Consider the following 230,686-nt stretch of genomic DNA (forward strand, 5'->3'; position numbering starts at 1 on the left):
CAGCGATAAATGCTTTTAAGTTTGTTCATTAGTTCGATTGCTAATATTTCAGAAGAGGATAGTGCTTCTTTACGATATCCTTTTTCTCCGTGAATGCCGACGCCGTAAAACACTTCATCGTCATTTAATGTGAATGAAGCTTTTCCTTTCACTGGATCGTTTGCAGGTGAAAGAGCAACTCCTAATGTGTGTAAGTTTTCTGTAACAGAACGGCCAATTGTTGTTAGTTCTTCTAAAGAATGACCTTCAAGAGCAGCCGCACCAAGTATTTTTTGAATGAAAACAGTACCAGCAACGCCGCGTCTTCTTTTATTAAAAGAAGCATCATCTTCAATTGAAACGTCGTCATTTACGATGATATGGTCAATTTTTCTTCCTTCTTCTTTAGCGATCTGCTCAGCCGCTAGAAAGTTCTCAACGTCATCTTTAAAGTTTTTAATGATGAATAAAATACTTTTATCTTTTGGCATGAGGCGAGTAGCCGCTACAATTTGTTCCACTGTAGGCGGAGTGAAAATGCTGCCGTTTACTGCCGCTGTAAGCATACCTTTTCCTACATAGCCAATATCAGCGGGTTCATGTCCGCTACCACCGCCGCTTATAATCGCGACGTTTTGCTTTAGTTTTTCGATATCCTTTACATAAATGATGTTATTTGTTTCGTCGTAATTTACTTTGTCGTTATGTTCAAAATAAAAGCCATGCAGCATATCTTGAACGATATGTTGTACATCATTCATAATCTTTTTCATTGCTTTTGCCACCCTTTAATTACTTTGCTGATTGCTCAAGTAATAGTAGTAATTGATTGTTTATCATATTTTTCATAAGAGAAGACATAATGGAAGGATCTACTTCGCACTTGCTTTCAATCCAATCTTTTATTGTTCCAACGAAGCCGTGACTATAAAAGGAGGCAATCGTATTTTTTGTCTCATCAGAAAGGCTGAATCCACAGCTTACAGATAGTTCATCAATAATCTTCATATATAAGTTTTTCGTATGCTCAAATAAATAGTGATTAAACGAGTTTTGCTCAATAACTTTAAAAGCATTTCGGTAAAATTTTTGATTTTCATAAAAGTAATCAAATAATAAATCAAAAATGTTTTCCCATTTTTCATAATCGAGAAAGTCTATAATATTTTCTTTCGTTTCTTCTCTATAAATCCAGCTTAATAGTTCAAATTTATCTTTAAAATGATAATAAAAAGTTTGCCTACGCATTTGACAGTGTAACATAATATCGCTCACTGATATTTTATGAAACGACTCTGTTTCCATTAAATATTTCAATGAGTTCGCGATTATCTTTTTAGAAATTATAGAAGAGGTCATCTGAATCATCCCTAGAATGTTAGTAATATAAAAATCCTATCTATAAATGAGAGCGGTGTCTTTAGACAGATTGTCCATTTTGTCCGTTTACTATAAAACGCTTTCATTTTAACATGAGTAGTAAGAAGAAGATTTCAAATATATCACAATATATTAAAGGAATTGAGGGATAATCACAATGAAAAAGATTATAAACAAACCAGAAACATTAGTAATGGAAATGTGTAACGGAATGGTTATGGCTCACCCAGAGCTTGAACTTTTGAAAAAATATAAAGTGATTAAGAAGAAAGAAATGAACGAAAACAAAGTAACGTTAATTAGTGGCGGCGGTAGTGGCCATGAGCCGGCACATGCAGGATTAGTCGGAAAAGGAATGTTAGATGCGGCGGTGTGCGGAGATGTTTTTGCTTCTCCTTCACAAATTCAGGTATATCAAGCAATTAAAGAAACAGCTAGTAAAAAAGGTACGTTATTAATTATTAAAAATTATAGCGGCGATATTATGAATTTCAAAAACGGTGCGCATTTAGCGACGGAAGATGGAATTGAAGTCGACTACGTCAAAGTGGACGATGATATTGCGGTAGAAGATAGTCTGTATACAGTAGGACGCCGCGGCGTTGCAGGAGTTATTTTAGTTCATAAAATTGCCGGCGCAGCAGCGGAAGCAGGTATGGATTTAGGAGCGGTGAAAGCTGTCGCAGAAAAAGCAGCGGCTAACGTGCGCACAATTGGTTTAGCGTTAACGTCTTGTACAGTTCCAGCGAGCGGATCACCTACTTTCACACTTGCGGAAGATGAAATGGAATACGGCGTAGGTATTCACGGCGAGCCAGGAATTAAGCGTGAAAAAATGTTGTCAGCAGATGAACTAGCTAACCGTATGACAAATGACCTTGTAAAAGATTTAGGAGTAAAAGATGGCGAGGAAATCGCACTTCTAGTTAACGGTTTTGGCGGAACACCACTGCAGGAACTTTACTTATTTAACAATGCAGTGACGCGAGAATTAGCTGCTAGAAACATTAAAATTAATAGAGTATTCGTCGGCAACTATATGACGAGTATCGATATGGCTGGTATGTCTTTAACTGTAATGAAATTAGATGATGAGTTAAAAACATTACTATCAAAAGAATGTAACACACCAGCGTTTAAAGTAGATGGGCCAGTTGAAAGTGTAGAGTATGTAAATGTACTTGAAGAAACAGAAGAGAAAGAAGTTTCCTTTGAACTAGAAACAGCAGAAGAACACGCTGTTATTAAAGATAATGTCATTACATTAAACAACATGATCTATCTCGTTGATAAAATGAGCGATATTATTATTAAAAACGAAGTACCGTTCTGTGAGTTAGACACGCACGCTGGTGACGGCGACTTCGGAATGAGTGTAGCAAAAGGATTTAAGCAATTAAAACGTGAGTGGCATTCTATTGTAGATCAAGAGAACGTAACAATCGGATCATTCCTTGATGGTTGCTCCATGATCATTATGGAACATTGCGGCGGCGCATCTGGTCCAATTTGGGGCGGTGCATTCCGCGCAGCTAGTAAAGCAGCAGGCGAGAAGCGTGAGTTAACAGTGAAAGAATTCGCTGAAATACTGCAAGCAGCACTGCAAGGCATCCAATCGATCGGTGAAAGATCATTCGGCAGAGGAGCAGTAGTTGGTGACAAAACGCTTGTTGACGCACTTGCTCCATGTGTAGACTCTTGGTTAGATAGCGCCTCAAACGAAGTAGACGTAAAAACTGCCTTTGAAAAAGGTGCAGAAGCAGCGGTTAAAGGAGCAGAGTACACGAAAGAAATCGTAGCTCGCATGGGCCGCGCTGGTACAGTTGGCGAAAGAAGTTTAGGATACCCTGATGCAGGTGCACATGCGCTTGGAGTTATCTTTACGGAGATTGCGGGTAGTTTGAAATAGGAATTGGAAAGTCCCTCTGCCTTAAGGTGGAGGGATTTTTCTGTAGTTTTCGAGAATAATAGTATGTGTCTTTTTGTATCACCAAAAACGACCGATTTTGGTGATACAGAAGGACATAAATCTCGTTTTTTGTTATGTCTTCATTTACAACGGTTTTCAAAGGAGATATTCTTAGTAAGAAATTATATTGAAAAGGGGTTTTGATTGTATATGATGAAGCTTATTAATCGCTAATTAAAATTCAAACGAATTTTATACTGTAAAAGGTCAAATTAAGGATAATTCCTTGATTTTATTTGTTATACCCTTTTACTAGTAGCGGTTAGAAGACATTATATCTTATCAAAAAATTTCATGTTATTTCACGATATCTATTTTTTCGGGATAGGTGTATTTATAATAGACAAAAATTTGACCATGAGAAGATGTTTCTTCTTGTGGTCTTTTTTTGTCGTTTTTTGATTCCGGAAGCATGTTTCTATGCCGTTACACCTATTATAAGGCGGTGATTAACGAAAACTTAGTAGTAGATTGTTGTAAGAAATATACACTCTTTTTAGGAAAATATAATAAAAAATGGAGGATTTATCATGAATGAATATCAATTAATTAGTGACTACAAGCAAAATGAAAAATATAAGGAAAGTTTTAATGACCTTGCAAAACATGTATTTGAATTGGATTTTAAAGGATGGTATGACAGGGGCTGTTGGAATGATAACTATATTTGCTATTCTTATGTGGATGGAGATAAAGTCATCGCAAATACATCTATTAATAAAATGAATGTAATCTCTAACGGTAAGGGATATAAAGCAATTCAATTGGGTACAGTGATGACACATCCGGATTATAGACATCAAGGTTTAGCGACTAAATTAATGAATCATATCATTAAAAAATACGAGAAGGATTATGATTTTATATACTTATTCGCGAATGATACGGTGTTAGAATTTTATCCTAAATTTGGTTTTGAAAAGGTGCAAGAAAATAGCTTCAGCTTGAAGGTTTCAAATATGATACGTCAAATAGACAAAAAGTACGATTTACGAAAGTTAGATGTTAATAATCAGGCTGATTTTGAGCTGATGAAGGAATATGAAGCCGAAAGAATTCCGGTGTCTTCTAGATTAGGTTTGAAAAATAGTAACATTATTCACTTTAATATGTTAATTATTTTTTGTTGTCTTGTTAGTTAAAGGGGTACTTAGTACAAAAAATAGCCGTAGATAGTAGCACGAACACTGTTCTTGTTATAATTAATTTTTTTCAGAACGTCTATAATCCTCTTTTAAAAAATATATGTAAATATAATAAAAAACGAATGATTAATAGAAATATTCTACACCACTCGTTTTTTATCGGACTTCTTTTTACTGTACTTTTATTTTCTTTATGAGTTATTAGAAAAATAATTGTCTATATAAGTCTTTATTTTTTCAAAATTCTTTTCCATAAATAAGATTGCTGGTACTTCAATTATTGGAAGATTATTTTCATTATCAAAAGCTGGACACGGTTTGGGAACTACCAAATAGTCAACTGAGTTTTTATCCCTAATATAATTAATTGAAACATCATAATACTTAGAAAAATATTCCTTCAAATCATCCTGATTCCTTAAAAATGGTAGAGAAAATATTGAACCATAATTTATACCAGCGTCGACAATTAATACAAAGCATATTTTTTTCATGATACACCCTCCTCGTATAATAAGTTTTAAGTTAATAACTGTTCCTTGAAAATTAAATAGTTTTTATCTTCAAGAGCTACATCAAAAAAATGATGTATGGGTAAAATTTAGTATTGGATACTGGAGGATTTCCCTAGATAACGGAAGTATGGAAATGGATCCATCGGGAATATGCTTACTCCCCCTGTAGTTCGACCATGTTAAAAGACTGTGACCCAGACCAAAATGCACTGCATAGGTACAAGCTGTATCGGTTTCCTTCACTTACCTCTCATGGTGGTGGGAGGGCAGCTAAAAAGAAGTCCTGGTGGAAGTTTTGGAAATGAGAACCATTTTTTAATTAATACAAGTACAAGAGACCTTATAGGGTATTTTACTGTTTTCGCTCAAATGAATGGATTGTCTTATACATCTAAGTTGCTTCTACATAAATATCTGTAATCTCACCTATTACTATATCTTAAAAAATATGCAACAGTACCAATAAACCGTTATAAAAAATATTTAAAATAATAACAAATAGGTATAATAATTCCCACTATAGAAAATACAATACTTCCTAAATTAAATGCAGAAAGTTTCGCACGATGAACTTGAATTTCACCTAAATCTACCCCTCCACTAAAATGCTTATCCATAACTTTAGCGACGTTTTGTTGTTGATTAACAAAATAAGGTATTAGCCATATACAGCAGAACAAAATAATACTACCAAAAAAGAGTGTGTCAATAATTGAAGCTCTCCAATTTAATGAAGTAATGACTATGAGAACAAATTCTCCCACCATAACAATTACCATAGTTACTACATATCTGGATTTTTCAGAAACGTTTTTAAATACAGTCTCGTCCAGAATTTTTTCTATTTTAGTCCATATTACACTGATTAACACGATTAGGCTAATTAAGAAAATAGTAAATAAAGCTTTAACTAAAAGATACTCAAACACTACCGACACCACCTAATAATTTCTAAATTAGAATATAAAGTTGATTTTTTTTAACTCTATCAAAAGATTAAATTCAATAACCTATTAACTAGCTTATCGAAAAATTTATTGATTTAAAGATACAACGCTATATGTATTAGTTATATAGGATAAGATCTCCCAAAATTCCTTTTCTAATATATATATCTTCTAATCGTTGTTGGACTTCAATTGTCTAAATATTTTATTTAGCACTTTATATCAGTTAATGATTAGAATTTTCTGAATTAAAATTCCGTGATATTGTTAAGAAAATAATTATTATTATGATATCTCGATGTAATTGCTGCTAATGCTTTATCTTCAAGGGGAAATATAAGGTTTTCGTTACCGTAATACTAATAACAACCTAACAAATTGAATAGTTACCAGAAAATACTAAAATAGGTCCCTCAGCAATTTACAGTATAATACACTTTTAGAAAAAATGGAATATTTAAGTATTTCTTTATTAATAATATGAATTAATAGAATGTTTATATTATTATACGGATTAAAGATAGCTCAGCTGTGGTGATCTTTATTCATTTTTTCTAGAGTTTATATTAACTTAGCAAACTTTGTAACAGAACCATATATAAGATCAAATATGATAAAAGCAATATCACAAGTTTTTTATTTTTTATACAGTAACCATTTGTTAGCCAATCCCTTCTCTTTATTCGGAATATTCTGTTGTTTTTTATTGATTTACAATTAGAGGTTGAACTATTATATAATTTACAGAATTATAGTAATGTTTAGGTAAATAGAAGTAGTTGAGGAGAACGTAGTGATATGAGCACAAATATTTTAATGCATGAAGCAGTTATGCAACAACTTAATGATTTTTATCAAATGATGTTGTCGCAGCAAATTGAATAAGCATGAAAAAGTTAGTGATTATCTCGATGTATGTTACGAAGTGAAACAAAAACTACTAAGCAAAGGGGCGTTAAAATAATGAAGAAGCTTGTATTAGCGACGATAGGATTAGTGATAGTATTATCATTTAGTAACAATACAGGTGATACACAACATGCTCTAAAAAAGGAAGAAATTATACAATATTCACATGCTGATCATTTTTAATATCTCATTAACAAAGGGACTCCAATTATGGAGTCCCTTTGTTAATAGGATATTGCTTTAGTTTATCTAATTGTAATAATGTTTGTAAAAAGTGTAGATATTTTCTGAATTTGCAGAGGTAATTATTTGTTAATCTTTTAAAACATTGGCTTAGTAATACCAAGGGTTATTATAAATATATTAATTACATAATTTGTCCCTATCAAAATGAACGTTTTTTGCATTTAATATATTGTAAATATATTTTATTTTGGAAGGATCTGATTATATGGCTCATAAATCTACTGGAGTGTTTCGGGTTCCAGTTTCTGAAAATGGGATTATTCCAACTGCTCTCAACATTATGCTAAACAATGATTCACGCTGTCATACTAGTAATGTAACGGTAACTGTTAAGAGAAGTCGAAACACCTTTTTCCCAACTCAAAATGAATTAGTTGAAATCTCTCGTACTTTTGTTTCTTTAGAACCAAACAGAACAACTAAGATTGTGTTGTTTACTCCAGAATTTCAAGTAGAAGATTTCCTTGATGTCATCATTAGTGGAAATAAAGAGGATGTTAAGGATGTTCTTGTATATTCTTTCTTAGCAGATTCAGTAGGTCACAATCTCCCATCTACTGTTTTCAGAAATGCAGAATACACTTTTGCTTGCTGACACTGTGATGATGTATTTTTTAATGTCGTATATCTGAATTGAAATGTTACAAGTAGCACTTCACGGCATACAATCTATCGGTGAAAGATCGTTCGGCAGAGGAGTGGTAGTTGGTGAAAGAAGTTTAGGATATCCAGATACACATGCGCTTAGGGTACCTTTACGGAAATTTTGGGTAGTTTGAAATAGAAATTAGAAGATCCCTTCTACCTTAAGGTGGAGGGGTTTTCTTAATATTATTTTTTGATATATATCGCTAAGTATGTTCCCATAATTCATTCTATTGTATTGAGAATAATGTCATCTACATCAAAAAAACGGCTTATAAAAGGAACTAGTATTTGAGGTGGGTTTATTAACGAATTTTATATATAGCATGAATGAAAATGAGATAAATAAAACAATATTCCCTATTATGTTTTTAAAAATTAATTGAGCAGCTCCTTGTAAAAATAAAGAAAAGACACCTAAAGGTGCCTTCCGCCGGCTTAAATTAATTTTAATATTATCGATCTAAGTTTAAAAGCTGTAGGGATTTTTACTGTGGGTTTTGTAAGTAGTTTTTACGAAATTATGAGTGTTTTTTATTTTGTATTTCAATAAGTTCATCTGGTAGCATTTTTGTATAATATTCTTTTTCTGTTAGTTCAAATATAAATAATGCTTTTTTCCAGTTATAAATAACATCTTCTACATTATGTTGTTTCATTTTTAATAAACACTGACCTTTTAAATAGAATAGTTCACCTAATAGGTATAAAGTATTTAGATTAATTGCTAATTTGATGCCCTTATCAATGTACTTTATTGCCTCTTCATATTGATATGTGAAGTCGAAACATTTTGCTAAATTTAACATGAGTTTTAATTTAATTTCTTTATCTCTAGGAAAATCTAATTTATTAAAATTAGTTAAACATCTTTTGAATATATTAATACTTTTTTCATATTCTTTATTTTCTGCATAAAATATAGCCATTGTTTGCATAATATCTATTTCTCTTTCTGATAAAAAATCAGAATTAGTTAAAGTCAGTTTTAATGCATTATTTAAAAAATCTAAAGCAGTTTTTATTGATTTATCCACCATAAATACAGCAATTGCTTCATGCCATATTAGAAATTGTTTCTCATCTTTTGTTTGAAAATTATTTAAGTTTTTCTCTTTTTTTACTATTTCATAAAGTTCTTTATATTGTTTTTGCTTTAAGCAATCTTTTATTACGTATTTTACATTTTCTACATATTTTAATCTTTTGTTTTGAGTTAGTGCAAATATATTATTTGGGTCAATACCAAGTCTTTCTGATAATTGATATAACAATATACTAGATGGATAAATCATACCTTTTTCAATCTTGCTAATTTGACTTTGTGAACATATTCCATGACATAATTCGGATTGTGATATATTTTTTTTGATTCTAAGTTCTTTAATGGTAATACCCAAATCGTTAAATTCCATTTTTCCACCTACTATTTAGCACTTTATTAAAATAAGAACATTCTCTAACCTTAATGTAATGTAAAATTAATATAGTTGCAATTATTGTTTTAAAGGGCTTATCGTTTCTATAAGATGGTGAGATTTTTTTATGTACAAAAAAGACACCAAAAGGTGCCTTCTTGCGATTTGCTCCATTGTAATATGGTATTGGATGCCAGTCCAATTATTATTTTACCACGTTAAATAGCTTCGGTTATTGAGAAAAAAGACAACTCATTATTTGAATGCAAAAAGTCCTAGGGGGACTAGGACTTTTTACTAGAATGAATATGATTTAAAAAAGGACTTATATAACGTAACATATGAATGTTTCGTAAATGTATCAAAAAAGTGAACAAAAGCGTTAATTTAAATAAAAAAAGCTCCGCGATAAAAGCTGCGGAGCTTCATAAGGTCGAGTTATGTCGTACTCACAAGGGATTTTAACATGAATGTTGTGGTGAAAATACTGGTAAATTTATCCCGTAAAACCCCCACTGATTAGAGTTTCACTTCATTCGAAGGAATTCATGTTTTATAAATTAGATTATGAGAGTTGATATTCTCCATATTGACCAGAAAAGAACTAAAAATTCTAGTGAAATTCCAAGTGTTCGTTTCCTAGTTTTTTGAAATTCTTTTATTAAATAGCCAACAGCACTAATTGCTATAAGAATGAAAAGAATAAGTTCGAGTGTAACTGGCATTTTATCTACTCCTAATACTGTAGTTTATTATATAAAGATTATAAGATATTTTTGTGGCTAGTGGTGAAAAATTCAATAGAATTATTTCTAAATGGAGTAAATCTTTCAACGGACCAATCAAAGGTCAATATAAAAAGTGTTATACAATATACGCATGGAGAGTCGTGGGGCTAAAGAAATATTGGAGTATAAAGAGTTGTTAGATCAAAGGATTATTACCGAAGAAGAGTTCGAAGTGTAGAAAAAAGTAATTATTAGGTATATAGATGAAACGCTCAGATGAGCGTTTTTTTATTTATATATTCGCAAGTAAAATAACATAATATCACTATGAATCCTTATAACAATATGAATTTTTGCATATTTTAAAATTTAATATATCCCTTAAAAAGTTTTAATTGTATAATATATTTTGTCATATTTTTAGATTTTTCGACATAAACCAACAAAAATAGAGAGCGTATTGGGAGAAGACATTATGTATACAAAACTATTAAAATCAATTACATCATTATCACTTATTGGTGGTGCGTTGTTATATACAAATGGCAGCGATGTAAAAGCTGCTGAAGTGGGTGTTTTTTCTGATGTGCCGACATCACATTGGTCATATCCTGCGATTAAAGATTTAGCGAGTAAAAATATTATTTCCGGTTATGGAAATGGGATATTTGGTTTTGGAGATGTTGCGACAAGGGAGCAAGTTGCGGCTTTAATTTATCGAGTGTTAGTACCAAATAAACAAGGCGGCTCGTTTAGTAATGATGGAACTCGTTACGTATTAAAGGATGGGTCTACGTTTAAAAATCCTTACGGTGATATTAATCAAAGTTCTACAATGTTCCCAGAAGAGGTATTAACTTTAACAAATTTAGGAGTTTTTAAAGGTGATGAAAATGGCCAATTTAGACCGAAAGCTTCTGTGAATCGTGCAGAAATGGCACAAATTCTTACGAATGCTTTCCATCTTGCGGCAAAACAAAAACATACCTTTAAGGATGTTCCAAATCCATTTTGGGCAGAAAATGCAATTAGTGCGGTGCAGTCAAATGGAATCGCAGATGGCACAGGGAACGGGAATTTTGAACCGTATGGCACAGTAACACGTGAACAGTATGCGCAGTTTTTATATAAAACTTTGAAGTATAAAAATGCTGATGTGAAAGATACAGGAGATGCGGCATTATTAACAGCGTTTAAAGAGGAAGTACAAAAGCGTATTAATACATACGAGACAAATATTACACTGCCATATAAAACGAAAAATAATAATACAGACGAAGTGATGAATACACTTTTTAACGCATATAAAGAAGTGGCAAGTAAAAATGAGTATACAAATAATAATAGATCGAATGTTTCATATGGACTTTCTGGATCACCTGGAAATTATACGTTTACGCTTAAGATTACATATCGTGAAACGAAAGAACAGACGGAATATGTCATGAAACAAGCGAAAGCAATCGTTTCTTCTATCACTCAAGTTGGAATGGATGATCACGAAAAAGTGAAGGCGATTCATGATTACGTAGTAAAGCATGTTTCTTATGATACGTCTTATAAAGCTTACACAGCATATGAAGCACTTGTAAATCGTTCTGCGGTTTGCCAAGGTTACGCACTATTAACTTATCAATTATTAAAAGAAGCAGGAATTGAAAATCATTTCGTGACAGGAACTGGGGACGGACAACCTCATGCTTGGAATTTAGTGAAAATCGAAAACAAATGGTATCACCTTGATACAACATTCGATGATCCGGTTCCAGATGAGCAGGGCCGCGTAACGTATTCGTATTTCAATTTATCAGATGAACAAATCGCAAGAAATCATGAGTGGAACCGTGGAGACTATCCGCAAGCTACAACAAATTATTATAGTACACTGACAAATAAAATTGCGGCAGGTAGTACGAAAACGTCTGCATATCAGCAAATATTAAAAGATACAAAGTTAAACTATTTAGGAAATGAATATATTGCAAATAACTATACTGAATTAAAAAATAAAATGCAGCAGCGTTATAGTGCAAAGCCAGAAAAGATAGAAGTACTTTATAAGCAATCAATGAACGGTGCGCTGCAAGATGTGAAAAATGCAATTGGGGAAATCGGTTATCCGCAAGGGTCCAACCGTGTTTCTTATAAAGCGGAGCCTTACAATGCGAAAGAAGGGTATTCTTTAGTGACGATTACGTTTACGTATTAAGAATGAGAAAAAGCATCTGTTTCAGATGCTTTTTTTATTATATTGATTCGACAAAATATGACAGGTGAAAGCGAATTGGTCTGTTATGATAATTTTTGGAATTTTACATTTTAGAGGATTAATCATGAATAAAAAGAAGATTTTCGCTGTGTTAATAGGAATTGTAGCCTTATTTGTAATTATTAATGTAGTTGTTACGAAAGAGAAAACGACATCAACCAGTGAAAAAATGTACTCTGAGAAAGAATATAATAAATTAGTAGATGAACATTTTGAAGAAACGCAAAAGTTGAAAAGTGATATGAGTGTGTTAGAAACTGAAAAAAAATCTCTTGAAGAGCAAATGAAGGCGAAGAATAAGCAAGGGTAAAACAAAAACGCTATCTTTTAAAAAGGTAGCGTTTTTGTTTTGGGTTATAAAGTTATTCCTACATTTGACATATACAGTCTGACTGTATAAAATTAAACTATACAGTTTAACTATATAGTTTAGCTATATAGTTATCGTTACATTGGAGGTCTTTATGAATAGAGATAAAAATTTACCATTAACGGAAACAACGTATTACGTTCTTTTAGCTTTATTAGAGCCAGCTCATGGATATTTAATTATGCAAAAGGTGGAGGAACTGAGTAATCATCAAGTGAAAATCGCAGCGGGTACATTGTATGGTGCGGTGGAAAATTTATTAAAACAAGGGTTAATAGAATCGGTAAAAAGTGAAGATAAAAGAAGAAAAGTGTATGTCATTACGGAACGCGGGAAAGAAGTATTGCATTTAGATTTTATGAGAATGCAGCACATTATTGCGGTTACAAAAAGTTTATTACACGTATAGTTAGGAGGAAACGATGATGTGGAGATTAAAATTCTTTTTAGACTTTGAGAAAGAGGAAAAATGGTTAGAAGAGATGGCTTGGAAAGGCTATCAACTAGAAAGCAATACATTTGGTTATACATTTAGATATACAGAACCGGAAGATGCGACGATTAAAATAGACCATAGAGTATTTAGTAGAAAAAGTGATTTTATTAATTACTGCACATTATTTGAAGATAGTGGTTGGGAGCATATAGCTGGTAATCGGTGGTCAGGTACGCAATATTTTAAAAAGGTAGATGAAGAAAGTGAAGATGACATTTTTTCAGATCCAATGTCACGAGCAGGGAAGTATAAGCGTCTATCTAAAACATTTTTAGAATTAGCGATCTGTTATTTGCCGATATTATTTTTATTTATGTATAGTAATACAATGAATTTAGGAGCCTTTGTAAATCCGAAAGAACTATACTTGACGCCAGGATTATGGGATAAGCAAGGTGCATCATTTCTATGGTCATTCTTATTTGAAACGCCATTTGCATTAATGAGAGGACTTTTTTTGATATTTATCCCCGTTGCGACATGTATGTTTTTCGTTTGCTCGTATAAAGCAAATCGATTGTATGAAGAGAGAAGATGATAGGAGAAATCCCCTTAAAGTAGCTGCTTTGAGGGTTTTTTGAATTTGTAAATGACTCTTCTTAAAATAGATATGAGATTAGAGAAGGACAATGATGTATTGGAGGTTACTATATCAAAAAAGAAAATTGTATGTCTAGACGCATTTTAAATACAAAATAACCGATTCCTTATACGTTAAGAAACCGGTTATTTATTCCCCCACTTTTTTAGAGGGCTTTTTCTTATAATGGTCTTAAATGATTGATTTAAGGTTATAAACTTAAATCATAAATAAAATATAGAGTAAAAACTATATACGAAATAAATGTAACGAAAACAAGGAAACATATAAACTGAGAATTAGATACATATTGTTCTATTCTTTTTTTCATGTTAATTCGTATTATTTTTCAAATGTGAAGTATCAATTGGAATTTGAGCTTTCCAAGAACCAATTACTTTTCCAATTCTAGTTATATTTACGTCTAAAGTAAGAGGCTGTTTAAAAACGTCTTTTTCTTCAGTAGTTATAACAAATGTAGCAACACCTTCAGGTCTATCATTATCACGAATGCCTATTTTATCTAACTTTTTACCTGCTGCCATAAGTTCAAAAGGAAGATAATCATCTGAATCATGGATAAATGATAGTCTCCCGTCATTTTTAATCTCAGGGTTTTCCTCTTGTTGCCCATCAATTTTACCATCATTCTCAAGATCTAATCCTGATGTATCAAATTCAAATGGTACTAAACTTCCGTCCGCTTTTTCCATTCTATAATGAACTGATATACGTGAATCTGCGATAAATACTTCTTTGAGATGTACAGTAATACCTTGATCTGTAATTTTTTCATCAATAGGAATATATTTACCATTCTTCATCATATCTTGTGTGATACCATTTTCATCTTTTATTCCTTCATTTACAACTTTATCATTTGTAATTGCATTAGAAAAATAGGAAGCAACATTTGTAGCCGCCACTTGTACTTGTGGAATCATTGCTGTTGTGAAAAGTGCTGCTGCAGCTACTGCTGTATAAATGAAACGCTTTGATTTTTTACTCATGTTTGTAAAGATTCCCTTCTTTTGTTGTTTTTTGTGATTTATATTAGAAACATTGTCTAACTTGGAACGACTTTCAAATGTTTTCCATGCTTGTTCTATATCAATTTTGATTTCTTGTGGTGAATTTGCAGACTCTTCATCTAGCATTACGTTTTCCCATTGATTTAATCTATTGATTTCTACTAATAAATCTTGGCATGCTTTACATGTATCTAGGTGCTTTGTAAATTCCTTTCTTATATCATGAGAAAGTTCTCCATCAATATATGTTTGAATAAATCCGATATCATAACATTTCATTTGTTATGCCTCCTCCATTTGTTTATAAATCTTGCGAAATTTCATTTTGGCTCGGACCAATAATGTTCCAATAGAAGATATTTCAATTTGAAGTACTTCTGCAATTTCTTTATATTGAAAACCAGAGAATTTCATTAGTAAAAGGGTTCGTTCTCGATCATTCATTTTATTTAGTATCGTTTGGACCTTTGTAATTTCTTCTTTTCTTATCCAATCATCGTCTAATGATGAAACATTTTGTACTTCATGGTATTGTATTTCTTTATCAATCTTCGCTTGCTGCCTTTTTTCAGATCGAAAATGGTTATAGGCTACATAAGTAGAAGATTTAATCAACCATCCAGGTATGTTTTCAATCCCTTTCCAATCACTACGATATAATTGTAAAAATACTTCTTGTGCTAACTCTTCAGCGATAGATTGATCTTTAACGATCCAGATGATTTGTTTCACAGCGTAAGCATAGTACTGCTTAAATAAATCTTCAAAGGTCATATCAGAAGCATGACTTTCTTCATTTTCTATGGTTAACATGTTCGTTTAAACCTCACTTTCAATTTGATACCTGTATTATAGAGAAACCAGAAAAACGGATTTTGTGACAGTTTTTCTGGATATTTTTTATTATGTACTAAAAAAAGCATTCGTCTAATTAAAAGAGAAATGCAAAAAGGAAATGAAAACATAAAAACTATAACTCTTGCAGTAGTTGTCTATTAATGCACAAGAAAACAGTTAGTTTGTTGCCAAACTGTATCTAAACGTACAATTTCACTTCTTCTATTTTCATGAATATGTATAATTACATAAAATTTCAAAGAAAAAGAGAGTATACTTTCATATTGTGTAATAAAGATAAAGCCCGCCTACGGAAATAGGCGGGCTTTTTTTACTTATAAAGAAAAGACAACCTTTAAGGTGTCTTCCTTTTGAAATCTAGGTTGTCCAGTTTGTTTTACTTTGGTGCAATAGCAATATTGTTTGGAATAAAGTTTCACCATATTGCTATTAAACTAAAATATTAAGATTGCACTTAAACGAAATTTATAGCATCGAAGTTCATTTTGGAGGGGGAATGTAATACTACATTTTTAAAGTATTCGTTACACTTGAACCTCTGCACATTGCGTAGAGCTTTTTTCATGAAGAAAGGACACTCACGTGAGTGTCCTTTCGATAGTTTTTAGCAGAAGCAAGCAGCTCCAACGATGATTAATAAAATAAACAATACAACTAATAAAGCAAATCCTCCAGCGAAGCCACAGCCGCCACAACTACCACCAAAGCCCATAACAGTTCCTCCTTTAAATAGGAGGAGAAAAACAAAGGTTCACTCATGTGTTTTAACGGATTCCATTTACTTTATGCTTTTTACGAATAAATGGAGCAGGTCCTTTTCAAAATAGATTTATTCTTAGCAGGAGTTCAAAGGAAAAACAGGAGAATCCATATTATTCTTTAAGAGCGAATAGATAGAAATCCGCTTTTATACCTTTCATTAAAATAATACTAGCATTATATATTATAAGGAATACTTGTCCTTAATTGTAAATGAAAGGGGGGAATTGATATGAGCTATGGCTATGGTCATCCTCCTGGAAGATGTCATAAACATCACAATGAAACTTTGTCAACGGGTGTATTACGTAGACATTCCGCTACGTTATTTCTTACTGTTGAAGCTATGAATGTTGATCCAGATGATACTCGTAGAGTAACAGTTGAAATGTTTGATTGGTCATCTGGTTCTCCGGTATTGTTACCATTAATAGACCCTTCAACACAAACATTGCCACCTAATCGATATGTTACTTTTCGTTCAGCAGCTCTTCCTCCAGGAGTTTTTGCTTATGAAGTAAGAATCATTCGTCCGAAAGATAGAGATGTTGTTACGAATGTTTTTGGTCTTAGTGCAATCATATTTAACCCACAAGAAGGAAACAATGTTTTACAACATGATTTAGCAAAATTAGACCTTAAATAGATTTTATAAAGGTCTATTTATTGAGCATGATTAAAAAAAGAGTAGGATGTAATCCTACTTTTTTTAACGTTAATTAGAATTTTAAAAGAAATCCTTCATTATTTTAGCATCTTTAATATTCACTATCACACCTTCTACCTTATCTTTCTTCTCATCTTTAGCAATCGTAATTTGCTCCTTATTATCAGCCCACACAAGAAATTCTTCTTTTGAGTCATCTTTATATGTAACAGTAATAGTAGAATGTGCAGATTCTCTCTTTTTTTGATCTAGTGTGATTTGTTTAGGAGTGCCTTTTTGGACTGCTGAAACGATAGATTGTATCATTTTTTCGTTGTCTGTTTGAGATTTGGAAGTAGTATGATTTGTTGTTTTCAGTATTTCAATGTCTGTAATATTAGCGGAATTTAATTGAAAGGTATTTTGTGTATGTTCTTGCTTAGCCTGCGAAGCTTTATCTGTAGCCGAGGTGCTTGTACAACCTATTAAAGTGAAAGATAGAGCGGTTAGTGCGCATATAGATATGATTTTTTTCATAGTATCCCTCCTTAAGTTTAATTATATCAATTTTCTGTTAATTTAGGTAGTTATTGTAAGGAGAAGGTGTTTTAAAGTGGTAAATGATGATGTTCATTCTCTATTAAAATCAAAATTCACATAACTTTTTTCATATTTTATGTTTAACATTTCGAAAATGGGTGTACTACATATAATATAACAAATAATTCATTTTAAAGGAGGAAGTTAAAGATGGAAACGAAGTATAGTAAACCTTTTGTATATGAATTTATTACGGAGAAAGAGGTCATGAATGCGGCGAATGATCTCGTGAAAAAAGGAATAGACCAAAAAGATATTTACGTATTAACGCATGAGAAAGATAGGACAGATAGAATTGCGGACAATGCAGACGTGAATACAATTGGGATAAAAGAGGAGGGACTTGGGACAAGCATTATTAACGTCTTTCAAAAAACAGGAGATCAGTTAAGAAATAAAATGCAAGAGTTAGGGCTTAATGAGGAAGAAGCGAACTTTTATGAAGAAAAACTGGATGAAGGGAAAATCTTGTTATTCGTTAAGGATTTAGAAAGAGTCGGTGAATGGTTACAAGAAAGAAGATGCATGTATTCTATTTAAATTTGTATCCTATAAATCTATAAATCTATTACGAAAAGGAGATTGTAAATATGAGTGAGAACGGACTAAAAGAACAAGTTAAAGGTAAAGTTGAAAAGAAAAAAGGACAAGTAAAAGAAGGAATTGGTGAAGTTACAGAAGATAGAGAGTTGAAAAATGAAGGGAAGTGGGAAAAAACGAAGGGAACGATAAAAGAAAAAGTCGGAAAAGTGAAACAAAAGATAAGTGATGAATTGGATAATAAAGAATAATATATGTTCATCAAGCTTTGGTTACATACTAAAGCTTGATGAATCCAATATAAAACGAATATAGGAGGTTTAATTGTGGGACTTATTATTACGTGTATTGTAGGTGGACTTATTGGTGCGTTAGCTGGAATGATTACAGGAAAAGACTTTCCGTTAGGTATAGTTGGTAACGTGATTGCCGGATTAATCGGATCTTGGGTAGGTAGTGCGTTATTTGGTCATTGGGGTCCTGAGTGGGGAGGCATCTTTATTCTTCCGGCGTTATTAGGTGCAATCGTCTTTATTTTAATCGTTACATTCTTCTCTAGAATGCTGCGGAAAGCGTAAGTATGATAATAAATAGTAATCTTAAGTTTATTATATATAGCTATAAAGTTAATGAACTGATAAAAATACATAAAAAAGCATCCAATTAAACTAATTTGGATGCTTTTTTATGTATTTTACATAGGAATGAGTGGAGGATGAAGAACCCCCCACTCATTAACATTACACTTTCTATTATGTATTAAGCCATCGTTACCTTTTTACAATTATTTATTCTTACGACTTGCCTTGGTTCTATATGAGATAAGTCCTCGCTATTACTTATATCAACTACAATTGTATTCGTTAGTATGTTAATAATGGAACCAACTAATTTTGTAGCATGATCGTGTCGATAAGAAAATTGAACGAAATCTCCCTTTTTAAAGTTGTGCTCTTCCATAGATAGATCCCCCTAAAAATAATGTTTATACATTATACATACACAAAATTATAAGTTTTAAACATTTATTAGTACGATTTAAGTGTTAAGCCGAGAAAGGTGTAGAAAATTTATTTATAATGAAAATAAAAAAATATGTTTAAAACTAATTTTTATGGGTAATTAAATAGTAAAAGTTCGAGATAAGGGGGCGGAAATGATGAATTTGGCAATAAATATTTTGCAAAATGATGTAGGTTATACGGTACAACTTAATGGTGAGATTGATGCGTATACGGCATCAGATTTAAAAAATAAGGTAATGCCTATTACAAGCGAAAAAGAGGTTCATATTGTAGTAGATTTTCATAACGTAGATTATATGGATAGTACAGGCTTAGGAGTTTTTATAGCTTTATTAAAAGCAGTTAAGAAAAATGATGGGAAGCTAGAGTTTACTGGTGTGTCTAAAAGGCTAAAAAGATTATTTGATATTACAGGGCTAACAGAAATATTAAATTTGAATTCCGATTTTGAAAAAGTAGAAAGAAGGTGACTAGGGATGATGGAGAGATTTGAAAAGATAGAAATGAAAATTCCTGCAAAAGCAGAATATGTGGCTATTATTCGTTTAACAATGGCTGGTGTTGCGAATCGAATGGGCTTTGCTTATGACGATATAGAAGATATGAAAATTGCTATTAGTGAAGCTTGTACAAACATTGTACAACATGCATATAAAGAAGACGTTGGAGAAATTACAATTGTCTTTGGCTTATATGAAGATCGATTAGAAATTATGGCTGCGGATAATGGAGTTAGCTTTGATTTTAATAGCTTAAAAAGTAAAGTTGGTCCGTATGATATTAATAAACCAGTAGAACATTTGCCAGAAAATGGTTTAGGTTTATATTTAATCAATACGTTAATGGATGATATACAAATTATGCATGATGAGGGCATGACAGTTTTAATGACAAAATATATACAAAGAGAGCAGGTGGAGAATGATGGAAATCCAATCTCAACCTACAAATCTTACTAAAGAGGACGTTATTAAACTAATTGCAGACTTCCAACAAAACCAATGTGATGAAGCACAGGAAAGATTGGTTAATCACTATAAAAATCTTGTATACTCCATTGCATATCGCTATTCAAAAGGTGGGCCGATGCATGAAGATATTATACAAGTAGGAATGTTAGGGCTCTTAGGTGCAATAAGAAGGTATGATTATTCGATAGGGAATGCTTTTGAGCCGTTTGCAATACCTACAATAGTAGGCGAAATAAAGAAATATTTACGTGATAAAACTTGGGGTATTCACGTTCCAAGGCGAATTAAAGATTTAGGCGGGAAGATTAAACTTGCGATAGAGGAGCTAACAGATCGTTTCCAGCGTTCACCGAAGATTATAGAGATTGCAGATCATTTAGGACTATCCGAAGAGGAAGTGCTAGAAATTATGGATGCGAAAAATAATTATCGCGTATCTTCCTTAGATGATGTAGTTGAAAATTCATCTGATGGCAGTTCGGTAGCGAGGATTGAATCTGTAGGTGAAGTAGAGCAAGGATATGAAGAGACAGAAAGGCGTCTCGTTTTAAAGGATATTTTCAACGTATTAAATGACACAGAAAAGAGTGTTATTCATTATATATTTGGAGAAAATTTAAATCAAAAAGATACAGGGGAACGGTTAGGTATTTCACAAATGCACGTTTCTCGTATTAAAAGACAAGCGATAAGTAAATTGAAGCAAGCAGCATTTTTAGATACATAAAAATTTAAAATCATTATGTTTAAAACATGAGAAAAGGGGTAGTTATTAAATATAGGAGGAGATATAAAAATGTCACACGATGTGAAAGAACTAATCGAAGGATTGAATGAAGATTTAGCAGGAGAATACTCAGCAATTATTATGTATAACCATAATGCAGCTACAGTTTCTGGTATATATAGAAAAGTGTTAAAACCTTTCTTTGAATCTGAAATTAGTGATGAACAAGGACATGCCCTATATTTAGCGGAGAAAGTTAAGACGTTAGGTGGTACACCTACTACAATCCCTTTACCAGTGAAACAAGTAGAAGATGTTAGAGAAATGTTAGAATACGCTAGACAATCAGAATATGAGACAATTAAGCGTTATGAAACGAGAAAAGAACAGGCAGCGAAATTAAATATGACAGAGTTAGTTGTAAAACTAGAAGATATGATTGCAGATGAAACAAATCATATGGAAGAATTAGATCGTCTTTTAAATGACAAAGCAATGGTGTTAAATTAATAGTGGGAATTTATAGAATGAAAGAACAAACTCTCATTTCTGGGGGTTTGTTCTTTTGCTGTATAAAAATTATGTTAGAGTAGGAAATTTTCATTTTGTAACTGAGTATGCAATACTAGAAAAATAGAAAATGATAATAGATTTACATTTTAAATAAGAAAAGGGGAAATAACTTGTGTCCATTTTAATTGTCGATGATAATCCGGTTAACATCTTTGTAATTGAAAAAATTTTAAAACAAGCCGGATATCAGGATCTTGTATCGCTGAATTCTGCACAAGAGCTTTTCGAATACATTCAATTTGGAGAAGATTCTTCCAGGTATAATGAAATTGATTTAATCTTATTAGATATTATGATGCCTGAAATTGATGGAATTGAAGTTTGTAGGCGATTACAAAAAGAGGAGAAGTTTAAAGATATTCCTATTATTTTTGTTACAGCTTTAGAGGATGCCAATAAATTGGCCGAAGCTCTTGATATGGGGGCAATGGATTATATTACGAAACCTATAAATAAAGTTGAACTATTAGCACGTATGCGTGTAGCGTTACGCTTGAAATCGGAATTAAATTGGCATAAAGAACAAGAAGAAAATCTTCGGAATGAACTAGATTTAGCTACGCAAGTACAAAGAAACTTATTAAGTAGCCCATTAAGAGAAGATTATATAAAAATTGAAGCAAGTTACTTACCTTCATTTAAATTGGCTGGAGATATGTATTATTGGTATAAAATCGATGAAAACCGCTACGGTATTATATTATTAGACGTGATGGGACATGGTATATCTGCTTCATTAGTTTGTATGTTTATTTCGTCTGTATTACGTGAAACGATTAAATCTTTAATCGATCCAGAACTTGTCATTAAAGACTTAAATAAATATATGACTCTTTTACATAATGAGAATGACGATATTCCATATTATTTTACAGCGATATATTTAGTAGTAGATACAGAAAAGAGAACGATTGAATATGTAAATGCAGGGCATCCTTCTGGATACGTTTTAGTTGATGAAACAAATATGGTTGAACTAAATCGCGGGAGTTGTGCGGTAGGATTTTTTGATGAAATAAAAGTTAAAAAGACAGTTATACCTTTTGAGAAGAACGCTCAAATCGTATTGTTTACAGATGGTGTTCTTGAAGCAATTGCAAATGATGAATTTGAGGCTGAAGAGAAATTACGTACTTTTACAGAAAGAAAATGGGGAGATTTAGAAGGCGAGATAGAAGGATTTTACAAGGAAGAACAAAAGAAAGCGCAATCAGATGATATGTGTCTAATTATGATACAAACGAATGCGAAATAAAAAGCGTATGAAATCCTCTGTTTGGATTTCATACGCTTTTTATTGTATTTTTTGATAAATTTGTTCGCTAGGATTAAATTGGGTATAATGCGGCATTATATTTGAAAAACGAAGAGTTTCTTTATTTCCTAAACATAGAAAACCATTGTGACCTAAGCTTTCATAAAATAGTTGCTGCACTTGATTTTGAAGTTTACTTGTAAAGTAAATTAAAACGTTACGACAAAGTATAATATGAAACTCGTTAAAAGATTGATCGGTTACTAAATTATGCTGTGCAAAAATAATGTTTTGTAAAAGTGATGGATTAAAATAAGCAAAACGATTATCTGTTGAATAATAGTTAGAAAATGCTTGTGTACCGCCAGCTTGTAAATAATTTTTCGTATAAGTTTGCATTTTATTTAACGGGAGGATAGCTTGTTTTGCTTTTTCTAACACATTTGTATTCATATCTGTTGCGTAAATAACCGACTTTTCACTTAATCCTTCTTCGTGAAGTAAGATGGACATTGATAATACTTCTTCACCAGTTGCGCATCCAGCATGCCAAATTCTAATTTCAGGTTGCTTTTTTAATTCAGGAATAACATGCTCTCTAAGCGCTTTAAAAAAGGCAGGGTTACGGAACATCTCAGTTACATTAATCGAGAAATCATTTAATAACTGTTCTAAAACCCCTTCCTCGTGAATTACTTTTTCAATTAATTTTGAAATGGTAGGGATATTAGAGAGCTGCATTCTATTACAAATTCTTCTATAAATAGATGTGCGAGCATATTGGCGAAAATCAAATCCTGATAGTTTAAATACCGCTTCCAATAGTAATTCAATTTCTAAGTTCGTGCGCTCATCCGTATCTACTGATGGATCAAAATTATAATACTTATTTTCCACTCCAACTAAACCTCACTTATTTTATTAACCATACACTCATTACCGAATAGAGTTGATGTAGATTTAATGGTTTACTTATATAATCTGAAGCGCCAGCAGATAAACATTTTTCCTTATCATTTGGCATTGCTTTAGCAGTTAATGCGATAATAGGTATTTCATTTAACCCTAAGTTCATTCGGATATTTTCCATCGTTTCATAACCGTCCATATTAGGCATCATAATATCCATTAAAATAAGGTCAATATTTGTATTACTTTTTAGTATTTCTAAACACTCTAAGCCGTTTTGGGCAGTAATAATGTTGGCATTTTGTTTTTTTAATGCGTTTTGTAACGCAAATATATTTCGATGATCATCATCGACAATTAAAATGGTTTTCTCTTGGAAGACGTTATTTGTTTCGGGAGTAACGATAGTTTCTTCAACAACTTCAGCAGGAATAACATCTTCTATCGTTGCTGCGACTTCTAAATTGGATAACTGTATATCTGGTAATCCATTTGGAAGGTTAGGAATATATACCGTGAAAGTACTACCTTCTCCTACATTACTCTCTAACGTAATCCAACCACCTAACAATCTAGCAAACTCTTTACAAATAGATAAACCTAATCCTGTACCACCATACTTCCGAATCGTTGCGCCATCTGCCTGTTGAAAGGCTTCGAAAATAAGTTGATGCTGTTCTTTAGCGATACCAATACCAGTATCTTTTACTGAAATTGTAATCCAATCTTTACTTATAGACTGCATATCATGACTTAAATTACTTGTTTCTATCGAATCGAAATGTAAAGAAACGGATCCTTTTTCTGTAAATTTAAATGCATTGGATAATAAGTTTTTAATAATTTGCTCAATCCGTTTTGCATCTGTATAAAACAGATCAGGAATCGTATCACTGTCTTCAATAGTAAATTCGACATTTTTTTGTGCAGCTATATGTAAAAAGTTTTGATGCATATTGGCTGCCATGTCACTTATGTTCGTTGCTTCAAAAATGATGTCTAGTTTGCCTGCTTCTACTTTAGATAAATCGAGTATGTCATTAATTAAAGTAAGTAAGTCTTTCCCTGATGAATGAATGACAGTTGCTAATTCAATCTCATCGTCGGATAAATTGTTATCATGATTTTCTCTTAACATTTCAGATAATAGTAAAATACTATTTAACGGTGTGCGTAATTCATGTGACATATTTGCTAGGAACTCAGATTTGTATTTTGAGCTGCGTAACAACTCGCTTGCTTTTTCTTCTAATTCTGATTTAGTAATTTGTAAGTCAGCTGTCTTCTGCTCAGCCTCTTCAGTTCTAGACTCTAATTGTTCATTCGTTGTTCGTAATTCTTCTGCTTGCATTTGTAGTTCTTCCGCTTGCGTTTGCAATTCTTCTGATTGAACTTGTAACTCTTCTGTCATTGCTTGTGATTCATGTAAAAGAGTTTGAATTCGCATACGTCCCATAATGCTATGGATTGTTAAACCTAGATTATCAACGGTTTGTTGAATTAAATCTTGATGTAAATCTGAAATCTCAGTTACACTTACTAACTCCATTACTGCGATTACTTCATCCTCAAATAAGATAGGGATGATTAATAGATTTTTAGGACGTATTTCTAATACTCCGCTAGTGACATAACGAAACTCTTCGGGTATATCCCTGAGAATAAAACTTTTCTTTTCTAAGGCAGACTGTCCAATGAAACCTTCACCCATTTGAATGGATTGTTTCCCAATATCAGCACCTTGATCGGCGAAAGAAGCTTTTTTCACATAGTAGACAGTTTCTTCATATTCTTCACGTACATAAAATGCACCGCAAGAAGTTTGCGTTTTTTGTATAATTCCACTAAGAATTTTTTTACCTAACATCTCAATAGAAGATACACCTTGATACATTAAAATTAATTCTGCAAGCTCCGTTTGTAACCACTCTCTTTTCGATATTTCGTCTAGTAGGTGATTCGTTGTATGAGCAAGATCTTTTATTTCATCACGTGTGTTTACATGAATTCTTTCCGTGATTTTTTCTTTAGAAGAAATGGATTTAATAGCTTGAATTACATTTTTAATCGTTTTTGTAATGGAATTCGAAATATAGAGTGAAATGATAATAGAAATACAAGAAAGTAAGAACAATAAACTGTATAACCAAATCTCTAATTTATTATTTTCAGTATCTAATTGTGCTGCTCTTTTTTTCGTTAATTGCTCCTCAGTGCTACGGAAGTTAGTTACCTGTGACTGTAATGACTGAATTTGAGTCGTGTCGATTGTTTGTACATTATTACTATTATGATTTGCAATTAACGGGTGAATCTCTTTATTTATCCAACTAATAATATTTTCGTTAATCTGTTTTAATTTTTCTTGCTGAGATGGGTTATCCTCTAATAATGAGAAAAGATCTTGATAATGCTTTTCGTAATCCTTTTCCGCAGAATTAAGAGATTGTACGTAATTTGGATTATTAGAAATGATAAACCCTTTCGCTTTATTTTCAATTGTTAGTAAATCTTTCTCCACTTGATTTGTTAAATTGAGAACTTTAAAATCGTGATCAATAATAAAATTACGAGATTTTTGTAAATTAGAAATCTCATTGTTCAATATAATGAAAGAAACAAGTAAGAACAAAATGATAACTAAATAACCAGCCATAATTTTGTAGCGAATACTAAATTTTGCTTTCGAGTTCATTAAAAATTCCTACCTTCAAGGTTATTAAAACTTTTCTATTTTAAAGAATGAAAAACGTAATATATATTATATCAGTTTTCATAAGGCTAAACTAGAAATCCCCCTATTGTATTAGGGGGTTCTTTTTTAATAGAGGAAATCATTTTGAAATATAAAACTATATATGAAAAGTAACAATCGAGGGAATAGGGGATAACAAAACTTTTAAGAAGGGAAGAGTGTTCTTAAAGCTCTTTTTGCATCTATTCCTTCAAAAATAAATAATACAAGATCTCTCTTTTTTACAGTAAGGAAAAAGGATACTAGAGTGCTTAAGTTTTTAATAGAAGTAAGTGTTCCGTGTTTACTTATAAATACATTCGTTTGAAATGTTGTCATTAAAGCATAAAAATGATGAATTTGAGTTATTGTAGGTGTTTCATTATAAGAAATAGTAGTAGAGTGAATGGCGTTCATCGTAATATTCCTTTCCATATAGTAAGCATAACAATATAAACATACCCGTTTTAAAAAATGTTAAACATATAAATAAGAAAAAATATAATTATAGTTTTTTACGTTTAGAAAAGGTTAGGAAGGGTATACATATACTACAAAGAGATTGACTGAAGATGAATTGTAAGATGTCTATGTTTAGTAGATTAGTCTATCAAAATATACTTTTACTTTAAATAAAAAGGAGCCTGGTATACATGAATGAAATGATGATTAATATTACATTTGATTTAATTTACTTGTTAAGTAGTTCACTTGTAGTGCTTTTACTATTCGCTTTTTTCATAAATGGTTATGTTAATAAGAAAATTAGTGTATACAGAAATGAAGAAAAATAAAAATACATTATATAAAACTTTAGGAGGTTAATAGTTATGAATGTAGATAGAAAAATAGTAGGTGTTTTTAGAACAATTGATGATGCGGCACTCGTTATTAATGAATTAAATGATAAAGGATATTCAGCAGATAACATTTCAGCTATTGCGAAAGATCAAAAGGAAATTGAACATCTGGAAGAAAAATCGGGTGAAAAAGTGAATAGCGAAACTGCACATAAAGCAGATATCTTTTCAGCGACAGGGCTTGTAGCTGGAGGAGTAGCAGGCGGACTCGGTGGTTTATTAACAGGTCTTGGTATACTTGCCGTTTCTGGAATGGGTCCAATTGTAGCAGCAGGACCAATCGCAGCAGCTATTGGAGGAGCTGGTATTGGCGGAGGAGCTGGAAGTTTAATAGGAGCATTTATCGGCTTAGGAATCCCTGAAGACCATGCTAAAAAGTATGAAGAATATATTTACGATGGAAATATATTAATTTTAGTAGATGCAAAATTAGATGATAAGTTAGAAATCTATAAAATATTTGATAAGCATAATGCCTATAACTCTGATTTCTTTAAATAAAATGTAAACAAAGTGAATATCGTTTTTGATCTTACAACTTTGGCGCGGCCGAGGAGTCGTATGACTATAAGAGAGGAAGGGCTTATAGTAAAAGGTCAACTCCTATTATGATATTGAGAAGGGAAGAGGTGTCTATTCGTGATTGTAAAAATATTAAAGGATAGTAGTAATAGTTTCCTTTGCACAGTTCAAAGTAAAAATGGAGATCAGTATGTGAAAAAATGGTTTAGTAAACATGAAAATAATAAAGAATTAGGGCGACCAACTTTTAAAGAAGTAGAAAAGGATTGGAAAGAAAATAGAGACTCGTTTATGTATCCCAATATTAAAGCGCTTTATTAAAATGAAACATAAAGCGCGTTTTATTATTACAAAATTGTCACACTCCTGTAAGGTAATTCAATAGATTAGTTACTTTTTCCATGTCATAATAAAGACATAAGAAAGCTAATCAAAAATTATAATTTATAGGAGAGTGTCAGTCATGATTGTAACAACAACGTCTGGAATTCAAGGTAAAGAAATTATTGAGTATATCGATATTGTAAATGGTGAAGCTATTATGGGTGCAAATATTGTCCGCGATTTATTCGCTTCTGTTCGTGATGTTGTCGGTGGTCGTGCTGGTTCTTATGAAAGTAAGCTAAAAGAAGCTCGTGATATTGCGATGGACGAAATGAAAGAACTTGCAAAACAAAAAGGTGCGAACGCTATCGTTGGTGTTGACGTAGATTACGAAGTTGTTCGTGATGGAATGTTAATGGTTGCTGTAAGTGGTACAGCTGTACGTATATAAGTAAATAAAAAACAGGCTCACCCCTTGAAGTTTATGCTTTGAGGGGGTTTTTTGTTTTTAAGTTGTAGAAGTAAACTCCAGTTGCAAGGGTAAAATGAAAAAGAGACAGTGATGCTACATATATGTAGTGTGAGTGCAAACTTTATAATAAATAATAAAGTTGTTATTTGAGATAATGGAAGAATTAGTGGTATAAATAACTTTATAGATAATAATCAAAATAGAGAAGACAGAATGTTCATGGATGGAATGGTTAAGGGAATTTTCCAATCTGTAATAAAAAACGGAGGTACTGAGAACGTTTTACAGATGTCTACTACATAAAATTTATAATGGATTGGGGGCAATTTTTATGTTTTGGTTAGGATGTTTTTTAGGATACATTGTAGGTTCTGTTATTACATGTGCGCTACTTTACTTTGGATATAGATCCAATGAAAATAAAAAAGCGGATATGCAAAAAGGGGAGGAGAGAAAAATCAATAAAAGAGGTGTATAGTAGGCGAAAGGTAAGGTGATAACATTGATGCAAAAATAAAGGACAGTTACATATTTTATATGATTACTATGTACTGTCCCGCTTATTCCTTTTGGATTAGGAAAAATTGTTTCCTGTCTTGCTATAAATTTCATAGGCGAAAAAACCAAATAAATAGCCTATTCCGGATCCTAAACTAATTGAAAGTAGTGAGAAATCTGGGGAAAACATGCCGAAAATCAAACCAATTATACAGCCGACAAGCATTCCTATAGGTATGAAAATGTCTAATAAGTTTTGAGCTTCTTTTAATTTTTTCTTTCCTAATGTTTCTTCTTTATATTGACGTTCCATTCTCTTCATTACAAATACTACAATTCCACCAACTATTACAATAGGTGCGAGTGCCGAAATGAACCACATGTTAGAAGCTCCTTCGTTTTTTAATTAAATTATACCATATATTAACATTTTAAATTTAAGCGGAGAGAAGGTCTTCTGCATTTCTTCTCCTTTTATTCATGACTAAAGTTAATAGGAGTAAAATTAAGCTTAAAAGTGCCATTATAATAAAAACTTGCGTATAACTATCAAAATAGTCACGAGCTATCCCAGCTAGGACAGGAATGAATCCGCCCATAATATATCCTCCTGATTGCATCATAGCAGTCCATGCACTTGCATCTTCTGAAGTTTTTGTTTCATATAGCGGCAGCATAAGAGCGAGTGGAAATACGCCGCCGAGCCCGATACCTAGTAAAATAGAAGGGATCCATGGTGTAGTTAGTGGGTAAATCATAAGCGATAAACCTACGATTACAAAGCATATACTCCCTAATAACCAAAGTGCTCTGTTTTTATAAATATCCGCTAATGTCGGAATTAAAAAGCTACATATCATTTGGATCACGGTAAAAACAGTTATAAGAGTACCTGCTTGCTCACTACTCACACCCATACTTTGATTTGCCGGCGCAAGCCAAGTCGTAATGGAATAAAAGATTCCTGATTGTAGCCCGAAAAGGATTGTAAATAACCATGCTTTTTTATTTCTTAAAGGCAATTTATTATTCTTTTTATTTTGTGTGCTCGTCTTCTTTTTTCGTTTCATAACAGGATACCAAAACATAATAGCGATAATAGTTAGTGCACCCCAAAAAGCGAGTGCCATATTCCAAGATCCTTTTAATACATGTTGTAAAGGGATTGTTAAACCTGCACTTAAAGAAGCGCCAGTTCCCATACCTACTGAATATATGCCAATCATTAAGCCAATTTTTGTAGGGAATTTTTCTTTAATAAAACCTGATAGTAAAGGACCTGCCAGTGCAATTCCAATACCGATAAATAAAGAACTCGCGAATAATGTGGAAAAGGAAAAGGTAAAAGCTCTCATACATGTTGCCAAGCCGATTAAAATAAGACAAGTCATAATTGATTTTTCTGCCCCGTATTTTTTAATTACCTTCCCAGTCAGTAAGGCGAATGTCCCCATACAAAAAACAGGAATAGCTGTTAAAAAACTAACGGAAAAATTGCTTATATTTAAGTCTTGTCGGATTGTTTCTAATAAAGGTGAAACAGATGTAATTCCGATACGTAAATTAATGGAAACAAAAAATAGTGCTAGTATATACAAATAAGTTCGTTCTTGCTGTTTCAATTTCATTTTCTCCTTTCTTAAACATCAGATGTTATTGAGTATATCATCTGATGTTTTTGTGTAATAGATAAGGAGCTTATTTCAGCTCCAAATTTTGAACAGCGTATGTTCGCGCCTCTTCGGTATTTTGCTTTAAAATAGCTTGGAATAACTTTTCATGAATGCCAGAGTTGTCTTCATAGTTCGCTGTATGTAATATTAATTGACTTAAAATATGGCGAAGGGCAGGTACGAAAGATTGATACAAATCAAATAGAACTTCGTTTTTACTCGCCTTTGCAATGGCTAGATGAAACTGAATGTCTGCATCTATGTATGCTACATAATTTCCTTCTTGAAGGGCATTTTTTCTTTTATTCAAATGTCCTTTTAAATATAAAAGATCCTCTTCGCTTCGGCGTTGTGCCGCTAACATTGCTACTTCTTTATCTAACATATTTCGTGCTTCATACACATGATTTATATTAGCTGCTTGCAGTCTTTTTTCAAATGAATCTTGCGTTGTATTTAATGAGACAATACGAGTGCCTTGTCCTTGTCGAACTTCTAATACGCCAGCATGTACTAATATCTTTATACTCTCTCGCAGCGTTGAACGTCCTACCCCTAGCTCTTCCATTAATTGCGGCTCTGTAGGGAGGCGATCACCAACTTCATACTCGCCAGAAAAGATTTTCTCTTGTAGACGTTCCAATACTTCATCGACTAATTTTCGCCGAGAAACTTTTGAAAAGGATTTCTTTTCGTTCATATTCATCTGCTCATCTCCTGTTATATTCGTTTTTATGATAACCAATTTAAGTTGTGTTGACAATGTTATTTTTTAGGTAGTTGAAGCCGAGATACTAAAAGAGATTCTTTTATGGCATTCAATAACTCGTCAAAAACACTTTTCCTTTCGTTTTCTCAGCAGACTGTACAACATCAACGGCCGCTTTCACATCCGCTAATTCATACGTAGAATGGACTTTCATAAAACGTAATTGCTCATTTTCTACTAAGCGAATTAAGTGACGAAACGTTTCTTGCCATTTATATGGTGATACCTCTTTATTCCAATGTCGTAAATGAAATATGTTTGCGTGCACTTTTGCTTTTGTGACAATCTCGGCCCAGTTCACTTGTATTCCTGATAGAAGACCGATCGTTAAAAAATGCCCGTTTGGACGTAAGGAAAAAGCTAATTCATTTCCATCCGGTCCTCCGATAGAATCAATCGCAGCATCCGCACCAATCCCGTTTGTTAATTCCATAACAGTTTCATAAAGCGGGGCAGTGGAAGTATCAATTACATATGCAGCACCAAGGCGCAGTAATTCTTCTGTATGCTTATTATTTCTTGTAACGGCAATTAATCGGAAATTTAAAATTTGGGATAACTGCGCAAATAGATGTCCAATAGCGGACCCACAAGCATTCACTAATAAAACGTCATTACGCTGTAAGTTTAACGTTTCTGTACAAGTAACCCACGCCGTAAGGGGATTAATATACATTTGTGCCGCTGTGAAATCATCAATGGAATCAGGAATAGGGACTACAAAATCAGCTGATGTCTTCACATATTCTTGCCAAGTACCTTCCCCGCGTAAAGGTAACACTCGTTTACCGATAAGCTCTCGAGAAACAAAAGCGCCAACATTTTCTACAATACCAACACCTTCATAGCCAGGTATGTTAGGTAAAGGAATTCTATGAGCGTACGCTCCTGTGATGGGAATTAAGTCAGATGGATTAATCGGTCTAACTAGCATACGGACGAAAACTTCATTATCTTTCAGTGGTTCTATATTTTTATATTCAACTTGTAATACGTCTTTTGGATTGCCAAACTTATGAAATTGAATGCATGTTCCAAGCAAAGTAATTTGCCCCCTTAGTTTGATTGGGTTTATTATAGCATTTTTAGTTTGGGTGGTTACTTTGTTAGTGATAAATAGGGTTTTTAATTTACGTATTTATCAGAATTTTATAAAATATGTATATAACTATAAAATGGGGGGATTTCTTCATGTGTACTAGTTTGACGTTACAAACTAAAAATTTCCAACATCTTTTTGCGAGAACAATGGATTTCACATTAGATATGAATCAGGAAGTAATAATCATTCCTCGGCGTTATCAGTGGAACAATATAACTGGTGAAACTATCCGAGCGAAAAAGGCTGTTGTCGGAATGGGAATTAATCATGAAGGAAGGGTCATTATGGCGGACGGAGTAAATGAAGCTGGTATGACGTGTGCCACTCTCTATTTCCCGGGATTCGCTACTTATAGTAACAGTATAGATAACCATAAAACGAATTTAGCGCCATTTGATTTTGTAGCTTGGAGCCTCACGCAATTTAATTCTGTTGAAGAGTTAAAAAAATCTGTTGATAACATTTCCCTTATAGATATACCATTACCAGTTTTAGGAATTACCCCACCGCTACATTGGATTTTAGCAGATAAATGGGGAGATTGTATTGTACTTGAGCCGACAACTGATGGACTAAAAATGTATGACAATCCATTAGGAGTGATGACTAATAGTCCGGAGTTTAATTGGCATTTACAAAATTTAAGACAATATATTGGACTTAAATCGCAGCCATTTGCGCCAACGGAGTGGGGAGATGTACCATTAAGTGCTTTTGGCCAAGGTTCAGGAACGATGGGACTTCCTGGAGATTTTACCCCGCCATCAAGATTTGTGCGGGCAGCATATGGAAAGCAAAACATTCAAGGTATAGAGAACGAAGAAGAGGGGATATCTGCTATTTTTCATATCTTATCAAATTGTGAGGTTCCTAAAGGGGCAGTAATAACAGAAGACGGAACATTAGATAATACCATCTATACGAGTGCAATGTGTATGGAATCTGGAACATATTATTACCATACTTACGATTGTAGACAAATTATAGCTATTCATTTATTCCATGAAAATTTAGATACAGCTGAGATTAAAACTTATCCGTTTCAGCGGAAACAAAAAATATTTTATGAAAACTAAAGAGCCCCTGAAAAAGTGAAACTAATAAAAACACCTCCATTTAATTTGCATACTTAGTATGCGAATTTAGGAGGTGTTTTTTATCATTTATCAATATTCAGGTTTACTTCTTGCTATTCTATTAAGCCGAAGCCTTCTTCATTCTCTCAAGTAAACTAGACAACACATGCGTACGATACGATTCTAGTTTTTTACCTTCATAAGTACGGATACCTAATTTTTTAAGTTCTTTTACATACCAACCTTTGCTTCCGAAATACATGTGATCGCTCCCCTTCAACTTTGTTTTATTTATTCTGATTGCATATGGAGGTACAGGTAATATAATGAAGGAAATGAATTTCGCGCGAAAATGGTTAACTTTGTTGCAAAAGACATATATACTAAAGATAGTATACAACGAGGTGGACAAGACGTGATTATAGAGAAGCACGAAATTCAAATTGACCAAATTACTAGCGGTAAAGTGAATATCTTTACTTTCTATCGAAATAGAAAGCAAATTGATGATCATTTTTTACGATTGCAAGAACCATCGCTTACAGCAAACTACTTCTTCCATTTTCATTTTGATGCAGAGAGCTTGCATCTACTGCAGAAAGAGTTTCCAAGCGTATATCCGTACGACGGTAGTGAAACAATTCACGACTGGACGGAAAAGATGAAAGCAGAATTGCAACATCAGATCCAAACAGGTAAATGGAATAAACGCGTACGTATCGGTAATCGTATTCTAGATGTGGTGTTTACGTGGTGTGACGAAGATATAGTAGAGTGAAAAAGAAGCGGATGACGCTTCTTTTTTTAGCGCTGGAATAAAACGAGCTTACCTGCAGTAGATGTACAGCGATGTGTTTTTTCATACAATCCTTTTTCTTGTAAGATAGATTCACCTTTTGCTTTCGCTTCTTTTTCAGTTGCCGCCTCGAATGATTCGTCTAATGCTTTTGAACCATCTTTTTCAAAGACTGTTAGAACGTATACTCCCATGAAAATTCCCTCCAATATTTAAAATCAGAATCTTATAATTATTTTGACATAAAATGCTACAATATGCAAAGAAATATATGACATTGCGTGGTAAAATAGAATGAAACTTTAATCATCGAGAATATTTTTATTCTCGATGATTATTAGTTTTCAGCGATTTAAATTTTGATAAAATGAAACTTTTGAAAGATAGAAAGGATCGTTATTTGTGAAACAAGTAAAGTTTATACATGCGGCTGATTTGCATTTGGATAGTCCGTTTAAAGGGATGGAGATGAATGTTACGCAGTCTGTGTGGGAGAGAATGAAGCAAAGTACGTTTGAATCATTTGAGCGTATTGTTGATAAAGCGATTCAAGAGCGCGTTGATTTCGTATTACTAGCTGGGGATTTGTATGATGCGGAGACGAGAAGTTTGAGGGCGCAAGTGTTTGTGCGTGAGCAAATGAAGAGACTTTCGCAATACGATATCCCTGTTTTTATTATTCACGGTAACCATGATCATTTAGGGGGAAGCTGGGCAGCAATTGAGTTTTCGGAAAATGTTCATGTATTTACTGAGCCTTATGTAGAAGAGAAATCATTTTATAAAAATGGTGAGCTATTAGCTTCTATTTATGGTTTTAGTTATTTGCAGCAAGCGGTAACGGATAATATGACAGCGCAGTATACGAAAATGAGTGATGCGCCTTTTCATATTGGTATGCTTCACGGAAGTGTGGAAGGAGATGCAGAGCATAATCGCTATGCACCGTTTCAAATTCGTGAGTTGAAAGAAAAACAGTTTGATTATTGGGCTCTTGGCCATATACATAAACGTGAAATTTTATCAGAAGAACCATACATTATTTATCCAGGGAACATACAAGGTCGTCATCGTAAGGAAACAGGCGAGAAGGGTGCATACCTTATTGAACTTACGAAAAAAGGATCGCAGTGTTCATTTTTCCATACGGCAGATGTTGTATGGGACGAAATCGAGGTTGGTATTGATGGACTTGACACTGTTGATGAACTTATGACAAGCATATCTACTGCGATGAATGAATGCCGAAGAGAAGAGGAAGGTACGCTATTAACTGTCGTATTTACAGGACAAGGCCCACTTTCACCTTATTTGCGCGACGAAAAGCGTGTGGAAGAGATTTTTCACATTTTAGCATCTGGAGAAGAGCGAAAAGATTTCGTATATGCAATGAAGTGGAAAAATGAGACGGTTTCTTTTGCGGAAATCGAACGTTTGAAAGCGGAAAATCATTTCGTCGGTAGTGTGCTAAAGGAGTTAGAAGCTTTCACTAATATGGACGGAGTATTGCGCACTATTTGGACATCTCCTGTAGCGCGTAATAGTATTGAATCTTTTACAGAAGAAGAGAAGAAAGAGATTCAAAAGGAAGCAGAAAATATTATTTTAGAACAATTATTCCAGCAAGAGAGGGATAAAAAATGAGAATTGAAAAACTCCATATTTATGGGTACGGAAAATTAGAAAATGTGGAAATGGATCTTTCCTTGCTGACAGTGTTATACGGTGAAAATGAAGCGGGGAAATCGACAATTCGCTCATTTATGAAAAGTATTTTATTCGGTTTTCCGACGAGAGGACAGCGCCGTTATGAGCCGAAAGAAGGCGGGAAGTATGGCGGTGCGATCACTGTGCAAACAGAGCAGTACGGTCGTTTGAAAATTGAGCGATTGCCAAAGACGGCAGCTGGCGAGGTGACCGTTTATTTTGAAGACGGGAAAACGGGCGGAGAAGAAATTTTAAACGATATATTAAGCGGGATGAATGAAAATTTATTTGAATCTGTCTTTTCATTTGATATGCATGGCCTTCAAAACATTCATCAGCTTGGCGAAGCAGATATTGGCAATTATTTATTTTCGGCAAGTGCAGTCGGAAGTGATGCGCTACTGCAGTTAGATAAAAAGCTAGAAAAAGAAATGGACCAGCGCTTCAAGCCGAGTGGTCGTAAACCAGAAATTAACGTGTCATTGCAAGAGATGAAGAAACTTGAAGAGAAGATGAAAGAGTGGCAAGGGAAAATTGGCACGTATGAAAAGCAAGTGGAGCAGTTAAAAGAAAGTGAAGAGAAACTTGCTTCTGTTCGCGTGGAAAAAGAGAATGCAGAAAAGCGGAAGCAAGATTATGAAATATTAGCAGCGCTTGAGCCTCTCGTTATTGAAAAGCGTGCGCACGAGAAAGTGTTAGAGAACGAGAGCGGGCAGTTTCCTGTAAACGGAATGGCGCGTTATGAAGCAATTAAGGCGAAGATGGAGCCGCTTCAATTACAAGTTGATTCGCTCCACAAGAAAATTGAGACAGTGCAATCGGAAATTGCCTCTATTCAAATAGATGAAGAGTTTTTACAAAAAGAAAGTTATGTAGAAGAACTTCGTATGCAGCATATGTCTTACGAAAATGCACGCCAAGAAATGCGTGATATGACAGGAAGTATTACGAATATAAAAGAAGAAATCGCAGAACTAGAACAACAAATTGGTGCTACTTTTGAAAAGGAAACAGTTCTTTCATTTGATATGAGTTTGGCAACGAAAGAGTTAATTACGCAAACAGTGCAAAAGGCGCGCGAATTAGAAACGCAAAAAGCACAGCTTGATGATCGTTTTAAAGTAGCGCAGGAGCAGTTAGAAGAACAAGAAGAAAACATAAGGCAGATTAAGCAACAAATGTTAGTGGATGAAGAGAGAAATGTGTTAGTTGAGAAAGAGAAATCGTTCCAAGATGCGGCGTTTATCGGTATGGGCGCAGAGAGAATGAAGCGCAAGTATGAGGAAAAAGCAGGAGCAGCTAAGCAAAAGAAAAAGCAGTGGCAAAGAGTTTGTCTTCTGTTACTCCTTATTAACACAGGCATTTTATTCACAAGCTTATTTATAGACAATCGACCGCTCTTATTTATTAGTGTCATTGTTTTTGTAGGGATTGTTCTCGCCCTTGTTTTATATAAAGATCCATCAAGTGGATTACAAGAAGAGCTCCTTACACTTCAGCAAAGTGCTGGCGGGAGACAAAGTGAAGAAGCGATGTCTGTTCGTTATCAGTTAGAAAAAGATGAAGAGATTCGGAAGTTATTTGAGCGCGAGTCTTATAAGTTACAGCAGTTGGAACGAGCGTATGATAAAGTCGTTTCATCGTATGAGGAATGGGAGAGAGAAACGTTCCAGGCGGGAGAACAAGTCGATGCATATAAAACGCGCTATATGTTTCCTGAATTTTATACGTATGCACACATATTGCCGGCGTTTGAGCGTATTGAAAAAATGCAGCAATTATATCGGGAGTTAGAGAAGCAAGGTACGCGAAAATCTTCATTATATGAAATGATTTCGCAATTTGAACATAAACTAGAAACTGTTATCGGTAGTGCGGAGTATAGTAAGCTACACGAGGCACAAAGCCGTATGCAAAATGAGAAAGAGAAGCGCCAAACTTGTAAGCAGTTAAAAGAAAAACTGGCGGAATGGCAAGAAGAATATGAGTTTATGCAAGAACAATTAAAGCAATTACTAATAGAACGAGATGGTTTATGGCATATTGCAGAGTCTACAGATGAAGAGATGTTTTTAGAAGCAGGTAAACTGGCGGAAAAACGTGAGGATGCAGAGAAACAAGTGGGGCGTTTATTACCGCAAATTGATCTGTTGGAACAGCGTTTAACGAGTTTATCATTAGCTGAACATTATGAAGCTGACGGGTATGAAGGAAAATTAAAGCAAGAAATTACAACTGTCCAAAACTGTCTTACGAAAGAGAAAGAACTGACAGAGCGCATTGCGAAACATCGTATGGAAATTGCGAATTTAGAAGAAGGTAGTACGTACGGCGATTTAATGCATGAATGGGAAATGAAAAAAGCGCAAGTGCGTGAACAAGTGAAGAAGTGGGCTGCTTATGCGGCCGCAAAGACAGTGTTAACGAAAACGAAGCACTATTATCATGAAGTTCATCTTCCTCGTATTTTACAAAAATCAGAAGAGTATTTCGTCTATTTAACAGGCGGACGCTATAGTAAAATCTTTTCACCGTCAGAGGCAGAACCGTTTATCGTTGAACGTAACGATGGTATGCGTTTTTACAGTCATGAACTAAGCCAAGCGACAGCGGAGCAGTTATATTTATCGCTGAGATTTGCACTCGCGAAAACATTCGAACATGATTATCCATTTATTATTGATGATAGTTTCGTGCATTTTGATGCGGTAAGGACGAATCGTACGATTGAACTTATAAAGGAAATTGCAAAGGATAGACAAGTCATATTCTTTACATGTCATGCGCATTTACTTGCGTATTTTCCAGAAAAACAGATTATAAAATTAACACATATGCGTAAAGAAAATGAGTTGTAGTGTGCTATACTAAAAGTAACTGATTTGGTGGAGGAATTCGAATGAAAAAGAAAATTGCAGAGTATGAAGTTGGTGAACAAGTCGATATTTTCTTGTTAATTAAAACAGCGACAAAAGGTATCGCAAGCAATGGAAAGCCATTTTTAACAGTAATCTTACAAGATCCAAGTGGAGATATTGAAGCGAAATTGTGGGACGTATCACCAGAAGTTGAGAAACAATATGTAGCGGAAACAATCGTGAAAGTAGCTGGTGATATTTTAAACTACAAAGGACGTATTCAATTACGTGTGAAACAAATTCGTGTTGCGAATGAAAATGAAGTAACAGACATCTCAGACTTCGTAGAAAAAGCACCAGTGAAAAAAGAAGATATGGTTGAGAAAATTACGCAATACATATTTGAAATGAGAAACCCGAACATTCAGCGTCTAACAAGACATTTATTAAATAAGCATCAAAACGAATTTTTAGACTATCCAGCAGCGACAAAGAACCATCACGAGTTCGTATCTGGACTAGCTTATCACGTCGTATCAATGCTTGATTTAGCGAAAGCTATTTCAAATCTATACCCATCTTTAGATAAAGACTTACTATATGCAGGCGTTATTTTACATGACCTTGGTAAAGTAATCGAACTATCTGGCCCAATTTCTACAACGTATACGTTAGAAGGAAATTTACTAGGCCACATTTCTATTATGGTGAACGAAATTGGTAAAGCAGCAGACGAATTGCAAATCGATGCAGAAGAAGTATTAATTCTTCAACACATCGTCCTTTCGCACCACGGAAAAGCGGAATGGGGTAGCCCAAAACCACCATTAGTAAAAGAAGCAGAAATTCTGCACTACATCGATAACTTAGATGCAAAAATGAACATGATGGACCGCGCATTAGGACGCACAAAACCAGGCGAATACACAGAGCGTGTCTTCGCACTTGATAATCGTTCGTTCTATAAGCCGACGTTCCATAATTAATAATGTGAATCAAATGGCCTCATTAAGTGGTAATAAGCTTAGTGGGGCTGTTGTATAATGATAATAAAGTTATTGAATTTTGATTATTAAAAAGCTAAGAGCCTTACTACATTCTACGTAGCAAGGCTCTTTAAAGTTGTTTCAAATTACATCCATCTGTTCGTTCAAGTGTAACTATTCGCAATTATTTGATATTATATAGGTGAATAGAAAGATACATTAAAAATTAGTTTCGTAGTTGTAAAAGGAGGTTATTTATATTATTCTCTTATAATTTTCCAAAAGGGAGAGTTTATGAAAAAGATTATTGTTTTTGTATTAACGATATTTATATTATTCTCAGGATTCGCAACACAAAGTTATGCGTTGTCAGATTCGCAATCTGCGGCAATACAAGCGTTGCTAGATGATGCCTGTCGTATATCAGGTGTGCCGGGAATGTCAATCTCAATACTTGCTGATGATGAAGTGTTCTACTTTTCTTCAGGGTATGCAGACCGTGAAAAGGGGTTGTCTGCAAGTGAAAATACACTCTATGAGTTAGCCTCGGTCAGTAAAGCTTTTACCGGTATGGGTATTATGCTATTGGAAGAGCAAGGGCTGCTCTCAATGACTGACCCTGTCCAAAAATATTTACCTTGGTTTACATTAAAGTATCAAGGGAAACCTGTTGATATGCAAAGTCTTACACTAAATAACTTTCTTCACCATACCAGTGGTCTAACAAATATTAGGCATCTTCAAAATATTCCACAAGGCAATACACCGGATATGTTGCAAAAGACTGTGGAAATGCTCGTTGATGCTGAATTGGCGTTCCCTCCCGGTGAACAGTATAACTATGGAACCGTTAATTATGACGTATTGGGTTTGGTTATTGAGATTGTGTCGCGACAAAGCTATGAAGACTTTATGAAGGAACAGGTATTTCAGCCGCTAGGTCTTCACCAGACGTATGTTTATAAAGAAGATGCTCAAGCTACTGGACAGTTGGCACAGGGCTACCGTTCTTCCTTTTTTATGACAACTCCATTTAAAGCTCCGGATTATGCTGGGAATAAACCCGCAGGCTACATCATTTCTAATACAAAAGATATGGCTCGTTGGCTGGGCATACAGATGGGTATCGTGCAGGACATACCCGAAATATTTCACACGGTTATCGAAAAATCACATAGGGGTGATATGTCTGTTTCGGCTGTCAACGGTATGTATTATGCGGCAGGTTGGTCCGTAAATGCCGAACAAACGATTATAGAACACACTGGGGGCAATCCAAATTTCAGAACCGAAGTAGTCATACTGCCAAATGAACGAACAGCCGTCTCCTTGCTGAGCAACGGCACAAATACCAATACAAACATGGTACTAAAAGTTAAAGATATATTAGAAGGCAATCTAACTCAGTCATATGAAATAAGCGGCACACAGCTTTTGGATATCATTTTGTCGTCTATCACAATTATTTTTTGCCTATTGGCCGTTTTGCTATTTCTCTTAGGATTACGCAGAAGGAGAACGAATAAGCGACAGCCAATGACAAAAAAGAGAATAACCGTAACAGTTATTTTCCTGATCGCTACGATTGCTCTGGGTATACTGTGCTGCGCTTTCGATTGGTCAACAATACTTATGTGGCAAACATATAGTGTTCTTACAGCTTTGATTTCGTCAGCATTATTAACAGCAAGCATTACATGGTTTGTATACACTCACCGATAAAATACCTTGCTCCTAAGATAAGCATAATGTTAAGTCATTAAAGTCCGATTGGTGAGGGCTGATAATCAGTGGGGGGTGAAGAAAACCCCCACTGATTAAAGTTTCACTTTATTAAAAATGAAATAAAATAGTTAAGAAGTACGCATGGGTGTAACGAAGAACTAATAAAACATATCTTGCCACTAGAATGGGGGCATATCAACTTTTAAATTGAGTACCGCCAGCATTTCAGAAAAAATATGTTAAGCAAAAAATACAATAAGCTGTCCATATGGGCAGCTTATTTACATAATTCTCGATATTGGAAGTTGATTAATATCAGTTCATTTGTTTTTCGAAAGGAGTTATTTTGTTCGTTCAAAGATAATATCAAAGTAATTCGCGTACCCCATAGTTGGTGGCGCAAATAGTTGATTTTATAGGGGGAAAACCTGTAACTAAAGCCTAACATAGGTGTTTTTGTTTAAATTTTGCTTAATTCTCACTAGTAATTAACTGAAAATTTAGAAATCGTTATATAATGAATTTAATTTAAAATTAGGAGTGATTAAATTGCCAGATATGATAAACCTCGTTCTTTTCATCATTATAGCGAGGTGTTAAAACTTCTAATAGAAAGCATATTCGATTAAGAAAGAAGGGGTAGTTATGAAAACTAGTGAAGAAACGCATTGGCAAAGGTTTAAACGTAAGAGTAAATCCCCGAAAGAGTGGTTAAAGAAAGTATACGAATTTTTTATTAATGAACACGTATGGGATGCTATCTTTAAAGTGTTCCTTAAACTAGTATGGGCAGTAAAAGGTATGGGGAAAAGCTTGAAACGGGTAATAGAAAACATATTCAATTAAATTCTATTCTTTCATAATTTCCTCATACGATCGATAATTTCCAATAAATTTGTTTTATATAATGGAGTGTGAATACGACAGTTGATACAGCAATGGCTATAATACCTATATGTGCGTAAAAATTGAAGTAATCATATTTCTGGAAGAAAAATTCAAGGACAGGAAATAAAAGAGTAAGACTAGCAATTAATATTAATTGTTCTTTTTTCATTATCATGCCTCCTTCTTTGTATAATTCAGCATTGATAGAAACAATTCCTATATGAATATCCTATACATGATCAGTTAACATAACGTCCTATTATCGGTAGCAAGGAAAAAGGAGGAACCCTACTCTCACAAGGGAACCTCCTTTTTTTGTTCTATCAATCTATGCAATTTTTTATACATTCCTATTCTGGTGCGGTTTTAGGGTTCTTGTCTGTTATTGGATTAACGAAAAAACTGTATAAAATCTCGCATACTCTTAGCGTGTTTTTTCAAAAATGCTGGCGATATCTCACATCCATCAACTTATGAATTTTATAATGTCCTCAAACCAAGAATTTCTCGTGTTTTTAGTCCAAAATGTTATTTAATAAAAAAATATCTCGAATTTGAGATAAATTACTTGCTTTTTAATCACTTGAGTTGTAAAGTGATAGTAACGAAAGCGATTGAGTCATATGAAAAACATACACTCAGTTGTTTTCGAGTTAAAAACGAAAGTAACTTATGCAGTAAAAACCAAGATGAATTTACAAAAACATAATGAGAATAAATTGAACAGCTAAAAAACATATTATTTTTTTATCATCACTTGACTAGTAAAACGAAGCGGAGGAATTAAAAATGTATAAAATTAAAGGGCATCATCACATTTCAATGGTTACGAAAAATGCAAATGAAAATAATCACTTTTATAAAAATGTGCTTGGATTACGTCGTGTGAAAATGACAGTGAACCAAGATGATCCGTCAATGTACCATTTATTTTACGGAGATAAAACAGGAAGTCCGGGTACAGAGTTATCATTTTTTGAAATTCCTTTAGTAGGAAGAACATATCGCGGTACAAATGCGATTACTCGAATTGGATTACTCGTTCCTTCAGAGGAAAGCTTACATTACTGGAAAGAACGATTTGAGAAATTTAATGTGAAACATAGTGAGATGACAACATATGCAAATCGTCCTGCTTTACAATTTGAGGATGCTGAAGGTCTTCGCTTAGTACTACTCGTTTCAAACGGAGAAAAAGTAGAGCACTGGGAAAATTGGGAGAAATCAGAAGTTCCTGCAAAGCATCAAATTCAAGGAATGGGTTCTGTAGAAATGACAGTTCGTAGACTTGATAAAATGGCGAGTACACTTACAGAGATGTTTGGTTATACAGAGGTTAGCCGCAGCGAAGAGGAAGCAATTTTTCAGTCCATTAAAGGAGAGGCTTTTGGAGAAATCGTTGTGAAATATTTAGATGGTCCTACTGAAAAGCCGGGCCGCGGTAGCATTCACCACTTAGCAATTCGTGTGAAAAACGATGCAGAGCTTGCCTATTGGGAAGAACAGGTGAAACAAAGAGGCTTCCAGTCTTCAGGAATCATTGATCGTTTCTATTTTAAAAGCTTATATTTCCGCGAATCAAACGGAATCCTATTTGAAATTGCGACAGATGGACCAGGATTTACAGTTGATGGAGATGTGGAACATCTAGGAGAAAAGCTTGATTTACCACCATTCTTAGAAGATCAGCGAGCAGAAATTGAAGCGAATTTAGCACCGATTGAAGAGAAGTAATAGAAGAAAATATACAACTTTAACAAATAAATGAAACCCATTGGAGGAATATAAAATGAACCAATTAAAAGGAATTCACCACGTTACAGCGATTACAAGTAGTGCAGAAAAAAACTATGAGTTTTTCACTCACGTTTTAGGAATGCGTTTAGTTAAAAAAACAGTAAACCAAGATGACATTCAAACGTATCATTTATTCTTTGCAGATGATAAAGGTAGTGCAGGAACAGATATGACATTCTTTGACTTCCCAGGTATTCCAAAAGGAGTACACGGTACGAATGAAATTTCAAAAACTTCATTCCGAGTGCCAACTGATGCAGCGTTAGCATATTGGGTGAAACGTTTTGACCGTCTTGAAGTAGAACATACAGGAATTAAAGAGCAATTTGGTAAGAAAACTCTTTCTTTCGTTGACTTTGATGACCAACACTATCAATTAATCTCAGATGAACTTGATAAAGGGATTGAATCAGGTACACCATGGCAAAACGGACCAGTTCCATTAGAATATGCAATTACTGGTTTAGGGCCTGTATTCATCCGTATTGCAAACTTTAGTTTCTTCAAAGAAGTGTTAGAAAAAGTTTTATTATTTAAAGAGGTTGCGCAAGAAGGAGAATTCTATTTATTTGAAGTGAATAAAGGTGGAAACGGTGCTTCTGTCATTGTAGAACATAATACGGTTCTTCCAGAAGCACGACAAGGTTTTGGTACGGTTCACCATGCTGCATTCCGCGTAGAAGATCGCGCTGTATTAGAAGAATGGATTGAGAGAATCAGTAGCGTTGGACTTCCTTCATCTGGTTATGTAGACCGTCATTTCTTTGAATCATTATATGCAAGAGTTGCACCACAAATCTTATTTGAATTTGCAACAGACGGCCCAGGGTTTATGGGAGATGAGCCATACGAAACACTTGGCGAAAAATTATCTTTACCTCCATTCCTAGAGCCAAAACGTGAAGAAATTGAAAAATTAGTTCGTCCAATTGATACAGTGAGAAGTACGAAGGAATTTATTAAAGAGTAAAAATAGAGATAGTAAGTAGGAGAGCAGGTAGTTTTAGCGGAGTGCTGGAACTGCTTGCTTTTTATTTGTCCTGTTAAGTTTTCTGACAATTGTTTCTCAAGTTATTAAAAAGGAAAAGTTTGGTATAATTAATTAAAATATTTAATTTTCTGATAATTATTTTTCAATACATAGAAAAGGAGTGGTAATATACAATTTTGATAATTGTATAAAAATCCTAATTTTGTAATTTTGGAGAAAAGGGGATGCGAGTGTATGGGAGCAGATGTAGTAACGCGGGAGCAAATGAAACATTCTTTAGATGATTGGTATCGTGTAATGTTACAGCAAAATATAGAGAAAGCTATGGAAATTAAGGAAGATATTGAGAGTGAATTTTCTAATGTAAAAGAGGATGGGGATTTATGGCTATATTACTCTTTATTAGATTTTAGATATAAAGTGCTGGCGGATGGTTTACAAATTACTAAAAATAGTTTTGATAAAATTGATGAAATTTATAAAACGTCTGAAAATCGTTTGTCATATTACTATTATTTTTTTAAGGCAATGCATGCAACTCTAATATCAAATTACAATGATGCAAGTAGATGTTATGAGAAGGCCAAAACACTAATAAAATATATTCCTGATGAATTAGAATATGGGGAATTCTGTTATCGTCTTTCTGCATTTTTCTACAATACAAGGCAACCAATGAATACAATAAAATATGTAAATAAAGCTAAAGAAATTTTTTCAAAACAAGCAGGACAAGATATGAATATTGCTTTATCTCAGAATCTTTTAGGACTAACTGCCATACAAATAAAGCAATATGAACAAGCAGAAGAGTGTTTAAATTCAGCGATAGATATTCTACAAAAACAGGATAACGCTATATTGCTTTTAAGGGTACGTCATAATTTAGGATGGCTATACGCAAGTCAAAACCTTTCTGCACTAGCTATTCGACATCTTTCAGAAGTAACAGAGAAATTCCCAGCACATTTCAAAGCGATTTTCCTACAAGCTAGGGAACATTTTAAACTGGGAGAAACAAACATTGCTGAAGAATTAATTGATAGAGGATTAAACATTTGTATGGAGTTAGAAAATGAAGAGTATATACATCATTTTAGTATTTTAAAAGCAGTAAATGGTAATGTTCCTATTAAAGAATTAGAGCAAATTATCCTTAAAGGAATTACTTATTTTGATAAAGAATCTTTATATAGTTACACTCAGGAATATGTGGAAAAACTTGCAATAAAGTTTCGTGAGGATGCTAATTACATGAAAGCAAGTGATTATTTTTACAAAGCATTACAGGCAAAAGAGAAGAAGATAGAGAGAGGAGCATTAAAATAATGTTTAAAAAAATTGGTATGGCTGTAACTGGTATAGTGTTAGTTGGTATTGTATCTGTCGGTTTAAATAGTTCCTTTGTACAACAAGCGGAGCACGGTGATGTTCCAGCACCAGCAAGACCAGACTACGTTAACATTGGTGACACAGGCGGAGCACCAGCAGATAATAGAGGCGACGGCGGAGTAAGCCAACTATAATAACAAAGAAAGGGACTTCAACATGAAGTCCCTTTTTCTATTTTTAGGCCATGTAGAGAAAAGAATTGACTTACTTTAAATATGTAACTATAATAGTTACAGAATAACCATTAGTAATAGAAGTGAGTTATATTTTTTTAGTATAATTGTAACTGTTTTAGTTACAATTAAAAAGAGAACATAAAACAACCAAAAAATGTAAAAACTTTAAATAGCAACTCAAGAAAGGAGACGGGAACTTTGAAACGGTTTAAGTTTTATTTGATTAGCGGTATTGTGCTTGTTTTGCTTATCGTATGTAACTTCGTTGATAAGCCGATTGCGAAGGTTGAAGAAGTGAAAGATACTGTTATGATGAAGCTGAATACGAAAGAGAGTATGGCGCAAATTGATGGGCAGACGATTTATTTTAAGCAAATTGGTGAGGGGAAACCTCCGTTACTCATGTTGCATGGGTTTGGTGGTTCTTCTGATGGGTTTAGTGATATTTATCCGGAACTAGTGCGAGATCATACGATTATTGCGGTTGATATTTTAGGATTTGGGCGTTCTTCTAAGCCGGTTGATTTTCAGTATTCGTTTCCTGCGCAAGTGAATTTATATTATAAGTTAATGAAGAAGCTCGGGTATGATCAATTCGCAGTACTTGGTCATTCGATGGGCGGAGAGATGTCTCTCAATTTAGCGTATTTATATCCGGATGCAGTGACGCATCTCATCTTGGCGGATTCTACAGGGATAGAGTCTTTCCAGCAAAAAGAAAGTTATGAAGTACCACCGCTATCGACGGACTTACAAACTGTAACTGAGATTACGAAGTATAATAAAAATGAAGTAAAAAATAGTCGTGATGATAAAGAGCATTATGATCAGCTTACGAAAATGCGAGAGCGCCGCATTGCGATGGAAGCTGATAAAATTAAGGTACCGACTTTAATTATATGGGGACGACATGATAAGAGTGTTTCGTGGAAAAATGGTGAACTGTATCATGGGCTATTTGCAAATAGTACGTTTCATATTATTGAAAAAGGATACCACGCACCGTTTCGTCAAGAACCAATTGAGTTTATGGAATATGTACAAGCATTTTTCGCGAAGCATCCACAATAAAAATTTTAAGCATAAATCCACTTCTTTCCTCATAGAGTGAAACTAATAAGGCTTGTCTAAGGAAAGGAATGAAGTAGAGTGGAAACTTTACCATGGTGGGTTTATCTTGTAATTGTTGGGATTGTATTAAGTGGCTACATGGTTTTATATACTTCGAAAAAAGAGCAAGATATGGATAATGAGTTTATCGAAAAAGAAGGCGAAGTATATATGAAGCGTTTAGAAGAAGAGCGTGAGAAACGTAATCAGGATAGTGATAAAGATTCGGTATTGCTTTAATAGAACTTTTGAAAGGTTACCACTTAGTAGGATTTTACATCTAGGTGGTAGCTTTTTTTCTTCTGCGGGAGCAGGGAGCAGTATATGTTCATCAAGCTAAGGTTATATTAGTTTAATTTTACATGTATAAGAGAGTCATCATAAACTTTTATTGATGGTATTTATATATTTTTTTACTCATAAGAATGGAACTAGTGGGGATTTTACTGGGGGGGATTAACAATGCATAGGGATGAAACTTCATTACATCCGGATACAGGTGTTACATCTGTAATGTTTGTTGAGCGTTCATTAAATGAAATTCGTTTTTGGTCTAGAATCATGAAGGAGCATTCTTTTTTTCTTCGTTTAGGATTTAGATGCGAGGATACTCAACTAATCGAAGAGGCGAATCAATTTTATCGATTGTTTGAACATATTGAACAAATAGCGCATTCCTATACAAATGAAACAGATCCTGAGCAAATAAAAAGATTTAATGCAGAAGTACAACAAGCCGCAACTAATATTTGGGGATTTAAACGAAAAATTTTAGGGTTAATTCTCACATGTAAATTGCCAGGACAAAATAACTTTCCACTTTTAGTTGACCATACAAGTAGGGAAGCTGATTATTTTAGAAAACGTTTAATACAATTAAATGAAGGTAAATTAGATGCTCTTCCTGATGCTATTATTAAAGAAAATGTTTTCTTTTTACGGATTATGGCAGACCATGCTAAATTTATTGGCCATCTTCTTGATCCATCGGAAAGAAAGCTTGTAGATACAGCGCGGAATTTTAGCAATGATTTTGATGAATTGATGTATCAAGCAATTGACTTAGAATCTATGAAACCACAATCCCAAACAGCCCCTCTTTTAGATCAATTTTTAGATCAAAATCGTGTGTCGGTTGCATCTCTTCGGGATTTTAAGAAAACAGCACGTGATTTAATTGAGCAATGTAAAATAAAGAGTATCATTCATCCATTATTAGCAGACCATGTTTTCCGTGAAGCTGATAGATTTCTTGAAATCATTGATATGTATGATGTTCATCTTACAAATATTCAATCACAACCTAGATATTAGAAGATAAGGAAAGATACTATTTTTTCCTTAAGCCGAGAAGTTAACAATTTATTGTTAGCTTCTTTTCTTTGGGATTAAAATTTTCTTTTAAGGACTACATAAATCCCTTTGACCAAATATGTAATTCTTTGTAAAATGATATATATGGAAAGATTATGAATATACAGGAAATCTATGGATAGTAGATTTTAATAAATTATTCGGGGGAAATTTATTAGTTAAGTATATTAACTTGTTTGCACTACATTTTACAAATAAAGGGGTATTAGTAATCATGAAAGCAAAGAAATTAGTAAGTTTAGCATTACCAGTTATGTTATTGAGTGGTTGTATTACAATTGAAACTGATGGTAAGAAAGCTGAACCAAAGAAAGAAGAAACGCAAAAGGTAGAGAAAGAGAATAAGACTTCTGAAAAAGAGAGTAAGTCAACTGATAGCAAGAAAGAGGATAGCTTATCTGTAGCGAAAGGTGAAGGTACAAACAGTAGTTCATCAAGTAGTCAACCAAGTTCTTCTTCAAATAATTCAACTTCTTCTAGTTCTTCAACTGGTAAGGTAACTGGTTCAGATGTTGAAAGGTACAAGGCAGATATCATAAATAGTGCTACTCAAATTGAAAATGCAATGAAATTAATTGAAGGAATAGCAGATTCAGACGTAAAATCATACAAACAAAAGAAAAGTGAAGTACAACTGAGTTTAGGTGGAGCAAAGGCAACTGCTACAAAGCTGAAGAATCTACAAGCGCCTCCAGAGTTACAGGGAGAACAGGCGAAGATAAAGCAGTCGATGGAACTATATGCGGATTGTTTTCAACTTCTCTTTGATGCATTGGACCAAGAAGACGAAAGTAAAATGCATCAATCAGTAAGTAAAGCACAAGAAGGTTCGAAACTGTTTGAAGAGGCAGCGAAGAGTATCGGTAGTAAAACCAACTAAAAATAAAGTATTTAAAGGGGTATTTGTAAGTGCAGTTGGTGTAAGTGAAGAGTTAGGAATTAGTTATGGAAACACATTACAAATTTATCAAATGGAAGATAATGTTCGTATTCGATATGTAAAACAATAAATAATTGGTGAAAAACTCTGTAATAAATTTTACAGGGTTTTTTGTTAGTTCTAGTTTATTTTTTTTGTCTTCCTAAGCGCTAAGCATACTAGTATAAGTTGAGAAATGAACAAAACAATAATGATAGGCAGATGATGTAACTCCATAGTAACTGTAACCATCTAAAGCCCAATTCATACACTATGATGGAGGCTTTTTACTTACTAATCGGATGAAAAAGGAGTGTAATCATGAAGAAACGTACTGTTAATGAAGCGGGAGGGAATGTGCCACAACCAATCCGCAGCGACGGAGCAGGTGCGATTGATTCTGGACCTCGTAATGTTATGCGGGATATTCAAAATCCGAATATGCTTGTTCCGCCTATAACCGATGCAGGGTTAGTTCCTAACTTGAAGTTTTCATTTTCGGACACTTCTATGATTTTGAAACAAGGCGGGTGGTCTCGGGAGATTACTGCTCGGGAACTACCGGTTTCGACGACGATTGCGGGAGTAAATATGAGTTTAACGGCCGGTGGAGTACGAGAACTACATTGGCATAAAGAAGCGGAATGGGCGTATATGCTTTTAGGACGGGCGCGCATAACGGCTGTTGATCAAAATGGGCGTAATTTTATTGCTGATGTTGGGCCAGGTGATCTTTGGTATTTTCCTCCTGGTATTCCGCATTCCATTCAAGGATTGGAACATTGTGAATTTCTACTCGTTTTCGATGATGGGCATTTTTCTGATTTATCTACTTTAGCTATTTCTGATTGGTTTGCGCATACGCCAAAAGAAGTGTTGTCGGCTAATTTCGGAGTACCTGAGAGTGCTTTTCGTTCTATTCCTTCAGATCAAGTTTATATTTATCAAGGAGAGGTGCCAGGTTCGCTTGAAAGTCAGGAAATTCAATCGCCGAAAGGAGAAGTCCCTTTAACATTTAAACATGAATTGTTAAAACAAAAGCCGATTAAGACGCCTGGTGGTAGCGTTCGAATTGTAGATTCTACAAATTTCCCTATTTCCAAAACAATCGCAGCAGCGCTCGTTGAGGTTGAGCCTGGCGGAATGAGAGAACTTCATTGGCACCCGAATAATGATGAATGGCAATATTATTTGACAGGGGAAGCGAGAATGACTGTGTTTCTTGGAAATGGTACCGCTCGTACATTTGATTATAGAGCTGGCGATGTCGGATATGTACCGTTTGCGACGGGGCATTATATTCAAAATACAGGTACCGAAACATTATGGTTTTTAGAGATGTTCAGAAGTAATCGTTTTGAAGATGTATCGTTAAATCAATGGATGGCACTGACTCCTAAAGAAATAGTGGAGAGTAATATACATGTTGGCCCGCAAGTAATGGATTCCCTGCGTAAGGAGAAGGGGCCTATTGTGAAATATCCAGGGTTTTCATATAGTCCGAAAAATGATGAGTAAAAATGATGAGTAAAAATGAAAATTTGCGTTATTCTTTCTGGAGACTGATAAGAAGGGATGGCGTATTTCTTATGCCTAATCTAGTCTTTATCCCGCTATTTGCCGGGCAGTAAGACCCCACCTCAAAATTCAGCGGAATCAAAGAAGTTAGGTGGGGCGCGGGCTGTCCGTAAAAGCCCGATTAGTGAGGGCTGATTAAAGTTTCACTTTATTAGTATCCGTCCCTTGTATTATTGTTCGGGAAATTATTATTGGAGCATAGTATAGGGGAGATACATATAAAAGAGCGCCATTATAAGCTGTAACGCATAAGTTGCGCAGGAAATGCAACGATAACTAGCTTTACTCTTCATCATTTATTTGAACATAATGGGTATAGAGAGGTGATAAACACAGTATGATTTTTAGTGAGCATTTAAAAGAAGAAAGGGAAAAAAGAAATTGGTCACAAAATGATTTGGCTGAAAAACTTCATGTGAGTAGGCAATCTGTTTCGAAATGGGAGACGGGAAAGAACTATCCGAGCATTGAAATTATTATTCATTTAAGTGATTTGTTCGGTATTACAATTGATGAATTGCTAAGGGGTGATGAAGAATTGACGCAGAAAGTAATTGAAGATAGTAAGCAATTGGCGTATCCAAAATGGAAGGTGTTTTTTGATAGTCTATTTATGATAGGGGTATTTTTGTTTATTGCAAAAATCGTTGTATGGATGCTAAATAAGTTTGCAGGAGCAAGTATTACAATTGTAGCAGATGCGCCATATGTAATGAATCTTTTACCCCTTGCATTCATGATTATAGGTGGTATGGGATCGGATAAGTTGAAGAAAATATATAGATAGAGGAAATAATTTCTCTGCACTAGCTGTTCTTTCTACTCAAATTGTGTACTATAAAGGATAGATAGGAAGGGTAACTAACTGTTACGATTTATTTAACCATTTATAACCAAAGTTAATTAAATATATCAGTAAGCCCTGCTAGTCAAGTGATTGGCTAGTAGTGAGGGTTAACTGCGGGCAATCCCTAAAGCTGATTGAACTACAACGTGGCTAGAAATGGCGAGCGTGAATGTTGCGAAAGCAGAAAAAATCAATCAGATGGTGCAAGGTTAAATCCTAAACACTAGAACAATGGGTCTTCCGCCTCGAATCATCTAAGTCAAAATGGATAGGATGAACGTTCAACGACTATCTCGTATAACTGACGAGAGTACATCACAAGCCTATGGTGGTGGAAAAATCCTCTATCTCTAAAGAGATAAACATATAGTCTGCGCTCATGTGAAAACATGAGAAGTTCATAAGAGAACTGGCTAAGGAGTTGCGCCCTTAGTTGAACGAGATAAATTTAATTAAATCTATCAAACCTCATTGAATATATCGAACGTATGTGCTATGTTAGGTTCAATGAGGTAAGAATAATAATGAAATTTTTACGAGTTAGTCAAGTATCAGAATTAACAGGTTTGCATCCGAGTGATCTCAGGAGAATGCTGGTGGAACACGCTACGATTCAGAAGAACAAATCTTTCATTAAAGGAGTTACATTCTGATGATATTGGCGAAGAAAGTTAGACTAATCCCAACGCCTGAACAAGAAAAAGTGCTTAGAAACCATGCTGGTGCTGCAAGATTTGCTTATAACTATTGTAAAAGAATGAGTGATAGATACTATAAGCTATTTGGAAAATCTGTTTCACAGTTAGCTTTACAGAAACGATTTACAAAGATCAAGAAGCGAAAGAGATATGAGTGGTTAAAAGACATCAATGCACAAGTTCCCAAACAGGCTTCAAAAGATTTTGATACGGCGAGAAAACATTCGTTCAAAAAGTACAAAAATGGTTATCACACTTCTTATAAATCCAAAAAAGATTTAATTCAAGGATTTTATGCCAATTATGAAAGACTGGTTATAGGAAAGAAAGTAGTTCATATTCAGTCTATTGGAGAAGTGAAAACAAGCCAACAACTACCAAGAAATAAAAAAACATCAAATCCAAGAGTTACCTTTGACGGTCGTCACTGGTGGATGAGTGTAGGGTTCCAAGAAGACTTTGAATCACAAGAACTAACCGATGAGTCGATTGGTGTGGATGTTGGTTTAAAAGAGCTTTTTGTAGCTTCTAATGGTATGAAAGAACGAAATATAAACAAAGATGCTAAGGTTAAAACCTTTTGAAAAGGAAAAAGTCAGCGCAAAGAGATATGTCTAGGAGATTTAAAAAAGGTGTAAAAATTCAATCTGCCGGATATGAAAAAGCGAAAACTGAGCACCTGCGGTTATCTAGGAAAATTACGAATATCCGAAATAACCATATCCATCAAGCAACAGCTACATTGGTGAAAAACAAACCAATGAGAATTGTTGTGGAAGACTTATCTATCTCAAACCTGTTAAAAAACAAAAAACTATCGAAAGCATTTTCATTTCAAAAATTAAACTTCTTCTTTCAATGTTTGTCATACAAGTGCGAGAAGTACGGCATTGAGTATGTAAAAGCTGATAAATGGTTCGCTTCAAGCAAGATTTGCTCATGTTGCGGAGTAAAATACGACCATTCAGTTCAACCAGAAGGACAGTGGAGTTTAAAGATTCGTGAATGGTGTTGTGCTTCATGCAATAGCCATCACGATAGGGATGTAAATGCGTCGATAAATTTATCAAGATGGGTAAAATAAATGCTTGATAATAGGAGGTAACGATACTGCCTCGTGTGGAGTGTTATACCCCTCGTCCCTTTGGGGCTGCGAGAACACGATGAAGCACTAACTCGTGTAAATTTGATTGAATTGTATAGATTTAGTTAAGTTTATCGTATCGGGACATATAGAATGGAATTTCATGAACAGAAGATTTTGCCGGCAGTGAGGCAAATTAAAGATTTGGAAAAGCTATTACATAGTTCGTATGAATATATTGTTATTTTAGATATTCATGTCGGCCAATTGAAGAGTGTTATATCACTTGCGAAGCAATATTGTAAAAAGGTGTTTTTACATGTGGATTTAATTCATGGTTTGCAGAGTGATGGGCATGCGACGGAATATTTATGTCAGGAGTTTAGACCGTACGGGTTACTTTCAACAAAGGCGAGCGTTATTATGAAGGCGAAGCAAAAAGGTGTTGTGGCAATACAACGCATCTTTTTAATCGATTCGAGTGCGATGGAGAAGAGCTGCAATCTTTTAGATAAGACGAAACCGGATTATATTGAGGTACTTCCTGGAGCAATGACGGATATTATCGCTGAAGTGAAAGAGCGTACTGGTGTACCGATTTTAGCAGGTGGTTTTATTCGTACTGTAGAAGATGTGGAAAGAGCTTTAAACGCTGGTGCGACAGCAATTACGACATCAAAACGCGAACTATGGAAACATTACCAAAAAAAGTGACGGAAATGTGAATTTTTTCGTTGACACCGCTTTCATTTACGGTTAACATTATAGACAAGTTAATAAACGTGACGGAGAAAAGTAGAGATCCACATTTCATTGTTTCTATATAAATTTATATAGAAGCGTGCAAGCTGTGGGTCTTTTTCTTTTGACAAAAACGAATGGCCATTCATTTTACCTCTATCACATTTGGAAGCGTTTAAATTGATTGTGGAGGGATACTATGTCAGCATTTTTAGGAGAGTTAATAGGGACTGCGTTGTTAATCGTACTTGGTGGCGGCGTTTGTGCTGGTGTAAGTTTAAAAAAGTCGTTTGCGAAAGATTCTGGTTGGATTGTAATTACAATGGGCTGGGGCTTAGCGGTAGCGGTTGCAGCATATGCGGTTGGATCAATTAGTGGGGCACATTTGAATCCAGCTTTAACAATAGGATTAGCATTTAAGGGAGCGTTCCCATGGAGTGACGTACCTGGTTATATCGCAGCACAAATGATTGGGGCAATTATCGGGGCAGTTATCGTATATTTACATTACTTACCACACTGGAAAGAAACAGAAGATCCAGGAACAAAGTTAGGTGTATTTGCAACAGGTCCAGCAATTCCGAACACATTTGCAAACCTTTTAAGTGAAATGATTGGAACATTCGTTTTAGTATTTGGTATATTAGCAATTGGTGCAAATAAATTTGCAGATGGATTAAATCCATTTATCGTAGGTTTCTTAATTGTAAGTATTGGTTTATCATTAGGTGGGACAACAGGATACGCAATTAACCCAGCACGTGATTTAGGTCCGCGTATCGCACACTTCTTCCTTCCGATTGCAGGAAAAGGCGGTTCAAACTGGAAGTATGCATGGATTCCAGTAGTTGGTCCAATTTTAGGTGGATCACTTGCAGGTTTATTCCATCAAGTTGTATTTGAAGGAAAGCAAAATTCAGCACTTATTTATGTGATTATCGCAACTGTGATTGTACTAGCAATCTCTTATATGACAAGTAAAAAAAGCGGAAGCAATACAAATAGTAGAAAAGTAGCATAAGGGGGAAACCGATATGAAAAAATATATTCTTTCATTAGACCAAGGAACAACAAGCTCACGCGCAATTCTTTTCAATAAAAAAGGTGAAATTGTTCATTCAGCTCAAAAAGAGTTTACACAACATTTTCCAAAGCCGGGCTGGGTAGAGCATAATGCACAAGAAATTTGGGGATCTATTTTAGCAGTTATCGCAACTTGCTTAAGTGAAGCAGATGTAAAACCAGAACAAATCGCTGGTATCGGTATTACGAACCAACGTGAAACAACGGTTGTCTGGGATAAAACAACTAGTAAACCAATTTACAACGCAATCGTATGGCAATCTCGCCAAACAGCTGAAATTTGTGATGAGTTAAAAGAAAAAGGTTATAGCGAAATTGTTCGCGAAAAAACAGGTCTTTTAATTGATGCATACTTCTCTGGTACGAAAGTAAAATGGATTTTAGATAATGTTGAAGGTGCAAGAGAGAAAGCAGAAAACGGCGATCTATTATTCGGAACAATTGATTCGTGGCTTGTATGGAAACTATCTGGTGGTAAAGCACACGTAACAGATTACTCAAATGCATCACGTACGTTAATGTTTAACATTCACGACTTACAGTGGGATGATGAGCTTCTAGAAATGTTAACAGTACCAAAGAGCATGCTTCCAGAAGTACGTCCATCATCTGAAATTTACGGAGAAACAATTGATTACCACTTCTTCGGCCAAAATGTACCGATTGCAGGTGTAGCTGGTGACCAACAAGCAGCTTTATTTGGACAAGCTTGTTTCGGTGAAGGTATGGCGAAAAATACTTACGGAACTGGTTGCTTCATGTTAATGAACACAGGTGAAAAAGCAGTAGCTTCTGAGCACGGTCTATTAACAACAATTGCATGGGGAATAGATGGTAAAGTAAACTACGCATTAGAAGGAAGTATTTTCGTAGCGGGTTCTGCAATTCAATGGTTACGCGACGGAATGCGCATGTTTAAAGATGCGAGTGAGAGTGAAGTGTACGCGAATCGCGTTGAATCAACTGACGGTGTATACGTTGTACCAGCATTCGTTGGACTAGGAACACCTTATTGGGATAGTGAAGTACGCGGCGCTATGTTTGGTGTAACACGCGGTACGACGAAAGAGCACTTCATTCGTGCAACGCTAGAATCTTTAGCTTACCAAACGAAAGATGTATTATGCGCAATGGAAGCAGATTCAGGTATTGAACTGAAAACATTACGCGTTGATGGCGGAGCGGTTAAAAATAATTTCTTAATGAAGTTCCAAAGTGATATTTTAGATGTTCCTGTAGAGCGTCCAGTAATCAATGAAACAACGGCTCTAGGTGCAGCATACTTAGCTGGTCTTGCGGTTGGATATTGGAAAAACCAAGATGAAATTAAAGAACAGTGGCATATGGACAAACGCTTTGAACCAACGATGGAAGCGAAAACAAGCGAAGAGCTATATGCTGGATGGAAAAAAGCAATTGAAGCAACAAAAGCTTTCAAATAATCATAAACAGTGTTATAATGGTGACAAGTTAATAATTCGGTAGGAGATTTGGAGAGACCACAACACGCTATAGAGGCGAAATCTATAGCGGAGTTTGTGGTCTCTTTTTTCGTTATCAAAGGGAGGAATTACCATGAAATTTTCAAGTAAACAACGTAAAGACGTATTAAACGGAGTAAACAAACAAGAATTAGATGTGATCGTAATTGGTGGAGGTATTACTGGTTCTGGTATTGCATTAGATGGAGCAACACGCGGGTTATCAACAATTGTGTTTGAAATGCAGGACTTTGCAGCAGGTACATCAAGTCGTTCAACGAAACTTGTACACGGTGGTCTACGTTATTTAAAACAACTTGAAGTGAAAATGGTAGCAGAAGTAGGTAAAGAGCGTGCGATCGTATATGAGAACGGTCCCCATGTAACAACACCAGAGTGGATGTTACTTCCGTTCCATACAGGTGGTACGTTCGGATCATTTAGTACATCAATTGGTCTTCGTGTATACGACTTCTTAGCAGGTGTAAAACGAAGCGAGCGCAGAAAGATGTTTAACCGTGAAGAAACATTAAACAAAGAGCCTCTTGTAAAAAAAGAAGGATTAAAAGGCGGCGGTTACTACGTAGAATATCGTACAGATGATGCGCGTCTTACAATTGAAGTAATGAAAGAAGCAATTGAGCACGGCGCAAAAGCTGTTAACTACGCAAAAGTAGACAGTTTCTTATATAAAGATGGAAAAGTATGCGGTGTACGTGTAATCGATTTACTAGACGGAGAAGTATACGAAGTTTACGGTAAGAAAATTGTAAACGCAGCTGGCCCTTGGGTAGATACACTTCGTGAAAAAGATAACTCGAAAAAAGGAAAAGTACTTCAGTTATCAAAAGGTGTTCACTTAGTAATTGACCAAAAACGTTTCCCATTAGGTCAAGCGATTTACTTCGATACACCAGATAAACGTATGGTGTTCGCGATTCCTCGCGGCGGAAAAACTTATGTAGGTACAACAGATACGTTCTACGATAAAGACGCAGCTGTACCACAAATGACAACAGAAGATCGCACATACATCATTAATGCGATTAACTACATGTTCCCAAGCGTGAAAATTACAGAGAAAGACATTGAATCAAGCTGGGCTGGTGTACGTCCGTTAATTTATGAAGAGGGTAAGAGTGCATCTGAAATTTCTCGTAAAGACGAAATTTGGACTTCTGAATCTGGTTTAATTACAATCGCAGGTGGTAAATTAACAGGATACCGCAAAATGGCTGAAATGGTAGTAGACTACGTAACGAACTTACTACAAAAAGAAGGTCATAGCGCATATCCGAAGAGCGACACGAAACATATGCCAATCTCTGGTGGACATGTAGATGGTTCACACGGATTCCCAGCATTCGTTGCGAAAAAAGCTGGCGAAGGTACGAAATATGGTTTAACAACAGCACAAGCAGAAGAATTCGCGAAATTCTATGGTTCTAACGTTGACGTACTATTTGACTTAGCGAAAAAACATAAAGACGAAGCGAAAGAATACAACATGCCGCTTGACGTTCTAATCCCGCTTGTATACGCAATGGATTACGAAATGACAGCAAAACCAGTTGACTTCTTCGTACGCCGCAGAGGCGCTGTATTCTTCAACATCCACTGGGTATATGAGTGGAAAGAAGCAGTAATCAACTACATGGCTGCGAAACTAGGCTGGAGCAAAGAAGAACAAATGAAATATACAGCAGAACTAGAAAAAGCACTAACAGACGCTGTTATTCCTGTAGATCAACAAGAACAGGCAGCTGCGTTAGCATAAAATAGAGAACCACCTGAAGGGGAGCCTTTAGGTGGTTCTTTTTTTATGGAATATTCTTCTAACTATAAGAAAGCTCGTAAGTGGTATGTTATGACCTTTCTTGTTTGGGAGATATTACATTTACTAACTTTGTCTGATGTTTTTGATGTGTGGCGGATTGCTATAAATATGCTCGGTGCGTCGGTAGGATATCTTTTATTTATAAGCATGATACAAATAGATAATAAATTTAGGATAATGCGCAAGAAGATATTTGAAAATTAGCTTGCTATTCTGTAGTTTAAATTATACAAATTTAGTTTGATGGTAATAGAGTATTGCTGAAAACATAGGTGCTATATAGTGAGAGGATTTTTTATATTCGTAATAGGTGTTGTTCCTTGTTTACTCATACTGTTATGAAGCGGGTACATAATCCGTCTTTATTGGTGCTATAAATGATGAGAGCGGCACAGCTGAACTTGAAAAAGTCTAGCTGCGTTAGCGTAAAATAGAGAACTACCTGAAGGGGAGCCCTTTAGGTAGTTTTTCTCTTGACTAAAAATAAATAAAATGTGTTACAATAATGATAGAGTATGTAGTGTGAATTTTGCATAAAATAAAAAAGACAGAAGCCTGAGAAACTTCTGCCTTGTGTAACCTAACTTGCTATTGTGGTGGTAGTAGGTGCGGTTATAAGACAATTACATTAACGTTTTAGCCGAGAACCGCCCTTACCTTTTCCACGAAGCAGGGTGGTTCTCGCTTTTTTGTATACAGAAATTAGCCACGGACCGACGTATCTTCTACCGATGACAACGCCAGCTCCGGTTAGGATACCATACACTAATTTAATTATAAACATCGCGATTATATTATCACCTCCCCCCTTTTTTCAAAATGGAAGAGATGATTGCCACACCTACTAGTTATAGCTTATTAAGTTACGTATTCATTGTATTATGTTTTAAAATAGGGAACAAGATATATGGATGAAAATTCCTGTTTTTAAGCAGAACATTAGTGTCAGGGGACAAGAAGTAAATAAATATTCATAAAAAAGCGGTATGGACATTACCATCCGTATTTTTTTATGTATTTATAAAACTTTTCCATGCAGTGCGTCGTCTAATATATGGGAAGGAGGAAATGATGTGGATGAATTAACGATAGAAGCGTTTGAAATAGAAGATAAGGAGGAACTTATCGACGAAATAATGAACAAGTATGGACAAGAAGTCCTGCAGCTTGTGTATTCATATGTGAATAATAAAGAGGTTGCGGAGGATGTAACGCAAGATATATTTGTGAAATGTTATAAATCTCTTCATACATATAAAGGGAAATCGAATGTGAAAACGTGGTTATGGAGAATTGCGATTAATCAATGTAAGGACTATATAAAAAGTTGGTATAACAAAAAGGTAATCGTTACAGAGGATGAATTTGCGTATATTGGGATTCAAAATGATAGTGTCGAACAAACTGTCATTCAAAATGCGGAGGATAGTAGGTTGGCTTCTGCGGTAATGAGTTTACCGATAAAATATCGAGAAGTCATTTATCTATTTTATTATGAAGAATTATCAATTAAAGAGATGGCTACGGTAATAGACGTAAAGGAAAATACGATAAAAACGAGACTGAAAAAAGCGAAGGAACTTTTGAAGAAAGGATTGGAGGGATAATCAAATGGAAGATCGATTAAAAGGCTTGCGAAAATCAATGGAGAACACAACGTTTAAACATTTGAGTTTTTCTGATCAGCACCAGAAGCAGGTGCGCGAAAAAATTAAGCAATCGTCCGAAAAGGAAGAAGATATCCTTTTAGCAGTGTTACAACTTCTTATGAATGAAAAAACGGGTTATGAATTGATGCAGTTGCTAAGAGGGAGAGGGATTCAAAAATTCGAAGGTGGTGAAGGGTCTCTATACACTTTATTACATCGTCTAGAACAAAATCGCTTTATCCAATCTAGCTGGGATCACGCGGGAGCTAAATATTATCAATTAAATGATAAAGGAAATAAAATGCTGCGAAAGGCAGAGAAGAATGCTACGAAGGCACGATTTATATTAAAAGGATTAGTACAGGAGTGAGAAAAAATTGAGCAAAAAAGGGGAGCGTTTTTTAAAAGAAGTTACGAACCATATTAAATCAAAAGAAGCAAAGGACTTGGTGGCAACAGAACTAGACTTTCACTTGAAACAGACGAAGAATATGTGGATAGAGAAAGGCTTAAGTGAGGAAGTTGCTGAAGATAAGGCTGTTGAACAAATGGGAAGTCCAATTAAGCTTGGCCAGGAACTTAATAAACTACATAAGCCAAAGGTTGATTGGTTCTTAATTGGTTTATTAGTGGCTGCGATGGGGCTAGGATTTTTGCCAGTTATAGCTTTTGGATATACGAATGATGTAATAATGAATAAGGTGATATTTGTTATTCTCGGTGTTGTAACAGCTTTTGGGATGATGCTGATTGATTATCGGAAATTAGAGAGAATGGGAGGGTTGTTTTACACAATCGGGGTACTCATTCTGTTAATGCTATACTGTTTTCCGAACGCTTCGTTGACTGGAGAACCGTTAATAAAAATCGGTCCTATTGAAATTGATTGTTTAATAGCAGTACCGTTCTTTTTTCTAGCGTGGGCGTCTTTTTTCAATAATAGTAGGTTAAAGGTTATGCATCTTGTGGTTTTATATTTATTTTCTTTGTATTTATTTTTGATTGTATCAACCCTTTCGTCAATTTTTGTTTATATGACAATGGTATTCGTTATGCTTTGGTGGAGTAAGTTAGGAAAGAAAACGGCGTTGATTATTACGATTGTACCCATTTGTTTATTTATTATCAGGGCATCGGTATCCTGGTCTTCAGGATATCACTTAGATAGAATTTTAGGGTATTTAAATCCGGAGAGTGATGCAGGTGGTGCAGGATTTATGTATATACGATTAAAAGAGGTAATGTCATCAGCAGGTTGGTTTGGTACATATGGAGATATGAAATTCATCCCTGCTCCGGATACTGATTTTGTATTTGCAAGTTGGACTTACTATTATGGGTATTGGCTTGCATTAATTCTTGTCTTCGTTCTTTCTCTTTTTGTAGCAAGATTAATAGTCATCTCTTATAAAATAAATGATCGGTACGGTAAATTGCTACTCGTTGGTGGATTGACTCTTTTTGTATTCCAGTTCATTTATAATGTTGGAATGATACTAGGATTATTGCCGCTTGCTGCTATATCCTTACCTTTTATTAGTTACGGATTAACGCCGACTGTATTTCATGCGCTTATAATGGGGATTGTGCTGAGTGTGTATAGGCGTAAGGATATTTCAATTAGAATGAGAAAAACACCTTGAATTATCAAGGTGTTTTCATTATAAGCTCAAAACTCTCCGAATCAGCCCCAAGCACAAAAGGACTAACCTCGCCAACGCTATAAAGTTGCAACTCATGCATCGCCCTTGTACAAGCAGTGTAGAACAATCTACGTACGCTCTCATCACTGTACACAGCTTTAGAAGCATCGTAAATAATAACAGCGTCAAATTCAATACCCTTCGCTAAATAAGCAGGAATAACGACGATGCCTTGCTCATACTCGGCTGAGTTACTTTTCACAAGTTTAATATTCTCGATATGACTAAGTGCTTCGTAAGCAGCTGCGCTTTCAGCTGCAGATTTACATATAATTGCGATCGTATTGTGCTGCTCTTTTTGTAGTTCAGCAACTTTGGCAGTAATACGTTCGTGCAGTTCGTTGTAATTCGATACTTTCGTCACTGTAGGTTTCTCGCCGTCACGTTCAAAGGCGTGAATGTTCTTGCCTTCCGGTACGAGAGCACGTGTAAATTCAATAATCGGTTTTGTTGAGCGGTAGCTACGAGTTAAGTTAATGCCGTTTGTTTCGTCTGGACCGTATAAATTTGTAAGTGTATCGAAATTAACCGTTTCACTCGCATGAGCAAATATCGCTTGGTTAAAGTCTCCGAGTACAGTCATTCTTGCAGCAGGGAAGAGACGTTTTAAAAACTCGAACTGAAACGGCGAATAATCTTGCGCTTCGTCTACGAGTACGTGTTTAATCGATCTGTTCGTTTGGAAGCCTTCAATTAATTCTTTTAAAAGTAAAAATGGAGTCGCATCCTCGTAATATAGTTTTCCTTCATCAAGCATGTTTACTGTTAAGGAGCAAATGTCATCCCACTCTTTCGGTTTTTTCTCAGTAACCCATGATGCATCTGTGAAAAGTTGTTTATATATGCCTGTGAAATTGATAAAGCGTAATGTTTGAACGCCTTTACGCAGTGGCTTCAATTTTTTACGGACAATCATACGTCCAAGTACTCTCGTTTCTTTTTCAAAATCATTAAAGGAGTTGTCGTCAAACTCGCCTTTTTTCTGTAAATATTTATAAGCTTTTTGGTATTCATCTTTACTAAGTAATTCAATTTCTTCTTCTACCCAAGGCTTTTTCAGTTCTGCTTTTTCAAGTGCATCTATTTGCTTGTTTAGCCAATCCGTTAACTTCTCAATTCGACTATGGAAGCGGAGGGAGGAGTCGGTATTGTAAAATTGTTCTGTAATTTCTTTCGCAGAAACAATCAGTTTTCCTCTAAATTTCATTCCTCTAAATAGCATGCCTGAAGATTCAAGAGATTGTCTGTACGCTCTAATCATCTCGAAAAATTGAGTGGATGCTTTAAATCGGATACTCGCATTTCTCGTTTTATAGGTAGGATTATTCGTTTCAGTTAACATATATTCTAATTGTTCATAAGGATCTTCAACTTCAAATGACTTACTTAGTCTATGATTTAAATATTCTTGGAATGTAACTTGCTGCATATTTTCTTCACCGAGTTCAGGTAGTACGTTAGAAACGTAGCTATTGAACATAGAGTTAGGAGAGAAGAGAATAATTTGATCTGCTTTTAGCCATTCGCGATATTTATATAGTAAGTAGGCGATTCGTTGCAATGCAGCTGATGTTTTACCACTACCAGCGGCTCCTTGCACGATAAGGAGTCGGCCTTCATCGTGACGAATAATTTCATTTTGCTCGCGCTGAATCGTAGCAACGATGCTTTGCATATGTTTGTTCGTGCCTTTTCCAAGCGCTTGTTGCAAGATTTCATCACCAATTGTAAGGCTCGTATCGAACATAGAATCAATCTCGCCATTTTGAATAATGTATTGTAATTTTTTCTCCACATTACCGTGGATTACGCCGCCTGGTGTACTGTATTCAGCAGGTCCTGGTGGATAATCATAGTACACACTCGAAATAGGTGCGCGCCAGTCATATATAAGGAAGTTTTCTCCGCTTGCATCAGTAAGTGTAGCGACGCCGATATAAATTTGATCCGCGGCAGATTCTCCTTCTTCTTTGAAATCAATTCGTCCGAAATAAGGTGCTTTATGCATGCGTCTTAATGCGGCAAGTCGATTAAAGGTGTGCTTATGGGTAATTTGTGTGACAGCTAGTGACTGAGCTTGTTGTCTTAAGTTGATAACTGTTTCAAGATAATCATCGAAAGTATCAGTATTCACTTTCACATCATCCCAAAAGTGTTTACGAATATTGATTACTTCTGCTCGGCGTCTGCCAGTTTCGTTTTCCAGTTTATCAATTTGCTCCGTAATTGTTTCAATTACGGTATCCAATCTTTTTTGCTCTAGATCAAGTTTTTTGTTCATACGGTAAGCACTCCTTTAAAAGTGAAAAATAGAGGTTGACTGAAGATGTGTTTTGGTGTACAATTAAGATACGGATAAATACGTTCCTTTTGTTTTGTAAAACGTGTTTCTGTTCTAATTTAACATAGTTTTTTCATTTAATCAATGATAATAAGATAAACCTTGGTTCTACGTGGCGTGGATCAAGGTTTTTTTGTGTTTGAAGAGGGAGTCACGCTTGTTGTCGTTTTTTGTCGGTAAGTCGATATATTTCGAAAATCGCTGATATAATTGGAGTTGCGCTGATATATTTTGAAAATCGCCGATATAATTTCATTTACCGAATCTAGATTAACTACTGGGAGAAGAGGGGATAAAAAAAAGCTCGGGCTAATCCCGAGCTTTTCATTATTTCTTTTCGTCTTTCTTAGCGTCAGCTTTTTTCTCTTCGAAAAGATCTTTTAAATCTTTATCGTCAACTTTTACGTCAGCTTTTTTGATTTCTTTCATCATAAGATCGTTCATAAATTGAGCATCTTGTGTTTTTTCTTGAACTAGTGATTTTTTAATATCAGCTTTTGCTTTATCGAAATTTGCATCTGCGTGATTATCAGTTACTTTGATGATATGGTAACCGAATTGTGTTTTTACAGGTTCGCTTACTTCACCTTTTTTCAACTTTTGAGCTGCTTCTTCAAATTCTTTTACCATTTTCCCTGGTCCGAAGAATCCTAAGTCGCCACCTTTTTCTTTTGAGCCTGTATCTTCAGAGTATTGTTTTGCTAATTCTTCGAAAGATTTACCTTGAGCAAGTTCATCTTTCACCTTTTTAGCAGTTTCTTCATCTTTTACAAGGATATGACTTGCTTTAATTTCTTTTTTATAATCCTCGAATTTTGCTTTTACATCTTTATCAGTAATCGATTGTTCAACCGCTTTTTCTTGAGCTAATTGAGCACGCACACTATTTTTAATAGTTTCTTCTTTAATACCTTGTTGTTTCATTAGTGTATCGAATTGATCACCGTATTGTTTTTTCATTTCATCGAACTTTTTGTCTACATCTTTGTCTTCAACTTTGTAGTTTTTAATAAGTACTTTTTCCATAACCATGTTGTTTAGTACTTGTTTACCAGCTTGTGTCTTCATTTGATCGTAGAATTCTTCTTTTGTAATGTCACCAGCTTTAGATGTAACAATTTTGTCTGATGATGATGTTCCACATGCTGATAATGCGATTACACTTGTTGCGGCTAAGGCAAGCATAGCTTTCTTCATTCGATAAACACTCCTACTATTATGTATTTTTAATTTATCCTACACCAATGAATTTTGATTCATAAGAGCCCGATTAAGTCTCACTGATACTTTTGCTTTTTTATATTGGTAAAGCGCGCTTAACAGGGCTTACCGTGGCTGAGGATAAAGTTTTGATGAATGTTTTGTTCTATAGTATAAGCAATATGTACAAAATTTAATATATCATATTTCGAACCGTTTTCATATTGATAAAGAAAAATTAACCAGCACGTGTCAGATTTTGAAAGTGTGCCATATTGGGCGTATGCCGCATATACAGAATAGAGGAGGGGATGGGGATGAATTCTCAACTTATTTTATTACTTGTACTGTTTATTTTATTGGTTATTGTAGGTATAATTTGCTTATAGAGGAAAAAAGTGAGGAAGGGGCTTTCCTTCCTCACTTTCCATGAAATATAATTTCTATATAACTAGAAATTAATAAAATTGTTATACATACATTAATAACCCGAAAGACACCGGGCTGGCGGCTCGCAGCTATTTGTTTTCGTTCACACAGTGTATGTGTCATGAAATTCGTGTAAAATATAACAAGAAGTGCGAATGCGACAAAAACAACTGTTATAAGTGTCATGAGGCGAGACCTCCTTTTGGCTAAAATACATATACATATATTGTATCACACGATATTTTGTTCGTGTTACAAAATTCAGAAATAGAAGACTTTGTGTTAGAAAGTGAGGGAGAAAATGGACGTTGTTAGAAGATTAGAACAAGCTGAATACTATGTAGACCTACTATTTAAAATGATTGATGAAGAGAAGTGTCCATTTTATTCTTTGATCATAAAGAAAAAAGCTCGTAAAAAAGATATTGAACGTATACTAAATCTTTGTGAAAAACTGAACGAGCAATATGTAGTGGAGAAAGCAGAAGGGCTTCTTTTGTTCGATGCGCTGTTAGATCAATTTGAAAAAGCGCTTCCACATCAGCTCGAAGTACACGAAACTGCGGAAGCGCTAGCAAAACAAGGTTTATTTAAGCCGCTTATGAATGAATTCTTAAGCATGATTGCGAAAAAATAAATAGATTATTTCTTAACTAACTTTTGATCGGATTCTGTAAAGTTCTCTTCAATATCTTCTAATGATTTCTCAAAAATATCGATAAAGTCTTGTCCGTAAATGTTACGCAGGATTGCAATCAGTTCGATATTTTCTGGGAACTTCCCATAAAAATTACGAAGTGCAAGAGCCCCATTAAACACTGAATTATTTTCAGGATCATACTCTTCCATTAAGCGAAGTAGTAATTCTTCCCCTTTGTCTGTAATTTCAATGTACGTATTTCGTTTATCATCTTCCTTTTTTGAGAATACAAGATAGCCGCGTTCTTCCAGCTTTTTCGAGAAGTTAAACGCTGTTGATACGTGCATAACTCCAAACTTAGCAATCTCAGAAATAGAAGCCCCTTTTAAATGATAAGCGATTGTTAAAATATGATGTTCATTAATATTTAAATCGTAAGGTTTAATCCACTGCTGCCAATCTTTCTCTACACATTTCCATAACGCTTTCGATAATTGAGCAATGCGTTGGCTGAAAATCATCGCTTCTTTTACCGAGTAATCTTTTTCTCCACTTTTCATTTACTCACCCACTTTAACATTCTTTTTTCATTACTATCTATTATGCCAGTAAAATAAAAATTAATAAAGTCTTTTTGTGAGAATTGTGAAAATTTTTCGGAAAAATGACATTCTATACAAATCATGCATAACTATGGAAGCGTTTTATGAGTCGTGAATACATACGTTGTCCTTACATGTTAAGTGATAACATATATTGTAAATGCATAAAAACACGGCATATCTATACGATATGCCGTGTCAAGGTCAATTTATATAAAAAATATTTGTTATATGCAAAAAACTAAGCAGGAATTTGTTTACGCTTTTTCTGGAACAGCTTCTTGTAGTTTCTCAATTGACTTTTGGATGTCCAAAATTTCTTTCTCAATATGGCGCTTGTTTTGAGAAATATCTTGCTTCCAGTTAGAAAGCGTGTCTTGCATGTCATCTTTTAATTCTTGAAACACTTCTTTACCTTCTGAAGCAGTTTCAACAATTTGACGCTTTAATAATTTCGTATCAGCTGTAATATCAGCTAAAGTCTTTTTAATATCATTTCCTTTTTCTTTTAACTTGCCGCGCATGTCTTTACCAGAAGAAGGAGTTGAGAAAAGAACAGCTAGTCCAGCAACTGCTCCGCCGCAAATAACACCTGTAATAAAGGATTTAGCTTTTGACATAAAAGGAGACCTCCTTATTTTTTGTTCGTATTCATGATGGGAAAAATATGCATATCTTTCTTATATGTGCTATGCACAAACAATCATCCCTGAGCATTTTAAGTAAAGAAACAAGCCATGCGGAATTTGATGACTTCAGGGAAGTGGCTTGTTATGTATTACGCCTTCTTATAGTGTCATTATTTCACACTATTTGCAATTGTACTTGCGATGTTTTGTAAATTTTCCATAGTGTATTCATTTTGATGTGATTTCCAAACAGCACCGAAACCATCTTTTTCACCGTAGCGTGGAATTAAATGAAGGTGGAAGTGGAACACAGTTTGTCCAGCTTTTTCACCGTTATTGTTAAGTAGGTTAAAGCCAACTGGATTAAACTCTGCTTTAATCGCATTTGCGATTTTTGGAACGACAGAAAAAATGTGTGATGCGATTTCTGGCGTTAACGCAAAAATGTCTTGTTTGTGAACTTTCGGAATAACAAGAGTATGTCCTTTTGTTACTTGACTAATATCTAAAAATGCAAGCACATGTTCATCTTCGTATACTTTTGAGCAAGGGATTTGCCCGTCAATGATTTTACAAAAAATACAATTGTCTGCTGTATGATTCATTGATCTCATCCTTTCAAATATCCTTAGCCGTATTTTACCATAATTACATAAGAGAACAAACACGAAAAACAGGAAGCTGACTCAGCTTCCTGTTTTCTGAAGAGGGATTGAAAAAGCATTATCGTAATTTACGTTTCGCAGACACCTCATTTATTTAAGAAATGCACGGTAAATCGGCTAAAGTTTCTGCCGTAGACACCCCATTTTCAAGTGAAATGAATTGCAATCTTTTTTAAAATGAAATTGTTTATTTTTTAAAACAGTATATGCTCTTTCAGAGACACCCCGTTTCGAAAATGAAACAAATGATCTGGTTATGTGTAAATTTCATTGTCCAACTTGGACACCCCATTTCATGATGACTTCACTATGTTGTTGTACTCATCAATAGGTGGTTGCTTTTTCAATGTGTTCCTTCTTCAATAATTATGATGTCCGCTTTCGGAAAAATATATGCTAATAAATTTAAAAATTTTTTTTGAGTACATGGATACTATGTAGTACAGCATAATTTTTGGTAAGATGAATATAGAATGAATACTAATGAAGAAAGTGGTGTCGTATGAGCGAGTTATTGCGTGTAGAAAATGTTACAGGAGGATATACGAAACGACCTGTATTAAAAGACGTTTCGTTCTCTGTTAATAAAGGCGAACTTGTCGGCTTAATCGGTTTAAATGGAGCTGGTAAAAGTACGACGATTAAACATATTATCGGTTTAATGGAACCGAAAAAAGGAACTGTCACAATTAATGGGAAAACAATTCGTGATGATATGACAGCGTACCGTTCTAGCTTTTCATTCATTCCGGAAACGCCGGTATTATATGATGAATTAACGTTAGAAGAGCATTTGAAATTAACAGCTATGGCGTATGGGGTTGATGAAAAACAATATGAAGAACGTGTAGGACAACTACTACAAGAGTTTCGTATGAAAAATCGTTTAAAATGGTTTCCATCTCATTTCTCAAAAGGAATGAAACAAAAAGTAATGATTATGAGCGCATTTTTAGTGGAGCCATCTCTTTACATAGTAGATGAACCTTTCGTTGGATTAGATCCGTTAGCGATTCAATCCCTTCTTCAAATGATGGACCAAATGAAAAAGAGTGGTGCCGGTATTTTAATGAGCACACATATTTTAGCGACGGCAGAGCGTTATTGTGATTCGTTCATTATTTTGCATCAAGGTGAAGTAAGAGCGAAGGGAACGCTATCTGAACTGCAATCACAGTTTAATATGCCAGGTGCAACGTTAGATGATATTTACATCGCGCTAACAAAGGAAGAAGATTATGAATAGCACAGCGTTATGGAAAGAACGATTTCGTCACTTTCTAAAAGAAGTTCGTACATATAGTAAATACGTATTTAATGATCATTTGAAATTTATTTTCGTGTTCATCATTGGTGCGGGAGCGTATTATTACCAGCAATGGTTACAAACGTTAACACCTTCGTTTCCGGCGGCGCTTGTAATGGCAGTATTAATTGGACTCGTGTTAACGGCTGGATCCATTCAAACATTATTAAAAGAAGCGGATCTCGTTTACTTACTGCCAGTTGAAGAAAAGTTAAAACCTTACTTCACAAAGGCATTTCTTTTTACATTTATGATTCAGTTATACATAATCGCAATCGTAGCAGCTGCGCTTGCTCCGTTATACTTCCAACAAATGAAGCAAACAGGAGCTGGCTACATATGGATCGTACTTGCATTTGTCATTGTAAAAGCGTGGAATTTATTTGTAGCGTGGGAAAAGTCATTTTTAACAGATCAAAATATACAAAGAGCGGATTGGTTCATTCGTTTTATCCTAAACGGTTTATTTGTATATTTCCTTGTAGAACGTACTTCAGTTCTTTTCATTGGTGGAATCGTCCTTCTCATGGTGTTATACCTTGCTATCATGCATCAAATGGTAAAGGGAAAGCCACTAAACTGGGAGTATTTAATTTCTGAAGAAGGTAAGAAGATGATGCTGCTATACCGCATCGCGAACATGTTCGTTGATGTACCAGCATTAAAAGAAAGAGTAGCACGCAGAAAATGGCTCGATTTCATTCTTTCGATGATTGGTGAAAAGCGTACATATTTATACTTATATACGAGAACGTTTTTAAGATCAGGTAACTATTTTGGATTATATGTGCGTTTGCTTGCTCTTGGAGGAGTTATTCTTTACTTCATTCCATTTTTATACGGGCGATTTATCGTAAGTTTTATCTTCCTATATTTAATCGGCTATCAGCTATTAACTTTATGGAAACATCACCGCATGAAGATTTGGCTTGATTTGTATCCGGTAGGGGGAGAAGAGAAGAAGAAAGACTTTCTTACTTTATTAAACGCGATTCTAATCATAGGGAGCGTAATCTTTACAGTTATATTTGCACTAGCAACGAAAGATTTCATGATGACAGGAATTTTACTTATCGTAAGCATATTATTTAGTATCGGTTTCGTTTACCAATACGGGGCGAAGCGCATTGAGCGTTTAAATTGAAAGGAATGAACCTATGATTACATACGAAGAGAAGGTTATAAAAGAATTGGAGCAGTGGAAAGCTACATTCATGAAAGATTCTTCTATGATGACACGGTTCTCCAAAAAAGTGCAGACGAAAGTGCAACAGCTCATTCCGGCGAAAGTACAAAAGGTATTAACAGAGACGATTCGTATGATGGTGCAAACGATCAGCGCCGGGTCAAACTTTATAAAGCCGAAGCTAAAAGAGACGACATGGTCACTGCAAAGACGTGACGATGAAGTTCGTAAAAAAATGGATGAGTATAAAAAAATAGCAGCGGCAGAAGGGGCAGGGACGGGGGCTGGCGGTATTCTCCTCGGTCTTGCTGACTTTCCGCTTTTACTCGGCATTAAAATTAAATTTTTATTCGATGCAGCGACATTGTACGGATTTGATACGAGCAACAAAGAAGAGCGCCTTTTTATCCTTCATGTTTTTCAGCTTGCCTTTTCAAGTGACGATCACCGAAAAGAAATATGGAAAGCAATCGAAACGTGGGATACAGAAGAAGAAAATCATATGGACTGGGAAAAGTTCCAAACAGAGTACCGAGACTATATCGATTTAGCCAAAATGCTGCAGCTCGTACCAATAATCGGTGCCCCGGTAGGCGCATATGCGAACTATCAACTACTGCAAAGACTCGGAGAAGTGACGATGAATTGTTATCGTATGCGATTGCTGAATAGGGATTAAAAAGAAGGCGTCCTACATGTGTAACGTAGGACGCCTTTTCTTAGAAGCCAAGTCCGATATAGCTAACTCCAACTATAATCAATACGATAAAAAGTACAATGATTAATGAAAATCCGCTCTTACCAGCTTGTCCTGCTTCACCGCCGCCATTACCACCACTACCGCCATTACCACCAAGTCCCATATGATATCCTCCTTATTGTTATATGTTGCTTTTACTTTATAACTTTCTGTATTTTCTGATAAACACCTTCTGTAGTGCTAACTAAATTGAAAATCATTTCGTTTTGTTTTATAATTTACTTACCGACCGGTAAGTAAAAATAAGTGAGGTACAGTATGACGAAGAATTTACAAACATCGCAAAACATTGTAGAGGCTTCATTTAAACTTATGGCAGAACACGGCATTGAGAAGATGAGTCTTTCCATGATTGCGAAAGAGGTAGGTATTTCAAAACCGGCTATTTATTATCATTTTTCTTCTAAAGAAGCGTTAATCGATTTTTTATTTGAAGAAATTTTCTCTGGATATCATTTCGTGAGTTATTTCGATAAAGAGCAATATACGAAAGAAAACTTTGCAGAAAAGTTAATTGCTGATGGTTTACATATGCTCTCTGAATATGAAGGGCAAGAAGGGATATTACGCGTTATCAATGAATTTATCGTAACTGCATCGCGAAATGAAAAGTATCAGAAACGCTTATTTGAAATACAAGAAGATTTCTTAAATGGTTTCCACGATTTATTGAAGAAAGGCGTAGAACTTGACGTAGTGTCACAACATGAAACGGAAGAAAATGCTCATACGCTAGCACTCGTGATTGATAATATGAGCAACTATATGCTCATGGGATTCCAGTTAAAGTATAAAGAAATTTGGATTCGAAATGTGAAAAACGTCATGAAGGAGGAGTAAAGATGAAAATGCAAAAAAACTGGTGGCTCGGTTTTCTTGGATTTATTGGGGTTTATAAAATACCAGGTATGATTGAAGCTTTTCAAGCGGATGGAAATTGGATGAAGTTAATCGGTTTCATTTGGCTACTTTGGTTCGGATATTTTATTCCTGAGAAGAAAGAAGATTGAATTTCAATTTTCTGTAAAGTTACGTAAAATATAGATTGAGAGTATTTATATATTAGATTACTAGATTTGGAGTGGTTACATGGATCCATTGAAAAATGAAATTCACCCTGACATGGTCAAGGTGTGGAAAGCGCGTTCTTTAATTGAGCTAGGAATCAGTATTATAGTCATTTTGGCATATCTTTTCTTTATGATTAAGTTTAATTGGTGGGCTTGGATTTTCTATGTGCTCATCGGATTAACAATTGTATATACACCGTTTGATTACTTTACGTTTCCGAAACTACGTCAACGTTATTACAGCTACCAACTAAATGAAGAAGAACTTGAAATTCAGCATGGTCTTTTCGTCGTAAAGCGCGTATTAGTACCGATGATTCGTGTGCAGCACGTTACGATTGAACAAGGGCCAATTATGAGAAAATACGGATTAGCAGAATTACACATTTCAACAGCGGCAACTTCTCATAGCATCCCAGGTTTAACGATGTATGAAGCTGAAATGTTGAAAACGAAAATCGCAGAATTAGCGAAAGTGAGTGATGAGGATGTATAAGAGGCAGCATCCAATCACGATGTTATTAGAATTAAAAATAACAGATTTTATACCACTCATTATTTTTCTTTTTAGCTTAAGGGGAAAGTTTCCATTTTGGTATTTAGTTCCTATTGGTTTTGCGTTGATCACAATTATTTCAGCTATCGTAGGCTGGTATTACAAAGTATACTGGGTCGAAAATAACGTATTACATGTGAAACAAGGTCTCTTTGTGAAAAAGGAGAGCTACTTAAATAAAGAACGTGTTCAAACAATTAATACAAGTTCTAACGTACTATACCAAATGCTCGGTTTGAAAAAAATTCAGATTGAAACAGCTGGCGGGGGCGATGAAGCAGAAGTTAGCTTAGCTGGAATTACGGTAGAAGAGGCGACGGAGCTTATTACTTTGCTAAATGAGCCAACTCCAGAAGTGAAAGCAGAAAAAACGTTAGACGAAGCAGCAGAAAATACAGTAGAAAAAGCAATTGTTACAGAGGAAAAACAAACGACAGAGTACAAGTTAACGTGGAAAGAGATTTTAATAGCGTCTGTTACATCTGGTCAATTTGGAGTATTGTTCTCTTTAATCTTTTTCGTTTATCACCAAGTAGATGAGTATATTCCGAAATGGATAAAAAATAGTGTGACGTCATATGTAATGGACCACGATATATATGGCTGGATTTACATGGTAGCTATTTTACTTGTCGTTTCTTGGATGATATCTACAATTGGCTACGCGTTAAAACACGGTAACTTCACAGTGAATCGAAAAAATGATGAAGTCCGTATTTCGCAAGGGTTACTGGAGAGAAAAGAACTCGTACTAAAATTGCACCGAATTCAAGGGATTACGATAAAAGAAGGCATTTTACGCCAACCGTTCGGTTATTGTGCTGTGCAAGTAGAAGTCATTCAAAGTGAAGGGAAAGAAGAAAAAGTTACACTGCATCCTATCATTCGAAAAGATCGAGTGCAACAATTACTCGCGCATTTACAATTACCATACGAACTGAATGCAAATATTACTTCGTTACCAAAAGCAGCATTGCGCCGCTATCTCATTGATAGTTTTATCTTTTTCGCTATGCTCGCAATCCCGCTTACTGGAATAAGCATATACTTTGAAAAGTATTACATCATGTGGGCATTACTACCGCTCGCAATCCTTATCTTTACACTTGGATACGCAACATTTAAAACAAATGGCTACAGTGTTAACGGAGAACAAATTACACTTGTCTATCGTAGCGTCGGAAAATATACAGGACTTATTAGAAGAAGACACGTCCAATCAATGGAGAAGACACAATCATATTTCCAGCGCCGTGCGGATTTATGTACGTATAAGTTTTCGAGTGCATCATCTAGTTATAAAATAGAGCATACGAGAGTAGAAGATGCGGAGAGAATGCAGGATTGGTATAAGAAGAAAATAAATGAGATGTAACTTGAGAAAGCTTGCCTATTATGAAAGGCAGGCTTTTTTGTTATAGGGAAAAGAGTCGTTTAATCCATATATTAGTACAACTACAGCACACATGTATCAATACGTATGAAAAAAGGTAATATGCTTCTGTTTTAGGAAAATATGTGGGATTTTTGATATAAATGGTATAATAAAATGGAAATAGTATTAGGAGGTTATATATGATAAGTCAGTTGAAAAGAGAAGCACTTGATGCATTAAAAGGAAGATGGGGACTAGCGGTAGGGGCAACCTTATTAATTGGAATCCTTATTGGAGCTGTTGAAATGCTAACAACAGGTATTTTCTCGATATTTTGGGGTTGGGAAGAAGCAAGTGATTCACTTACAGTAAGTATTATAGTAATGCTTGTTATTGGTCCATTAACAATAGGTGCCTATTATCTTGTTTTAAATGCAATTCGTGGGACTGATGCTCGCATTGGTCATATATTTAGATGGTTTAGCGATGGAAGTAAGTTGATGAAGTCGTTTTTAACATATTTACTAATGTATGTATACTTGACTCTATGGACATTACTTCTTATTATTCCAGGTATTATTAAATCATTTTCTTATTCTATGACATATTTTATTTTGAATGATCATCCAGAATATACAGCGAATCAAGCGATTACTGAGAGTCGTCATATGATGAATGGACATAAAATGGATTACTTTTTACTATGCTTAAGTTTCTTAGGTTGGTTCATTTTAAGTATTCTTACTGTAGGAATCGGTTTCTTATGGTTAGCACCTTATTTCTACGCGACATCAGCCGCATTTTATGAAGAGATTTCAAAAGAATATTATAAAAAAGAAGGCACTACTTTCTAATAAAACATATAAACTATCTACCCTAAAGAATGTAGGGAGCAGATAGCAGATGGTTTAGGTGTTTTGATATTTGTCCTATTTTCGGGATTCACTTCAGGATAAGGTATAGATTTTTATATAGAAATGCTACCCTCTATGTTTTATCATAGAGGGTTATTTTTTTATGTAAAAATGATAGGAAATAATGAATAATATATGTAAAGAAAAAAGCGAGGTGAATGAGAGTGAGCAAATTTTTAATACCGTATTCATTTTCTATATTAAGTTTCTTTATTTCAGCAACAGCACTTGATTTATATGATAGGATGGGAAACGATAGTGAGCTGGTTTCGCCGAACATAATTGGAAAGATAATTCAATCTACTGCGCAAATGGGAGTCCTTACATTGTATTTCGGAGTACCTATTATTTTAGGTGGCTGTCTACTTGGTGAGCTATTGTTTAGAGGTATCATTTTACGATTTAAACTAAGCTATATTATATCTTTATTATTATATCTATTTTTAGCTTTTAGTATTGTTTTCGTAACGGTAGGCATTCCAACTACATATGAAGATTCTAATACATTTTTCATGGGGATAACTATGATTTGTGCTGTTACATTCTTTGTGAGTCGGAATATATGGGAAAACAAGTTAATAATGGAGTGACAAAATGAAATACACCTGTCCATGTTGCGGATATAAAGTTTCACTTTATTGGATCAGTTAGAAAACCGACTAGTGAAGATGTGAAGGATGCTAGTTGGCAGCGAATTTGTTAAGTAGAATGTTATTACTCAATTTAATGGGAGTAATAACATTTTTTATTTAGTACTGAAAGAATTACTGCTGTCTTAAAGTAATAAGAAGGAATAAATCGGTAAATTTTATTAATGGATATATTTTCAATAAATACAAAAGTATAGATGTATAGTCAGCTTTGTGTATTTAATGTTATCATATTGAATGATATGGAAATTTTTAATAGAATAAGTAACTAAAAATTCAAAGGTAATGAAGCTTTTGTTGTATAAAGAAAATACTTAGTAGTAATCAACAATATTAAAAATAAGATTCGTATTTATATAAATTTAGTAGAAATGGGGTTTTAAAAAGGAATGAGTATAAGCATAACGCGGCAAAAGATTTTGGCGGCCGCTTCTCAAATTGTACAATGTAAAGGGGTTGCTAAATTAACTTTAGAAGCAGTGGCAAAAGAGGCGGGTTTAAGCAAAGGTGGATTATTGTATCACTTTTCAAATAAAGAAGCTTTAATAGAAGGTATGATAGTCCGAGGGGTAGAGGGTTATGAAGGGGCCATTTACAATAAAGTAGCGGAAGACTCAGAGAGGAAAGGGAGATGGGTTCGCTCTTTTGTAGAGGAAAGATTAAGTAATGAGAGAAGAACAGAAGAGTTGTCTAGCAGTATGATGGCAGCACTCATGTTAAAACCTGAATTACTTGAGCCATTACAACAATCATTTCAGCAACTGCAAAAAAATATAGAAAATGATGAGATAGATTCAGTTTGTGCAACAATTATTAGATTAGCAGCAGATGGATTATGGTATTCGGAATATTTAGGGGTTGGAAGACTAAGCCCCGAGTTAAGAGAAAAAGTGATTCAAGCTCTTATTAGTAATTCATATAAATAGAATATACGAACTATATAATGAGAAAATAATTCACCATTTCTTCTTTAATGTAGTGGTGAATTATTTTTTTTATTAGAAAAATAGAACAATTTTATAGAGTATTGAATTATAACCGTCCAGACGGTATAGTAATATTTGGTTTAAGAGGAAAATGAAACAAAAAAAGAATAAAAGATATTTTTAGCACACTATTCGAAAGGATAGGCCGCAAAGCTTAGAGTCTACGGTAATACATATTGGTTACTAAGATCGTCTGGTTGCACATTTTTGATGCAACCGGACGATCTTTTTTTGTTATATAAATATAAAAATTTAGGAGGGAACTATGCAAATGAAAAGTACTAAAAGACATATTTCAATGGTTTCATTAGTTTTTCTAGTATTATTTTCAGTGCTGAATGTGTGGGCTCCAGTTATTCAAGCTGCTGTTATGAAAAGTCCAGTGGACGAAATTAATATTTCCCGTACTGATGGCACGACATCTGAACCATATCAAGCCTCAGATGGTATGAAAGTAGAAGTGAAGTGGTCAGCTAAAGAAAAAATAAAAAGTGGAGATCAATTCACAATTGATATGCCAAAAGAGTTTCGAAAAGACCTTATGAATATGAGTTTTCCTTTAAAAGATGCTGAAGGAAAAACAGTTGGTACATGTGAGATGAAAAAGGGTCTATTAACGTGTACTATGGGTGATTACGTAGAAGGAAAGAACAACATTAAAGGTTCTTTATTCGTAGAATTCTACTTTGGTCTAGAAGCATATGATGGTGTTAAAGAAATTCCATTAGAATTTAACGTTGATGGTCAAATCGTAAATAAAGAAGTAAATGTAAGTAATACGACAGAGAGACCGAAGCCACAACCCAATACGGAAAATCTATTGAAATGGGGTTCTTATAATCAAGAAGATCCGTCTATTGCTGATTGGCTTGTATATGTAAATGCAACTGGAACAGAAATGCAAGATCTTAAATTAACAGATACATTAGGACCTGGGCATGAGTTAATTACAGACAGCGTAGTATTAGAAGAGGCTGTATTTGAAGATGGTTATGCACCAACAAATATTAAGCCAGCAAATTTATCTAACATTAAAATAAATGCAACAAAGACTGGATTTACAATTGAATTTCCAGACAGTTCAAAAGGCTATATTTTAAGATATAAAACAAAGGTTACAAATCCTGCTGCAAAACCTCATAAAAATACTGTGAAATTAGAAGGTAAAAATATTAAAACTGAAGAAAAAGTAGGACAAGTATTTGTGAGTGGTGGGGGAGGATCTGGTTCAGGTGACAATAATCCACCTAGCATTGAAAAAAATATAGTTGATGAGAATGGCAAGCTTGTAGAGAATGAGCAGCTAACACAAATGGATCAAGTTATTCAATACCAAGTTGGTACACATATACCGAACGATCCTTCTAAATACACATCTATGGTAATTAGTGATGATTTAGAAGATGTTTTAGAAGTATTAGAGGCAAAAGTGTATGATAAAAATGGCCAAGATATTACTTCTAAAGGGACGTTAAATATAGATAAACAAAGAAGTGAAGTAACATTTACGTTTGGTGAGAATTTTGATTATAAGTCATATGAAGACCAGATAATTAATCTTAGTATCAAGGCGAAAATTAAAAATAATGCAGACTTATCTTCTTACGTAGATAAGAAGATTCCTAATAAAGCGAAATTACATTTTGATGATAAAACATTAACATCAAAAGAAGTAACTATTACACCGCCTGAAGCTCCAAAAGATGGTACAGTATCGCTTCATAAAATAGATTCTGAGAATCCGAACAAAGGGTTAAAAGGTGCCGAATTTGAAGTTCGAAATAGTGCAAATGAAGTTGTTGCAAAACTGACAACGGACGAAAAAGGTTTTTCAGTACCTCAAACTTTAGCTCCTGGGACGTATAAAGTTTATGAAACAGTAGCACCAGAAGGATATCAAAAATTAACAAGCCCAGTAGAGGTTACACTTCAAGCTGGAGAAACAAAAACAATTGAAATTAAAAATACTGTGCAAAAGGGTCAAATTGAAATAAAGAAAATTGATTCGGAAAATGGTGAAAAACCATTAGCAAATGCAGAGTTTGATATAGTAAAAGACGGTGTAGTAGTCGAACATATTGTTACAGATAAAGATGGTAAGGCAATCTCTAAACCGTTAGCACTAGGAAAATATATTTTAAAAGAAACGAAAGCGCCTGAAGGCTACCAATTAAAAGAAACAGAGTTCGAAGTAAGTGTAACAGGGGACGGCATATTCCCAATACAAGTGGAAAATGCAATGGTAGACAAAGGTAATATAGAAATTACAAAAGTGGACAAAGAAAACGGAGCAGTATTAGCGGGTGTCGAATTTGAAGTCCAAGATGAGAAAGATGAAGTAGTAAGAAAAGTAGTAACAGATAAAGATGGAAAAGCAAATGTTTCAGATCTATCAGTAGGAAAGTACAAATTAGTAGAGACGAAAAGCTTACCAGGTTATAAAAAGCTAACAGAACCAGTACCATTTGAAATAAAAAAAGGTATGACAAAAGCTTTAGCAATAAAAGTAGAAAACGAGCAGTTAGACAAAGGCTCAGTAGAAATTACAAAAATAGATAAAGATAGTCAAAAAGTATTAGAAGGCGTAGTCTTCGAAGTGCAAGATGAGCAAGGAAAAGTAGTAACAGAAGTAAAAACAGATAAAGATGGTAAAGCAAAAATCTCTGATTTATCAGTAGGGAAGTACAAATTAGTAGAGACGAAAAGTTTACCAGGCTACAAAAAGCTAACAGATTCAGTATCATTCGAAATTAAAAAAGGTATGACAACAGTCCTATCGTTGAAAGTAGAAAATGAACAGTTAGATAAAGGTTCAGTAGAAATTACAAAAATAGATAAAGACAGCAAAAAAGCATTAAAAGGCGTAGTTTTTGAAGTGCAAGATGAAGCTGGAACAGTAGTAAAGGAAGTAAAAACAGATAAAGATGGTAAAGCAAAAATCTCAGATCTATCAGTAGGAAAGTACAAATTAGTAGAGAAAGAAAGTTTACCAGGCTATAAGAAACTAACAGATCCAGTATCATTTGAAATCAAAAAAGGCATGACCGAAGTTCTATCATTAAAAATAGAAAATGAAATGGTAGATACGGGAAATATAGAGATAACAAAGATAGATAAAGATAATAAAGCACCGTTAGCGGGAGTAACATTCATCGTCCAAGATGAAAAGGGTAATGAAGTTACAAAAGTAACGACAGATAAAGATGGAAAAGCAAATGTTTCAGATTTACTTGTAGGAAAGTATGAATTAGTAGAGGTAGAAAGTTTACCTGGTTATAAAAAATTAGAAAAACCAATATCATTTGAAATCAAAAAAGGCATGACCGAAGTCCTATCATTAAAAGTAGAAAATGAAATGGTGGATACAGGGAATGTCGAGATAACAAAAATAGATAAAGATAGTAAAGCACCATTAGAAAATGTTGTATTTGAAGTACGTGATTTAAAAGGAAAAGTAGTTGCGAAAGTAACAACGGATAAAGAAGGAAAAGCAAACGTTTCAGATTTATCTATCGGGAAGTATGAGTTGGTAGAAGTAGAAACACCGGCAGGATACAAACCACTAGAAAAGCCAATTTCATTTGAAATTGAAAAGGGTAGAGTAACAGCGCTAAAGCTAACAGTAGAAAATGAATTAGTGGATACAGGAAATGTAGAAATTACAAAAGTAGATAAAGAAAATAAAGATGCTTTAGCTGATGCAGTCTTTGAAATTCAAGATGAAGCAGGGCAAGTAGTCGCTAAAATAACGACAGATAAAAAAGGACAAGTACAAGTTACTAATTTATCAGTCGGCACATACAAGTTAGTAGAAGTAAAAGCACCAAAAGGATATAAACAATTAGTAGATCCGATTACTTTCCAAATTGAAAAAGGCATGACAAAATCTCTTGCTTTAACAGTAGAAAACGAAATGTTAGACAAGGGAAATGTGGAAGTAACAAAAGTAGATAAAGATAGTCAAAAAGCATTAGCAAGTGTAGTCTTCGAAGTACAAGACGAACAAGGCAAAGTAGTAACAGAAGTAACGACAGATAAAGAAGGGAAAGCAAAAATCTCAGACTTATCTGTAGGAAAGTACAAATTAGTAGAGAAAAAAAGCTTACCAGGTTACAAAAAACTAACAGAGCCAGTATCATTCGAAATCAAAAAAGGTATGACAGAAGTCTTATCACTAAAAGTAGAGAATGAACAGTTAGACAAAGGCTCAGTAGAGATTACAAAAGTAGATAAAGATAGTCAAAAAGCATTAGCAGGTGTAGTCTTCGAAGTACAAGATGAAAAAGGCAAAGTAGTAACAAAAGTAACGACAGATAAAGAAGGAAAAGCAAAGATTGCTGATTTATCAGTAGGAAAATATAAGCTAGTAGAGGTAGAGAGCTTACCAGGATATAAAAAACTAGCGAAACCAGTATCATTTGAAATCAAAAAAGGTATGACAGAAGTCTTATCACTAAAAGTAGAGAATGAACTAGTAGACAAAGGCTCAGTAGAAATCACAAAAGTGGATAAAGATAGTCAAAAAGTATTAGAAGACGTAGTCTTCGAAGTGCAAGACGAACAAGGAAAAGTAGTAACGGAAGTAAAAACAGATAAAAATGGTAAAGCAAAAATCTCAGACTTATCTGTAGGAAAGTACAAATTAGTAGAGAAAGAGAGCTTACCAGGCTACAAAAAACTAACAGAGCCAGTATCATTCGAAATTAAAAAGGGTATGACAGAAGTTCTATCATTAAACATAGAAAATGAAATGGTAGATACGGGAAATGTAGAAATTACAAAAATAGATAAAGATAATAAGGCACCGTTAGCAGGTGTAGTCTTTGAAGTACAAGACGACAAAGGCAAGGTAGTAACGAAAGTAACGACAGATAAAGCTGGAAAAGCAACAGTTGCAGATTTATCAGTAGGAAAGTACAAGTTAGTAGAAGTAGAGAGTTTACCAGGCTACAAAAAATTAGAAAAGCCTGTACTATTTGAAATTACAAAAGGTATGACAAAATCTTTAGCGTTCACTGTAGAAAATGAAATGGTAGATACGGGGAATGTAGAAATCACAAAAATAGATAAAGACAGTAAAGCACCATTAGAAAATGTTGTATTTGAAGTACGTGACTCAAAAGGCAAAGTAGTTGCGAAAGTAACAACGGATAAAGAAGGAAAAGCAGACATTTCAGATTTATCTATTGGAAAGTATGAGTTAGTAGAAGTAGAAACACCAGCAGGCTACAAACCACTAGAAAAGCCAGTTTCATTCGAAATTACAAAAGGTATGACGAAAGTCTTATCATTGCAAGTAGAGAATGAACAGTTAGACAAAGGTTCAGTGGAGATTACAAAAATGGCCGCTGAAAGCAAGGAAGTCTTATCAGGAGCTGTGTTTGAGGTTCATGATGAAAAGGGAAAAGTAGTAGTGAAAGTAACAACAGATAAAGATGGAAAGGCAAAAATCACAGATCTATCTGTAGGTAACTACAAACTAGTAGAAGTAGAAGCACCAAAAGGATATGAAAAATTAACTAATCCAATTCCATTTGAAATTACAAATGGAATGATAAATGCAGTTCAATTAGAAGTATTAAACAAATTGAATCATTTAGCGCCACCAGGCCCAGAAACACCAGATCCAGAAAAACCTGGAACACCAGATCCAGAAAAACCTGGAACACCAGATCCAGAAAAACCTGGAACACCAGATCCAGAAAAGCCTGGAACACCAGATCCAGAAAAGCCTGGAACACCGAATCCGGAGAAACCTGGAACACCGAATCCAGAAAAGCCTGGAACACCAAATCCAGAAAAACCTGGGACACCAGATCCAGAAAAGCCTGGGACACCGAATCCAGAGAAACCTGAAAAAGAATTACCGAAGACAGGGCAGAAAATGCCTGTGGAACCATATATGGGAGCACTTCTTGTAATGATGAGTTTTGGATTACTCATATTAGGTAGAAAACAGCAGAGATAATAAAGGTGAAAAGGTATCCTCAAAGTATTTGAGGATACCTTTTTTAGCATAAAAAAAAGCATCTAGCAAAAGTACTAGATGCAAATAAAAACACAAGGGAAGACAAAGTTCTTCCCTTTTCCCGTATGTAATTATATCAAAAAATTTATAAAAAACTAGCTATATTTAAAATATAATTTTTAAAAAAGTTATATTTTAAATAATTGCAATACGCGCAGTTTTATCTTTCTGAAAAATCTATTTCTTTATTTTTGAATATTAAGACTAATGTTGATAAATCTTCAGATAATTAGAAAAAATACCCGAAAGGATATATAATATTGCTTAATAAATAATTTTAATGAATTACGTATATTTCATTTGGTGTATTAATTGAATATCATAATTTTTAATTTTATCAAGCAAGAATCTCGGTTACTTATTGCATTTCTAACATAGGGTGAGATAGAAAAATACAATAGTGTGGAGGTTTTTATAATGACGTTTGTTCTTAGTAAAATGAGTGGCTTTAGCATAGAAGAAAAGGTACATGAATTTGAATCTAAAGGATTCCTTGAAATCTCAAATGAAATCTTTTTACAAGAGGAAGAGAATCATCGTCTATTAACACAAGCACAGTTAGATTATTATAATTTGGAAGATGATGCATACGGTGAATGCCGTGCTAGATCTTATTCAAGGTATATAAAGTATGTTGATTCACCAGATTATATTTTAGATAATAGTAATGATTACTTCCAATCTAAAGAATATAACTATGACGATGGCGGGAAAGTTAGACAGTTCAATAGCATAAATGATAGCTTTTTATGTAATCCTTTAATTCAAAATATCGTGCGCTTCGATACTGAATTTGCATTTAAAACAAATATAATAGATACAAGTAAAGACTTAATTATAGGTTTACATCAAGTAAGATATAAAGCTACTAAAGAAAGACCATCTTTTAGTTCACCTATTTGGTTACATAAAGATGATGAACCAGTAGTGTTTTTACACCTTATGAATTTAAGTAATACAGCTATTGGTGGAGATAATTTAATAGCTAATTCTCCTCGGGAAATTAATCAGTTTATAAGTTTGAAGGAGCCTTTAGAAACTTTAGTATTTGGACAAAAGGTCTTCCATGCCGTAACGCCACTTGGAACAGAATGTAGTACGGAGGCTTTTCGTGATATTTTATTAGTAACATTTTCTTATAAGGAGACAAAATGAGAGAGAATAAAATAATTATGATTTCTGGAGCCAATAGCGGTATAGGTCATGCTTGTATAAAATACTTTTTAGAAAAATCATTTCATGTAATAGCGCTTGATATTAATAATAATAATTTAATAGATTATATGAAAACAGATATGCCTTTGAAAGTAGTGCAAATTGATTTAAGTAATAGCGAAGCGATTCATAATCTTTTTACTCAATTAGATTTAGAAAAGCTTTCTCCTGATATATTAATAAATGCAGCTGGTATTCGAGAGATAACACCTGTTTTACATTTATCTGATGATATGTTTAAAAAAGTAATTGATGTAAATTTAGTAGCCCCATTTATCCTTTCTAGGGAAGTAGCTAAGCGATGGTGTGAATCGAAAATAAAAGGTTGTATTGTGAATATAGCATCGGTTTCTGGATTAATGGCTGAACCAGAGCGAGCTGCTTATGTTGCATCAAAGCATGCTTTAATCGGATTGACTAAACAGATGGCTATGGAATTTGGAAAGCAAAATATAAGGGTGAATAGCATTTCTCCCGGTGTTATTAGAACTGAACTTACAGAAGAATACTTTAGTAATACAGCCTTGATGTCTATGATAAAAAGTAATCAATCTTTAGATACTTGGGGGTTGCCGCAGGATATTGTTTCATGTATTGAGTACTTGATTTCTGATCAGGCCCGCTTTATTACTGGTTCTAATTTTGTAATTGATGGTGGTTGGACTGCTGGGAAAAATTTATAATTGAGTGTTTTTGAGGAAAAGCACCTGTCCTTTTTTAGGCTGGTGTTTTTCTCACTATAAACCGAGTTTTTATTGGAGGGGGATTAATTTGCTTCAAAAAAGTTTTAAGCAAGAGAAAACGGTACCGGCTTTAAAGATGATAGCATCAATGGTTATCTTTGGATCAGTTGGATTTTTTTCAGTTCAAACAAACTTACCTTCGTTTGAATTAGTGTTTGTAAGGTGTATTTTTGCGACAATATTTTTAAGTGTATGCTGGTTGCTTACAGGGCAATATAAACAAGATAAATGGGAACGAAAAGAAGTTATTCAAGTTTTAATATGTGGCTTTTTCTTAGTATTTAATTGGGTTTTCTTATTTAAAGCCTTTGAAAATATGTCAGTTACAATTGCTATCTCGGTTTATCATCTTGCACCCGTAATTGTACTGTTAATTGGAAGTATCGTCTTTAAAGAAAAATTAACATTCATATCTATCATTTCAATAATTGTGTGTTTTGCAGGAGCTTTATTAATTGCTGGTATCGATGGAAGTTTCTCTGTCGGTTCATTAATGTCTTCAGGTATGATATGGGGATTTCTTGCAGCTCTCTTTTATGCATTTACAACTTTATTTGGTAAAGGGATTAACAAAATGAGTGCGTATGCAATGACATTTTTACAAACATTCTTGGGGATATTTCTTTTAATACCATTTATAGATTTAGATGCTTTTAGTGGCCTCACTCAAAGTAATTGGACATATATTATAGCTACTGGTTTTATTCACACAGGGATAGTATATTATCTGTTTTTTGATAGTTTACGCTATTTATCTACAAAAACAATCTCAATATTAGTTTTTTTGGATCCGGCAGTGGCAATATTATTAGATACTGTACTTACTGGATTCCGTCCAACTTTAATGCAAATAACAGGAATTCTTTTTATTTTTATTGGTATGACTTTAACATTAAAAAAATCTAAAGATAAAAAACTGAGCCAAAAAGAAAAGCGAATTGAAAGCGATGCTAGTATATCTCAACAATAATGAAATATATTGTGTATAAAACGATAAACCTTACATGAATCATGTAAGGTTTATTTTAGTTCAATATAATTCATATTTATAATACATAATTTTCAAAACTGAGGTGTGTGTTTCTTTAATATGCTTTTGATTCATATATTTTTATTTGACTATAAATTTACAAAAATGTATATGAAATCTTATTTTTTGATAATATATAAGTAATAAATTCATAGAATTGGAGTGATGAGATGCAGCCGTTAGAAAGGGAGATTCATTCTAATATGCTGAAAGTGTGGCGAATTCACGCTTTAATTGGGACGGCAGTTATACTAACAGTCGTAATTGCGTATTTCTTTTTTATGATTAACTTTAACTGGTGGGGCTGGTTGTTTGGACTATTAGTAACAGGAGCTATTACATTTATTCCACTTGATTATTTTGTGTTTCCAAATTTACGTCAGCGCTATTATAGTTACAGATTAAATGAAGAAGAGATTGAGATTCAAAAGGGAATGTTCGTTGTAAAACGCGTACTTATTCCGATGATCCGTGTGCAGCACGTAACGATTGAGCAAGGGCCGATCATGAGAAAGTATAATTTAGCAGAATTACACATTTCAACAGCCGCAACTTCTCATAGTATTCCAGGTTTAACGAAAGAAGAAGCAGAACAGCTAAAAAGACAAATTGGAGAACTTGCGAAAGTGAGTGATAAGGATGTATAAGAGGCAACATCCGATTACGATATTGTTAGGTATTAGAGTTGCGAGTTTGTTGCCACTTATTATTCTTGTTTTATTTAAACCTGATGAACAAGTGGAACCTTGGTATTTATTTTATCTTTTCCTTCTGGTTGTTTTATTCATCATGGCTATTTTTTCAGCAATTAAATGGTATTTTAAAGTGTACTGGATTGAGAATAATATTTTACATATAAAGCACGGTGTTTTTGTAAAGAAGGAAAGTTATTTAAATAAAGAACGTGTGCAAAATGTTAGTACGTCTTCTAACGTCATTTATCAGATGCTTGGGCTTATGAAGTTAAATATAGAAGTAGCGGGTGGTGGTAGTGAACCAGAAGTGATGTTGGCTGGTATTAAAGAAGACGAGGCAAAACATTTAATCTCTTTATTACATAAGAAAGAAACTACTGTAAAAGAAGAAATAGAAGAGGAAGAAAGCAAGACGGTTTATCAGTTAACAGCGAAAGAGGTTTTAGCAGCAGCGATTACATCTGGTCGGTTCGGACTAGTGTTTTCTGGACTGGTACTTCTTTACACAAAGTTTGATTTTGTTCTTCCTGAAGGATTCACAAGTAAAGTAGAAGCGTATGTGATGGGAAACGGTGTTTATAAACTAATTGTAATAGCATTAATTTTAATGGCGATTTCATGGATTATTTCCACGGCTGGATATGTGTTGAAATATGCAAACTTTAAAATTGAGCGAAAAGGGGAAGAAATTCGTATCGTTCAAGGGTTATTTGAAAAGAAAGAGTTTGTCTTAAAATTGCACCGAATTCAAGCGATTACTGTAAAAGAATGTATGCTTCGCCAGCCATTTGGTTATTGCGCTGTTGAAGTGGAAGCAATTCACAGTATTGGAGCAGCAAGTAATGAAGTGATGCTGCATCCTTTTATGAAGAAAAAAGATGTACAGCACCTGCTCACATATTTAGAGTTACCTTATGAAATTGAAGCGGAGATCGCTCACTTACCAAAAACAGCGTTGCGTCGTTATTTCATTATGGGCTGGTTAATAAGTATCATACTCACAGTTCTAATTGCTAGCGTGAGTATATATTTAAAACAATATATTGCGTTATTTTTTATTTTACCGTTATTTATCGTGTTTTCGTTACTTGCGTATGCTAGATATAAAAGTGGCGGTTATGAATTAAGAGAAAATCAACTAACGGTTGTATATCGTAATTTTTCGAAATATACAGGAATAATGCGAAGAAGACATGTTCAAGCAGTAGGTTATAATCAATCGTATTTTCAAAGAAAGGATGAATTATGTACAACTCTTGTAGCGGTAGCGGGGCGGGGTTATGAAGTAAAGCATATGAGAAAAAAAGATTCACTTCGTATATATAATTGGTACAAAGAAAAAGGAAACACCGGTGTGTAATGGTGTTTCCTTTTTGTGTCATGATTTGTCGATAAGTCGATATATTCGAAGAATCGCTGATATAATTCGAGTTGCGCTGATATATTCGAAGAATCGCTGATATAATTCGAGTTGCGCCGATATATTCAGAAAAACGCTGATATAATTCGAGTTGCGCCGATAAATTCGAAGAAACGCTGATATAATTCGAGTTGCGCCGATAAATTCAGAAAAACGCTGATATAATTCGAGTTGCGCCGATATATTCAGAAAAACGCTGATATAATTCGAGTTGCGCCGATATATTCGAAAAATCGCCGATATAATTTCACATACCGCGGTTTCCGAACTCCAAACTCAAAAAAATTAAACTAACACATCAAAAGTAGTCACAAAAGAAGGGCGAGAGAAAATACTCTTTTGCTGTTCCGCATGTGGATGCGCTTGAGCCTGAGGTTGTCCTTCTGCTTGCGTGGGACGTTTTTTATGAGCGTTTTCGAATGAACGTGATTCTGTCCAGTCTTTAAAGTTTTGCTCTGTTTCCCACATCGTTAAGATGACATATGTATCGTTACTTAATGGGCGTAGAACACGGATCGCTTGGAATCCTGGTTCGTTTTCGATAAGGCCTGCGCGGTTTTTAAAGCGGTTTTCAAATACAGGGCGACCTTCGTCTGTTACAGAAATGTTGTTACAAACGATATAGCCAGGTTGTCCTTTAAATTCGCCGACAGCATCTAGTACGTCATACTGAAGTGAACCTTCTACAGATTCTTCTGTATTTTCTTTATAAAACATATTTTTTTCATCATTTTTTGCAGTGAAATGTGCTTGTTCTAGAGGTGTTTCGTATGAAATAATAGCCTTCATTTTAATGCCCCCTTACTAGTTTGTTTCTATTATATCAACTCTCTTAAAAAACTTCGAAGATTATATACATAAAGATACTTCTTTTTCAAATAATAAATGTACCATCATTTGGAAAGAAGGACGATGTATGAAGAAAGTAAAGTGGACTTTATTAGGCGGCGTCGCAACGTTCGTAGTAGCGATTGTACTCTATAAACTTATCGTGTTAGCTGGTGGCTATATGATGGATGAAAAGCAGCTCGTTTTCCACTCTTCATCACGTATCGTTGACCAGAAAGGGAAAGAAATTACGAAATTATACGTAGAAAATAGAGACCTCGTACCGATCGAGCAAATTCCGAAGTATGTGCAGCAGGCGTTTGTTGCGGTGGAAGATTCTCGTTTTTATGAGCATCAAGGGATTGATTATCCGTCTATATTCCGTGCTCTTTATAAAGATACGTTAGCTAGAGAGAAGGTAGAGGGTGGTAGTACCATTACGCAGCAACTCGCTAAAAACGTCTTTTTAACTCGTGAAAAAACATTTACGCGCAAATTGAAGGAAGTCGCAATTTCTCTTCAATTAGAGCAAAAATATACGAAGCAACAAATTCTTGAAATGTATATGAATCATATTTATTTTGGTCATGGGGCTTACGGTATTCAAGCGGCAGCAAAGTTGTATTTTAATAAAAATGTTGAGGATTTAACAGTAGAGGAAGGGGCAATGCTTGCAGGCCTTCCGAAGTCACCAAACGGATATTCACCGTACTATTCTGCAGAGAAGAGTAAGGAACGCCGCGATCTAGTATTGTCACTTATGCATAAACAAGGCTATTTGACTGCAGAAGAAAGCGTTCGTTATCAAGGGAAGACAATTGCTCTATATAAAAATTTAGATGAGAATGAGCTTGCATATATGCCGTATATTGATATGGTCATAGATGAAGCCGCTCGTTTATACGGGTTGTCTCATCAAGAAGTACTTCGCGGAGGATATACGTTTGTCGTACCTATGGATGAAAAGATTCAAAAGGTAGCATATAACCAGTTTCAAGATGCAAGGAATTTTCCTGGGAAAGAAGAAGGGGCGCAAGGTGCTTTCTTATTAATGGATAATCGTACGGGAGGGATTAAAGCGGCGATTGGGGGAAGAAAGTACGTCCCGAGAGGATTTAATCGTGTTTTTGCCAAAAGGCAGCCCGGATCTGTTTTAAAACCACTTATCGTTTATGCACCAGCACTAGAAACGAAAAAGTATAATCCGTATTCTTTATTAACAAATGAAAGAAATTCTTTTGAAGGGTATGAACCTCGAAATTATAATCATGAGTATTCAAAAGAAATGACGATGTATGATGCAATTTTAGAGTCGGCAAACGTACCGGCAGTTTCTTTATTAAATGAGTTAGGGATAGAAGAAGGAAAGCAATATTTAGAAAAAGGAAATGTCCATATTGCAGATGCTGGTTTAAGTACAGCGCTTGGGGGACTAAAAAATGGCGTTTCAACATTTGATCTTGTAAAAATGTATCGTTCATTTTTAGCAAATGGAAATATTATTGAGCCGCACGTTATTGATAAAGTATTAAATAGACACGGTGCAGTCATTGGGGAATCTCCAAAAGTAGAGACGAAAATCTTCTCGAAGCAGACAGCATGGTATATGACGAAAATGTTAGAAGGAGTTGTGAAGGAAGGAACAGCGAGAGCTGGTGTATATAACGGTGCGTTAGCTGGAAAAACGGGTACAACTTCATTGCCAAATGACGATAAGGGAGCAAGAGATATGTGGTTCGTCGGCTATACACCTAACTTAGTAGGCGCTGTTTGGATTGGTTATGACCGTACGGATAAGGAGCATCAGTTGCAAGGAGAAAGTGCATCTGCGACAAAATTGTTTAAGAAAATTTTAACGAAGGCTAATGTAGAACATAAAGAGAAGTTTATGAAGCCTGAAGGTGTGGAAACAATCGGCGCTCCGATTCGACTGCGCAAAATTGAAGATGTAAAAATGAAACTATCATTTAGCCCTTTCGGTTTATTTAAAGCAAAATTAAGTTGGACGCCACTTCCAGATAACAGAATTATGTACCGAATCTATAGAGTGGAGAACGGAATTCATACACATGTTAGCACTGTAAATGGTGCTGGGGAATATGAGGAAAAGTTCGTTAACATATTTTCAAAACCGAGCTTTTACGTTGTACCATATAATACACAAACGAATCGTGAAGGAGAAAAGTCAAAAGTAGCTAAACCATAGTTTTTCTCTGTGTTATAATAAGAATGTTGTGAAAATAGTAAGCGTTTTTAAGAATGTTTGTGTCAATTTAATGAACAACGTACATAATATTATGCATTTTGTTTTTACAAGCTGTATAGTAAAAAAAGATAAATATCGAACGTATTCGAAGCATTGGTAAGGAAGGGAGCAAGGGTCTTGGTAAGAACTATAAATGAGACATTTTTAAAAGCATGTAGGGGGGAACGTACCGATTATGTACCAGCATGGTATATGCGTCAAGCAGGTCGTTCACAGCCGGAATATAGAAAGATTAAAGAAAAGTATTCTTTATTTGAAATTACACATAATCCAGAGTTATGTGCTTACGTTACAAAATTGCCGGTTGATCAATATAACGTAGACGCAGCAATTCTTTATAAAGATATTATGTCACCACTACCTGCAATTGGTGTGGATGTAGAAATTAAATCAGGTATTGGCCCAGTTATTGATAATCCAATCCGTTCTTTACAAGACGTAGAAAAACTAGGGGAAATCAATCCAGAAGATGACGTACCGTACATACTAGATACAATTCGTTTATTAACGACAGAAATGTTAGACGTACCGTTAATCGGTTTTTCAGGAGCTCCATTTACATTAGCGAGCTATATGATTGAAGGCGGTCCATCTCGTAACTACCATAATACGAAAGCGTTCATGTATGCAGAGCCAAAAGCTTGGTTCGCTTTAATGGATAAACTAGCAGATATGGTTATTACATATTTAAAAGCGCAAATAAACGCAGGAGCAAAAGCAGTTCAAATTTTCGATTCTTGGGTTGGAACAGTAAATGTAGCAGATTATCGCGTATTTATTAAACCAGCAATGGAGCGTATTTTTGCAGAAGTTCGTAAGATGGGTGTACCGATGATTATGCACGGCGTAGGAGCTGCACACTTAGTGAATGAGTGGCACGACTTACCGCTTGATGTAGTCGGCTTAGACTGGCGCTTACCGATTGAAGAAGCACGTGCACGTGGCGTTCATAAGGCGGTACAAGGTAATATGGACCCTTCATTCTTACTTGCACCATGGTCTGTTATTGAAGAACATGTAAAAGGTATTTTAGATCAAGGGATGAAACAGCCGGGTTATATCTTTAACTTAGGTCACGGTGTATTCCCAGAAGTAAATCCGGATACATTAAAACGTTTAACTACATTTATTCATGAATACTCTAAAGGGCAGTTAGCGAAGTAAAGGAGAATTGCTGTATGAAAAAGAAAATTGGTTTGCTTGTAATGGCATACGGAACGCCATATAAAGAAGAAGATATTGAACGTTACTATACACATATTCGTAGAGGAAGAAAGCCAAGTCCTGAAATGCTGGAAGATTTAACAGAGCGTTACCGTGCAATTGGTGGTATTTCTCCTTTAGCTACTATTACATTAGAGCAAGCTAAGAAGTTAGAACAGCGTTTAAATGAAGTACAAGATGAAGTAGAGTACCATATGTATCTTGGTTTAAAACATATTGAACCGTTTATTGAAGATGCGGTGAAAGATATGCATAACGACGGAATACAAGATGCAATCGCACTTGTTCTTGCACCTCACTATTCTACGTTTAGCGTGAAATCATACGTTGGACGAGCACAAGAAGAAGCTGAGAAACTTGGAAACTTAACAATTCACGGCATTGATAGCTGGTATAAAGAGCCGAAATTCATCCAGTACTGGGTTGATGCAGTGAAAGGTATATATAACGGTATGTCAGATGCAGAGCGTGAAAAAGCAGTATTAATCGTATCTGCACATAGCTTACCAGAGAAAATTATTGCAATGGGCGATCCATATCCAGATCAATTAAATGAAACAGCGGATTATATCGCGCGCGGAGCTGAAGTAGCAAACTATGCAGTAGGCTGGCAAAGTGCAGGAAACACACCAGATCCTTGGATTGGTCCAGATGTACAAGATTTAACGAGAGAACTAAATGAAAAGCACGGTTATACTTCATTCGTATATGCACCAGTTGGATTTGTTGCGGAACATTTAGAAGTTTTATATGACAACGACTTTGAGTGTAAAGTTGTAACGGATGAAATTGGTGCGAAATATTATCGTCCAGAAATGCCAAATGCATCGGACGCATTTATTGATTGTTTAACAGATGTTGTATTAAAGAAAAAAGAATCTGTACTGTAAGAAGAAAGGGGGAGCCTGCTTGAGGAAAAAAGTTGTGATCGTCGGCGGAGGCATCACTGGATTAACAGCAATGTATAACTTACAAAAAAATATTCATGAAAAAAACTTGCCGATTGATACATTACTTATAGAAGCATCGGGTAAACTTGGCGGAAAAATTCAAACCGTTCGAAAAGATGGATTTACAATTGAGCGCGGACCGGATTCTTTCTTAGCACGAAAAGAAAATGCAGCTAGATTAGTGAAAGAATTAGGTCTTGGCGATGAACTTGTAAATAATCAAGCCGGTCAATCATTTATCCTCGTAAACAATCGGTTACATAAAATGCCGAATGGATCAATGATGGGAATTCCAACGCAAATTACGCCGTTTCTATTTTCCGGGCTGTTCTCCCCAATTGGTAAACTAAGAGCTGGTTTTGATCTATTAATGCCGAGGTCAAAGCCAGTATCTGACCAATCACTCGGACAATTTTTCAGACATCGTCTTGGAAACGAAGTGGTTGAAAACTTAATAGAACCGTTACTATCGGGTATTTATGCAGGGGATATTGATGAAATGAGCTTAATGTCAACATTCCCGCAAATGTATCAGATTGAGCAGAAACATCGCAGTATTTCACTCGGTATGCGTACGCTCGCTCCGAAAGAAGAGAAAGCTGAACCGAAAAAGGGAATGTTCCAAACAGTGAAAACAGGTTTAGAATCTATCGTAAAATCTCTCGAAGCAAAGATGCATGAAGGTACGATAATAAAGGGAACTCGCATTGAAAAAGTTGCAAAACAGGGTGATGGTTATACAATTACTCTTAGTAACGGAAAAGAAATAGAAGCGGACGCCATCGTAGTGGCAACTTCGCATAAAGTATTGCCGTCCATGTTTGCTCAGTACAAGCAGTTTCGTTTCTTCCGTAATATTCCATCCACATCCGTTGCGAATGTGGCACTTGCTTTCCAAAAGTCTGCAATCCAGCGCGATATTAATGGTACAGGATTTGTCGTATCACGAAATAGCGATTACACCATTACAGCATGTACGTGGACGCATAAAAAATGGCCGCATACAACGCCAGAAGGAAAAACACTCCTTCGCTGTTACGTTGGACGTGCTGGTGATGAAGCGGTTGTAGAACAAACTGAAGAAGAACTCGTTCAGCTCGTACTAGAGGATTTAAAGAAGACGATGGATATTACAGAGGATCCAGAGTTTACAATCGTAAGTCGCTGGAAAGAAGCGATGCCTCAATATACAGTAGGCCATAACGAGCGAATGAAACAGCTCACAACATTTATGGAGAAAGAGTTGCCAGGTATATACTTGGCAGGTAGCTCCTATGCTGGCGCTGGACTTCCAGACTGTATTAATCAAGGTGAGGAAGCTGCAAAGCGTGTATTATCTCATTTGGAGAAAGTAATAGATGCTGAATTAATCGCACAATAAATTATAAGAAACGCCTTCAATCATATTGAAGGCGTTTCGTTTATTATATAAAATACTTATTCGCCAATAAACATATATAAGTTATTTGGCTTTATAACAGCATCTCCTGCATAAATAACCCACTCTGTTAAGTTATCAAAATCTAAATGATAACTATTTCCTTCACTCATATCTTCTATGAAATATGGTTCATTAATGAGTATTCCTTGAATGAAATCTTCCGTAATGTTTTGCATTTCAAACCACATATGTTCACTTTTTCCTTCTTCGTAGGAGACACCAAACTTAGCAAGGAAACGAAAATCTTCATTTGATTGTTCAATGTGAAAAATGTTGCTGAAATACCCAAAAGTATTTTTCGCATTGTAAGCCATACGATCGGTTTCACTATTTGTTTTATAGAACATGAGCCCTGTAGCTTCCTCGTGTTCTTTGAAAAAACTTTCAATATATTCTTCTGAAGTATTAAATTTGAATAAGAGAACAGATGGAGATTGATGGTATTCATCTCGGTCATCCATACCGCCTAAGAATGTATTTTGTGCATCTATTGGTTGTAGTTTCACTTCTTCATCCTCGATTGAAGATAATTGGTCCATACTCGTTTTATGCCCTATATAAGATAATCCTTTTTCCCACGGAACAGCGACTGTATGTATAGAACCTTGCTGACTATGCGCGATAACGATAGGCTCATTCATAGGGACTTGTCCATTCTCAACGGCATTATTAGCAAATGTTTGAAAGAGATCGCTAATGCCGTAGTAGGAAGAAATGCGATTTGGAATAATTAACTCTATTTCAGTTACGCCTGCTCTTAAAAGACCATGTGTATGAAACCAATATTGCGTAGGCTCACCGTCTTTATCGTCTTCATAAACGGAATGAATAACGTATAAGTCAGGAATATCAGGTAATAATTCATTTTCAACGTGATATTCAATATAGCTTCTAGATATCACTTTCATTGCTGCACTTGAATCGATTACAAATAACAAATCTGGGGAGAGATTCCATAAGAACTGTAACTGCTGGAAAAAGCAGTCCAGTACATCGCCTACAAATAGCGTACGAGTGAAAATTTCAGTGCCGAAAGCTGCATCTTCAAAATTACGATCTACGATTGTAGCATCTTGTCTATTGTACATTTTATATCCTTCTGGATCGTTCGGTTCATCAATATGCAGTTCATACGGTATGACTGTTTCACCCATATGTAATTCAACAATAAGGCTTGTCTCATCACTATAAACAATTTTTAAATCATCAACTTTAGTAGCGATCGTTTCTAGTCGCTGTTTTAACTGCTCAATTGTAATTCTAGTTGGTATAACGGCAATCATATCTGAAAAATGACGTTCTAATGTTCCATTCATAGCTGCGCGGTATGTTTCTGTTTGCACTTCCATCCAATCACTCCTATTCAAATGAATCCATTTTACATGCCAATAAACTTTCGATATTTTCTGTTTTCTCTCTCTAACATTATAGAGTGCATTCATAGAAGGTGTAAAATAATTATTTTGTATTGTAGTTTGAAAGCGTGTAAATTAAATAAATCTTTTGTAAAATTTGTCGAAATATCATTCTATATAACGAATCATTTGATATGATAGAAATGCTGAGAAAATATGAAATAGGGAGAGGAAAATGGCTGTGAAGAAATTGTTAAGTGTCTTTTTATCATTCTTGCTATTGTTTTCATTTACTGGAACTTTAGCGCAAGCAGAAGAAACTGCTTCTATGTCAGTAGAAAAAGCAATTCAAGTATTTAAGCAGCAAGGGAAAACGAAGGGGATTGTGGAAGGATATATTGTTGGATATACGCAAAGTTCTTCTAAATATACGAAGGATCCAGCTAAGTTTGATGATACAAACGTAGCAATTGCAGATTCACCAAACGAAACGAATCCAGACAAAATCATGCCCGTTCAGTTGCCAAAAGGTGATGTGAGAACGGCAGTGAATGTAAAAGATCACCCTGAAAATATCGGGAAGAAAGTTAGTTTGACTGGGACTCTTGAATTATATTTTAGTAACCCAGGTCTAAAATCAGTAACAGCTTATAAGTTTCAAGGTGAAGGACAAAACCGTGTTAGCGATGTAGTAGCTTCACCGAACGGTGGAGAAGTTGCTAAAGGAACAGCGGTAACATTAACGACGAATACAGAAGGCGCAACAATCTACTATACGTTAGATGGCTCTAATCCTACTAATAAAAGCGTTCGTTATAATGGACAAATTATAGTGAATGAAAATAGTGTAGTGAAAGCAATCGCAGAAAAAGAAGGACTTACTTCTTCAGCAATCTCGACATTTTCATTTATTATCGTAAATAATGAACAGGTTCGTATTCATGACATTCAAGGGAAATCACATATCTCTCCTTACAACGGGAAGAAAGTAAACAATGTGGAAGGCGTTGTCACAGCGCTTGATAAAAACGGCTTTTATATAGAAGATAATCAGCCAGATAATGATCCAGCTACTTCAGAAGGTATGTACGTATATAAAAAAGATGCGAATGTAGCAGTAGGAGATCTTATTCAAGTCGATGGAGTAGTAGAAGAATATGTTGGACCAGGATATGCAGAGCGATTTGAAACAGACTTAACGACGACTGAAATTAAAGCGAGCCGCGTTGCTGTAATCGCAAAAGATCAATCTTTGCCGGCACCGATTGTACTCGGGGAAAACGGTGTGAAAATTCCGGACCAGATTATTGATAATGATGCATTTGGTTTATTTGATCCAAGTGAAGATGCAATCGACTTCTATGAAAGTATTGAAGGTATGCGTGTTACGATGCCAACACCAAAAATTATTGCACCTCAGAAAAACGGAAATTTATATGTAACAGTAAAAAATGGTGGAGATAAAATAGTAACACAATATGGCACACCTTTATTAGATGAAAATCAATTAAACCCAGAGCGCCTTTCTGTAAAAGTACCTCGCGATTATGTAGCAAAAGTAGGAGATACTTTCACTGGAGATATAACAGGGGTAGTAGGATATGATTACGGTTCTTTCCGTATTTCACCAATAACAGAACTGCCAGCTGTGGTGGATGGTGGATTTAAGCAAGTAGGGGCAAATATTCAGCCACGTCTTGATAAGTTAACGGTTGCTACATATAACATTGAAAACTTCTCAGCGAATAAAAAAGAAACAACAGATGAAAAAGTAAAAGCGTTAGCGTATTCTATTAAATACAATTTAAAAATGCCAGATATTATCGGTGTAGAGGAAATGCAAGATAATAACGGATCAATTAATGACGGTACAACAGATGCGTCATTAAGCGCAAAACGTATCATTGATGCAGTTCTAGAAATTCGTGGACCGAAGTATGAGTATGTAGAAATCGCTCCAAACAATAATCAAGATGGAGGAGCACCAGGAGCGAATATTCGCGTCGGCTTCTTCTATAATCCATCACGCGTGAAATTAGCGACGGTACCGAAGTTACTTGATAAGAATGTTGTTCGTATTGGAGACGAAAATCCATTGTTTGAAAGTACACGTAAACCGCTAGCGGCAGAATTTACGTTCCAAGGACAAAACATTGTTGTCGTTGCAAATCACTTAAACTCAAAACTAGGAGATGCAACGCCATTTGGAAAAGTGCAGCCGCTCGTATTAAAGAGTGAAGACAAACGAATTCAGTTAGCACAAGAAGTAAATCATTTTGTGCAAGGAATTCAGAAAAAGAATACGAATGCACCAGTTGTTGTGTTAGGTGATATGAACGATTTCGAATTCTCTAAACCACTAAAAACACTAGAGGGAACAATCTTAAAAGATATGTTAAACACAGTGCCGAAAGAGAATCGTTACACGTACATTCACGAAGGAAATGCACAAGTGTTAGATCATATTTTAGTAACAAACAATATCGCACCACACACAATTGTAGACCCAGTACACTTAAACTCAAACATTATGAAAGAACACGGACGTGTAAGTGACCACGACCCAGTACTTGCTCAAATTGATTTGAAGAAGGCTTCTTAAAGTGGGGAACGCTTAGGTGACTAAGCGTTCTTTTTTTGCATCGTTATAGAATAGTATAAAGAGATGATTCCTTTTTTTGTAATCTAACGATAAAATTGATTGAATATTTAGTTTTTAATAAGGGGGACAACAATGCAGTTACAAATAAATGGAAAGGTAATGAATCAGTTTGCAATTTTTTTTAGTACGATCGTCATGCTTCAGTTTGTAGCTGATATAACAGGACTTACAAGCAATCTAGATATTACGTATAACTTAATACATACAGCAGCTTCTTATATAACATTTAGTTTGGCGGTTATTTTCACTTTAATAGGTGCAAGAAGAGAATTAAGTAAATATGCAATTGTTTCATTATGTTTAGTAATAGCGATTAAAGCGATTTATTTTGTAGCGGTTGTTATTTTATGGGGATTGGCTGGTACACCGTAAGTGAATAGTAAATAAAACCCTAATTTCCAATATAGTAAGGAAATTAGGGTTTTATTATACTTGAAACGCTTTTCTACACCGCTCTCTTTTTTGCAACCTTCTTCTATATTTTTTTTTATCACGTTTTACTCCTTGTATATACATGATTAAGCTAACGAGGAGGAAGAATGCACATTGTATTGTCAAAATATACGGCGACATGCCATGCAAAGGTTGTTTTGGGTCATATAAATGAAAAGGAGCTCCGCCTATTGTAGGGAATATCGTATTTAGCAGGACGTATGGAATGGAGGCAACTGCAAATGGGAAAAGAATCGCCATATAGTCCTTTTGTGACCACGCAGATGCAGCAAGTCCTAAAAGGGCCATTAAACCTGCAAATAAAAAATTAATTCCAATATATACAGTAATGTAAGTGAGGGGAGATTCGTAATATAAGTTTGCAAACATCCCATTATCATTTATAATGCCTGAACCAGCCGTCGGTTCTCCGTCTGGAATGGTTAATTTGCAAAATAATAACGATAAGATGAACGGAAATGTATAAAGAAGTCCGCCACAAAAGAATGTAACAATATATTTCGTTACTGAATAAGGGAACAAAGAAATCCCTTTACTTACAAACGGTTTAAAACCATCTGATTTATCCGAATTGTAACTTGTACTAAAGGGGAAACTGGCAATAACGGGCATTAATAATAAATAAACATCCATTTCATTGTCGCGAAATCCAATCCATTTAAAAGCTGTTGTTACAAACGCATCCGTTCCATCCCCAATGTAACGAATTACATAATAATAATGGTAAATAAAAATAAGAGCTAGTCCACTAAACATAATAATTAAAGAAACACGATTACAAAAAGCTTGCTTTATATTTAAACGAAGTGCACGCATCATGACTGAAAAAGCCTCCACTGTTTTGATAAACTTGTCTATTTTCTATATTACTATTAATTGTAAAGATTTTCTTGTTTTTTTATTTGATTATTTGAAAAAGAGGAATTTTGTTGTTGGTAAGTAAGGTTTAGCTGAAATTAATTTTTCTAAAATATGGTTGACAATTAAGTATTACATTTGTAATCTTAATTATAGATTACAAATGTAATACTTAGGAGTGAAATATACTATGACAAATCAATTACCTAAAATATCTGAAGCAGAATTAGAAATTATGAAAGTGCTTTGGTCGAATTCTCCGCAAACAGCGAATGAAATTATAGAAGAACTGGAAGATGCAATGGACTGGAAACCGAAAACAATCCGCACATTAATTAATCGATTAGTGCAAAAGGAAGCCGTTTCTTACCATCAAGATAAAGGGCGTATGTACGCTTATTACCCGTTAGTATCACAAGATAATTATTTGCAAGTGGAAACGAAATCTTTACTAAAACGTTTTTGCGGTGCAGCGTTTAAGCCATTACTTGTTAATTTCTTAAAAGAGGAGAAATTATCTTCAGAAGATATTAATGAATTAAAACGCATTTTAGATGAGAAGACAGAGGAGAATAAGAGGAAGGATCGATAAAAATGATAAACACGCTTATAAATGTATACCTTCCTCATTTTTTTGATTGGCTTATAGAAACGTCACTTATGGCTAGCATATTAGTCGGATTTATTTTATGTATAAAAGTTCTATTTAGAAATAAATTAACCCCCCGGTGGCAATATATGCTGTGGATCGTATTAATGATAAGACTCCTTTTACCGTGGTCGCCAGATAGCTCTTATAGCATTTACTCATTACTTTCTTATAGTTCTAGCGTATCGGAAGTTATTCCAAAAAATATGCCGGCTACTGAGAATATAGTGAACATAGAAAGCGACCGAAAAGTGGAATTGGAATCAAATTCTAAAATGGTGACAAAAACTAGCGAACCGGAAGTAAAAGTCAGTTCGGAAAAACAGACTACATTTTCTTTATACAAACTTGCTTTGTATGTGTGGCTAGCTGGGGTAATCATATTAGCAGCCATCACGTTTCTTACAAATAGACGTTTATATTCTTACATAAAGAAACAACCGGATATTACGGACGAACAGGTCACTACAGTGTTTAATCGCTGTAAGCAGTCTATGAAAATGAAGAAGGCAGTTTCATTACGTCTTGCAGGAAAGATTGCAAGTCCAACGGTTTTTAGTTTCTTTCGCCCGAAAGTATTACTATCAAAAAAACATATGAAAGTATTAAATGAACAACAATTACAATATGTCTTTTACCATGAGTTAGCTCATATTAAGAGAAACGATGTAGCTGTAAATTGGATTATGTACAGTTTAATCCTATTAAATTGGTTCAATCCAATTCTTTGGTACGCCTATTTTTGTATGCGAGAAGATCAAGAATTAGCCTGTGATGCATATGCACTTACTTTTATAGATAAAGAGGAACAAATTGCATACGGTCATACAATTATTACCCTTTTAGAACACTATTCCTATCAAGTACCAAGCCTAGCAAATTTAAGTAGAAATAAACGAACACTAAAAAGGAGAATCATTATGATTAAAAAATTCCAAAAGAAATCGTATCGTCTTTCTTTACTTGGAGTGATTGTCATAGTTGCTATAGCATCTCTTTCTTTATTCAACGCACGTGCAACGGAAGGGAAAGAAAAACAAAAGGATAAAGTAGAGCAGTCAAAGGATGCTTTCCAAAATGCTGTAGATACATTATTTGGTACAGAGGAAAAGGCGAGAAAAGAGTGGGGGATGTCAAAATGGCAATATGAAAACCGAACAGCCTTTTTATATCATGCTGAAAAAGCTTTAACAAAGGAAGAGTTTGAGAATTATGTGCAGTTATATAAAGAGGTATTGCAGATCGAGAAAAAAGGATTAGTTAGATTAAACTTACCCGAAAATTTCCAAGGGGATATAAAAGAGGTGAAAGAAGAGCGCTTAAGTACAGAAAATCGTGAAAAATTAAAAGAAATTCATAATAAAACAACTCCTTATGAGGATAAGGTAGGGAAATATTTAACATATACAGTTGAAGAAGTGCAGCAACATGTTGATTTCCAAATCAAGAGGCCAACTTATACAATTAAAGGATATACCCAAAAAGACGAAAGAGTGAATTATTATCTTAAGATAAAACCGGAATTCACTATTGAATTAGAATATACGAACGGAAAAGGAAATTATACAATTTCTCAATCGCAAGTTTTTGGGGAAAGCAAAGACCCATTTAGCCACCAGTTTATAGTGCCTGAAAATATAGAAAAGTACGAACTAGAAGGGAATCAAATATTCTACGCTACTCATCACTCGGATAGTAATTTACAAGGTATGAAGATGATTGTTCCAGCAAAAGGGAAAAATAGTGCATACCAAATCGTTATTATTAATCATAGTTTAGAGAACCCAGGAGAAGCAGTATTCGATAAGAATGTAAATAAAGAAGAATTAGAGAAAATTATGCTTTCTATGTTGAAATAGCAAAAAGGTGTTCTTAAGATGTATATCTCTAGAACATCTTTTCCTTTTCTCTTTTCTTCTGATAAACTATGGAAAGTATGATATACACTGACTGAAATTTTTTTATACTGGAAATAATAAAAAGAGAACTTGTATAGAATGTAAGCGTGTGGTAATATCAAAGATGTACTGATTGACTATATTATCCAATTGGTCATTTTTGGAGGTGACAATGTGGCGATAGATCGAAAACGTTCTATTATTGAAGCTGCAACAAAGTCTTTTTCAGCGTTCGGTTATAAAGCAACAACGATGGATCAAGTAGCGAAGTTAGCGAATGTAGGAAAAGGAACGATTTATACTTTTTTCAAAAATAAAGAAGAGCTATTTGGTGAAATTATTTCTAATTTAATTACAGAAATGAAGCAAGTTGCAGAAAGTGCAATTCGTTCAGATGTTTCATTTTTTGAAAATGTACATAGAGCATTATATAGCATCTTGGAATTTAGAAAAGAACATCAGCTCATGATTAAATTAATTCAAGAAGAGCGCGATATGGGAACGAAAGAAGTACAAGAAGTGATGCAACAAGTTGATGTGGAAATCGTTTCTGTTATTCAATCGTATTTAAAGATTGCGATTGAAAAAGGTGAAATTAGCAAATGTGATCCAGAAATTACAGCATTTATTATGCTTCGTCTATATGTATCGCTTATTTTTGATTGGGAAAAAAATCACGAACCGCTAGAAAAAGAAAAAATTGCAGAGTTATTTGAACTTTATTTACTAAAAGGATTGTCAAACTAAGATAATCCTTTTAATTTTATAAAAAATGACCAAATGAACAATACGGTCATATATTTAAGTTAAGGGGGGATATAGAAAAATTATAATCATAATAAGAAAAAGTTGCATAGTAATAAATTCGGGGATAAGGCATATGTATGAACAAGTATAGCCTTTTTGTTTGGGTAAAAATGACTATATGAACATTTTGGTCATTTTATAAAAGGGGGAGAAATTATGAAAGGGAATCAGTTACTTCGGAAAGAGTTCACGGAAATTATAAAAAGTAAAAAAATATTAATTCCAATTATTGCGGTCTTATTCGTACCGATTTTATATGCAGGGATGTTTTTGTGGGCCTTTTGGGATCCGTATAAACAGTTAGATGACTTACCAGTTGCAGTAGTCAATTTAGATAAAGGCGCAGTATTTGATGGGAAATCAATTGAGGTCGGAAAAGGGCTCGTTGATAATTTAAAAGATAATAAAAGTTTTAAATGGGAGTTCGTAAGTGAAAAAGAAGCGAAGAAAGGAATGGAAGGTAGAAAGTATTACATGTTAGTGCGCATTCCAGATGACTTCTCAAGTAACGCTACAACGTTACTAAAAGACAATCCAAAGCCATTAAACTTAGAGTACATTCCAAACGAAAGCTTAAACTTCTTATCTTCACAAATTGGAGGAACAGCCATTGAAAAGATTAAAACTGAAGTATCAAGCACGTTAACGAAAACATATGCAGAGAAAATGTTTGATTCCATTCAAGACGTCTCAAAAGGATTAGCAGATGGGGCGGAAGGAGCAAATAAACTACACGACGGATCAAGTGAGCTGCATGATGGTTCAAGTAAAGTGACGGATGGCCTTCATACACTTCAAGGGAAATCTGGGGAGATGAAGGATGGAGTTCAGAAATTAGCAGATGGATCTAATAAATTAGTAGATGGATCAGGCAAAGTAACAAACGGTTTAAATGTGCTAAATAGTAAAACAGGTGAAATGCAGGTAGGTATCGGAAAATTAGTAGATGGGTCAGGCAAAGTAACAAATGGTTTAAATACGCTAAATAGCAAAACAGGTGAAATGCAGATAGGTATAGGGAAATTAGTAGATGGGTCAGGCAAAGTAACAAATGGTTTAAATACACTAAATAGCAAAACAGGTGAAATGCAGATAGGTATAGGGAAATTAGTAGATGGGTCAGGCAAAGTAACAGATGGTTTACACGTATTAAATAGCAATGCAGGTATCGGAAAATTAGTAGATGGATCAGGCAAAGTAACAGATGGTTTACATGCATTAAATAGCAATGCAGGTATTGGGAAACTAGTAGATGGATCAGGCAAAGTAACAGATGGTTTACATGCATTAAATAGCAATGCAGGTATTGGGAAGTTAGTAGACGGATCGGGCAAAGTAACAGACGGTTTAAATACGTTAAATAGTAAAACGGGTGAGTTGCGTGATGGATCTGAGAAAGTGACCGGTGGCTTGAACAAATTAGTAAGTAAATCCGGTGAATTAAAAACAGGAACAACGGATCTATCAAATGGTATGGGAAAACTTGTTGAAGGGCAAAGCCAATTAGAGGAAGGTTCTCAAGCGATCCAAAAGGGATTGCAAGAGTTAAATAGTAACGTACAAAAGTCTGCTGCAGGCTTAGAGGAAATGCAGTCGAAAGTTCCTTCTATATTGAATACAGTAAATGAAAAAATAGATGGAGCTGGGGCGAATGTAAATCAGTTAAATGAACTTACACAATCAACAGCAGGAGATGCAAAAAATGCAGCACAAGAGGTAGCGAATTTACAAAAGCAAATTGAAAGTTTACCAAAAGAATATCAAGAGCAGTTACAGCCATTCGTAACAAGTGCTGTAAAAAGTACAGCGACAGTTCAGCAAAAAGCTGCCGGAGTAGCAGGTGGAACAAATAAATTAAATGAAGAAGTGAAACAATTAAAAGGTGAAATACATCAAACAACAAATGGGTTGCAAAAAAACTTACCAAATCCAGCAGGGATAAAAACTCTAGCAGGTGCTATTGAGAAACTAACGAGCGCACAAAATGAATTTGTTAGTAAGTTTCATGGATTTGGTGAGGGATTAGATAATGCAAAAATAGGTGCCGATAAATTAAAAGATGGATCAGTTCAATTAATTGATGGAGTAACGCAATTGCAAAGTGGCTCTGGAAAAGTGACAGCAGGATTAGGTCAATTATCTGCAGGAGTAAATCAATTAGCAGATGGGTCTGGTCAAGTAACAGGCGGTTTAGGAACATTATCTGTAGGAGTATCCAAATTAGCAGATGGGTCTGGTCAAGTAACAGGCGGTTTAGGGACATTATCTGTAGGTGTAACGAAATTAGCAGATGGCTCAAGCCAAGTAACAGGTGGTTTAGGAACATTATCTGCAGGAGTAAATCAATTAGCAGATGGCTCGGGTAAAGTAACAGGCGGTTTAGGTGCATTATCTGCAGGAGCAAATCAAATGGCAGGTGGTGTACATCAATTAGCAGATGGCTCAAGTCAAGTAACAGGCGGCCTAGGCCAATTATCTGCAGGAGCAAACCAAATGGCAGGTGGAGTAAATCAATTAGCAGATGGCTCGAGTAAAGTAACAGGCGGTTTAGGAACATTATCTGTAGGAGCAAACCAAATGGCAGGTGGCGTAAATCAATTAGCAGATGGATCTGGTCAAGTAACAACGGGCTTAGGTACTCTAAATGGTGGCCTAAATCAAATGTCAAATGGCTCAACCCAGCTAATCGACGGCGTAAATAAACTAGCAGATGGCTCAGGAAAAGTAACAGATGGTCTCGTAAAAGTAAACGACGGTTCAGGTGAACTTGCAGAGAAACTTGGCGAAGGAGCAGAAAAAACTGGTGAAATAAAAGGGACGGATAAAACGTATGATATGTTTGCAAGTCCTGTAAAAGTGAAGACGGAGAAAATGGCGGAAGTTCCAAACTACGGAACTGGATTTACGCCGTACTTCTTATCACTCGGTTTATTCGTTGGGGCATTACTATTATCAATCGTATATCCATTACGTGATACAGTCGGCGTTCCGAAATCAGGGTTTAGTTGGTTTATTAGTAAGTTCGGCGTACTACTATCAGTTGGTATTATTCAAGCGATAGTAGCAGATGTTATATTACTGTTCGGATTGGGTGTAGAAGTACAAAGCATTCCATACTTCATACTCTTTAGCATCATTACAAGTTTAGCCTTTATCGCATTAATTCAATGTTTAGTAACAGCATTCGGTGATGCGGGCCGTTTTATCGCCATCATCACATTAATTATGCAGCTTACAACAAGTGCTGGAACATTCCCGTTAGAGTTGATTCCGAAGTTTTTACAACCATTCAATGCTTGGTTACCGATGACATACTCTGTATCAGGATTGAAAGCAGTCGTATCGAGTGGAGACTTTGACTTCATGTGGCAAAACATAGGAATGCTCATGATCTTTATCGTTGTATTATCACTTGGAACAATCGCTTCCTTAACTTTGATGCACAAACGACAATTTAAAAATGTTGCTGAAAATCAATCGGTTGAAGCGTAGATAAAAGCACCTTTTTGGTGCTTTTTTATTTTAATAGAGGGCATCTTTTCCTTAGTTCATCTATAAATCTTTCTAAAAGCTATAGAAACGAAAGAAAAGGAATTACAACAATTTACAGAGAAACATAGGGTAGAGGAGTTGATATGATGAAAGGCAATCTTACTTATTATTTTATCGTAAATCCGCTAATAATCTTTCTTGTTTATGCCCTTTCACCTATATTGTTTGATAAAGAAGTATATACAAGTGTGAAAGATGCATTTGGAATACTCACGTTCTATTATGTGTTAATGGGTGGATATTACTTTATTGATATTTTAAGTGAAAAGATAAAGAAAAAAAGTGATGGAGGATAAAAAATGACTGAAAGTGAAATGAAATTCCGTGATACGACCATTCGTAACTTTTTCGATAAAGAGGATCGTTTAAAATCGATTCCAGGTCAAAAGAAGAAGAAACTAGTATTGTTAGAGCATTTAATTAGCAAGTTAGATGCTGGAAATCAATATACAGAAAAAGAAATTAATACATTTATAAAACAATATCATGATGATTTTTGTACAATTAGACGTGAATTTATTGTACATAGGTTTATGGATAGAGAGGATAATATGTACCGTATAAACGGGAGAGAAGTTTGGACGAAGTGGGAGGAGTTAAAATAATGAATCAGCGAGGGGATCCCCGCTGATTATAAGCCTGTGCTAGTCTTGCTGTTTCTTTGTAGTAAGTCTATGAACGCTTCAACATTCGAACTTGTAATGTATCCAAGCGTTATATATTCATCTTCATAGTAAAATATTATTTTTTTGTCAAAGATTCTTCTCTTCGTTTCTATGGATAGAATTTTTTCATAATCAAATTCGGCAATAAATGTGTTTTTATATTGGCTAAAAAAGAGAAGTCTTTTATTAGTAGCAAGTAACATGCCAGGATACGGGACTTTATGCGTAATCATATAGCCAGTAAGTGAACATTTTAAAGTAGATAAAATCTTTTCTTCTTTATGTAATAGTTGTTTTGCAGCTGTTAAGATTGGATTCATTGCATACATTCCTTTTATTTTGATGTATGAATATTGTATCAAGAGTAAAAAGATTCTCAATATGCAATATTGCATATTGGACGTTTTATAGTTTTAATATTATTTTTTAAAAGAAAAAGTACGAGGTGATTCAATGATACGATTAGCAAAAGAGGCTGATGCAGAAGCAATAATGAACATTAGAAAAGAAATTATATTATCGGAAAATACTACAAAGTTTTTCATAGTATCTCCAAAGAAATTACCGAATGATATTGATGCAGAAAGAGAAAAGATACGGAAAAGTAATGAGAAAGGTAATCTTTATATTGTGTATGAAGTAGATTATAAGGTGGTAGGCTTTTTACTTTTCAACCGATATGAACTAGAACGGTTACAACACGCAGGCACAATGGGAATGGGGATTAAAGAGGCGTATTGTAATCAAGGCATCGGCACGAAATTAATTGAATTTCTTATTAGTTGGGCTAAAGGGCAGAAAGGTTTAGAGAAAATTTGCTTAGGTGTAGTTTCTGTTAATGATCGGGCAATTAAAGTGTACAAACGTATGGGTTTTGTAGAAGAAGGAAGACAACGAAAGCAAATTAAATATGAAGATGGATCATATGGAGATGATGTATTGATGGGCTTTTATATTAAATAAAGAATATATGGTATTAAGAAAAGGAATGTACATAACGTAAATTTCTAAAAGCAGTATATTGCCCATGCATTAACAGACTTTTACCTATGTATAATATTAATATAGTAAAATCATAACAACCGATATTGCAGTTTCCAATAATATACTATATAATCAATTTAAGAAAACGTTTTCATGCAAAGGGGGAGAATTTCGTGTCGACTATAGAGGACGTGGCGAAATTAGCAGGGTTATCAAGGACAACGGTTTCTAGGGTGATTAATAATCATCCATATGTTTCAGATGAGAAGAAAAAAAGGGTTCAATTAGCAATGAAGCATTTAGGCTTCGTTCCTAATTCTGCGGCGAGAAGGCTTCGTAAACAAAAAACGGAAACAATTGCGGTGCTAGTTCCAAGGATTACAAATCCTTTCTTCAGTAGATTTATTGAGGCAATCGAGATTGCTGCTTCTGAACATAAATATAAACTGATTATTTGTCAAACAAGATATTTACCGGAAAAAGAGATGGAGTATTTACAATTATTATCTACGAAACAAGTAGATGGGATTATTCTATGTTCACTAGAAAATCCGTGGGAAGATGTAGAGCCATACTTACAGCACGGTCCAATCGTGTTGTGTAATGAATATATTGAGGAAGCAAATATTCCAACAGTGAAGTTTGATCATGCGCAAGGAGCATACATAGCTGCGAAGCATGTGTTAGATCAAGGATATCGTAATCTTATTTTTTGCCGTGGTAACGAAACCAAAGTCGTTAGCCAGCAGCGAAAAATGGGCTTTTTACGTGCAATAACTGAGAAGAGCCGCCAAGTAGAAGCGATTGACTTTCTTGAAAACGCTTTCTCTTGGGAAGATGGAAAACGAATATTCCATGAAGTATTAAAGGACAAAAAAAATCCTACCGCGATTTTGGCAGGAGGCGATGAGGTAGCAGCTGGAATTATCTCAGAGGCGAAACGCCATAACTGGAGCATTCCAGATGATCTCGCTGTTATCGGTTTTGATAATCAAATATTATCGCAGATTACAGAACCAGGTATTACGACAATTGAACAGCCAATTGATGAAATGGCCCGAAAAGTTGTCGACCTGATGATGGATAAAATCCATACGAAAAATTATCGAAAAAAAGAATTGTATGAGTTTGAACTGGAGCTCTTGGTGAAAGGTTCAACGATGAAGGATAAGATGTTATTAGCCTAGTAGACTATGTCTGCTAGGTTTTTTTATGTTCACAAACTACTATTCTTCGTGAACGCAATCGTCACATTTGTTATGGTATGCTTCGTGTTGCTCATCAATTTCTTTCCCGCAGTGCGCACAAGTTTTCGTCGGTAAATTTCTGAAAAACTCCATTGGTTGATCGATCATGTCAATCCCTCCATTTCCATTTCTTACTATCATTGTATTAGTACAAAAAATAAAAGTCAACAACTGTTTTATAACAAAATTGAAAATTAATGAAAAAGTTTAGGAAATGGATTATAGTTAACAATGTAGGATGTAAGTAAAACATGCATTTCTACTCGGTTTTAGAAAGGATGGATACATATGAAAATGACTGTTGTCGGCTTTTGGGGCGGCTTTCCAGAAGCGGGAGAAGCAACGTCGGGGTATTTGTTTGAACACGATGGTTTTCGTTTACTTGTAGACTGTGGTAGTGGTGTACTAGCACAGCTTCAAAAATATATAACACCATCTCATATAGATGCAGTTGTACTGTCACACTATCATCATGATCATGTTGCGGATATCGGGGTATTGCAATATGCGAGATTAATTATGAGCGGGGCGAAGGGGCAACTACCGGAATTACCAATATACGGCCATACCTTTGACGAGAATGGATTCCATTCTTTAACGCATGAACCACATACGAAAGGAATCGCGTACAATCCAGAAGAAACACTTCAAGTTGGACCATTCTCGATTTCGTTCTTAAAAACTGTTCATCCTGTTACATGCTTTGCGATGCGTATTGCAGCTGGAGATGATGCTGTAGTATACAGCGCTGATTCAAGTTATATTCCTGAATTCATTCCATTCACGAAAGATGCTGATCTTTTCATTTGTGAGTGTAATATGTATGCACATCAAGAGGCTGCAAAAGCAGGGCATATGAATAGTACAGAAGTAGCAAGTATTGCAAAAGATGCGAATGTAAAAGAACTTTTATTAACGCACTTACCGCATACAGGCAACCCATCTGATTTAGTAACAGAAGCAAAACAAATTTTCAGTGGCCATATTACGTTAGCGCATAGTGGTTACGTATGGAACTCATGAGGTGATACGATGTTATTTATTGATAATAAAGGGATTACAGATCCTAGAATAAACTTAGCGATTGAAGAATATTGTGTGAAGAATTTAGATATTAACGAAACATATTTACTGTTTTACATTAATGAGCCTTCGATTATCATTGGTAAAAACCAAAACACAGTAGAAGAAATTAATGCAGATTACGTAAAAGAAAAAGGTATTCATGTCGTTCGTCGTCTATCAGGCGGAGGCGCAGTATATCATGATTTAGGAAACTTAAACTTCAGTTTTATTACAAAAGATGATGGAGACAGTTTCAGCAACTTCAAAAAATTTACTGAGCCTGTAACGAAAGCGCTTAGTAAATTAGGTGTAAATGCAGAACTAAGTGGTCGTAACGACATTTTAGCTGAAGGTAGAAAAATTTCAGGTAACGCGCAGTTCTCAACGAAAGGTCGTATGTTCAGTCACGGTACGTTACTATTTGATTCTGAAATCGATCACGTCGTATCGGCATTAAAAGTAAAAATGGATAAGATTCAATCAAAAGGTATTAAATCAATCCGTAGCCGCGTTGCGAACATTACAGAGTTTCTAAACGAAGAAATGACGACAGAAGAGTTTAGACAACTTCTTCTAGAAACAATTTTCGAAGGAGAAACAGAAATCCCAACGTATGAATTAACAGAAGAGGATTGGAAAGAGATCCATAAACTTTCTGAAGAACGTTACCAAAATTGGGATTGGAACTACGGAAAATCACCGAAGTTCAACTTACAACATTCACACCGCTTCCCAGTTGGACAAGTTGACGTTCGTCTTGAAGTGAAAAAAGGAACAGTAACAGAATGTAAAGTTTACGGCGACTTCTTCGGTTCACTAGATGTTCATGATATCGAAGAGCGTCTAACAGGTGTTCAGTTCGATAAAGATGCATTCACTGCAGCTTTAGAAGGCGTAGATATCGCACGCTACTTCGGTAACATTACAACAGAAGATTTCTTACATTTATTCTTCTAAAAATGAGGGAGGCTGCCATCACGGGCAGCCTCTTTCTTTTTGCGTAGATTGTCAGGTTTTGTCGGTAAGTCGATATAACTGAAAAATCGCTGATATAAATTGAGTTGCGCTGATATATTTGGAAAATCGCCGATATAAATTGAGTTGCGCTGATATAACTGAAAAATCGCTCATATAATTTCATTTACCACAAAACATAAAATCACAGGACATTTGCCCCTCGTAAAGGAATATATATATTCAAAAGGAGGCGAATCGAAATGAAAAGGGTAATGTACGTTGTATTATTACTCAGCTTCGTCGTCGGAATGACAGCGTGTAGCAGTGGATCGCCCTCAAGTCGTACAATTTTGTCTATCGGAAAACCAGCGGAGGATAATGTTATATATTTTACGCATACAGATAACAAACGAAAGATACATGATATACAAGACATGTTTCAAAATAAGAAGTGGAAAAGAAATGAAACATTCAGCACTGTTAATAAAACACCAGATGTCGTCTTATCAATAGATGAAGACAATACAGGGTTACCGGCATTATATGTTACCGTTTATTTTCATGAAGATGGAGCGGATGCTCTTAACTTGCACGGGGAGCATACGACATTAAATAAAGAAGAACTTGATAAACTTAGAGAAAAGATGAGTGCATATTATCCTAAAATGATTTTTGGTCTAGTGTTATAACTTACTTGTAAATAAAATCCCCTTATTTTTCCAAAGTAAACTAAGAGAAGGTGATCTGTCTATATGCAGTTAATAGAATATCACTTGCCACTTTAATTTTCTTTTAATATAATTAATTTAGAATTTTTAAATATTCTAAATTTTATAAAGGTGGGGTTTTTGTGAATCTCGTTCAATCTTTGGCTGAAACGGCAAAAAAGAAGGGGGATAAACCGGCTTATATATTTATGGATCAGTCGGTCTCATATGACCAATTAAACAAAATGGTCACAAGGTTTTCTAGCAATTTAGCAGAAATGGGCATTGGAAAAGGGGACAATGTCGCATTAGTTGTTGGGAACTCACCACATTTTTTGGTCGGTTTATACGGAACAATGAAAGCCGGAGCAACTGTTATTCCAGTTAATCCAATTTATACAGCAGACGAAATGCATTATATTTTACAAAATGGAGATGTAAAAACAATCATCGTACTCGACGTCCTTCTACCTGTTATACAATCTCTTACAACAAGACTTCCTTCATTAGAAAACATCATCATATGTGAAACCTCATCAGATTTTAACCATACAGAAACCGAAAAAATGAAAACGTTTACTAGTTTTGTGGGGACTGGAGATACAACTTACGAAGGTCCTGAACTAGATGAAGAAGATGTAGCGGTTATTCTATACACATCGGGCACAACTGGAAAACCGAAAGGCGCTATGTTAACACATAAAAATTTATATAGTAATGCGAACGATGTGGCGTCGTATTTACAATATACGGCTGATGACCGCGTTGTTGCGGCACTGCCTATGTTCCATGTATTCTGTTTAACAGTTGCGGTAAATGCACCGATTGTGAACGGGGCAACGATTTTAATGTTACCGAAATTTAGTCCGAAAGAAGTATTCCGTATTTGTCGCACGTACGAACCAACGATCTTTGCTGGCGTACCGACGATGTACAATTATTTATATTTATTTGAAGAAGCAAGCGCAGAAGATGTGAAGACGCTTCGCCTTTGTATTTCCGGTGGCGCATCGATGCCTGTTGCTCTTCTGCAAAACTTTGAAAAACGTTTTAACGTTATTGTTTCAGAAGGATACGGTTTATCAGAAGCATCACCAGTTACTTGTTTCAATCCGCTAGATCGTCCTCGGAAACCAGGATCAATTGGCACAAATATTTGGCATGTAGAAAATAAAATTGTAAATGAACTTGGGGAAGAAGTACCTGTCGGCGCAGTCGGTGAATTAATTGTTCGCGGACCTAACGTTATGAAAGGATACTATAATGCACCAGAAGATACAGCTGCGACATTGAAAGACGGCTGGCTATATACAGGTGACTTGGCGAAAATGGATGAAGAAGGTTACATCTATATCGTGGATCGTAAAAAAGATATCGTCTTAGTTGGCGGTTATAACGTATACCCTCGTGAAGTAGAAGAAGTATTATATACGCACGAATCAGTAGCGGAAGTTGTCGTAATCGGTGTTCCTGATGAAAACTTAGGAGAAGCTGTGCGAGCGTACGTCGTTTTGAAGCAAGCAAACGTAACAGAAGAAGAACTAATGCATTACTGTAGGTTACATTTAGCGAAATATAAAGTGCCGAAAAGCATTGAGTTTTTAATAGAATTGCCGAAGAATACGACGGGTAAGTTGTTAAGAAGAGCATTGAGAGAGAAAGCGATGCAAGTGTAAAAATGAGGCAACCATCTTTGGAGGTGGTTGCCTCATTTTTTTTGTATTGATTAAGCGGTGGTGCCATATATTTAAACCTGTATATGACCAACAAGGAGGGGACATACGTAGAACAGAAGAAATTAACGCTTACGTCGGGTGCAATATCTTATTTGTTAAATTATGGATGAACTCTGAAAGTGATAAGAACGGTAATTTTAATCAAAATGGAGTAGTGGACTGTGAATCAATGGCTACGGTGTTAGTAAATGCATATAAATTAGAATGGAATGAAAATAGTAAGTTACCAAAAGAATTTGCTGATTTGAAAAATCATTGGGCTCAACGTATGCCAATATTTTAGTTTAATAAGAAAATTCAAATTCCAAGTTGACACATGTGAATTACAGAATTAAAATGAAAAGAAATCGAATAGAATACATTAGAAGCTAATCAGATAAACTGAAGGCGCACAATGTTCACATTTGTGAATATATTGTGTGCCTTTTTCTATTGTATAAACTAAGGGGGCTTAACGATGAAAAAGTGGGGTAAGACAGCGTTTATGAAAAGTACAGGTGTTTTATTATCAGCAGTTGTACTTTTATCAGGGTGTGGTTCGGCAACATCCACTAGTAATTCTGAAGGAAGTGGAGATAAAAAAACAGTTGAGCTTTTAAATGTTTCTTATGATCCAACGAGGGAGTTATATCAAGATTTCAATAAAGATTTTGCGAAGTATTGGAAAGAGAAGCACGGGCAAACAGTAAATGTAAAACAATCACACGGGGGATCTGGAAGTCAAGCGCGCTCTGTTATTGATGGCTTAGAAGCAGACGTTGTTACACTAGCACTTGCTTATGATATTGATGCGATTAGTAAGAAAAAACAATTAGCAGAAGATTGGCAGAAGCGACTTGCGAATAATTCCACTCCATACACGTCAACAATTGTATTTCTTGTTCGAAAAGGAAACCCGAAAGGTATTAAAGACTGGGATGATTTAACGAAAAAAGGTGTGTCTGTCATTACACCAAACCCAAAAACATCAGGCGGGGCACGTTGGAACTATTTAGCGGCGTGGGGATACGCACTGAAAAAATATAATAATAGTGAAGATAAGGCGAAAGAGTTTGTTAGCCAAATTTATAAAAACGTAGAAGTATTAGATTCAGGAGCGCGCGGAGCAACGACAACATTTGTTGAAAAAGGAATTGGTGACGTATTAATCGCATGGGAAAATGAAGCGTTATTATCCCAAAAAGAGCTTGGAAAAGATAAATTTGAAATTGTAACCCCTTCTATTAGTGTACTTGCAGAACCACCAGTAGCGGTTGTAGATAAAGTCGTTGATAAAAAAGGAACGAAAAAAGTAGCAGAAGGGTATCTTGAATATTTGTACTCAGAAAAAGGACAGGAAATTGCGGCAAAAAACTTTTATCGTCCACGTAATGAAAAAGTAGCAGAAAAATATACATCTCAATTTCCGAAAGTTCAATTATTTACAGTAGATGAACTATTTGGTGGCTGGAAAAAAGCGCAGGAGAAACACTTTAATGACGGCGGCGTATTCGATAAAATTTATCAAAAATAATGCGTACTGCTAAAGGGGGATGAGGTGAAAGAGGATGAGGAAGAAACGTGTTTTACCAGGGTTTGGATTATCGCTTGGATTTACAATGTTGTACATGAGTTTATTCGTACTTATACCACTTTCTATCGTATTTATTCAAACTTCACAGTTAGGTTGGAAGAAGTTCGCTGGGGTTATAACGAACGAGCGTGTGTTGCATTCCTATCAAGTTAGTTTTACAACTTCATTTGCAGCTGCTATTGTAAATGCCATTTTCGGTTTATTAATAGCATGGGTGCTCGTACGCTACAAATTTCCAGGAAAAAGACTATTAGATGGACTCATTGATTTACCGTTTGCACTTCCGACAGCTGTAGCTGGTATTACACTTACAACGCTTTATGCGGAAAATGGATGGATTGGGAAAATATTTAGTCTGTTTCATATAAAAGTAGCTTTTACACCACTCGGAATTATCGTTGCGCTTACTTTTATCGGTTTACCATTTGTCGTTCGAATGGTGCAACCAGTGCTGCAAAATATTGATAAAGAAGTAGAAGAGGCAGCTTCGAGTTTAGGTGCATCCCGCTTACAAATATTTGTGAAAATCATTTTACCAGAAATCTTTCCCGCTCTTCTTGCCGGTTTTTCACTCGCATTTGCAAGAGCATTAGGAGAATACGGATCTGTCGTTTTCATCGCAGGTAATATGCCGATGAAAACAGAAATTGCACCACTGATGATTATGACGAAACTAGAACAATATGATTACGCGGGGGCAACAGCTGTAGCGACCGTGATGCTTATTATTTCCCTCCTTTTCCTTCTTCTTATTAATATGATTCAAAGCTGGAGTAGAAGGCATGAACTAAAAAGTGAATAGGAGGAGAGAAAATGGAACCAACATTATTAGAAAAGAACATAGTAAAAAGCGTATCAGCTAAAAAAGAATCTAAGCTTGTACCAGGCGTATTAATTACGATTACAGTTTTATTTTTATCTCTCTTTCTATTACTGCCACTCATAACTATTTTTCTAAAAGCCTTTGAAAGAGGGATGGATGTATACATTGCCGCTATTACAGATCAAGAAGCATTTTCAGCAATTAGATTAACGCTTCTCGTTGCGTTAATCGTTGTGCCGCTTAATACGATATTTGGGGTAGCGGCCGCGTGGCTTATTACAAAGTTTCAGTTTAAAGGAAAACAAGTATTACTCTCTCTTATTGAACTGCCGTTTGCTGTGTCACCAGTTATCGCAGGATTAGTATTCGTTTTACTTTTCACACCGAGGGGTGCTCTTGGCGAATGGTTACTTGAACATGGAGTGAAAATCATTTTCTCTGTACCAGGCATTATTATCGCAACAATCTTTGTAACCTTCCCGTTCGTTGCACGTGAATTAATTCCGGTTATGCAGGCGCAAGGGAAAAGTGAAGAAGAGGCAGCTTTATCACTTGGCGCAAGTGGCTGGAAAATGTTTTGGCGCGTTACGCTTCCAAATATAAAATGGGGTCTTTTATACGGCATGATTCTATGTAATGCCCGTGCTATCGGTGAGTTTGGAGCCGTTTCTGTCGTATCAGGTCACGTGCGTGGCATTACGAACACGATGCCGCTCCATATTGAAATTTTGTACAATGAATATCAATTTTCAGCAGCATTTGCAGTAGCGACGTTAATGTCATTAATTGCAGTGTTTACACTCGTTATAAAAAACTGGATTGAATGGCGAATGGAAAAACGACAATAAGGGGGATTACGGTGAGTATTCAAATTCAAGGTGTATCAAAGCAATATGGTACATTTCAAGCACTAACAGACATTCATTTGGATATTCCAAAAGGTGAACTTGTTGCCTTATTAGGCCCGTCAGGTTCTGGGAAAACGACGTTATTACGCATTATTGCAGGATTAGAAGAAGCGGATGGAGGCTCTGTTTCATTTGATGGAGAAGATTTAACAGACATTCACGTGAAAAACAGGCAAGTCGGTTTCGTCTTTCAGCACTATGCGCTCTTTAAGCATATGAATGTATTTGAGAATGTCGCTTTCGGTTTAAAAGTAAGAAAGAAAAGCTTAAGACCGTCAGCAGAAGCGATAGAAGAAAAGGTAACAGAATTATTAAAGCTCGTAAAAATGGATGGCTTTGCTAAACGTTATCCAGCGCAATTATCTGGTGGACAACGTCAACGTATTGCACTAGCCCGGGCACTTGCAGTCGAACCGAAAATTTTATTACTCGATGAACCGTTCGGTGCACTTGATGCAAAGGTGAGAAAAGAATTACGCAGATGGCTCCGAAAATTACATGACGAATTTCAAATTACGAGCGTATTCGTAACACATGATCAAGAAGAAGCGTTAGACGTTGCAGACCGCATCGTTGTAATGAATGAAGGTTGCATTGAACAAATGGGAACACCGGAAGAAGTATATGAAAACCCAGCAAGTCCGTTTGTATATGACTTTTTAGGAAATGTAAATTTATTTCACGGCCGCGTTCATAAAGGAAAGCTAAATGTAGGATCGGTCGAACTAGAAGCACCAGAGCATAAGCACGTTTCCAACGTAGACGGAATAGCCTACGTAAGGCCGCATGACTTATCAATCTCTCGTACGAAACAAAGCATAGATGCAATCCCCGCAAAAGTATCTTATTCTCACGCAGTCGGACCTGTCGTATATGTAGAATTAAAACGAGACGAAACAGATGAATATTTAGAAGCAGAAATTACGAAAGAACAGTTCAAACAGCTGAACATTCAAGCGGGTGATTTCGTATACGTACAGCCGAAAGAAGTGAAAGTGTTTATTCCGGAGGATTTTGTAATTTAAATAAAAACCGAACCACCATCTAAATGGAGGTTCGGTTTTCTTTATTTTTTCTCTACTAATTTCTTATTCTTCCAATCTAGTGTGAACAATTTATTAAATGTTTTTTGATCAACGTCTTTTACGTTGTTTCCAACCCAGTTTGCAGTTCCGAATGTGTAGCCTGGACGAAGTTGGTAATCGTCGGCGTGTTTTGTATAAGCGACTTGTAAGTTAGATTGATCTGTATTTTTTTCAGAGATAACAACAGCGATCATACCAGGAGAGAAACCGCTATTTGTTAGCGCTGGAAGTTGATCCATCGGTATTAAATTACCTTTTGCATCAGATTCATATAGGTATGTGCGAGAGTACATGAAAAGTTGGTTTCCATATAAAGAATGATAGGAGTCACGTGTGTAAATACCCCAGTTTTGATTGTTATATCCGTTAAAGAATACGTTCCACTTTACGTTTTTGTTTGTTTGGTCAATTAAATTTGTTTTATAACTAGTTTGTTTATAGCTTACAGAGTCAGACCAAGTGACTTGACCAGTTGCACCAGCTTCACCGCTAGGGCCATTAGGCGTTACAGAAGCTTTAACAGAGCCACCAAGTTGATAAGATACGCTAGATGTTACAGTCGTTTCTTCTACAGCATTTGTAGGTGCTACGTTAAAGAAACGAGCGCTGTTATCTTGAAGGTTAAATGCAACATCATATTGTGAAGGATAACGTAATGTTGCACTAGCGCCAGGGATTGGGTAGTTATCAATAGGTGCATCACTTATAGTAGGATTTGCTTTTAGAAAACTACCAGTTGTATTAATAACGGCAATCTGTTTATCAGCGCTTGGGTCATCGATAAAAGTTACCTTTAAAGACATTGTCATATTATCAGCTTGATCATTATTAAATGTATTATAGCTCGTATGTGTTTTTGCGTTTTGTCCGATATCTGTTACAACTTGCGATGTTGTTTGAGCATAAGCAGCAGGTGTTGAAAGAGTTACAGCGCTACTAGCAAAAACAGCGGATAATGCTAAACATTTTAAGTATGTTTTAGAACGTTTCATACAATCACTTCCTTTTATCTTTGTCGATATATGTCGTATTACATTTATATCGTAACATGAAAATAAAACGGAATGGATGGTTATGCATAATTGCATAGATGAGTTTTGAAGGATAAAGATAATAGAATTTCATCCAACACTTAAGACTCAAAAATGTCCATTACAGCCGTTCTTAAAAATTTTAAGACAATATGTTTATCAATGTTCTTATTCTGAAGATTGAAGTGCTTAATATTTACGTTATAAGTGCATAACAAGTTATAATAAAAGAAATCAATAAGGAGGCTGGCTGTGAAGAATCTTCGTTATCTCAATATATTTACGATATTAATTATATACACACTACTTATGTTTTACATTGGCTGGAACGGCTGGGTTTGGCTTCATGCGGTATTTGGTTGGGAATCTTGGGGATATTATGCTTTTATAGTTGCATTTATTTCATATGCGTACATTCTCGTGCAAGTGTTTAAGTTTTTGCCATTTCTGCGAACGATAGGTTCGATTTGGTTTGCGGTTATACAATATGCGCTTATGCTGTTGCCATTAGCTAATATTATGGTCTTTCTTTTACAGTTTTCAGTAGAGAAAGAAGCGGCAATTATTTGGACAGGAACGGCCGTGTTACTTGCGTTTATCTTTATTTTTGCATACGGAGTATTCAACGCATATAGCCCAGTAGTTAGAAAGTACGAGGTGCACATACCGAAAAAAGTAGAGGGACGTAAAAGTTTACGCATTGCGATGGCTTCTGATATGCATTTCGGTAAACTGTCTGGCGTTTCGCATTTAAAAAGACTTGTTCGTCATGTAAATGAGATGGAGCCCGATATTATTTTGCTACCAGGTGATATTATCGATGATCATCCAGGTGTGTTCATTCAAAAGAATATGGGACCAATCATGAAACAAATGAAAGCACCATTAGGCGTATATGGTGTTTTAGGGAACCATGAATACTACGGTAGAGCGGTTCCAGAGTTTTTACAAGAGATGGATAAGATTGATATTCGTATTCTTTTAGATGAAGTAATTACAATTGAAGATGACTTTTATCTCGTTGGAAGAAGAGATAAAACAGAGCGAGATCGTCAAAGCTTTGAACAATTAATGAGTACGGTAGATAAATCGATGCCTGTTATCGCAATGGATCACCAGCCATTTGAGTTGAAACAAGCAGCAGCGGCAGGTGTAGATTTATTATTATCCGGTCATACGCACCGCGGACAAATGGCGCCCAATCATATTGTAACGAGAAGAATGTACGAGCTAGACTGGGGATACGCACAAAAAGGCGCGTTCCACGCAATTGTTTCTTCTGGATTTGGGTTTTGGGGACCACCGCTTAGACTTGGTAGTAGGTCGGAGATTGTGCAGGTAGAAGTTACATTTGAATAGGGGTTATGAAATAGAGAGCTGATGGCTCTCTATTTTTTTTTATAAAAACAAATAACAATAAATATTTATGTTGGTGCTAATTTCATAAAAGAGATAAGATTATAAGACTCGATTAAAATAAAGGGGGATTGTAAGTGATCATATCAGATGTACTATACGGAGAATTTGAAGTGGATCAAGTAGTAGAAGAATTAATTTCAAGTAAGTCTATGCAAAGGCTAAAAGGTATTCATCAAAATGGCGCAAGTTACTTAATGAACGAGAAATGGAATGTAACGCGCTTTGATCATTCAGTTGGTGTTATGTTATTAGTTAAAAAATTAGGTGGTTCAGTAAAAGAACAGATTGCTAGTTTACTGCATGACGTATCGCATACTGCTTTTTCCCATGTGATTGATTACGTTTTTGATAATGAAGATGAAAGTTATCATGAAGAGATATTTAGTTCTGTTGTGAAAAACTCAGAAATTCCAGCGATTCTTGCGAAGTATGGTTATAACTATGAAGATATTTTGTTAGATGATTCGAAATGGACGTTACTCGAAAGGTCAGCACCAGAATTATGCGCAGACAGAGTGGATTATACATTACGAGATATGTATACATATGGGTATGTTTCTTTAGAAGAAGTTCACAGTTTTTTAGAAGATGTCATCGCTGTAGATGGGAAAATGGTTGTTCAAAGTGTCGAAATGGCAGAATGGTTTACAGAAACGTATTACAAGGAAGTAATCGATTTCTTTATGGAACCAATGAATATTTACGGAAATGATATGTTAGCGAAAACGTTAAAGGTAGCTCTTCATAAAAGGATTATTCATGCAGATGATTTTCTTCTTGAAGATGAGGAGCTTATTTCGAAATTGCAACAATGTAATGACCCCGAAGTAGAAGCTTTATTAAGCAAAGTTCATCGAAATGTAAAAGTAAAAGAAGATAGAAACGATTATGATTTACATCAGAAAAATAAAGTGCGTCTTATTGATCCGCCGTTACTTCGTGAAGGAAAAATCGTTCAGTCGTCTGTTGTGTCAGAAAACATAAGACAGATGAGTGATATTGCTTATGAAAAAGCGGTGAGAGGGATGTATGTGAAATTGATTTCGGAATAAAAAAGAAGTAGCGCATCTTTTTTAGAGCGCTACTTCTTTTTTATTAATGATCAAACCAATTCCAAATCTCAATATCTCCAAGAGTCGCATAACGTACGTGCGGGGAGTTTTGTAATTTTAATAACTCTTTCGATGGGCCAGTAATAACAATTCCGTATACTTTTACACCGTTATCCTTTACATATTGATAACGTTTATCTAAGTTTAGTTCTTTCTCAGAAAGCGCTGCTATTTTGCTTACTGTTTTTTTATGGATAGAAAGGACGCGCATCATTTCGGTTACTTTGTCTTCTTGCGTTTTCTGCCCGTCAGTTTCATTATCGAGGAATCTTACATGTTCTGGAAATCCTATAGCTTCTCCGCCATGTAGGATATAGTCATCTACATTTTTTCTTTCTTGTCCTGTATCTAAAGCGTACCATACAGGAGTTGGAGGGAGTTTTTGTGCCTCGAATATGCTATATAAAAGCGGTTCTAATTCTTTTAAAGTGTAAGCTTTATCAAAAGAAATTGCTACTTCTGCAACGGTTCCATCATGTACTTTTGCAAGTGTATCCCATACTTTTTTTGATGAATCCTTTAAATAATCACCCTGCTCTGTTTTTGGATGAACAAAGAAGAGTTTTGGTTGATAGAACGGATTCATCCAAGTTTGCTTCGTGATATCTACAGATGATAAGAAGCTTTTTGTTTCTATTGTACCGAGGGGCATTTCTTTTTTACCGACGGTTCTTACTAAATCAAATTGACTATTCGTACGGAAAAAAGCTTCTACACTTGTTCCGCCTCCCATAACGCGGCTATTTGGAATAGTTGCTTCAAGTGCCAGAGAAGGAACCTCTCTAATTTCTTTTAGCCTTTTATCATTATTAGCTTGAAAATAAAAGGCTGATAATACCCCGCCGATTATATAGATAACGATGCAAATTGATAATATAAAACCAAACGTTTGTAAACGATGTTTCCACTTAATTCTCCAAAAAGGAATTTTAAGATCTTTTGGAGGTAACTTTTTCTTAATTGGTTCTGTTTTTGTTAACAGCTCATCTAAGTAAGCTTCACACTCTTCACATGACTCAATATGACTTTCTAACAGTTCTTGTTCATCATGCGTGAGCGTTCCATTTTCATACTTCTTCCATAGTTTTTTAAATTCTGCACAGCCCATCTGTATCACTCCTTTATGCTTTTTATTTCTTTTCGTCCCCTGTGTAATTCAATTTTCACTTTCGCTAATGAGAGACCAGTCATTTCTGCTATTTCCTTATAGGAGAATCCATAGTAATCTCGTAGTAGCAGGGCATTTCGTCTTTCGAGCGGAAGAATGGATACACTTTCTAACCAACTAGCAATCTCAAATTTTACGAAATATGCATGTTCTGTACTTGGAACGTTTGGTAAATGGAATTCTGCAACTTCTGTTTTTTTATATTTCTTTTCTTTACGATACCAATCGATAAAGGCATTGTAGGCAATTGTAAATAACCACGGCCTAATTTCTTCTCCTTTATAATAGTCAATATGGACGAGCATTCGGTAAAAGGTTTCTTGCATGAGATCTTCCGCATAGTGGGAATCTCCGGTTAGGGAGAGAAGATAGCGAAATAAATCTTGCATATGCTCGGAGTAAATGTCTTCTAATGATTGTTTGCGTTTCACTACATTTCCCTCCCTTCATACATAACAACGAAATACATATAAAAAAGTTACAATTTTTTATGGAATTATAGTAAAAAACGTCAAGAATTGGATAGGATTCTCTTTTATCATAATACATATAAGGCGGGTGAACAGAGATGGAAAGCTATGAAACACAAATTCAAAGGTCAATTGATTATATTGAGGAAGATGTAATGGAAAAACAGACGCTGCGTAATTTAGCACGTATTGCAGGTTTTTCTGAGTCGCATTTTCATCGTGTATTTCAGGCATTAGTAGGTGATACAGTAATGGAGTATGTTCGAAAGCGGAGGTTAGCCCGGGCAGCTTATCAACTTTCTCATACGGATGAAAAAGTTATTGATATCGCATTTGAGCATGGCTTTCAATCTCACGAAACGTTCACGAGAGCCTTTAAGAAATTATTTCAAATGACACCGAGTGAATATCGAAAACAAGAAATTGAAACACCGATGTATTACAGCGTGAATGTAAAGCAAAGAAAATTAAATCCGTATTTAGGAGGCATACAAATGGAATATCGTATTGTAAATAAACCAGAATTTTTAATGGCAGGTTATGAACTGAAGACGACAAGTAAAGAGGGGAAGAACCATCAAGACATCCCAGCATTTTGGCAAGAATATTTACAAAAAGATCTTGGAACAACGATTCCGAATCGTAAAGATACGAGCCAATGGGTAGAGCTTGGATTATGTACTGATTTTAATTTAGAAACAGGGGACTTCACTTATATTATTGGAATGGAAGTTACAGACTTTGAAAATGTACCAAATGAAATTGCAAAGCGTACTTTCCCTGCAGCGACATATGCTGTATTTACAACGCCGAAAGTTCCTCATGAAGAAATGGTATCGTCTATTCACCAAACGTGGAATGCAGTATTCTCAGAATGGTTCCCGCATTCAGGGTATGAACATTGCGGAGTTACAGAGTTTGAACTGTACGATGAGCGTTGCCACGAAGATAAGAGTGAGTTTGCACAAGTAGAGCTTTGGATACCGGTGAAGAAAAAATAATAGGGTAAGAGCGAATCATTGGGAGATGGTTCGCTTTTTCATAAAAGGAGAAATGGGAAAATGTTCAAAAAACTAGAATGTGTATCTATACATACGAAAGATATAGAAAAATCAGTTTCTTTCTATAAAGAAATGGGAATGAAGCAAAACTGGATGATAGAAAGAGAACTAGAAGAAGGAGCTATTTGGACGTTAATAGGATTGAAATTTCCAGATGAGAAAAGTTCGGAGTTAGTAATAAGCAATCATCCGGATATTAATTTTACGGAAGTCGAAGTATTAGTAGAAGATGTACAACAAACGTATGAGAGTTTAAAAGATAATAAAGATGTAAAGTGGATTCGCGAACCATTTCCAACAGAATCAGGACATGTTGCAGTAATGGAAGCACCTGATGAGAATGTGTTTGTGTTAGTAGGGAAATAGCTGAAATATGGAGTGACCTTTCATAGTGAGTTATGAAGGGTTATTTTTACTTTGTATAGTAGTAGAGGAAGTAGGTTAGTATTGTCGATTTTTGTCGGTAAGTCGATATATCTAGAAAATCGCTGATATATTTTGAATTGCGCCGATATATTTCGGAAATCGCTGATATAATTCGAGTTGCGCTGATATATTCAAAAAATCGCTGATATAATTTCATATACCGCTAAAACACCCCAAAAAAACGATCTGCATAATTTCAATTACCGCAAAACTCTCCCAGAAAAGAAAAAAAGACGCCACATAGCGTCTTTCCTACGAACGAAACGGAAACACAAGAATAATCGTCGTTCCTTTTCCGAGTGCACTATCAACGGAAATTGTCCCGTTATGAGCATGAACGAGCTGTTTTGTAATGGCTAGGCCAAGTCCAGTTCCGATGTTGCTTTCTTCTGTGTTTGTTCCGCGGTAATATCGTTCAAATAGAAGTTCTTTCGTTTTTTCATCCATTCCTTTTCCGTCATCTGAAATGGAGAGTGTAAAGGAATTAGCGTTTTGTGATAATTTTACGATGACAGTAGTTGTTTCGTTATTATGTTTTACCGCGTTTACTAGTAAGTTTTCGATAATACGCTGGAACCATTTTTCTTCAATGAAATATTGAATTTTATTTGAGCTCGGTACGAATTCAATATTTTGATTTTGAAGTGTTGGATTATTAATAAATTGCAATAATACTTTTTGGACGAACTGATTGATTTCAACGTTTACGTGTTGGGCAGGAAGGCTGTTATTTTTTAATTGATACGTTAAGCTTAAATCATCAATTAATGTCGTCATATATTGAGATTTCTCTTTCATAACACTACCAAATTGCTGAATATCACGATCAGTCCAGTTATATTGATTCGATTCGAGTAATAATGCGTAGCCATATATAGAGCTAAGTGGTGTTTTTAAGTCGTGTGTTAGACCGGTAATCCATTCTTCTCGTGTTTGCTGGAGGACTTGCCTCATCGCATCATTTTTTTTGAGTGTAATAGAAAGGTGTTCTAGTGAACTTGTTACATCTCTAAACAAACGGAATGACCATTTTTCTTTACCAGATCGCCGGAACCTGACAGGTTTTCCTTTTTTACTAATAGGTTCTTCATACTTTCCACCAGCGATATTTTTTAGCCAGCGCATCGCATGTAATAACGGTTTTCCGAATTTATTACCGTACCAAATAGAAAGAATGACTAAATAAACAAATACGATAAGAAGGATTAATCCGCATCCGATGAGAAACTTCTTAGTAAATACATCTTCAATTTCGTCATCTGGATAGTAGTGCTCATTTTTTGCAGTTACAACGAGAAGGTTGCCACTATTTGCATCGTAAAAGCTAGACGTGTTTTCTTTATGATTCCACGGTTCTTTTTCATTAAGGGCAATTTGTATTGCTGAAAATGTTTTTTTCTTTCCAGTTGGATAGGAAAAAACCTCTTCGCCATTTTGATTAAATATTTGAAGTGTTGCTTTTTCTTTAGATAGTAACTGTTTTTCTTGGTCTGTTAATGCGAACGAATCCATCGTTAAAGAGGAATGCTCCTTTTGAATTGCTGTCAGTAACGCATTGCTTTTTAACATACCACCATAAATAACAAGTGCTTTCTTTTCTTCTAATTCAATTTCCCAATATGTAAATTTATAATTGCTTTCGATATGATGTTGTATATATGCGACTAAAGATGTCTTCGTATAAGCATCCGGAACATCATTTGGTGTATTAAAGTGGTAGAGGATCTTTCCGTTTTCATCTACAACTTGGAGCCAATCATTTTTCTCCTTTATTAAATCTTGCACTTCAGATTGTAACGAAATATGCCCATCCTCTGAAGAGATGTATCTTGAAATTGTAAAACTATCAGAATCCGGAATGTTAGGTTCGTATAAAGTACTAGTAAGAAGAAAAATTAAATAAGTAAAAGCAGCAACTACAGCGATAAGTAATGTAACTAAAACAAAAACGTGTTGCATGATAAATTGAATAATAAGTCGTTTATTAAAATTCATATCGTCACCCTACTTTGTAACGAACTTATAACCAAGCCCGCGAACGGTTTTTATATATTCTGGTTTACTTGGATCATGTTCAATTTTTTCACGTAGTTTTCGAATGTGGACCATAACAGTGTTGTCATCGCCATTATAGGCAGGTGCTCCCCAAACTTTTTCGTATATTTCCTCTTTCGAAAATACGTAGTTCGGATTCTCGCAAAAGAAGAGTAGTAGTTGAAAGAGTTGAGCGGAGCATTCGACAATGTGCCCATCTACTGTTAGTTCTGCAGAGTGCTGATCAATTTCAAATCTTCCAAATGAAATCGAGTGTGATTTTTGTTCGTGTGGTACGGTTTGTTTCATATGTCTCCGAAGCTGTGCTTTCATACGTGCTACTACTTCTAATGGATTAAATGGTTTCGTAATATAATCATCTGCACCGTATGAAAATCCGGATATTTTATCTAAATCAGATGCTTTTGCTGATAGGAAGAAAATTGGACAATCTGTTTGTTGGCGAATGATTGGACAAATATCAAAACCAGATTGTCCAGGAAGCATTACATCTAAAATAATTAAATCGTAATTGTTTTGCTTAGTTAGAGATAAAGCCATTTCAGCTGATGTTGCAGTTGTAATATGAGAAAAGCCTTCTTTTTCAAGAATGGTAGTTAGTAATTGTAAAATTGCTGTTTCATCATCAACGAGTAAAATATTTGCTTGGTACATAAATATCCCTCCTAATTTTCTCGAATATCATATCATCATTTTGTAACTTATGGAATTTTTAAGGGAATTTTAAGGTTTTCTTTCGCAAAAAATTAAGAATCAAATGATATGATAAAAGTAACATAGGGGAGGAGATGAGTGTGAACCCGTTTCAAGTGATGCGAGCTAGATATTTTTTAATTGTATTTGCACTATTAATTTTAATAGCGAGAAGTAGTGGCGATTTGCTAACAAGTATATTTCATATACAAAATTCTTCTTTTATAAATATCCTTATATTCTATATCCTTCCGATGGTATGGATTTCTTATGAGTATAGAAAGCACCACATTTCATTTTCATTATTTGTTAATAAAAATGAAACATTTAACTTGGTACAAGTTTTATACATTACGGTTATGTTATGCATGTTTAGTTACGGGTATCTTATTTTGTATATGTATAGTTTTGCATGGATTACACCGGACTTTATTATGAACGCCCTGCATGAACCAATTGTAGATAGTACTGGGGGATATGTATCTCAAGTCATTAGGGTCGTATTCATCGCACCAATTATCGGGGAATTTGTTTTTCGCGGATTTTTACTTCAACGTTTTGCAACAAAATGGGGAACGAGCATAGCGACCATCGTTGTAGCAATATTGTTTGCGTTGTTACATGTTGATTTCCTCGGTGCAGCCATATTCAGCATCGTATTGTCAATCGTATATATTCGTACGAAAAGTTTACTCATGCCAATTGCAATACATATGTTAAACAATGCATTTGTAATAGGTGCGTCTTTTCTAATAAGTAGAGAAAAAATTATTAGTTTTGCCGATTTCTCAAATTATACGACATTCTTTCCTGGACTTATTATTTTTATAACAGGATTAAACTTAGTACTTATCTTTTTATTTGTTAATCGCAAGTATTGGAGTAAAGAAGTGCCGGTTATATATGCAGAGCAGGAAAAGAGCTTTTCAGATGTAGTCGGGAGTAAATAAGATGAAGAAGACGGTTGAAAAAATATTAAAAGACATTATACATTCTACGTCTATTACAGATATGTGTGATAAAAGCGTTTGGCATTGGCTTCAACCTGTAGTAGATACGATTGTGTTTCCAGAGTATTACTTATTTTCTAGTACTCATTTAAAAGAAAATATTATTTCTCTTCTTATTGTGTTCGGGGTTTTACTAATATTTGGTCTAATTGTAGAAGAAATGATGAAGCGCATCTTCAAAAAGAATGAAGAGAAGTATATGTGGATTCATAAAGTATTCGAGAAAGTAATGGTGGCTTTCCTTTTGTTTTATGGTATAAAAACAATCATTTACTTTATAGCTTTGAAACATCATTAATTCGAAATTTGAAAGGGATGTATAAAATTATATGAATGAAACGATATCATCAAATAAGTTTTTTTATTTGATTTTACTTAGTCTAGTGTTAATAACGACAGTGAATGTTATTTTGCGCTGGGAGGAAGCTTATTTTTTCATGTATTTAGCGCTCCATTTGCTAGGGATTTTATGTATAAGTGGTGGAGTCGTTACTGAAAAAAAGAATGAAGAAAGCGTTAACTATATGTGTGTGATCGGTCTTGTTTTACTTTTAGCCGTACAGGGTATTATGAAATATAGTTCTTTCTCTTTACAAGATTTTAGTTTATTAATAGATGTACTTCCTTAAAGAGGCTTTTTATTTTATCTAAAAAGGAAGTAGGGTACGTGTTGGTTTGTAAGTGTACGGATTGTGAACCGAAGAAAGTGTGTAAAGATAGGTAAAACTCTTCTTATGTAGAAGAGTTTTTTTATGTAAATAAAAAGATCCAGAGCAATTCACATAATAAGCTTGTTCTAATTTAGCGTGTACGAACTTACAATAATAATAGACAGGCAGCATAGAGGAGGGAATAGCGTGAAGAAGGTTATCGGTTGGTCGCTTTTTTTGTACGTTGGATTTGCGTTACTTATATATTGGTATTTATTTGGATGGAATCATGAACTTATTCCGGACATGTATAAGGGAACGAGTGCAGATCCAGAAACGTTTATGAGTACGAGAGAGCTTACGCTAAGCCAAGATTATTCGCGCGTGAAAAATTTACTATACTTTTTAGCGACGCCTCTTGAATGGATTATTTTATTATTTGTACTTGTGCTAGGTATTTCAAGAAAGTTTGAGAAATGGTCGAAGGAAACGACTAAAATAAGTGTTTTGCAAGTTGCGATTTATTTCTTTTATTTATCATTACTGACAACAGTGCTTGCCTTACCGATGCAATGGATTGGCCGGAAAGTGTCCGTTGATTACGGCATTTCAACACAAAGTACACAAAGCTGGATAAAAGATCATGTTATCGGTTTTTGGGAAAGTTATGCGACTATGTTAATCGTAGTTACCGTTCTATTATGGCTTATCCGTAAATTTCCGAAGAGATGGTGGCTCGCAGGATGGGCGCTCTCTGTTCCATTTACAATCTTTTTAACATTCATACAGCCTGTCGTTATTGATCCACTGTATAACGACTTCTCGACGCTGAAAAATAAAGAATTAGAAACGAAAATTTTAGCGATAGCAGACAAAGCGGACATTCCTGCTAAACACGTATATGAAGTAAATATGTCAGAAAAAACGAATGCATTAAATGCTTACGTAACAGGAATTGGCCCTAACGCCCGTATTGTAATGTGGGATACAACACTTAAGCAGTTAAAAGATAAAGAGATTTTATTTATAATGGCCCATGAAATGGGGCATTATGTTATGAAACATATATATTTTGGCGTTGCAAGTTATGTATTGCTATCGTTTATAGGTATGTTTTTAATTAGTCGTATTATAAATATGTGTATTCGCAAATGGGGAGATACATTGCAAATTTCAAAAGTGGCATGTTTCTCCATTTTACCTTTATTTTTCTTAATTTCTTCTGTCCTCTCTTTTGCAGCACAACCAGCAACAAACTACGTTTCACGTATAGAAGAAAGAGCGGCAGATCAATATGCTTTAAATATGACGAAGGATGGGAAATCTGGTGTGAAAACTTTTCAATATTTATCAAAAACAAGTTTAAGCCAAGTAAATCCGCCTGCGTTAGTAAAATTTTTCTTATACACGCACCCACCAATTTTTGAAAGAATTCATACGTTTGAACAATATGAGAAACAAAGCAAAAAGGAGTAGCATGATAGCTACTTCTTTTTTTATAGAGATATAAGTTTCATATTGGGAATATTTATCATTGCTTTTTATTACGATTTTGTAAATAATAAGCTATAAAATTCTAAAAATCTATATATAAAGGAATAAAGGTGGAAAAATGTATTTTTTACAAAATTTAAAAGTGAAATATAAATTATTAGCGCTTATTTCATTAGCAGTTTTAGGTATGGTAATTATGAGCAGTGTAGCAATTAATTCTATTAATAAGATTAAGCACGATACAGAGGTTGTAGTAGATGATTATCAATATTCTGCAATTTTATTAGAAGGAATGCTTCGTACACAAAATTCATTAGAATATAACTTACTAGAATTAATTACGGCATCACAAAATGAAGTGGCAAATAAAGAGGGGATAATTGATAATATTGAAAAGGATCTTAAAAAATATGATTCTTTATTAAAAGAATATGATGATGGTTTTAATTTAAGTAAGCAAGAGGATGAACTATTTCAGAAGATGAAGAAATCTTTGCCAAGTTATAAAGATACATATAAAAAATTATTTGAAAAGGCGAAGGCAACAAATGAGCCACAAATGGTAAATGAATTTCAGAAGGAATTAAAACCGAAGGGAATAGAGTTAGCTGGTTATGCAGTGGATCTAGAATCGTATGTTTCAAATTTAGCTGACCAAGTATTTAAAGATTCTCAAAAAATGATTGATCGTTCCGTTATTACCTTTATCATTCTTGTAGTAGTTACTACAATCGTTATATGTATAGTAAGTTATATTATTAGCAAGCTCATAGTTGCTCCTTTACAAACGGTTAGTCGTATGATGGAAAGAGCGAAAGAAGGAGATTTAACCGTACATGGTGATTATACTGCTAAGGATGAATTAGGTGTATTAGTAAGTAATTTTAACGAGATGATTGCAGGGCTAAGAACAAATATGCAAGAAGTAGAGAATAATATTCAGCTTTTATTCCAACATGCAGACGGAGTAGTATCTGCATCAGAAGTATCTAGTAGTGCAGCGAAGAAAATCACTATGGATATTGAAGAAGTTGCAAATGGTGCAGAGAGTCAAATGCAAGCAATGGAACAAACTGCGGGTGCGATGGAAGAGTTGACGCAAGGAATGCAGAGTATAGTCAATACATCATCCTCTGTAAATGAATTATCTGCTCAATCAGCATTAGATGCAGAGAGTGGTAACAAATTAATGAAACAAATGATTCAACAGATGGATACAATCCAAAATTCGGTACATAGCGGTGTGAAACAAGTAGAGACTATGAAAGAACAATCAGAAGAAATTGTTAAAATCATTGATGTTATGCAAGGTATTACCTCCCAGATTAACTTATTAGCATTAAACGCCGCAATTGAGGCTGCACGTGCTGGTGAAAGTGGTAGAGGATTTGCAATTGTGGCAGATGAAGTGCGGAAATTAGCAGAACAATCTAGTGATTCTGCAAAACAAATTGAGAATCTTATTACTCAAGTTATGGGAACAACGAACCATACGGTACATATGATGGGGAAAGTAGATAATGAGGTACAGGCAGGTACACAAGTAGTAATGCATACAGAAAAAGTATTTGGAACAATTACAGAAAAAGTACAGCAAGTATCTGAGCAAATTCAAACGGTATCTATGTCTACAGATGAAATTGCAGCGAGTAGTGAGGAAATCTCGGCTTCTGCAGAAGACATGGCTCAAATTTCCCAAAGATCATCTGACCGAACTGATAGGGTAAAAGAGTCTATTCAACAGCAAGAAAAATCTGTTCAAGAGATTTCGGTTTCAATTGAACATATGCATAACGCAGCAGGAAAATTAAAACAAATAGTTGCCCAATTTACTCTTCAAAAGTAGTAGCATATTTGAGTGTTAATAAATATAAAAAAATCATCCTCTTTTAAGAAAAAAGGATGATTTTTTTATCCCGTTATTTGCTGGGCAGTAAGACCCCCACCTCAAAATTCAGCGAAAGCGAGTTATCAGTGAAGGGGGATGCTACCTCTGAAATATAAACCATGAATATAGTAATCTCCATTAGGCATCTCCTTTAGGTGCCAATAAAGGGAAGTTATAAAGTGAAAAGGAGTTTATAAAGAGATTGTAGAATGTTTTAGTATATAACACCTTAGATGTGACAACTTCCTTTTTGAAAAAGAAAGAAGGGGGTATAAAGCAGAAAGGTAGTGGGAATATTTCTTCTAGAAGATTTGCATTTTATCTTACATTCACAAAAAAAATAGTACTCCTGAAACAATGAAGTTCATTTTATTTGAATGAAATAGGGAGAGAGGATAATGAAGAAAAAAATATTGGGTGTAATGATGATTGCGACAATGGCAGGAGGTATATTTGCAGGGGCGAATGTGACACCTGTAAAAGCGGAAGAGTATCCACAAATGATTGTGTTTGAAGATGTTCCATACGGATTTTGGGCATATGATGCTATTATGGATTTAGCGTATCATAAAATTATATTAGGGTATGGAAACGGGAAGTATGGTGTTGGCGATCTTATAACACGTGAACAAGTAGCTGGGACTATTTACAGAACACTTGAGATAAAAGAAGAAGGGCCAGTAGCGAATCCATATAAAGATGTTTCTGATAGTACAACCACTTTTAAAAAGGAAATTTTAGCGTTAACAAAACGTGGTGTTTTTACAGGGGATGGCCAAGGGGATTTTAGGCCGAAAGCACCAATCTCTAGAGCGGAAATGGCTGTCATTTTAAAACGAGCATTTAATTTTGAAACGAAACAAAAACATACATTTAAAGATATTCCAAAAGGTCACTGGGCAGAAGATGCAATTAGTGCGTTACAATCTAATAATGTTGTGAGAGGAACTGGGAATGGCATGTATGAATTAAATCGCCCTGTACCTAGAGAACAATATGCTCAGTTTATTAATAATGCGATTATTAATTATCATTTGAAAGAGGATTGGAAGTAGAGTGAAATATGAAAGCACAAATAGAAAAATTTGTGCTTTTTTGTTTGTTTAAAAAAGAATTATTATTCGTATTTATGTATTTTTATGGTTATAAACAAGCTTTATAATCAACCCGATGAAAAAGACATGATGTGTAATATGATTCACAAAACCGTCACGAAATGTGTCGGAAAATATATTGTCACTATACCATTTATTCTGTATATTTTTAAAAAAACATATACATATTGGGGAGATAATTTGATGAGCAAAAAATTATTAAAAACAGCTACAGCATTAACAATTATGGGTGGGGTGTTATTCTCAGCAGAGAGTAATAGTGTAAAAGCGGAAAGTGCACCGTTGCAAAAAGCAAATACAATTGTATTTAAAGATGTACCAAAAGGACATTGGGCATATGAGGCAATTCATGAATTAGCGGAACAAGAAATAATTTTGGGATATGGCGATGGAATATTCGGTTTTGGGGATAATGTAACACGTGAGCAAGTTGCAGCTTTAATTTACCGTGTGTTTGATATGGAAGAACAAGATGAATATGAAAACCCATATGGAGATATCGATGAAAATTCAACAAGCTTTATCGAGGAGATATTGGCTCTAACGGAAATCGGAATTTTCCAGGGAGACGAGAATGGAAACTTTAGACCGAAGGCGACGTTAACGCGTGCGGAAATGGCACAAGTTCTTACGAATGCTTTTGACCTACAGGCAAAGGGATCTCATAACTTTAATGATGTTTCAGCAAATTCATGGGCAACGAATGCAATTAGTGCAGTACAAACAAATGGTATTACAATGGGAATCGGAGAAGGTAAATTCGGTCCGTCTATGAAGGTAACGAGAGAACAATACGCACAGTTTTTACATAGAGCAATATTGCATGATATGGAACAAGGGCAGTAATAAAGTTTAACTAGTCAAAGTGAAATTCAAAAATAATACAAAAAGGTCGTTGTTGTATAACAGCGGCCTTTTTTGTATGAAATAAAGCGCGAAAGAATGGCGTTTTGAAAAAAAACGAAATGAATTTTCAAAAAAAACTTCCTTTTCTGAAGATTTGTTATATAATATAAAACATGAAATCAAATCTGTTATAAAACAGTTTAAGAAGGGGATGCTAATATGTCGACGCAAACTTCACGGGTTACACTCGTTGGAGAAATGTTACCAGCGTACAGCGAAATATTGACACCTGAGGTGCTTAGTTTTTTGAAGGAACTACATGAGAATTTTAATGAGCGCCGCATAGAACTTTTACAAAAACGTGTAGAAAAACAAAAGAGAATTGATGCAGGGGAGTTTCCGAAGTTTCTAGAAGAAACAAAACACATACGTGAAGCGGATTGGACAATTGCCAAGCTGCCAAAAGACTTAGAGGATCGCCGTGTAGAGATTACTGGACCGGTAGATAGAAAGATGGTCATTAACGCTTTAAATTCAGGAGCGCATCTTTTTATGGCGGATTTTGAAGATTCGAATTCACCAACTTGGGAAAATGCAGTGGAAGGCCAAATCAATTTACGAGATGCAGTAAAGGGAACGATTTCACATGAAAATGATAAAGGGAAAGAATATAGATTAAATGAGAAAACAGCTGTACTCATTGTACGTCCAAGAGGATGGCATTTAGAGGAAAAGCATATGCAAGTTGATGGGAAAAATATGTCGGGTAGCTTAGTAGACTTCGGCTTGTACTTTTTCCATAATGCGAAAGCTCTTTTAGCAAAAGGGAGCGGCCCATACTTTTACTTACCGAAAATGGAAAGTTATTTAGAAGCGAGATTATGGAATGATGTATTCGTATTTGCTCAAAAATATATCGGCATTCCAAATGGAACGATTAAAGCAACTGTGTTACTGGAAACGATTCACGCTTCGTTTGAAATGGATGAAATTTTGTATGAGCTAAAAGATCATTCTGCTGGCTTAAACTGCGGAAGATGGGATTATATTTTTAGCTTTTTAAAGAGTTTCCGTAATCATAATAAATTCTTACTACCAGATAGAGCACAAGTCACGATGACGGCGCCATTTATGCGTTCGTATTCTTTGAAAGTAATTCAAACATGTCACCGCCGTAATGCACCAGCAATTGGAGGAATGGCGGCACAAATTCCGATTAAAAATAATCCAGAAGCAAATGAAGCAGCTTTTGAAAAAGTGCGTGCTGATAAGGAACGCGAAGCTTTAGACGGTCATGACGGGACTTGGGTTGCCCACCCTGGACTTGTACCGGTTGCAATGGAAGTGTTTAATCACATTATGAAAACACCAAATCAAATTTTTAGAAGACGTGAAGAAATATGTGTAACAGAAAACGATTTACTAGAGGTACCGGTGGGAACGATTACAGAAGAGGGCCTTCGCATGAATATTAGCGTAGGTATTCAATATATTGCATCTTGGTTAAGCGGACGGGGAGCAGCACCCATTTATAACTTAATGGAAGATGCGGCAACAGCTGAAATTTCAAGAGCACAAGTATGGCAATGGATTCGTCATGAAGGTGGAAAACTAAATGATGGTCGTAATATTACGCTTGAATTAATGGAAGAATTAAAAGAAGAAGAATTAGCAAAAATAGAAAGAGAGATTGGTAAGGAAGCCTTTAAGAAAGGGAGATTCCAAGAGGCGACAACGTTGTTTACAAATCTCGTTCGAAATGATGAATTCGTACCATTTTTAACATTACCGGGTTATGAAATTTTATAAAAAATGAAAAGGGGATGGAACAAATGAAAAACGAAAGAATCGAGAAGTTACAAGAAAGCTGGGAATTAGATGAGCGTTGGAAAGGGATCACACGTCCATATTCGGCAGAAGATGTAATTCGCCTGCGCGGGTCAATTGATATTGAACATACGTTAGCGCGTCGTGGTGCTGAGAAGCTTTGGACATCGCTTCATACAGAAGACTATATTAACGCACTTGGCGCATTAACAGGAAACCAAGCGATGCAACAAGTAAAAGCTGGGTTAAAAGCGATTTACTTAAGTGGTTGGCAAGTAGCAGCTGATGCAAACCTTTCTGGGCATATGTATCCAGACCAAAGTTTATATCCAGCGAACAGCGTACCTGCTGTAGTAAAACGAATTAATCAAACGCTTCAACGTGCGGATCAAATTCAGCATATGGAAGGAAGCGATGATACAGACTATTTCGTACCGATTGTAGCAGATGCAGAAGCTGGATTTGGTGGGCAATTAAATGTATTCGAACTGATGAAAGGTATGATTGAAGCAGGTGCATCAGGCGTGCATTTTGAAGATCAATTATCTTCAGAGAAAAAATGTGGCCATTTAGGCGGAAAAGTACTACTACCAACGCAAACAGCAGTACGCAATTTAATTTCTGCACGCCTTGCAGCAGATGTAATGGGAGTGCCGACAATTATCGTTGCAAGAACAGATGCGGATGCAGCTGATTTAATTACGAGCGATATTGATCCTGTTGATAAAGCATTTATTACAGGAGAAAGAACACCAGAAGGATTTTACCGTACGAATGCAGGTCTTGATCAAGCAATTGCGCGCGGTTTAGCGTATGCACCGTACGCAGACCTCGTTTGGTGTGAAACGTCAGAACCAAATTTAGAAGATGCAAAACGATTTGCGGACGCAATTCATAAGGAGCATCCAGGGAAGCTACTTGCATATAACTGCTCACCTTCATTCAACTGGAAACAAAAACTAGATGAAAAAACAATTGCAAGCTTCCAAAAGGAAATCGCATCTTACGGTTACAAGTTCCAATTCGTAACACTTGCTGGATTCCATTCATTAAATTACGGTATGTTTGAACTAGCACGTGGCTATAAAGAGCGCGGCATGGCAGCATACTCTGAACTACAACAAGCAGAATTCGCAGCTGAAAAACATGGCTACTCTGCAACACGTCATCAACGCGAAGTAGGAACAGGTTACTTTGATGAAGTGGCACAAGTGATTACAGGCGGAACTTCATCAACGACAGCGTTAAAAGGATCTACGGAAGAAGCACAGTTTACGAAATAAAAGGAAGGGGCACCTTTTTGAAAGGTGCCCCTTGTTATTTTCTAAACGATTCGAAAAGAGAGATTGAGTTGTCGGCAAAAAACGATACTAACTTTTCTTTATTACTAAATCAACTCCACTCAGCCCTATGATCACGAATAAACTTCATATCTTTCTCATAATGCTCTAGATGTCCTTCATCGATCATTCTTTGGAAATTCAAGTCGCCTTCTTGAGCTTTTCGTTTCATATATGTACATAACCCTTCTAATCGAAGCAACACCATTCCTAAGTAATCTTCATCCATATTTTTATCATAGGACTGAACGAACAAATTCACTCTCTCTTTAATACGATCTGCATGTTGCGATGAGTCATAATGAACGGCTTCACCGGATTCAGTATAATACACTCTACTTAAAGGCACACAAGTATAGAGTGTATAAGCGATATCCCATAGTCTTGGACCAGGAGCAGCAACATCGAAATCAATAATCCCTACTGGCTTCTTATTATTAAAAATAATGTTATATATGGCAAAATCATTGTGACATAAAACCTCAATGTTATTTGGAGTATGATCCATCGGTTTCCAATCAGCTAATAACGGAAAATCACTTACAGCATCATGGTAAAGGCGGAGCATCTTTGCTATTTCTTTTAATACATCATTAGATCGCATATATTCTTTTAAAGGATAATTGCCAGCTTCTCCTTCAATAAAGGATAAAATCTCTCTATCCTTTTCATCTACACCTAAAAACTTTGGAGCATAATGAAATCCTTTGTTTTCTAAATGTTGCAATAGCTTATGAATCTTTTCACTGTCTGGCTTTAACTCTCGCCGAACAGTATTTTCAGAACGATATACGCTTGAGACGTTTCCCCCTGTTAGCCTTTCTTCTTTAGCGTAGTTTGACATGTGAAAATTCCCCCTGTGATTAAAAAATCCAATTCCAAATAGTGAATAGACCAACAACGGCAGAAAAGAGAAGGGAAGCAAGCAATGCTAGACAGCCAAAAGGAACTAGCTTATCTTTCCATGTTTCTTTATACTCATAAATTAACTCCTCTGCTACTTTCTTCTGCACTGAAGATAAAGGTTGATCTTTATACAAACCTTTTATATGGTTAGAATCGCCTTTAAACTTTAAAGCACGTGCAATATGATGAGGACTATTTCCCATTGATTTTTCAAATAATAAACATGATTCATGCATAATACCTGTTTTATGCTCTTCTAGATACCAGTAACGTCCAGCCATTTCTGGATATTGTAATTTATAATAAATATCTCCGAGTTGTTTTCGAAGATGTAATTCATTTGGGTATGTAAAGATGAGGCCATGCAATCTATCTCTTGCTTTTCCAAGATTATTATTTTCAATATCCTCTTCAATTCTTTTTAATGTTTTTTTAGGAATTTTATTGGTCATAAACTCCTCCTTATTTAGAATAGAGATAATTATATTTTATAAGAAATACTAAAAATTAGAAATTCTATTTTCGAAAAAGATTGTACATTTTATTTTAATGTGCTATGATGATGTCAGTTGAATAGTTAAATTAAGCAATCCATATGTTATCAAGTGCTGAAAACGAACGAGAAAAAGTATGTGAGAACTAGTTTATGTTTCGTATTTGATAATGTGTGGATTCTTTTTTTAGACAGGAAGACTAAAAAATTTAAAATTTGTATTTTCTTAGGAGGAAATAATTATGGCAGTAACAGGACAAGTAAAATGGTTTAACAACGAAAAAGGTTTCGGTTTCATCGAAGTTCCAGGCGAAAACGACGTATTCGTACACTTCTCAGCAATCGAAACTGACGGTTTCAAATCTTTAGAAGAAGGTCAAAAAGTTAGCTTCGAAATCGAAGACGGTAACCGTGGACCTCAAGCTAAAAACGTAATCAAACTATAATTTTATAGTTGATGATGGAAAAAAGGATGGCTAATGCCATCCTTTTTTTGTTGTGGAGAAAGTTTTTTTAGAGCCTGTTTTTATATCTAAATCTCTTTTTCGATGTTACAACTGGTAAAAAATTATCTAGAATGCGTATTAGTTTCTGTAGAAGAATTAGTTCAGCAAGAGCATTTGCTGCGTATGATAGTAAATAACTATAAATTTGTATTCTCTGTTGAAATGGGGAAATCTTTTCCAGATAGACCTTGAGTAACATCTTTTTTGTTAGCGTTGTTGTTGGAATTTTGTACGTTTTGAGATGATGTTTCTAACAGTTGTTCTTGTTCCTTACTAGGGGTATTCAGAGCATCTGAGGGAATGCTATTAACCTGCTGATTTAATGGATTTTCTTTATCCATAGTATACAACTCCTTTTTAGAATTCGATAAAAAGCAATGTAATTATAAATAGCTACTTATATATATTGTGTTTTTGAATGACATTATATACAAAACTTATATTACAAAGTTAACTAATTAACGAATTGTTAGTGATGGATAAAGATGTGCAAATTTGAATTTTTTAATAAAAATTAAAAGCGGATAACAAGTACAAATACTCTTTCTCATGTTTTATATAAGGATCATATTACAAATCAAAAAAGATGTAGAGAACCTTGGAAGAAAATATAGTCGTTTTTTAGGGGGAAGAAGAATAAATAAAATGATACTACGAATGTAAAAAGGCATTCCATAAAGGAAGGCCTTTTATTGTTCTTGCCCTGATTTTTTCTTCTCACGTTTTTTACATTCTGGACATTTTGATTTACGAAACGGTTTGGCAAAGAATAGCAGAATGAAAAATAAACCGAATATAATACTAGCTGAGTTTTTCACGATAATGACGCTACTATTTTTCATTTGAATCGATGGTTGAATCTCTTTTTCTTCCATAGTGGCCCTCCATATATTGGATTTACATTTTAATTATAGCAAAGTTAGTTGTTGTAATGATGTGAAATGAGGAATGGATAATAAATATTTATAGGTAGTATAAATGCTGTTTTTATAACTTTAAAATTAATTAATTTCTATATTGTGATTTTATTGTTTAACAAATGTTTGATAAATGATAAAAAATTGTAAAAAAGCGGAACTTGTAAGCTATTTCCTTTTCATAGATGCTAAAATTATATATGCAGCTGCTAATATAAATGGAAAAAAGGAGATAATGGAGTATGGAAAGTAAAGTGGAACGCTATGTCGAAAATTATGTTGTAACGAAAAATACGATGGCCTTACTTCCTGTTATTCTAAGTGAAAAGAAAATTGTTACGCGAGTCGTTGAAATGAATGATTCTTTTTTCGTATTTCAAAAACCTCTAGATATTATAGAAAGAAGTTGCCGCAAGCATGGCTCTAGTTTCTTAGGCAGAAAAGAAGGAACGAAAGAGTTAACTCATATTACACATAAAGCACCGATTGCGATTAGTCCAGCAGATCAACTTTATTTTTTCCCTACCTATTCTTACTCTAGAAAAGAGTGCGCTTGGTTGTCTCATTTTTATATTGAAAGTAATAAAGAATTAGAAGATGGAAATCTTATTATTAGATTTATAAATGGCTTTGCTGTGAAATTAGAAATATCAAAAACTAGTTTTGAAAATCAACAAAATCGTACAGCGAAATTACGTACTGAATATGAAGATCGTAGGAAAAAACAAGGGAATCCTTGTTTTAAAGAGGTCGATAAAAAAGAGGAATCAACATTAAGACCCGCTTATGAGAAGGTGTATTTTGTGAAGGAAGGCGAAGTGTGAAAGGATGGGGGAATCCCCATTCTTTTTTTGTTTGTCAGTCAGTCTTTGTAGATCAGGCGATATATTAGAAAAAACGAGTTGTAATTGATATATTTAGAAAATCACCAGTATAATTTCATTTACCGATAAAAACCGAAAAACAATCTAAATAACAAAATGAACGACACGTCCTGTCGAATATTGATAGATTATCATAGCTAAATAATGAAGGAATTCTTATGAAAGATATGGAAACTTTAATAAATACATCTCCGTATGTCGTATCTACCATTTCCTCTTTCATATAAGCAATGATACAGTAGGGATAGTATTTAGAGTAAAGGGGTAAAGTGTAGAATGGATTTTCAGACAATCAAAGAGTATTTTTCACCAGAAAATATGGATCATATTGTTGAGAGTTATAAAGCGTTCGGACCACTTCTTGGTATTGGTTTACCGATGATAGAGGCGTTGATTCCAGCATTACCGCTTATTGTATTTGTACTGGCGAATGCTGTTGCATTTGGCTTTTGGCTCGGTTTTCTTTATTCATGGCTTGGATCAGTAATGGGTGCATTACTTGTCTTTTTCATCATCCGCCATTTTGGTCGCAGTCGTTTCTTTTCGTTTGTAAATAAGCATGAGAGAGTACGAAAAGCAATGGGGTGGATTGAAAGGAAAGGATTCGCACCGATTTTTGTTATATTTTGTTTTCCGTTTACACCGTCAGCGCTAATAAATGTTGTCGCTGGTTTATCCCGAATTAGTGTAAAACAGTTTGGTCTAGCGTTAGCATTCGGAAAACTTGTGATGATTTTTATTTTAACGTATATCGGTCATGATTTAATGTCATTTATTCATAATCCAGTGAAATCAGTTATTGTAGCGATTGGTATTTTTATTTTATGGTATGTCGGTAAGAAAATCGAAGTAAAGTTAGAACTACATTAAGAATAGTCTTCTTTGTAAAGGAAAGCTTCAGTATTAAAGGATAAGGGGAGAAGCAGATGAAGAAAACTTTGAAAAAAGAAGGCATAGAGTGGATACGAACAATTTTAATTGGTGTATTATTAGCTGTATTTTTTCGAACGTTTTTCTTTTCAACGTATGTTGTAGAGGGGAAGTCAATGATGCCGACATTGCAGGATGGCAATATGCTAGTTGTAAATAAGGTGAGTTATCAAGTTGGGGACTTGAACAGATTTGACGTTGTGGTATTTCATGCGAATAAAAAAGAGGACTATGTAAAGCGGGTTATCGGTTTACCTGGAGATCATATTGAATATAAGCAGGATAAGTTATATATAAACGGTCAATTTATTGATGAGCCGTATTTAGAGAAGTATAAGAAAGAGATAAATGGAAGGCAACTAACAGGCGACTTTACATTAGAAGAGTTAACGAAAGAAAAGCTGGTGCCACCCGGGTTTATTTTTGTAGTAGGTGATAACCGGCTCGGGAGCTGGGATAGTAGACACTTTGGCTTTGTAAAAGCTGATACAGTTGTCGGTAAAGTTGATTTGCGATATTGGCCAATTCAAGAGGTGCAAACGAATTTTTCAAAAGGTTGATATAATGAAGTAGAAGTATAGAAAAGACAAACAACTCAGTTTGTCTTTTTTCGTGTACTATAATACAATTATAGTAGCAAACTAACGTTCGTTATGTAAGTGAAAGGTGGGGTTACATGTCACTTCGATTTGTGATTGGTAGAGCGGGAAGTGGAAAAAGTACACTTTGTTTACGCGAAGTGCAAGAAGAGTTAAAACAACGCCCGAGAGGGAAAACAATATTATATCTTGTGCCAGAACAGATGACATTCCAGACGCAGCAGGCGTTAATTGGAAGTGAGGATGTAAGAGGTTCTATTCGGGCACAAGTTTTTAGTTTTTCACGATTAGCGTGGAAGGTACTACAAGAAGTTGGCGGAGCGAGTCGTCTTCATATTGATGAAGCGGGTGTACATATGTTACTCCGTAAAATTGTAGAGTCTCGTAAAGATGGATTATCGGTGTTCCAAAAAGCAGCGGAGCAAAACGGTTTCTTTGAACATCTTGGCAGTATGATTGCAGAGTTTAAACGTTACAATGTAACGCCATCTAACGTATATGAAATGTGGAAACAATTGGATGCGCATAGTAGCAGTGCCGAACAAAAGTTACTAGCGAATAAAGTGTATGATTTACAGTTACTATACGATGATTTTGAACGTGCTTTAATTGGAAAATATTTAGATTCAGAAGACTACCTACAATTGCTAGTGGAAAAGCTTCCGCAGTCTGAATATGTAAATGGTGCGGAAATTTATATAGATGGATTTCATTCACTCTCCCCGCAAGAGTTAGAGATTGTAAGACAGCTTATGATTTGCGGAGCGAGAGTTACGATCACGTTAACGATAGATGAAAAAACGTTAGCACAGCCAGTAAATGAACTCGATTTATTTTATGAAACGACGTTAACGTATGAAAAAATCAAACAAGTAGCGCGTGAAGAGAAAATAGAAATTGAAAAAACAATTCCACTTATGGAACAGCCGCGTTTTCATTCTCCCGCATTAGCGCATTTAGAAGCTCATTATGAAGCGCGTCCGAATGAAAAATTTAACGGTGAAGCGAGTGTAACGATTAGCACAGCTGCGAATTTACGAGCGGAGGTAGAAGGTGTTGCTCGTGAAATTCGTAAACTTGTTGCGAATGAAAAATATCGTTACCGAGATATTGCAGTGCTTCTTCGTAATGGGGAAAGTTATTACGATGTGATGCGCACGTTATTTACAGATTACAATATCCCGCACTTCATCGATGAAAAGCGCCCGATGTCACACCACCCATTAGTAGAATGTATTCGTTCTGCACTCGAGATTATTAGTGGGAATTGGCGTTATGATGCGGTGTTCCGCTGCGTGAAAACAGAGCTTTTATATCCATTAGACGTAAGAAAAGAAACGATGCGTGAAGAAATGGATGAATTTGAAAATTACTGTTTAGCGTACGGTGTACAAGGAAAGAGGTGGACTTCAGAGGATCCATGGATGTATCGCCGTTATCGTTCTCTTGATGATACGAACGGGATGATTACAGACAGTGAACGTGAAATGGAAGAGAAAATAAATAGGTTACGTGACGTTGTAAGAACACCTGTTATTCGCATGCAAAAAAGGTTAAAGCGTGCAGGAACAGTTATGCAAATGTGTGAAGCAGTTTACTTATTTCTAGAAGAGCTGGATGTTCCGAAAAAACTAGAAGAATTACGTATACGTGCAGAAGAAAGTGGAGATTTCTTATTTGCGACAGATCATGAACAAGTATGGGAAGAAGTAATGAGCCTTCTTGATACGTTTGTAGAGATGCTTGGTGAAGAGAAAATGTCTCTTTCTATGTTTACGGACGTTATGTCGACAGGTCTTGAGGCACTTCAATTTGCTAACATTCCGCCGTCATTAGACCAAGTGTTAATTGCTAATATTGATCACTCCAGGTTATCTGACGTGAAAGCAACGTTTATTATAGGTGTAAATGAGGGTGTTATTCCAGCAGCACCTATGGACGAAGGTATGCTTTCTGATGAAGAAAGAGAAGTTCTTGGTGCAGCAGGGATTGAATTAGCGCCAACGACGAGACAAACTTTGTTAGAAGAACAGTTCGTTATGTATCAAATGGTAACGAGAGCATCTGAGAAGTTATATATTTCATGCCCGCTTGCAGATGAAGAAGGAAAGACGTTACTTGCGTCTAGCTTTATTAAGAAAATAAAAAGAATGTTCCCTAATGTGAAAGATTCATTTATTACCAATGACGTAAACGATTTATCACGTTCAGAACAAATTTCATACGTAGCAACGCCAGAAGTAACGTTATCTTACGTTATGCAGCAACTACAAACGTGGAAGCGATACGGATTTGAAGGGAATTTAGACTTTTGGTGGGACGTATATAATTTCTACGTAACTTCAGATGAATGGAAACAAAAAAGTAGCCGCGTCTTATCAAGTTTATTCTATCGAAATCGTGCGAAGAAACTAAGTACAGCAGTAAGTAGAGATTTATACGGAGATATAATTAAAGGAAGCGTCTCTCGTATGGAACTATTTAACCGTTGTGCATACGCTCATTTTGCGCAGCACGGTTTATCGCTTAGAGAGCGTGATATTTTCAAGCTTGATGCGCCGGACATCGGCGAATTATTCCATGCGGCATTAAAGAAAATTGCGGACAAGCTATTGCGTGAAAACCGTACTTGGGCGGATTTATCCATAAAAGAGTGTGAGCATCTTTCTGTTTTAGTAATAGAAGAAATCGCACCGTTATTACAACGACAAATTTTATTAAGTTCAAACCGTCATTTCTATTTAAAACAAAAACTACAACAAATCATTTTCCGTACGTCAATCATTCTTCGTGAACATGCGAAGTCAAGCGGATTCGTACCAGTTGATTTAGAAGTGCCGTTCGGTATGGGTGGTACAGGATCACTTCCGCCGATGGAATTCTCATTACCAAATGGTGTGAAGATGGAAGTTGTCGGCCGTATTGACCGTGTTGATAAGGCAGAAGATGAAAACGGGACGTTCTTACGTATTATTGATTATAAATCAAGTTCAAAAGCGTTAGATTTAACGGAAGTGTATTACGGATTAGCACTTCAAATGTTAACGTATTTAGATGTTGTTACTTCGAATGCGCAGACGTGGATGAAAAAAGGTCACGCAGCATCACCAGCTGGTGTATTGTATTTCCATATTCATAACCCAATCGTTGAGATGAAAGGTGACGCATCTGAAGCTGAAATTGAAAAAGAAATTTTAAAGAAATTTAAAATGAAAGGACTCGTATTAGGAGATGCTGACGTTGTTCGTTTAATGGATAACAAACTTTCAACAGGAAGTTCAGATATTATTTCTGCTGGCCTGAAAAAAGACGGTAGCTTTAGTGCGCGTTCAAGTATTGCAAGTGAGCAAGAGTTTAACGTACTGCAAAAATATGTACACCATACGTTTGAAAATATCGGAAAAGATATTACAGAAGGTGTTATCGATATTGCTCCTTATAAAATGGGAAATAAAGCAGCATGTACGTTCTGTAACTTCAAATCTGTTTGTCAATTTGATGAGTCACTTGAAGATAATCAGTTCCGATCGTTAAAAGATATGAAAGATAGCGAAGCGATGGAGAAAATAAGAGAGGAGGTTGGCGGAGAATGATAGAAAATTGGCCTGAAAAACCAGAAGGTAGTCAATGGACAGATGACCAGTGGAAAGCTGTTGTAGCGAATGGACGTGATATTTTAGTTGCGGCTGCAGCTGGGTCAGGGAAAACAGCAGTATTAGTTGAACGTATTATTAAAAAGATTATTAATGAAGAGAATCCAGTCGATGTCGACCGCCTGCTCGTTGTAACATTTACGAATGCAGCGGCGCAAGAGATGAAAAACCGAATCGGGGAAGCGTTAGAAAAGGTATTAATTGATGAACCAGGCTCTCAACACGTAAGAAAGCAGCTGAGCCTATTAAATAAAGCTTCCATTTCAACAATTCACTCATTCTGTTTACAAGTAATTAGAGGATATTACTACATGCTTGATGTTGATCCTCGTTTCCGTATTGCGAATCAAACAGAAAATGAATTGTTAAAAGAAGAAGTGCTAGATGACATATTAGAAGAAGAGTACGGAATCGAAGATAATACAATCTTCTTTGAACTTGTTGATCGTTATACGAGTGACCGTAGTGATGATGACTTACAACGTATGATTTTAGCGCTTCATACAGAGTCAAGAGCGCATCCAAATCCGGAAAAATGGCTTGATAAATTAGTAGAAGCATATGACGTAGAAGGAAAGACAATTGAAGATTTAGTATATGCTTCTTATTTATTAGAAGATGTGAAATTCCAGCTTGAAACAGCGGAACAGCATATTCGTAAGGCAACTGAACTCGCAATGCTTCCTGACGGTCCAGCGCCTCGCATTGAAACCCTGCAAGCAGATCTAGCTTTACTTGGAACGCTATCATCAGCTGCTCATGAGTCGTGGACAAGTTTGTATGAAGCGATGCAAAATGTATCGTGGCAAACGTTAAAGCGTATTAAGAAAAGTGATTACAATGAAGATGTTGTAAAACAAGTAGACTCTCTTCGTAATAAAGCGAAAGATGAAGTGAAGAAATTACAAGAAGAGTTATTTAGCCGAAAACCTGAAAGTTTCTTACGAGATTTTCAAGATATGCACCCAGTATTAGAAAAGCTTGTTCAACTTGTAAAAGTATTTACAGAGCGTTTCCAAGCGATGAAGCGAGATAAAGGAATGGTCGATTTCACAGATTTAGAGCATTTCTGTTTACAAATTTTAAGTGAACAAAGTGAAAATGGTGAAATGAATCCGTCAGCAGTGGCGCTCCAATATCGTAATAAATTTGCTGAAGTATTAGTCGATGAATATCAAGATACGAACTTTGTACAGGAATCTATTATTAAATTCGTAACGAAAGATTCTGAGAGTGAAGGAAACTTGTTCATGGTTGGTGACGTAAAGCAGTCGATTTATCGTTTCCGACTAGCCGAACCAGGACTATTCCTAGGAAAATATAAACGCTTCACACAAGAAGGATTGGGCGGTGGAATGAAGATCGACTTAGCGAAAAACTTCCGTAGTCGTCATGAAGTGTTAGCAGGTACGAACTTTATCTTCAAACAAATTATGGGTGAAGAAGTCGGAGAAATCGACTACGATGCAGACGCTGAATTAAAGTTAGGTGCTACCTATCCAGAAGGTGAAGATGTAGCGGCAGAACTACTGTGCATTCAGCAAACGGAAGAAGAAGTAATAGACGGAGAAGAAGGTGCAGAAGTCGAAAAAGCACAGCTTGAAGCTCGTCTTATGGCGCAGCGCATTAAAGCGATGGTTGATTCAGGTTATGAAGTGTATGACCGTAAAAATGATAGTATGCGCCCAGTACAATACCGCGACTTCGTTATTTTACTTCGCTCCATGCCGTGGGCCCCGCAAATTATGGAAGAGTTAAAATTACAAGGAATTCCAGTGTACGCTGACCTTGCGACTGGTTACTTTGAAGCGACAGAAGTAAATATTATGATGAACGTATTCCGCGTTATTGATAATCCGATGCAAGATATTCCGCTTGCAGCTGTACTTCGTTCTCCAATCGTTGGATTGAGCGATGAAGAACTTGCGACGCTTCGTGCTCATGGAAAGAAAGGCTCGTTTTATGAAGTAATGAGCTCATTCTTAAAAGGGGCACCACTTGAAGAGGAGCAAGAACTTCATGATAAATTAGAGTGGTTTTATAACTTACTGCAAGGATGGCGTGAATTCGCGCGCCAACAATCACTTTCTGATTTAATTTGGAAAGTGTACGGTGAGACAGGTTATTACGACTTCGTTGGCGGTTTACCAGCTGGAAAGCAAAGGCAGGCAAACTTACGCGTACTATATGACCGCGCAAGACAATACGAAGCAACATCATTTAGAGGATTATTCCGCTTCTTACGTTTTATTGAACGTATTTTAGAACGCGGTGATGACATGGGTACGGCGAGGGCCCTCGGTGAACAAGAAGACGTTGTTCGCATTATGACGATTCATAAAAGTAAAGGGTTAGAGTTCCCGGTTGTATTTGTAGCTGGACTCGGTCGTCGTTTTAATACACAAGACTTAATGAAACGTTTCTTATTGCATAAAGATTTCGGTTTCGGTTCGCAATTTATCGATCCGCGTAAACGAATTAAATATACAACATTATCACAGCTTGCGATTAAGCGTAAAATGAAAATGGAATTAATTGCGGAAGAAATGCGCGTACTATACGTAGCGTTGACGCGCGCGAAAGAGAAGTTAATTTTAATCGGAACAGTTAAGGATGCAAATAAGGAAATGGAAAAATGGCTTGATGCGAGGGAACATAGTGAATGGTTATTACCAGATCACATACGTGCCGGGGCGTCTTGTTATTTAGACTGGATTGCACCTTCATTATATAGACACCGTGATAGTGAAATGCTTCTTGAATTAGGACAAGGAAGTATTCCAGATGAAATTTACGGGTATGACACTAGCTGGAAAGTAGAAGTTGTGGACGGTAATACGCTACTTGCACCAGAGCCAGTTCAAGAAGAGAAACAAGAATTGTTAGAAGCGCTTCGTGAGAAAAAGGCTGTGCCGTTAGAAAGTGAACGAAAAGATGAAGTGTACGATAGATTAATGTGGAAGTACGGATATGAGGAAGCAACATCTCACCGTGCGAAGCAATCTGTTACAGAAATAAAGAGAAATTATCAATCAGAAGATGGTAGTGATAACGCCTTTATTAAAAAACTACGTGCACCAATTAAAACACGTCCGCGCTTTATGGAGAAAAAAGGGTTAACGTACGCAGAGCGCGGAACAGCAGTCCATGCCGTTATGCAGCATGTTGATTTGAAGAAGCCGATTACGGTTGAAGTTCTTCAAGAGCAAATTGCTGGAATGGTAAATAAGGAATTATTAACATTCGAGCAGGCGGAAGAAATAGCGATTGAAAAAGTAATTTCATTCTTTGACAGTGACTTAGGTAAAAGGGTATTAGCGGCGAAAAGTGTTGAGCGTGAAGTTCCATTTACGATGATGCTTGCAGCAGAAGAAGCATATCAAGATTGGCAAGGGAATAGCGGGGAATCGATTCTTGTCCAAGGGGTTATCGACTGCATGATTGAAGAGGAAGATGGCATTACGTTAATCGACTTCAAAACAGATACGATTGAAGGGAAATTTCCAGGCGGATTCGAACAAGCGAAACCAATTTTAGAAGATCGATATAAAGTGCAGCTTTCGTTATATGCAAAAGCACTGGAGAAAAGCTTACAACATCCTGTAAAAGAGAAATGTTTATACTTCTTTGATGGGAATCACGTTGTAAATATTGAAGAATAGAGGGGCTTGAAAATGGTAACGGAAAAAACGTTAAGAACTTGTGAACAGGGACACGAGTACTATAAAAGTAGCGATTGTCCAACTTGCCCAGTCTGTGAGAAAGAGAGAAAACCAAAAGAAGGTTTTCTCTCTCTTCTTTCAGCGCCAGCAAGAAGGGCATTAGAACACCATGGAATTCAAACTGTAGAAGAACTCTCAAAATATAGTGAAAAAGAAATATTAAAACTGCATGGTATGGGACCTGCGTCTTTGCCGAAGCTTAGGAGGGCTTTGGAGGAGAGCGGGTTATCATTTAAATAAAATGAAATAGTGCCTCTTCACTACTTACTTGTTTATACCACTATTTGTGGACAGTAAAGTTCTTGCTTATTAAAATTTTATTTTAATAATTTTGAATTAGATAAAAGAAAAAAGTAGGAGAATATCTCCTACTTTTTTTACGCTGTTCCAATCTGATCTTGATCTGCCACATCAGAATCAAATGTATTCGTTGCACTAACACCGTTAAACGTATTCACGACAAACCCAACATTGGAAGCTCCAGATCCGTTATAGGCTTTCGTGTTTTCTTTCGGAGATACGTTATAAAAATCTCCTAAGTTGAAAGAGCCGTTACTGTTTTGCACGACGAGATTTCCTACAACCGAAGGCATACCATCCACCTACTTTACTAAGCTTTTTAATTACTATATGAATTATTGTGCGGAAGGTTCATCCGTAATATATTGGCGGATTTGTATAATACGAGAGTTATTAAAACCATAATCAACATTTCCAATTTGAAAGCAACCAGAATTTAAAAGTGTGCGTAATTCAACGTTATTAACTTCAATAAAAGGGCATTCATTTACAATGTTTAATTTTACATCTGTCGTTCGTTTTGGAATTGTAATGTGTTCATCTGTAAAGATTTCAAAAGCATCAAAGCGACCTTCTCCCCGTATATAAAAAGGAATTTCACGGTGGACGGCAATAGCTCTACTTTTTAATTCCATTTGGTTTGCATCTCCAACTTGAAATACAGCAGCAATCCCTAAAGAAATAATAGAAACATTTTGGACAATAGACACATGATGCAACATAATTTCTCAGTCTCCTTAACCTGGAGTAGGAGGGACATCTGTTACTAATGGTACAAATGGACCCTCTGTAACTGTTTCAAATGGTGTATCGAGAATAGAAGATAGAATGAGGAGATTTGCATCTCCAATTAAAAAGAGTGCGGACGACGATACACCGTTCATTTTAATCTGTCCGACTTTTAACTCACGGTTTACAACGTTAAGGTTCATACATACTTACTCCTTTCGGAAATTTCCCGGTATGTGCTGAATAAAGGAGAGAAAGGCTTTGTCAATATCTTGTTTCATTGCCTGAATAATGATATCTCGTAAATAATCTGGATCTGTTGAAATACCTTCATATGATTGCGCTTGTGATAAATAATAAGGGAGTCGATGCTCCATCTGTTTTTTTATGTCATCCACCATCATTTGTCGATACATTTCATCAAGCGGTGTTCGCTCTTCTTGTTCAAAATGGAGAATACGATTATATGCTTCTTCATCTAAGTATCGATGCATTTCTTGGAGGATACCTTGATAAAAGTCTGGGTTTGTTTCAGTTTCAGGGTTTACCTTCAATGTTTCTGTATCCACTTGAAAATCTTCAATTTGTTGTCCTTTTGCTGAAAATGGGTTTAAACCAATATTTAAAGTACCATTTAAATTTTCGACTTTTAATTGATCGAATTTGTATTCCACTTTTCCTACAGAAGAGGAGGGGCGATTTTTTAATTCGTTAAGCTCTTCTTGGAGTTGGCGCACTTGATCTTCTAAATTCAGGATGGCTGCTTGTTGTGTTTGAAGAGCTTGTTGAAGTTGGTGTAAGTAAGTATATATATCTTGATTCATTTGTGAAACCTCCTTTTCAATAGGGAGGGTAAAAATATTCCTGCTATATATTTATGACAAGGATGTCTTAAGAAGAACTAGTTGATGGTTTGATAGAAATAATTTGTCCTTTCGCCTGTAATGGGCGAAGCGGCTCCGTAAATCCGCCCGTATTTGAAAATTTAGATAGGGCTTTAATACTTCCGGCAGTACCAATTTGGAACACAGAAGAGGTTGTAATGCTATCAATTTTAATACTGTTGATGATGATACTTTGGTTTACATAAAAATTCAATGCAATTGCCTCCTTTAAGTTGAGCCAATTATCGCTTGATCGATTACATCTGAATCGTTGACAGTCGTTGCACTTTGATAATTGTAGACAGAAACATTGTCTCCAACGTTGAAAGAGCCGGCCCCGGCGAAAGCACGTGAGTAACTAATAGGCCTAATCGCAAATACATCTCCAATATGAAAAATACCACTTGATCCAATATTGACGATACGAATATGTCCGACCATAGCTGGCATATAAAACACCCTTCGTTTTTAAAATTTTCTTTTCTACTATTGTATGGGCGTTTTCAATAAAATGTGTGTTTTTTTGAAATAAAAGACACACACACGCTATTGCGTGTGTGTGTCGAGTGTTTGATTTGGGTGAAAATCCGTATGTACATGCCAAATTACATTTAAGAGCCTGTCCAGTTCTTGGCTACAATCCACTGTTTTTTGAGAAGTCATTCCATAGCGTTCAGCAAAATAAATCATTTTTTCACGTTTTTTTTCAATCGCTTGCTCAAACATTGAAATCGGCTCCATCTCTAAATGAAATTTTTAGTATATATGTAGTACATATTATACAAAAACTCCATAAAAAAGAAATACCTTCGCTAAAAAAAGTAAAATTTCTACATTTTATGCCAAATATAAAGGCGTAACGAATAGGGTATGAGAAGAATATTGTAAAAATTAGCGTGTATGAGAAGGTTTTTTTCTTACGGATGCGAATACAATTAAAGGGCATGAGTTTTAGGATGGAGAGTGGAAATATTGCGTTTTGTAACGGCGAAGAAAGAAGAAAAGGTATTTGTAGGTATTGTGGATGAAGAAGAAAAAAAGGTATTACACTTAAGAGAAGCGCAAAGACAAAAAGGGGAAAAGGTTACAATCCCTATTACAATGTTAGAGTGTATTGAAAGAGGAACTGAATGCTTTGAGAAAGTATGTGAAATTGTAAATTGGGCAAAAGAGAACGGGGAAGCGGCGTATTATCCGTTAACAGAGGTGAAAATATTAGCACCGATTCCAAGACCAAGAAAGAATATTTTGTGCGTTGGAAAAAACTATCGTGAGCATGCCATAGAAATGGGCGGAATAGAGTCTATTCCAGAAAATATAATGATTTTTACGAAAGCACCAACAACAGTTATTGGCATAAATGAGCAAATTAATGGTCACCCTCATGCAACGGACGAACTAGATTACGAAGGAGAATTAGCTATCATTATTGGTAAGCGAGGGAAGCAAATAAAAAAAGAAAAAGCGCTTGAGCATGTTTTTGGTTATACGATTATCAATGATGTAACAGCTCGAGACATTCAAAGAAAACATAAACAGTTTTTCCTTGGGAAAAGCTTCGATACATTTTGTCCGATGGGACCGTATTTAATTCATAAATCGGTGGTTAATGCGCCGAATGCATTACACATTGAAACGGTAGTAAATGGAGAAGTAAGGCAAACTTCCAACACAAATAAAATGATTTTTTCAATAGAAGAAATTATTTCAACGATAAGTAAAGGAATGACTTTAGAACCAGGCGATATTATCGCAACAGGAACCCCGGCTGGTGTCGGAAAAGGTTTCACACCACCGAAGTTTTTACATGCTGGTGATGAAGTGGTTATTACAGTAGAAGGAATTGGTACTTTGCGAAATGTAGTGAAGTGAAGAAAAGAGCTATCTTGTTAAAAGATAGCTCTTTTTTATGGCCTTGGGTTATAGAGGTAATCAATAACGGAAAAAGTGTAAAGACCAATGAATGCAAGTGTACAAATGCCAAATAGTATAACCGTAAGTGCGCTTTTTTCTCGTCCAAAACCAATGATAGTAAGAATAACAGCAGTCCAAAATGATGCTTTCAGTAGTGTGAATGTAGTAGGAGTTGAGTAGTGAGTAAGCCATGTTGTGGAAAGTAGGAAGCCAAAGAATGTAACTAAAATAAAAGATGTAGCTAAATAGTTAATATGTTTACCATATCTTAATAGCATATCGCACCTCCTTTACGATTTTAAAATACAGAAAATTACAAAAAATCTTAATATAAATGAATATAAAAAGAAAGAGGTTGTCCCAACATGTCGGACAACCTCTCTATCATTACGATAATACAGCTTTAATTTTTTGGAATGCCCACTCTAAATCTTCTTCAGAGATTACTAGAGGTGGTGCGATACGAATTACGTTTTCATGTGTTTCTTTACATAGTAGACCAGCTGCTTTTAGTTGTTCACAGTAAGGACGAGCTGGTTCGTTTAATTCGATACCGATGAATAAACCTTTACCGCGAACTTCAGTGATCATTGGGTTATCAATCTCTTTTAATTGCCCAACTAATTTTTCACCTAATTGAAGAGAACGCTCTGTTAATTTTTCTTCTTCTAACACTTCAAGAGCTGCGATAGAAACAGCACATGCAAGTGGGTTACCACCGAATGTAGAACCGTGAGAACCTGGCTCGAATACGCCTAAAATGTCGCGGTTTGCTGCTACGCAAGAGATTGGGAATACGCCGCCGCCAAGTGCTTTACCAAGTATGTACATGTCAGGAGTTACATTGTCCCAGTCACAAGCAAATACTTTACCAGTACGGCCTAAGCCAGTTTGGATTTCATCTGCTACAAATAAAACGTTTTCTTTTTTACATACTTCAAAAGCTTCTTTTAAGTAACCAGCTGGTGGGATGTTAATTCCTGCTTCACCTTGAATTGGCTCTAAAATGAATGCTGCTGTGTTTGGTGTAATTGCGGCTTTTAATGCTTCTAAATCACCGTAAGGAATTACAACGATGCCAGGAAGCATTGGACCGAATCCACGCTTGTACTCTTCATTTGAAGACATAGAAACAGAACCCATTGTACGTCCGTGGAAGTTATCTTCACAAACGATGATTTCAGCGCGGTTTGCTTCTACTTTCTTCACATCATAAGCCCAGCGACGAACTGTTTTAATTGCAGTTTCAACAGCTTCAGCACCTGTATTCATTGGAAGTACCATTTCTTTATTAGTTAGTTTCGCAACTTTTTCGTACCAAGGACCTAATTGATCGCTATGGAAAGCACGAGAAGTTAACGTAACACGATTAGCTTGGTCAATTAAAGCGTTAATAATTTTCGGGTGACGATGACCTTGGTTTACTGCAGAATATGCACTTAATAAGTCCATATAGCGGTTTCCTTCAGGATCTTCTACCCAAACACCTTCTGCTTTAGAAATAACGATTGGAAGTGGGTGATAGTTATTTGCTCCGTATGTGTCTGTAAGTTCGATAATATCCTTAGTTTGAATCATGATTGTTCCCCCTTTTGTTATTACAAGAAGTTTGTAAATACTCTAAATATTATATCATTTAAATGTAAAAAAGCGAAACATTTCCTGAAAATAAATGAACATGTTATCATATAGGATGAAAAAGTGTGAAAAGAGGAGGTAAGGAATACGATGGTACATATGCATATTACAGCATGGGCGTTAGGTTTAATTTTATTCTTCGTTGCGTATTCACTTTATTCAGCAGGAAGAAAAGGTAAAGGTGTACATATGGGGCTTCGCCTAATGTATATCATCATTATTGTGACAGGCTTCATGTTGTACATGAGTATTGTGAAGACAGCAACAGGTAGCATGCACATGTGGTATGGCTTAAAAATGTTAGCTGGTATTTTAGTTATCGGCGGAATGGAAATGGTTCTTGTAAAAATGAGCAAAAACAAACCAACAGGGGCGGTTTGGGGCTTATTTATTGTTGCGCTAGTAGCAGTATTATACTTAGGACTGAAATTGCCACTTGGCTGGTACGTATTCAAATAAAAATAAAACCACCTTATAATCTCAAAGACTTGGGAGATAAGGTGGTTTTTATTTTTTATGTCGCATCGATATGCAACTCTTCTCCATTTACTTTCGTAAAACGGAACATATTTTTATTTGATGTAGTGTGACGTACGAAATGGTGCTGCAGTGTACAGATCATTTCGTCGTTATCAAACAAAAGAATATTTACTCCTTCGCGTGACTCCTCTTTCGGTAAGAAGGATAAATAATTATGACAATACATGCAATCATATAAAGAGTAGTGAAGTGATTGCAATGATTCAGTTAATAATGTGAAGACAGAGTCAGGTAATTCCTCGAGCCATTCATTATAGCTAAGAAGTAACTTTTTTCGAATACGTACCATTTCACCATTTTGCAAATGGTGTTGCTCGTTGGCGATTTGTAATACATCTTGTTCATAGAAACGGGCTGGTAACCAATTGTTATTATACAAAATTTCAAACCCATCTTCGGCAATATCTTCTAATAGAAACGCTTCATCATTTTCATCATCAAAGAATACCCATTCATTGTTTATATATTCTACATTACCGACTGTATGAGCACGGGGCTGGTTATATAAAATATGTTTACGTTGTATCATATACGATTTCTCCTTTATGAAAAGTAGTTATTCCTGTTATAGACAGTTCGTGCGTTCTTTATAACTAGACACATCTAGACATAGGTGGGCATACAATAAAACACGTTTTACTGAGTGAGAATGCTATTCCATATGTGGATAGTAGGTTATCGTCAAGTTTTTCATTTTTTGATCCGCACTCTTAGGGTGGGGATTACTGCACGTTCAAGAAAAGAAATAAGATGGAAGGATGATTTATATGTGCGGGATTACAGGATGGGTGGATTATAAACGCTCATTAGAAGGAGAAAGAGATGTCGTTACGAAGATGGCTGAGACGTTAGCGAAGCGGGGGCCGGATGATAATAAAGTTTGGATTAAAGGAAATGTCGCATTTGGGCATAAACGGTTAATTGTTGTTGATCCTGAGGGGGGGAAACAACCGATGACTTGTTTAAAAGATGAAACGAATTATGCCATTTGCTATAACGGTGAACTTTATAACACAGAAGACATTCGAAAGGAATTATTAAGAAGAGGGTATACGTTCAAAGGTCATTCTGATACAGAAGTATTATTAGCTTCTTATATTGAATGGAAAGAAGAATGTGTCGATCATTTAAACGGTATATATGCGTTTGCAGTATGGGATGAACAGAAAGAACAAGTATTTATTGCGAGAGATCGATTAGGTGTAAAGCCACTTTTTTATAAATATGATAGCGGACGCTTACTATTTGGTTCGGAGTTAAAAGCGATATTGTCGCATCCAGATGTGAAGGCGGAAGTAACATTAGAAGGGTTATCAGAAATATTCGGACTCGGACCGTCAAGAACGCCTGGCCACGGTATTTATGCTGGTATAAAAGAATTACGTCCAGGTCATGCGATGACATTTTCAAAGAACGGTTTGTGTATATGGAGATATTGGAATGTAGAAAGTAAAAAACATGAAGACTCTTTTGAAGAAACAGTAGAGAAAACGCGCTTTTTACTACAAGATGCTATTACAAGACAGCTTGTTTCTGATGTACCACTATGTACTTTTTTATCAGGTGGTGTAGATTCGAGCGCTATTACAGCTATTGCAGCGAAAGAATATGAGAGATCGGGAAAAGGGCAATTACACACGTATTCTATTGATTACGAAGATAATGACAAATACTTTAAAGCAAATGCATTCCAGCCAAATTCAGATGCTCCGTTTATTAATTTAATGACTGAGACATTTCAAACAACCCATCATCGCTGCGTCATTTCGAATGAAAAATTAGCAGAGTATTTAACTGAAGCAGTACTTGTTCGTGATTTGCCTGGTATGGCAGATATCGATTCGTCATTATTATGGTTTTGCCGAGAAATTAAACAAGATTTTGTCGTTGGCTTATCTGGAGAATGTGCAGATGAAATATTTGGTGGATATCCGTGGTTTTATAGAGAAGATGATTTACAATCGAGTGCATTTCCATGGATGCGTTCTACAGAGGCACGTGAACAACTTCTAAAAAAAGAATGGAGAAATAAATTAAATTTACAACAATATGTACAAAGGCGTTATGAAGAGTCGATTCAAGAAGTTCCTATTTTAGAGGGGGAAAGTCCGCTAGAAGCAAAAAGACGCCAATTATTTTATTTAAATATGGTATGGTTTATGACAACATTATTAGACAGAAAAGACCGCATGAGTATGGGGGCAAGTTTAGAAGTACGTGTTCCATTTGCAGATCATCGTCTTGTCGAATATGCGTGGAATATTCCTTGGGAAATGAAAATGTATAAAAACCGCGAAAAAGGTCTATTACGTAAAGCGTTAGAAGATGTACTTCCGCATGACATCTTATATAGAAAGAAGAGTCCGTATCCGAAAACGCACAATCCACACTATACAAACGCAGTAACAGTATGGCTTCAAAATATATTAACGGATAAAGGTTCAATTTTACACGAACTGTTTGATAAAGAGCAGTTGAGCGGATTGATTCAGTCTGGCGGCAGTGCATTTCAAACACCATGGTTTGGTCAATTGATGACTGGGCCACAGCTTTTAGCTCATTTAGCACAAATTCATGTTTGGTTTAAAGAATATGGGGTAAATATTAAGGAATAAGGGAAAAGCGGCTTACAATTATGTAAGTCGCTTTTTATTAAAGAAATTGTCATATAAAATTCAAAATCACCTTATAAATAATACTTAATTAGAATTATTATTTTGACGTACTTATTATTACTTGTTATAATTGGAAACAAACGTTCTGAAAAAGATTCTCATTTATAAAATTGAGGTGTTAGATAGATGACAAAGAAAAGAATAGGTTTACTCGTAATGGCGTATGGAACACCAGAATCATTAGACGATGTAGAGGCATATTATACACATATCCGTCACGGGCGTACGCCATCAGAAGAAGCGCTTGAAGATTTAATTGGGCGCTATAAAGCGATTGGTGGAATTTCACCGCTTGCAAAAATTACGAAAGAACAGGCGCATAAATTAACAGATTCAATGAATAACATATTTACAGAGTATGAATTTACTTGTTACTTAGGTTTAAAACATATTGCACCATTTATAGAAGATGCTGTAGAAGAAATGAAGCGTGATGGGATCGAGCAAGCGATTAGTATCGTATTAGCGCCACATTACTCTACATTTAGCATTAAAGCGTATAATGACCGTGCTATTCGTCTTTCGCAAGAAATTGGTGGTCCTGTTATTGAACCAATTGAACAATGGTATGATGAACCGAAATTTATTTCGTATTGGGCAGACCAAATAAAAGAGACGTTTACAGAAATTGATAATAAAGAGAAAGCACTCGTAATTTTTTCAGCGCATAGTTTGCCAGAAAAAATTATTGCAACAGGAGACCCATATGTAGAACAACTAAAGCATACGGCAGATTTAATTGCAGAAGCTGCAAATATTCAAAACTATACAATCGGTTGGCAAAGTGCTGGGAATACTCCAGATCCGTGGATTGGTCCAGATGTGCAAGATTTAACGAAAGATTTATATGAAGAGCATGGGTACGAATCTTTCGTATATTGCCCAGTTGGTTTTGTAGCGGAGCATTTAGAAGTTTTATATGACAACGATTATGAATGTAAAGTTGTAACGGATGAATTAAATGCCAAATATTTCAGACCAAATATGCCGAATGCACAATCTGCATTTATCGACTGTTTGGCTGAAATTGTTTCCAAAAAAGTGAAGGAAATAGTTGACAAAGATTTAGTTTTGAATAATAATTAATTTATAATAATTTTAAATAAATAATGATTACTACGAAAGAAAGAGGAGGATCCCCCTAGATGAATCCAAATAATCGCTTAACAACAAACCAAGGTGCTCCAGTTGGAGACAACCAAAATTCTCGTACAGCTGGTCGTCGTGGACCAGTATTATTAGAAGACTATCATTTAGTAGAAAAACTTGCGCACTTTGATCGTGAACGTATTCCGGAGCGTGTTGTGCATGCACGTGGTGCAGGTGCTCACGGTGTATTCGTAACGAAAAATAGTATGAAGCAATATACGAAAGCAGCATTTTTACAAAATGAAGGAACTGAAACGCCTGTATTTGTTCGTTTTTCAACGGTTATTCATGGTCAAGGTTCTCCTGAAACAGCACGTGACCCACGTGGGTTTGCTGTTAAATTTTATACAGAAGAAGGAAACTACGATATCGTAGGTAATCATTTACCAGTTTTCTTCATTCGTGATGCAATTAAATTCCCTGATATGGTACATTCCTTAAAACCAGCACCTGATACGAATATTCAAACGCCAGATCGTTATTGGGATTTCATGACGTTAAGTCCAGAATCTACACATATGATGACATGGGTATTTTCTGATTACGGTACACCAGCAAGCTATCGTGAAATGGAGGGTTTCGGCGTCCATTCATTTAAATGGATTAATGAAGAAGGTAAAATTGTTTATATTAAATACCACTGGAAACCACAGCAAGGTGTACGTAACTTAAATGCGAAAGAAGTGCAAGAAGTACAAGGGAAAGACTTCAATCATGCAACTCGTGACTTGTTCGATGCAATCGAAAAAGGAAATTACCCAAAATGGGATTTACACGTACAAGTTATGCAATTAGATGAAATGGACTCTTTAGACTTTGATCCACTAGATCCAACGAAAGTATGGCCAGAAGATCGCTTCCCATTAATGGAAGTAGGGACAATGACGTTAAATCGTAATCCGAAAAACTTCTTTGCAGAAGTAGAGCAAGTAGCGTTCTCTCCAAGTGCAACTGTAAATGGTATTGAGCCATCGGAAGATAAATTATTACAAGGTCGTTTATTCTCTTACCCAGATACACAGCGTTATCGTCTTGGTGCAAATTACTTACAAATTCCTGTAAACTGCCCATACGCAGCTGTTCATAATCAACAACGTGATGGTGCGATGCAAGTGAATCAAAACCCATCTACAATCAACTACGAACCGAGTCGTCATGCAGAGAATCCAGTTGAAGACAAAGCTTACCGCGATTCAACTATGAAAGTAGAAGGCTATGTATCTCGTGAAAAAATTGAGAAACCAAATGACTTCAAACAAGCAGGTGAGCGTTACCGTTCATTCTCTAAAGAAGAGCAAGATAACTTAATTGCAAACTTAACAAATGATCTAAAAGACGTAAATGAACGCACAAAATTATTAGCTGTTTGTAACTTCTTCCGTGCAGATCAAGAATACGGTATGCGTTTAGCACAGGCATTAAATGTTGATATTACGCAATATGTAGGAAATGCTCCGAAATAAATAGGAAAAGACGACCGGGCTTCGGTCGTCTTTTTTGTATAAAGTTATGTGGGGTATTTCGCATGTAAAACATGTCGGAATTTGTTGGTAAATCGATATGTTGTGTCGAACCGTTGATATATTGAAAGAAACAATCGATATATTTGAAAAATCGTTGATATATCCAAAAAATCGCTGATATATTCTCTCTAATACCAGATTGGGTATTGAGAAATCTATGTAACAAGTTCCCATTATTTAATAAGGCTAAGTGGCCTGAGTTCTACGATAGATAGGAACTCAGGCTTTTTTATGCAAAAAATTTATGAAATCTTTTTGGAATAAAACTGAGGACAAGAAAGAGGGCGATTTCTCCTAAAATAGCGACAATGATATTGAATAAAAAGGTACGGAAATTTGCAGTGATATGAGTAAGAATCGCGTATTTCCAATAAGATAAGCTCATGAAAATCACTCCTTGTAGCATTTTTTATAGTATATAAAATTTGTTTCGTAAAAGTGCGTGTCTTAGTTTGTGATTTGCGAAAAAACAAAATAAATTCTCAATATAATCTCAACAATTGAGTAACAAAACATGGAATATATTACCTGTTTAATGGCATAGGAATAGGAGTGTTTACAAAAATATTTTTTGAATTAACATAAAATTTGCAAAAAACTAATAAATTGTTGAAATAATGCAAACGTAAATATATACTCTATATATACTTTTTACAAAAAAGGATGTGATGAAATGAATTACATGTTTACTTGGTAGGGTAGGATTGATTCACTTTACAAATTCGAAAAAAATTAAGTGAGGAGAAATGTACATGTTTCAATTTATGAAATCACCAATCGGTATAGCGGTTGGAGTAGCAGCGGTTATATTAGCGTCACCAAAAGCGAGAAAGGGGCTAAGAAAGCTAGCGGTAAAAACAGTATCTGCTTTTCTCGGTGCAAAAGAACAAATTCAAAATGCTAGTTCAGAAATGGAAGAAGCTTTACCGAAAGTAAAAGAAGCGGCACGTAAAGTGGCAGTAAAAACAGTATCGCCAATTATTGGAGCAGTAGAAGCTGTACCGACAACTATTTCTAAATTCCAGGAAAAATGGGCGTCTCGTGTAAATGCATATCATTCTGAGCAGAGTGTAGATTACGAAAGCATACCTGTTACTCCTTAGATAGTAAGTGATTTTACTTCCTTTACAAGGATAAGGAGGATGATGATGCAGAGTAAATTATTAAAAACGAGATTTATACGATCGTTACCTGGAAGAATTCGAATTGAAATATATAAACTAAAATACAACTTGGACATGGCGAACTTGATAGTAGAACGTTTTCGTGACGTGGAAGGTATTTATCAAGTGAGTCCCTCTATCTCTACAGGAAGAGCCCTGATTACTTACGATATCAACAAGACCTCTCTACATACCGTTTGTGAAATAATTAAACTCCTAGAAGAACAAACTACAAAGAATACTAACTTTAACAATATTGAAGAAACGAAGAAAGCAGAAGATTCTTCATCTAGTGTAATTTCTTACGAGAAAAAAGGTGAAGGTGTTCCATTGCCACTAGCGCTTTCTGTCGCTGGATTAGGTGCGTTCGGTATAAAGCAACTATTTATGGGAAGATCAGCTTTAGCTAGAAGTCCAGGGCTTTTTTACTTGTCGGGGGCTTTATCTGTTTTGACGGGATACCCGTTTTTAAAACGAGGATTCAAAAAAATGGTTGCTAGCAAAAAAGTGAATTCTGATCTAGTGCTTGGCATAGGAACGCTTGCACTCGCACTAGCGCGGGAAAATATCGTCGTACTAGCGGGACTTAGTCTATTAAATTATTTAAATTGGAAGCGTAGTCAAGCGAACATAAATGAAGAGACAGATTCGTATAAAGAAAGAATTTTATCCCCGGAGATTAAAGCATACAGTGAAAAGCAATCGAAATGGGGCATGCTTTTTGGGGGAGCAACATGGGCCTTTACGAGAAATCCACTACGCGGAATGGCGGTTTTATTAGCTGCGAATCCGAAACCTGCAGTTTCGTCTGCTGAGTATGCATGGCGACAAGGAGATCTCGTTGCGAGGGAAAGAGGATATCTTATTCCAAATGAAGGATCGTTATCTCAACTGTCCCGAACGAGAACAATCGTATTTGACGATGTATCGCGTATATTCTGTCATGAAGAAGCGGAGATTAGCTGCATTTCAGAAGATGAAGGGCAAGTTTGGTGCACGGCAGCCTCACTGCTGGAGAAAAGTGGGCATGATTGGAAAGAGGAAGTTGTGCAACGAGCGAAGCAAACAGGAAGAACGTTAAGGAAAGCTTTTGAAATCGAAGTTGATGACGAAGGGATAAAAGGTGACATACAAGGCATTCCATCCTTTATCGGGAGTAAAGTATTTGTGCAGCGAAATGGTGTAGATATAAGTGCTTATGAGCTAGAAGCGAAAGGACTTGGCAAAGAAGGATTTAACGTTCAGTTCGTTGCTAAAGGTAAAAAATGTGTAGGATTGTTAGTTGGATCGAAAATGACGATTACACCTGAATTCACAGAAATAATGAAAGAATTAGGTGAAAATCAGTGGAAGTTTGCAGTTTTGCAAAATAGTTTACATGTAAATCATAGTGTTCTTTCGCAGCACGGTATTGATGCAAGTTGGCAACATAGTGATGTTGTAGAGCGTGTGGAGCGTATTCGTTCGGATGGGGAAGAAGTATTATTTGTTTGTGAGGATAATATTGAATTTCCGTCTGTATCTTATTATGAAATGAAAAATATATTTCAGTCAATCGCCTATGCGAAACAAATCGATTTATTAGTGAAAGAACATTTTCGAGTAGCGAAAATATGGAATATTGCCGGGGAGATGCTGGCTGTTTGGTCTATATTCACGGCACCTATTATCGCTTTAATGGCAAATGCTCTATCTTTAACGTTTTTATCTAGAGCGAAGCGAGTAAGTGAGAAGATTTTTTCTAATAAAAAGTTACTGAATATGAACCACTCGGTAGCTAGAGAAACTTCTACAAAATGGTATGCACTCTCGCAAGAAGATGTAATAAAAGATTTACAAGTGGAGAAACAGCAAGGGCTAAGCGCTCGAGAAGTGCAAATGCGACAAGAAAAGTATGGAATGAATAGAATTGAACCGAAGCAGTCTGTTCCTTGGATTGTTTCATTTATGGGGCAATTTAAAGAGTTTACATCGCTTATTTTACTTGGAGCAGCTGGATTGTCTGTATTATCAGGCGGGGTGTTTGATGGATTAGCGATGGGGACAATTCTCGTCGTCAATGCGGTAATTGGAACCCTTCAAGAGCGAAAAGCAGAAAAAGTAGTAGAAGCTTTAAATCAATTCCGTGCGCCAAATTGTATAGTAACCCGTGAAGGGGAAGAGATAGAGGTAGCAAGTAGTGAGCTCGTCCCAGGTGATGTTGTCTGCCTTCAAGCCGGAGACCGCGTACCTGCGGATCTTCGTATTATAGACTCTTGGAATTTAGAAGTTAATGAAGCGATGCTAACGGGTGAGTCTCTACCAGTTGAAAAGAAAGTGGATGCGGTAGGGGAAGAATCTTCGTTAGCGGAGCAGAATAATATGCTCTTTATGGGCACATCCGTAACGCGCGGCAAGGCGAGAGCTATAGTAGTGGAAACCGGGATGAGTACAGAGATGGGCTATATGATTTCCTTAATGAAGGGGGAAGAAACAGAGCCTACACCACTACAGCAAAAGGTGACGTCTATTAGTAAAACCTTTATTAAAGGAGCATTTGTGGCTGGCGGTATTGTGCTTGTAGCAGGATTGCTACGCGGTTTACCGATTACGCAAATGATTACAACAGCAGTTGCTCTTACAGCATCTGCTGTGCCAGAAGGTTTACCGATTATGATTACAATCGCTTTAAGTGCAGGAATCTTTCGTATGCAAAAGCAAAATGCACTTGTTCGGAAGCTTTCCAGTTTAGAAACGTTAGGTAGAACAACTGTTATTTGTTCTGATAAAACAGGTACTCTTACGAAGAATGAAATGACAGTTAAAGTCATTGCCACACCAAATCGTATGTGGAGTGTATCGGGTGATGGATATGAACCAGTTGGTACAATATCGGATGTAACGTCGTCTAAAGTCGCAGCTGCTGTAGAGATGGAAGTAGAAGAAGCGACTTATCATGAAAGTGAAAAAACGCCGTTAGAACATCCAGATTTTGTTCGCGTTCTGCAAATTAGTGTTCTTTGTAATAATAGTAAGTTAGAACATGAAGACGATCAGTGGATTGTGAAAGGTGACCCAACTGAAGGGGCTTTATTAAGTTTTGCTTCTAAAGCGGGTGTTTCATATAAGGATATGGCATCATTTGAACGACATCATGAAGAACCGTTCGATTCTGAGACGAAAATTATGAGTGTCGTTTGTAAGGAAAATGAATCATTGTATAAGTTTTCGAAAGGATCTGTAGAGGCAATCCTTACTAGATGTAAATGGTATCAACATAACGGTGAAATCTATCCGTTATGTGATAAAGAAAAAGAGGTCATTTTACAACAAAATGAAGGTTTTGCAGAACAGGCATTACGTGTATTAGGTTTTGCGTATAGTAATGTTGAGAATGATGACCTTATTTTTGTTGGATTAGTTGGTATGATTGATCCGCCAAAACCTGAAGTGGAAGAGAGTATTCGTGAAGCGATTGAACTTGGTGTAAAGCCTGTCATGATTACTGGGGATCATCCGACTACGGCAATTTCTATTGCGAAGCAGACCGGTATTTGGAATCGTGATGATCGTGTTTTGACAGGGGTAGAAATCGACAATGTAACAGATGAACAATTAAAAGAAATTGTAAAAAATACTTCTGTTTTTGCTCGCGTAACACCGGCACATAAGTTACGTATAGTAGCTGCATACCAAGCGGACGGTCAAATTGTAGCGATGACTGGGGATGGTGTAAATGATACACCTGCTATAAAGAAAGCGAACATTGGTATTGCGATGGGGCAAACAGGAACAGAAGTAACGAAAGAAGCTGCGGATCTTATATTGAAAAAAGATCATTTCGGTTCCATTGTGGAAGGGGTAAAAGAAGGTAGAACGATTATTGGTAATATTCGTAAAGCGGTTGGATGTTTATTGACGGGAAATTTAGCTGAAGTATTAGTGACAAGTGCGGCAGTTATTGCGGGAATGCCGATTCCGTTAGTACCAATTCAAATTTTATTAATGAATCTTATTACAGATGCTTTACCAGCGATGATTTTAGCTGTAAATCCTGGAAACAAAACGAAGCAAACGAAACGTCAAGATATTGTTGATAAAGAGTTGTACAAAAAAGTTGTAACGCGGGGAATACTGCTTGGAGCAGGTTCACTTGCTTTATTCGGTATGAGCTTAGCGGTTGGCGTGCCTCTTGCGGTAGCGCAAACATCAGCATTTGCAGCATTAGTTGCCGGTCAACTTATTCAAACATTCTCTTGGAGACAAGAAGGATCGGACGAAACGATGCGTGATTGGTCAAAAGATCGTTTCTTTGTGACGGCGTTAGGAACGTCTTGGCTTGTATTATTATCAGCTATATATGTTCCGCCATTTGCTCGTATATTCCATACCGCTCCATTAACATTTATGCAATGGGTACCTGTTCTTTTTGTAGCTGGTACAGTGTCTCAAATTTCAAAACCTATTATTAAATTAATCTCATATAAGAATGATGACTCGAAAAAGTTGGTAGTTAATGAACTAGCATTATTAAAAACAGTGTAAAGGAGTAATGAAAATGATACGAAAAATTGTTATTGGATCTACTTTAGCGTTAGCAAGTGCCGCTTTATTACCTGTTGTAAGAAATACACTCCGTCCACTTGTTGAATCAAGTGCAAAAGGTGTGAAGTCTACTTTTGAAACGATTAAAGAAGAAGTGGAAGATATTATTGTAGAAGCGAAAATGGATAGAATGCAAAAACAATTCGAGAAAGAACTTTCTTATGTTGAAGAAGAACATTCTAATGAACAAGAGATAATTGAAGCAGCTGCAAAGGTTGAGGAAAAGGAGGAAGTAAGAAATGACGCATAAAGCTGTTGAACAAGATGTAGATTACCACCTAGAGAAAGCGTTAGAACATTTTGAGCAAGCATTAGATTTAAGTGTAAAAGCGGTATCGGAAAATAAAGCGATGCAAAAAGAAATTTCTAGTAAAATGGGATCTTTTACGGGAGATATTTTTCAATTCGTTCGCGAAAAAGGAAAAGTACATCGTATGAATATAATGAAGTGGTTCACTCTACCCCGTTTTTAAACAGAGCTGTTAAGTGGAAGGAATATAGGGAGTTATTTTCTCCCTATATTCCTATTCCATGCTATGTATGTCACGTTAGTTTCCGGGATGTTCAACAATACGAAGGGGTGAACGAAATGGCAGCATGGATGATGGTATTAGCACTAACGTTTTCATCGAGTATTGACAACTTAGGGGTAGGAATTTCTTATGGCATTCGAAATATAAAAATTAGTCATCTATCAAATTTTATTATTTCGGTAATTTGCTTTTTATTTAGTGTAGTAGGAATATATTTTGGCTTATGGCTATCAAAAATTTTACCTGGGATAATGCCGGTTGTAATCGGTTCGTTCTTATTAATTATAATCGGTCTCCGAATCATCTTACTAGCAATTCCTCGGAAGGTTTCGGTGCAAGAGATTGAAGGAGAAGTGGGGGACACTGAAATAAATGGCTTAACGAAAAATATCGGTAAATCTGGGGAAATCGGTTTTGTGGAGTCTATTTTTCTTGGGATTGGTTTATCTGCTAATGCGCTCACAAATGGATTAGGAGCGGGTTTGTTCGGTTTGAATCCAATTGCTGTTTGTATTGCAGCTGCAGTTGGTAGTTTTATTACAGTATGGGGCGGAGTTGTGTTGGGAAGAAAGATAGCTCACGTTCGCATCGGTAAATTCACTTTAGGTCAGTTTGGTACATTGATTAGTGGAACATTATTATTAGTTATTGCCTTTGCTGCATTTTTTGATTAATTCATAGAAGGTGAGTGAAAGTGAGATTACTGTATAAAAGACTGAAATATTCGGAATTAGAATCGGAGTTACAATTAGTAGAAAGTGTTTTAAGTTCGGGGTATTTTATTTTATTGGATTTAATCTTCGTATCTTTCTTATTAATGGTACTGACCTTTTCTATGCATCATTCATTTTTTATAGCAATTGTCACATTCGTGAGTTCTTACATAATTTGTGGTAGTGTATTTTTATTATTACGGAAATGGTTAAAATGAGTTAAAAAGCTATCTTAATTTTTTAAGATAGCTTTTTTGTTTACAAAATGTAAACATATAAAGGACTTCTATCTTGTAAATAGTCAAAAAAATTTGTTAATATGAATTGTATAGAGATTATAGTTGTTTTTCTTATAATAACTATGGTTATTCTCGTGAATAAAGGGGAATGAGATATGTCTCAAGATAATGAAAAAAGTAATCTTGGATTGTTGTTGAAAAAGTTACTTAAGGAAAAGTCTTTATCGATGCGAAAGCTTAGTTTGCTTACTGAAATTGATACGGCTACTATTTCAATGATTGTAAATGGTAAGCGAAAGGCAAATCCGAAGCATTTGCAAAAGTTCGCGGAGAGTCTTGGTGTTCCAGTTGGTGATTTGTTTGTGGCAGCAGGCTATTCTATTGAAACGAAACAGGAGGAGCAATCGGATATTCATGTTTCCATTAATAACATTGAACATTTACTTGAATCCGCACAGCTCTATGATCAAAAGTTTAGTATATCGAATGTAGAGCAGCAATTAACGAATTATGAACAATATTCGCAAACAGAAGAAGGCAAAGAAACGATTGAAAAGGGGTTTCTTGAAAAGATTCAAAAGGTAAGCAGTATTGGCCCGTTTATTAATGATTTAAAAGAATTGTATGAAAGATTTACGAAGAAGAAGGGAACGACTGCAGAACTTGCTTTAATGGGAAGTGCGCTGATCTACTTTATATTATCGGTCGATGTAATTCCGGATTATATATTTCCAATCGGCTATTTAGATGATGCGGTTGCAGTACAACTCGTTTTAAATGCACTAATGAAAAGGTAAGATGTTTATATGAATAGATAGATAAGGATATTTATATACCAATAGTTTGAGATAATTGTATCGTTATGAATATACGAAAAAGGTGTACCCCGTGTTAGAACGGAGTACACCTTTTTCGTTTTAATTTGCCGATTCTTCTACATACTCATAAGCTTTCTCACCATGCATCGAAATATCAAGTCCCATGTGTTCCTCGTGCTCATCTACTCGAACGGGGAGGAAAAAGCTAATAACTTTAATAATGGTGTACGTCATTATGATTGTAAAGGCATAGGTTGCCCCGATTGCTACAAGTTGTTTAAACAGTAACGCGGCGTTTCCGTAAAACAATCCGTTCGCACCATCCCCGTTTACGGCAGTAGTTGCAAATAGTCCTGTTGCAATACCGCCCCAAGTTCCTCCGATGCCGTGGCATCCAAAGGCATCAAGTGTATCGTCATAACCGAATTTTGTTTTTAAGAAGAAAACGGCGCCAAAGCATAATATGCCACCAATTGCTCCGATAAGAAGGGCGGAGAAAGGTGTAACGAACCCGCAAGCTGGTGTAATAGCGACTAGACCAGAAACAACTCCGCAAGCAGCTCCCATTGCGGTCGGTTTTGATTGGAAGAACCATTCAGAAAGCATCCAAGTTAGAGCGGCGGCAGCGGCGGCTATATTTGTATTAATAAATGCAGTTAACGCTACGTCGTTTAAGGATAATGCGCTGCCGACGTTAAAACCGAACCAGCCAAACCATAATAAGCCTGCACCTAACATTGTAAATGGCAAATGGTGAGGAGAAGAACCATTTATGTTTTTTCGTTTTCCAAGGAAAATAGCTAATACAAGACCAGCAACTCCGGAAGTGATGTGAACGACGTTTCCGCCAGCGAAGTCTAGGGCGCCAAGTTCCCTTAGCCACCCACCGACGCCCCATACCCAATGAGCGACAGGATTGTAAACGATTGTTGTCCATAGAAGGATAAAAATAAGAAAGGCAGAAAATCGCATTCTTTCAGCAAATGCACCTGAAATTAAAGCTGGAGTTAAAATGGCGAACATGAGTTGAAACATCATGAATAAATTGTGAGGAATAGTAGATGAGTAGTCTGGATTTGGTGCGTAGGTAACTCCGTTTAGACCGAACCAATCAAGTGTGCCGATAAGCCCGTGCCAATCTGGTCCGAATGATAAAGAATAGCCGATAACAATCCATTGAATCGAAACGATAGCCATTGCGCTATAACTATGCATCGTTGTACTGAGTACGTTTTTGCTGCGAACCATACCTCCATAAAAAAGTGCCAATCCTGGTGTCATCAACATGACCATTACTGTCGTCATAAACATAAAAACTGTATCTCCCATATCCATGATCTCTCCTCCTGTAATGTTAGAAAAAATAACATCGTTTTGTTATGTTTCATATCATATTCGAAAAGGAATTAAAAATCAACTAAAAATTCAGAAAAATATATACATGATGTTAGAAAATGTAACATGAATTATTTTGTGAGGATTGAAATCGACATATGCGTTTCACTTGGATAATTGGTATAATATTCTTACAATTAAAAACTTGGGGGATGCGTGTGGGAAAAATACGGACTAGGAAACTATTCATTTGTTTTTGCTTAGCTTTTGTTTTGTTTGTACCAATACATACTTTTGCAGACGAAAAAAGAGAGTGGAAAGATGAAGTTATATACTCCATTATGATTGATCGCTTCAATAATGGAGAACCGAAAAATGACAAGCAGTTAGAAGTTGGTAATTTAGAAGGGTATCAAGGCGGGGATATAAGAGGAATTATAAAAAGGTTGGATTACATAAAAGAAATGGGTTTTACTACCATCATGCTTTCGCCGCTTTTTGAAAGTGGAAAGTACGATGGATTAGACGTGCGAAATTTTAAAAAGGTAAATGAACATTTCGGGACAGACAATGATGTGAAAGAACTTGTAAAAGAAGCTCATGCAAAAGGAATGAAAGTTGTATTTCAATTTCCACTTGGAGAAAACGAACAACAGGTAATTGATGCAACGAAATGGTGGATAAAAGAAGTTGATTTAGACGGAAGTTATGTTATACATAGTGAAAAAAAGCCGCGTTCCTTTTGGGATAACGCGCAAAAAAATATGCAAGTGATAAAGAAAGATTTTCGTATTATGACAAAGGAGGATAGCGAATACAACGAAAAAATAGTAGAATCGTTTTCCAAAGCGGATGTATCGGTGAAATCGTTATACGATGTGAGTAAAAAAGAAGGGGAATTTGTTACGTTTTTAGATGATCAAGAAACAAAAAGATATGCGCGTATTGCAAAAGAAAATATGTATTATCCGCCATCACGTTTAAAACTGGCGCTTACATATTTGTTAACATCACCTGGGATTCCGAATTTTTATTACGGAACTGAAATTGCATTAGATGGAGGAAGTGTACCCGATAATAGACGATTAATGGATTTTAAGTCAGACGAAAAATTTATGCAGCACATAACAAAACTAGGTGAACTTAGGCAGGCGAGACCGTCTTTACGACGCGGTACGTTTGAGCTTCTGTATGATAAGAGCGGGATGAGCGTACTAAAACGAAAATATAAAGATGAAGTAACTTTAGTAGCAATTAATAATACGAAAGAAACACAAAAAGTCTCCTTACCTGCAAGTGCAATTGGTGAAAAACAAGAGTTAAGAGGATTGTTGCAGGATGAAATTATAAGAGAGGAAAACGGAAAATTTTATCTCGTTTTAAAGCGTGAAGAATCAAACGTGTATAAAGTTAACGGAGAAACAGGTGTGAATTGGTTATTTATCTCCTTAATCGTTGGTGTGAATGTATTATTTATTGCGTTTTTAATTGCAGTTAAAAGGAAACGTAGATGAGATGAGAAGTTACTCACTCTACGTTCATGTCTTCTTATTGGATTTGTAAGTTTGTTCGTTGGCGCGATAGTGTTTATTCTGTTGATATGAAATTTCTTAAGAGAAACGATGTGAGAATGAAAACGTCCCTAGTGAGAGGAGGGCCAGGTTAGGAAGGGGATTTTCTTCCTAACCTGTTTTTTGTGTTAGCACCGATAGGGAAGAATCTTTGAAACAATCAATAATTGCAACTATATTAATTTTACATTACATTAAAAGTTAGAGAATACTCTTATACTAATACAGTGCTAAATAGTAGGTGGGAAAATGGAGTTTTACGATTTGGGTATTACCATTAAAGAGCTTAGAATTAAAAAAAATATATCACAATCCGAATTATGTCATGGAATATGTTCACAAAGTCAAATTAGCTATTAATCTAAATACTTTATACTTATTAGGTGAACTTTACTATTTAAAGGGATGGAATTTATTAAGATTTAAACAACAGAATGAAGAAGATATTGCAAATAACATAAAAAAAGCATTATTTATATTTGAACTAACAGAAAAAGAAAATCTGATAAAAATGGTTAAAGAAAAATATTTTGAAAACCAAAATGAAAAAAGCCACTCATAATTCATTTGGGGATTACTTGAAATATAATAGAACCTACAGGGAAAATCCCTGTAGGTTTTAAACTTATAAACTTTCTTCTAAAATATTAGTGTTTAATATAAATTTTTGAATAAGAGTTTACTTAGTGTACTTTTTATTTTGAAGTCTGCATCTTTATTAACGATGTATGCTTCTTTTTAAATCCATCCGAATATTATTGGTTCAAGTCGGAGGAAGGCACTTTGGGGTGTCTTTTCTTTAGACCTTTATCATTAACTATTTAATGTTTTTTTAAATGATTACATGACATAGTTTTTTTGTACCAAGCTTTGTTGATACAGTTAGACTTATCCGTTAGTGAATTCGCATTATTAGAACATCCTACAGTATTTAGGGAGAATGTGGCCAATAAAAACCATAGTATTAATTTCTTCATATAACCACTTCTAACTCTTTTTTAATTAACATTTTTTAAGTTCCTTATTAATTTTACAATACATTAAAGGTTGGGAAATATTCTTATACTCATAAATTGTTACGTTTTGGCGGGGGGAGGAATTATGAGTTACAGCGATTTTTAAGATGACTTTGGTCTAGGGTGTAGTTACTAAGAAAAGTAATTCAAATCGAAGGGGGAAACGTCTTGAGGTGTCTTTTTCTTATTTTCAATAAGGTCTGCTAAATACATGTATAAAACAAATTCTACAATAAGGCCTAGTTTAATCATACGGTCACTTGTAAAGTATGCGTATGGTTAGACCCTGTTCACTTAGCGATTTTCACCGCATATACCTTTTTCTATAGTTTGTTCTCGTAATATTGTCTCTACAAGACAAAAAAGAAAACTCCTCTAATTAAGAGGAGTTTTCTTTTTAGCGGTAGTTAATGAACTGTACGTCGATTGGTAAATCAGCGCTACGAACAGCTGCGATTACTGCTTGTAAGTCATCACGGCTTTTTGCTGTAACACGTACTTGATCATCTTGTACTTGTGTTTTTACTTTTAATTTCATTTCTTTAATGATGTTGTTAATTTTTTTCGCGTTATCTTTATCGATACCTTGTTGAAGTGTTGCGCGTTGGCGAACAGTGTTGCCAGTTGCAGCTTCAACTTTTCCGTAATCTAAGTTCTTAATTGGAACGTTACGTTTTACAAGTTTAGAGATAAGAACGTCTTTTACTTGCTCTAATTTAAACTCGTCATCAGAAGTTAAAACAAGTACTTCTTTTTCTAATTTAATATCACTTTTACTTCCTTTAAAGTCATATCGGTTTTGGATTTCTTTTAATGCGATATTAATTGCGTTTGTTACTTCAGGTAATTCTACTTTCGAAACGATGTCAAAAGAACTATCTTTTGCCATAGTTAGCACCTCCAAATAAATTTCTAATCTTTTTATGTACTGTACATACTAAAGTATAGCTGAAAACGAGTCTAGACTTAAGTGTTTTCGTACTTATATTCATGTAACCTCATTTTATTATAGTGAATTTTGGGCAGTTGGACAAATATAGGAAAAATCATGTTATAATTAACTTTTGTTTGGAATGATAAAAAAGATAATTTTATATATATAGAAGGGAATTAAAAAATATGTATTTGCAAATAGGATCGATTGAACAGGTAACTGTTTTACGCGAAACGGAAATCGGATATATGGTTGGGAATGAAGAAGAAGAAATTTTCCTACATAAAAACGAAGTGGCTGGAGAAATTGAAGAAGGCGATACGATTGATGTATTCTTATACCTTGATCACCAAAATCGTATTTCAGCAACAATGAAGGAACCGATTATTACAACTTATGATTGGAACTGGGTAAAGGTTGTAGAAGTTATTCCTAGTTTAGGTGTGTTTGTTGATATTGGTGTGTCAAAAGATATACTAATTCCAGCTGATGAGTTCCCGATTTATATGCCGGTATGGCCAGAAGTAGGCGACGAATTATATTGTACGTTAAAATTAACGAATCGTGATCGTTTAATTGCTCTTCCGGCAAGAGACAGTGATATGCAAGAAATTATCGTAGATGCAACGCCATCTATGCGTAATAAAAACGTAAACGGACGTGTATATCGTTCACTTCAAGTTGGTTCATTCATACTAACGGATGAGCATTTCCGTGCTTTCCTACACCATACAGAAAGAAAAGAACAAGTCCGCATCGGTCAGCGTGTAACGGGCCGTATTATTGACGTAAAAGATGACGGTACAATTAACATTTCACTTCTTCCTCGTAAAGAAGAAGGAATGGAAGATGATGCTGCAGTAATTTATGCATATATGGAAGAACGAGGCGGAGCAATGCCGTTTTGGGATAAGAGCCATCCAGAAGATATTAAAGAACGCTTTAACATGAGTAAAGCTGCATTTAAGCGCGCACTTGGTAAGTTGATGAAAGAAGAAAAGGTTTACCAAGAAGAAGGTTGGACGTACTTTAAGAAATAAGATGAAAGATTAAAAAGCACACCCTTATCTAAAAAGATAAGGGTGTGCTTTTTTTAATTTCCTTGCGGAGAAACAAGAGTAAATGTATCTTTCAAATCACTATCATTTATTTTAATATTTGCCTTTTTTAATTCCTCTTGTAACAATTTTTTGCTGAATACAGGATCAGCAGTACGTTCTTCCTCTAAGTTTTTGCGAATAGAGTTTTTTACCTCATCGTAAGGTTTTAAATCTTTTTTATCAGTTAATTTAATAACGTGATAACCGTTTGATGATTTTACGGGATTGCTAATTTGTCCAACATTTAGTTTGTAGGCAGCCGTTTCGAATTCAGGAGCCATTGTACCTGAATTGAAGTATCCAAGGTCTCCGCCTTTATCTTTTGATAGTAGATCTTGTGATTCTTGTTTTGCTAATTCTTCAAATGAAGCACCAGCATCTAGTTTACTCTTTATTTCTTTCGCTTCATTTTCGTCACTTACTAAAATGTGACTCGCTTTAATTTCTGGCTTATAGTGGTCTTTTACGTCTTTCTCTGTAATGCTTTTCTTAATCGCTTCATTCATAGCAAGTTTGAACTTAATTTGATTTTTAAAATCCTCTTCATCTTTTAAACCATTATTTTCTAATACTTTTTTGAATTGATCTCCATATTGTTTTTTTACTTTTTCTACTTCTTTATTTACCTCTTCATCAGATACTTTATATTTTTTTGTGATGACGTCTTGTGCCATCATTTCGTATAGCATGTCTTTTCCGTAACGATCTTTCAATTGTTTTTCGAAGTTATCCTTTGTAATGGTCGAGTCTGTTGCTGTAGCGACTGTAGCTGAGCCGTTTTTTTGTCCGCAAGCAGATAACATCAATATACTTATTAGTGCAGTAATAATGAAAATATGTTTCCCTCTCATGCCAACACCTCATCCGAATATGTTATCGCTATTGTAGAATATAGAAGTGAACATGAAGTGAATTTTTAATGTTTTTTTCCTTTAAAATGTAAAAAAGTACATCAACATAATTGTTGATGTACGATGGAATCAAAGGTGATCGGTCTTTTTAGAGTATGCACGTTTACCTTGCTGAATATTTTTTTGCTCTTGCTCATTTTTTTGTGTGCGTTTTGCGTTATTATCGCGTGCTTTTTTGTCGTTATCACTCGTATGTGGCATATGTATCAACTCCATTTCTAAACGTTGTACGTTTATCATTTCCTTTTTCGTAAAGACTATGTATAGCGGTGCATTTATGAAGGGTAAAGGTGGATTCGAAATGGATTTGAAGTTGAATTATACTGAACTTATAAAGAAGTTAATCGTTGTAATCATCGCAGGTTTATTAAACGCGATTGGGATGAATTTATTTTTAACACCAGCAAAAGTGTATGCGAGCGGCTTTGCTGGATTGTCTCAATTATTATCGCAAATATTAGGTGATTTTTTATCGATTCACATATCTACGGGAGTATTGTTTAGCTTATTTAATATTCCTGTCGTTATTTTAGCGTGGAAAAAGGTTGGAAAGGCCTTCACCTTTTTTAGTTTTCTTTGTGTTATATTTATGACTCTGTTTCTAGAAATCATCCCTGTTAGAGCGGTTTCGAATGATATCATATTAAATGCGATTTTTGGTGGGATTATTTCGGCAATTGGAGTAGGGATTGCTTTAAAGTGGGGTGCTTCTACAGGTGGATTAGATATTATCGCCATGATTTTATCAAAAATAAAAGATAAGCCTGTCGGTACATACTTTTTCTTTTTTAATGCAATTATCATTATCGCTGCTGGCTATGTATATGGATGGGAAAAAGCGTTGTATACGCTAGTGACTTTATATGTATCAACGAGAATTATTGATGCAATTCATACTCGTCATGTAAAGATTACAGCATTAATTGTTACGAAGAATGGGGCAGACGTAAGAAAGGCGATTCACTCGCGATTAGTAAGAGGGATTACAACGATACCAGCAACAGGTGCTTATACGAATGAAAATAAAGAAATGTTAATGATGGTTATTACCCGTTACGAGTTATACGAATTAGAGAGGATTATTAGACAAGTGGACCCAGGTGCATTTACAAATATACTGCAAACAGTTGGGGTGTTCGGATTGTTTCGGAAAGATTAAAGAGGACCAAAGTTGGTCCTCTTTTTTAATGTAAATTCGTAATGTTTTGCAATTGCTCTTGCATTTCACGGAGCTGAACTTTTTCAGCAGTTGAAGAGTTTGCGTAAGCGGATTGCAAAGCATTTTTTGCTCTATACACGAGATCTTGTTGCTCAGTACCGCTTGAACAAGATACGGCATTTTCAACAGCATCTCTAGCTTGTTGGAATAGTAAGTTCCCCATTTAAACCCCTCCAAAAGAAGAGTTACTTCTTGCTTTTTCTGCCTCAGCTAATGTACCTCTGTACGGGAATCTTGCATCATGCTTCATAACAGCATCGGCTCCTTGTTGGATAAAACGTTTTGATTTGTTCTTTTTACCCATTCGAAAAACCCCCTTTATTTAGCTGAAAACAATCGACGCAAAGTCTCATGCGTCTACTTATAGTATGGACATTTGGCAGGAAACTATAAGTAGGGAATTTTTAGATTACAACCCAAGAACCTCTTCTAAATATAAAGCAATACCATCTTCTTCGTTCGTTAACGTCGTATGGTTTGCGAGTGATTTTAATTCAGGGATGGCATTTCCCATTGCGATGCCATGACCAGCAAATTCAATCATTTCAAAATCATTATCTTCATCACCGAAAGCGATAATGCGCTCTTGTGGAATGTTGTAATGACTAGAAATTTTTTGTAATCCAACTGCTTTATTTAATCCGCTTTTCACAATTTCAATAATCGGCCAAGGTGCGCCCCATTTTCTATGGTCGATTACTTCCGCATGCATATCCGTTAAATGTTGACGAATTGCAGTAGAATGCTCGTCATGTGCGTCAATTAATAAGCAAGTTGGATGATCGTTTAAAATATTTAATAAGTCTCCGGTAAAAATCTTAGGAGAGCCGAATTCGAAAATATGTTTTTTATCTTCATCAATTTCACGAACATACACATCGTCCATTACTTCCGCGTATATATTTTTTACGCCAAAATCAAAGCAAGCTCGGACAATTTCTTGCGCTGTTGCTAGCTCAAGAGGAGAGTGATGTGTTCCCCAGTTTGAATCAAGAGGATGATGTACGTAAGCGCCGTTAAAGTTTACGATAGGTGTGTTAAGATCAAGTTCTTTATAGTAATCGTAACTAGCACGGAATGGACGTCCTGTTGAAATAACAACAATATGTCCCTGTTCCTTTGCTTTTGCAATTGTATGTTTCGTTCGAGTGGAAATTATTTTGTTGTCTGTTAATAAAGTGCCGTCTAAGTCTAATGCGATTAAATGTTGTTTGTTCATAATTTCACCTCTTATAATAATTTTTTGTATCTATCTGTATTTCCGTTTTTAATATGCAGAAATAAGAGGTTAGGCTCGGTGAAATCACCATAGATGGAAATTTCACTATATATCCATCTTACGTCTCAAAGTGCTGTGGTGTCTACTATTTATCGTTGGAAATTAAGAAAAGTCAACATCTTTTTAGAAAGTTCAAACAATGTTTCTTTCATTATGTACAAATTGTGAAAAGGGTTACATTGCTCGTGTGGTGAGGCATATAATGAACATGTAATCTTCTCGTATATGTTTGACTCTCCTTTGAAACTAGCCTAGAGTAGGTTGGTTTCTTTTTTTTTCTACAAGTAGGAAAGAAATCCCTGCTTACGCTTGTGTCATTCATATATATGTACAAGAATGAGATGTAGTACTGTTTCCTAAACATGACAGAAAAGCTTTCTTTTAAAATGGATATACTAATGAGGCAAGACGTCATGGAAGGAGAATGAAGATGGGACAAAATCGCAGGTTTCGTTCTGGACAAAAAGCGCCGAATGATGGCATTTACGTAGAAATTGGTGAAACGGGAAGTATGGTGAAAGATCCGCAAATGGTGAAATTAACTGCCGGTGAAAAGTTTCCGGATAACACGAATCATAACCGCCAGTGGACATATAAAAGAAAACCGTAACAGAAGCCGCAATCATTATTGCGGCTTTTTTGTCGTTACACATTGTAATTTCATTTACCGTATTTTTAGCAGTATAATGAATGCTCTCTTTTTCTTTTTCAAATAATAAGTTTGAAAATACATAGGCAAAATTATTGTATAAAAAAGTCAGTTGGCGTATAATCAAATCAAAGGTCAAAGAAAGTCAAACTTTTGGAGGGCTGTAAAGATGGACTTAAATCAAATGACAACAAAAACACAAGAGGCGATTATGAGTGCCCAATCTTTAGCGGTATCTCATCATCACCAAGAGGTGGATACTGTTCATCTATTACTTGCATTATTAGAAGAGCAAGATGGATTAGCAGTACGTATATTTCAAAAAATGAATGTTGATATAGAAGCATTAAAGCAAGGTGCTGAAAGTTTAATTAAAAAGAAACCTTCTGTAACGGGGAGCGGTGCAGAAGTTGGAAAATTGTATGTAACGAGCGCTCTGCAACAACTGCTTGTAAGAGCAGGGAAAGAAGCAGAAAAACTGCAGGATGATTACATTTCAGTAGAACATGTGTTGCTTGCTTTTTCTGAAGAAAAAGGCGATATAAATCAATTATTTACAAGATTGCATATTACGAAAGATAACTTATTACAGTCTTTAATGACAGTTCGGGGGAATCAAAGAGTGACGAGTCAAAATCCAGAAGCAACTTATGAAGCGTTAGAAAAATATGGTCGTGATTTAGTGGCGGAAGTGAGAGCAGGGAAAATTGATCCTGTAATCGGCCGTGATAGTGAAATACGACGTGTAATTCGTATTCTTTCACGTAAAACGAAAAACAATCCGGTTTTAATTGGGGAGCCAGGTGTTGGTAAAACAGCAATCGTTGAAGGGCTAGCACAGCGTATTGTGAAAAAGGATGTACCTGAAGGATTGAAAGATAGAACGATTTTTGCGTTAGATATGAGTGCACTCGTAGCTGGTGCGAAATTCCGTGGTGAGTTCGAAGAGCGTCTGCAAGCTGTATTAAATGAAATTAAAAAGAGTGAAGGACGCATTTTATTATTCATTGATGAACTTCATACAATAGTTGGAGCTGGTAAAACAGAAGGAGCCATGGATGCAGGAAATATGTTAAAACCGATGCTTGCGCGTGGTGAACTGCATTGTATCGGGGCGACGACGCTCGATGAATATCGCAAATATATTGAGAAAGATCCAGCGCTAGAAAGACGTTTCCAACAAGTATTAGCAGAAGAACCAACTGTTGAAGATACAATTTCAATTTTACGTGGATTAAAAGAACGCTTTGAAATTTATCACGGTGTAAATATTCATGACCGTGCGATTGTAGCAGCGTCAGTTTTATCAGATCGATATATTTCAGATCGATTCTTACCTGATAAAGCAATTGACCTTGTTGATGAAGCGTGTGCAACAATTCGTACAGAAATCGATTCTATGCCAACAGAATTAGATGAAGTAACGCGCCGCATTATGCAGCTGGAAATTGAAGAAGCGGCTCTTGGAAAAGAAACGGATCGTGGTAGCCAAGAGCGTCTAAAAACATTGCAACGTGAATTATCGGATTTAAAAGAAGTTGCAAGTGGTATGAGAGCGAAATGGGAGAAAGAAAAAGAAGAAATTCACAAAGTTCGTGACTTACGTGAACATTTAGAACGTCTGCGTCGTGAATTAGAAGAAGCAGAAGGTAATTACGATTTAAATAAAGCAGCCGAACTTCGTCACGGAAAAATTCCAGCAATTGAAAAAGAGTTAAAAGAAGCGGAAGAAATGGGCGGGCATAATAAACAAGAAAATCGTTTATTACGTGAGGAAGTAAGTGAAGAAGAAATTGCAGATATTGTTTCACGCTGGACTGGTATTCCTGTTGCGAAACTCGTGGAAGGTGAACGCGAGAAATTATTACGCTTAGAGCAAATCTTATCAGAGCGTGTTATCGGACAAGAGGAAGCAGTAAGCCTAGTGTCAGACGCAGTTCTTCGTGCTCGCGCTGGTATTAAAGATCCGAACCGCCCGATTGGTTCTTTCATCTTCTTAGGACCAACAGGTGTTGGTAAAACAGAACTTGCAAAAACGTTAGCCCAGTCTTTATTTGATAGTGAAGAGCAAATGATTCGCATTGACATGTCTGAGTATATGGAGAAACACGCAGTGTCACGCTTAATTGGTGCACCTCCTGGATATGTAGGATATGAGGAAGGCGGTCAATTAACAGAAGCGGTAAGACGTAAACCATATTCCGTTGTTTTATTAGATGAAATTGAAAAAGCACATCCAGAAGTATTCAACATTTTATTACAAATGTTAGATGATGGACGCATTACAGATTCGCAAGGTCGTACAGTGGATTTTAAAAATACAGTTATTATTATGACTTCAAATATCGGATCTGCTCATTTACTAGATGGATTAGAAGAAGATGGTTCGATTAAAGAGGAATCAAGAGACCTTGTAATGGGGCAATTAAGAGGACATTTCCGCCCTGAATTTTTAAACCGTGTTGATGAAATTATTTTATTCAAACCTCTTACAACGAATGAAATTAAAGGCATTGTTGATAAAATTGTAAAAGAACTACAAGGTCGTCTAGCTGACCGTCACATTACAGTAGAATTAACAGATGCAGCAAAAGAGTTTGTTGTAGAAGCTGGTTTCGACCCAATGTACGGAGCTCGTCCGTTAAAACGATACGTACAGCGTCAAGTGGAAACGAAATTAGCACGAGAATTAATTGCAGGAACAATTACTGACAATAGTCACGTAGTTGTTGATGTAGAAAATAACGAATTAGTCGTTCATGTGAAATAAAAATAAAAAAGAGTTCGGATAAAATCCGGACTCTTTTTTTAGTGTTGTTCTACTGGCTCGTTTGGAATTGCAGCTGAAATTGCTAGTACTAACACAGCAAGAACAACTGAGAAAATAGACGCTTGGTTAAAGTCGTATGTACCGCCAGTCATAGAGCCGATTACATAGCTCATCATATGTACAAGTAAGAACGACCAAATTAATGCCCAAATGAAACGCATATTTTACACCTCTATTCGTTCAATCTGTCCTTATTGTAACACAATTGAAAAAAGAATATAGAAAAATATTTGTAGATTTTTCAACGCAAATTTGCATTCCGTTCATACATTATAAAAGAGTACTTTTATATGTTTAGAAAATAAGGCGGGGGAAAAATGAGTATTACGGAACGTTTTTTTTACTTAGAAAAAGAACCATGTGTCATTTATTTACCGGAGAAGCCAAATGGATTTTCTGTTATGCTCCTCGGTGATTATAACTACTTTATTGAGAATGGTACAAGTTTATGGACACAACATGCGGGTAAATCTTATTTTTTACATGGTCTTATTGAACAAGGCTACACGGTCTTTTCCTCTAATTTATACGGAAGACATTGGGGAAACGATCAATCTGTTCGTCTGGCAAAACGTTTATATGATGTTGTTTTGAGAAAAGAGACGTTAAATGCGAAAATGCACATTATGGCAGATGGTATGGGAGCGCTTGTAGCACTTGAAATGATGAACAAATATCCTGAATGTATTCGTTCTGTTGTTATGCTAAATCCGTGTTTAGATTTACCGGAATATGTAAGTTTTGAGAAAGAGCATAAATTTTTTTACAAGAGACTCGTGAAGGAATTAAGTTTGGCGTATGATGCCAAAGAAGAAGAATTAGAATCAAAAATAAATAAGAAATCATTTACGCTTCTTCCATCTTGTGTACCTGTTAAAATTTTCGTATCAACACAAGAAAAAAGAGGAAGAAAACAGCAGTTGCGTAGATATGAGAAAATGAGGCAACTAAATCAATGTGATACTTCTGTCTTGTTCCATCTGCAAGATGTGAAATATAAAATGGTTAGGCAAACGACTGATTTCTTTAAAAAATATGAAGAAGAATTATGAAGCTCCCATATACATAAATGAGGAGCTATTTGTTTCAGAGGGAAAGGGTTGGTGGTATGGAACGCGTGCTGATAATAGGTGCACTTACGTTTGTAGGTTATCACCTTGTAAATAAAATGATTGCAGAAGAAGTGGAAGTCTATGGTCTTGATTTTGATGAATTCGATAGTATGACCAAAATTAATGAAGAGAAGTTATTATTAATTGGGCGAAATGCGTTATTTACGTATTATTCGATAAGAGATGAAGATGGATGGAGATCGGTTGAGGAAGAGAGATTCGATACTGTTTATTTTTGCTTATATGAGCCAAATCAGCAAAGTGGATTTCGGAATGAAAGAGTCATATTACAATATTTAAAGCGAATTATAAGAATGTGTGAAGAACAAAAAGTGAAGTTAAATTTAATTTCTTCTATTGAAGTAGGCAGTACAGATGAATCCGAAAATAAGCGCCTATTTTTGAAAGTAGAAGAAGGATTGAAAAAAGGGAATTTACAATATAGTGTATTTCGAGTTCCAACATTATATGGACCGTGGCAACCGTCCTTTATGATGTTTCATCAGCTTATTTTATCAGAATTAGTTGAAAAAGAGTGGCGTTGTACGATTGAGGAAAAGGGGAATGATTTACTTTACGTTGAAGATGTATGTGAATACTTATGGGAACATGGAACGAACGGGGCGCATCTTGGTATATACAATTTACTTAGTGGTAAACAGTCATTATGGGAAAAAGGTATGAATCTTTTACGCGCGGATGATAAAGTAAATAAAAATAATAACGAAGTAAGAGATGAGGCTATCGAAGTAATTTCAATAAAAAGAAATACTCCGTTAGAATACGGTTTAAATAAGCAACTGGCACACATGAAAAAATATAAAGAGTTATACGAAGGGTAGTACGCGTGTTACACTATTGTATGTGAAAGTTTTAATGGAGAGGAAGAGTATAATATGAACGAAAAAAGCATGCAGTTTTTACAAATCGCAATGAAGCATTTACCGGAAGCAAAGGCAATTTTAGATGATAATGGAATTGCACTTGATATGGAGAAGGCACAGCCGGTGTTAGAGTTGTTAATGAAAGTTATGAACGAAGCTTACGAGCTTGGGAAAGCAGATAAAGAATAAAAAGCATCTTTTTAAGATGGAAGAGAGGCCCGAACCGTGGATAGAAGCGGTCAGGGCCTTTTTTATTCTCGCCTGGGGGAAAACCAGAGATATGAAGAGGATAAAGGAAAAGTAGTGAGGAGAACTGTCTAGTTTAGAAGGAAAGTAGATAAAGAATAAAAAGCATCTTTTTAAGGTGGAAGAGAGGCTCGAACTGTGGATAGAAGCGGTCAGGGCCTTTTTTATTCTCGCCTGGGGGAAAACCAGAGATATGAAGAGGATAAAGGAAAGGTAGTGAGGAGAACTCTCTAGTTTAGAAGAAAAGCAGATAAAGAATAAAAAACATATTTTTAGATGGAAGAGAGGCTCGAACCGTGAACAGAAGGGTTTGAGTCTTTTTATATTTGAGAGGTATGTTTCTGTTTCTTTTAATGAAAAATAAAGTGGATAATGCGTTAGCTTTCTGTTTTATGCGAAATATATTCTAGACAAAAATACATTTATGTTTTAAAATTAGTACCAAGTCATAATAATTGATATAAAACGGAGGGCTGCGATGTGAACGTGGGCATTTTAGGGATCGGAAGATATGTGCCAGAAAAAGTAGTCACAAATCACGATTTAGAAAAAATAATGGATACATCCGATGAATGGATTCGTACGAGAACGGGAATTGCAGAAAGACGCATTGCCGATGATACAATAGATACTTCATATATGGCCGTAGAGGCTGCAAAAAAAGCACTTGAAGATGCAGGGGTTAGCGGAGAAGATATCGATCTTATTTTAGTGGCGACAGTAACACCAGATCGTGCGTTTCCAGCAGTAGCTTGTGTCATTCAAGAAGCGATTGGAGCGAAACATGCAGCTGCAATGGATGTAGGTGCAGCATGCGCTGGTTTTATGTACGGAATGATTACAGCGCAGCAATTTATTCAAACGGGGACTTATAAAAACGTATTAGTAGTTGGTAGTGATAAGCTATCTAAAATTGTAGACTGGAATGATCGAAATACAGCGGTATTATTTGGAGACGGAGCCGGTGCTATCGTAATGGGAGCAGTTTCAGAAGGAAGAGGCGTTCTATCTTTCGAATTAGGTGCAGACGGAAGCGGCGGTAAGCATCTATATCAAGACGAGTATGTTATGATGAATGGCAGAGAAGTCTTTAAATTTGCCGTTCGTCAACTTGGTGAATCTTGTCTTCGCGTGCTGGATAAGGCTGGTCTTACAAAAGAGGATGTGGATTTCTTAGTACCGCATCAAGCGAATATTCGTATTATGGAATCTGCAAGAGAGAGATTAAATTTACCACAAGAAAAAATGAGTATGACAATTGAAAAGTTTGGTAATACATCAGCTTCTTCAATTCCAATTGCAATGGTAGAGGAATTGCAAAATGGACGTATTCAAGATGGTGATTTAATTATACTTGTTGGTTTTGGTGGCGGATTAACATGGGGAGCAGTCGCTCTTCGTTGGGGTAAATAAGGACTGAGAGAAAAAAAGGAGTGTATTTTGTATGGAAAAAAAGAGGGTCGTAATTACAGGACTAGGAGCTGTTACACCGGTCGGAACAGATGTTGAAACAGCATGGGAAAACATTAAAAAGGGTGTATCTGGAATCGGACGACTTACAAGAATTGATCCGGAACTATTTCCAGCAAAAGTAGCAGCGGAAATTAACGACTTTGAAGTCGAGAAATATATTGATAAAAAAGAAGCGCGCCGTATGGACCGCTTTACACAATATGCAGTAGCAGCAGCGAAAATGGCAGTTGCAGATGCAAAGCTTGAAATTACAGAAGAAAACGGACCTCGAATTGGTGTATGGATTGGATCAGGTATTGGCGGTATGGAAACATACGAAGAACAATTTAAGATTTTTACTGAGAAAGGCCCACGCCGCGTGAGCCCATTCTTCGTACCGATGATGATTCCGGATATGGCAGCAGGTCAAGTATCAATCGCAACAGGAGCAAAAGGAATTAACACTTGTTCTGTAACGGCTTGTGCATCTGGTGCAAACTCAATTGGTGATGCATTTAAAGCAATTCAGCGTGGTGATGCTGATGCAATGATTACAGGCGGAGCAGAAGCACCGCTAACAAGTATGGCATTCGCAGGATTTAGCTCAGCGAAAGCATTAACATTTAATGAAGACCCAGCAACGGCTTGCCGTCCATTTGATAAAAACCGTAGCGGTTTTGTAATGGGTGAAGGCTCAGGTATTCTAATTCTTGAAGAATTAGAGCACGCATTAGCGCGTGGTGCTCACATTTACGCGGAAATTGCTGGTTATGGTGCAACTGGAGATGCGTTCCATATTACAATGCCTGCTCCTGGTGGTGAAGGCGGAGTGCGTGCAATGCGTCAAGCTTTAGCTGATGCAGGCCTACAGCCAGAAGATATTGATTACATTAATGCGCATGGTACAAGTACGGATGCGAATGAAAAATATGAAACGATGGCAATTAAAGAAACTTTCGGTGAGCACGCGTATAAAGTAGCGATTAGCTCAACGAAATCAATGACAGGTCACTTATTAGGAGCAGCTGGTGCTGTTGAAGCGATTTTCTCTATTAAATCAATTACAGACGGAGTAATTCCGCCAACAATTAACTATGAGACACCAGATCCAGAATGTGACTTAGATTACGTACCGAATCAAGCGAGACACCAAGAAGTAAATGCAGTATTAAGTAACTCATTAGGATTTGGTGGTCATAACGCAGTGTTAGTATTTAAATCGTATAAATAATAGATGAAATAAGGAGTTTTTTCGCAATATATTGCGAAAAAACTCCTTATTTATTTTTACGCCTTTTTCTCCTGTAGCATATACATAAGAAAAAGGAGGGATAAAGATGGGGATTGTTGAAACAGCTGAATGGCTACATTTATATTATGGGCGGCCAGAAAAACTTTGTGAGAAATTTACGAAGTATATTCCGTTGCCAAAAGAAAGGTTGTATCGCTTTTTAATTTCAAAAGGGATGTATCGCCCGATCATGCGCGGAGAAAAGGAAATTAAAGAATTAGAGGAAAAGGAAATTTGGAAAGAATTGAGCCTGGAGTATGATAAACTGAAAAACTGGTTAAAAGGTCCAGATGTCCCTGTCTTTATTTTATTATCAGATTCCTATAATCGAACTGTACAAGAAGAGTATAACGGTAGGGCTGGATTATCTATGCGTCATGTTATTTTCTTATTCGTATGTGGACGGAATTCGGTAGAAGAATTAAAAGTGTTATTAGCGCATGAATATCATCACATATGCAGGTTACATCAAATTGAGACGAAAGAAACAGAATATACATTACTTGATACGATGATTATGGAAGGGCTAGCTGAACAAGCAGTAACAGAAAGGTATACAGAAAAAAACAATGCACCGTGGACGGCGTATCTTTCAAAGGAAGAGGCTATTTATTATTGGAAAAATATTGTACATGAAAGAATAAGTATAAAACGAGGAACAAGGGAACATGACATCTTATTAAATGGCTTTCACTCTTATCCGAAGATGCTTGGTTATGCGCTTGGATTTCATATTGTCAAAGATTGTGTAACTTTGGAAGGAGAAGATACACTTTCTTTATTATCTATAGATGCAAAAGAAATATTGAATAAAGCAAGTACATTTCATATATAAAAAAACAGGAGTTCTATTTCCTGTTTTTTTAGTATTAATAGAAGAAAAAATAATAATTAGAATATATTTCCTCAAGTGGAATAAAGTTAAGCAAAAATGAACATAATGATTGGTACAAACAGTAGTGAAGTGAGGGGTAGTGAATGTTATATCTACATGATGTATGGGTAAATTGGTTTGAAGGTGAAGAAAATGGGTATAACGTTTGTCATTTTTACGAATGGCGGAAAGATGATACGATTGAGCTATTAGATCAAGTGCCATTATTAAAAGTAGATGCCACATTATATCATTACATCGAGAACGAATTGTTAGAGCTTCCGCAAAAAATGCTGGAAGACGTACATCATAAGGCTTATATTCGTAAAAATCATGAACGTTTGCAGCAAGAGTATTGCTTTGTTGTTACAGATGGAAAAGGAATTATTGCGATTGACACAATTGGTTACAATGTACCAATTCGCAAAAGCAGACTTATACCACGCCAAGAGCAGATGGTATATGAGATGGTAGAAAATGTACAAGCAGAAAAGTATGAGTTCCAAGTAGAAGAAACAGAAAAAGAACATCACATTTTATCACCATCGCCTTTCATTATGAATGGCTTGACTCGTAAAGAAAGACAGCTAAAACAATTATTATTTATGGCGTTAGATCAATTACATACAACGAAAAATACAGCAGAAATTCGCTATTGGTTCACAGAGTGGGATCCATCAGCATATGGAATGGTTCAACATATGGAATTTGAAGATATTTGGGTTAAGCTGTATGATGAAGCGAAAACAGGCTGGTCTGATAAGCATGAACAATTATGCGAGCGTCTCGTAAAAGGACAGCCATTTTTTGAAAAGTTATGGGAAATGGAAAATGAGCAAAAGGTAAATTAAAAAACCGCCAATTGGCGGTTTTTTAATTTGTTGTAACTTAGCTTCGGCGGCAAGCTCTTCGTGTCTAACAACCTTCCGCATAAGAAGACAAAAAGCGTCTTCTATGCGAAAGAACCTTAGCCAGTCAGAGCTGAACGAGCCGCCTTCGCTTTATATAAGTTACCTACGTTTTCTGCTTAGTCCCATTGCGTTTTCTACTTTGCGTAGTTGTTTGAATGCAACGCGGTTTGCTTTTTCTGCACCTTTGTCTAGAATTTCGTCTAGTTCTGGTGAGTTGATTAGTTCGTTATATTTGTCTTGGATTGGACGAATTGCTTCTACGACTACTTGCGCTAGGTCGCCTTTGAAGTCGCCGTATCCTTTTCCTTCGTACATTGCTTCAATTTCTTCAACTGTTTTTCCAGAGAATGAAGAGTAGATTGTTAATAAGTTAGAGATACCAGGTTTGTTTTCTTTATCAAATTTCACAATACCTTCAGAGTCAGTAACAGCACTCTTAATTTTCTTTTCAATTGTTTTTGGTTCATCAAGCATACTGATCATTGATTTTGGATTCGGATCAGATTTACTCATTTTCTTCGTAGGTTCTGTTAATGACATAACGCGAGCGCCTACTTTTGGAATACGAATTTCAGGAATTGTGAACACTTCACGGAAGCGTTTGTTGAAACGCTCTGCTAGGTCGCGTGTTAATTCCATATGTTGCTTTTGGTCATCACCAACTGGTACGATTTCAGTGTTGTAAAGTAAAATATCAGCAGCCATTAATGGTGGATACGTAAGTAATCCAGCTGGAACTGAATCTCTACCCGAAGCTTTATCTTTATATTGCGTCATACGTTCTAATTCTCCAACGTAAGCAACAGATTGCATGATCCATCCTAATTGAGCGTGTGCTGGTACTTCTGATTGTACAAATAAAGTAGCTTTTTCAGGATCGATGCCGCATGCTACATAAAGTGCAGCAAGACTGCGGATGTTTTTACGAAGTCCGACGGGATCTTGAGGTACTGTAATCGCATGTTGGTTTACAATACAGAAATAACAGTCGTGTTCATTTTGAAGCTCTGTAAACTGCTTCATTGCGCCTAAATAGTTTCCAAGTGTAATCGTTCCACTTGGCTGAATACCAGAAAAGATAACTGACATAAGTAATTCCTCCTAAAATTGAATGCGTGATGGGGGGGAGAGAAGGCAAACAAAAAAGCCCATTCATCCCAAAAACTATAGGGACGAATGGACCGCGGTACCACCCTAATTATTTCACTACTGTGAAATCTCTCTAATCCATAATAACGTTAGGATATAACGCCAAAGCCTACTACTTTCGGTTCGGTTTGGTGCTCAAAAGCCCATTCCATACTGTACAATTACTTGTTCACACCAACCACAAGCTCTCTGAAATTGCCTCAATATGTACTCTTCTTTATCATCGCATACATATAAATTTATTTATTGTTACTTGAGCTCTTTTAATATGAAAGAACTAAAGTTTTATAACAAAATGTTTTGCTGATTATTATATCATATGGGATAGTGTTTGCAAACTACATCAAAATAGTAAAGCTAATAAGGGTCGAGAACAACCCAAGGAAGATACCTGTAATACAAATTGGATATGTCCATTTGAATGAATATGTTTTATAAATACGTTCTTTCTTATCTGTAGGTTCCTCGACTTCTTCAATTAAAGAGTCAATCTTTTTGTTCGTACCAAATACTCTTTGGAATGCGTAAATGGTTACATTGAAAAAACCATTTTGAAATATGTATAAAAAACCGCCGATAAGAATAAAAAACAGTGCAATATAAAACAAAATGTTGACAAAGTTCAACAAAAATTGAGATGAAATGAGGAATGCACCAATACTAGAAGCAATCATCGCTATAAAAATTAGTATACAAGTATGAAAAAAAACTTTATTCAAAATATTCCCCTCCGTCAAAATATTACTAGAATTATTATACTATAAAAGCTATAATAAGTACTAGGATTAATTTTTTGAAAATTATACGCAATTAAAGGTCTGATTTTAAGATGATGGTAGCAATGTTAATGTATCCCTTTACGAAAAATTAAAAATATAAATATTTTATTAAAAATTTTAACAAAAAAACAAAAAACTATATTCACAATTGTTATATTATATGTATAATGAAAATTGTAGAAACTTGGAGATTATTCTTTCAATTCTACTTTTTAACAAGTGAGGGTACAGGAAGTGCAATTAGGGGAGGCAACACAACATGAAGAAAAAGATACCGTTATTACTTGCATCAACTTTAACTGCAAGTATGTTGCTTAGCGCGTGTAGCTACCAAAAAGATGACGCAAAAGCAAAAGGGAAAGAGAACGCTACGAGTAGTAGTAACGGAAAACAGATTCTTAATTTAACAGAGTTATCTGAAATTCCGTCAATGGATGCATCATTAGCATCTGATTCTTCATCTTCTACAGCATTAAATAATACGATGGAAGGTTTATATCGTATTGGCAAAGATCAAAAGAGAATGCCTGGAGTTGCAGAAGATGTCGAAAAGCTAGATGATGGGAAGAAATACATATTTAAATTAAGAAAAGATGCGAAATGGTCGAATGGGGAACCTGTAACAGCTAAAGACTTTGTGTATTCATGGAAAAGAGCAGTAAATCCAGATACAAAAGCAACGTATTCATACATTATGTTCGATATTAAAAATGCAGAGAAAATTCATAAAAAAGAATTACCTGCTGACCAATTAGGTGTAAAAGCGATTGATGATTATACATTAGAAGTAGAATTAGACAATCCCGTTCCTTACTTTATAGATTTAACAGTTTATCCAGTATTTTACCCACTAAATGAAAACTTTGTAAAAGCACAAAGTGATAAATTTGGTTTAGAGGCAAATACAACATTATATAACGGTCCATTCGTTATGAGTGATTGGAAACATGAACAAAGTTTCCAATTCAAGAAGAATCCTTCATATTGGGATAATAAAACGGTTAAAATCGAAGAAATCAACTTTAATATTGTAAAAAATACAGCAACTGATGTAAATTTATATGAGACAAACGCGATTGATCGAGCGGCTTTAACGTCTGAATTTGTTGATAAGTTTAGAAAAAGCCCAGAATTCCAAACAAGAAAAGAAGCAGGAGTTGCTTACTTAAGATTTAATCAAAGTAATCAATACTTAAGTAATAAAAACTTAAGAAAAGCAATTTCAATGTCCTTTGACCGTGATAACATTGCAAAAGTTATTTTAAATAACGGCGCAATTGGAGCTTACGGATTTGTTGGAAAAGATTTCGCTGAAGGTCCAAATAAAAAAGATTTCCGAGCTGAAAATGGAAAGCTAGTTGAAACAAATCCAAAAGAAGCAAAAAAGCTTTGGGAAACAGCGAAGAAAGAGCTTGGAACTGATAAAATCGAACTAGAATTCTTAAACTTTGATAATGAAGATGCTAAAAAAGTTGGGGAATTCTTAAAAGGTGAGATGGAAAAGAACTTACCAGGTTTATCAATTAAAATTAAACAGCAACCATTCGCACAAAAAAATAAATTAGAAGATTCTCAGCAATATGATATTGCGTTTGGTATTTGGGGACCAGATTTCCCAGATCCAATCTCATATTTAGATATGTTTGTTACGAATGGTTCTCAAAATAAAACAGGGTATTCTAATCAGAAATATGATGAGTTAATCCTAAAAGCTAAAACAGATACAAAAGATTTACAAGCTCGCTGGGACAACCTTCTAGAAGTAGAGAAGATGTTAATTAAAGAGGATGCAGTTATCACTCCAATCTTCCAAAAAGGTTCAGCGTATGTAGTAAAAGGTGCCGTAAAAGATATTATCCCAATTAACTATGGTGGTAAATTAACTTACAAATGGGCATCTGTTGAACAAAAATAATCTTTTTTTTCCATCGTTTACAAGGGTATATGCCTATGATGGGCATATGCTCTTATTTTAAAAAAATAAAAGTAAGAATATTTTAAACTATCTTATTGCTTTTGAGAAAAACGGGGAGGTGCTTGACTATGGGACGTTATGTATTAAAACGTTTCGTGTACATGGCTTTGACATTATTTTTAATTACTACAATGACTTTCTTTTTGATGAAATTACTTCCGGGTTCTCCGCTTAAAAACCAGGAGAAGCTATCACCGGCACAAAAAGAAATCATTCTTGAAAAATACGGATTGAATGATCCGGTACCAGTTCAATATGCACGTTACTTAGGTAACTTAGCAAAAGGTGATTTAGGGGTATCATTCCAATATGATAACCGCCCAGTAACAGACATGATTGTGGATCGTATTGGACCATCAGCCCAATTAGGTTTACAAGCGATTATATTAGGAACATTTATCGGTTTAATTTTAGGTATTGTTGCCGCACTTCGTAATAATACGTGGGTAGATTATAGTGCAACAGTTATTTCGGTACTCGGAATGTCGGTACCATCATTCGTATTCGCCGCATTACTGCAATATTTCGTAGGGGTAAAACTAGGCTGGTTCCCAGTAGCATTCTGGAAAGGACCAGAGTTTACTGTAATGCCTACAATTGCATTATCGATGGGAGTTATCGCGACAATCGCACGTTTCTCTCGTGCAGAATTAATTGAAGTTATGCAAGCCGATTACATTTTAACAGCGAAAGCGAAAGGAATTAGCCAAGGCGTTATCATTGTCAAACATGCACTTCGTAACGCGTTAATTCCAGTTGTAACAATTTTAGGACCAATGGTTGCGGCATTAATTACAGGAACACTTGTTATCGAGCAAATTTATGCTGTACCAGGACTTGGGGAACAATTCGTTAAATCGATTACTTTAAATGACTATACAGTTATTATGGGAACTACGATTTTCTATAGTGCGATCTTCATTTTAGTTATTTTCATTGTCGATATTTTATACGGAATTATTGATCCTCGTATTCGTTTAGCGGGAGGGAAAAAATGATGAAAGATGTACAAAAATTATCTCCAGATTTATTTCAACAAGCCAATCAAAATAATGTTGATAATGAAGTCATTGCCCGTCCAAGCTTAACGTTTTGGCAAGATGTAAGAAGACGTTTATTCCAACATAAAGGTGCGATGCTTGGCCTTGTATTGTTAGTTATCATTGCGCTATTAGCGATTTTTGGACCGATGGTAAGTAAACACTCGTATAAAGAGCAAGATTTAGGTCGTGCGAAATTACCACCAAAAATTCCAGTTATTGAAAATGTTCATTGGTTACCATTTGACGGTACAGATCAATATGGTGTTGACCAATATGAAAAACGTGATATTAAAGAGTACTTCTGGTTTGGTACAGATGACCTTGGCCGTGACTTATGGACAAGAACATGGGAAGGTACACGCGTATCATTATATATCGCTCTTTTAGCGGCAGCAATTGACTTAGTAATTGGGGTTGCATACGGAGGTATTTCAGCATTCTACGGCGGTAGAGTAGATAACATTATGCAACGTATTATGGAGATTATTAACGGTATTCCATACTTAATCATCGTTATTTTAATGGTAATCATTATGGGATCTGGTATTTGGTCAATTACACTTGCGATGGCGATTACAGGTTGGATAGGGATGTCGCGTATTGTTCGTGGACAAATCTTAAAGTTAAAAAACCAAGAATATGTATTAGCATCTCGTACATTAGGTGCAACAAATACACAATTAATTGTGAAACATTTAATTCCAAACGTAATGGGACCTATTATCGTAATGACAATGTTTACAATTCCATCAGCGGTGTTTGGTGAAGCGTTCTTAAGTTTCATCGGTTTAGGAATTCAGCCACCATTTGCGTCACTAGGTTCTCTTGTAAATGATGGTTATAAATCTATTCAAACGTATCCGCATATGATGTTCATCCCTGCGGTTGTCATCAGTATATTAATTTTAGCGTTTAACTTAATGGCAGACGGATTACGCGACGCGTTAGATCCAAAAATGCGTAAGTAAAAGAGGGGAGAGGCAAAGATGAAAACATTGTTAGAGGTAAAAGATTTACAAGTCTCCTTTGATACACATGCAGGTGAAGTACAAGCTGTACGCGGCGTTACTTTTGATTTGAAAAAAGGAGAAACATTGGCGATTGTAGGAGAATCTGGTTCAGGGAAATCAGTTACTTCTAAAGCGTTAATGGGATTAATTCCGAATCCTCCTGGACGCATTAAAAATGGTGAAATCGTATTTGAAGGTCGTGACTTAACAAAATTAACAGAAAAAGAAATGCAGCAAGTACGCGGTAAAGATATTGCGATGATTTTCCAAGATCCAATGACATCATTAAACCCAACGATGACAATTGGAAATCAAATTATGGAAGGTCTAATTAAACACCAAGGGATGAGTAAAGCAGATGCACGTAAAGTTGCTTTAGAGTTAATTGACCTTGTAGGTATTCCAAATCCAGAAGCTCGTTTAAAACAATATCCTCACCAATTCTCAGGTGGTATGAGACAGCGTGTAGTTATTGCGATGGCGTTAGCTTGTAACCCGAAATTATTAATTGCCGATGAGCCGACAACAGCGCTAGACGTTACGATTCAGGCGCAAATTTTAGAACTTATGAAAGACATTCAGCAAAAAACAGAAGCAGCAATCATTTTCATTACGCATGACTTAGGTGTAGTAGCAAACGTTGCGGACCGAGTGGCAGTTATGTACGCTGGTAAAGTTGTTGAAATTGGAACTGTAGATGAAATTTTCTACAATCCGAAACATCCATATACTTGGGGTTTAATCGCATCTATGCCAAGTTTAGATGGTTCAGAAGAAGAGTTATATGCAATCCCTGGAACGCCTCCAGATTTATTGAAGCCGCCAAAGGGAGATGCTTTTGCACCACGTAACCCACAGGCACTGAAAATTGATTTTGAAATGGACCCACCTTTATTTAAAGTAAGTGATACGCACTATGCGGCAACTTGGTTACTTCACGAGCAAGCTCCAGAAGTAAAACCGCCGGCAGTCGTTGAAAAACGCATTCTTCAAATGAAAGCAGGTGAACAACATGACTAAACAACGTGAGAAATTAATTGAAGTAAAAAATGTAAAGCAGCACTTCGACGTGAGTGGTGGTGTTGTCAAAGCGGTTAATGATATTTCATTTGATATTTACCGCGGAGAAACATTTGGTCTTGTAGGAGAATCAGGTTGTGGTAAATCGACAACTGGAAGAACGATTATTCGTTTATATGATGCAACTGCTGGTGAAGTGTTATTCGATGGTGAAAATGTACATGGTAAAAAATCACGCGCAGAGCTGAAGAAATTCAACCGTAAAATGCAAATGATTTTCCAAGATCCATATGCATCATTAAACCCTCGTATGACAGTAGGGGATATTATTGCAGAAGGTATCGATATTCACGGACTAGCGAAAAGTAAAAAAGAGCGCATGGACCGTGTTCATGAACTATTAAACACAGTTGGTTTAAATAAAGAGCACGCAAACCGTTTCCCACACGAATTCTCAGGTGGACAACGTCAGCGTATCGGTATCGCTCGAGCGCTTGCTGTAGACCCAGAATTTATCATTGCCGATGAGCCGATCTCAGCACTTGACGTATCGATTCAGGCGCAAGTTGTAAACTTACTGAAAAAGTTACAAAAAGAAAAAGGTTTAACATACTTATTCATCGCCCATGATTTATCAATGGTAAAATACATTAGTGACCGTATTGGTGTAATGTACCGTGGCCAAATCGTTGAGTTAACAACAAGTGATGAATTATATGCGAATCCAATTCATCCATATACGAAATCACTATTATCAGCGATTCCACTTCCAGATCCAGATTATGAGCGCAATCGTAAACGTATCGTATATGATCCATCACAGCATAATTATGGTAGTGAAGCACCAACAATGCGTGAAATTCGCCCAGGACATTTCGTACTATGTTCGGAAGCGGAGTACAAGAAATATAAAGAGATTTATCAATAAGAAAAAGAGCCATTCTTCTGTTATGGAAGGATGGCTCTTTTTCTACTATATAAAAGAATTGTATACATTTGTCGGTCAGTCGATATATTTAAAGAATCGCCGATATAAATCTCATGTATCATTAGTGATATCCATATGCAAAATTACTGAACTTGAACAGAAACATTCTCCTCTTGTTCTTCAGGTTTAACAAGCGCATAACGCTCCCATGCTCTACTTTTCCAGCGGAAGAACATAATAATGGCACGTGTCCATTCGTCGATGGCGATTGCTAGCCAAATACCAACGAGCCCCATATCTAAATGAAAGGCGAAAAAGTAACCTAGTGGTAAACTCATTAACACCATAGAGAATGCACCGATTAAAACAGGATATTTTGCATCACCAGCTGCACGAAGCGAATTAATGATGACGATGTTCATCGTACGTCCTGTTTCAAGTAGTACACTTAGTAAAAGAACACTTGCGCCTAACCCGATAATGTGCGGATTATCTGTAAACAGTCCCATTAATTGTGTACGGAATGTAATAACGAGAGCGACCATACATAAAGTTACACCAATTGCCCATTTTACACTTTTCCACAAGCGTTCGTATGCTTCATCTTTTTCGCCACCACCAACGAGGCGGCCAATAATAATGGCTGTTCCCATACCAATTGCAATTGCAAATAAATAAGTGAACATGGAAATGTTAGTAGCGTATTGTCTAGCAGCTAATGATTCCGTTCCTAAGTACGTTGCGTAATAAAGGAAGACGATTTGACAAGCTTGATACATCACTTGTTCAAATGCAGATGGAATGCCAATTTTTAAAATTTTCCCAATGTATTCTTTGGATAAAGTGAAGTAATATTGTAATTTCACACGATATTCCATAACGCGGTATAGTAACCAGAAGAAAACAATAAGTGCGATCAATCGACTGATAGCGGAAGAAATTGCAGCCCCTTGTACACCGAGCTCAGGGAAACCAAATTTCCCGAAAATGAGTACGTAGTTTCCAGCGATATGAATCATATTCATTCCGAGTGAAATAAACATCGCTTGCTTTGTAAAACCGTGTACACGGATAATTGCGGCTAATGAGTTAATAATAGCTTGTAGGAAGATGGCTCCTCCGACGATAGATAAGTAGTTTTGCGCATACGTTAGTACATCGCCTTGTAAGTTCATTGCGAGCATCATATGTTTCGAAAATAAAAGAAAACCAGCGCTTATAACGAGCCCAACTATTAAATTTAATGTGACGGCTAATGCTGATATTTTAGATGCTTCCATAAAGCGTTTGGAACCGAGGTATTGAGATACAACGATAGCAGCGCCGTTCCCGATGACTTCTAATACCAAAATCGCAATATGAAGATATTGATTCGCTGCACCAACCCCAGATACAGCATCGTCTGATAATGCACTTAACATGAAAGTATCAGCGATCCCCATTAACATAAAAAGAAAAACTTCTAGAAAAATAGGCCATGTTAATAAGAATAAACTTAATTTCTCAGTAGGCCCGTTTTTTGCCTGAATTGCTGCCATGTCCGTCCCCTCTTTACCGATATCTATTTTTAGCAAAATGTATCGTAACATACTTTCTTAACCTTTGCACTCATTTTAGCCTACATATTTTTATTATGAAGAGAGTGCTATTTTATGATAAAAACAAAAGGATAATTATACATAAAATATTATGAGATATAAAATTCATTTTTCTCTGATAATTTAGAAAAGTATAAAAAATATTATTTTTAACACTTTAGTATGAATAATCAGCAATATGAAACGTTTACAAAGGTATATTTTTTAACGAAAAATTTTAATGAAATAGAAATATAAATATACAAAAAATATATTTGTGTGTATAATATGAATTATTAGAACATATATATATTTCTTTTTGTTTGAAAATGAAAGGGTTAACATTTTTTTGGAGGGTGGAAGTATGAAAAAAAAGATACCAGTTTTTGTAGCATCAACAGTAGCGATGAGCATGATGTTAGGGGCATGTAGCTATCAAAAAGATGAATCGCAAGCAAACGCTAAAGGGGATAGCGGAAAAAGCGGCGCGAAGCAAGTTATTAATCTAACAGAAGTGTCTGAAATTCCGACAATGGATACAACACTTGCCTCGGATGCTGCTTCTTCAAAAGTTATGAATAATACAATGGAAGGGCTGTATCGACTTGGAAAAGGCGATAAGTTAGTACCAGGTGTGGCAAAATCTCATACGAAATCAGAAGATGGTAAAAAATATACATTTAAATTGCGGGAAGACGCTAAATGGTCGAATGGTGCCCCTGTAACAGCAAAAGATTTTGTCTATGCATGGCAAAGAGCTGTTAATCCTGATACGGCAGCAAAATCAGGATATATTATGTTAGATGTAAAAAATGCAGAAAAAATTAATAAAAGAGAGCTATCACCAGATCAATTAGGTGTTAAAGCAATAGATGATTATACATTAGAAGTTGAATTGGATAATCCAGTTCCATACTTTCTCGATTTAACAGTGTATCCACTATTTTTCCCGTTAAATGAGAAGTATATGAAAGAGCAGGGAGAAAAATTTGGTTTGGAAGCAAATACAACTCTGTATAACGGTCCATTTGTATTAAATGAATGGAAACATGAACAAAGTTTCCAATTAAAGAAAAATCCAAATTATTGGGATCAAAAAGAAGTGAAGTTAGAAGAAGTTAACTTTAATGTTGTAAAAGATACAGGAGCAGCTGTTAATTTGTATAATACGAATGCGATTGACAGAGTTGGTTTATCAGCGGAGTTAGTTGATAAGTATAAAGGACAAAAAGACTTTAAAACAATTAATGATCCAACTGTATTTTTCTTGCGTTTTAACCAAAAAAATCCGGCATTAGCTAACAAAAATATTCGTAAAGCTATTTCTAGTGCATACGATCGAGATGGTATTGGAGAGGTTATTTTAAACAACGGTTCTAAGGGAGCTTATGGTTTAGTACCATCTGATTTTGTTAAGGGACCAGATAAGCAAGATTTCAGAAAAGAAAATGGAAAGCTTTCGAAAGTCGATGTGAAGGAAGCTAAAAAATTCTGGGAAGCAGGCAAGAAAGAATTAGGTAAGGATAAAATAGAACTAGAATTTTTAAACTTTGATAATGAAGAATCTAAGAAAATTGGTGAGTATGTAAAAGGAGAATTAGAAAAGAACTTACCAGGTCTAACAGTAACAATTAAGATGCAACCATTTGCGCAAAAATTAAAACTTGAAGATAGTGGACAGTTTGATATTTCATTTACTGGATGGGGACCTGATTTCCCTGATGCAATCACATTCCTTGATATGTTTATAACAGATGGTTCACAAAATAAAATGGCTTATTCTAATGCTCAGTATGATGACATTATTAAAAAGGCAAAGCAAGAAGGCTCAGATGTAAAAGGACGTTGGAATGAACTGTTAAAAGCAGAGAAAATTTTATTTGAGGATGCAGCAATTGCGCCAGTATTCCAACGCGGCAGATCTATATTAGAAAGAGAAACGATTAAAGATGTGTATATCCACAAATATGGCGGTGAATTAAGCTTTAAGTGGGCATCCGTAGGAAAATAAAAAAAGCAGGCTAACCACCTGCTTTTTTTAATACGTTCGTTTCTTATAAATGCCTTTTCCGCCAACTTGGTTCCAGCCAGATTGTACATCCAAACTTTTGTTAACAAACTTCATTTTTTCTTTTCCACCAAAGAGCTTTTCGCCGATGCTATTTGTAATGACACCAATCAATGCTGTTATTCCGATGATGAGGGCAGCAACCGTAATAAAATCAATAAAAAAAGCAATCATTTGAAAACTCCCCCTTTGCCTGTCTGTATGTTTATTGTATGAGATAAAAAATGAAAAAGAAAGAAATGTCAGAAAAATATTTAATTTACTTTAGAAATCATGTAGACAGGAGGGAGGATATTTGTTAAAATAAGAACAAATGTTCCTTTTTATTCTCATTTGTATAGTCTTACATTTCTTAATTGATTTATCAAGAAAAAGTAAGAAAACGTTCTCTTTTTCATAGGGAAGATTATAGATAAATAACTATATATTATATGAAAAATCTATGGGAAGTGAGTAGTAAAAGGGTTGAAAGTTATTGTTAAAGTACAGCTGAAATGAGCGTAATCATGTTACATAGCAGTGAAATACACGGGAGAGTTTTCTCAACTAGCAGGAAATTTACTGTATATTTCTTGCAAAATCTATTGTATAATGATTATAGAAGTTACTTATTAAAAGTAATTGTTGTTTATTATAAGTTGTTGCTTACATGAAATGTGATTTTTGTACTTTTCAATAAGACAAGTTATCACGAAAAATTGCTGAAGTTAGAAATTAAAACTGTATTTAGTACAGAATTTGTACTCTTTAAGGAGAGTGAGCTTTGTATGGTAACATTATATAGTTCTCCAAGCTGTACGTCTTGTAGAAAGGCGAAATTATGGCTAGAGGAAAATCATATTCCCTATACAGAACGTAATATTTTCTCAGATCCATTAACGATTGAGGAAATTAAAGAGATTTTACGTATGACAGAAAGCGGAACGGATGAGATTATTTCTACTCGTTCGAAAGTTTTCCAAGAATTGAATGTAAACTTAGAGTCTTTACCACTTCAAGATTTATATAAGATGATTCGTGACTATCCAGGGATTTTACGTCGTCCAATTATGATTGACGAGAAACGCCTTCAAGTTGGTTACAACGAAGACGAAATTCGTCGTTTCTTACCACGTACAGTAAGAACGTTCCAATTACGTGAAGCACAACGTCTTGTAAATTAATTATAATAATATGAAAACCTTCTACCTATTATATAGTAGAAGGTTTTTTAATGTTTCACATTGCGTAATCGAACTTGTTGTACAATAAAGCCGATGCATAAAATAGTGAAAATGAACAAATAAGGAATGCTTGCAGTGAAACTTGGATTGTTATGAAAAAAGGTTGCAAGTCTGTCTTCATGTGTAACCATTTTTCCTGCAGTATAGGCAAGAATTGCTGCACCGCAATAAATGAGGAATGGAAATCGCTCCATAAGTATTAAAATAAGTTTGCTGCCCCAAATAATAATCGGGATAGAAATGAGTAAGCCGATTATGACGAGTAAAAATCTCCCGTGAGCTGCACCTGCAATGGCAATAACATTATCAAACCCCATAACGAGATCCGCGAAAACAATTGTCCGCACAGCTTGAAATAAAGTTGTTTTTCCTTGAATAGAAGAAAGATCGTTGCTATTATCGGTTAATAAATTGACTGCAATTAATGTAAGTAAAACCCCGCCAATCAATTGTAGAAATGGAATGTCGAGTAAATAGACAGCTAGTATAGTAAGGACAATTCTTAGTACAATCGCTAAAAGAGTACCGATCAAAATAGCCTTATTTCGTTTCGATTCAGGTAAATTTCGGCTAGCTAGTGCGATGACGATTGCATTGTCACCACCTAATACAACATCGATACCGACAATCATTAGTACGGATGTTAAAAACTCTAAGTCCATTCGTCTGCCTCCATTTATGATGTTTTAATAAGCGAACTATATGTATGTGATGAAGAAAGTTGTTGTTAAATAATCTCTTCTAATAGAAGTTTCACTTTATTACAGTGTACGGGGGAATGTGGAAATGTATGTCCAAATTTTTTGTAAGTAAGAAATCGCTATAATAATATATTTACGTAGTTGATCGAGTAAAGATAGGCATATAACTATTTTTGTAAAATAAATCGATTTTATTTCCATTCTGGAGAATCTTATCATAAAATGAGAGTACAAGAATCTATTGATTTGTCATATGAGTGGGGAATCCCTTCATAACAATTCTAAGCAGGAAGGGAGAGTTGTATTTTGGATATTGAAAGAATTAATGATCATACGATGAAATTTTTTATTACGTACATTGATATAGAGGATAGAGGATTTAATCGTGAAGAGATTTGGTATGATCGCGAACGAAGTGAAGAGCTCTTTTGGGAGATGATGGACGAAGCTCGTGATCATGACGATTTCTTTATTGATGGGCCGTTATGGATTCAAGTGCAAGCAGTCGATAAAGGGATTGAAGTACTTGTCACGAAAGCAGAGCTTTCAAAGGACGGGCAAAAGCTGGAACTACCGATAGGGGTAGACAAAATTATAGATATTCCTCTAGATGAAGGCATCGAATCATTATTCCAGCAAGAATTAGTCGAAGAGGTAGAAGAACAAACAGGAACAAACTTTAATGAAGATGGTACGTTTGGCTTTTTAATTAAGTTTAATGATTTTGAAGATGTCATTTCATTAAGTCATCGTCTTATCTTTGAAGATATAAAAGATGAGCTGTATTCATTTGAGAACCGCTATTATGTATATGTGGAATTCGATGAAGTGCTACATGATGAAGAAGAAATCGATCGTATTTTAAGTATTATTTTAGAATATGGAGAAGAATCAACTTTAACAATTCATCGTGTAAGTGAGTATGGAAAACAAATTGTGAAAGAGCATGCGCTTGAAACGATTCGCAATAATTTTCCTGCTAAAACGTAGGCCGATTTCTGTAGTATGAAATCGGCTTTTTATATGAAGAATAGGAAAGCTTTCTTAGTTAGGAGGTAAGAGATGAAAAATACGTTAAAGCTGATTTTCTTTATACTGCTATTGTTCGCATTATTTGTTTCGTTACGTATGTTTATTGATGTAGCATTTTATTCAGATGTGATTGGGATAAAAGATGTTTCGGTTTTAGGTATTATTAGTATTTTATTTACAGTATCTGCGTTTTTAATTGGTTGCGTTATTTTCTTAGAGAACCGTCATCCGTCAAAAACACTTACATGGCTCATTGTGTTAGGTATTTTTCCGGTATTTGGATTCTTCGCTTATTTATTATTCGGACAGAACTTTCGGAGGAAGAGAATGTTCCAAAAGAAGGCGTTGCTCGATGAACAAGCGTTTTTACAATATAAGGGGCATGAAGATTACGAAGAACGGATTTTACGCAATCATAAGCATCAAGAGCTGTTATTTCGTTTAGCGGATCGCTTAGGCGCTTTAAATATTTCATTTCAAACTGAAACGAGAACATTAACAAATGGAGATGAAACGTTTCAGGCCATTTTAGATGGATTAAAACGAGCGAAACATCACATTCATATGGAATATTACATTGTGCGTGATGATAAGCTTGGAACGGAAATTAAAGATATTTTAATACAAAAATCAAAAGAGGGCGTAGTCGTTCGTTTTTTGTATGATGCGGTTGGAAGTTTTAAATTATCAAAATCGTATATTGAAGAATTAAACGATGCAGGAGTCGAAATGATTCCGTTCTTCCCTGTACGCTTTCCGATTTTAAACGATAAAATTAATTATCGAAATCATCGAAAAATCGTTATTATTGATGGAAATGAAGGCTTTGTAGGTGGATTAAATATTGGTGATGAATATTTAGGGAAGGATAAGTACTTCGGCTTTTGGCGAGACACACATTTATATTTGCGTGGTGAAGCTGTACAAAGTTTGCAGCTTATTTTCCTTCAAGATTGGTTTTATATGACTGGTGAGGCTGTGCTAGCCCCTGAATATTTACAAGCGAAAGCAGTTGAGGGGGAGCATTGGGGAGGCGTGCAGCTTGTTGCAGGTGGGCCTGATAATAAATGGGAAACGATTAAGCATTTATATTTTGCCATGATTGCTTCTGCTCGGAAATCCATTTGGATTGCAACGCCGTATTTTATTCCGGATGATGATATTTTATCCGCATTAAAGGTTGCTGCACTTGCTGGTATTGATGTTCGTTTATTAATGCCGAGTAAACCGGATAAGCGTACTGTCTTTTACGCATCGAGATCTTACTTCCCAGAGCTTTTAGATGCAGGTGTAAAGATATATGAATATGAAAAAGGTTTTCTTCATAGTAAAGTTGTCATCGTCGATTCTGATTTAGCTTCAATTGGGACAGCTAATATGGATATGAGAAGTTTTCATTTGAATTTTGAAGTAAATGCCTTTTTATATGATACAGATAGCATTCGAAAACTTGTTCAAGACTTTAAAGATGATTTAGAAGAATCAAGTGAAATTCATGTTGATCATTTTCATAAAAGACGTCTTCATAGACGAATTGTTGAATCAACATACCGCTTATTATCACCTTTATTATAAAAAGAGATGTCCGAAATTGGGACATCTCTTTTTTAAAAGGAATTTGTAACAAATTGTAGAATATAAGGAGCTGAAAGGGTGTGATTACGATATTTATCGCTAAAAGAGAAAACGGAGAGAAAATTCATTTACTCTATAATTGTAATGAAAAGCTTTTGCGCCGTATGCGTCAACAAGAACGATTCTTTTGTGTAGCTTGTGGAAAGGAAGTGCAAATGAAATTAGGGAAACAAAAAAGTTGGCATTTTGCTCATAAAAAAGTGAATTCATGTCTTGCCTTTTATGAAGCGGAATCAACGTATCATATGCACGGTAAAGAATTGTTATATAGATGGTTCAAGCGTCAAAACTTTCAGGTGGATATAGAGTACTACCTTCCAGAAATTAAGCAACGACCAGATGTTTTTGTAGAGAGGGCGGGCAGAAAAATTGCAATTGAATACCAATGTGCAAACCTCGCTATAGAGCAGCTGTACAAAAGAACATATTCGTATTGGCAAGCTGGTATACAGGTCATTTGGATCGTTGGTGGAAATCAATTGAAAAAGCAATCTGCATATTGGATGAAATTTTCCTCACTTATGGCTTTCTCCTTACAATCTTATCCTCAGCCACTTCTTATTTTCTTCTGTCCGAAACAAAAATCATTTATGAAATGTGCATTTGTCACTCCCTTTTCTACAAATGTCTTTTTCTCACATACTATATATTTACCAACTGATACGACTACTTTTGAAATGCTTTTTTCTCCCGTTCCTTTCGGGAAAGAAAGATTGGGTGAAGAGTGGAAGAAGAGAAAGAACTACTTCCGCAAAAATGCCCTGCCGATTTGGAATTATAATTATAAGTCATTATTACGCCTCTTATATCAATTTAAATGTACCCCAGCAAGCTTTCCTTCTGAAATTGGTGTTCCACTCCCTTCTGCATTTGCTTTACAAACAAACCCATTTATATGGCAAGCTTTCCTCTATATGAAGTGTATAGGGGAGCTTGCAGTGGGAGAGTGTATTTCTCTTCAATACGTGTGTAGTTATGTAAAAAGGTATACGAAAAGGCGGATACTTCCGTACTTTTCAAAGCACATATGGAAAGTGGCAGTTACTGAATATATGACATTTTTATGCTATATAGGTGTTTTGTGTAAAGTGGGAACTTATACGTACCGGAAAATAAGGGATGTCGTGATGTTAAAAACAGAGGAGGAAATTATGAAACATGATGAGATTTGCTTAATACATGCGCTATCTTTATTTGAGGCAAATTTTAACATGAGAGGAGGAAAAGGGGATATAATAAAGAATGATTGTGAAGGAATTACATAAGAAAAAACGAATTGTACTTAAGTAGAGATATTTAAAGGAGGGCTTAAAGAATGTCTGAACAAAACAAAGTGAAAGCATTACCAGATCGCAACGAGATTGAAGAAGCAAGTACGTGGCGATTAGAAGATATTTTCCAAACGGATGCAGAATGGGAAAAAGAATTCCAAGCTATTAAAGAGCTATTGCCGAAGTTAACTGAATTTAAAGGGAAACTTAGTGACTCTGCGGACAATTTACTTGAGGCATTGCAATATGAAGATGAAATTTCAATGCGATTAGGTAAGTTATATACATATGCTCATATGCGTTACGATCAAGATACAACAAACTCTGTATATCAAGCATTAAATGATCGCGCAACAAATTTATATTCACAAGTATCTAGTAGCACAGCGTATATTGTTCCTGAAATTTTATCGATTTCAGAAGATACACTGCAAACATTCTTGAAGGAAAATAGAGATTTAAGTGTATATGAACATGCATTAGAAGAAATTACACGTCAACGCCCGCACGTATTATCAGAAGCTGAGGAAGCTTTATTAGCGGAAGCATCTGAAGTAATGAGTTCATCAAGCAATACATTCGGTATGTTGAATAACGCGGATTTAAAATTCCCATCTATTAAAGGGGAAGACGGAGAAGAAATAGAAATTACACATGGCCGTTACATTCAGTTTTTAGAAAGTGATGATCCTCGTGTTCGCAAAGATGCATTTAAAGCTGTATATGAAACGTACGGAAAATTTAAAAACACATTCGCAAGTACGTTAAGTGGAGCAGTAAAACGTAATAATTTCAATGCGCGTGTTCGTAAATATGATTCTGCTCGCCAAGCTGCATTGAGCAATAATAATATTCCGGAAGCAGTATACGATCAACTCGTTGAAACAGTAAATGACAACTTACATTTATTACACCGTTACATCGATATTCGTAAGCGTGCACTAGGACTTGATGAGCTTCATATGTATGATTTATATACACCACTTGTACCAGAAGTGAAAATGAATGTGAAATACGAAGAAGCGCAAGACCTTTTATTAAAATCTTTAAACGTACTTGGTGATGAATATGTTGATATTTTGAAAGAGGCATATGAAAATCGCTGGGTAGATGTGTATGAGAATAAAGGAAAACGAAGCGGGGCATATTCATCTGGTGCATATGGAACAAATCCGTATATTTTAATGAACTGGCATGATAATGTAAATAATTTATTTACACTTGCTCATGAGTTTGGTCATTCGGTGCATAGTTACTATACAAGAAAAACACAACCGCACGTATATGGTGATTATTCCATCTTCGTAGCAGAAGTGGCATCTACTTGTAATGAAGCGCTTCTAAATGATTATTTATTAAAAACGACAGAAGATAAGAAAGAGCGTCTATATTTATTAAATCATTATTTAGAAGGGTTCCGTGGTACTGTATTCCGTCAAACGATGTTTGCAGAGTTTGAACATATTATTCATAAGAAAGTACAAGAAGGACATGCTGTTACGCCAGACATGCTAACGGAAATTTACTACGATTTAAATAAGAAATATTTCGGTGACGCTTTAGTAATCGATGAAGAGATTGGTTTAGAATGGTCTCGTATTCCACACTTCTACTACAACTATTACGTATATCAATACGCAACAGGATTTAGTGCAGCGACAGCTCTATCTAAACAGATTTTAGAAGAAGGACAACCAGCAGTAGAACGTTATATTAACGAGTTCTTAAAAGCAGGAAGCTCTGATTATCCAATTGAAGTGCTGAAAAAAGCAGGAGTAGATATGGCATCTCCTGAACCAGTAAAAGAGGCACTACAAGTATTTGAAGAGAAATTAAATGAATTAGAAGCATTATTATTTGAAGAAAAGTAATGAAAAAAGACGAGGGATTGTATCCTCGTCTTTTTTGTTGAATAGATTTAATGTCGATATTTGTTGAAAAAAAGATGAATTTCTTTATTTTTTCTAACTGAAAGGATAGCTTTACGGCTGATTTTTGAACTTAAAACCCTTTGAATCGTTTTTTATAATTGAAATAAGAGAGTGTGATAACGATGATTCCGAATAAAAGAGGTAAGGCAATAATTTTAGGAAAAGCTTGTAGTAGAGAGAGGATGTACAAGAAAAAAGAAACGATGACAGCTAGAAAGAGAAGAGCAATATAAGATTTTTTCATAAATAAACCCCCTAAATGACCTTTTTTATAGCTTATTCAAAAATGAAAACGTTTAGAATGTGACAAAAGTGTGAAATTCGACAAAAGGGGTTGTCATTTGACGTCGAATCTTGTAATATAATAAGCGTGAACGAATTCACATACAAACATATACCCCTTTGTTTGAACGTGAAAATTTCTCCCATCCCCTTTAATATTTTTATAAGCCGTAAAGAAGAAGACCTGGTGTTTACACCAGGTCTTTTTCTTTTGCTATCCATTTCCAATAACGTTCGCATTTTACTTCAATCATTTGTACTTTTCGTTTCAGTTGTAATTTTTTTAGTTCGCGCTCAATTTCTTGCTGCGGACAGTCATAAATAAATGCTACTTCTTTTGAAGATATAAATTGTGTTGCTTCTAGTAGCACTTCTAAAGGTGGTAATGGTTCTGGCTCAATTTCACATTTTACAAGTTCTTTCAATAATTGTACGTATACATCGTAGGAATAATTTCCAGCGATTTTAATACCTTCTTCATCTGAGTTCGCATGAAAAAAGACGAGGGAAGGTATTTCTGTAATATGCATTTCATTCGTGAATTTCAAGTCACATTGGAAAGCTTTTTTTGCACTAGCAGAATGTAGATCTTTTTTAAATTCTTCTACATCAATATTGCTATCTCTCGCACATGCAAGTAATAGTTCGCAGTCAGGGTTTGATACATTTTCAAGGAAAATGTATTCTTGGAGTTTTCGCAAAAACTTCGAACCTGCTTTTCGGCCTTGCAACTCCGCTGCCTTAATTGCCATCGAAACTAAATATGGTGTTGACGATGCTTCTTGCATATGTACCTTTCCATCACATGAAAAACCTTGTAAACTGGTTGTCTTTTCCCACACAAATCGAATATTAGCAGGTTTATTCCATTTGTGTGAGGAAGCGTTCGTTCCATCCACTTTTCCTGTTACGATATGACGAATAGAGAAGTATTTCCCGTATTCAAGCCATAGTTTAATAATAAAAGGCTCAATTTCCCAGCAATCTTTACAAAGTGGATCAATAAATAAATATGCTTCTACAGACTTATGCTCGCATGCGGAAGGAGATGGCATATTTATATGCTTTGCTTCCTGCTTATCCATTACACTTCACCTGTTTCGTTTGGAGTATTAACCATATGCTGAGCCGTTAATGCTAAACGTTCAAAAACAAACTCTCTTATATGACCATGCACTCCAGTATCATCCATTGCTTGCTCCATACATGATAGCCAAGCCTCTGCTCGTTTTGGGGTAATCTCAAACGGGAGATGGCGTGCTCTTAACATAGGATGACCATGTTCTTCAGTGTACAAATTAGGACCACCTAAATATTGTGTTAAAAATTGCTTCTGCTTCCTAGCGGTTTCTGTTAAATCTTCCGGGAAGATGGGAGATAAGTCAGGGTGTTTACTGACATAGGAATAAAATGTATCTACTAATATTGCAATGCATTGTTCACCGCCAATAGCTTCAAATGGTGTCATCGGTTGCTTGCTCATCCTTTATAAACTCCTTTTTCCATGAAATGTATATCTATTGTAGCAATGGAATGTTCGAGAGGGCAAATAAACAGCCTTCTCAAAGATTCTTTGCTTATTCTACGGGTGTAAACTTTTTTAGTGAGATGTATCCACTAGTGAAACATATTCACTAGTGGAATTTTCACTTTAGCGTGCTTTGTTTTGTTTGGCAAGGAAAAAGCGTTTTACTTTGTTATTTGTATGGCGAACAGGTATGTTATGTTGCGTTAATAAATGAATAAATGCAGCTTTTCCTGTTTCTTCATCTTGCACTTCAAATTCAATTTCATAATCATCGTGATTGTAATAAAAACTATGATCAAAGACAAGCGTTCCGCCTTTAAATAATGTTTCTGCTCTTTCTGTTGTTAAACTACCCATATATGTTAAAGCAGAAACAGGAATTTGTAATTTGTGTAATTGATCTACTACTGCACCTTGAATGATTGTGTTTGTTTCCATCATCATTTTTGCTTCGTCTTCTGTTACGACTTGATGCGTTTCTAATAAACCGATTTCTGCAGGTTGTTTCAACGTTAACGTATAAGTTTCTCCTTTATGACGAATACGAAGTGCAGAGCCAGCTTCTTTTAACGAGAAGTCAGGTGTTTCAAAGTAGTGATTCACTTGTTTTGTAAATGCTTCAATAGAAAACGATTTACATAATGTATCGAATTCTTCTTTTGTAACGATATTTTTGAATTCAATTTCAATTTCTTGTGTCATTGTATAATCTCCTTTTGAAAAATAATTCTTTACACATTATCGCTTTTTCATAAATTTGGTTCAATGTTTTATTTGTTTGCGTCCATGTTATGATACAATAATACTGTTAAGTAAGACAGGAAGTTGAGATGGAGGAGTTAGAGCATGCAAAATAAAATCCAAGTTAAGAGCGTAGAAAAGAGAGAGAATGCTCTTATTTTTTGTGCGGAAAATAGTGAAATAGAGGTAAAGGAGTTAAGTGCGCGTAATCACGTACTTGTAGACTCAGACAATTTATCATTTTTATATATCTTAGAAAATGAATCATCTTTCATTTATGTAAGTATTCCGCACACATGCTGGGAAGCAATGCATGAAGCGATGAATAACGATGTGGTTATGTTCGTTCGCGTGAATGACATTGAAATGGAATTAGAAGGATTAAAAGAAGAAGTAGAATATTTGGTTGAAAATATTGAAGGTAATGCAAATTACGGAGAAGAATTAGTAACTGCTGTAGAAAAAGTATTTCTATAAGCAAATGGATTGATTTTGGTGGTGGTTGAAATGAATCGAAATTGGGAAGAATTTTTAGCACCTTACCACCAAGCGGTGGCAGAGCTGAAAGTGAAACTAAAAGGAATGCGTACTCAATTTGCAATGTTAACAGAGCATTCTCCAATTGAGTTTGTAACAGGAAGGGTAAAGTCGGTTGCAAGTATTATTGATAAAGCGGAGAAGAGAAATGTACCGCTAGACCGATTGAGAGAAGATATGCAGGATATTGCTGGGCTTAGAATGATGTGTCAATTTGTTGATGAGATTAAGCCTGTTGTAGAATATCTTCGAAAACGAAATGACTTTGAAATCGTGGAAGAACGTGATTATGTTACGCAAAAGAAAGATAGCGGTTATCGTTCTTATCATGTTGTCATTAGTTATCCTGTTCAAACGATTCAGGGTGAACAAAAAGTATTGGTAGAAATCCAAATACGCACGCTAGCAATGAACTTTTGGGCAACAATTGAGCATTCTTTAAATTATAAATATAGTGGACGTTTTCCTGAAGATATTAAAATAAGGTTGCAACGTGCAGCTGAAGCGGCGTTTTTATTAGATGAAGAAATGTCTTCTATTCGTCTTGAAATTCAAGAAGCGCAAAAGGCTTTTTCAAGAAAGCAAGAAACGAAAGATTCTGAATCATAAACTAAAGGGTGTTGGGCGATGAAATTTACAATTATGTCAAAGGGAGATCAATCATCAGATACACTGGCAAGCACGATGAAAGAGTACTTGCTAGATTTTGGATTTATAATGGATGAAAAGGAACCCGATATTGTAATTTCTGTTGGGGGAGATGGAACGCTTTTATATGCGTTTCATCGTTATTATAATCGATTGGATGAAACAGCATTTGTTGGTGTACATACAGGACATCTAGGTTTCTATGCAGATTGGTTACCGACAGAAGTAGAGAAATTAGTAATTGCAATTGCGAAAACACCATTCCAAGTGGTGGAATATCCGCTTTTAGAAGTTATTATTCGCTATGTGAATGGAAGTAAAGAGTCACAGTATTTAGCGATGAATGAGGCGACTGTAAAAAGTGCAGAAGGTACATTAGTAACAGAAGTAGAAATACGCGGAGAATATTTTGAAACATTCCGCGGAGACGGCCTTTGTATCTCTACTCCTTCAGGAAGTACCGCGTATAATAAAGCGCTTGGCGGAGCGATTATTCACCCATCTATTGAAGCGATACAAATTGCAGAAATGGCGTCCATTAACAATCGTGTATTTCGTACTGTAGGATCGCCACTTGTATTGCCGAAGCATCATACATGTGTGTTAAAGCCAGCTGCAGGAATGAATTTACAAATTACAGTGGATCATTTAACGATGGTTCATCAAGATGTGAAATCAATCCAGTATCGCGTCGCAAACGAGAAAGTACGATTTGTTCGTTTCCGTCCATTCCCGTTCTGGAAACGAGTTCGTGACTCGTTTGTTGCAGATAAATAGAAAGGGTTATATATTTGAACAGATTTACATTGAAATGGGATATAGGTCCGGCTGAAGAGGGAACTTTAGTTAGGGAATTTTTGAAAACGAAATGTATTTCTAAAGCCGCTTTAACGGATATAAAGTTTCACGGCGGGGCAATTGAAGTAAATGGTCAACATGCGAGTGTTCGTCATCAGTTGCGTGCTGGTGAAGAATTACGTGTCTTTTTTCCAGTTGAGGAAAGAAGTGAAGGGATGATGGCAGAAGATATCCCTTTAAGCATTGTATATGAAGATGACGCGGTTCTTATCATTAATAAAGAGGCGAACATGTCAACGATTCCGTCTAGAGAACATCCGACAAGGAGTGTTGCCAATGCGCTTTTATCTCATTATGATAAGCAGCACCTTGCAAGTACAGTGCACATCGTAACACGTTTAGATCGTGATACTTCGGGGCTTATGCTTATTGCAAAAAATCGTTTCGTGCATCATCTTTTATCGAAGCAGCATCAACAAAAAGCTGTGAAACGAACGTATGAAGCAATTGTTCACGGAAAGATTGTAGAACGAGAAGGAATGATTGATGCACCAATTGGTCGAAAATCTGATAGCATTATTGAGCGAACGGTTTGTGAGCATGGACAAAGGGCAGTTACTCATTTTAAGGTAATTGATAGTACATATCATAAGACACATGTAGCGCTTGAGCTTGAGACAGGAAGAACGCATCAAATTCGTGTGCATATGGCTCATATAGGACATCCGTTACTTGGTGATAGCTTATATGGAGGGAGAAGGGATGAAATGAAACGGCAAGCACTTCATAGTAAATCTTTGACGTTTTATCATCCTATTTTAGAGAAAGAGATGTCTTTCACTATAAAGCTTCCAAGCGATATGCAAGAAGTGTTGCGGCATACTTAAAAAGGGGACAAAATTCTTATATTATAAAGAATTTTGTTCCCTTTTTTCTTAGCGGAATAATATTAAAATTTGGTTTTCACCCGTACGCTTTATAACGAAAAATCCACTTTCGGCTTTTGTAGCAATGCCATTGTCATTTGGACGACAATATCCATGTGCTTCGCAAGTGCCGTCATCACGTACTAACATTTGTCCAATTAATCCGACAGGAAGCCACTCGGCGCGATCTTTTCTTGCTACATATTTGCAAGTTGGATCCCATTCTGTATTTAAAAGAGGTTGTATTTCTTCGGCTTCCGTCCATACATATTGGCGTTTTCCAAAGTTATCTGTTTTATAACGTTTTTGCCAACTTAAAGCCCCGCTATTTCCTATAAGGGCAGGGGTTGCACTAGATATTCCTAAAATGAACGAATCGCGTGAAGTAGCTATCCGAATTTTTTCTTCGTTACTAAATGTAACGAAATAACCGACATCAATAGGTTTATAACCTTCGGTTTCAAACATTTGTGCAAAATCCGTTCCGCTTGCATTGTAAGACGCGCCCTCAATGTACATTTCTCCATTATGAGCAAGCCATTTAGCCCCGATATTATGGTCGGTGTCGCTTACACCATTTGCAATAAACCAAGAATAAGCTTCTTCTGCAGTGCCGAAGCGCCCCATAATATGGCTACCTGCAAAATGAGCTGTTGATGTATGATGACCTTCCGCATGAGAAGAGGATCCGTTAGCGATAGTTGCGTTTCCTTCTGCGTGTGCTGCTTCGCCTAAAGCAATTGTCTGTTTACCCTCCGCATGAGAATAAGCCCCGCCTGCTGTCGTTTCACTTCCCTCACTATGCGAACTATGTCCAGTTGCTTTTGAGTTTGATCCTTCTGCATGAGAGAAAGAACCTTTTGCGTGTGTTAATAAGCCTTCCGCATGTGCTGCCATGCCCTCCGCATGAGAGTGAAGCCCCTCTGCATATGCATATCGGCCGCCCCTTTTAACTTTTGTATTTTCAGGTGTAGGTGTCTCAATTATGAGTGGTTTTTCAGTTTGTATATCATTCGATGAAGCCAATGCCTCTTTTATTTTTTTTACTTTGTTTATAATAGCAGCTGGAATTTCTGGTTCCACTTTTTTATTCATTGCTACAGAAATATTTTCTGCCGTCTTTTCTTCTGTTTGGTTAGAATGTAGTATCTGTTCATCTTGATTTGAGAGCTGTTTATTTTTTTGTTGCATCTTTATTTTTCTGCGATTGATTATGCGGCTCATCACAGCATTTTCTAAAGAGACATATGTTGGTTTTACTTTGCTTTTTTTTGATGACTCTTGTTCTTCCAGTTCTTCTATCGCTGCAGCCCGAATACTACACCAGTTGTTAATTCCGTACATGGGCAGATATAAAGGGGGAAATTTTCTTTTTTGTTTAGAAGATTTTTTCTTCATTCTGTCACCTCCTGCGACATTATATGTAGTGTAATTAAAAAAAGATGCACTTTATTGCATCTTTTTTTAATTACTTTACCTAGTTTTATATGAGATCTGCCTAAATAATGCTAAGTAAGGTAGTTATGAAATTGGACGGAATTTCTCAGCGACAAAAGGTAAAGAAGAAGGGACAGAGATAGTCTCCATTTCAGGATAACGTAATCCGGTTAATTTGCCACCAAATACAGCACCAGTATCAATATTGACTGTCTGATTGACGAATCGAGGTTCTGCTACTGGTGTATGTCCATATACAATCCAAGCTTGCCCCTTGTATTCTTGCGCCCAATCGCGACGGACAGGTGAGCCATCGGCATGCTTTTCTCCTGTAATATCGCCATATAATACAAAGGTTTGCACTTTTTTATCTCGTCTTCCTATGTAATCTTGCCGAATCCCAGCGTGACATACGATTACTCTTTTTTCATCTAGTATGTGGTAGAGCGGTGATTGTTCATAAAGAGTGATAAACTTTTCTTTTATAATGTTTTGCTTATTAGGAGGAAGTGCCTCATATTCAGCAACAGTTGTTTCAAGTCCGTGAGCGACTGTTACATTACGCCCAAGGAAAAATCGATATAGTTTATTACAGTGATTTCCAGGAGCGTAATAAGCTTCTTTTTTATGTATGACAAGTTCCCATACAATTTCAATCATACGTAATGAATGAGGACCACGGTCTGTAATATCGCCAACGAATGCAAGTTTACGTTGGTCAGGGTGAACCGGTAGACCGCTACTCCAGTTATATCCTAGCTTCTCTGTTAAATTTTGAAACTCTTGGAAGCATCCATGAATATCTCCTATAATGTCATATTTCATATTTAAACCTCCATCGTATTTTTCATTAGTATATCTAAAAAAGGATAGAGATAAAAATATAGCGTTTTTGTGTTGTTCATTTAAACATAAAGATTTTCGTTCTTGAGCGAACATTTAAAATGAATCCAATCGCAATCATGTATGTAAGCAGTGAACTTCCTCCGTAGCTCATAAGAGGTAATGTTATCCCTGTAATGGGAAGTAATCCGATTGTCATCCCGATATTTTGGAATACTTGGAAAGTAAACATTCCGATTGTACCAGCGCAAATGTAACTACCGAAAGGGTCATTACTTTCTAAAGCAATATGAATCATTCGAAAAATGAGTAAGAAAAAAAGAGAAATAATGACACTTGCGCCTAGAAATCCAAATTGTTCAGCGACATTAGTGAAAATAAAATCTGTATGTGGTTCTGGAAAATATACTTGTCCATTTTCCCACCCTTTTCCTTGCATTTCTCCGGATCCAGTCGCTAAGAATGCTTGTCTTAATTGATAGCCTTGTGCATCATATTTGTAAGGTGCTAACCATCCGTAGAAGCGATTTAATTGATATTCTTTTAAAATGTGTGCTTTAAAGAAATCTGTGTGAGTAAAAAAAATATATATTAATGTAGTTCCAGCAACGAAAGTAGCTGAAACTAATCCGAAAATAAAACGCCATCGTATGCCAGAAACTAGTATCATTGCTGCAAGCATCGCTGAAATGACCATTGTATTTCCTAAATCTGGTTCCTTTGCGATGAGTAGTAGTGGTGGCAAACTTGTTGCAAATATTTTTCCAAGTAGTAAAAAATCGTCATGTATCGTTTGGGAAAAATATTTCTCATTATGGTTTGCTATAATTCGTCCAATGACGATAATTAAAAATAATTTCATAATTTCAGAAGGCTGAAAATTTCCGATGCCTGGGAGCCTGTACCAAGCGGTAGCGCCTTTAATTGTAACGGCACCTGGTACTTGAAGTTCTAGTCCAATAAGTAGTACCATTGCAAAGCTGTACAAATACCAAGCAATTTTTTGATAACGATCGAAGTCGATAATCATAATAACACCAATGGCTATAAATCCAATGAAATACCATTGGATTTGCTTTAGTACAAAATTGACGTTTTGTAAAAATGGCGGTAAAGAGGCTTGCGCACTTGCAATAGCACAACAACTAACAATCCCAATGGCAAATAAAATAAATAGTAATACGTAGTCTATTTGATATTGAGAATTTGGATCTTTCAATGTAGGTATTCCTTTCTACTGCTCTTTATAGTAATGGATTTTATCTCGCATTAATGGGCAGTAAGACCCCCACCTCAAAATTCAGCGAAAGCGAAGAAGTTAGGTGGGGGATCAACTGCCCGTAAAAGCCCGATTGGTGAGAGCTGATTAAAGTTTCACTTTATAGTATGAGAAAGAATGTATGAACTATACGAATGATTCACATATAGTCCATACACTTTTAATTTTGCAGAGTAGTTTAATTGTTTAACTCTTTAATAATTATATCCAAACAATGGGAGAGACGTACATGTGCGTCAGGAAAAATATCTAGTTGATGAAGATAGTATTTTAAGGAACTTTTACACCATTGGTAAGCACTAAGTAGAGCTGCTCTATAGTCCGTAGTATTTTGTAAAAAGCCATATTCTTTTGCTGTTATAACAAGGTGTGTGAAATCTTCACAACCTTGAAGGAGCTTATTGTGTATTTGTTGTCCAGCATGGTAGCGAAATTGACTTAAAGGCTCAGAAATGTATATTGCATTTCCTTTAGAAAGTAAAGAAATCCATGAGGCCATATCAACACTACAAGAATATTGTCGCTCTTTAAGGGTGCCAAAAGGTTCAGTGAGCAATTCCTTTCGGAACAAAGTAGTTGTAGGCTCACCGATAATGTTGTGTCCGCCCTTTAACATCCAATTACCTAAAAATATCCCGTTTAATGGAGTGTCTTCACTATATAACCTTTGTGTTGGATGGGAATCACCTATTAGATTTCCATGATCATCAATACGTACTCGATAAGAAGTAACAAGAGCAAGATTTTTATTGGGATCTTGCTCAAAATAGGCCATCATTTTTTGTATTTTATGCTCATAAAACACGTCATCATCCATTAAAAAATTTATATACTCACCATTTGATTTTTCTATGAGCATAAGGTCATTGTGAAATTGTCCTAGAGTAGGGATATTTCGAATGTATGTTATATTTTTATAATGTGGTAAGTATTGTTCACGTATTAAAGTTTCTGTTTCATCATTTGTACTATCATCTCCGATGATGATTTCAATATTTGAATAAGTTTGTGCCAATGCACTTTCTAGAGCAATTTTGAAATAATGAGGCCGATTATAAGTAGGAATAAGGATGGAAACGAGAGGTAGATTTTTTTCATTCATCATACATAACTTCCTTTCAGAAGCTTTTTTTTGTAAGAACAATATCTTGGTAACTTGTATATTCATGTCTGCCGCACCATAAACCGTAATGCGGCTTATTGATTATTTCTAGGCCGTACTTATTCAATAGATTGCAAATATCTGTCTCAGGATAAGCAACTGCGAAATTCGGAATATCTTTATTTACAACGTAGCAATTTTCGATTCGATGATAAAAACCTAATGTACTTTGTCCTGCATTTAAATAATAGGACGATTCAGGATTTATAAGAAAGAATGTAATGAAACATCTCCCGTCTTTTTTTAATACACGTACAATTTCAGATACGTAATGTTCTAATTCTTTTGGGAGAAGATGCGTAAATACAGAAGTTAAAAAGATAAAATCGAATGTCCCGTCTTCATAGGGGAAACGATATTGAGAGGCATCTTCTTTTCCTTCTGGATTATAGAATTGATTGTATATGTCAACATGTTCAAAGTGAAAATTATTACGCATAGTTGAAATGTTATTTTGACACCAAGTAATTCCATCTTTAAACAAATCAAATCCATAATACGCTCCATCATCATTTAAGTAATTCAATAATGGTACAGCCATTCGACCGACGCCGCAGCCTACATCTAATACTTTTTCATTTGGTTTTAAAGCGCCAATTTGAATAAAATGCTTTAGGAACTCTTTTCCAACTTTTTTGAAGTCGCCACCTACATATTGGACGAGTTCAGGAGGGGGGAGTAAAGTCATTTCTTTGTTAAGTTCACTCATGAGTATACCCCTTTCTTGTATGAGAAGATGCAGTAAATCTATTAATAAAATTTTCAATTTGTAGTGAGAGAACACAGGAAAACAATTGTTATATGTAAGGAGATTCCGAAAAAGAATACTTAATTGGATTAGAAGTGAGAGAAGGATGAGTGAAAATGAAATCTCCTATAGATTAAATCTTTTTTATTCTTTTCTCCAATAAACGCCAAATACATCAATTTTAGTAATAGGGGCTTTTAAATTTCGTTGGTTTCTAAAGTCTGTCACAGCCTCAGCGCATGGCGGTAGCCCGTAGTCATCGATAATTATATAGCCACCTTTAGAAACTTTATCATATAAGTTCACGAGACCATCCATTGTGGATTCGTACATATCACCATCAAGCCGTGCAATTGCTATTTTTTCAATTGGTGCTGTTGGTAAAGTATCTTTAAACCAGCCTTTTAAAAATTTCACTTGATCATTTAGTAAATCATATTTTTTGAAATTCTCTTGTACTTGTTCTAAAGAGACGCGTAAGTAATCGAATGTGTGCAAATAATCACCGTAATCTTTTGGATATTGTTCTAGATTCGGTGCTGGCAAACCTTCAAATGAATCAGCGACCCACACATTACGATTCGTAATGTTGTTTGCTTGTAAAAAACCATTCATAAAAATGCACGATCCTCCGCGCCATACACCTGTTTCAATAAAATCTCCCTCTATATTTTCACGAACAACGGTTTCCATTGCCTCTTGTAATTGGTTCATACGTTCTCGACCGATCATGCTATGTGCTGCTCTTGGCCAATCCATTCCATCATGGCGTTCACTTTTTGAAACATTTGGTTTTACAATTTTTAAGTTATGGTTTTCAGCATATTGCTTAATGAATAAAGGGAGGGGGACTGTAACTGGCTCGAATTCTAGTTCTTTTGAAATATGTAGAGATGCGGGTAAGTATGCCTCATATTCTAACCATATTTCAAATAAAATGGTCTTCTTTAGCAATTCGAGATAAAGCTGAACAGCAGATTTACTTTCCATATTTGTGCCTCCTGCAAAATGTCATACAACAATATGATTATGTAGATAGCGAATGTTTCATGATTGAATTTGAAATTGAAAAAGCAGTAAAACTGATATCAGTTTTACTGCTAAGTAAAAAATTAAGCGATTTTTTCAATAATAATAGATGCATTTGTACCAACAGCTAATGATAGCCCAAGCCCTGTAACGATTACTTCAATTAATGATGGAGTTGTCGTAATTTGCGTAATTGCTTGAACAACGATAGGTGCTCCAACTGAGATTAAAGTGGCCCCAGTACCTGGAACAGATACCCCATTTACTTGGATTGTAAGCCCTCCTAATAGACTTACTGCTGCAGTGTATACGATAACGGTAATTTTATAGAATCCAGTTTGACTAATTACGAAAGTATCAGGATCTAATTGAGAAATTGCTGTACCAAACTGAGATCCAACAGTATTAAATGGTACTGGAGCATTAAGTCCAATATCCAAAGAAATCCCAGCGGAGTTAAATGCATACAATCCTGCTGGAAGCCCTAGTCCAGATGGTCCAGTCGGTCCAGTCGGTCCAGTAGCCCCAGTCGGCCCCGTAGGTCCAGTAGTCCCAGTGCCACCAGTCGGCCCTGTAGGTCCAGTAGCCCCAGTGTCACCAGTCGGCCCCGTAGGTCCAGTAGTCCCAGTGCCACCAGTCGGCCCCGTAGGTCCAGTAGTCCCAGTGCCACCAGTAGGTCCTGTAGGTCCTGTAGGTCCAGTCGGTCCAGTTGGCCCAGTCGGTCCAGTTGGCCCGGTAGGTACAGTCGGCCCCGTAGGTCCCGTAGGTCCAGTCGGCCCGGTCGGCCCAGTCGGAAGGGTAAACGGTGGTATCGGTGGTAATGTAGGTCCTACAAGATTAGGGTCAAATGCACTAGCTGATAAAGATTCATCGGGATTTAATCCATTTGAATAATTATTATTTGACATAAATTCACCTCCATAAAGCGTTCATTATATAGTAGATGCAAAACCGAAAGAAAATGACACGGACATTTGAATTATTGAAAAGAAATCTTAAACTACTTGAACAATTTAAAAAAATGGAAAGTTTAGTATATGTATAACATATGATTGATTTGGAAGAGGGTGATTATGTTGAACAAGCAAGGAATTACAATTAGTTTATGTATGATTGTTCGAGATGAGGAGGAGACAATAGCCCGTTGTTTAGAAACAGTTGAAAAAATTGTGGATGAAATTATAGTAGTTGATACAGGTTCCGTCGATCGAACGAAAGAAATCGTAGAGAAATACACTTCTAACATATATGATTTCCAGTGGATTGATGATTTTGCAGCAGCAAGAAATTTTTCTTTTTCAAAAGCGACGCAAGAGTATATATTGTGGCTAGATGCAGATGATGTCTTATTAGAAGATGCTCAAGAAGCATTGAAACTTTTAAAAAGAGAATTAGATCCTAAAATTGATGCTGTTTCGATGCCTTATCATCTTGCAATGGATTCTAACGGGAAACCTTTATATTGTACAAAAAGAAATCGACTTGTAAAGCGTGAAAAACAATTTCAATGGTTTGGAAAGGTTCATGAGTATTTAGCTATTTCTGGTGAGGTTTTTAGTAGTAATGTTGCTATTACACATAAAAAAGAAAAAAAAGTAACAAATCGTAATTTGAAAATTTTTCAAAATACTGTAGCGGCAGGTGAAGAATTAAGTCCGAGAGATTTATTTTATTACGCAAATGAATCTACGGATAACCAAAAATATGATGATGCAGTTCTTCTATATGAAACATTTCTTAATCAAGACGAAGGATGGTATGAAGAGAAAATTTATGCATGTGGTAAGTTAGGAGATTGCTATGCAAAGCTAGGAATGTGGGAGAAGGCAATCGAATCTTGTGTGAAGTCGTTTCGGTATGACGTCCCTAGAGGAGAGAATTGTACAAGAATAGGATATATATATATGGAACAAGAAAAATATAATGAAGCGATATTTTGGTTTAAACTTGCCACGGAAGTACCAATGGCAACGGAAAGTCCTTTCCATAGTCCAGCTAGCTACACATGGCTACCCTATTTACAAATGTGTATTTGTTATAGCAGGTTAGGGGAGCAGGATAAAGCGTATTATTACAATGAATTAGCAGCTTCTTATGTTCCGAATAATGCTGCAATTGAATATAACCGTAAATATTTTCGGGGAGTTTTTGATAAACCATATAAAGTGTAATAGGTTTCGTTTTTTAGAAATGATTTATCGCTATTCTAACTCTAATAGATTGGTTATATATTAGAGTATCAGTAACGTAACCAATATAAATAAAAGATTTTATACTGCTATTTGCGGGCTAATAATCATTGGGGGATGAACAAAATCTGCACTTTATAGAATTCATATGAGATTTATATTTCTAATTCAATTTGCATAAGGAGTGTGTGAAATGAATCGCGAAAAAAGTTCTTTATATGAAGAAAAATCCGAGCATTATTATAATGCAGCGAATCCGAATTTATTAAAGCATATAAAAAAGGAATGGAAAGAAGTTCTTGATATTGGTTGCTCGAGCGGTGCATTGGGAGCAGCTATTAAAGAAAACGGTACACGTGTATCAGGAATAGAGGCATTTCCAGAGGCGGCAGAAAAAGCGAAGGAAAGACTAGATCATGTTATTTTAGGGGATATAGAAAAAATAGATCTTCCTTATGAGGAGGGGCAATTTGATTGCGTCCTATTTGGGGATGTATTAGAGCATTTATTTGATCCGTGGGCTGTGATTGAAAAGGTTAAGCCATATATAAAGCAAAATGGTGTGATTTTAGCAAGTATACCAAACGTTGCTCATATTTCAGTATTAGCTCCCTTACTTGCTGGAAATTGGACGTATACAGAATATGGTTTATTAGATAAAACACATATTCGTTTCTTTACATTCAATGAAATGCTAAGAATGTTTTTAAAAGCAGGATATTCAATTAGTAAAGTAGATCGTGTATATGTTGATCATAAAATGTATGAGCCGCTTATTGAGGAGTTATATGGAATTTGTAAAAAATATCGTCTTGGAAGTGGCTTCATGGCTGAGACAGTTGTATTTCAGTATATTATTGAAGCTGAAAAATCACAATTATGAGTGCTGCAGACAAAACAATATTATTTGTTACATGCATAAATGATCGGAAATTGTATGCAAACTGCGTGCGACATATATTGCAATTGTTAGTACCGCCAGGGTATATTGTCCAATTTATGCCGATTCGAAATGCGAAAAGTATGACGAGTGGATACAATCAAGCCATTTCGCATCCAGCGAAGTATAAAGTGTATTTACATCAAGATGTTTTTATTATAAATAGGGCTTTTTTATACGGATTACTTCAATTATTTGAGGAACATGAAAACCTTGGGATGATTGGGATGGTTGGAGCGCAATATGTTCCTCCGACTGGCGTATGGAACGAAGGGCGTGGAATTGTAGGAAAAGTCATTGGTTATATGAATGATTTGTTTTATATGGCAAGTTTAGAACAACCGTATCATGAATCAAAAACATTTATTCCTGTAGAATGTATTGATGGTTTATTAATGGCGACACAATATGATGTTCCGTGGCGAGAAGACTTATTTGACGGATTTGATTTTTATGATGTATCTCAATCATTTGAATTTAAAAAAGCAGGATATACAGTCGGTGTACCTGTACAGCGCGATGCTTGGTGTATCCATTATCATTTTGATGTGAATATGACGAACTATGAAAAGTATCGGAAAATATTTGTGGAACACTATATGTCAGATGTAAATAAGGAAGAATAAAAGGGGGGACAAAAATGAAAGATCATACAATATTAGTCGTTGTTTGTGTAAATAATGAGGAGCTTTTCAAACAATGTGAGAGCCAAATAAGAAACATTTTTGTTCCCTCTGGTTATGTCGTGCAAATTTTTCCGATACGAGATGCGCAAAGTATGGCAAGTGCATACAACCGAGCCCTTTCATATCCAGCGAAATACAAAGTGTATATACATCAAGATACATATCTTATTAATCGAGACATGTTTTCTACACTTATATCTCTTTTTAAAGAAAATGAAAAGCTTGGTTTAATAGGAGTCGCTGGGGCTCAGTTTTTACCGAATAACGGGATATGGTGGGAAGGAAAAAATTTAGTAGGGAAAGTGATTGAGTATAGAAGACGGAATTATCAATTATTAAATTTAGATCAGGTTTTTTATGGTAATCAACCATTTTTGTCAGTTCAGGCAATTGATGGTTTATTCATGGCAACGCAGTATGATATTCCGTGGCGAGAAGATTTGTTTCAAGGGTTTCACTTTTATGATGTGTCACAGTCTTTAGAGTTTCAAAGGGCTGGTTATTTAATTGGTATCCCAAATCAAGCAAATTTATGGTGTATTCATTACAACGGGGATGAGTTTGATGCGGATACATATGAGAAGTACCGGAAAGTGTTTGTAGAACATTACAAAGATATATTATCTCCATCATAAAGGAGAGATGAAAAGTGAAAGGAATTATTTTAGCAGGTGGTACTGGATCGAGATTATATCCAATAACGAAAGTAACGAATAAACATTTACTTCCTGTTGGTCGGTATCCGATGATTTATCATGCGGTATATAAGCTAAAACAATGCGATATTACAGATATTATGATTATTACGGGTAAAGAGCATATGGGGGATGTTGTTAGCTTTTTAGGGAGTGGTCATGAATTTGGAGTGTCCTTTACGTATCGTGTGCAAGATAAAGCGGGCGGGATCGCACAGGCGTTAGGGCTTTGTGAAGATTTCGTCGGGAATGATCGTATGGTAGTTATATTAGGGGATAATATTTTTTCAGATGATATTCTTCCGTATGTTGAAGAGTTTGCAAATCAAAAAGAAGGTGCGAAAGTGCTATTGCAATCTGTAGAAGATCCCGAAAGATTTGGCGTAGCACATATTCAAAACCGAAAAATAGTTGAAATTGAAGAAAAGCCGAAAGAGCCGAAAAGTTCTTATGCGGTTACGGGAATTTATTTGTATGATTCGAAAGTCTTTTCTTATATTAAAGAATTAAAACCTTCTGCACGGGGAGAACTTGAAATTACAGATATAAATAATTGGTATTTAAAACGAGGGGTACTTACTTATAATGAAATGAGCGGCTGGTGGACTGATGCGGGAACTCATGCTTCGCTTCAAAAGGCGAATACGTTAGCGCGTGATATTAATTTTGGGAAACAGTTTAACGGAGAATAGGTGAGAATATGAAAGTTGTAGAAACAAATTTTACCGATGTAAAATTGTTAGAACCGAGGTTGTTTGGAGACGAGCGTGGCTTTTTTTCAGAGAGTTATAATAAGCAGGTGCTAGAAACATTAGGGATAACGTATTCATTTGTACAGGATAACGTATCTTATTCGGCTAAGGCAGGAACGATTCGGGGACTACACTTTCAAAAAAAACCGAAAGCACAAACGAAACTCATTCAAGTTATGCAAGGGGCAATTTATGATGTTATCGTTGATTTACGAAAAAAATCACCAACATTTAAACAATGGAAAGGATATATTTTAAGTGCAGATAACCATCGACAATTACTAGTGCCAAAAGGGTTTGCGCATGGATTTTGCACGCTTGTTCCGCATACTATCGTTATGTATAAAGTAGATGAATATTATAGCGCAGAGCATGACTCAGGATTACTTTGGGAAGATAAAGATTTAGCAATTCCTTGGCCAGTAACCGATCCTATATTGTCCGATAAGGATCAGATATTACCATTATTAGAGGAATATGAAGATAGTTTTTAAGTAGGAGCGTTGTTTATGAATATATTAGTAACAGGTGGGGCTGGATTTATTGGAAGTAATTTCGTTCATTACATGCTACAAAGTTATGAAACATATAAAATTATTAATTACGATGCATTAACATATAGCGGGAATTTAAATAACGTAAAATCTCTTCTGGATCACCCGAATTACTCTTTTGTAAAGGGAGAAATTCAAAATGGAGAGCTATTAGAACACGTTATAAAAGAGCGAAACGTACAAGTGATTGTAAATTTTGCAGCCGAATCACATGTGGACCGTAGTATTGAAAATCCGATTCCTTTTTATGATACAAATGTAATTGGGACGGTCACTTTATTAGAACTAGTTAAAAAATATTCGCATATAAAACTTGTGCAAGTATCAACGGATGAAGTGTATGGCTCTTTAGGAAAAACAGGGAAGTTCACAGAGAAAACGCCGTTAGCTCCAAATAGTCCATATTCTTCAAGTAAGGCGAGCGCGGACATGATAGCTCTATCTTACTATAAAACATATCAATTACCGGTTATAGTAACGCGTTGTTCTAACAATTATGGACCGTACCAGTATCCTGAAAAATTAATTCCATTAATGGTTACGAATGCACTAGAAGGAAAAAAACTACCGTTATATGGTGATGGTTTAAATGTAAGAGATTGGTTACATGTAACGGATCATTGCAGTGCGATTGACGTTGTTTTGCATAAGGGACGTGTCGGAGAAGTATATAATATAGGTGGAAATAATGAAAAAACAAATGTAGAAGTTGTGGAACAAATTATTACTCTTTTAGGAAAAACAAAAAAAGACATTGAATATGTTACAGATCGTTTAGGGCACGATCGTCGTTATGCGATTGATGCAGAGAAAATGAAGAATGAATTTGATTGGGAACCGAAATACACGTTTGAACAAGGATTACAAGAGACGGTGAAATGGTATGAAAAGAATAAGGAATGGTGGAAACCACTAAAAGATTAGTAAGGGGCATGTTAAATGAAAGAGAGGGTTATCATAACAGGAGCAAACGGTCAATTAGGAAAGCAACTATTTGAAGAGTTAGACTCTGAAGAATATGATATATATCCATTTGATAAAAAGTTATTAGATGTGACAAATATATCCCGAATACAACAAGTGGTACAAGAAATAAAACCACATATAATTATTCATTGTGCTGCCTATACGAAAGTAGATCATGCGGAGAAAGAACAGGATTTTGCGTATAGAATAAATGCAATCGGAGCTCGAAATGTAGCGGTTGCTTCACAATTAGTAGGGGCGAAGCTAGTTTATATTAGTACTGATTATGTATTTCAAGGCGCCAGACCAGATGGATACGACGAATTTCATAGTCCAGCGCCGATAAATATATATGGGGCCTCTAAGTATGCGGGGGAGCAGTTCGTCAAAGAGTTACATAATAAATATTTTATCGTTCGCACATCGTGGCTATATGGTAAATATGGGAATAATTTTGTGAAAACGATGATGCGATTAGGAAAAGAAAGAGATGAAATATCTGTTGTAGCGGATCAAGTTGGCTCTCCTACGTATGTGGCGGATTTGAATATGGTTATTAATAAGCTCATTCATACTTCTTTATACGGTACATACCACGTATCAAACAGAGGCTCATGCTCTTGGTTTGAATTTGCACAAAAGATATTTTCGTACGCCAATATGAAAGTGAATGTATTACCTGTTTCAACGGAAGAATTCGGGGCTGCGGCTGCGAGGCCCAAATATTCTATTTTTCAACATAACATGCTACGATTAAATGGTTTTTCACAAATGCCGTCTTGGGAAGAAGGATTAGAGCGGTTTTTTATAGAAACCAAAAGTCATTAACAAATTTCTGTTAATGACTTTTTTGTTTGCCTTTAAGCGGTTTTATGGTACTATAATTATAGTATCAGGTACTAATAACAAGTATAAGTATTTCTGGGAGGATATATCATGGAACTATTACAAGGGAAAACATTTGTTGTTATGGGCGTTGCGAACCAAAGAAGTATTGCATGGGGAATAGCTCGCTCTTTGCATAATGCAGGTGCAAAATTAATATTCACATATGCAGGAGAACGTTTAGAAAGAAACGTTCGTGAATTAGCGGACACATTAGAAGGACAAGAATCACTTGTATTACCTTGTGATGTAACGAATGATGAGGAACTTACAGCTTGCTTTGAAACAATTAAACAAGAAGTAGGTACTATTCACGGTGTAGCACATTGTATTGCTTTTGCAAATCGCGATGACTTAAAAGGTGAATTTGTAGATACTTCTCGCGATGGATTTTTACTTGCACAAAATATTAGCG

General features: G+C 35.6%; 231 protein-coding genes, 7 pseudogenes, 1 riboswitch and 1 other annotated feature (2 of these 240 cut by a window edge). Of the genes and pseudogenes, 160 read left to right on the forward strand and 78 right to left on the reverse strand.

Annotated elements, in window-relative coordinates:
- Positions 1-752, reverse strand: partial view of a DhaKLM operon coactivator DhaQ gene (dhaQ, locus tag HFD78_RS00935; protein ID WP_000723342.1) — the 5' portion only. The gene continues 247 nt to the left of window position 1, outside the view; the window shows 752 of its 999 coding nt (coding positions 1-752); the start codon lies at positions 750-752; the stop codon falls past the left edge of the window.
- A 19-nt stretch (positions 753-771) separates the two neighbouring features.
- On the reverse strand, positions 772-1,338 hold the full coding sequence (gene dhaS, locus HFD78_RS00940; protein WP_000204212.1) for a dihydroxyacetone kinase transcriptional activator DhaS: 567 nt from the start codon (positions 1,336-1,338) through the stop codon (positions 772-774).
- A gap of 178 nt (positions 1,339-1,516) precedes the next feature.
- On the opposite strand from dhaS, the gene dhaK reads away from it, so the two are divergent.
- Together dhaK and HFD78_RS00950 are read left to right on the forward strand one after the other, a co-directional pair.
- Positions 1,517-3,268, forward strand: a complete 1,752-nt coding sequence (gene dhaK / locus HFD78_RS00945; RefSeq protein ID WP_000720739.1) for a dihydroxyacetone kinase subunit DhaK — start codon at positions 1,517-1,519, stop codon at positions 3,266-3,268.
- A 590-nt stretch (positions 3,269-3,858) separates the two neighbouring features.
- Entirely contained in the window at positions 3,859-4,470 is a 612-nt protein-coding gene (locus HFD78_RS00950; RefSeq protein WP_001008207.1) for a GNAT family N-acetyltransferase, read from the forward strand.
- A 194-nt stretch (positions 4,471-4,664) separates the two neighbouring features.
- Here the strand turns inward: HFD78_RS00950 and HFD78_RS00955 are convergent, their stop codons facing one another.
- Both HFD78_RS00955 and HFD78_RS00960 read right to left on the reverse strand, forming a co-directional pair.
- Entirely contained in the window at positions 4,665-4,967 is a 303-nt protein-coding gene (locus tag HFD78_RS00955) for a hypothetical protein (RefSeq protein ID WP_000717611.1), read from the reverse strand.
- Between the two features lie 491 nt (positions 4,968-5,458).
- Positions 5,459-5,917 carry a hypothetical protein gene (locus HFD78_RS00960; protein ID WP_000464473.1) on the reverse strand — a complete coding sequence of 153 codons (459 nt, stop codon included), beginning with the start codon at positions 5,915-5,917 and terminating at the stop codon, positions 5,459-5,461.
- 981 nt (positions 5,918-6,898) lie between these two features.
- Between HFD78_RS00960 and HFD78_RS29785 the strand changes: the two genes are divergently transcribed.
- The 3 genes and pseudogenes from HFD78_RS29785 to HFD78_RS30040 all read left to right on the forward strand — a co-directional run.
- Positions 6,899-7,027 (forward strand): hypothetical protein, encoded by a 129-nt coding sequence (locus HFD78_RS29785; RefSeq protein WP_000737555.1) that lies wholly within the window; start codon positions 6,899-6,901, stop codon positions 7,025-7,027.
- Positions 7,028-7,295: 268 nt separating this feature from the next.
- On the forward strand, positions 7,296-7,685 hold the full coding sequence (locus tag HFD78_RS00965; RefSeq protein WP_000940662.1) for a hypothetical protein: 390 nt from the start codon (positions 7,296-7,298) through the stop codon (positions 7,683-7,685).
- 40 nt (positions 7,686-7,725) lie between these two features.
- Positions 7,726-7,812: pseudogene (locus HFD78_RS30040) on the forward strand (dihydroxyacetone kinase, ATP-dependent); the annotation flags it as partial.
- Between the two features lie 444 nt (positions 7,813-8,256).
- Here the strand turns inward: HFD78_RS30040 and HFD78_RS00970 are convergent.
- Positions 8,257-9,150 (reverse strand): helix-turn-helix domain-containing protein, encoded by an 894-nt coding sequence (locus tag HFD78_RS00970; RefSeq protein WP_000395466.1) that lies wholly within the window; start codon positions 9,148-9,150, stop codon positions 8,257-8,259.
- 1,206 nt (positions 9,151-10,356) lie between these two features.
- Between HFD78_RS00970 and HFD78_RS00975 the strand changes: the two genes are divergently transcribed.
- From HFD78_RS00975 to HFD78_RS00990, 4 genes and pseudogenes are all read left to right on the forward strand, one after another.
- Positions 10,357-12,090 (forward strand): S-layer homology domain-containing protein, encoded by a 1,734-nt coding sequence (locus HFD78_RS00975; protein WP_000288179.1) that lies wholly within the window; start codon positions 10,357-10,359, stop codon positions 12,088-12,090.
- A gap of 124 nt (positions 12,091-12,214) precedes the next feature.
- Positions 12,215-12,439 (forward strand): annotated as a pseudogene (locus tag HFD78_RS00980) (hypothetical protein); the annotation flags it as partial.
- A 175-nt stretch (positions 12,440-12,614) separates the two neighbouring features.
- A complete protein-coding gene (locus HFD78_RS00985; RefSeq protein WP_001078063.1) occupies positions 12,615-12,929 on the forward strand; it encodes a PadR family transcriptional regulator in 315 nt (104 codons plus the stop codon).
- Positions 12,930-12,942: 13 nt separating this feature from the next.
- Positions 12,943-13,554 carry a DUF2812 domain-containing protein gene (locus HFD78_RS00990; protein ID WP_002060866.1) on the forward strand — a complete coding sequence of 204 codons (612 nt, stop codon included), beginning with the start codon at positions 12,943-12,945 and terminating at the stop codon, positions 13,552-13,554.
- Between the two features lie 374 nt (positions 13,555-13,928).
- Here the strand turns inward: HFD78_RS00990 and HFD78_RS00995 are convergent, their stop codons facing one another.
- From HFD78_RS00995 to HFD78_RS01005, 3 genes are all read right to left on the reverse strand, one after another.
- Positions 13,929-14,906, reverse strand: coding sequence for a DUF4179 domain-containing protein (locus HFD78_RS00995; RefSeq protein ID WP_000650422.1), 978 nt, complete (start codon positions 14,904-14,906; stop codon positions 13,929-13,931).
- Between the two features lie 3 nt (positions 14,907-14,909).
- On the reverse strand, positions 14,910-15,440 hold the full coding sequence (locus tag HFD78_RS01000) for an RNA polymerase sigma factor SigX (RefSeq protein WP_000955505.1): 531 nt from the start codon (positions 15,438-15,440) through the stop codon (positions 14,910-14,912).
- Between the two features lie 649 nt (positions 15,441-16,089).
- Entirely contained in the window at positions 16,090-16,197 is a 108-nt protein-coding gene (locus HFD78_RS01005) for a YjcZ family sporulation protein (RefSeq protein WP_000505670.1), read from the reverse strand.
- Positions 16,198-16,476: 279 nt separating this feature from the next.
- On the opposite strand from HFD78_RS01005, the gene HFD78_RS01010 reads away from it, so the two are divergent.
- On the forward strand, positions 16,477-16,890 hold the full coding sequence (locus HFD78_RS01010) for a hypothetical protein (protein ID WP_000120206.1): 414 nt from the start codon (positions 16,477-16,479) through the stop codon (positions 16,888-16,890).
- Positions 16,891-16,971: 81 nt separating this feature from the next.
- Here HFD78_RS01010 and HFD78_RS01015 read toward each other — a convergent pair whose 3' ends face one another.
- Positions 16,972-17,427 (reverse strand): hypothetical protein, encoded by a 456-nt coding sequence (locus HFD78_RS01015; RefSeq protein WP_000720850.1) that lies wholly within the window; start codon positions 17,425-17,427, stop codon positions 16,972-16,974.
- A 213-nt stretch (positions 17,428-17,640) separates the two neighbouring features.
- Between HFD78_RS01015 and HFD78_RS01020 the strand changes: the two genes are divergently transcribed.
- The 3 genes from HFD78_RS01020 (at position 17,641) to HFD78_RS01030 (ending at position 18,608) form a co-directional block, all read left to right on the forward strand.
- Entirely contained in the window at positions 17,641-18,030 is a 390-nt protein-coding gene (locus HFD78_RS01020) for a YflT domain-containing protein (protein ID WP_000448802.1), read from the forward strand.
- 50 nt (positions 18,031-18,080) lie between these two features.
- Entirely contained in the window at positions 18,081-18,281 is a 201-nt protein-coding gene (locus HFD78_RS01025; protein ID WP_001293468.1) for a CsbD family protein, read from the forward strand.
- A gap of 75 nt (positions 18,282-18,356) precedes the next feature.
- Positions 18,357-18,608, forward strand: coding sequence for a GlsB/YeaQ/YmgE family stress response membrane protein (locus HFD78_RS01030; protein WP_000522902.1), 252 nt, complete (start codon positions 18,357-18,359; stop codon positions 18,606-18,608).
- A 181-nt stretch (positions 18,609-18,789) separates the two neighbouring features.
- Here HFD78_RS01030 and HFD78_RS01035 read toward each other — a convergent pair whose 3' ends face one another.
- A complete protein-coding gene (locus HFD78_RS01035) occupies positions 18,790-18,990 on the reverse strand; it encodes a hypothetical protein (protein WP_000391011.1) in 201 nt (66 codons plus the stop codon).
- A 196-nt stretch (positions 18,991-19,186) separates the two neighbouring features.
- Here HFD78_RS01035 and HFD78_RS01040 point away from each other — a divergent pair, with 196 nt between their 5' ends.
- From HFD78_RS01040 to HFD78_RS01060, 5 genes are all read left to right on the forward strand, one after another.
- A complete protein-coding gene (locus tag HFD78_RS01040; RefSeq protein ID WP_002060869.1) occupies positions 19,187-19,525 on the forward strand; it encodes an STAS domain-containing protein in 339 nt (112 codons plus the stop codon).
- A gap of 6 nt (positions 19,526-19,531) precedes the next feature.
- Positions 19,532-20,014, forward strand: a complete 483-nt coding sequence (gene rsbW, locus HFD78_RS01045) for an anti-sigma B factor RsbW (RefSeq protein WP_000970580.1) — start codon at positions 19,532-19,534, stop codon at positions 20,012-20,014.
- Complete coding sequence (gene sigB, locus HFD78_RS01050; RefSeq protein ID WP_002093898.1) at positions 19,977-20,753, forward strand: RNA polymerase sigma factor SigB; 777 nt, start codon at positions 19,977-19,979, stop codon at positions 20,751-20,753. The genes rsbW and sigB overlap by 38 nt, the downstream gene beginning before the upstream one ends.
- 69 nt (positions 20,754-20,822) lie before the next feature.
- Positions 20,823-21,263: a ferritin-like domain-containing protein gene (locus tag HFD78_RS01055; RefSeq protein WP_000017744.1), complete on the forward strand. Its 441-nt coding sequence runs from the start codon at positions 20,823-20,825 to the stop codon at positions 21,261-21,263.
- Positions 21,264-21,438: 175 nt separating this feature from the next.
- Positions 21,439-22,581, forward strand: coding sequence for a fused response regulator/phosphatase (locus HFD78_RS01060; RefSeq protein WP_000025532.1), 1,143 nt, complete (start codon positions 21,439-21,441; stop codon positions 22,579-22,581).
- 39 nt (positions 22,582-22,620) lie between these two features.
- On the opposite strand, the gene HFD78_RS01065 is transcribed toward HFD78_RS01060, so the two are convergent.
- The 3 genes from HFD78_RS01065 to HFD78_RS01075 form a co-directional block, all read right to left on the reverse strand.
- Positions 22,621-23,478 (reverse strand): CheR family methyltransferase, encoded by an 858-nt coding sequence (locus HFD78_RS01065; RefSeq protein ID WP_000429042.1) that lies wholly within the window; start codon positions 23,476-23,478, stop codon positions 22,621-22,623.
- A 16-nt stretch (positions 23,479-23,494) separates the two neighbouring features.
- A complete protein-coding gene (locus tag HFD78_RS01070) occupies positions 23,495-26,185 on the reverse strand; it encodes an ATP-binding protein (RefSeq protein WP_001084953.1) in 2,691 nt (896 codons plus the stop codon).
- A 204-nt stretch (positions 26,186-26,389) separates the two neighbouring features.
- Positions 26,390-26,641, reverse strand: coding sequence for a hypothetical protein (locus HFD78_RS01075; RefSeq protein WP_000991357.1), 252 nt, complete (start codon positions 26,639-26,641; stop codon positions 26,390-26,392).
- A gap of 236 nt (positions 26,642-26,877) precedes the next feature.
- Between HFD78_RS01075 and HFD78_RS01080 the strand changes: the two genes are divergently transcribed.
- The 5 genes from HFD78_RS01080 to HFD78_RS01100 all read left to right on the forward strand — a co-directional run bounded on the left by HFD78_RS01080 (position 26,878) and on the right by HFD78_RS01100 (position 28,880).
- A complete protein-coding gene (locus HFD78_RS01080) occupies positions 26,878-27,018 on the forward strand; it encodes a hypothetical protein (RefSeq protein WP_001004570.1) in 141 nt (46 codons plus the stop codon).
- A gap of 36 nt (positions 27,019-27,054) precedes the next feature.
- Entirely contained in the window at positions 27,055-27,585 is a 531-nt protein-coding gene (locus HFD78_RS01085) for a general stress protein (protein ID WP_001100090.1), read from the forward strand.
- A 138-nt stretch (positions 27,586-27,723) separates the two neighbouring features.
- Positions 27,724-27,927, forward strand: a complete 204-nt coding sequence (locus tag HFD78_RS01090; protein ID WP_000635860.1) for a DUF4028 family protein — start codon at positions 27,724-27,726, stop codon at positions 27,925-27,927.
- A gap of 142 nt (positions 27,928-28,069) precedes the next feature.
- Positions 28,070-28,381 (forward strand): YbjQ family protein, encoded by a 312-nt coding sequence (locus HFD78_RS01095; protein ID WP_000637511.1) that lies wholly within the window; start codon positions 28,070-28,072, stop codon positions 28,379-28,381.
- A 352-nt stretch (positions 28,382-28,733) separates the two neighbouring features.
- Complete coding sequence (locus HFD78_RS01100; RefSeq protein WP_000498632.1) at positions 28,734-28,880, forward strand: hypothetical protein; 147 nt, start codon at positions 28,734-28,736, stop codon at positions 28,878-28,880.
- A gap of 96 nt (positions 28,881-28,976) precedes the next feature.
- On the opposite strand, the gene HFD78_RS01105 is transcribed toward HFD78_RS01100, so the two are convergent.
- The 4 genes from HFD78_RS01105 to HFD78_RS01120 all read right to left on the reverse strand — a co-directional run bounded on the left by HFD78_RS01105 (position 28,977) and on the right by HFD78_RS01120 (position 32,384).
- On the reverse strand, positions 28,977-29,282 hold the full coding sequence (locus HFD78_RS01105) for a hypothetical protein (RefSeq protein WP_000264242.1): 306 nt from the start codon (positions 29,280-29,282) through the stop codon (positions 28,977-28,979).
- Between the two features lie 55 nt (positions 29,283-29,337).
- The gene (locus tag HFD78_RS01110) at positions 29,338-30,528 is read right to left on the reverse strand and encodes an MFS transporter (RefSeq protein ID WP_002196273.1); all 1,191 of its coding nucleotides are present in this window, start codon (positions 30,526-30,528) and stop codon (positions 29,338-29,340) included.
- Between the two features lie 70 nt (positions 30,529-30,598).
- On the reverse strand, positions 30,599-31,279 hold the full coding sequence (locus HFD78_RS01115; protein ID WP_001056899.1) for a FadR/GntR family transcriptional regulator: 681 nt from the start codon (positions 31,277-31,279) through the stop codon (positions 30,599-30,601).
- A gap of 112 nt (positions 31,280-31,391) precedes the next feature.
- The gene (locus HFD78_RS01120) at positions 31,392-32,384 is read right to left on the reverse strand and encodes a zinc-dependent alcohol dehydrogenase family protein (protein ID WP_000901745.1); all 993 of its coding nucleotides are present in this window, start codon (positions 32,382-32,384) and stop codon (positions 31,392-31,394) included.
- A 149-nt stretch (positions 32,385-32,533) separates the two neighbouring features.
- Between HFD78_RS01120 and HFD78_RS01125 the strand changes: the two genes are divergently transcribed.
- A complete protein-coding gene (locus HFD78_RS01125; RefSeq protein ID WP_000337592.1) occupies positions 32,534-33,520 on the forward strand; it encodes a choloylglycine hydrolase family protein in 987 nt (328 codons plus the stop codon).
- A 121-nt stretch (positions 33,521-33,641) separates the two neighbouring features.
- On the opposite strand, the gene HFD78_RS01130 is transcribed toward HFD78_RS01125, so the two are convergent.
- Positions 33,642-33,782 carry a YflJ family protein gene (locus HFD78_RS01130; RefSeq protein WP_000273536.1) on the reverse strand — a complete coding sequence of 47 codons (141 nt, stop codon included), beginning with the start codon at positions 33,780-33,782 and terminating at the stop codon, positions 33,642-33,644.
- Positions 33,783-33,935: 153 nt separating this feature from the next.
- On the opposite strand from HFD78_RS01130, the gene HFD78_RS01135 reads away from it, so the two are divergent.
- A complete protein-coding gene (locus tag HFD78_RS01135; RefSeq protein WP_000582785.1) occupies positions 33,936-34,298 on the forward strand; it encodes a hypothetical protein in 363 nt (120 codons plus the stop codon).
- A gap of 26 nt (positions 34,299-34,324) precedes the next feature.
- Here the strand turns inward: HFD78_RS01135 and HFD78_RS01140 are convergent, their stop codons facing one another.
- Positions 34,325-34,510: a YhzD family protein gene (locus HFD78_RS01140; protein WP_000539552.1), complete on the reverse strand. Its 186-nt coding sequence runs from the start codon at positions 34,508-34,510 to the stop codon at positions 34,325-34,327.
- A 208-nt stretch (positions 34,511-34,718) separates the two neighbouring features.
- Between HFD78_RS01140 and HFD78_RS01145 the strand changes: the two genes are divergently transcribed.
- The 5 genes from HFD78_RS01145 (at position 34,719) to HFD78_RS01165 (ending at position 42,438) form a co-directional block, all read left to right on the forward strand.
- On the forward strand, positions 34,719-35,960 hold the full coding sequence (locus HFD78_RS01145; protein WP_000815728.1) for a metallophosphoesterase family protein: 1,242 nt from the start codon (positions 34,719-34,721) through the stop codon (positions 35,958-35,960).
- Positions 35,957-38,881 (forward strand): ATP-binding protein, encoded by a 2,925-nt coding sequence (locus HFD78_RS01150; protein ID WP_001217602.1) that lies wholly within the window; start codon positions 35,957-35,959, stop codon positions 38,879-38,881. The genes HFD78_RS01145 and HFD78_RS01150 overlap by 4 nt, the downstream gene beginning before the upstream one ends.
- A gap of 41 nt (positions 38,882-38,922) precedes the next feature.
- Positions 38,923-39,867 carry a 3'-5' exoribonuclease YhaM gene (yhaM, locus tag HFD78_RS01155; RefSeq protein ID WP_000726639.1) on the forward strand — a complete coding sequence of 315 codons (945 nt, stop codon included), beginning with the start codon at positions 38,923-38,925 and terminating at the stop codon, positions 39,865-39,867.
- A 294-nt stretch (positions 39,868-40,161) separates the two neighbouring features.
- The gene (locus HFD78_RS01160) at positions 40,162-41,589 is read left to right on the forward strand and encodes a serine hydrolase domain-containing protein (RefSeq protein WP_000720974.1); all 1,428 of its coding nucleotides are present in this window, start codon (positions 40,162-40,164) and stop codon (positions 41,587-41,589) included.
- Positions 41,590-42,237: 648 nt separating this feature from the next.
- The gene (locus HFD78_RS01165) at positions 42,238-42,438 is read left to right on the forward strand and encodes a hypothetical protein (RefSeq protein ID WP_000858032.1); all 201 of its coding nucleotides are present in this window, start codon (positions 42,238-42,240) and stop codon (positions 42,436-42,438) included.
- A 22-nt stretch (positions 42,439-42,460) separates the two neighbouring features.
- On the opposite strand, the gene HFD78_RS01170 is transcribed toward HFD78_RS01165, so the two are convergent.
- Positions 42,461-42,649, reverse strand: a complete 189-nt coding sequence (locus HFD78_RS01170; RefSeq protein ID WP_000712159.1) for a hypothetical protein — start codon at positions 42,647-42,649, stop codon at positions 42,461-42,463.
- Positions 42,650-43,269: 620 nt separating this feature from the next.
- Here HFD78_RS01170 and HFD78_RS01175 point away from each other — a divergent pair.
- The 17 genes and pseudogenes from HFD78_RS01175 to HFD78_RS01255 all read left to right on the forward strand — a co-directional run.
- On the forward strand, positions 43,270-44,214 hold the full coding sequence (locus tag HFD78_RS01175) for a ring-cleaving dioxygenase (RefSeq protein ID WP_000276684.1): 945 nt from the start codon (positions 43,270-43,272) through the stop codon (positions 44,212-44,214).
- Between the two features lie 55 nt (positions 44,215-44,269).
- Positions 44,270-45,247 (forward strand): ring-cleaving dioxygenase, encoded by a 978-nt coding sequence (locus HFD78_RS01180; protein WP_001072541.1) that lies wholly within the window; start codon positions 44,270-44,272, stop codon positions 45,245-45,247.
- A gap of 255 nt (positions 45,248-45,502) precedes the next feature.
- Positions 45,503-46,597 (forward strand): response regulator aspartate phosphatase, encoded by a 1,095-nt coding sequence (locus HFD78_RS01185; protein ID WP_000500577.1) that lies wholly within the window; start codon positions 45,503-45,505, stop codon positions 46,595-46,597.
- Positions 46,597-46,794, forward strand: a complete 198-nt coding sequence (locus HFD78_RS01190; protein ID WP_000473354.1) for a Phr family secreted Rap phosphatase inhibitor — start codon at positions 46,597-46,599, stop codon at positions 46,792-46,794. Before HFD78_RS01185 ends, HFD78_RS01190 begins: the two co-directional genes overlap by 1 nt.
- A gap of 240 nt (positions 46,795-47,034) precedes the next feature.
- Positions 47,035-47,907, forward strand: coding sequence for an alpha/beta fold hydrolase (locus tag HFD78_RS01195; protein ID WP_000819471.1), 873 nt, complete (start codon positions 47,035-47,037; stop codon positions 47,905-47,907).
- A gap of 78 nt (positions 47,908-47,985) precedes the next feature.
- Positions 47,986-48,186: a sporulation YhaL family protein gene (locus HFD78_RS01200; protein WP_000449223.1), complete on the forward strand. Its 201-nt coding sequence runs from the start codon at positions 47,986-47,988 to the stop codon at positions 48,184-48,186.
- 222 nt (positions 48,187-48,408) lie between these two features.
- A complete protein-coding gene (locus tag HFD78_RS01205) occupies positions 48,409-49,260 on the forward strand; it encodes a DUF2935 domain-containing protein (protein ID WP_000554479.1) in 852 nt (283 codons plus the stop codon).
- Positions 49,261-49,534: 274 nt separating this feature from the next.
- The gene (locus tag HFD78_RS01210) at positions 49,535-50,200 is read left to right on the forward strand and encodes a DUF7018 domain-containing (lipo)protein (RefSeq protein WP_000644837.1); all 666 of its coding nucleotides are present in this window, start codon (positions 49,535-49,537) and stop codon (positions 50,198-50,200) included.
- Entirely contained in the window at positions 50,160-50,330 is a 171-nt protein-coding gene (locus tag HFD78_RS01215) for a hypothetical protein (RefSeq protein WP_000828752.1), read from the forward strand. Before HFD78_RS01210 ends, HFD78_RS01215 begins: the two co-directional genes overlap by 41 nt.
- Before the next feature lie 230 nt (positions 50,331-50,560).
- Positions 50,561-51,757: an oxalate decarboxylase family bicupin gene (locus HFD78_RS01220; protein ID WP_000747512.1), complete on the forward strand. Its 1,197-nt coding sequence runs from the start codon at positions 50,561-50,563 to the stop codon at positions 51,755-51,757.
- A 397-nt stretch (positions 51,758-52,154) separates the two neighbouring features.
- Positions 52,155-52,604 carry a helix-turn-helix domain-containing protein gene (locus HFD78_RS01225; RefSeq protein ID WP_000577635.1) on the forward strand — a complete coding sequence of 150 codons (450 nt, stop codon included), beginning with the start codon at positions 52,155-52,157 and terminating at the stop codon, positions 52,602-52,604.
- A 712-nt stretch (positions 52,605-53,316) separates the two neighbouring features.
- Positions 53,317-54,446 (forward strand): annotated as a pseudogene (locus HFD78_RS01230) (RNA-guided endonuclease InsQ/TnpB family protein).
- A 153-nt stretch (positions 54,447-54,599) separates the two neighbouring features.
- Positions 54,600-55,160, forward strand: a complete 561-nt coding sequence (gene glpP, locus HFD78_RS01235) for a glycerol uptake operon antiterminator GlpP (protein WP_000394286.1) — start codon at positions 54,600-54,602, stop codon at positions 55,158-55,160.
- A 226-nt stretch (positions 55,161-55,386) separates the two neighbouring features.
- Positions 55,387-56,208 carry a glycerol uptake facilitator protein GlpF gene (gene glpF / locus HFD78_RS01240; protein ID WP_001272195.1) on the forward strand — a complete coding sequence of 274 codons (822 nt, stop codon included), beginning with the start codon at positions 55,387-55,389 and terminating at the stop codon, positions 56,206-56,208.
- A 13-nt stretch (positions 56,209-56,221) separates the two neighbouring features.
- On the forward strand, positions 56,222-57,712 hold the full coding sequence (gene glpK, locus HFD78_RS01245) for a glycerol kinase GlpK (RefSeq protein ID WP_000760004.1): 1,491 nt from the start codon (positions 56,222-56,224) through the stop codon (positions 57,710-57,712).
- A 133-nt stretch (positions 57,713-57,845) separates the two neighbouring features.
- A complete protein-coding gene (gene glpD / locus HFD78_RS01250; RefSeq protein ID WP_000672831.1) occupies positions 57,846-59,528 on the forward strand; it encodes an aerobic glycerol-3-phosphate dehydrogenase in 1,683 nt (560 codons plus the stop codon).
- A 57-nt stretch (positions 59,529-59,585) separates the two neighbouring features.
- Positions 59,586-59,792 (forward strand): annotated as a pseudogene (locus tag HFD78_RS01255) (hypothetical protein); the annotation flags it as partial.
- A 424-nt stretch (positions 59,793-60,216) separates the two neighbouring features.
- Here the strand turns inward: HFD78_RS01255 and HFD78_RS01260 are convergent.
- Positions 60,217-60,372, reverse strand: a complete 156-nt coding sequence (locus HFD78_RS01260) for a hypothetical protein (protein ID WP_000469930.1) — start codon at positions 60,370-60,372, stop codon at positions 60,217-60,219.
- 289 nt (positions 60,373-60,661) lie between these two features.
- Here HFD78_RS01260 and HFD78_RS01265 point away from each other — a divergent pair, with 289 nt between their 5' ends.
- Genes HFD78_RS01265 through HFD78_RS01275 form a run of 3 tightly spaced genes read left to right on the forward strand, consistent with a single transcriptional unit; the run spans position 60,662 to position 62,880 of the window.
- On the forward strand, positions 60,662-61,195 hold the full coding sequence (locus HFD78_RS01265; protein ID WP_000344010.1) for a sigma-70 family RNA polymerase sigma factor: 534 nt from the start codon (positions 60,662-60,664) through the stop codon (positions 61,193-61,195).
- 4 nt (positions 61,196-61,199) lie between these two features.
- On the forward strand, positions 61,200-61,607 hold the full coding sequence (locus HFD78_RS01270; protein WP_000390151.1) for a PadR family transcriptional regulator: 408 nt from the start codon (positions 61,200-61,202) through the stop codon (positions 61,605-61,607).
- A gap of 7 nt (positions 61,608-61,614) precedes the next feature.
- Complete coding sequence (locus tag HFD78_RS01275; protein ID WP_000037417.1) at positions 61,615-62,880, forward strand: FtsW/RodA/SpoVE family cell cycle protein; 1,266 nt, start codon at positions 61,615-61,617, stop codon at positions 62,878-62,880.
- 4 nt (positions 62,881-62,884) lie between these two features.
- Here HFD78_RS01275 and helD read toward each other — a convergent pair whose 3' ends face one another.
- From helD to HFD78_RS01290, 3 genes are all read right to left on the reverse strand, one after another.
- Complete coding sequence (gene helD, locus HFD78_RS01280) at positions 62,885-65,221, reverse strand: RNA polymerase recycling motor HelD (protein ID WP_001035438.1); 2,337 nt, start codon at positions 65,219-65,221, stop codon at positions 62,885-62,887.
- Positions 65,222-65,608: 387 nt separating this feature from the next.
- Positions 65,609-66,478 (reverse strand): peptidylprolyl isomerase PrsA, encoded by an 870-nt coding sequence (prsA, locus tag HFD78_RS01285; protein WP_000710063.1) that lies wholly within the window; start codon positions 66,476-66,478, stop codon positions 65,609-65,611.
- A gap of 423 nt (positions 66,479-66,901) precedes the next feature.
- Positions 66,902-67,096 (reverse strand): hypothetical protein, encoded by a 195-nt coding sequence (locus HFD78_RS01290; RefSeq protein ID WP_000172690.1) that lies wholly within the window; start codon positions 67,094-67,096, stop codon positions 66,902-66,904.
- A gap of 115 nt (positions 67,097-67,211) precedes the next feature.
- Between HFD78_RS01290 and HFD78_RS01295 the strand changes: the two genes are divergently transcribed.
- Positions 67,212-67,547, forward strand: a complete 336-nt coding sequence (locus HFD78_RS01295) for a DUF1878 family protein (protein ID WP_000383655.1) — start codon at positions 67,212-67,214, stop codon at positions 67,545-67,547.
- Between the two features lie 5 nt (positions 67,548-67,552).
- On the opposite strand, the gene HFD78_RS01300 is transcribed toward HFD78_RS01295, so the two are convergent.
- From HFD78_RS01300 to HFD78_RS01310, 3 genes are all read right to left on the reverse strand, one after another.
- Entirely contained in the window at positions 67,553-68,110 is a 558-nt protein-coding gene (locus HFD78_RS01300; protein ID WP_000834924.1) for an HTH-type transcriptional regulator Hpr, read from the reverse strand.
- 299 nt (positions 68,111-68,409) lie between these two features.
- Positions 68,410-68,772, reverse strand: coding sequence for a YtxH domain-containing protein (locus HFD78_RS01305; RefSeq protein WP_000030302.1), 363 nt, complete (start codon positions 68,770-68,772; stop codon positions 68,410-68,412).
- Positions 68,773-68,951: 179 nt separating this feature from the next.
- Positions 68,952-69,386, reverse strand: a complete 435-nt coding sequence (locus tag HFD78_RS01310; protein ID WP_001016835.1) for an HIT family protein — start codon at positions 69,384-69,386, stop codon at positions 68,952-68,954.
- Positions 69,387-69,948: 562 nt separating this feature from the next.
- Between HFD78_RS01310 and ecsA the strand changes: the two genes are divergently transcribed.
- Genes ecsA through ecsC form a run of 3 tightly spaced genes read left to right on the forward strand, consistent with a single transcriptional unit; the run spans position 69,949 to position 72,617 of the window.
- Positions 69,949-70,692, forward strand: a complete 744-nt coding sequence (gene ecsA / locus HFD78_RS01315) for an ABC transporter ATP-binding protein EcsA (protein WP_001292603.1) — start codon at positions 69,949-69,951, stop codon at positions 70,690-70,692.
- The gene (ecsB, locus tag HFD78_RS01320) at positions 70,685-71,896 is read left to right on the forward strand and encodes an ABC transporter permease EcsB (RefSeq protein ID WP_001089101.1); all 1,212 of its coding nucleotides are present in this window, start codon (positions 70,685-70,687) and stop codon (positions 71,894-71,896) included. Before ecsA ends, ecsB begins: the two co-directional genes overlap by 8 nt.
- A gap of 13 nt (positions 71,897-71,909) precedes the next feature.
- The gene (gene ecsC / locus HFD78_RS01325; protein WP_000634139.1) at positions 71,910-72,617 is read left to right on the forward strand and encodes an ecs operon protein EcsC; all 708 of its coding nucleotides are present in this window, start codon (positions 71,910-71,912) and stop codon (positions 72,615-72,617) included.
- A gap of 40 nt (positions 72,618-72,657) precedes the next feature.
- Here the strand turns inward: ecsC and HFD78_RS01330 are convergent, their stop codons facing one another.
- Complete coding sequence (locus tag HFD78_RS01330; RefSeq protein ID WP_000522760.1) at positions 72,658-72,801, reverse strand: YjcZ family sporulation protein; 144 nt, start codon at positions 72,799-72,801, stop codon at positions 72,658-72,660.
- Between the two features lie 155 nt (positions 72,802-72,956).
- Here HFD78_RS01330 and HFD78_RS01335 point away from each other — a divergent pair, with 155 nt between their 5' ends.
- The 13 genes from HFD78_RS01335 (at position 72,957) to HFD78_RS01395 (ending at position 89,320) form a co-directional block, all read left to right on the forward strand.
- On the forward strand, positions 72,957-73,538 hold the full coding sequence (locus HFD78_RS01335) for a TetR/AcrR family transcriptional regulator (protein WP_000164831.1): 582 nt from the start codon (positions 72,957-72,959) through the stop codon (positions 73,536-73,538).
- A gap of 2 nt (positions 73,539-73,540) precedes the next feature.
- Positions 73,541-73,708 (forward strand): hypothetical protein, encoded by a 168-nt coding sequence (locus HFD78_RS01340; RefSeq protein ID WP_000783813.1) that lies wholly within the window; start codon positions 73,541-73,543, stop codon positions 73,706-73,708.
- Between the two features lie 79 nt (positions 73,709-73,787).
- Positions 73,788-74,264, forward strand: coding sequence for a PH domain-containing protein (locus HFD78_RS01345; protein ID WP_000371346.1), 477 nt, complete (start codon positions 73,788-73,790; stop codon positions 74,262-74,264).
- Positions 74,257-75,699: a PH domain-containing protein gene (locus HFD78_RS01350; RefSeq protein ID WP_000278201.1), complete on the forward strand. Its 1,443-nt coding sequence runs from the start codon at positions 74,257-74,259 to the stop codon at positions 75,697-75,699. Before HFD78_RS01345 ends, HFD78_RS01350 begins: the two co-directional genes overlap by 8 nt.
- Positions 75,700-75,899: 200 nt before the next feature.
- Positions 75,900-76,553: a DUF975 family protein gene (locus HFD78_RS01355; protein WP_000625400.1), complete on the forward strand. Its 654-nt coding sequence runs from the start codon at positions 75,900-75,902 to the stop codon at positions 76,551-76,553.
- 224 nt (positions 76,554-76,777) lie between these two features.
- The gene (locus HFD78_RS01360) at positions 76,778-77,203 is read left to right on the forward strand and encodes a hypothetical protein (protein WP_002098741.1); all 426 of its coding nucleotides are present in this window, start codon (positions 76,778-76,780) and stop codon (positions 77,201-77,203) included.
- 449 nt (positions 77,204-77,652) lie between these two features.
- The gene (locus HFD78_RS01365) at positions 77,653-78,189 is read left to right on the forward strand and encodes a TetR/AcrR family transcriptional regulator (protein ID WP_000028012.1); all 537 of its coding nucleotides are present in this window, start codon (positions 77,653-77,655) and stop codon (positions 78,187-78,189) included.
- Between the two features lie 172 nt (positions 78,190-78,361).
- Positions 78,362-78,454: riboswitch (cyclic di-GMP riboswitch) on the forward strand.
- 60 nt (positions 78,455-78,514) lie between these two features.
- On the forward strand, positions 78,515-84,217 hold the full coding sequence (locus HFD78_RS01370; protein ID WP_191968048.1) for a SpaA isopeptide-forming pilin-related protein: 5,703 nt from the start codon (positions 78,515-78,517) through the stop codon (positions 84,215-84,217).
- A gap of 477 nt (positions 84,218-84,694) precedes the next feature.
- The gene (locus HFD78_RS01375) at positions 84,695-85,432 is read left to right on the forward strand and encodes a 2OG-Fe dioxygenase family protein (protein ID WP_000144819.1); all 738 of its coding nucleotides are present in this window, start codon (positions 84,695-84,697) and stop codon (positions 85,430-85,432) included.
- Positions 85,429-86,175, forward strand: a complete 747-nt coding sequence (locus tag HFD78_RS01380; protein WP_001208941.1) for an SDR family NAD(P)-dependent oxidoreductase — start codon at positions 85,429-85,431, stop codon at positions 86,173-86,175. The genes HFD78_RS01375 and HFD78_RS01380 overlap by 4 nt, the downstream gene beginning before the upstream one ends.
- A gap of 88 nt (positions 86,176-86,263) precedes the next feature.
- Complete coding sequence (locus HFD78_RS01385; RefSeq protein ID WP_000939625.1) at positions 86,264-87,205, forward strand: DMT family transporter; 942 nt, start codon at positions 86,264-86,266, stop codon at positions 87,203-87,205.
- Between the two features lie 230 nt (positions 87,206-87,435).
- Positions 87,436-87,912 carry a PH domain-containing protein gene (locus HFD78_RS01390; protein WP_001182725.1) on the forward strand — a complete coding sequence of 159 codons (477 nt, stop codon included), beginning with the start codon at positions 87,436-87,438 and terminating at the stop codon, positions 87,910-87,912.
- On the forward strand, positions 87,905-89,320 hold the full coding sequence (locus tag HFD78_RS01395; RefSeq protein ID WP_000278148.1) for a PH domain-containing protein: 1,416 nt from the start codon (positions 87,905-87,907) through the stop codon (positions 89,318-89,320). Before HFD78_RS01390 ends, HFD78_RS01395 begins: the two co-directional genes overlap by 8 nt.
- A 345-nt stretch (positions 89,321-89,665) precedes the next feature.
- On the opposite strand, the gene hmoB is transcribed toward HFD78_RS01395, so the two are convergent.
- The gene (gene hmoB / locus HFD78_RS01400) at positions 89,666-90,169 is read right to left on the reverse strand and encodes a heme-degrading monooxygenase HmoB (protein ID WP_000644064.1); all 504 of its coding nucleotides are present in this window, start codon (positions 90,167-90,169) and stop codon (positions 89,666-89,668) included.
- 127 nt (positions 90,170-90,296) lie between these two features.
- On the opposite strand from hmoB, the gene HFD78_RS01405 reads away from it, so the two are divergent.
- From HFD78_RS01405 to hemY, 4 genes are all read left to right on the forward strand, one after another.
- Positions 90,297-92,414 carry a transglycosylase domain-containing protein gene (locus HFD78_RS01405; RefSeq protein WP_000756293.1) on the forward strand — a complete coding sequence of 706 codons (2,118 nt, stop codon included), beginning with the start codon at positions 90,297-90,299 and terminating at the stop codon, positions 92,412-92,414.
- A gap of 177 nt (positions 92,415-92,591) precedes the next feature.
- Positions 92,592-93,638 (forward strand): uroporphyrinogen decarboxylase, encoded by a 1,047-nt coding sequence (hemE, locus tag HFD78_RS01410; protein WP_000252605.1) that lies wholly within the window; start codon positions 92,592-92,594, stop codon positions 93,636-93,638.
- Positions 93,639-93,652: 14 nt separating this feature from the next.
- Positions 93,653-94,588 (forward strand): ferrochelatase, encoded by a 936-nt coding sequence (hemH, locus tag HFD78_RS01415; protein WP_000726800.1) that lies wholly within the window; start codon positions 93,653-93,655, stop codon positions 94,586-94,588.
- Positions 94,589-94,607: 19 nt separating this feature from the next.
- Positions 94,608-96,029, forward strand: coding sequence for a protoporphyrinogen oxidase (gene hemY / locus HFD78_RS01420; RefSeq protein WP_001228095.1), 1,422 nt, complete (start codon positions 94,608-94,610; stop codon positions 96,027-96,029).
- 56 nt (positions 96,030-96,085) lie between these two features.
- Here the strand turns inward: hemY and HFD78_RS01425 are convergent, their stop codons facing one another.
- Positions 96,086-97,438 (reverse strand): DUF4026 domain-containing protein, encoded by a 1,353-nt coding sequence (locus HFD78_RS01425; RefSeq protein ID WP_000453721.1) that lies wholly within the window; start codon positions 97,436-97,438, stop codon positions 96,086-96,088.
- Between the two features lie 241 nt (positions 97,439-97,679).
- Between HFD78_RS01425 and HFD78_RS01430 the strand changes: the two genes are divergently transcribed.
- Together HFD78_RS01430 and HFD78_RS01435 are read left to right on the forward strand one after the other, a co-directional pair.
- Complete coding sequence (locus HFD78_RS01430; RefSeq protein ID WP_000279264.1) at positions 97,680-100,046, forward strand: DUF6359 domain-containing protein; 2,367 nt, start codon at positions 97,680-97,682, stop codon at positions 100,044-100,046.
- A 132-nt stretch (positions 100,047-100,178) separates the two neighbouring features.
- Entirely contained in the window at positions 100,179-100,478 is a 300-nt protein-coding gene (locus HFD78_RS01435; protein WP_001176848.1) for a hypothetical protein, read from the forward strand.
- 54 nt (positions 100,479-100,532) lie between these two features.
- Here the strand turns inward: HFD78_RS01435 and HFD78_RS01440 are convergent, their stop codons facing one another.
- Positions 100,533-101,378 (reverse strand): hypothetical protein, encoded by an 846-nt coding sequence (locus HFD78_RS01440; protein WP_000984162.1) that lies wholly within the window; start codon positions 101,376-101,378, stop codon positions 100,533-100,535.
- A gap of 229 nt (positions 101,379-101,607) precedes the next feature.
- On the opposite strand from HFD78_RS01440, the gene HFD78_RS01445 reads away from it, so the two are divergent.
- The 6 genes from HFD78_RS01445 to HFD78_RS01470 all read left to right on the forward strand — a co-directional run bounded on the left by HFD78_RS01445 (position 101,608) and on the right by HFD78_RS01470 (position 108,928).
- Complete coding sequence (locus HFD78_RS01445) at positions 101,608-102,009, forward strand: BlaI/MecI/CopY family transcriptional regulator (RefSeq protein ID WP_000184503.1); 402 nt, start codon at positions 101,608-101,610, stop codon at positions 102,007-102,009.
- 2 nt (positions 102,010-102,011) lie between these two features.
- Complete coding sequence (locus HFD78_RS01450) at positions 102,012-103,925, forward strand: M56 family metallopeptidase (RefSeq protein WP_098279806.1); 1,914 nt, start codon at positions 102,012-102,014, stop codon at positions 103,923-103,925.
- A gap of 213 nt (positions 103,926-104,138) precedes the next feature.
- Entirely contained in the window at positions 104,139-104,711 is a 573-nt protein-coding gene (locus tag HFD78_RS01455) for a TetR/AcrR family transcriptional regulator (RefSeq protein WP_000963381.1), read from the forward strand.
- Positions 104,712-104,927: 216 nt separating this feature from the next.
- A complete protein-coding gene (locus tag HFD78_RS01460) occupies positions 104,928-108,263 on the forward strand; it encodes a YhgE/Pip domain-containing protein (protein ID WP_191968049.1) in 3,336 nt (1,111 codons plus the stop codon).
- Positions 108,264-108,406: 143 nt separating this feature from the next.
- Entirely contained in the window at positions 108,407-108,619 is a 213-nt protein-coding gene (locus HFD78_RS01465) for a hypothetical protein (protein WP_033667903.1), read from the forward strand.
- A gap of 3 nt (positions 108,620-108,622) precedes the next feature.
- Positions 108,623-108,928 carry a DUF2087 domain-containing protein gene (locus HFD78_RS01470; RefSeq protein ID WP_000140286.1) on the forward strand — a complete coding sequence of 102 codons (306 nt, stop codon included), beginning with the start codon at positions 108,623-108,625 and terminating at the stop codon, positions 108,926-108,928.
- A gap of 26 nt (positions 108,929-108,954) precedes the next feature.
- On the opposite strand, the gene HFD78_RS01475 is transcribed toward HFD78_RS01470, so the two are convergent.
- Complete coding sequence (locus tag HFD78_RS01475; RefSeq protein WP_001068217.1) at positions 108,955-109,308, reverse strand: PH domain-containing protein; 354 nt, start codon at positions 109,306-109,308, stop codon at positions 108,955-108,957.
- A gap of 133 nt (positions 109,309-109,441) precedes the next feature.
- Between HFD78_RS01475 and HFD78_RS01480 the strand changes: the two genes are divergently transcribed.
- Both HFD78_RS01480 and HFD78_RS01485 read left to right on the forward strand, forming a co-directional pair.
- On the forward strand, positions 109,442-109,951 hold the full coding sequence (locus HFD78_RS01480) for a GNAT family N-acetyltransferase (RefSeq protein WP_000620018.1): 510 nt from the start codon (positions 109,442-109,444) through the stop codon (positions 109,949-109,951).
- 194 nt (positions 109,952-110,145) lie between these two features.
- The gene (locus tag HFD78_RS01485) at positions 110,146-111,159 is read left to right on the forward strand and encodes a LacI family DNA-binding transcriptional regulator (protein WP_000103715.1); all 1,014 of its coding nucleotides are present in this window, start codon (positions 110,146-110,148) and stop codon (positions 111,157-111,159) included.
- A 39-nt stretch (positions 111,160-111,198) separates the two neighbouring features.
- Here the strand turns inward: HFD78_RS01485 and yhfH are convergent, their stop codons facing one another.
- On the reverse strand, positions 111,199-111,327 hold the full coding sequence (gene yhfH, locus HFD78_RS01490) for a protein YhfH (RefSeq protein WP_000567010.1): 129 nt from the start codon (positions 111,325-111,327) through the stop codon (positions 111,199-111,201).
- 180 nt (positions 111,328-111,507) lie between these two features.
- Between yhfH and HFD78_RS01495 the strand changes: the two genes are divergently transcribed.
- The 9 genes from HFD78_RS01495 (at position 111,508) to HFD78_RS01535 (ending at position 120,013) form a co-directional block, all read left to right on the forward strand.
- Positions 111,508-112,242, forward strand: a complete 735-nt coding sequence (locus tag HFD78_RS01495) for an MBL fold metallo-hydrolase (RefSeq protein ID WP_000784678.1) — start codon at positions 111,508-111,510, stop codon at positions 112,240-112,242.
- Positions 112,243-112,251: 9 nt separating this feature from the next.
- Positions 112,252-113,241: a lipoate--protein ligase gene (gene lplA / locus HFD78_RS01500; protein ID WP_000897282.1), complete on the forward strand. Its 990-nt coding sequence runs from the start codon at positions 112,252-112,254 to the stop codon at positions 113,239-113,241.
- Positions 113,242-113,501: 260 nt separating this feature from the next.
- Entirely contained in the window at positions 113,502-113,930 is a 429-nt protein-coding gene (locus HFD78_RS01505; protein ID WP_000832640.1) for a hypothetical protein, read from the forward strand.
- Positions 113,931-114,091: 161 nt separating this feature from the next.
- Complete coding sequence (locus tag HFD78_RS01510) at positions 114,092-115,624, forward strand: fatty acid--CoA ligase family protein (RefSeq protein WP_191968050.1); 1,533 nt, start codon at positions 114,092-114,094, stop codon at positions 115,622-115,624.
- Positions 115,625-115,790: 166 nt separating this feature from the next.
- Complete coding sequence (locus tag HFD78_RS01515) at positions 115,791-115,967, forward strand: hypothetical protein (RefSeq protein WP_001999272.1); 177 nt, start codon at positions 115,791-115,793, stop codon at positions 115,965-115,967.
- 174 nt (positions 115,968-116,141) lie between these two features.
- Positions 116,142-117,197 carry a sulfate ABC transporter substrate-binding protein gene (locus tag HFD78_RS01520; RefSeq protein ID WP_000758703.1) on the forward strand — a complete coding sequence of 352 codons (1,056 nt, stop codon included), beginning with the start codon at positions 116,142-116,144 and terminating at the stop codon, positions 117,195-117,197.
- 34 nt (positions 117,198-117,231) lie between these two features.
- Entirely contained in the window at positions 117,232-118,059 is an 828-nt protein-coding gene (cysT, locus tag HFD78_RS01525) for a sulfate ABC transporter permease subunit CysT (RefSeq protein WP_001227879.1), read from the forward strand.
- Between the two features lie 11 nt (positions 118,060-118,070).
- Positions 118,071-118,928: a sulfate ABC transporter permease subunit CysW gene (gene cysW, locus HFD78_RS01530; protein ID WP_191968051.1), complete on the forward strand. Its 858-nt coding sequence runs from the start codon at positions 118,071-118,073 to the stop codon at positions 118,926-118,928.
- A gap of 11 nt (positions 118,929-118,939) precedes the next feature.
- The gene (locus HFD78_RS01535) at positions 118,940-120,013 is read left to right on the forward strand and encodes a sulfate/molybdate ABC transporter ATP-binding protein (protein ID WP_048565023.1); all 1,074 of its coding nucleotides are present in this window, start codon (positions 118,940-118,942) and stop codon (positions 120,011-120,013) included.
- 41 nt (positions 120,014-120,054) lie between these two features.
- Here the strand turns inward: HFD78_RS01535 and cytK2 are convergent, their stop codons facing one another.
- Positions 120,055-121,065 carry a beta-channel forming cytolysin CytK2 gene (cytK2, locus tag HFD78_RS01540; protein ID WP_000830629.1) on the reverse strand — a complete coding sequence of 337 codons (1,011 nt, stop codon included), beginning with the start codon at positions 121,063-121,065 and terminating at the stop codon, positions 120,055-120,057.
- 143 nt (positions 121,066-121,208) lie between these two features.
- Positions 121,209-121,322: pseudogene (locus HFD78_RS29910) on the reverse strand (TetR family transcriptional regulator); the annotation flags it as partial.
- Positions 121,323-121,356: 34 nt separating this feature from the next.
- On the opposite strand from HFD78_RS29910, the gene HFD78_RS01550 reads away from it, so the two are divergent.
- Both HFD78_RS01550 and HFD78_RS01555 read left to right on the forward strand, forming a co-directional pair.
- Complete coding sequence (locus HFD78_RS01550; protein ID WP_000793739.1) at positions 121,357-122,463, forward strand: metallophosphoesterase; 1,107 nt, start codon at positions 121,357-121,359, stop codon at positions 122,461-122,463.
- Between the two features lie 134 nt (positions 122,464-122,597).
- Positions 122,598-123,575, forward strand: coding sequence for an HD domain-containing protein (locus HFD78_RS01555; protein WP_000587072.1), 978 nt, complete (start codon positions 122,598-122,600; stop codon positions 123,573-123,575).
- A 43-nt stretch (positions 123,576-123,618) separates the two neighbouring features.
- Here the strand turns inward: HFD78_RS01555 and HFD78_RS01560 are convergent, their stop codons facing one another.
- Positions 123,619-124,743, reverse strand: coding sequence for an anti-sigma factor (locus HFD78_RS01560; protein ID WP_000501656.1), 1,125 nt, complete (start codon positions 124,741-124,743; stop codon positions 123,619-123,621).
- Positions 124,744-124,748: 5 nt separating this feature from the next.
- A complete protein-coding gene (locus HFD78_RS01565; protein WP_191968052.1) occupies positions 124,749-125,234 on the reverse strand; it encodes an RNA polymerase sigma factor in 486 nt (161 codons plus the stop codon).
- Positions 125,235-125,371: 137 nt separating this feature from the next.
- On the opposite strand from HFD78_RS01565, the gene HFD78_RS01570 reads away from it, so the two are divergent.
- On the forward strand, positions 125,372-126,274 hold the full coding sequence (locus HFD78_RS01570; protein ID WP_000446843.1) for an AraC family transcriptional regulator: 903 nt from the start codon (positions 125,372-125,374) through the stop codon (positions 126,272-126,274).
- Positions 126,275-126,334: 60 nt separating this feature from the next.
- Entirely contained in the window at positions 126,335-126,700 is a 366-nt protein-coding gene (locus HFD78_RS01575; RefSeq protein WP_000473637.1) for a VOC family protein, read from the forward strand.
- Positions 126,701-127,012: 312 nt separating this feature from the next.
- Here HFD78_RS01575 and HFD78_RS01580 read toward each other — a convergent pair whose 3' ends face one another.
- Together HFD78_RS01580 and HFD78_RS01585 are read right to left on the reverse strand one after the other, a co-directional pair.
- The gene (locus HFD78_RS01580; RefSeq protein WP_001010440.1) at positions 127,013-128,755 is read right to left on the reverse strand and encodes a sensor histidine kinase; all 1,743 of its coding nucleotides are present in this window, start codon (positions 128,753-128,755) and stop codon (positions 127,013-127,015) included.
- A 9-nt stretch (positions 128,756-128,764) separates the two neighbouring features.
- A complete protein-coding gene (locus HFD78_RS01585) occupies positions 128,765-129,469 on the reverse strand; it encodes a response regulator transcription factor (protein WP_000283871.1) in 705 nt (234 codons plus the stop codon).
- Between the two features lie 140 nt (positions 129,470-129,609).
- Here HFD78_RS01585 and HFD78_RS01590 point away from each other — a divergent pair, with 140 nt between their 5' ends.
- The 10 genes and pseudogenes from HFD78_RS01590 (at position 129,610) to aceA (ending at position 139,621) form a co-directional block, all read left to right on the forward strand.
- On the forward strand, positions 129,610-130,458 hold the full coding sequence (locus tag HFD78_RS01590; protein WP_001067984.1) for a CPBP family intramembrane glutamic endopeptidase: 849 nt from the start codon (positions 129,610-129,612) through the stop codon (positions 130,456-130,458).
- Position 130,459: 1 nt separating this feature from the next.
- Positions 130,460-130,816, forward strand: coding sequence for a hypothetical protein (locus HFD78_RS01595; RefSeq protein ID WP_000754346.1), 357 nt, complete (start codon positions 130,460-130,462; stop codon positions 130,814-130,816).
- Between the two features lie 31 nt (positions 130,817-130,847).
- Positions 130,848-131,147, forward strand: a complete 300-nt coding sequence (locus tag HFD78_RS01600) for a DUF2101 family protein (protein ID WP_001006050.1) — start codon at positions 130,848-130,850, stop codon at positions 131,145-131,147.
- A 228-nt stretch (positions 131,148-131,375) separates the two neighbouring features.
- A complete protein-coding gene (locus HFD78_RS01605) occupies positions 131,376-132,644 on the forward strand; it encodes a M48 family metallopeptidase (protein WP_000755729.1) in 1,269 nt (422 codons plus the stop codon).
- Positions 132,645-132,780: 136 nt separating this feature from the next.
- Positions 132,781-133,560, forward strand: a pseudogene (locus tag HFD78_RS30045) (MCP four helix bundle domain-containing protein); the annotation flags it as partial.
- A gap of 156 nt (positions 133,561-133,716) precedes the next feature.
- On the forward strand, positions 133,717-134,508 hold the full coding sequence (locus HFD78_RS30050) for a methyl-accepting chemotaxis protein (protein WP_404978265.1): 792 nt from the start codon (positions 133,717-133,719) through the stop codon (positions 134,506-134,508).
- 440 nt (positions 134,509-134,948) lie between these two features.
- Complete coding sequence (locus HFD78_RS01615; RefSeq protein WP_000727094.1) at positions 134,949-135,605, forward strand: S-layer homology domain-containing protein; 657 nt, start codon at positions 134,949-134,951, stop codon at positions 135,603-135,605.
- A 138-nt stretch (positions 135,606-135,743) separates the two neighbouring features.
- A complete protein-coding gene (locus HFD78_RS01620; protein WP_114159535.1) occupies positions 135,744-136,511 on the forward strand; it encodes an S-layer homology domain-containing protein in 768 nt (255 codons plus the stop codon).
- A 219-nt stretch (positions 136,512-136,730) separates the two neighbouring features.
- Entirely contained in the window at positions 136,731-138,320 is a 1,590-nt protein-coding gene (gene aceB / locus HFD78_RS01625; protein ID WP_000107349.1) for a malate synthase A, read from the forward strand.
- Between the two features lie 23 nt (positions 138,321-138,343).
- Positions 138,344-139,621 (forward strand): isocitrate lyase, encoded by a 1,278-nt coding sequence (gene aceA, locus HFD78_RS01630; protein ID WP_000787346.1) that lies wholly within the window; start codon positions 138,344-138,346, stop codon positions 139,619-139,621.
- A gap of 109 nt (positions 139,622-139,730) precedes the next feature.
- Here the strand turns inward: aceA and HFD78_RS01635 are convergent, their stop codons facing one another.
- Both HFD78_RS01635 and HFD78_RS01640 read right to left on the reverse strand, forming a co-directional pair.
- On the reverse strand, positions 139,731-140,522 hold the full coding sequence (locus tag HFD78_RS01635; protein ID WP_000073788.1) for a phosphotransferase: 792 nt from the start codon (positions 140,520-140,522) through the stop codon (positions 139,731-139,733).
- Positions 140,523-140,541: 19 nt separating this feature from the next.
- Entirely contained in the window at positions 140,542-141,036 is a 495-nt protein-coding gene (locus HFD78_RS01640; protein ID WP_000182386.1) for a DUF6584 family protein, read from the reverse strand.
- Between the two features lie 283 nt (positions 141,037-141,319).
- Here HFD78_RS01640 and cspA point away from each other — a divergent pair, with 283 nt between their 5' ends.
- Positions 141,320-141,523, forward strand: coding sequence for an RNA chaperone/antiterminator CspA (gene cspA, locus HFD78_RS01645; protein WP_000301518.1), 204 nt, complete (start codon positions 141,320-141,322; stop codon positions 141,521-141,523).
- A gap of 197 nt (positions 141,524-141,720) precedes the next feature.
- Here the strand turns inward: cspA and HFD78_RS01650 are convergent, their stop codons facing one another.
- Both HFD78_RS01650 and HFD78_RS01655 read right to left on the reverse strand, forming a co-directional pair.
- Positions 141,721-141,924 (reverse strand): hypothetical protein, encoded by a 204-nt coding sequence (locus HFD78_RS01650; RefSeq protein WP_000356922.1) that lies wholly within the window; start codon positions 141,922-141,924, stop codon positions 141,721-141,723.
- Between the two features lie 348 nt (positions 141,925-142,272).
- The gene (locus tag HFD78_RS01655; RefSeq protein ID WP_000391373.1) at positions 142,273-142,458 is read right to left on the reverse strand and encodes a hypothetical protein; all 186 of its coding nucleotides are present in this window, start codon (positions 142,456-142,458) and stop codon (positions 142,273-142,275) included.
- Positions 142,459-142,742: 284 nt separating this feature from the next.
- Here HFD78_RS01655 and HFD78_RS01660 point away from each other — a divergent pair, with 284 nt between their 5' ends.
- From HFD78_RS01660 to HFD78_RS01685, 6 genes are all read left to right on the forward strand, one after another.
- Positions 142,743-143,324 (forward strand): competence protein ComK, encoded by a 582-nt coding sequence (locus HFD78_RS01660; RefSeq protein ID WP_000444439.1) that lies wholly within the window; start codon positions 142,743-142,745, stop codon positions 143,322-143,324.
- 336 nt (positions 143,325-143,660) lie between these two features.
- On the forward strand, positions 143,661-144,254 hold the full coding sequence (locus HFD78_RS01665; protein ID WP_000347517.1) for a TVP38/TMEM64 family protein: 594 nt from the start codon (positions 143,661-143,663) through the stop codon (positions 144,252-144,254).
- Between the two features lie 56 nt (positions 144,255-144,310).
- Entirely contained in the window at positions 144,311-144,874 is a 564-nt protein-coding gene (gene lepB, locus HFD78_RS01670) for a signal peptidase I (RefSeq protein ID WP_000751910.1), read from the forward strand.
- Positions 144,875-144,990: 116 nt separating this feature from the next.
- Positions 144,991-148,506 carry a helicase-exonuclease AddAB subunit AddB gene (gene addB / locus HFD78_RS01675; protein WP_000058584.1) on the forward strand — a complete coding sequence of 1,172 codons (3,516 nt, stop codon included), beginning with the start codon at positions 144,991-144,993 and terminating at the stop codon, positions 148,504-148,506.
- The gene (gene addA, locus HFD78_RS01680; RefSeq protein WP_000572256.1) at positions 148,503-152,228 is read left to right on the forward strand and encodes a helicase-exonuclease AddAB subunit AddA; all 3,726 of its coding nucleotides are present in this window, start codon (positions 148,503-148,505) and stop codon (positions 152,226-152,228) included. The genes addB and addA overlap by 4 nt, the downstream gene beginning before the upstream one ends.
- A 12-nt stretch (positions 152,229-152,240) precedes the next feature.
- Positions 152,241-152,528, forward strand: coding sequence for an RNA polymerase alpha subunit C-terminal domain-containing protein (locus HFD78_RS01685; RefSeq protein WP_000255727.1), 288 nt, complete (start codon positions 152,241-152,243; stop codon positions 152,526-152,528).
- Between the two features lie 137 nt (positions 152,529-152,665).
- Here the strand turns inward: HFD78_RS01685 and gerPF are convergent, their stop codons facing one another.
- The 7 genes from gerPF to HFD78_RS01720 form a co-directional block, all read right to left on the reverse strand.
- Positions 152,666-152,881 (reverse strand): spore germination protein GerPF, encoded by a 216-nt coding sequence (gene gerPF / locus HFD78_RS01690; protein WP_001141566.1) that lies wholly within the window; start codon positions 152,879-152,881, stop codon positions 152,666-152,668.
- A gap of 42 nt (positions 152,882-152,923) precedes the next feature.
- Positions 152,924-153,310 (reverse strand): spore germination protein GerPE, encoded by a 387-nt coding sequence (locus tag HFD78_RS01695; protein ID WP_000902319.1) that lies wholly within the window; start codon positions 153,308-153,310, stop codon positions 152,924-152,926.
- 15 nt (positions 153,311-153,325) lie between these two features.
- On the reverse strand, positions 153,326-153,520 hold the full coding sequence (gene gerPD, locus HFD78_RS01700) for a spore germination protein GerPD (RefSeq protein ID WP_001052807.1): 195 nt from the start codon (positions 153,518-153,520) through the stop codon (positions 153,326-153,328).
- A gap of 6 nt (positions 153,521-153,526) precedes the next feature.
- Positions 153,527-154,141: a spore germination protein GerPC gene (gene gerPC, locus HFD78_RS01705; protein WP_001070760.1), complete on the reverse strand. Its 615-nt coding sequence runs from the start codon at positions 154,139-154,141 to the stop codon at positions 153,527-153,529.
- 67 nt (positions 154,142-154,208) lie between these two features.
- Entirely contained in the window at positions 154,209-154,415 is a 207-nt protein-coding gene (gene gerPB / locus HFD78_RS01710) for a spore germination protein GerPB (RefSeq protein ID WP_001012508.1), read from the reverse strand.
- 14 nt (positions 154,416-154,429) lie between these two features.
- Positions 154,430-154,651: a spore germination protein GerPA gene (gerPA, locus tag HFD78_RS01715; RefSeq protein WP_001111187.1), complete on the reverse strand. Its 222-nt coding sequence runs from the start codon at positions 154,649-154,651 to the stop codon at positions 154,430-154,432.
- A 96-nt stretch (positions 154,652-154,747) separates the two neighbouring features.
- Positions 154,748-154,927, reverse strand: coding sequence for an aspartyl-phosphate phosphatase Spo0E family protein (locus tag HFD78_RS01720; protein ID WP_000462845.1), 180 nt, complete (start codon positions 154,925-154,927; stop codon positions 154,748-154,750).
- Between the two features lie 246 nt (positions 154,928-155,173).
- Between HFD78_RS01720 and HFD78_RS01725 the strand changes: the two genes are divergently transcribed.
- Positions 155,174-156,073 (forward strand): fumarylacetoacetate hydrolase family protein, encoded by a 900-nt coding sequence (locus HFD78_RS01725; protein ID WP_001213086.1) that lies wholly within the window; start codon positions 155,174-155,176, stop codon positions 156,071-156,073.
- Positions 156,074-156,108: 35 nt separating this feature from the next.
- On the opposite strand, the gene HFD78_RS01730 is transcribed toward HFD78_RS01725, so the two are convergent.
- Both HFD78_RS01730 and rocD read right to left on the reverse strand, forming a co-directional pair.
- Complete coding sequence (locus tag HFD78_RS01730; protein ID WP_000926864.1) at positions 156,109-156,393, reverse strand: hypothetical protein; 285 nt, start codon at positions 156,391-156,393, stop codon at positions 156,109-156,111.
- Between the two features lie 109 nt (positions 156,394-156,502).
- Complete coding sequence (gene rocD / locus HFD78_RS01735) at positions 156,503-157,693, reverse strand: ornithine aminotransferase (protein ID WP_000616658.1); 1,191 nt, start codon at positions 157,691-157,693, stop codon at positions 156,503-156,505.
- 150 nt (positions 157,694-157,843) lie between these two features.
- On the opposite strand from rocD, the gene HFD78_RS01740 reads away from it, so the two are divergent.
- Positions 157,844-158,212 carry a YisL family protein gene (locus HFD78_RS01740; protein WP_000233495.1) on the forward strand — a complete coding sequence of 123 codons (369 nt, stop codon included), beginning with the start codon at positions 157,844-157,846 and terminating at the stop codon, positions 158,210-158,212.
- A 55-nt stretch (positions 158,213-158,267) separates the two neighbouring features.
- On the opposite strand, the gene HFD78_RS01745 is transcribed toward HFD78_RS01740, so the two are convergent.
- Positions 158,268-158,822: a DUF2777 domain-containing protein gene (locus tag HFD78_RS01745; RefSeq protein ID WP_000616049.1), complete on the reverse strand. Its 555-nt coding sequence runs from the start codon at positions 158,820-158,822 to the stop codon at positions 158,268-158,270.
- Positions 158,823-159,060: 238 nt separating this feature from the next.
- Between HFD78_RS01745 and asnB the strand changes: the two genes are divergently transcribed.
- The 3 genes from asnB (at position 159,061) to katB (ending at position 163,580) form a co-directional block, all read left to right on the forward strand.
- Positions 159,061-160,908 (forward strand): asparagine synthase (glutamine-hydrolyzing), encoded by a 1,848-nt coding sequence (gene asnB / locus HFD78_RS01750; protein ID WP_000334003.1) that lies wholly within the window; start codon positions 159,061-159,063, stop codon positions 160,906-160,908.
- Between the two features lie 186 nt (positions 160,909-161,094).
- A complete protein-coding gene (gene hemH, locus HFD78_RS01755) occupies positions 161,095-162,054 on the forward strand; it encodes a ferrochelatase (RefSeq protein WP_000163132.1) in 960 nt (319 codons plus the stop codon).
- Between the two features lie 59 nt (positions 162,055-162,113).
- On the forward strand, positions 162,114-163,580 hold the full coding sequence (gene katB, locus HFD78_RS01760; protein ID WP_001069180.1) for a catalase KatB: 1,467 nt from the start codon (positions 162,114-162,116) through the stop codon (positions 163,578-163,580).
- 289 nt (positions 163,581-163,869) lie between these two features.
- Here katB and HFD78_RS01765 read toward each other — a convergent pair whose 3' ends face one another.
- The gene (locus HFD78_RS01765; protein WP_023901154.1) at positions 163,870-164,025 is read right to left on the reverse strand and encodes a hypothetical protein; all 156 of its coding nucleotides are present in this window, start codon (positions 164,023-164,025) and stop codon (positions 163,870-163,872) included.
- Positions 164,026-164,392: 367 nt separating this feature from the next.
- Here HFD78_RS01765 and HFD78_RS01770 point away from each other — a divergent pair, with 367 nt between their 5' ends.
- The 7 genes from HFD78_RS01770 (at position 164,393) to HFD78_RS01800 (ending at position 171,669) form a co-directional block, all read left to right on the forward strand.
- Positions 164,393-164,743 (forward strand): YtxH domain-containing protein, encoded by a 351-nt coding sequence (locus tag HFD78_RS01770; protein WP_000486133.1) that lies wholly within the window; start codon positions 164,393-164,395, stop codon positions 164,741-164,743.
- Positions 164,744-164,788: 45 nt separating this feature from the next.
- Entirely contained in the window at positions 164,789-169,327 is a 4,539-nt protein-coding gene (locus tag HFD78_RS01775) for a cation-translocating P-type ATPase (RefSeq protein WP_001190888.1), read from the forward strand.
- Between the two features lie 13 nt (positions 169,328-169,340).
- A complete protein-coding gene (locus HFD78_RS01780) occupies positions 169,341-169,637 on the forward strand; it encodes a hypothetical protein (RefSeq protein ID WP_000619725.1) in 297 nt (98 codons plus the stop codon).
- Entirely contained in the window at positions 169,627-169,860 is a 234-nt protein-coding gene (locus HFD78_RS01785; protein WP_000148973.1) for a hypothetical protein, read from the forward strand. Before HFD78_RS01780 ends, HFD78_RS01785 begins: the two co-directional genes overlap by 11 nt.
- Positions 169,861-169,976: 116 nt before the next feature.
- The gene (gene ytaF / locus HFD78_RS01790) at positions 169,977-170,594 is read left to right on the forward strand and encodes a sporulation membrane protein YtaF (protein WP_000741932.1); all 618 of its coding nucleotides are present in this window, start codon (positions 169,977-169,979) and stop codon (positions 170,592-170,594) included.
- A gap of 20 nt (positions 170,595-170,614) precedes the next feature.
- Complete coding sequence (locus HFD78_RS01795; protein WP_001238640.1) at positions 170,615-170,851, forward strand: hypothetical protein; 237 nt, start codon at positions 170,615-170,617, stop codon at positions 170,849-170,851.
- Positions 170,852-171,027: 176 nt separating this feature from the next.
- The gene (locus HFD78_RS01800) at positions 171,028-171,669 is read left to right on the forward strand and encodes a DUF1232 domain-containing protein (RefSeq protein WP_000076219.1); all 642 of its coding nucleotides are present in this window, start codon (positions 171,028-171,030) and stop codon (positions 171,667-171,669) included.
- A 120-nt stretch (positions 171,670-171,789) separates the two neighbouring features.
- On the opposite strand, the gene HFD78_RS01805 is transcribed toward HFD78_RS01800, so the two are convergent.
- Complete coding sequence (locus tag HFD78_RS01805) at positions 171,790-173,025, reverse strand: ammonium transporter (protein WP_000367129.1); 1,236 nt, start codon at positions 173,023-173,025, stop codon at positions 171,790-171,792.
- Positions 173,026-173,183: 158 nt separating this feature from the next.
- Here HFD78_RS01805 and HFD78_RS01810 point away from each other — a divergent pair, with 158 nt between their 5' ends.
- Both HFD78_RS01810 and HFD78_RS01815 read left to right on the forward strand, forming a co-directional pair.
- Complete coding sequence (locus HFD78_RS01810; protein ID WP_050428198.1) at positions 173,184-174,539, forward strand: alpha-amylase family glycosyl hydrolase; 1,356 nt, start codon at positions 173,184-173,186, stop codon at positions 174,537-174,539.
- 400 nt (positions 174,540-174,939) lie between these two features.
- Positions 174,940-175,158 (forward strand): annotated as a pseudogene (locus tag HFD78_RS01815) (hypothetical protein); the annotation flags it as partial.
- Between the two features lie 851 nt (positions 175,159-176,009).
- Here HFD78_RS01815 and HFD78_RS01820 read toward each other — a convergent pair.
- Positions 176,010-176,501: a YajQ family cyclic di-GMP-binding protein gene (locus HFD78_RS01820; RefSeq protein WP_001040149.1), complete on the reverse strand. Its 492-nt coding sequence runs from the start codon at positions 176,499-176,501 to the stop codon at positions 176,010-176,012.
- A 230-nt stretch (positions 176,502-176,731) separates the two neighbouring features.
- Here HFD78_RS01820 and HFD78_RS01825 point away from each other — a divergent pair, with 230 nt between their 5' ends.
- Positions 176,732-177,586 (forward strand): CvfB family protein, encoded by an 855-nt coding sequence (locus HFD78_RS01825; RefSeq protein ID WP_000281260.1) that lies wholly within the window; start codon positions 176,732-176,734, stop codon positions 177,584-177,586.
- 53 nt (positions 177,587-177,639) lie between these two features.
- On the opposite strand, the gene prsA (HFD78_RS01830) is transcribed toward HFD78_RS01825, so the two are convergent.
- Both prsA (HFD78_RS01830) and HFD78_RS01835 read right to left on the reverse strand, forming a co-directional pair.
- Positions 177,640-178,497: a peptidylprolyl isomerase PrsA gene (gene prsA / locus HFD78_RS01830; protein ID WP_001214216.1), complete on the reverse strand. Its 858-nt coding sequence runs from the start codon at positions 178,495-178,497 to the stop codon at positions 177,640-177,642.
- 129 nt (positions 178,498-178,626) lie between these two features.
- Positions 178,627-178,758 carry a DUF3941 domain-containing protein gene (locus tag HFD78_RS01835; RefSeq protein ID WP_001120851.1) on the reverse strand — a complete coding sequence of 44 codons (132 nt, stop codon included), beginning with the start codon at positions 178,756-178,758 and terminating at the stop codon, positions 178,627-178,629.
- 100 nt (positions 178,759-178,858) lie between these two features.
- Between HFD78_RS01835 and HFD78_RS01840 the strand changes: the two genes are divergently transcribed.
- The gene (locus HFD78_RS01840) at positions 178,859-179,716 is read left to right on the forward strand and encodes a YitT family protein (RefSeq protein ID WP_000364432.1); all 858 of its coding nucleotides are present in this window, start codon (positions 178,859-178,861) and stop codon (positions 179,714-179,716) included.
- Positions 179,717-179,741: 25 nt separating this feature from the next.
- On the opposite strand, the gene HFD78_RS01845 is transcribed toward HFD78_RS01840, so the two are convergent.
- The 3 genes from HFD78_RS01845 to HFD78_RS01855 form a co-directional block, all read right to left on the reverse strand.
- On the reverse strand, positions 179,742-179,939 hold the full coding sequence (locus tag HFD78_RS01845) for a DUF3813 domain-containing protein (RefSeq protein WP_000527407.1): 198 nt from the start codon (positions 179,937-179,939) through the stop codon (positions 179,742-179,744).
- Positions 179,940-180,080, reverse strand: coding sequence for a hypothetical protein (locus HFD78_RS01850; RefSeq protein ID WP_000516816.1), 141 nt, complete (start codon positions 180,078-180,080; stop codon positions 179,940-179,942).
- A gap of 105 nt (positions 180,081-180,185) precedes the next feature.
- The gene (locus HFD78_RS01855; protein ID WP_001041232.1) at positions 180,186-180,995 is read right to left on the reverse strand and encodes a Cof-type HAD-IIB family hydrolase; all 810 of its coding nucleotides are present in this window, start codon (positions 180,993-180,995) and stop codon (positions 180,186-180,188) included.
- A gap of 490 nt (positions 180,996-181,485) precedes the next feature.
- On the opposite strand from HFD78_RS01855, the gene HFD78_RS01860 reads away from it, so the two are divergent.
- Together HFD78_RS01860 and clpB are read left to right on the forward strand one after the other, a co-directional pair.
- Entirely contained in the window at positions 181,486-181,665 is a 180-nt protein-coding gene (locus HFD78_RS01860; RefSeq protein WP_000531421.1) for a YjzC family protein, read from the forward strand.
- A gap of 208 nt (positions 181,666-181,873) precedes the next feature.
- On the forward strand, positions 181,874-184,474 hold the full coding sequence (gene clpB / locus HFD78_RS01865; RefSeq protein ID WP_000365405.1) for an ATP-dependent chaperone ClpB: 2,601 nt from the start codon (positions 181,874-181,876) through the stop codon (positions 184,472-184,474).
- Between the two features lie 38 nt (positions 184,475-184,512).
- Here clpB and HFD78_RS01870 read toward each other — a convergent pair whose 3' ends face one another.
- A complete protein-coding gene (locus HFD78_RS01870) occupies positions 184,513-184,695 on the reverse strand; it encodes a YjzD family protein (protein ID WP_001211116.1) in 183 nt (60 codons plus the stop codon).
- Between the two features lie 156 nt (positions 184,696-184,851).
- Here HFD78_RS01870 and HFD78_RS01875 point away from each other — a divergent pair, with 156 nt between their 5' ends.
- The 7 genes from HFD78_RS01875 to HFD78_RS01905 all read left to right on the forward strand — a co-directional run bounded on the left by HFD78_RS01875 (position 184,852) and on the right by HFD78_RS01905 (position 191,244).
- The gene (locus HFD78_RS01875; protein ID WP_000028691.1) at positions 184,852-185,586 is read left to right on the forward strand and encodes a lipase family protein; all 735 of its coding nucleotides are present in this window, start codon (positions 184,852-184,854) and stop codon (positions 185,584-185,586) included.
- A 29-nt stretch (positions 185,587-185,615) separates the two neighbouring features.
- Positions 185,616-186,488: an NAD-dependent epimerase/dehydratase family protein gene (locus HFD78_RS01880; protein WP_002102826.1), complete on the forward strand. Its 873-nt coding sequence runs from the start codon at positions 185,616-185,618 to the stop codon at positions 186,486-186,488.
- A 54-nt stretch (positions 186,489-186,542) separates the two neighbouring features.
- Positions 186,543-186,719: a ComZ family protein gene (locus HFD78_RS01885; RefSeq protein ID WP_001986215.1), complete on the forward strand. Its 177-nt coding sequence runs from the start codon at positions 186,543-186,545 to the stop codon at positions 186,717-186,719.
- Positions 186,720-187,256: 537 nt separating this feature from the next.
- Positions 187,257-188,189 carry a beta-ketoacyl-ACP synthase III gene (gene fabH / locus HFD78_RS01890; protein ID WP_001100533.1) on the forward strand — a complete coding sequence of 311 codons (933 nt, stop codon included), beginning with the start codon at positions 187,257-187,259 and terminating at the stop codon, positions 188,187-188,189.
- A gap of 31 nt (positions 188,190-188,220) precedes the next feature.
- Positions 188,221-189,459 (forward strand): beta-ketoacyl-ACP synthase II, encoded by a 1,239-nt coding sequence (fabF, locus tag HFD78_RS01895; RefSeq protein WP_000412656.1) that lies wholly within the window; start codon positions 188,221-188,223, stop codon positions 189,457-189,459.
- A 106-nt stretch (positions 189,460-189,565) separates the two neighbouring features.
- Positions 189,566-190,354, forward strand: a complete 789-nt coding sequence (locus HFD78_RS01900) for a DUF2268 domain-containing putative Zn-dependent protease (RefSeq protein ID WP_000513275.1) — start codon at positions 189,566-189,568, stop codon at positions 190,352-190,354.
- A 143-nt stretch (positions 190,355-190,497) separates the two neighbouring features.
- Positions 190,498-191,244: a YjbA family protein gene (locus tag HFD78_RS01905; RefSeq protein WP_000966128.1), complete on the forward strand. Its 747-nt coding sequence runs from the start codon at positions 190,498-190,500 to the stop codon at positions 191,242-191,244.
- 159 nt (positions 191,245-191,403) lie between these two features.
- Here HFD78_RS01905 and trpS read toward each other — a convergent pair whose 3' ends face one another.
- Entirely contained in the window at positions 191,404-192,393 is a 990-nt protein-coding gene (trpS, locus tag HFD78_RS01910) for a tryptophan--tRNA ligase (RefSeq protein WP_000110985.1), read from the reverse strand.
- A gap of 76 nt (positions 192,394-192,469) precedes the next feature.
- Positions 192,470-192,686 (reverse strand) — a binding site (T-box leader).
- A 105-nt stretch (positions 192,687-192,791) separates the two neighbouring features.
- Complete coding sequence (locus tag HFD78_RS01915) at positions 192,792-193,172, reverse strand: DUF3899 domain-containing protein (RefSeq protein WP_001044997.1); 381 nt, start codon at positions 193,170-193,172, stop codon at positions 192,792-192,794.
- A gap of 319 nt (positions 193,173-193,491) precedes the next feature.
- Here HFD78_RS01915 and HFD78_RS01920 point away from each other — a divergent pair, with 319 nt between their 5' ends.
- From HFD78_RS01920 to HFD78_RS01940, 5 genes are all read left to right on the forward strand, one after another.
- Positions 193,492-195,147 (forward strand): peptide ABC transporter substrate-binding protein, encoded by a 1,656-nt coding sequence (locus HFD78_RS01920; RefSeq protein ID WP_000727218.1) that lies wholly within the window; start codon positions 193,492-193,494, stop codon positions 195,145-195,147.
- A gap of 128 nt (positions 195,148-195,275) precedes the next feature.
- Positions 195,276-196,205, forward strand: coding sequence for an oligopeptide ABC transporter permease (opp3b, locus tag HFD78_RS01925; RefSeq protein WP_000534172.1), 930 nt, complete (start codon positions 195,276-195,278; stop codon positions 196,203-196,205).
- Positions 196,202-197,218 (forward strand): oligopeptide ABC transporter permease, encoded by a 1,017-nt coding sequence (gene opp3C, locus HFD78_RS01930; protein WP_000974106.1) that lies wholly within the window; start codon positions 196,202-196,204, stop codon positions 197,216-197,218. The genes opp3b and opp3C overlap by 4 nt, the downstream gene beginning before the upstream one ends.
- Before the next feature lie 18 nt (positions 197,219-197,236).
- Positions 197,237-198,280 carry an ABC transporter ATP-binding protein gene (locus HFD78_RS01935; protein ID WP_000854346.1) on the forward strand — a complete coding sequence of 348 codons (1,044 nt, stop codon included), beginning with the start codon at positions 197,237-197,239 and terminating at the stop codon, positions 198,278-198,280.
- Positions 198,273-199,208 (forward strand): ABC transporter ATP-binding protein, encoded by a 936-nt coding sequence (locus HFD78_RS01940; protein ID WP_000166348.1) that lies wholly within the window; start codon positions 198,273-198,275, stop codon positions 199,206-199,208. Before HFD78_RS01935 ends, HFD78_RS01940 begins: the two co-directional genes overlap by 8 nt.
- A 143-nt stretch (positions 199,209-199,351) precedes the next feature.
- Here the strand turns inward: HFD78_RS01940 and HFD78_RS01945 are convergent, their stop codons facing one another.
- Positions 199,352-200,797: an MATE family efflux transporter gene (locus HFD78_RS01945; protein ID WP_009327244.1), complete on the reverse strand. Its 1,446-nt coding sequence runs from the start codon at positions 200,795-200,797 to the stop codon at positions 199,352-199,354.
- Positions 200,798-201,149: 352 nt separating this feature from the next.
- On the opposite strand from HFD78_RS01945, the gene HFD78_RS01950 reads away from it, so the two are divergent.
- The gene (locus HFD78_RS01950; protein ID WP_000727251.1) at positions 201,150-202,796 is read left to right on the forward strand and encodes a peptide ABC transporter substrate-binding protein; all 1,647 of its coding nucleotides are present in this window, start codon (positions 201,150-201,152) and stop codon (positions 202,794-202,796) included.
- Between the two features lie 27 nt (positions 202,797-202,823).
- On the opposite strand, the gene HFD78_RS01955 is transcribed toward HFD78_RS01950, so the two are convergent.
- Positions 202,824-203,027, reverse strand: coding sequence for a hypothetical protein (locus HFD78_RS01955; RefSeq protein WP_000559971.1), 204 nt, complete (start codon positions 203,025-203,027; stop codon positions 202,824-202,826).
- 593 nt (positions 203,028-203,620) lie between these two features.
- Between HFD78_RS01955 and spx the strand changes: the two genes are divergently transcribed.
- On the forward strand, positions 203,621-204,016 hold the full coding sequence (spx, locus tag HFD78_RS01960; protein WP_000258267.1) for a transcriptional regulator Spx: 396 nt from the start codon (positions 203,621-203,623) through the stop codon (positions 204,014-204,016).
- A 47-nt stretch (positions 204,017-204,063) separates the two neighbouring features.
- Here spx and HFD78_RS01965 read toward each other — a convergent pair whose 3' ends face one another.
- Positions 204,064-204,738: a TerC family protein gene (locus HFD78_RS01965; RefSeq protein ID WP_000362615.1), complete on the reverse strand. Its 675-nt coding sequence runs from the start codon at positions 204,736-204,738 to the stop codon at positions 204,064-204,066.
- Positions 204,739-205,083: 345 nt separating this feature from the next.
- On the opposite strand from HFD78_RS01965, the gene mecA reads away from it, so the two are divergent.
- From mecA to pepF, 4 genes are all read left to right on the forward strand, one after another.
- Positions 205,084-205,767: an adaptor protein MecA gene (gene mecA, locus HFD78_RS01970; RefSeq protein ID WP_000350716.1), complete on the forward strand. Its 684-nt coding sequence runs from the start codon at positions 205,084-205,086 to the stop codon at positions 205,765-205,767.
- A 72-nt stretch (positions 205,768-205,839) separates the two neighbouring features.
- On the forward strand, positions 205,840-207,384 hold the full coding sequence (locus HFD78_RS01975; protein ID WP_000799198.1) for a cardiolipin synthase: 1,545 nt from the start codon (positions 205,840-205,842) through the stop codon (positions 207,382-207,384).
- A gap of 80 nt (positions 207,385-207,464) precedes the next feature.
- Positions 207,465-208,709: a competence protein CoiA gene (locus HFD78_RS01980; protein WP_000628332.1), complete on the forward strand. Its 1,245-nt coding sequence runs from the start codon at positions 207,465-207,467 to the stop codon at positions 208,707-208,709.
- 50 nt (positions 208,710-208,759) lie between these two features.
- Positions 208,760-210,586: an oligoendopeptidase F gene (gene pepF, locus HFD78_RS01985; protein ID WP_000003366.1), complete on the forward strand. Its 1,827-nt coding sequence runs from the start codon at positions 208,760-208,762 to the stop codon at positions 210,584-210,586.
- A 130-nt stretch (positions 210,587-210,716) separates the two neighbouring features.
- Here the strand turns inward: pepF and HFD78_RS01990 are convergent, their stop codons facing one another.
- The 4 genes from HFD78_RS01990 to HFD78_RS02005 form a co-directional block, all read right to left on the reverse strand.
- Positions 210,717-210,890 (reverse strand): hypothetical protein, encoded by a 174-nt coding sequence (locus HFD78_RS01990; RefSeq protein WP_000750355.1) that lies wholly within the window; start codon positions 210,888-210,890, stop codon positions 210,717-210,719.
- A gap of 229 nt (positions 210,891-211,119) precedes the next feature.
- Entirely contained in the window at positions 211,120-212,013 is an 894-nt protein-coding gene (locus HFD78_RS01995; RefSeq protein ID WP_000360656.1) for a ClpXP adapter SpxH family protein, read from the reverse strand.
- On the reverse strand, positions 212,013-212,411 hold the full coding sequence (locus tag HFD78_RS02000) for a globin domain-containing protein (protein WP_000043386.1): 399 nt from the start codon (positions 212,409-212,411) through the stop codon (positions 212,013-212,015). Before HFD78_RS02000 ends, HFD78_RS01995 begins: the two co-directional genes overlap by 1 nt.
- Before the next feature lie 168 nt (positions 212,412-212,579).
- Complete coding sequence (locus HFD78_RS02005) at positions 212,580-213,158, reverse strand: CYTH domain-containing protein (RefSeq protein ID WP_000191122.1); 579 nt, start codon at positions 213,156-213,158, stop codon at positions 212,580-212,582.
- Positions 213,159-213,302: 144 nt separating this feature from the next.
- Between HFD78_RS02005 and HFD78_RS02010 the strand changes: the two genes are divergently transcribed.
- From HFD78_RS02010 to HFD78_RS02025, 4 genes are read left to right on the forward strand one after another with little or no spacing between them, the layout of a single operon-like run.
- Positions 213,303-213,674, forward strand: a complete 372-nt coding sequence (locus HFD78_RS02010) for a UPF0738 family protein (protein ID WP_001180003.1) — start codon at positions 213,303-213,305, stop codon at positions 213,672-213,674.
- A 30-nt stretch (positions 213,675-213,704) separates the two neighbouring features.
- Positions 213,705-214,343, forward strand: a complete 639-nt coding sequence (gene yjbM, locus HFD78_RS02015) for a GTP diphosphokinase (protein WP_001081482.1) — start codon at positions 213,705-213,707, stop codon at positions 214,341-214,343.
- Between the two features lie 18 nt (positions 214,344-214,361).
- Entirely contained in the window at positions 214,362-215,159 is a 798-nt protein-coding gene (locus HFD78_RS02020; RefSeq protein ID WP_000673190.1) for an NAD kinase, read from the forward strand.
- A 14-nt stretch (positions 215,160-215,173) separates the two neighbouring features.
- Positions 215,174-216,067 carry an RluA family pseudouridine synthase gene (locus HFD78_RS02025; protein WP_001079132.1) on the forward strand — a complete coding sequence of 298 codons (894 nt, stop codon included), beginning with the start codon at positions 215,174-215,176 and terminating at the stop codon, positions 216,065-216,067.
- A gap of 48 nt (positions 216,068-216,115) precedes the next feature.
- Here the strand turns inward: HFD78_RS02025 and HFD78_RS02030 are convergent, their stop codons facing one another.
- The 7 genes from HFD78_RS02030 to HFD78_RS02060 all read right to left on the reverse strand — a co-directional run bounded on the left by HFD78_RS02030 (position 216,116) and on the right by HFD78_RS02060 (position 223,512).
- Entirely contained in the window at positions 216,116-217,504 is a 1,389-nt protein-coding gene (locus HFD78_RS02030; RefSeq protein WP_000730520.1) for a peptidase G2 autoproteolytic cleavage domain-containing protein, read from the reverse strand.
- Between the two features lie 123 nt (positions 217,505-217,627).
- The gene (gene prpE / locus HFD78_RS02035) at positions 217,628-218,368 is read right to left on the reverse strand and encodes a bis(5'-nucleosyl)-tetraphosphatase PrpE (protein WP_000872694.1); all 741 of its coding nucleotides are present in this window, start codon (positions 218,366-218,368) and stop codon (positions 217,628-217,630) included.
- Between the two features lie 76 nt (positions 218,369-218,444).
- Positions 218,445-219,605: an FtsW/RodA/SpoVE family cell cycle protein gene (locus HFD78_RS02040; protein ID WP_000654700.1), complete on the reverse strand. Its 1,161-nt coding sequence runs from the start codon at positions 219,603-219,605 to the stop codon at positions 218,445-218,447.
- A 238-nt stretch (positions 219,606-219,843) separates the two neighbouring features.
- Positions 219,844-220,770, reverse strand: a complete 927-nt coding sequence (locus tag HFD78_RS02045) for a glycosyltransferase family 2 protein (RefSeq protein ID WP_002102836.1) — start codon at positions 220,768-220,770, stop codon at positions 219,844-219,846.
- 13 nt (positions 220,771-220,783) lie between these two features.
- On the reverse strand, positions 220,784-221,536 hold the full coding sequence (locus tag HFD78_RS02050) for a class I SAM-dependent methyltransferase (protein WP_001292838.1): 753 nt from the start codon (positions 221,534-221,536) through the stop codon (positions 220,784-220,786).
- Between the two features lie 183 nt (positions 221,537-221,719).
- Positions 221,720-222,565, reverse strand: a complete 846-nt coding sequence (locus tag HFD78_RS02055; RefSeq protein WP_000444386.1) for a TylF/MycF family methyltransferase — start codon at positions 222,563-222,565, stop codon at positions 221,720-221,722.
- Positions 222,566-222,687: 122 nt separating this feature from the next.
- The gene (locus HFD78_RS02060; RefSeq protein ID WP_098375751.1) at positions 222,688-223,512 is read right to left on the reverse strand and encodes a BclA C-terminal domain-containing protein; all 825 of its coding nucleotides are present in this window, start codon (positions 223,510-223,512) and stop codon (positions 222,688-222,690) included.
- A 165-nt stretch (positions 223,513-223,677) separates the two neighbouring features.
- On the opposite strand from HFD78_RS02060, the gene HFD78_RS02065 reads away from it, so the two are divergent.
- The 9 genes from HFD78_RS02065 to fabI all read left to right on the forward strand — a co-directional run.
- Positions 223,678-224,775, forward strand: a complete 1,098-nt coding sequence (locus HFD78_RS02065; RefSeq protein WP_000932913.1) for a glycosyltransferase — start codon at positions 223,678-223,680, stop codon at positions 224,773-224,775.
- 211 nt (positions 224,776-224,986) lie between these two features.
- Positions 224,987-225,676, forward strand: a complete 690-nt coding sequence (locus tag HFD78_RS02070) for a class I SAM-dependent methyltransferase (RefSeq protein ID WP_001078432.1) — start codon at positions 224,987-224,989, stop codon at positions 225,674-225,676.
- Entirely contained in the window at positions 225,673-226,359 is a 687-nt protein-coding gene (locus HFD78_RS02075; protein WP_001271187.1) for a glycosyltransferase family protein, read from the forward strand. The genes HFD78_RS02070 and HFD78_RS02075 overlap by 4 nt, the downstream gene beginning before the upstream one ends.
- Before the next feature lie 14 nt (positions 226,360-226,373).
- Positions 226,374-227,054: a glycosyltransferase family protein gene (locus HFD78_RS02080; RefSeq protein WP_000651529.1), complete on the forward strand. Its 681-nt coding sequence runs from the start codon at positions 226,374-226,376 to the stop codon at positions 227,052-227,054.
- A gap of 14 nt (positions 227,055-227,068) precedes the next feature.
- On the forward strand, positions 227,069-227,806 hold the full coding sequence (locus HFD78_RS02085; RefSeq protein WP_000676160.1) for a sugar phosphate nucleotidyltransferase: 738 nt from the start codon (positions 227,069-227,071) through the stop codon (positions 227,804-227,806).
- An 8-nt stretch (positions 227,807-227,814) separates the two neighbouring features.
- Entirely contained in the window at positions 227,815-228,360 is a 546-nt protein-coding gene (gene rfbC, locus HFD78_RS02090; protein WP_000869431.1) for a dTDP-4-dehydrorhamnose 3,5-epimerase, read from the forward strand.
- Between the two features lie 15 nt (positions 228,361-228,375).
- Entirely contained in the window at positions 228,376-229,344 is a 969-nt protein-coding gene (gene rfbB / locus HFD78_RS02095) for a dTDP-glucose 4,6-dehydratase (RefSeq protein WP_001024163.1), read from the forward strand.
- Positions 229,345-229,359: 15 nt separating this feature from the next.
- Complete coding sequence (rfbD, locus tag HFD78_RS02100) at positions 229,360-230,214, forward strand: dTDP-4-dehydrorhamnose reductase (RefSeq protein ID WP_000664647.1); 855 nt, start codon at positions 229,360-229,362, stop codon at positions 230,212-230,214.
- 108 nt (positions 230,215-230,322) lie between these two features.
- Positions 230,323-230,686, forward strand: partial view of an enoyl-ACP reductase FabI gene (fabI, locus tag HFD78_RS02105; protein WP_000421885.1) — the beginning only. The gene runs 407 nt beyond the window's last position; 364 of the gene's 771 nt are visible here — the first part of the coding sequence; its start codon is at positions 230,323-230,325; its stop codon lies beyond the right edge, outside the window.

The sequence above is a fragment of the Bacillus sp. EKM501B genome, assembly GCF_011800505.1.
Lineage (GTDB): Bacteria > Bacillota > Bacilli > Bacillales > Bacillaceae_G > Bacillus_A > Bacillus_A cereus.

Excerpts from the sequence above, each read along its gene's own strand:
- dhaS (WP_000204212.1), bottom strand. The coding sequence starts at position 1,338 with ATGACCTCTTCTATAATTTCTAAAAAGATAATCGCGAACTCATTGAAA.
- dhaK (WP_000720739.1), top strand. The coding sequence starts at position 1,517 with ATGAAAAAGATTATAAACAAACCAGAAACATTAGTAATGGAAATGTGT.
- HFD78_RS00950 (WP_001008207.1), top strand. The coding sequence starts at position 3,859 with ATGAATGAATATCAATTAATTAGTGACTACAAGCAAAATGAAAAATAT.
- HFD78_RS00955 (WP_000717611.1), bottom strand. The coding sequence starts at position 4,967 with ATGAAAAAAATATGCTTTGTATTAATTGTCGACGCTGGTATAAATTAT.
- HFD78_RS29785 (WP_000737555.1), top strand. The coding sequence starts at position 6,899 with ATGAAGAAGCTTGTATTAGCGACGATAGGATTAGTGATAGTATTATCA.
- HFD78_RS00965 (WP_000940662.1), top strand. The coding sequence starts at position 7,296 with ATGGCTCATAAATCTACTGGAGTGTTTCGGGTTCCAGTTTCTGAAAAT.
- HFD78_RS00970 (WP_000395466.1), bottom strand. The coding sequence starts at position 9,150 with ATGGAATTTAACGATTTGGGTATTACCATTAAAGAACTTAGAATCAAA.
- HFD78_RS00975 (WP_000288179.1), top strand. The coding sequence starts at position 10,357 with ATGTATACAAAACTATTAAAATCAATTACATCATTATCACTTATTGGT.
- HFD78_RS00985 (WP_001078063.1), top strand. The coding sequence starts at position 12,615 with ATGAATAGAGATAAAAATTTACCATTAACGGAAACAACGTATTACGTT.
- HFD78_RS00990 (WP_002060866.1), top strand. The coding sequence starts at position 12,943 with ATGATGTGGAGATTAAAATTCTTTTTAGACTTTGAGAAAGAGGAAAAA.
- HFD78_RS00995 (WP_000650422.1), bottom strand. The coding sequence starts at position 14,906 with ATGAAATGTTATGATATCGGATTTATTCAAACATATATTGATGGAGAA.
- HFD78_RS01000 (WP_000955505.1), bottom strand. The coding sequence starts at position 15,440 with ATGTTAACCATAGAAAATGAAGAAAGTCATGCTTCTGATATGACCTTT.
- HFD78_RS01005 (WP_000505670.1), bottom strand. The coding sequence starts at position 16,197 with ATGGGCTTTGGTGGTAGTTGTGGCGGCTGTGGCTTCGCTGGAGGATTT.
- HFD78_RS01010 (WP_000120206.1), top strand. The coding sequence starts at position 16,477 with ATGAGCTATGGCTATGGTCATCCTCCTGGAAGATGTCATAAACATCAC.
- HFD78_RS01015 (WP_000720850.1), bottom strand. The coding sequence starts at position 17,427 with ATGAAAAAAATCATATCTATATGCGCACTAACCGCTCTATCTTTCACT.
- HFD78_RS01020 (WP_000448802.1), top strand. The coding sequence starts at position 17,641 with ATGGAAACGAAGTATAGTAAACCTTTTGTATATGAATTTATTACGGAG.
- HFD78_RS01025 (WP_001293468.1), top strand. The coding sequence starts at position 18,081 with ATGAGTGAGAACGGACTAAAAGAACAAGTTAAAGGTAAAGTTGAAAAG.
- HFD78_RS01035 (WP_000391011.1), bottom strand. The coding sequence starts at position 18,990 with ATGGAAGAGCACAACTTTAAAAAGGGAGATTTCGTTCAATTTTCTTAT.
- HFD78_RS01040 (WP_002060869.1), top strand. The coding sequence starts at position 19,187 with ATGATGAATTTGGCAATAAATATTTTGCAAAATGATGTAGGTTATACG.
- rsbW (WP_000970580.1), top strand. The coding sequence starts at position 19,532 with ATGATGGAGAGATTTGAAAAGATAGAAATGAAAATTCCTGCAAAAGCA.
- sigB (WP_002093898.1), top strand. The coding sequence starts at position 19,977 with ATGATGGAAATCCAATCTCAACCTACAAATCTTACTAAAGAGGACGTT.
- HFD78_RS01055 (WP_000017744.1), top strand. The coding sequence starts at position 20,823 with ATGTCACACGATGTGAAAGAACTAATCGAAGGATTGAATGAAGATTTA.
- HFD78_RS01070 (WP_001084953.1), bottom strand. The coding sequence starts at position 26,185 with ATGAACTCGAAAGCAAAATTTAGTATTCGCTACAAAATTATGGCTGGT.
- HFD78_RS01075 (WP_000991357.1), bottom strand. The coding sequence starts at position 26,641 with ATGAACGCCATTCACTCTACTACTATTTCTTATAATGAAACACCTACA.
- HFD78_RS01080 (WP_001004570.1), top strand. The coding sequence starts at position 26,878 with ATGAATGAAATGATGATTAATATTACATTTGATTTAATTTACTTGTTA.
- HFD78_RS01085 (WP_001100090.1), top strand. The coding sequence starts at position 27,055 with ATGAATGTAGATAGAAAAATAGTAGGTGTTTTTAGAACAATTGATGAT.
- HFD78_RS01095 (WP_000637511.1), top strand. The coding sequence starts at position 28,070 with ATGATTGTAACAACAACGTCTGGAATTCAAGGTAAAGAAATTATTGAG.
- HFD78_RS01100 (WP_000498632.1), top strand. The coding sequence starts at position 28,734 with ATGTTTTGGTTAGGATGTTTTTTAGGATACATTGTAGGTTCTGTTATT.
- HFD78_RS01105 (WP_000264242.1), bottom strand. The coding sequence starts at position 29,282 with ATGTGGTTCATTTCGGCACTCGCACCTATTGTAATAGTTGGTGGAATT.
- HFD78_RS01110 (WP_002196273.1), bottom strand. The coding sequence starts at position 30,528 with ATGAAATTGAAACAGCAAGAACGAACTTATTTGTATATACTAGCACTA.
- HFD78_RS01115 (WP_001056899.1), bottom strand. The coding sequence starts at position 31,279 with ATGAATATGAACGAAAAGAAATCCTTTTCAAAAGTTTCTCGGCGAAAA.
- HFD78_RS01125 (WP_000337592.1), top strand. The coding sequence starts at position 32,534 with ATGTGTACTAGTTTGACGTTACAAACTAAAAATTTCCAACATCTTTTT.
- HFD78_RS01130 (WP_000273536.1), bottom strand. The coding sequence starts at position 33,782 with ATGTATTTCGGAAGCAAAGGTTGGTATGTAAAAGAACTTAAAAAATTA.
- HFD78_RS01140 (WP_000539552.1), bottom strand. The coding sequence starts at position 34,510 with ATGGGAGTATACGTTCTAACAGTCTTTGAAAAAGATGGTTCAAAAGCA.
- HFD78_RS01150 (WP_001217602.1), top strand. The coding sequence starts at position 35,957 with ATGAGAATTGAAAAACTCCATATTTATGGGTACGGAAAATTAGAAAAT.
- yhaM (WP_000726639.1), top strand. The coding sequence starts at position 38,923 with ATGAAAAAGAAAATTGCAGAGTATGAAGTTGGTGAACAAGTCGATATT.
- HFD78_RS01160 (WP_000720974.1), top strand. The coding sequence starts at position 40,162 with ATGAAAAAGATTATTGTTTTTGTATTAACGATATTTATATTATTCTCA.
- HFD78_RS01165 (WP_000858032.1), top strand. The coding sequence starts at position 42,238 with ATGAAAACTAGTGAAGAAACGCATTGGCAAAGGTTTAAACGTAAGAGT.
- HFD78_RS01170 (WP_000712159.1), bottom strand. The coding sequence starts at position 42,649 with ATGAAAAAAGAACAATTAATATTAATTGCTAGTCTTACTCTTTTATTT.
- HFD78_RS01175 (WP_000276684.1), top strand. The coding sequence starts at position 43,270 with ATGTATAAAATTAAAGGGCATCATCACATTTCAATGGTTACGAAAAAT.
- HFD78_RS01180 (WP_001072541.1), top strand. The coding sequence starts at position 44,270 with ATGAACCAATTAAAAGGAATTCACCACGTTACAGCGATTACAAGTAGT.
- HFD78_RS01185 (WP_000500577.1), top strand. The coding sequence starts at position 45,503 with ATGGGAGCAGATGTAGTAACGCGGGAGCAAATGAAACATTCTTTAGAT.
- HFD78_RS01190 (WP_000473354.1), top strand. The coding sequence starts at position 46,597 with ATGTTTAAAAAAATTGGTATGGCTGTAACTGGTATAGTGTTAGTTGGT.
- HFD78_RS01205 (WP_000554479.1), top strand. The coding sequence starts at position 48,409 with ATGCATAGGGATGAAACTTCATTACATCCGGATACAGGTGTTACATCT.
- HFD78_RS01210 (WP_000644837.1), top strand. The coding sequence starts at position 49,535 with ATGAAAGCAAAGAAATTAGTAAGTTTAGCATTACCAGTTATGTTATTG.
- HFD78_RS01220 (WP_000747512.1), top strand. The coding sequence starts at position 50,561 with ATGAAGAAACGTACTGTTAATGAAGCGGGAGGGAATGTGCCACAACCA.
- HFD78_RS01225 (WP_000577635.1), top strand. The coding sequence starts at position 52,155 with ATGATTTTTAGTGAGCATTTAAAAGAAGAAAGGGAAAAAAGAAATTGG.
- glpP (WP_000394286.1), top strand. The coding sequence starts at position 54,600 with ATGGAATTTCATGAACAGAAGATTTTGCCGGCAGTGAGGCAAATTAAA.
- glpF (WP_001272195.1), top strand. The coding sequence starts at position 55,387 with ATGTCAGCATTTTTAGGAGAGTTAATAGGGACTGCGTTGTTAATCGTA.
- glpK (WP_000760004.1), top strand. The coding sequence starts at position 56,222 with ATGAAAAAATATATTCTTTCATTAGACCAAGGAACAACAAGCTCACGC.
- glpD (WP_000672831.1), top strand. The coding sequence starts at position 57,846 with ATGAAATTTTCAAGTAAACAACGTAAAGACGTATTAAACGGAGTAAAC.
- HFD78_RS01260 (WP_000469930.1), bottom strand. The coding sequence starts at position 60,372 with ATGTTTATAATTAAATTAGTGTATGGTATCCTAACCGGAGCTGGCGTT.
- HFD78_RS01270 (WP_000390151.1), top strand. The coding sequence starts at position 61,200 with ATGGAAGATCGATTAAAAGGCTTGCGAAAATCAATGGAGAACACAACG.
- helD (WP_001035438.1), bottom strand. The coding sequence starts at position 65,221 with ATGAACAAAAAACTTGATCTAGAGCAAAAAAGATTGGATACCGTAATT.
- prsA (WP_000710063.1), bottom strand. The coding sequence starts at position 66,478 with ATGAAGAAAGCTATGCTTGCCTTAGCCGCAACAAGTGTAATCGCATTA.
- HFD78_RS01290 (WP_000172690.1), bottom strand. The coding sequence starts at position 67,096 with ATGACACTTATAACAGTTGTTTTTGTCGCATTCGCACTTCTTGTTATA.
- HFD78_RS01295 (WP_000383655.1), top strand. The coding sequence starts at position 67,212 with ATGGACGTTGTTAGAAGATTAGAACAAGCTGAATACTATGTAGACCTA.
- HFD78_RS01300 (WP_000834924.1), bottom strand. The coding sequence starts at position 68,110 with ATGAAAAGTGGAGAAAAAGATTACTCGGTAAAAGAAGCGATGATTTTC.
- HFD78_RS01305 (WP_000030302.1), bottom strand. The coding sequence starts at position 68,772 with ATGTCAAAAGCTAAATCCTTTATTACAGGTGTTATTTGCGGCGGAGCA.
- HFD78_RS01310 (WP_001016835.1), bottom strand. The coding sequence starts at position 69,386 with ATGAATCATACAGCAGACAATTGTATTTTTTGTAAAATCATTGACGGG.
- ecsA (WP_001292603.1), top strand. The coding sequence starts at position 69,949 with ATGAGCGAGTTATTGCGTGTAGAAAATGTTACAGGAGGATATACGAAA.
- ecsB (WP_001089101.1), top strand. The coding sequence starts at position 70,685 with ATGAATAGCACAGCGTTATGGAAAGAACGATTTCGTCACTTTCTAAAA.
- ecsC (WP_000634139.1), top strand. The coding sequence starts at position 71,910 with ATGATTACATACGAAGAGAAGGTTATAAAAGAATTGGAGCAGTGGAAA.
- HFD78_RS01330 (WP_000522760.1), bottom strand. The coding sequence starts at position 72,801 with ATGGGACTTGGTGGTAATGGCGGTAGTGGTGGTAATGGCGGCGGTGAA.
- HFD78_RS01335 (WP_000164831.1), top strand. The coding sequence starts at position 72,957 with ATGACGAAGAATTTACAAACATCGCAAAACATTGTAGAGGCTTCATTT.
- HFD78_RS01340 (WP_000783813.1), top strand. The coding sequence starts at position 73,541 with ATGAAAATGCAAAAAAACTGGTGGCTCGGTTTTCTTGGATTTATTGGG.
- HFD78_RS01345 (WP_000371346.1), top strand. The coding sequence starts at position 73,788 with ATGGATCCATTGAAAAATGAAATTCACCCTGACATGGTCAAGGTGTGG.
- HFD78_RS01350 (WP_000278201.1), top strand. The coding sequence starts at position 74,257 with ATGTATAAGAGGCAGCATCCAATCACGATGTTATTAGAATTAAAAATA.
- HFD78_RS01355 (WP_000625400.1), top strand. The coding sequence starts at position 75,900 with ATGATAAGTCAGTTGAAAAGAGAAGCACTTGATGCATTAAAAGGAAGA.
- HFD78_RS01365 (WP_000028012.1), top strand. The coding sequence starts at position 77,653 with ATGAGTATAAGCATAACGCGGCAAAAGATTTTGGCGGCCGCTTCTCAA.
- HFD78_RS01370 (WP_191968048.1), top strand. The coding sequence starts at position 78,515 with ATGCAAATGAAAAGTACTAAAAGACATATTTCAATGGTTTCATTAGTT.
- HFD78_RS01375 (WP_000144819.1), top strand. The coding sequence starts at position 84,695 with ATGACGTTTGTTCTTAGTAAAATGAGTGGCTTTAGCATAGAAGAAAAG.
- HFD78_RS01380 (WP_001208941.1), top strand. The coding sequence starts at position 85,429 with ATGAGAGAGAATAAAATAATTATGATTTCTGGAGCCAATAGCGGTATA.
- HFD78_RS01390 (WP_001182725.1), top strand. The coding sequence starts at position 87,436 with ATGCAGCCGTTAGAAAGGGAGATTCATTCTAATATGCTGAAAGTGTGG.
- HFD78_RS01395 (WP_000278148.1), top strand. The coding sequence starts at position 87,905 with ATGTATAAGAGGCAACATCCGATTACGATATTGTTAGGTATTAGAGTT.
- hmoB (WP_000644064.1), bottom strand. The coding sequence starts at position 90,169 with ATGAAGGCTATTATTTCATACGAAACACCTCTAGAACAAGCACATTTC.
- HFD78_RS01405 (WP_000756293.1), top strand. The coding sequence starts at position 90,297 with ATGAAGAAAGTAAAGTGGACTTTATTAGGCGGCGTCGCAACGTTCGTA.
- hemH (WP_000726800.1), top strand. The coding sequence starts at position 93,653 with ATGAAAAAGAAAATTGGTTTGCTTGTAATGGCATACGGAACGCCATAT.
- HFD78_RS01425 (WP_000453721.1), bottom strand. The coding sequence starts at position 97,438 with ATGGAAGTGCAAACAGAAACATACCGCGCAGCTATGAATGGAACATTA.
- HFD78_RS01430 (WP_000279264.1), top strand. The coding sequence starts at position 97,680 with ATGGCTGTGAAGAAATTGTTAAGTGTCTTTTTATCATTCTTGCTATTG.
- HFD78_RS01435 (WP_001176848.1), top strand. The coding sequence starts at position 100,179 with ATGCAGTTACAAATAAATGGAAAGGTAATGAATCAGTTTGCAATTTTT.
- HFD78_RS01440 (WP_000984162.1), bottom strand. The coding sequence starts at position 101,378 with ATGATGCGTGCACTTCGTTTAAATATAAAGCAAGCTTTTTGTAATCGT.
- HFD78_RS01445 (WP_000184503.1), top strand. The coding sequence starts at position 101,608 with ATGACAAATCAATTACCTAAAATATCTGAAGCAGAATTAGAAATTATG.
- HFD78_RS01450 (WP_098279806.1), top strand. The coding sequence starts at position 102,012 with ATGATAAACACGCTTATAAATGTATACCTTCCTCATTTTTTTGATTGG.
- HFD78_RS01460 (WP_191968049.1), top strand. The coding sequence starts at position 104,928 with ATGAAAGGGAATCAGTTACTTCGGAAAGAGTTCACGGAAATTATAAAA.
- HFD78_RS01465 (WP_033667903.1), top strand. The coding sequence starts at position 108,407 with ATGATGAAAGGCAATCTTACTTATTATTTTATCGTAAATCCGCTAATA.
- HFD78_RS01470 (WP_000140286.1), top strand. The coding sequence starts at position 108,623 with ATGACTGAAAGTGAAATGAAATTCCGTGATACGACCATTCGTAACTTT.
- HFD78_RS01475 (WP_001068217.1), bottom strand. The coding sequence starts at position 109,308 with ATGAATCCAATCTTAACAGCTGCAAAACAACTATTACATAAAGAAGAA.
- HFD78_RS01480 (WP_000620018.1), top strand. The coding sequence starts at position 109,442 with ATGATACGATTAGCAAAAGAGGCTGATGCAGAAGCAATAATGAACATT.
- yhfH (WP_000567010.1), bottom strand. The coding sequence starts at position 111,327 with ATGATCGATCAACCAATGGAGTTTTTCAGAAATTTACCGACGAAAACT.
- HFD78_RS01495 (WP_000784678.1), top strand. The coding sequence starts at position 111,508 with ATGAAAATGACTGTTGTCGGCTTTTGGGGCGGCTTTCCAGAAGCGGGA.
- lplA (WP_000897282.1), top strand. The coding sequence starts at position 112,252 with ATGTTATTTATTGATAATAAAGGGATTACAGATCCTAGAATAAACTTA.
- HFD78_RS01505 (WP_000832640.1), top strand. The coding sequence starts at position 113,502 with ATGAAAAGGGTAATGTACGTTGTATTATTACTCAGCTTCGTCGTCGGA.
- HFD78_RS01515 (WP_001999272.1), top strand. The coding sequence starts at position 115,791 with ATGAACTCTGAAAGTGATAAGAACGGTAATTTTAATCAAAATGGAGTA.
- HFD78_RS01520 (WP_000758703.1), top strand. The coding sequence starts at position 116,142 with ATGAAAAAGTGGGGTAAGACAGCGTTTATGAAAAGTACAGGTGTTTTA.
- cysT (WP_001227879.1), top strand. The coding sequence starts at position 117,232 with ATGAGGAAGAAACGTGTTTTACCAGGGTTTGGATTATCGCTTGGATTT.
- cysW (WP_191968051.1), top strand. The coding sequence starts at position 118,071 with ATGGAACCAACATTATTAGAAAAGAACATAGTAAAAAGCGTATCAGCT.
- cytK2 (WP_000830629.1), bottom strand. The coding sequence starts at position 121,065 with ATGAAACGTTCTAAAACATACTTAAAATGTTTAGCATTATCCGCTGTT.
- HFD78_RS01560 (WP_000501656.1), bottom strand. The coding sequence starts at position 124,743 with ATGGGCTGTGCAGAATTTAAAAAACTATGGAAGAAGTATGAAAATGGA.
- HFD78_RS01570 (WP_000446843.1), top strand. The coding sequence starts at position 125,372 with ATGGAAAGCTATGAAACACAAATTCAAAGGTCAATTGATTATATTGAG.
- HFD78_RS01575 (WP_000473637.1), top strand. The coding sequence starts at position 126,335 with ATGTTCAAAAAACTAGAATGTGTATCTATACATACGAAAGATATAGAA.
- HFD78_RS01580 (WP_001010440.1), bottom strand. The coding sequence starts at position 128,755 with ATGAATTTTAATAAACGACTTATTATTCAATTTATCATGCAACACGTT.
- HFD78_RS01585 (WP_000283871.1), bottom strand. The coding sequence starts at position 129,469 with ATGTACCAAGCAAATATTTTACTCGTTGATGATGAAACAGCAATTTTA.
- HFD78_RS01595 (WP_000754346.1), top strand. The coding sequence starts at position 130,460 with ATGAAGAAGACGGTTGAAAAAATATTAAAAGACATTATACATTCTACG.
- HFD78_RS01600 (WP_001006050.1), top strand. The coding sequence starts at position 130,848 with ATGAATGAAACGATATCATCAAATAAGTTTTTTTATTTGATTTTACTT.
- HFD78_RS30050 (WP_404978265.1), top strand. The coding sequence starts at position 133,717 with ATGCAAGCAATGGAACAAACTGCGGGTGCGATGGAAGAGTTGACGCAA.
- HFD78_RS01615 (WP_000727094.1), top strand. The coding sequence starts at position 134,949 with ATGAAGAAAAAAATATTGGGTGTAATGATGATTGCGACAATGGCAGGA.
- HFD78_RS01620 (WP_114159535.1), top strand. The coding sequence starts at position 135,744 with ATGATTCACAAAACCGTCACGAAATGTGTCGGAAAATATATTGTCACT.
- aceB (WP_000107349.1), top strand. The coding sequence starts at position 136,731 with ATGTCGACGCAAACTTCACGGGTTACACTCGTTGGAGAAATGTTACCA.
- aceA (WP_000787346.1), top strand. The coding sequence starts at position 138,344 with ATGAAAAACGAAAGAATCGAGAAGTTACAAGAAAGCTGGGAATTAGAT.
- HFD78_RS01635 (WP_000073788.1), bottom strand. The coding sequence starts at position 140,522 with ATGTCAAACTACGCTAAAGAAGAAAGGCTAACAGGGGGAAACGTCTCA.
- HFD78_RS01640 (WP_000182386.1), bottom strand. The coding sequence starts at position 141,036 with ATGACCAATAAAATTCCTAAAAAAACATTAAAAAGAATTGAAGAGGAT.
- cspA (WP_000301518.1), top strand. The coding sequence starts at position 141,320 with ATGGCAGTAACAGGACAAGTAAAATGGTTTAACAACGAAAAAGGTTTC.
- HFD78_RS01650 (WP_000356922.1), bottom strand. The coding sequence starts at position 141,924 with ATGGATAAAGAAAATCCATTAAATCAGCAGGTTAATAGCATTCCCTCA.
- HFD78_RS01655 (WP_000391373.1), bottom strand. The coding sequence starts at position 142,458 with ATGGAAGAAAAAGAGATTCAACCATCGATTCAAATGAAAAATAGTAGC.
- HFD78_RS01660 (WP_000444439.1), top strand. The coding sequence starts at position 142,743 with ATGGAAAGTAAAGTGGAACGCTATGTCGAAAATTATGTTGTAACGAAA.
- HFD78_RS01665 (WP_000347517.1), top strand. The coding sequence starts at position 143,661 with ATGGATTTTCAGACAATCAAAGAGTATTTTTCACCAGAAAATATGGAT.
- lepB (WP_000751910.1), top strand. The coding sequence starts at position 144,311 with ATGAAGAAAACTTTGAAAAAAGAAGGCATAGAGTGGATACGAACAATT.
- addB (WP_000058584.1), top strand. The coding sequence starts at position 144,991 with ATGTCACTTCGATTTGTGATTGGTAGAGCGGGAAGTGGAAAAAGTACA.
- addA (WP_000572256.1), top strand. The coding sequence starts at position 148,503 with ATGATAGAAAATTGGCCTGAAAAACCAGAAGGTAGTCAATGGACAGAT.
- HFD78_RS01685 (WP_000255727.1), top strand. The coding sequence starts at position 152,241 with ATGGTAACGGAAAAAACGTTAAGAACTTGTGAACAGGGACACGAGTAC.
- gerPF (WP_001141566.1), bottom strand. The coding sequence starts at position 152,881 with ATGCCTTCGGTTGTAGGAAATCTCGTCGTGCAAAACAGTAACGGCTCT.
- HFD78_RS01695 (WP_000902319.1), bottom strand. The coding sequence starts at position 153,310 with ATGTTGCATCATGTGTCTATTGTCCAAAATGTTTCTATTATTTCTTTA.
- gerPD (WP_001052807.1), bottom strand. The coding sequence starts at position 153,520 with ATGAACCTTAACGTTGTAAACCGTGAGTTAAAAGTCGGACAGATTAAA.
- gerPC (WP_001070760.1), bottom strand. The coding sequence starts at position 154,141 with ATGAATCAAGATATATATACTTACTTACACCAACTTCAACAAGCTCTT.
- gerPA (WP_001111187.1), bottom strand. The coding sequence starts at position 154,651 with ATGCCAGCTATGGTCGGACATATTCGTATCGTCAATATTGGATCAAGT.
- HFD78_RS01720 (WP_000462845.1), bottom strand. The coding sequence starts at position 154,927 with ATGTTTGAGCAAGCGATTGAAAAAAAACGTGAAAAAATGATTTATTTT.
- HFD78_RS01730 (WP_000926864.1), bottom strand. The coding sequence starts at position 156,393 with ATGCTATTAAGATATGGTAAACATATTAACTATTTAGCTACATCTTTT.
- rocD (WP_000616658.1), bottom strand. The coding sequence starts at position 157,693 with ATGATTCAAACTAAGGATATTATCGAACTTACAGACACATACGGAGCA.
- HFD78_RS01740 (WP_000233495.1), top strand. The coding sequence starts at position 157,844 with ATGGTACATATGCATATTACAGCATGGGCGTTAGGTTTAATTTTATTC.
- HFD78_RS01745 (WP_000616049.1), bottom strand. The coding sequence starts at position 158,822 with ATGATACAACGTAAACATATTTTATATAACCAGCCCCGTGCTCATACA.
- asnB (WP_000334003.1), top strand. The coding sequence starts at position 159,061 with ATGTGCGGGATTACAGGATGGGTGGATTATAAACGCTCATTAGAAGGA.
- hemH (WP_000163132.1), top strand. The coding sequence starts at position 161,095 with ATGACAAAGAAAAGAATAGGTTTACTCGTAATGGCGTATGGAACACCA.
- katB (WP_001069180.1), top strand. The coding sequence starts at position 162,114 with ATGAATCCAAATAATCGCTTAACAACAAACCAAGGTGCTCCAGTTGGA.
- HFD78_RS01765 (WP_023901154.1), bottom strand. The coding sequence starts at position 164,025 with ATGAGCTTATCTTATTGGAAATACGCGATTCTTACTCATATCACTGCA.
- HFD78_RS01770 (WP_000486133.1), top strand. The coding sequence starts at position 164,393 with ATGTTTCAATTTATGAAATCACCAATCGGTATAGCGGTTGGAGTAGCA.
- HFD78_RS01775 (WP_001190888.1), top strand. The coding sequence starts at position 164,789 with ATGCAGAGTAAATTATTAAAAACGAGATTTATACGATCGTTACCTGGA.
- HFD78_RS01780 (WP_000619725.1), top strand. The coding sequence starts at position 169,341 with ATGATACGAAAAATTGTTATTGGATCTACTTTAGCGTTAGCAAGTGCC.
- HFD78_RS01785 (WP_000148973.1), top strand. The coding sequence starts at position 169,627 with ATGACGCATAAAGCTGTTGAACAAGATGTAGATTACCACCTAGAGAAA.
- ytaF (WP_000741932.1), top strand. The coding sequence starts at position 169,977 with ATGGCAGCATGGATGATGGTATTAGCACTAACGTTTTCATCGAGTATT.
- HFD78_RS01800 (WP_000076219.1), top strand. The coding sequence starts at position 171,028 with ATGTCTCAAGATAATGAAAAAAGTAATCTTGGATTGTTGTTGAAAAAG.
- HFD78_RS01805 (WP_000367129.1), bottom strand. The coding sequence starts at position 173,025 with ATGGATATGGGAGATACAGTTTTTATGTTTATGACGACAGTAATGGTC.
- HFD78_RS01810 (WP_050428198.1), top strand. The coding sequence starts at position 173,184 with ATGCGTTTCACTTGGATAATTGGTATAATATTCTTACAATTAAAAACT.
- HFD78_RS01820 (WP_001040149.1), bottom strand. The coding sequence starts at position 176,501 with ATGGCAAAAGATAGTTCTTTTGACATCGTTTCGAAAGTAGAATTACCT.
- HFD78_RS01825 (WP_000281260.1), top strand. The coding sequence starts at position 176,732 with ATGTATTTGCAAATAGGATCGATTGAACAGGTAACTGTTTTACGCGAA.
- prsA (WP_001214216.1), bottom strand. The coding sequence starts at position 178,497 with ATGAGAGGGAAACATATTTTCATTATTACTGCACTAATAAGTATATTG.
- HFD78_RS01835 (WP_001120851.1), bottom strand. The coding sequence starts at position 178,758 with ATGCCACATACGAGTGATAACGACAAAAAAGCACGCGATAATAACGCA.
- HFD78_RS01840 (WP_000364432.1), top strand. The coding sequence starts at position 178,859 with ATGGATTTGAAGTTGAATTATACTGAACTTATAAAGAAGTTAATCGTT.
- HFD78_RS01845 (WP_000527407.1), bottom strand. The coding sequence starts at position 179,939 with ATGGGGAACTTACTATTCCAACAAGCTAGAGATGCTGTTGAAAATGCC.
- HFD78_RS01850 (WP_000516816.1), bottom strand. The coding sequence starts at position 180,080 with ATGGGTAAAAAGAACAAATCAAAACGTTTTATCCAACAAGGAGCCGAT.
- HFD78_RS01855 (WP_001041232.1), bottom strand. The coding sequence starts at position 180,995 with ATGAACAAACAACATTTAATCGCATTAGACTTAGACGGCACTTTATTA.
- HFD78_RS01860 (WP_000531421.1), top strand. The coding sequence starts at position 181,486 with ATGGGACAAAATCGCAGGTTTCGTTCTGGACAAAAAGCGCCGAATGAT.
- clpB (WP_000365405.1), top strand. The coding sequence starts at position 181,874 with ATGGACTTAAATCAAATGACAACAAAAACACAAGAGGCGATTATGAGT.
- HFD78_RS01870 (WP_001211116.1), bottom strand. The coding sequence starts at position 184,695 with ATGCGTTTCATTTGGGCATTAATTTGGTCGTTCTTACTTGTACATATG.
- HFD78_RS01875 (WP_000028691.1), top strand. The coding sequence starts at position 184,852 with ATGAGTATTACGGAACGTTTTTTTTACTTAGAAAAAGAACCATGTGTC.
- HFD78_RS01885 (WP_001986215.1), top strand. The coding sequence starts at position 186,543 with ATGAACGAAAAAAGCATGCAGTTTTTACAAATCGCAATGAAGCATTTA.
- fabF (WP_000412656.1), top strand. The coding sequence starts at position 188,221 with ATGGAAAAAAAGAGGGTCGTAATTACAGGACTAGGAGCTGTTACACCG.
- HFD78_RS01900 (WP_000513275.1), top strand. The coding sequence starts at position 189,566 with ATGGGGATTGTTGAAACAGCTGAATGGCTACATTTATATTATGGGCGG.
- HFD78_RS01905 (WP_000966128.1), top strand. The coding sequence starts at position 190,498 with ATGTTATATCTACATGATGTATGGGTAAATTGGTTTGAAGGTGAAGAA.
- trpS (WP_000110985.1), bottom strand. The coding sequence starts at position 192,393 with ATGTCAGTTATCTTTTCTGGTATTCAGCCAAGTGGAACGATTACACTT.
- HFD78_RS01920 (WP_000727218.1), top strand. The coding sequence starts at position 193,492 with ATGAAGAAAAAGATACCGTTATTACTTGCATCAACTTTAACTGCAAGT.
- opp3b (WP_000534172.1), top strand. The coding sequence starts at position 195,276 with ATGGGACGTTATGTATTAAAACGTTTCGTGTACATGGCTTTGACATTA.
- opp3C (WP_000974106.1), top strand. The coding sequence starts at position 196,202 with ATGATGAAAGATGTACAAAAATTATCTCCAGATTTATTTCAACAAGCC.
- HFD78_RS01935 (WP_000854346.1), top strand. The coding sequence starts at position 197,237 with ATGAAAACATTGTTAGAGGTAAAAGATTTACAAGTCTCCTTTGATACA.
- HFD78_RS01940 (WP_000166348.1), top strand. The coding sequence starts at position 198,273 with ATGACTAAACAACGTGAGAAATTAATTGAAGTAAAAAATGTAAAGCAG.
- HFD78_RS01945 (WP_009327244.1), bottom strand. The coding sequence starts at position 200,797 with ATGTTACGATACATTTTGCTAAAAATAGATATCGGTAAAGAGGGGACG.
- HFD78_RS01950 (WP_000727251.1), top strand. The coding sequence starts at position 201,150 with ATGAAAAAAAAGATACCAGTTTTTGTAGCATCAACAGTAGCGATGAGC.
- HFD78_RS01955 (WP_000559971.1), bottom strand. The coding sequence starts at position 203,027 with ATGATTGCTTTTTTTATTGATTTTATTACGGTTGCTGCCCTCATCATC.
- spx (WP_000258267.1), top strand. The coding sequence starts at position 203,621 with ATGGTAACATTATATAGTTCTCCAAGCTGTACGTCTTGTAGAAAGGCG.
- HFD78_RS01965 (WP_000362615.1), bottom strand. The coding sequence starts at position 204,738 with ATGGACTTAGAGTTTTTAACATCCGTACTAATGATTGTCGGTATCGAT.
- HFD78_RS01975 (WP_000799198.1), top strand. The coding sequence starts at position 205,840 with ATGAAAAATACGTTAAAGCTGATTTTCTTTATACTGCTATTGTTCGCA.
- pepF (WP_000003366.1), top strand. The coding sequence starts at position 208,760 with ATGTCTGAACAAAACAAAGTGAAAGCATTACCAGATCGCAACGAGATT.
- HFD78_RS01990 (WP_000750355.1), bottom strand. The coding sequence starts at position 210,890 with ATGAAAAAATCTTATATTGCTCTTCTCTTTCTAGCTGTCATCGTTTCT.
- HFD78_RS01995 (WP_000360656.1), bottom strand. The coding sequence starts at position 212,013 with ATGGATAAGCAGGAAGCAAAGCATATAAATATGCCATCTCCTTCCGCA.
- HFD78_RS02000 (WP_000043386.1), bottom strand. The coding sequence starts at position 212,411 with ATGAGCAAGCAACCGATGACACCATTTGAAGCTATTGGCGGTGAACAA.
- HFD78_RS02005 (WP_000191122.1), bottom strand. The coding sequence starts at position 213,158 with ATGACACAAGAAATTGAAATTGAATTCAAAAATATCGTTACAAAAGAA.
- HFD78_RS02010 (WP_001180003.1), top strand. The coding sequence starts at position 213,303 with ATGCAAAATAAAATCCAAGTTAAGAGCGTAGAAAAGAGAGAGAATGCT.
- yjbM (WP_001081482.1), top strand. The coding sequence starts at position 213,705 with ATGAATCGAAATTGGGAAGAATTTTTAGCACCTTACCACCAAGCGGTG.
- HFD78_RS02020 (WP_000673190.1), top strand. The coding sequence starts at position 214,362 with ATGAAATTTACAATTATGTCAAAGGGAGATCAATCATCAGATACACTG.
- HFD78_RS02030 (WP_000730520.1), bottom strand. The coding sequence starts at position 217,504 with ATGAAGAAAAAATCTTCTAAACAAAAAAGAAAATTTCCCCCTTTATAT.
- prpE (WP_000872694.1), bottom strand. The coding sequence starts at position 218,368 with ATGAAATATGACATTATAGGAGATATTCATGGATGCTTCCAAGAGTTT.
- HFD78_RS02045 (WP_002102836.1), bottom strand. The coding sequence starts at position 220,770 with ATGATGAATGAAAAAAATCTACCTCTCGTTTCCATCCTTATTCCTACT.
- HFD78_RS02050 (WP_001292838.1), bottom strand. The coding sequence starts at position 221,536 with ATGAGTGAACTTAACAAAGAAATGACTTTACTCCCCCCTCCTGAACTC.
- HFD78_RS02055 (WP_000444386.1), bottom strand. The coding sequence starts at position 222,565 with ATGGAAAGTAAATCTGCTGTTCAGCTTTATCTCGAATTGCTAAAGAAG.
- HFD78_RS02060 (WP_098375751.1), bottom strand. The coding sequence starts at position 223,512 with ATGTCAAATAATAATTATTCAAATGGATTAAATCCCGATGAATCTTTA.
- HFD78_RS02065 (WP_000932913.1), top strand. The coding sequence starts at position 223,678 with ATGTTGAACAAGCAAGGAATTACAATTAGTTTATGTATGATTGTTCGA.
- HFD78_RS02070 (WP_001078432.1), top strand. The coding sequence starts at position 224,987 with ATGAATCGCGAAAAAAGTTCTTTATATGAAGAAAAATCCGAGCATTAT.
- HFD78_RS02075 (WP_001271187.1), top strand. The coding sequence starts at position 225,673 with ATGAGTGCTGCAGACAAAACAATATTATTTGTTACATGCATAAATGAT.
- HFD78_RS02080 (WP_000651529.1), top strand. The coding sequence starts at position 226,374 with ATGAAAGATCATACAATATTAGTCGTTGTTTGTGTAAATAATGAGGAG.
- rfbC (WP_000869431.1), top strand. The coding sequence starts at position 227,815 with ATGAAAGTTGTAGAAACAAATTTTACCGATGTAAAATTGTTAGAACCG.
- rfbB (WP_001024163.1), top strand. The coding sequence starts at position 228,376 with ATGAATATATTAGTAACAGGTGGGGCTGGATTTATTGGAAGTAATTTC.
- rfbD (WP_000664647.1), top strand. The coding sequence starts at position 229,360 with ATGAAAGAGAGGGTTATCATAACAGGAGCAAACGGTCAATTAGGAAAG.